Genomic DNA, 225,681 nt, shown 5'->3' on the forward strand with positions numbered 1-225,681 from the left:
TTAAGCGATGATCTTGGCAACAACGCCGGCGCCAACGGTGCGGCCACCTTCGCGGATGGCGAAGCGCAAGCCTTCTTCCATCGCAATGGGGTTGATCAACTTCACAGTGATCGACACGTTGTCACCAGGCATCACCATCTCTTTGCCTTCTGGCAATTCGATCGCGCCGGTCACGTCGGTCGTACGGAAGTAGAACTGAGGACGGTAGTTGTTGAAGAAAGGCGTGTGACGGCCACCTTCGTCTTTGGACAAGACATAGATCTCGCCCGTGAAGTGAGTGTGTGGCTTGATCGAACCTGGCTTGCACAGCACTTGGCCGCGCTCGACATCTTCGCGCTTGGTGCCGCGCAACAAGATACCGACGTTGTCGCCAGCTTGACCTTGGTCCAACAGCTTGCGGAACATCTCAACGCCTGTGCAAGTGGTCTTGACAGTGTCTTTGATACCGACGATTTCGATTTCTTCGCCAACTTTGACGATACCGCGCTCGATACGGCCAGTCACCACAGTGCCGCGACCAGAGATCGAGAAAACGTCTTCCACAGGCATCAAGAAGGCGCCGTCCACAGCACGCTCAGGCGTAGGGATGTAGGTGTCCAGYGCGTCAGCCAGCTTCATGATGGCTTCTTCACCCAATGGGCCTTTGTCGCCTTCGAGAGCCAACTTGGCAGAACCYTGGATGATCGGTGTGTCGTCGCCTGGGAAATCGTACTTGGACAGGAGTTCGCGAACTTCCATCTCAACCAATTCCAGCAATTCAGCGTCGTCCACCATGTCGCACTTGTTCAAGAACACGATGATGTAAGGCACGCCCACCTGACGAGCCAACAAGATGTGCTCGCGGGTCTGAGGCATTGGGCCGTCAGCAGCSGAGCAAACCAAAATAGCGCCGTCCATCTGAGCAGCACCAGTGATCATGTTTTTCACATAATCAGCGTGGCCTGGGCAGTCAACGTGAGCGTAGTGACGATTTGCGGTTTCGTACTCGACGTGCGCAGTGTTGATCGTGATACCACGGGCTTTTTCTTCGGGTGCTGCGTCGATCTGGTCGTACGCCTTGGCCGAACCACCGAATTTAACTGCCAACACGGTCGTAATGGCCGCTGTCAGTGTGGTTTTGCCGTGGTCAACGTGACCGATGGTGCCCACGTTGACGTGGGGTTTGGTCCGTTCGAATTTNGGTGCTGCGTCGATCTGGTCGTACGCCTTGGCCGAACCACCGAATTTAACTGCCAACACGGTCGTAATGGCCGCTGTCAGTGTGGTTTTGCCGTGGTCAACGTGACCGATGGTGCCCACGTTGACGTGGGGTTTGGTCCGTTCGAATTTTTCTTTAGCCATTTTTCAAATCCTTAAAAAGAGCAATGCCCGTGTGTTGGTTTAATGTTTGCATCAGGTTGCTTGTTCACTCAGCACGGGCACAGAGTGGCACTTGATCGCAGACAGTTTCTGAACTTTCAGGTCTGACTATCGCTTGCGTTTTGCTTGCTTTTAGTCAGAGTTGCCCGAGCAAATTCGCAGGCGAATTTGGTCAGGCACACAGGTTTTTATTTTGCGCGTGAAGCGACGATGGCCTCGGCCACGTTACGCGGGGCTTCGGCGTAGTGCTTGAATTCCATCGTGTAGGTTGCACGGCCTTGCGACATAGAGCGCAATGTGGTCGAGTAACCGAACATTTCGGACAAGGGCACTTCGGCCTTGATGGCCTTGCCGCCACCGACCATGTCGTCCATACCCTGGACCATGCCACGGCGTGAGGACAAGTCGCCCATCACGTTACCAGCGTAGTCTTCAGGTGTTTCGACTTCCACAGCCATCATGGGCTCCAGAATCACGGGTTGTGCTTTACGGCAACCTTCTTTGAAACCAAAGATGGCGGCCATCTTGAAGGCCATCTCGTTCGAGTCCACATCGTGGTACGAACCGAAGTGCAGTGTGACTTTGACGTCGACGACTGGGTAGCCAGCCAACACGCCTTGGCCCAAAGCTTCGATCACGCCTTTTTCCACTGCAGGGATGTATTCGCGAGGAACCACACCGCCCTTGATGGCGTCGACGAATTCAAAGCCCTTGCCTGGCTCTTGAGGCTCAACCTTCAGAACCACGTGACCATACTGGCCCTTACCACCGGACTGACGCACGAACTTGCCTTCGGCTTCTTCGACGGTCTTGCGGATGGTTTCGCGGTAAGCCACTTGAGGCTTGCCCACGTTGGCTTCGACACCGAATTCGCGCTTCATGCGGTCCACGATGATTTCCAGGTGCAATTCGCCCTGGCCACCAATGATGGTCTGACCCGATTCTTCGTCGGTTTGCACACGGAAAGATGGATCTTCAGCAGCCAGACGTGACAAAGCGATGCCCATTTTTTCCTGGTCGGCTTTGGTCTTTGGTTCCACAGCCTGGCGAATCACCGAGTCGGGGAACACCATGCGTTCCAATGTGATGACTGCGTTTGGATCGCACAAGGTTTCGCCTGTGGTCACGTCTTTCAAGCCCACGCAAGCAGCGATGTCGCCTGCACGAATTTCATCGACTTCTTCACGGTTGTTGGCGTGCATCTGAACGATACGGCCAATGCGCTCTTTCTTGCCGCGCACCGAGTTGAACACGGTGTCGCCTTTTTTGAGCACGCCGGAATAAACGCGCACGAAAGTCAATTGACCCACAAACGGATCGGTCATCAACTTGAAAGCCAGCGCAGAAAACTTTTCGTTGTCGTCGGCTTTGCGGATGATTTCTTTTTCATCTTCGTCAAAGCCTTTAATGGCTTTCACATCCAATGGCGAAGGCATCAACTCGAGAACCGCATCCAGCATGCGCTGAACGCCTTTGTTCTTGAAGGCCGTGCCGCACAGCATGGGCTGGATTTCGCTGTTGATAGTACGAACGCGCAGACCTTGCGTGATTTCTTCTTCTGTCAAGTCGCCTTCTTCAAGGTACTTGTTCATCAGTTCTTCAGAGGCTTCAGCCGCAGCTTCAACCATTTTCTCGCGCCACTCTTTGGCCACCTCGACCAGGTCGGCCGGGATCTCTTCAAAAGTGAACTTCATGCCCTGAGAAGCTTCATCCCAGATGATGGCTTTCATCTTGCGCAGATCAACCACGCCAGTGAAGTTTTCTTCAGCACCGATTGGGATCACGATGGGCACAGGGTTGGCCTTCAGGCGCAACTTCATTTGCTCGACGACTTTGAAGAAGTTGGCACCGGTACGGTCCATCTTGTTCACAAAGGCCAAACGTGGCACTTTGTATTTGTTAGCCTGACGCCACACGGTTTCAGACTGCGGTTGAACGCCACCCACAGCACAGTAAACCATGCAAGCACCGTCCAGAACACGCATGGAACGCTCAACTTCAATCGTGAAGTCAACGTGGCCGGGAGTGTCAATGATGTTGATGCGGTGGTCTTCAAAAGAGCCGTCCATGCCCTTCCAGAAGCAGGTGGTCGCAGCAGAAGTGATCGTGATGCCACGCTCTTGCTCTTGCTCCATCCAGTCCATGGTGGCAGCGCCGTCGTGCACTTCACCAATTTTGTGGTTCACGCCGGTATAAAAAAGAATACGTTCAGTCGTGGTGGTCTTACCGGCGTCAATGTGCGCCGAGATGCCAATGTTGCGGTACCGCTCGATGGGGGTGATGCGAGCCATAAATTTCTCCGATGATGATGTACTAAAGCCCGCCACCCCTTATGGGGCCAGCGGGCTGGCTTCTGGCAGTGTCGGGCTTCTTTGTGAAACCCTTGTGCATCAGAAGCGGAAGTGCGAGAACGCCTTGTTGGCTTCGGCCATGCGGTGAACTTCGTCACGCTTTTTCATGGCACCGCCACGGCCTTCGTTGGCTTCGAGTAACTCGTTGGCCAAACGCAGCGCCATGGACTTCTCACCGCGCTTGCGTGCGGCTTCTTTGATCCAACGCATCGACAGGGCCAAGCGACGGACAGGACGCACTTCGACAGGCACCTGGTAGTTCGCACCGCCCACGCGGCGGGATTTCACTTCCACCATGGGCTTGACGTTGTTGATGGCGATGGAGAAGAGTTCCACAGGGTCTTTGCCTGTTTTCTTTTCCATGTTTTCGAGGGCACCGTAAATGATGCGCTCGGCAACCGCTTTTTTGCCGCCTTCCATGATCACGTTCATGAACTTGGACAATTCGACATTACCGAACTTGGGATCCGGCAGGATTTCACGTTTAGGGACTTCGCGACGACGTGGCATATTTCACCTCATATTGCTTCAGTTGGCATCTTTTCAGACACCGCGAGCGTTATTCAAAACAACTCACTTACTCGACCCACCAGGACAATTCCGGGCTTCGGGTCACTTCGCTGGATCACCGCGCCACGCGGGAAACAGCACCGAAAAATTTCAACCCAAAAGGGTTTACTTGGCCTTTGGCTTCTTCGCGCCGTACTTGGAGCGAGACTGCTTGCGGTCTTTCACGCCTTGCAAGTCGAGCGAACCACGAACAATGTGGTAACGCACACCTGGCAAGTCTTTGACACGACCACCGCGCACCAGAACAACAGAGTGCTCTTGCAGGTTGTGGCCTTCACCGCCGATGTAGGAGATGACCTCAAAACCGTTGGTCAAGCGCACTTTGGCAACTTTACGCAGGGCGGAGTTAGGCTTTTTAGGCGTTGTGGTGTACACACGGGTGCAAACACCACGACGCTGTGGAGAGTTTTGCATCGCAGGGCTTTTGGACTTGATCGTTTCGACCTCGCGCCCCTGACGCACCAATTGATTGATGGTTGGCATTGTTTGTAACGTCCCTAAACGTTTGAATTTGACAAAAGAAACTTCTCCGCCCCAAAAGCGGAAAAGCCCGCCAGTATAACCGCCTGGTGGGCTGGTGGCAAATTATCGGTAAATCAGCCAGGCCAAGCGGCCCGCCGTCACTTGATCCACAAGCGCAGAGCATCCCATGCCCGCCCCAAGACGCCAGCTTGTTCCACCGCCTCAAGCGCCACCAAGGGGACTTCAAACAAGGGTTGGTCCCCGCGCAATACTTTCAGTGATCCCACGGACTGCCCTTTGCTGAAAGGTGCCACCAAGGGGTCCGGACGGGCCACTTGGGTTTTGATTTGCGCAGCGGTGCCGGCAGGCACTGACACAACCAAGGGCTGAAAAGACCCCAGCTTCAACACGGGCGTCTTACCCTTCCAGACCGCAGGGCTCAGCACGGGCTGTCCAGCTTCAAAGAGTTTGACCGCGTCAAAAGCGGTGTAGCCCCAGTTCAGCAGTTTCTGGCTTTCGTTGGCGCGGGTGTTTTCACTGTCCGCGCCCAAAACAACCGACAAAAGACGGCGCGAGCCGACATTGGCGAACTCTCGCTTGGCGGTAGCCACCAAGCAATAACCCGCTGAATGGGTTTGCCCTGTTGTCAGTCCGTCGACGGAGGGGTCTCGGAACAACAGCAAATTGCGGTTGCTGTCATTGGCTGCGGGCGTGCCTTCGTAACGGTACTTCTTGATGGCGTAATAAGGAACAAACTCCGGAAAGTCCCTCATTAAACGGGCGGCCAAAACCCCCAAGTCACGCGCTGTGGTGGTGTGTCCCGCCTCCGGCAAGCCCTCGGGATTGCGGTAACTGGAGTTTTTCATGCCCAAAACACGGGCCTGGTCGTTCATCATCTGAACAAAACGCTCGACACTGCCGCCCACCCCTTCGGCCAAAGCCACGGTGGCATCGTTGCCCGACTGAACAACCATGCCTTTGATCAGGTCTTCGACGGGCACCCTCATTTTGGGGTCAATGAACATGCGAGAGCCCGGCATCTTCCAGGCCCTCTCCGAGACCGGCAGCGTTTGTTTGAGGTCAATTTTGCGTGACTTCAGGGCATCGAACACCAGATAAGCCGTCATCAACTTCGTCAGCGATGCCGGTTCGACCGCCATGTCCGGGTCTTTGGCCGCCAACAACTGGTTGGCCGTGACATCGATCAGCAAATAGGCTTTGGCCGCCACTTCGGGAGGCTGGGGCATTTGCGCCTGGGCACTCAAGGCCAAGGTCCCCCAGAAGATCAAGATCAGGGTTTTCAATGTTGCGCTCATGGCTGTCTTTTCGTCGTGCCCTCTGTTCAGGGGCGGGCTTGAATCAGGTGCGAAGGTGGCGCGCCACCAAGCTTCTGAGCAGTGGCAATTGGCCGTGAAAGAAATGCTCGACACCCGGAATCACCGTGACGGGCAGGTATTGGGGCCTGGCCCAGTCCATCACGCTGGTCAGCGGCACCGTTTCGTCTTGCTCGCCATGCAACACCAAGGTTTGCTCGTGCAACTCGGGGGCGACCTGGGCGACTGCAAAACGCGAAGCCGCTGTTCCCACCAGCACCAGCTTGTCCAGACTGCGTACGGGTGCCACGGTCTGTGCCACATGGCTGGTGACAAAAGCACCAAAGGAAAAACCGGCCAAGGCCAATGGTCCAGCCGGGGCCACTTGCTCGATCACGGACAGCATATCGGCGGCTTCGCCAAGGCCTTCATCGTACGTGCCAGCACTGGCACCCACGCCCCGAAAATTGAACCTCACAGCCTGCCAGCCGCACTGCACGAACGCCCGGGCCAAAGTTTGTACCACTTTGTTTTGCATCGTGCCGCCAAACAAGGGGTGCGGGTGCGCAATAACCGCCGTGCCTTTGAAGACACCGCCAGAAGGTGTGTCGAGCAAGGCCTCAATGACCCCGGCCGACCCTTGCAATGTCAAGGACTGGGTGGCGGCGTTCATCAGCGCCCCAGGTTTGCTGGCGTGACCAGCCGCTCAACGACCTGGCCATTCTTCAAATGCGACTCGACGATTTCATCGATATCGGCATTGTCCACGTAGGTGTACCAAACGCCTTCTGGGTAGACCACTGCCACAGGGCCACCTGAACAACGGTCCAGGCAACCGGCCTTGTTGACGCGCACCTGGCCCGGCCCGGACAGCCCCAACTCCTTGATTCGGTTTTTGCAATGGTCAAAGGCGGCTTGCGCGCCTTGCTGGGCACAACAGGCCTCGTTGTTTTTGCGTTCGTTCAGGCAAAAAAAGATGTGCTGCTTGAAGTAGGGGCTGGAATTTTCAATGGTCATGCCCGAATTTTAGGTCGGGACCTGATCACGCATCGGCCGCAAGGCTTGACGACGATAAACGGTTGACCAAATACAGCAACAAGGCATAAGGCCACAACCATCCCAGCCACTGAATCAGGCCATGAAAACGAATGAACTGGCCTTGCTCCCAAGTTTGCAAGGTCAAGGCAAAGTAAGCATCGGCCGAAGCGTTGTTGAGCAAGCTGAGCTGCCACACCAAGGCGGCCAGTGCCAGCACCCAGCCGACCCGCGCTGGGCTGAAAGACATCACCACGATGCCTACCATCGCCAACACCAAGCCCGCTAACACCTCGGTGCTGACCCAGTCCCAGGCATGCGCGGGCCCATAAGTGAGCGCAGCCGACAAGGCGATTGCCATAAAGCCTACCAACACCAACAGCACCGCCGCGATGATGCGCTGACGCCATTCACGCAGCACCCCAAAGGCCAACAAGCAGGGCAGCAGCAAGCCGATGGCGACGCACAGGATTTCGCTGATGGGCAACAAAGGCTGCAACTCCACCTCACGCAAAGGCAACCATTCCAGCAAGGTGGAGTCTTCGAGCACATGCGCCAAAGCCGCCTCGACCCGCTCCAGCACCTGGCCCAAACCCAGGGTCACGGGTGCCGGAAACAACAGCGCAAAGGGCCACACGGCCAGCAAAGCCAGGGCACCACTGGCATCCGGCACAAACCAACGGTCACGAAACCGGCTCCAGCGGTCCAGCAAACCCACCCACTCCATCGCGCGCGCGGTGGCGGCCCCGGCCAAAGCCCCCAAAATGTTCAGCGCTGCGTCCACATTGGAGGGCACACGCACCGGCAAGAACATTTGTAAAGACTCCATCGTCAAGGACAGCGCCGCAGCGGCCAAGGTGGTCAATGCGATCGCGGGCCAGTTGCGGTGCGTTCGGTGCAATGCCAAAGCCAGCAAAAATCCGAGTGGCGCATAGCCCACCACGTTGGACAAGACATCAAACCCCGTCCAGTAGCGGGGCAAGGGCGCGGTCAAAAAAGCCCAGGGGGCGATGCCTTGAACGCGCCAGTTGTCAAAAGGGTACAGGCTGGCATAGACGATCAGGATCGCGTAAATCCAAACCAAAGGCCAGGCGGCCGTTTTGCGCATGAGGTGGGTGCGCATGCCTGTGCCTTAAAACGGCTTGACCACCACCAAAATGACCGCCGCCAGCATCATCAGGACCGGGGCTTCATTGAACCAGCGGAACCAGACATGGCTGCGCTGCATCTGACCGTTTTCGAACTTGCGCAACAAAATACCGCAGCCATGGTGGTAGCCCATCAAGGCCACCACAATGGCCAATTTGGCATGCATCCAGCCCTGACCGGGGCCTCGGCCAATACCGTAATAAAGCCACAGCCACAAACCCAGCGCCAAAGCCGGGATCGCCAAAATGGTCATGAAGCGATAAAGCTTGCGCGCCATCAGCAGCAAGCGCGCCCGCTCAGCCACCGAGCCAGGTTCCACCATGGCCAGATTGACAAAGATGCGCGGCAAATAAAACAAGCCGGCAAACCAGCTGGCGATGAAGACGATGTGAAGGGCTTTGATCCAGAGCATGGTGCAAGTGTAGTCAGACAGCGCCAGCAGGGCACAAACTGGGGGCAAAGGGCAAAAAAAACCCCCGGCCAGAGGCCGAGGGTGGCAAGCCCTTCCGCGTTACCGCATCAAGGCCCCGCTCAGGGAGGAAAAGCGGGAGACAGCAAGCTGTCCGAGGTTCAATTTATCAAATAACAAAACCATTAACAAGTTCAATTTTGATTTTTATGTTGTTTTTGCTATTTGTCGCTTGCAAGCCACGACCCCACCACTGGCGAACAGGTCTCTTTTGGCTTGGCCTGGACTTCAGGCACAATTTTCAACATGAACCCCGTTGCCCCCTTCCCCTTGAGCCGCCCACGCCGCCTGCGCCGTGACGATTTCACCCGCAATCTGGTGCGCGAACACCAGGTCACGCCGCACGACCTGATTTACCCGGTGTTTGTGCTCGACGGGCAGAACCAACGCCAAGCCGTGGGCTCGATGCCCGGCGTCGAACGCCTGAGCCTGGACCTGCTGTTGCCGGTGGCCGAAGACTGCGTCAAGCTGGGCATCCCGGTCATGGCGCTATTCCCGGTGATCGACGCCAGCCTCAAAGACCCCACAGGCCAAGAAGCCATGAACCCCGATGGCCTGGTGCCGCGTGTGGTGCGTGAGCTCAAGAAACGCTTTCCCGAACTGGGCGTGATGACCGACGTGGCGCTAGACCCTTTCACCAGCCACGGCCAGGACGGCTTGCTGGACGAAACCGGCTACATCCTGAACGACGAAACCACCGCCGTGCTGGTGCAGCAAGCCCTGACACAAGCCGAAGCCGGCGTGGACATGGTGGCGCCCAGCGACATGATGGACGGGCGCATCGGCGCGATCCGCCAGGCGCTCGAAGCGCGCGGCCTGATCCACACCCGCATCATGGCCTACAGCGCCAAGTACGCCAGCGCCTTTTATGGCCCCTTCCGCGACGCGGTGGGCTCGGCGGGCAATTTGGGTAAGAGCAACAAAAAGGTCTACCAAATGGACCCGGGCAACAGCGACGAAGCCCTGCGCGAAGTCGCCATGGACCTGGCCGAAGGAGCTGACATGGTCATGGTCAAGCCGGGCATGCCTTATCTGGACATCGTGCGCCGCGTGAAAGACGAATTCAAGGTGCCCACCTTTGCCTACCAAGTGTCGGGCGAATACGCCATGCTCAAGGCGGCCGCGCAAAACGGTTGGCTGGACCACGATTTGGTCATGATGGAAAGCCTACTGGCCTTCAAGCGCGCCGGCGCTGATGGCGTGCTGACCTACTTCGCACGCGACGCGGCCCGTTTGATCCGCCAAGGCTGAGCCCAACATGCGGGTCTTTACCGTTTCAGGCACACAGGTTCACGACGGACTGGCATTGCCCCGGCAACTGCCAGAACAAGGTTTTGTCTGGATCGCGTGTTCACGTGAACGGTTTTCAGCCGAATTGGCATCGCTTCAAGACGCCCTAGAACACCTCACCGGGCGCGGTCTGGTGGACTTGCACGTGTCTGACCTGCTGAACGCCCAACTGCCCTCGCGCTTTGACTACAGCTCGCATTACGACCTGATGGTGTTCCGGCGGTTGGCTCAACGCAGCCCCGATGCAGCGAGCATGGGCACTCACGGCAAACGCCCTGGCCCACCCGTGCTGAACCGCATCGACACCAGCCCGGTCGGCTTTGCTGTGTTTGACCGGGTTCTGCTGAGCGTTCACCCTGCCGACTGCGCCGTGCGGGAAGCCTACGCCAGCCGCTTGTTGGCCAGCACGCACGCCGCTGCGCAACCCACTGAAACAGCCGACCTGCGCTCAGCAGGCGCAAGGGGCGTGCCCAGCAGCCCTGCCGACATGATGCTGCGCATCGTCAGCCACATGGTCGACAGTTACCTGGATTTGCGCCGCGAACTGAGCCGACAGCTTGACCACTGGCAAGCCGAACTGCTCAACCCACGCGCGCGCTTTAACCGTTGGGACGCGCTGCTGCAAGCGCGGCTGGCACTGCACCAACTCGAAGCCCTGTGCGACGACCAACACACCGCCGTGCAAACCTGGACCGAGTCGCTGGACACCTGGGGTGTGGGCCAGGACAAAGCCGCGGAACGGGAGCATGAACTGCTCAAGATACGCAGCCGCGACGTGCTGGAGCACATTGACCGGGTGGTGCAACATGTGCGCCGGCTAGAGCAAAACACCGAGACCGCTGTGCAAATGCACTTCAACGTGCAGAGCAACAGGACCAACGACATCATGCGCACCCTGACCGCGTTGACCGCGATCTTTTTGCCACTGAACCTGATCGCAGGCATCTTCGGCATGAACTTTGAGTTCATACCTTGGCTGCATCAGGCATCTGCCTTTTGGTGGACATTGGGCAGCATGGGCATCATTGCGCTGGTCATGGGCCTGGTGTTTTGGCGCAAGCGCTACCTGGCAAGGGCAGGCGAATAAGCATTGCACATACTTTAGCCATCACCCTGGCTCGATCCGCTTTTTTGCCCCAAGCGCGTTTGGCTTTTGTGGTGCCGGAGGCGGTTGATTTTTGTGATGCCGGAGGCGGTTGGTTTTGTGGTGCCGGAGGCGGTTGGTTTTTGTGCCGCGTAGTCAAATAGCATTTGTCACCCCCGACCTGATCGGGGGTCCATGCCTTGCGCCTCCGCCCACCATGGATACCCGCCTGCGCGGGCATGACATCGCAAACGGGCATGTCATTAGAAGCGGGTGTGACATCAAGGTGTGGCGTTCGGGGCCACAGCGGGGGCCGGTTCAGTCCAAGTGTTTGGCAAAGAACGCCAAGGTCCGCTCACGGGCCAGGTGGGCCGATGGTGCGTGCCAAGCGCCGCGCTGGTCGCAGTTGAAGCCATGGTGCGCCGCGTAGGTGTGCACCTCGACTTCGGGATGCGCCTTCTTGAAGGCCTCCACCGTGTCCTCTGGAATCCACTTGTCGTCTTCGGCAAAGTGCGCCAACACCGGCACTTTTGGCTGGCGGGCGATTTCGGATTCGGTCGTCATGCCACCGCCGTAATACGGCGCGGCAGCACTCAGGCCCGTCAGCATGCAAGCGGAACGCCAAGTCAGCAAACCGCCCCAGCAATAACCCACGATACCCACCTTGCCTGCGGACGCCTGCGCTGCGTGGTCGATGGCTGCCTGGATGTCTTGCATCACGCCGGGTGCGGGCAACGCCTCTACCGCCGTTTTGTAGCCAAAGCCTTCGCCCATGTCGGCCTCGGCATAACCCAGCTCAACACCGGGTTTGACGCGGTGAAACGCGGCCGGCGCCACGGCCAGATAACCTTCAGCGGCATAGCCATCGGCCACAGTACGGATGTGGCTGTTGACGCCAAAAATCTCCTGAATCACCACCACCGCCCCTTTGGGCTTGCCTGCTGGGCGGGCTTCGTAGGCGGGCACACGCGAGCCATCGGCAGCCTGGAGTTCAATCATCGTTCCCATGGTTTTCCTTCGCATGTGTTGCAAATTCAAGTGGCACAAAAATACATGGCCGGCTCAGCGGGCCAGCGCACGCTCAACAAAGTCGAGTCTGTCTTGACCCCAGAAAATCTCGCCATCGATCACGAAGCTGGGGGCGCCAAACACTCCGGCATCAATGGCCGCTTGGGTGCAGGCCTCATAGCGCTCTTGCACCGCTTGGCTGCGCGAAGCGTCCATCAACTGGACCGGCAAACCCTGCTCACTCAGCAATTCGGCCAATACCTTGTCATCGGCCATGTTGCGCTCTTGCGCCCAGCAAGCCGCCAAAATCGCGCCGGCCATCGCCATGGCCGCCTGGGCGCCTTGGGCCAGATCGGCCGCGATGATCAGCCGTGCCGCGTCATCGCCTCCGACCGGAAAGTATTTGGGCTTCAGATTCAATGGCATGTTCAAGTGCTGGCTAAAGCGCTGCAACTCTACCAAGCGATAAGCCTGTCGCTGGGGCGCACGCTGGCCCAAAGGCAAGCCCCCCGAAATCGGAAACACCTTGCCACCCAAATCGATCGGCATCACGCGCACGGTAGCGCCAGTGCGCTGCACGATGTCAGCCAGCCGCTGGTGGCCCAAATAAGCCCACGGGCTTTGCGGGGCGAAGTAATAGTCCACTGTGCGACCCATGCTGTCTCCTTGTGTGTTGTCTAATATTTCAACGAAGTAGCGGTTGTAACCGCAGTGCGCGATTTTTGCAGGAGACTCACGATGAACAAGGTCTTGTTGGTGACCGGTGGCAGCCGGGGTATTGGGGCCGCCACGGCGCTTTTGGCAGCCCAGCAGGGATGGGCCGTAGCGGTGAACTACACCGCCAACTCTTTGGCTGCCGACGAGGTGGTGCGCCAGATCCGCGCTGCGGGCGGGCAAGCCATGTCGGTGCAAGCTGATGTGGCCGACGAAGCGCAAGTGCTGCGCATGTTCGCGCACATCGACGCCAAATTCGGCCGCCTGACCGGGCTGGTCAACAACGCAGGCGTGGTCGATGTGGCGGCCCGTGTGGACGAGATGAGCGTGGCCCGCTGGAAGCGCATGTTCGACATCAACGTGATCGGCAGCCTGATCTGCGCGCGCGAAGCCGTGCGCCGCATGAGCACCCGGCATGGTGGCGAAGGCGGCAGCATCGTCAACGTGTCCAGCGCTGCGGCGCGACTGGGCTCGCCTGGCCAATACGTGGACTATGCCGCGGCCAAAGGCGCGATCGACGCCTTCACCATCGGCTTGTCCAAAGAGGTGGCGGCCGAGGGCATCCGCGTCAATGCGGTGCGCCCGGGTCTGATCGACACCGACATCCACGCCTCGGGTGGCCTGCCCAACCGCGTGAAAGACCTGCAGCACCTGGTGCCCGCCCAGCGTGGTGGCACCGCCGAAGAAGTGGCCGAGGCCATCGTCTGGCTGCTGAGTGACAGCGCCAGCTACACCACCATGAGTTTCTTGGACGTTTCAGGAGGCCGCTGATGCCACACACGCCCAAACGCATCACGTATTACTGGGAAGACTTTGCGGTTGGCCAGGTCCGCGACCTGGGCACGATCACACCCACCCGCGAAGAAATCATCGCCTTCGCCACCCAGTTCGACCCACAACCCTTTCACCTCGACGACGAGGCAGCCAAGGCCTCGGTCTTTGGTGCCTTGTCAGCCAGCGGCTGGCACACCTGCTCAATGGCCATGCGGCTGATGGTGACCAATTTTCTGTGCGAAACCTCCAGCCTGGGCTCGCCTGGACTGGAAGGCATCAAATGGCTCAAACCCGTCTACCCCGGCGACACCCTGCGCCTGCAAAGCACCATGCTGGAGACCAAACCCATGGGCAAACGCCCCGACGTGGGCATGACGCGCAATCTGTGGGAAATGTTCAACCAGCACGGCGACAAAGTGCTGCACATGGAAGGCTGGGGCATGTTCAGAAGGCGCACCTCGGCCGCCTGAGGCGGGGCACAATCGGGCGATGGATTTCAAACCACTCATCACCCTGCTGGCCATCGTCAACCCTTTGGCCATCGTCCCGTTTTTCATCCACTACACCCAAGGCTTCAGCCGGGCTCAGCGCAAACGCACGATTTTGGTTTCTTCGCTGACCGCCTTCATCGTGATCGCCGCCAGTGCTTTGCTGGGCCTGCAAATTCTGGAATTTTTCGGCATCTCGCTGGCCAGCTTTCAGGTGGGTGGCGGCATGTTGTTGCTGACTTCTGCGCTGTCGATGCTGAACGCCCAACCGGCCGAAGCCCGCGCCAACGCCGAAGAAGTGCACGACGCCGAAGCCAAAGCCGCCGTAGGGGCCAGCATCGCCGTGGTGCCGCTGACCATCCCGCTCTTGACCGGCCCGGCCACCATGTCCACCGTGGTGATTTACGCCGAGAAAGCCAAAAACTTTGCCCAACTCGGCACCTTGGTCGGCTACGGCGTGGTCATCGCTCTGGCCACTGCCTTGTGCTTTTCATTGGCCACCCCGATTGCCCGCATTTTGGGTAAAACCGGCATCAACGTCATGACCCGGCTGATGGGCTTGATCTTGGCCGCACTGGCGGTTGAGGTGATGACCGACGGGCTGCACAAGTTGTTTCCGGTGCTGGCAAGAGGGGTTTGATGCCGTCAAGGCACAATCCCGACATGCACAAAGAATCGTTGATCGCCTTGCTTGAGCAAAACCTGCCCGGTCTGCTGGCGGTCTATGCTTTTGGCAGCCGCATTCAGAATCAAGGGCAAGCCGCGCGAGCTGACAGCGACCTCGATCTGGCCGTTTTGCTCGAAGGCTACGGGGACCCCATGACGCTGTTCCATCTGTCAGGTTCATTGGCCGACATGGCAGGCTGCCCGGTGGATCTGCTGGACATCCGTGCGGCGTCCACCGTGATGCAATACCAAATTCTGACCCTGGGCACTGCCTGGTGGCGCAAAGATGTCCGAGCTGGCTTGTTTGAAGCGGCCATGCTCAGCGAAAAAATGGCGCTCAACGAAGCCCGCGCTGGCTTGATCCGTGATGTGTCACAAAGAGGAAGCGTGTATGGCCGATGACGTTTTGCTGAACAAAGCAGCCACGATCGAACGCTGCGTTGGCCGCGCGCGGGAAGAGTACACCGCCGACCCAAAGACCTTTGCGACCAACTTCACCAGACAAGACGCGGCCATCCTGAACATTCAGCGGGCTTGCGAAGCAGCGCTTGACATGGGCCACCACATCATCCGCAGGGAAAGTCTGGGTCTGCCACAAAGCTCACGCGATGTCTTTGCCCTGCTGGTGAGCGCCCACTGGCTCGAACCCGAACTGGCAGAGTCAATGAAACACATGGTCGGTTTCCGAAACATAGCCGTGCACGAATACCAGACCTTGCAACTGCCCATCACGGTCAACATCATCCAATCGCATCTGGATGAGTTTCTGGCGTATTCCCGTCAGATGCTGCTGAAAGACCAAGGTCCGGACTGAGCAGCGCAGCCATCAGCCTAGCGCATCGAGCCTGCCCCCTCAAAACGCATGCAAGCCCTGAATTTTTGATGGCCTGATCCAACTCAGCGTTTGACACCCTGCGCTCAAACCCCAAACCCCTGCGCCAAACCCACCCTCAAATGCCCCACCAACGCCGCCACGGCCCGGGGCACATGTGGCGCATACGGGCGAATGGCATAAATGGTTTCGGCAAACGCACCGACAGGCTTCCAACCCGGCAGCACGCGCACCAACTTGCCTTGGCGCAGCGCGGCCTGGGCGCTGAAATCGGGCAAGAGGGCAATGCCCGCCCCTGTGAGGGCGGCTTCGCGCAGGGCTTCGCTGTTGTTGGCGGCCAAGTTGCCGTTCACGGGCACCGTCACGCGTTCACGGGTTTCTGACGCGGCACCACCGCCTTCACGCGGCTCAAAGGTCCAGGCCGGGGTGTCTTGCGAGCGCGGGTAATGCAAGCAGTTGTGCGCTTGCAGGTCGGCGGGGGTTTGTGGCTCGCCCTGTTTGCGCAGATAAGCGCGGGTGGCCACCAGCACCGATTCGGTGTCGCACAACGCCCAGGCCACATGGGTATCGGGCGGTCGGGCGGTATGACGAATGGCCAAGTCAAAGCCTTCGGTGGCCAAAGCGCTCAGGCGATCCGACAAATCGAGTTCAATCCGCACGTCCGGGTAATTCTTGAGGAAGTCGGCCAGCAGCGGCACCAGCTGCTGACGCGCAAAAGCCACCGGCGCCGTGACCCGGAGCAAACCACCCGGCTGCTCGGCCAGATCGCGCACCTGGGCAAAGCTCTGCTCGATTTGCTCGAACGCCGCCCGGGTGTCGTCCACCAGCCGCTGCCCGGCTTCGGTCAGGCGCAGGCTGCGGGTGGTGCGCTGAACCAGGGTGACTTTGGCGGCACGCTCCAGCTCGGCAATGCGCTGGCTCATGGCGGCCTTGCTCACCCCCAACCGGGCAGCAGCGGCGGTGTAACTGCCTTGCTGGGCCAGCACGCTCAGCCAGTGCAGATGTGTCCAAAGGGTGTTGATTTTTTGCTCATTCATGCGTGCATTGTTCACTATATTGAACAATCAATTCAGTTTTAAGCTCTTGTACAGGGTGGTGGTGGTGCCTAAACTGCAAAGCGCCATGTAGGAGCACCACCCTCTGGGCGATTTTTGAATGACCGCCCGGTCAAACAATCGCCCACAGGGTGGGCACCTACAACACACACATCCATAAGCTACTAGGAGTCCCACATGAGCATTTCCCAGATTGGTCACTACATCAACGGCCAGACCGCCGCAGGCGCTTCGGGCCGCAGCCAGCCCGTCACCAACCCCGCCACCGGCGCCGTGACCGGCAGCGTGGCGCTGGCCAACAGCGCCGAGGTCGCCAAGGCCGTGGCCGCAGCGCAAGCGGCCTTCCCCGCCTGGGCAGACACGCCACCGCTGCGCCGCGCCCGCGTGATGTTCAAGTTTCTGGAGTTGCTCAACCAGCACAAAGACGAGTTGGCCCACATGATCACCGCCGAGCACGGCAAGGTGTTCACCGACGCGCAGGGCGAAGTCTCGCGCGGCATCGACATCGTTGAATTTGCCACCGGCATTCCACAGCTGCTCAAGGGCGATTTCACCGACCAAGTCTCCACCGGCATCGACAACTGGACCCTGCGCCAGCCTTTGGGCGTGGTCGCAGGCATCACCCCCTTCAACTTCCCGGTCATGGTGCCTATGTGGATGTTCCCGGTCGCCATTGCAGCGGGCAACACCTTCATCTTGAAGCCCAGCCCGACCGACCCGACACCCTCGCTGTTCATGGCCGAGTTGCTGAAAAAAGCCGGCCTGCCCGACGGCGTGTTCAACGTGGTGCAAGGCGACAAGGAAGCCGTGGACGCGCTGCTGGAGCACCCCGATGTGAAAGCCATCAGCTTTGTGGGCTCCACCCCGATTGCCAACTACATTTATGAGACCGGTGCTCACCACGGCAAGCGCGTGCAAGCCCTGGGTGGTGCGAAGAACCACCTGGTGGTCATGCCCGACGCTGACATCGACCAAACCGTGGACGCGCTGATCGGCGCAGGCTATGGCTCGGCCGGTGAGCGTTGCATGGCCATCAGTGTGGCGGTGCTGGTGGGTGATGTGGCCGACAAAATCTTGCCCAAGTTGATCGAGCGAACCAAGTCCCTGCAAGTCCTCAATGGCGAAAACCTGGCCGCAGAAATGGGCCCCATCGTGACCGATGCAGCGCGTCAGCGCATCAAGGGCTACATCGACGCGGGCGTGGCCGAAGGCGCGAAGCTGCTGGTCGATGGCCGCGAATTTGACGGCGCGAAAGCCGGTGCCGGTTGCGAGCAAGGCTTCTGGTTGGGCGGCACCCTGTTCGACCACGTGACCACCGACATGAAGATCTACAAGGAAGAAATCTTTGGCCCAGTGTTGTCGTGTGTGCGCGTGCCCGACTTCGGCACGGCCGTGCAGATCATCAACGACCACGAGTTTGGCAACGGTGTGAGCTGCTTCACCCGCGACGGCAATGTGGCCCGCGAGTTTTCGCGCCGTATCCAGGTGGGCATGGTCGGCATCAACGTGCCGATCCCGGTGCCCATGGCCTGGCACGGCTTTGGCGGCTGGAAGCGCTCGCTGTTTGGCGACATGCACGCGTATGGCGAAGAAGGCGTGCGTTTTTACACCAAGCAAAAATCCATCATGCAGCGCTGGCCCGAGAGCATTGGCAAGGGGGCTGAATTTGTGATGCCTACGGCCAAGTGATTGGCCTTTAAGAACGCCGTTGGCGTTTTCCGCGAAGTCGACTGGCCTGGGCCACCGGACCTCATCAGTCGCTTCGCGCCAGCAAATCGGCCCGACGGCCCCGGCCAGTCACCCTCGCTGCTCTGGCTGAATCGCATCGACCGCGCCAAACGGAGACACTCCGCCTGCAGATCAATGGCTTCAGCCCCAGCATGGCACGCCACCGAAGCCAGCCAGGTCGACACTAAAGGTCTGACCCCCAAGAATCCACAGGCACAATCGCCTGCTCAGGAGACAGTGCACAACATGAACGAAAACACCTTTGACTACATCATCGTCGGCGGCGGCACGGCGGGCTGCTTGCTGGCCAACCGCTTGTCGGCCGACGCGAGCAAGCGCGTGCTGCTGATCGAGGCGGGCCGAAAGGATGATTACCACTGGGTGCACATTCCGGTCGGCTACCTGCATTGCATCGGCAACCCGCGCACCGACTGGCTTTACCAAACCGAACCTGCCGCAGGCCTGAATGGCCGCAGCCTGCGTTACCCGCGCGGCAAGGTGCTGGGCGGGTGCTCCAGCATCAACGGCATGATTTACATGCGTGGCCAGTCGCGTGACTACGACCAATGGGCTCAGATCACCGGCAACGACGAGTGGCGCTGGGACCAGGCCCTGCCCTACTTCAAGCTGCACGAAGACCATTACAACGGTGCCAACGAATTTCATGGTGCCAAAGGCGCCAAGTCCGAATTGCTGGCCCCGACCGATTTGCCCAAGGGCGGCTATTTGCACACCCTGCGTGGGCGCAACACCGGCGGCGAATGGCGCATCGAAAAACAGCGCCTGCGCTGGGACGTGCTGGACGCGTTTTCGCAGGCCGCGCAACAAGCGGGCATTCCGGCCACCGACGACTTCAACCGGGGCGACAACGAAGGTGTGAGCTATTTCGATGTGAACCAAAAAAACGGTTGGCGCTGGAACACAGCCAAGGCGTTTTTACGCCCCACCTGCTATTCGCGCCCCAACTTCGAGTTGTGGAACAAGGCCCAGGTGGCCAAGCTGACGATTGAAACCCAAGCCAATGGCGAAAAGCGCTGCACCGGGGCACAGGTGTGGACGGGTGAAGAGATGGTTGAAGTCAAAGCCACAGGCGAGGTGATTTTGAGCGCTGGCAGCATTGGCTCGGCGCAAATTTTGCAGCTCTCAGGCATTGGTCCAGCGGCTTTGCTGCAAGACAAAGGCGTCGACGTGCAGCATGACTTGCCGGGCGTGGGGGCCAACTTGCAAGACCATTTGCAAATCCGCTCGGTCTACAAAGTCAAAGGGGCCAAAACCCTCAACACCTTGGCCAACAGCTGGTGGGGCAAAGCCAAAATCGGCCTGGAGTACGCGCTCAAACGCTCCGGCCCCATGAGCATGGCACCCAGCCAATTGGGGGCTTTTACCAAGAGCGATCCGTCACAGCCGCACGCCAATTTGGAATACCACGTGCAGCCGCTGAGCTTGGACGCATTTGGCGAGCCGCTGCACAGCTTCCCAGCCATCACGGCCAGCGTGTGCAACCTAAACCCGACCAGCCGTGGCACCGTGAACATCACCAGCCCCCGTTTTGAAGACGCCCCCGCCATTGCGCCCAACTACCTGGCCACCGCCGAAGACCGCAAGGTGGCCGCCGACAGCCTGCGCGTGACGCGCCGCATCATGGCGCAAGGCGCGATGAAGCCCTTTGCACCCGAAGAGTTCAAGCCCGGCGTGCAATACCAAACCGATGCCGAACTGGCCAAGTTGGCTGGCGACATTGCCAGCACCATCTTTCACCCCGTGGGCACCACCCGCATGGGCCGCAATGACGACCCGATGGCGGTGGTCAACTCGCGCTTGCAAGTGCGTGGCGTGGCGGGCCTGCGCGTGGTCGATGCGGGCGTGATGCCCACCATCACCAGCGGCAACACCAACAGCCCCACGCTGATGATTGCCGAGAAAGCGGCGCAGTGGATTGGCGAAGATGCCGCGCGGCGCATGGCGGCCTGAACGACCGCAAGCAATCCAAATCATTCTTTATCGCCAATTCACGTTCAGTTCGAGGCAGGGATTTCCCACGGGATCGGGAAATCCCTGAGAGAAACCGGTGATTTGTTCCATTACATTTCACCCACTCGATGCAAAGCAGTATCTGCATCCCGAGGGCCGAGGAGACATTCAAGCCTAAGAACTCGAACATGAACCAACATCCGAACGAGGTGTAACTTTCCAAAGCGTCGCGCAAGCGGCGCTTTTTTTTGCCCGCTGTGTTCTGGGCACCAAAAGCCTCAATGCCACAATCGCCCGCATGGAATTACTGATTGTTTCGCTGGCCTCGCTGCTGGCCGGCCTGGTAGACGCGATCGTGGGCGGCGGTGGCCTGATCTTGCTGCCCGCCTTGTTTGCCACATTCCCCGGCGCAGCACCTGCCACCTTGTTTGGCACCAACAAAAGCGCTTCTATCTGGGGCACGGCTTTTGCCACCGCGCAATACAGCCGCAAGGTGGACATGCCCTGGCGCTCTTTGTTGCCTGCAGCGGGTGCCGGCTTGTTGGGTTCGCTGGCCGGTGCCTGGTTCGTCACGCAGGTCGACCCCAGTTTGTTTCGCAAATTGCTGCCCGTGCTGCTGGCGGTGCTTTTGCTTTACACCTTGGTCAAAAAAGACCTGGGCCGCAGCCATGCGCCGCGCTTTGCCGGGGCACAAGAGGCCTGGATCGCTGCAGGCATCGGGCTGCTGATTGGTTTTTACGACGGGTTTTTTGGCCCCGGCACCGGCAGCTTTTTGGTGTTTGCCTATGTGCGGGTGCTGGGTTACGACTTTTTGAACGCATCGGCTGCGGCCAAGATGATCAACGTGGCGACCAACCTGGCCGCGCTGGCCCTGTTCACGTTCAAGGGCCATGTCTGGTGGCATCTGGCGCTGCCCATGGCGCTGGCCAACATCGTGGGCAGCCTGATCGGCACACGGCTGGCCCTGAAACACGGCGCAGGCTTTGTGCGCCATGTGTTCATTTTCGTGGTGCTGGCCTTGATCTGCAAGACCGCCTACGACACCTGGCTCAAAGGCTGATTTGTCAGTTATGGGCGCGAGGCCCTGCTCGCGAATGTCTGAACGACCCGAAAGTCAACGCAAGCGCCATTTGATTTGTCCGGCGAACTGCGCCAGCGCCACACCCAGCAAGGTCACGCCGGCCCCGGCGATCTTGACCCAGGTGTAATGCTCGCCCGACAAAGCCCAAGCAAACAATCCGGCCATCGGCGGCATCAGGTACATCAAAGGAGCGGTGCGAGCCACACCGCGCACATTGTTGATCCAGCCCCAAGCCAACCAGCCGATGAAAGCCGACACCATGACCGACCAGAGCAAGCCCACCCAAGCCCAAAAATCGAGCGAAGACCAGTCTGCCTCCAGCCCTGCGGGCACAGACAGCAGCATCACAGGCAAGCCCCCCAGCAACGTGGCGTAACCCATGGTCAGCACCGGGCCGTGGCGCTGCATCACGGGTTTGACCGCCACGGTGTAATAAGAGAACAGCCCTGCTGCGATCAACAAGACCAAATCGCCCCCGCCCGCCCGCCAATGGCCGCCCAGCAATTTGTCTGACAAGAACATCAAGACGCCGCCAAAAGCCAAAGCCACCCCGGCCATTTGCGGCAAACTGAGCCGCTCCAGACCCTGCACCCGCAAGATCAGCAGGGTGAAGATCGGCCCGCAAGCCAGAATGACCGAGCTGGAAAACGCAGTTGACCAATGGATGCCGTAAGTCACCACCCCGACATGCAAAGAATGGCCAATGAACCCCAACCAGGCCATGTGCATCCAGTCCTTGCGCGGCAAAGGTGGCAAGCAACGGCCAAAACGCCAGCGCATCAAAAACAAGGCGCACACCGGCATGATCAAGTAACGGGCCCACAAAAATCCACCCGGCGAAATCAGACCAAACAGGTACTTTTGCAGTGTGAAGTTGCCTCCCCAGATGACCACCAAAACCAAAGCGACGAGCAAGGCACGGTGGTCGTATCGGTGCAGGGGAGCGCGGTCAGGCATGGGTTGATTGTGGGCTCACACATGCCTCGGCCGTGTCGCGCTGGCAGCAAGTCTTCAGTCTTGCAGCACCACGGGCACGCGCTGCGCCAGCGCGCACATCAGCTCGTAACCCACAGTGCCAGCGGCTTGGGCCACCTCGTCGATGCTCAGCACGGCGCCATGGGCCGACTGCCCCCACAGCGTGACTTGGCTGCCCATTCCGGCTTGCGGCAAGTCTGTCAGGTCCACCGTCAGCATGTCCATGCTGACCCGCCCCAAAGTGCGGCCCCGCACACCGTCCACCAGCACCGGGGTGCCCGTGGGGCAAACGCGGGGGTAGCCATCGGCATAGCCGCAAGCCACCACCCCCATGCGCATGGCCTTGTCGGCCACAAAACAGGAGCCATAGCCCACGCTGTCGCCAGCTTGCAGCTGCTGCACAGCAATGATTTGGGCGTTCAAGCTCATGGCAGGCTGCAAGCCCCAATGCGCGGCGCTGTGCTCCGGAAAATCGGGCGCGCTGCCGTAGACGGCAATGCCGGGGCGAATCCAGTCGGCTTTAACCGCCGCATCCTGCGCATGGCGCAAAGTGGCGGCGCTGTTGCTCACACTGCGTTCGCCGGGCAGGTCGCGGGTGGCTTCTTCAAACAAGGCCATTTGCGCGGCAATGCCCTTGGGGCCATCGGCATCGCTGAAATGGGTGATCAATGAAATTTCGTCCACCTGGGGCAAAGCATTCAGCCGGGTCCAGGCTGAACGGTAGCGCTGCGGCGCAAAGCCCAGCCGGTTCATGCCCGAGTTCATCTTGAGGAAGACCCGGTGCGGCTCGTGCGTCTTGTGCAGCGCCAGCATGTCAATCTGCTCATCGCAATGCACCGTGTGCCACAAGTGCAGACGCGAGCACAACTCCAGATCGCGGGCCTCAAAAGCGCCTTCGAGCAACAAGATCGGGCCGCGCCAGCCCAGCGCACGCACCCGCTCGGCTTCGTACAAGTCCAACAGCGCAAAGCCATCGGCCCCGCGCAGGCCTTCAAACACCCGCTCAATGCCGTGCCCATAGGCATTGGCCTTGACCACGGCCCAAGCCTGAGCATCGGGCGCGGCTTGCCGGGCAACCGCGAGGTTGTGGCGCAGGGCTTGGGTGTGGATGGTGGCCTGGATCGGACGGGGCATAAAACGCCTGCAAACAAAATAAGACCCATCAAGTGTGACAGCAAATCACGCCGCTTCGGCACCCGAAAAAAGCCGACTTCTCTCCTCGGGAATACCCGCCTGACCATGCCCCAAAGAGGTCATTCAAATGCTTTACACTGGCCCGCTGCCTGCTAACCCCGAGCATTCCGCCTGAACCGTTCAGGCACTGGCTGAACCTTGTAATCCATGGAAGTTTTTCAGTTTTTGATGCCCATCTTCACCGAATACGGCTACCTGGCCGTTTTCGTGATGCTTTTGATCTGCGGTTTTGGCATTCCCGTTCCCGAAGACGTGACCCTGGTCACTGGCGGCGTGATCGCCGGTCTGGGCCACGCCGATGTGCACACCATGTTTGCCGTGGGCATGGCGGGCGTGCTGCTGGGTGACGGCCTGATGTTCACCTTGGGCCGCCTGTACGGCCAACGCATCTCCCAATTGCCCGGTTTCCGAAAAATCCTGACCCCCGAGCGCTTTGCCAGCGCACAAGACGCTTTTCACAAATACGGCAAATGGGTCATGTTTGTGGCCCGTTTTCTGCCGGGCCTGCGCACCCCTGTGTTCTTTTCGGCGGGCATGAGCCACCGCGTGACTTTCCCGACCTGGTTTTTGATGGACGGCTTTGCCGCCCTGATCAGCGTGCCGATCTGGGTGTACCTGGGTTACTTTGGTGCCCAAAACTGGGACTGGATGTTTGCGGTGCTGCGCCAATTCCAGCACGGCATCTTTGCTCTGCTGGGCTTGGGCGTGGCCTGGCTGGGCTGGCGCTGGTGGCGCAAGCGCCACAGCACAGCAGCCACTGACGCGCCCAGCGACCCGTCCTGACACGCCCACCCATGGGCAAAACCTCTCCCAAAAGTCTGGCGGTGGCCGGACTCCTGTTCAACGCCTTTGTCTGGGGCGTGTGTTGGTGGCCCTTCAAACATCTCGAAGCCCAAGGCCTGCACCCCTTGTGGGCCACTGCGCTGGTTTATGGCTTGGTATTTGTGTCGATCGCCTTGTGGCTCTGGCGCACGGGCCGACTGGTCGGCTGGGGGCCGCATCCTGGTTTGTGGGTGCTTTTGCTGGCTTCGGGCCTGACCAATGTGGGCTTCAACTGGGCCGTCACGGTGGGCGATGTGGTGCGCGTGGTGCTGCTGTTTTACCTGATGCCCGCCTGGTCTGTGCTGGTGGCCTGGTGGCTTTTGGGTGAAAAGCCCAGCCGCATGGCGCTGCTGCGTTTGCTGCTGGCCCTCACGGGTTTGTTCATCGTGCTCAAAACCCCTGAAACCCCATGGCCCGTGCCCGAAAGTCTGGCCGATATGCTGGCGCTCATGAGCGGCTTCACCTTTGCCGTGACCAACGCGCTGCTGCTCAAACTCAAAGACACGCCCGCTTCATCGCGCACCCTGGCCATGTTTGGCGGTGGCGCCATCATGGCCACATTGGCGGCCCTGATCGGTCTGGCCATCGGAGTCGTTCATGCCGGACAGGCCTTCAGCTGGGGCTGGCTGCCTTATGTGGGCCTGCTGTGCCTGTCGTTCTTGCTGGGCAACCTGGCCTTGCAATACGGCGCAGCCCGACTGGCGGCCCACACCACGGCCTTGGTCATGCTTTCCGAGGTGCTGTTTGCCAGCGTATCCTCCGTCATGCTGGGTGCGTCCGACTGGGAAAGCCGCACACTGATCGGCGGTGTCTTGATCTTGCTGGCGGCTTTGCTGTCGGTGGTCGGCCCCGCACAACACGACTGAACTGGAGCCACCCCATGAGCCTTTATGACCTTGAAGCCCTGAGCATCGACAACCAGCCCGTGGCGCTGTCGCGTTTCAAGGGCCAAGTGATGCTGATCGTCAACACCGCCAGCGCCTGCGGCTTCACGCCTCAGTTCACCGGGCTTGAAAAACTGCACCAAACCTACGGCGACAAAGGCTTGGCCGTGCTCGGTTTTCCGTGCAACCAGTTCGCCAGCCAAGACCCGGGTGACGACACCCAAATCGCCAACTTCTGCCAAAAGAACTACGGCGTGAGCTTTCAGATGATGAGCAAGGTCAAAGTCAACGGCGAGGGCGCGCACCCGCTGTACCAATGGCTCACGGCCGAGGCCCCCGGCATTTTGGGCAGCAAAGCCATCAAATGGAACTTCACCAAGTTTCTGGTCGGTAAGGACGGGCGCGTGATCAAGCGCTACGCGCCGCAGGATGCCCCCGAAAAAATCGCCAAAGACATTGAAGCGGCGCTGGCGGGGTGAGGCCACTGCGTGGCTGCTGATGGCGGTGTTGGCCACCAGACAGGGGTCGCCAAGCGACTTTCGTTCATGGCTTTGAAAAAAAGTCGCGACTAAATTACAAAGTGCTTCAGAAAAGTCGCAAAATAGCGGCATGAAACGCTACCTTGATGACCGTGTACGGGCCGATCTGGCTCAAAAAATGGTGTTCCTCACAGGCCCACGTCAGGTCGGCAAAACCACGCTCAGCCGCCAGTTGATCGCCCAGCAAGGGGGGCAATACCTGAATTACGACATCCCCGCCGACCGGGCGCTGATCATCCACCAGCGCTGGAATACGCAAGCGCCGTTGCTGGTGCTGGACGAAATCCACAAAATGCCCGATTGGAAAGCCTGGCTCAAAGGCGTTTATGACGGCAAACCTGCCAGCCAGCAGCTGTTGGTCACGGGCAGCGCCCGCATGGACACTTTCAGGCACGGTGGCGAATCCTTGGCGGGGCGTTTTTTTGGGTTGCGGCTACATCCACTTTCGGTGCGCGAATGGTGCGAGCAAACCGGCGCTGCGCCAGACGCTGCTCTGACGCACTTGCTCGAGCGCGGCGGCTTTCCCGAGCCTTGCCTCGCGCCCGACAACGAACAGGCCGAGCGCTGGCGCAGGCAGTACTTTGATGGCCTGGTGCGCAACGACGTGCTGGAGTTTTCGCGCATTCAGGAGGTCAACGCCATCCGTCTGTTTGCCCAAATGCTGCGCTCGCGTGTGGGCTCCCCGCTGTCGCTGGCCAGCATGGCGCGGGACTTGGCCGTGTCGCCCGTGACGCTGAAAAAGTACCTCGACATTTTGGAGGCGCTTTACATCGTGTTTGTGGTGCGTCCTTGGCACGACAACATTGCGCGCTCGGTGCTGCAAACCCCCAAGGTCTATTTTTACGATACGGGCTTGGTCGAAGGCGACCAAGGCCTGCGCTTTGAAAACCTGGTGGCCACCGCTTTGCTCAAACATGTGCAATGGCAGCACGACGTGCAGGGCAAAGAAGCCGGGCTGCACTATGTCCGTACCAAAGACGGCGCCGAGGTGGACTTTGCCCTGAGTGAAAAAAACCAACTCACGCAGCTGGTCGAATGCAAACTCACCGACGAAAAACCACACCGTGCTCTGCAACGCTTTGCGCTGGAAAAAGCCCCGGTGAAAGCCGTGCAGTTGGTGCGCAATGCCCGGCACAGCTACACCTTGGGCGATATCCAGATCGCGGTGGCCCATGAGTTTTTGAATGGGCTGGCTGCTTGAGGGTATGGCCCGCAAGCGAAGCAGCTGGCACATTTGAACTGGTGCGCCGTTTCTGTTTAAAAAGAACCGAAATCAGTTCTTGTGCAGCTCAGCGTTCAACTCGCCCCAGCTCTTGTTGCGCGGAATGGCGTGCAAGGCGCCGGACTGAGAATCACGGCGGAACAAAATACCGTTTTTGCCGGACAGCTCTTTGGCTTTCATCAGGCTGCCGTCGGGCAGCTGCACGCGGCTACCGCCGGTGATGTAGCAGCCCGCTTCGACCACGCAGTCGTCGCCCAGCGAGATGCCGATTCCGGCGTTCGCGCCCAGCAAGCAGCGCTTGCCCACCTTGATGACTTCTTTGCCGCCACCTGAGAGCGTGCCCATGATGGACGCGCCGCCACCGATGTCGCTGGCATCGTCCACCACCACGCCTGCGCTGATGCGGCCTTCGACCATGCTGGCACCCAGCGTGCCCGCATTGAAGTTGCAAAAACCTTCGTGCATGACGGTGGTGCCACTGGCCAGGTGTGCGCCCAAGCGCACGCGGTCGGCGTTGGCAATGCGCACGCCCGACGGGATCACGTAGTCGGTCATTTGTGGGAATTTGTCCACGCCTTTGACCTCAAGCATGCGGCCAGCAGCACGGGCCTTCAGGCGGGCGGCGGGCACTTCGCTCACGGCGCAAGGGCCAAAGTTGGTCCAGGCCACGTTGGCCAGCAAGCCAAAGATGCCGGTCACGTTGGCACCATGTGGCAACACCAGACGGTGGCTCAACAGGTGCAGGCGCAAGTAAGCGTCGTGCGTGTCGGCGGGCGCGTCGGCCAGGCTTTTGATCTCGGTGCGCACAGCCACCACGAAAGTGCCGCGCACAGCGCAGGCGGTCATGGCGTGGAGCGCATCAGCGCCCAAAGCGGCCACCGCTTCGGCTTCGGTCAGGTGGGTGCTGCCGCTGGCGGCCACGTCGCCCGCCAGTTCGGGGGCAGGAAACCAGGTGTCCAACACGGTGCCGTCAGCGGCGATGGTGGCCAGGCCCGTGGCGCGTGCGCCTGTGGTTTGGAAAGTGCTCATGGGGTGCTCCGAAGATGAAAACCCGCCGTGATGTTGCAAGGGACGGGTGGGGGATCTGAAGGCGTGATTATCGGGGATAGTGATACTTGGCTCGATTGGCCCACTGCCTGCCAAGCCAACCAAGTAATGCCGAAAAGTGCAGGCCATCGGTCAGTTCCCTAGCTATGGATCACCAATGCGCGGGTTTGCTGGCTGGCTTGCGCTTTGTCGGAACGTTACGTGCGAGCTGCGACTGAACGAGTTCGTCGTCTCTAATGTGCCGTCTAACCCAGTGCGCAAGTTCAGTTAAGCGTTTGTTAGGGTGCACCCTGCTTGGAGAGCTGTCCTCTCTGAGCGGCATGACCAGGCCGACTCTGACCGAAGGCACATCCTCCCGAATCATGCGCAAGGCTGGCTCCATGTCACTGTCGTTAGAGCAAATGACCACCTGATCTGTCTTGCCTTGAACGGCGTCTCGGTAAGCGTGCAAAGCGATGTTCACGTCGGTCTGCTTTTCTTCAATCATCCAAACATGCGATACGCGGTCTTTGCTGGGGGGCGCGTTTTCATTGAATGTCGGCAAATGAGTCGGCTCAAAGATGTGAAAGCCTTTGATGATTTCGACCAAACCAGAAGATCCCGACTCAAGCGCCCTGTGGTACTGCGTTTGTGCATTCGTGGATTCCGCCCCATGCCGGGCATAGCGCGCCATGACGGGTGCTGTGAAATATTTGAGCGCAACAACCTGGGCATTCGGGTCTTGTGCCCGCAAGATGCGGTCGCGATACAAGGCCACAAGGTCCAGCCATTTGTAGGGCGTTCCTTTGAGACGGGCGTAATACAGGTTGTAGCCGTCAACGTAGATGGTGGTTCTGGTCAATGGGTGATCCAGACGTGAAAAGACCACCCTGAAAGGTGGTCTTTTCGCCCTAGGCTGAGCCAACTAAATGGCACTGCAAAGGGATTGTTGTTGTGCATTGTAGGGCTTAGGGTGCACTTTTTTGCACAAACTCTTGGCAAAAACGGTAAATCAAGGTGAATCACGGCAGCCATCACCGCAAAAAACCCAGGCTGAAAACTTGCGGGCGCAGCTTGGCGGTCAGGGCTTGGTAGGCCGCCTCGAAGGGTGAGAAGTTGACGGGGGCGGTGTCGCCGCTTTTGTTGCGCTCGGCCAGGGCGTTGCGGATCTGGTACCAACCCACATCGGCCCGGTTGAGCTTGTATTGGTCACGCACGGTGCGCACGTCGGTGTGGGCAAAGTAGGCTTTCCACAGGGTTCGCCCGGCATCCAGCACGGCGGTGGCTTCGGTCGATAAGGTCATGCCCGCGAGGTACTGCACCATGAAGTCGGACTCGAAGCGGTCGGGGGCGTTGACTTCGGCTTCGGTGAAAGGGATGAAGTGGTTGACAATGGACCACTTCTTGCCGTTCCATTCCAGGTCGTTGGCGCTGGCGGTCAGGTTGCTGCCGTTGAACAGCATCCACAACAGGCAGTCGGTTTTGAATTCGTCGGTCAGCGGTTCGGTGGGTTGGAGGAATTGGTCGCGGTCGTTGAGCCAAGTGGGCTTGATGATTCGCCTGACACAAAAAACGATGGCTGCTTGGTAAAGATTCTCTGCTGTAACGAAGTACCCACCTGCATGACCAATAGAGTGCACCGAAGAGAACAATGCAGTCATGGTTCCTGCGTTTTGAAGATCATTGCCATTACAAAAAAAATGACCTATGGCATTTGCAGACCATTTGGTGTTTCTCACATGGCTGATTTTTTTGATGGGTGTTACAGCGTTGATCAAAGGAATGACATCAACATCGTTTTTCTTCAACCGATCAATCCACTCGCTCAACAACAGTTTTGAAGAGACAGGATAAAAGCTTTTTGCTCCAATTGGCACGGCATTTTTGTCCAACACGTCTGTAACCAATTTCACAAGTGGCAGTTTTTGCGATGCATTTTGGTCAGTTTTCCAGACCAAAAAACCAATCGGGAAATCCCCCTTCAACCCATCAAACGATTTGCTGTGGACTACAAAACCGCCCAAATATTTGCTATTCCATTTTTCGCGAAATTGCTCAAAATTGGGGGCATTCACGTACTTGAGCGTACTGAACATCGCCAAGGTGGCTGTCGGTATTTCTTGTGCCATCCGCGCCAAAAATTGCACAAACACCTCGCGCGCTGCGTAGCCATAGTTGGCCTTGTTCATCAGCGCACCCATGCGGGTTTTGGCCACGTCGGTTTTGCCTTCGTTACCCTGTGAATTCGCCGCCTCCGCATAAGGCGGATTGATCAACACCAAGATCTTCTTCCCCGCCGCAATCGCATCGCGCAGGCCCTGCGGCACTTTGTTGCTCAGGCTGTAATCAATGCGCCCGTCGTCGGTGATGTCGTCGTTCAAATAATCGTACTGAAAGCGCGTGGCCGACACGCAGGTTTTGGTGGCTTTCATCACGTCAATGTCGGCCTGGTCCAGCGTGCTCATGTAGAGGTTGCGCGGGTTGCTGTGCTTGACTTCGAGGTTGCCCACGCCGCAGCACATGTCCCAAACGATGTAGTCTTTTTGCCAGTTGGCCCCGAGCGTTTCGGTCAGCTTGTCATAGGCTTTGTCGACCACATGCAAGGGCGTGTAATACGCGCCCTTGAAGCTGCGCTCGTCCAGCGGAATCAGGCTGTCGCGGCGCTCGAGCAGGTAGTCGCGGTATTCGCTTTTGGGCGGGCGGTGGTAAATGGCCCAAAACTGGCGGTAGCCTTCTTTGTTGCCCAAGTCAAAGTTTTTGCCGCCCAGCGAGAACACCGGAGCGCCGTTTTTGTGCATCAACTCAGCAGGCAAATTGGCGTGGGTGGACACGGTGCCGTCGTGCATGATGTCGGCAAAAAACAGCAGCGCGTAATCTTCTTCGCTCACCCCCACGATCTCGCGGCCCACCATGGCCACCCATTTGTCGAACACCTGCTTCAGGTTGTCCGGCGTGATTTGCGTGCGGATGATGTCGCCCGACTTGATGGCCGCCTTGACGGTGCTGATGAATTCGTCTTCGTGCGTCGACATCTTGAACGACACAAAGTAAGTGCCGATGTGGGCCGAGATTTCGTCCAGCGCCTCTGGGGTGTATTGGCTGGCAGACTTGCCCCATTGGATGGTTTTCTTGGCCAAAAAGGGCAACACATCCGCACTTTTCATGATGGCGGCTTTTTCGGTGTCGATCACCGCCAGAAATGGCGGAACCGGCTCGCCTTTGTTCAGCGCCACCTGCACGTAATGCAGCAGCTGGGTGAACATGGCGTAACTCGAGTTGCGGTCGGTGTCTTTGGCCTCGAACCAGATCTCGCGGGTCTGGATGTCGATCAGCCCTTTGGTGTATTGCTTGAGGCCCAGGGCCTTGATGTAAGCGTCCTTGACGTCCTCTTCGCTCTTGGCGGTTTGCAGTTGGGTGTAGAGGCTCACGTCAGACCATGTTGAATCAATAATTCAACATTGTCTTTTATTTAAGCTAATAAGTTCTCTTTTATGAGCTCATGGTTCCTGCAACATGAGCAATTGGCCTTTTGTCCGTTTGCGTTGACCGGGCCGCCGCTTCAGGCGTTCACATTCACCACCACCCGCCCGCGCACCTGACCTGCCAGGATCTCGCTGCCCAGCGCCAGGGCATCGGCCAGACCCACTTCGCGGGTCATGCGTTCCAGTTGCGCAGGGTCAAGGTCTGTGGCCAGACGAGCCCAGGCGGCTTCACGCAGGGCACGCGGTGCCATGACACTGTCGATGCCCGCCAGCGTCACACCACGCAAGATGAAGGGCGCAACTGAGCTGGGAAAGTCCATGCCTTGGGCCAGACCACAGGCCGTGACCACGCCGCCGTATTTGGTGCTGGCGCAGGCATTGGCCAGGGTGTGGCTGCCCACGGTGTCGACCACGCCCGCCCAGCGCTCTTTGGCCAGCGGTTTGCCCGGCGCACTCAACTCGGACCGGTCCATGATGTCGGCCGCGCCCAGCTGGCGCAGGTAGTCGGCCTCTTGCAGGCGGCCAGTGCTGGCCACGACGCGATAACCGAGCTTGGCCAGCAGCGCAATGGCCACGCTGCCCACGCCACCGCCCGCGCCGGTGACCAAAATGTCGCCTTTGTCGGGTGTGACGCCGTGCTTTTGCAGCGCCATCACGCACAGCATGGCGGTGTAGCCTGCGGTGCCAATGGCCATGGCTTGGCGGGGGGTGAAGGCACTGGGCAGGTGGACCAGCCAGTCGCCTTTCAGGCGTGCTTTTTGCGCCAGCCCGCCGCTGTGGCTTTCGCCCACGCCCCAGCCGTTCAACACCACTTGGTCGCCCGCTTTGAACAGCGGGTGCTGGCTGTCGGTCACCGTGCCTGCAAGGTCAATACCGGGTGTGAGCGGGAACTTGCGCACCACGGGCGATTTGCCTGTCATGGCCAGGCCGTCCTTGTAGTTGACGGTGGAGTAGTCCACTTGCACCGTCACATCGCCTTCGGGCAAGGCGCTGTCGTCCAGCGTTTGCACCGCGCAGTGGTAACCGTTGTCGTCTTTGTTGATTTGCAGAGCTTGGTAGGTCATGGGTTTTTCCTTAAGTGGGTTTGCGGTTGACCAGCACAATGCCCACCGCCACCAGCCCCAGGGTGGCCAGCAGTGTGGGAGTGGCGGATTCGCCCAGCAGCCAGGTGCCGAACAGCAGGGCAAACAGGGGCGTCAAAAATACGAATACCGAGATTTTGGTGGCCGGGTAGCGGCCCAGCATCCACATCCAGGCCAGGTAGCTGGCAAACGCACCGATCACGGTTTGCGCCAACATCGAGCCCCAGGCCAGGGCGCTCCACTGCAGGTTCCAGCTTTCGCCCAGCGCCAGCGAGATCCAGGGCACGGCCACTGCGGTGGTGGCGATTTGGTAGAAAAGCAGTTTTTCGGGGGCGATGCGGGTCAGGTTTTTGGCGCGGATGGTCACCGTGGTCAGGCCCCACAAGGCCCCGGCGGCCAGGCCCAGCAGGTCGCCCAAAGCACCGTGGCTCGCACCGTGGCTCGCGCTGTTGTTCAGGCTGTTGTTGCCACTGCCGTAGCTGCCCGCCCCCAAGCCTTCGCGCATGGCAAAGGCCACCGCCACAAAGGCGCAGGCCATGCCCAGCCATTGCAGCGGACGCAGACGCTCCGACTTGACGAACAGCGGCACCAGCGCGGCCACCCAAAACGGCGAGGTGTAGAGAAAGACCGTCAGACGCGATGCCGAGGTGTAGCGCAAGCCCAAATAGATGCAGGCAAATTCGGCGGCGAACAGCCCGCCCGCCAGCAGACCGGGCCACAGGCTGCCGTCCCGCTCAAACAGGCGCACGCCGCGCACGCGGCACCAGATCAGCAGCAGTGCGCAGGCGCCAATGCAGCGCAGGCTGGCCTGAAACAGCGGTGCCACCTCCGACATGATGGCCTTGACCAGCACCTGCTGCAGCCCCCAAAACATACAGCACGCCAGCAGCATGCCCACGGCCAAACCGTCCAGATTGTCTTTGCGCAAATTCATGCCCGCATTGTGCCGTGCCCCAGTGCGCTCAGCTGTCGCCAGTGACTGCGCCGAGCGCCGTGACATGCGGCAGTTAACATGCCAACAACGCATGCCCAGCAGCGCACCGACTTGCCATGAACCCACTTGAACACCTTGCAACTTTGACGCGCAACGATCCCCCGTCTGCGCTGACCCGGCGCGACTGGCACCGCATGGCCTTGGCGGTGGCTTTGTCACCTTGGCTGGCGCCTGCCCCCCAAGCGCAAACGCTGAGCAGCGCGTCAGGTGCAGCGCAAGGGCCGCGTTGGCAAGTCGACCCGTTTAGCCTGGGCGTGGCCAGTGGGCAGCCGCAACCGGGCAGCGTGGTGCTGTGGACGCGCTTGCACATCGCAGAGGCCGACGCGCCGCTCAAAGCGCAAACCATCGCGCTGGTGTGCGAGGTGTTTGCCGATGCCGCCTTGCGCCAGCCCGTGCGCCAATGGCGCGTGCAGACCGACGCAGCCCGAGCCCACAGCGTGCATGTGGTGGCGACGGGTTTGCAGCCGGGGCGGCCTTATTGGTACCGATTTGTGTGCGGCAGCGCCAGCAGCCCGGTGGGCCGCGCCCGCACCAGTCCGGGCGTCAACGACGCGGTCGACCGCCTGCGTATCGCGTTGGCTTCGTGCCAGCATTACGAGCAGGGCTACTTTGCGGCGCACCGCGAGATGGCCCAGCGCGACCTGGACCTGGTGCTGTTTGTGGGTGACTACATTTACGAAAGCTCCAACCCACAGCACATGCTGCGCCAGCACTTGGGCGGCGTGCCCAAGTCGCTGGACGAATACCGGGACCGTCACGCCCAGTACAAGAGCGATGCCGATTTGCGGGCCTGCCACGCCGCACACACTTGGCTGATGACTTGGGACGACCACGAGGTGGTGAACGATTACGCCAACGACCTGGACCGAAACTTCACCGACCCTCAGGTGTTTTTGCGCCGCCGCGCGGCGGCCTATCAGGCGTACTTTGAACACATGCCGGTGCGCTTGGGGCCTGATGCGGCCAACCCAAGCCAAATGCGCATCCACGACCGCATGGCTTGGGGGCGGCTGGCTGATTTGTGGACGCTCGATTGCCGCCAATACCGCGACCACCACGCCTGCCCTGACCCGATGCGTGGCGGTGGCCGTGTGGTGGTGGGTTGTGACGCCTTGGCCGATCCGTCGCGCAGCATGCTGGGCATGGCGCAAGAGCAGTGGTTCACCGAGGGCCTGACGCGCAGCACCAAACGCTGGAAGCTGGTGGCACAGTCCACCCAAATGAGTTCGAGTGGTGTGAACACGCCTTTGGGGCGAAGTGCGTTCACCGATGGCTGGGACGGCTACCCGCAAGCCCGGGCCAGGTGGCTGGACACCGTGGCCCAAGCCGGGCTGCAAAACGTGGTGGTGCTGGGTGGTGATGTGCACATGAACGTGGCGGCCCAGTTGCGGGTGCAGCCCAACGACGAGCGCTCGCCCGTGGTCGCCAGCGAGATCGTGACCACCTCGGTCACCTCACGCGGCTTGGGGGAGAAGTTGTTGGCCCAAATCCGCGACAGCAACCCGGACATCTTGCATGCCCGTTCGGACGAACGCGGCTACACCTTGCTGGACATCAAGCCCGAGGGCATGCGTGCCGAGTTCATGACCACGCCCAACCCGGCGCAGGCCCAAGGTGTGTTCAAGGCACAGGCGCAATGGCTGGTTCGCGCTGGCGTGGCGGGTCTGCAAAAAGCCTGATGGACAGCTGAGGCGCCAAAACAATCGCAGCTCCCACCTTTTGCATTCTTCAGGCTTGGGAGTGACCAAGTAGTCATTTTCTCGATATGCGGGACTAGAATCTGGCCATGACTACCCATGCCCAGACCCCGCCCAAAAAGTCTTTCAAGATCCAAATGTTGGCCGCACGAGAGACGGCGATCATTCAGTCGGTCAACCGCCTGCTGGCCGAAAAAGGGTTTGACGCGATGACGGTGGACGAAGTGGCCGCCGAGGTGGGCATTGCCAAAGCCAGTCTGTACAAGCATTTCACCAGCAAAGAAGAACTGGCTTGTGCGGCCATGGTGGCCGCCATGCGCAAGGCGCAAGCGTTTATCCAGTCTTTGCCGGCCGAACAAGCGGCCATCGACCAGCTCAAGGCGGTGACCCGCTGGACCATGACCCTCAAGCTGGACGGCCTGATGCCGTCCTTGCCCAGCCAGAACTCCAGCCTGCGGGCGACCTTGATGACCAACAAGGATTACATGGACGGCTTGATGGAAGTCAGCGATTCGCTGGGGGGCTGGATCGAAAAAGCCCAAGCCCAAGGCCAGATCAACCAAGCCCTGCCCGCGGTCGCGGTGCTCTACACCTTGTTTGCGCGGGCCTGCGACCCGGTGCTGGAGTTCCTCAAGATGGGCGAGCAGCACACCGACGAGCAAATCCTGGATTTGGTCATGAGCACCTGTTTTGACGGGCTGAGCGCCCGCTGACCCTGAGGCGCACCCTGGCTTGCAGGGGCGCCCTCTCACCCAAAGCGCTCAAGCTGTTTGGGTGTTCAGCGCACCAGCAACACCGGCACTTTGCAGTGCGCCAACACTTGGGTGGCCACAGAGCCCATGACCAGATTGCCCAGGGTGCCGTGGCCGTGCGAGCCCATCACCACCAAGTCAAATTTGCCGCTGTCGGCGGTTTTAGAGATGATTTCGCCTGCGTGACCCACTTTGGACACGGTTTTGGCATCAATGCCGTGACGCAGCAAGAATTTGGTGACCGGGCTGAGCACTTTTTCTGACTCTTCTCGCTGAAAGGTTTCGACCGCTTCTTTGCCCACCACGGCGCGAGCGCGGGGCGGCAATTGGGGGTTCACCGTGAGCAAGGTGTAGCTGTTGTTGGCACTGAACAACTCGTCGTGAGTGGTCAGATAAGCCAGCATTTTTTTGGTGTAGTCGCTGCCGTCAACGGCCAATAAGATTTTCATGGGGTGCTCCTCATTGAGATCAAACAAGCTTTGAATGTAGTCAGCTCTTGGTTACGGTTTTTGACTTAGGTCATGAAGTTCACGAACAAGCCCGCAGCACCGAGGGGCACACGCTCATCAATGGCAGGTTGGAAAAACGGGCGACTGCGCAGGTGAAATGTGGAGGCGAAATGTCGGTTTTCACAAACTTTCAAGCAGATACAGGGGAAAGTCCTAGGCATATCTTGCAAATAAGTACAGGTTTGGGGCGAATTTGTATAAATGGCGAGGCAAGACATCATCAAAATTCATCCCACGGTGAGTACAGCCGTGTGCCAACAACATTCATCTTTCAGGAGACAACCGTGAAATTCCGCCTCGCTTCTACCCTCTGCGCCGCGCTGTTCAGCGCCGGCATGGCCCAAGCGGCCACCGAACTCGTGATTGCCACCGTCAACAACGGCCACATGATCGAAATGCAAAAACTTGGCAAAAACTTTGAAGCCGCCAACCCCGACATCAAACTCAAGTGGGTCACCCTTGAAGAAGGCGTGCTGCGTCAGCGCGTGACCACCGACATCGCCACCAAAGGCGGCCAGTTCGATGTGATGACCATCGGCATGTACGAAACCCCGATCTGGGGCAAAAAAGGCTGGTTGCAAGAACTCAAAACCGACGCCGCCTATGACGCGGACGATTTGCTGCCCGCCATGCGCAATGGCCTGAGCGTGGACGGCAAGCTGTTTGCCGCACCGTTTTACGGCGAAAGCTCGATGCTGATGTACCGCAAGGACCTGGCCGACAAAGCCGGCGTGCAAGTGCCCGAGCGTCCTACTTGGCCACAAATCAAAGACCTGGCTGCCAAAATGCACGACCCCAAAAACGGCGTGTACGGCATTTGCCTGCGTGGCAAGCCGGGCTGGGGCGACAACATGGCCTTCTTGTCCACCTTGGTCAACACCTTTGGTGGTCAGTGGTTTGACATGAACTGGAAACCGCAGCTCGAATCGAAGCCTTGGAAAGACGCGATCAACTTCTACGTTGATTTGCTGAAAAACTACGGCCCACCCGGCTCGTCTGCCAACAGCTTCAACGAAATCTTGGCATTGACCAACTCCGGCAAGTGCGGCATGTGGATCGACGCGACCATCGCCGCCTCGTTCGTGAGCGACCCCAAGCAGTCCAAAGTGGCTGACCAAATGGCCTTTGCCCAAGCCCCCACCATGGCCACCCCCAAAGGTGCCAACTGGCTGTGGGCCTGGTCGCTGGCCATCCCGGCTGGCTCCAAAAATGTGGACGCCGCACAGAAGTTCGTGACCTGGGCCACCTCCAAGGACTACATCAACCTGGTGGGCAAGACCAATGGCTGGGGCGCAGTGCCCACCGGCACCCGCAAGAGCACTTACGCCAACGCCGACTTCTTGAAGGCTGCGCGTTTTGCCAAGGCTGAAAAGACCGCCATCGACTCGGCCAACCCCAACGATTCCACCTTGCCCAAGAGCCCGTATGTGGGTGTGCAGTTCGCTGCCATCCCCGAGTTCCAGGCCATTGGCATCGCAGTGGGTCAGCAAATGAGCGCGGCTTTGGCGGGCAAGTCCACCGTGGACGCAGCCCTTAAAGCCAGCCAAGTGGCGGCCGATCGTGAAATGAAGAAAGCCGGTTACTACAAGTAAACGGCCGATGCGGACCACGGGCAGGCACCACAGCGGTGGGCCTGCCCGTTTTTCATCAAACCCGTACTGCTTGAGCCTTGTGTGCAAGGGGCTGTCAGACCCGATGCCAAGCTGCCGCCTTCGCACCTGTTGAGAGATACCCCCTATGAATCGCCTGCTCCCTCGTTTGTTGCTGACGCCCGCCATCGCCACGCTGTTTTTGTGGATGATCGTGCCCTTGGTGATGACGATTTACTTCAGCGTCATCCGCTTCAACCTGCTGCAGCCTGACCAGAGTGGTTTTGTCGGGCTCGACAACTTCGAATACTTCATCACCGACCCCTCGTTTGGCTCGGCGGTGAGCAACACCTTGCTGCTCTTGGGCAGCGTGATCGCCATCACCGTGGTGCTGGGCGTGGCGATTGCCTTGCTGATCAACGAACCTTTTGCCGGGCGCGGCCTGGTGCGGGTGCTGTTGATTTCTCCTTTCTTTGTCATGCCCACGGTCAATGCGCTGCTGTGGAAAAACATGATGATGAACCCGATTTACGGCGTGCTGGCGCAGGTCTGGATCTTCTTTGGCTTGACGCCCATCGACTGGTTGACCGACTTGCCGCTGCTGAGCGTCATCATCATGGTGGCTTGGCAATGGTTGCCGTTTGCCACCTTGATTTTCATGACCGCGCTGCAAAGCATGGACCGCGAACAGCTCGAAGCCTCGCGCATGGACGGTGCCCACTATGGCCAGCAACTGCGTTATCTGTACCTGCCGCATCTGGCCCGATCGGTGGCCGTGGTGGTCATGATCGAGTTGATCTTTTTGCTCAGCGTGTTTGCCGAGATTTACACCACCACCGGCGGCGGTCCGGGGGATGCCAGCACCAACGTGGCTTTTCTGATCTTCAAACAAGCGCTGCTCAACTTTGACGCCGGCGTGGCCTCGGCAGGTGCTTTGTTTGCGGTCGTGCTGGCCAACATCGCCGCCGTGTTCATGATCCGCATGGTCGGCAAAAACCTCGACCGATGAGACCGATAGATAAGGCCTGAACCATGTCCCGAACTTCTACACTGACCCCCGCCTATGCCGTGCGCACGGTGGCCGCATGGGGCGTGGCCCTGCTGCTGTTTTTCCCGCTGGGTTGGCTGCTGCTCACCGCATTCAAAACCGAGTTGCAAGCCATTGCCGTGCCGCCCGAACTTTTCTTCACGCCCACGCTGGAGAACTTCCACGAAGTGCAAGAGCGCAGCGACTATTTGCTGTACGCGAAAAACTCGGTCATCACCAGCGTGGTGTCCACTTTGCTGGGCTTGATGATCGCCGCGCCTGCGGCTTACGCCATGGCGTTTTTCAAAGGCAAGTACACCAAAGACATCTTGATGTGGATGCTGTCCACCAAGATGATGCCCGCTGTGGGCGCGCTGGTGCCGGTGTATGTGATGGCGCAAAAAGCCCAGTTGCTCGACACCCAACTGGCGCTGATCATCGTGTTCACTTTGAGCAATTTGCCCATCATGGTGTGGATGCTGTATTCGCACTTCAAGGACATTCCGCACGAAATCTTGGAAGCGGCCCGCATGGACGGTGCCACGCTTTGGCAAGAACTGCGTTTGGTGCTCTTGCCTTTGGCCATGGGGGGCCTGGCCTCCACCGGTTTGCTGTGTCTGGTGCTCAGTTGGAACGAAGCCTTTTGGTCGCTCAACCTCACTGCGGCCAAGGGCGGCACCCTGGCCACCTTGATCGCCAGTTACTCCAGCCCCGAGGGCTTGTTTTGGGCCAAGTTGTCGGCCGCCTCGCTCATGGCCATTGCGCCCATCGTCATCTTCGGCTGGTTCAGCCAAAAACAACTGGTGCAAGGGCTGACCTTTGGCGCCGTCAAGTAAACCCTTTTTTTGCGATCACACACCATGGCTTACCTTCAACTTCAGGGCATTGAAAAATTCTTTGGCGAGCACCGCGCCATCAAAGGCATTGACCTGGCCATCGAGCCGGGTGAATTCATCGTCTTTGTCGGGCCGTCTGGCTGTGGCAAATCCACTTTGCTGCGCTTGATCGCAGGCTTGGAGCAGATCGACGGCGGCAAGCTCAGTTTGCAAGGGCGTGACATCACGCACCTGCCTTCCAGCCAACGCGATTTGGCCATGGTGTTCCAAAGTTATGCGCTGTACCCACACATGAGCGTGTTCGAGAACATGAGCTTTGCGCTCAAGCTGGCCAAAGTGGCCACCGAAGTGATCAAGGAAAAAGTCGAGCGTGCCGCGGCCATCTTGAACCTGAGTGCTTACCTGAACCGCACGCCCAAAGACCTGTCGGGCGGGCAACGCCAGCGCGTGGCCATTGGCCGCGCCATCGTGCGTGCGCCCAAAGTGTTTTTGTTTGACGAGCCGCTGTCCAACCTCGATGCCGCCTTGCGTGGCCAGACCCGTGTAGAAATCGCCAAGCTGCACCGCGACCTGGGCGCGACCACCATCTATGTGACGCACGACCAGGTGGAGGCCATGACCTTGGCCGACCGCGTGGTGGTGCTGCGCGACGGCCAGGTCGAACAGGTGGGCACGCCGCTGGAGCTGTACGACCACCCGGCCAACCAATTTGTGGCGCAGTTCATCGGCACACCGCAGATGAATGTGGTGCCGCTGGACCAACTGCCGCCTGTGGTCCAGCACCTGGCCCCAGCAGGGGCAGCGGGTGGCTCGATGGGTTTGCGCCCTGAAAACGTGTTGCTGCGCCAAGGCGGGCAAGGCGCCATGGCTGGCCAGGTGGACTTGGTCGAAGCGCTGGGGGCCGAAACCTTGGTCTACGTCAGCACACCCGAAGGGGCCACGCTGGTGGCCCGCCTGAGCGAGCGCACCGCGCTGGTCGCAGGCCAGAGCGTCACGCTCGATGTGGCGACCGAGCACGCCCATTGGTTTGACGCCGCTGGCCGTATGGTGCACCGCACGCACAACACCAGCACCGCAGCCGCGCAAGCCTGAGCCATTGTTTCATTCAACACCAAGACACCATGAACAACTCACACCCTTTGAATGGCCAAGTGGCCGCCGTCACCGGCGCGGCATCGGGCATTGGTTTTGCCAGTGCACAGGTCATGGTCCATGCGGGTGCCACGGTGGTGCTGGTCGACCGCGACCCCCAGGCGCTGGCGAAGGCCTGTGCCACTTTGGGTCCGCAGGCGGTGCCGCTGGTGCTGGATTTGCTCGACCCGGTGCAATGCGCCGCCATGCCCGAACGCATCTTGGCGCTGACCGGTCGGCTGGACATTTTTCACGCCAATGCGGGCCTGTATGTGGGCGGTGACTTGGTGGATGCGAAAGACGAAGCCATTGACCGCATGCTCAACCTGAACGTGAATGTGGTGATGAAAAACGTGCGAGGCGTGTTGCCGCACATGATCGCGCGGGGTGCGGGCGACATCATCGTCACCAGCTCGTTGGCCGCGCATTTCCCCACACCATGGGAGCCGGTCTATGCCTCCAGCAAATGGGCCATTGACTGCTTTGTGCAGACCACGCGCCGCCAAGTGTTCAAGCACGGCATACGCATGGGCGCGATCTCGCCGGGGCCGGTCATCACCGGGCTGTTGGCCGACTGGCCCGCCGACAAATTGGCCGAGGCCAAGGCCAATGGCAGCTTGCTTGAAGCCGATGAGGTGGCGCAGGTCGTGTTGTTCATGCTCACGCGCCCGCGCGGCATGACCATCCGCGACGTGGTCATGATGCCCACCAATTTCGACCTCTGAGTCCGGCACTTTTAAGCACAAGCGGCCGCACACCCGCGTTCAAAAACCCCTTCATCCTTTGTTGACCATGAACACCATCTTGCACCTGGGCTTGGGCTCTTTTCACCGCGCACACCAAGCCGTCTATGTGCACCAACTGCAGCAGTTGGGCGATTCGAGTTGGGCCATCGCCGCAGGCCATCTGCGCCCCGACATGCCCGAGACCATCGCTGCGTTACAGGCACAAGGCGGGGCCTACACGCTGGAGACCGTGACGCCACAGGGCGAAAAAACCTACACCCGCATCACCTCCATCCAGCGTGTCATTCCGTACCAAGACGATTTGGCCCCGCTGGTGGCGGTGGGTGCCGATGCCGCCACGCGCATCATCAGCTTCACCGTGACCGAGGCCGGTTATTACTTGGACGCGCACAACCGGCTGGACTGGGACGGTTTTGAGGACTTGCGCAAGGACCTACAGGCGCTCAAGGCGGCCCAAGCCGGGCACACCATTTATGGCGCACTGGCCTGCATCTTGCGGGCGCGCATGCAGGCAGGCAGCGGCCCTGTCACGCTGATGAACTGCGACAACCTTCGCCACAACGGTGCGCGTTCGCGCAGCGGCTTGCTGCAATTCATCGAAGCGCTGGGCGACAGCGCTTTGCTGCAATGGGTGCAAACCCACACCACCAGCCCCAATGCCATGGTGGACCGCATCACGCCCCGGCCCACGCCCGATGTGGCCGAGCGGGTCAAGGCCGCGACGGGCCAGCACGATGCGGCAGCGCTGATGGCCGAGAGCTTCATCCAATGGGTGATTGAAGACCGCTTCATCGCTGGCCGGCCCGCTTGGGAGCGCGTGGGCGTGGAGATGGTGCATTCGGTGGACGCCTATGAGGAAGCCAAAATCCGTTTGCTCAACGCCACACACAGTTGCATCGCGTGGGCGGGTACGCTGGTGGGTTACCAATACATCCACGAAGGCACGCACGACGCGCAGATCCGCCGCATGGCCTACGACTACGTGACCGATGATGTGATCCCCGTGCTGGACACACCCGACAAGCCCTGCCCGCTCGACTTGCCGCGTTACCGCGATGTGGTGCTCGACCGCTTTGGCAACCCGGCCATTTGCGACACCAACCAGCGCGTGGCCATGGACGGCTTCAGCAAGGTGCCCGGCTTTATTGCGCCCACCATCCGCGAACGGCTGGCGCGTGGCCAGAGCATCGACAGCGTGGCCATGCTGCCCGCCCTGTTTTTGGCGTATTTGCAGCGCTGGCATCTTGGGCAAATTCCCTACACCTACCAAGACCAAGCCATGCAGCCCGAGGTGGCGCACGCCATGTGCGCTGCCGCCGACCCGGTGGCCGCCTTTTGTGCCGACCCCACCTTGTGGGGCGAGTTGGCCGAAGACCCCCGATTGCGGGATGCCGTGCGCCGTGCCCACGATCGCGTTGGGCGCTTTGTACAGGCCCACATGGCGGCGCAAACGGCTGTGCCAAACTGACGGACTGTCTCGTTATCCTCAGCGCCAAACCATGACCGTCCGAACCCGCACTGTCCCTCGTCAAATCAAGCCCGAGCTGGAGCATGAACTGGTGCGCTCGCCCAATATGGGCTATGAGGCGTCCAGCGATGTGGGGTTTGTGCGTTGCTTGGCGCACGGCTTTCCCACCCCGCTGGCGCGTTGGCACTACCACGACGAATACGAGCTGCACCTGATCACCGCCACCTCGGGCAAAGTGTTTGTGGGCGATTGGATCGGGCCGTTTCAGCCCGGCCAACTGGTGCTCACAGGCCCGCGCTTGCCGCACAACTGGGTCACCATGGATTTGCCCGAAGGCGGTGTGGCCGAACGCGATCTGGTGATCCAGTTTGCGCACGACCCCCTCGTGCAGGCCAGCCAAACCATTCCGGAATTGGCCGAGCTGTTGCCCTTGTTGGAGCGGGCTCGCCATGGCATTGAATTTTTTGGCATGTCCGAAGTGGCCCACGCGCACTGGCACAAGGTCAAGGGTGCCCATGGCCTGCGCCGCTTCACCGCTTTTTGCGAATTTCTGACCGACCTGGCCGCGTGCAACGATTACCGTTTGCTGTCCAGTGTCCAGTTGCAAAGCGACGATGACGACAACTCGCTGGACCGCATCAACGACGTGGTCAGCCGCATCACCGAGCAGTTGGGGCAAGCCCATTCAGCCGCCGCATGGGCCGCCGAATTGGGCATGAGTGAGAGCCGATTCAGCCGGTTTTTCCGCAAGGCCACAGGCAACACCTTCACCGACTTTGTCAACCGCGTGCGCATCAGCCGTGCTTGCCAGTTGCTGATGGACACCGACCAGCAAATCACCCACATCTGTTACGACGTTGGCTTCAACAGTGTGGCCAATTTCAACCGCCGATTTCTTGAAATCAAAGGCATGAAGCCCTCTGATTTCCGCCGCCAATCGCTCACGCGTTTCAGCGGGGCACATTGATTTTTTCGGCCCGCCTCCAAAGGGCGTGCGTGCGCATCGCGCGGTGTGTTGGCCGGGCGTTTTTTGAAAGCCATTGACATGTTTTTGGGTCTGGACCTGGGCACCTCGGAGCTCAAAGCGCTGTTGCTCAACGACCAACACCAGGTGTTGGCCACGGCGCGAGCGCCTTTGACGGTGCAACGCCCGCAGGCGCTGTGGTCTGAGCAAGACCCGGCCAGTTGGTGGCAGGCTTTGCAGCAGGTCATGGACGCCCTGCAAGCCACGCAGCCCGAGGCTTTGGCGCGTTTGCAAGGCGTGGGCTTGTCGGGGCAGATGCACGGCGCGGTTTTGATGGACGCGCAAGGCGATGTCTTGCGCCCGGCCATTTTGTGGAACGACGGGCGCAGCGGGGCGCAGTGCGAACAACTCATGGCGCAGGTGCCCGACTTGCCCCGCATCACGGGCAACCTGGCCATGCCGGGTTTTACCGCGCCCAAGTTGCTGTGGGTGCGTGCGCATGAGCCCGCCTTGTTTGCGCAAACCACGCGCGTGCTCTTGCCCAAAGACTGGCTGCGCTGGCAGCTCACGGGTGAAGCCGTGAGCGAGATGTCGGACGCCGCAGGCACGCTGTGGCTGGACACCGGTTTGCGCGATTGGTCCGACACCTTGCTGGCCGCTTGTGGCTTGGACCGCAGCCACATGCCGCGTTTGGTGGAGGGCAGCGACGTGTCGGCTTTTTTGAAGCCTGAACTGTGCCGCCACTGGGGCCTGCCCGAGCGGGTGCCGGTGGCCGGTGGTGCGGGTGACAACGCGGCCAGCGCGGTCGGCATGGGCTTGGTGCGGCCAGGGCAGGGCTTTGTGTCGCTGGGCACTTCAGGGGTGGTGTTTGTCAGTGGTGCGCGTTTTGCGCCCAAACCGGCGCAGGGCTTGCACGCGTTTTGCCATGCGTTGCCGGGCCGCTGGCACCAGATGTCGGTCATGCTCAGTGCGGCCAGTGCGCTCACATGGGCCGCCCAACAACTGGCTTTTGCCGACGAGGCCAGTTTGCTGGCCGCAGCGGCGCAATTGCCTGACGCGCAGCGGTGCAATGCGCCCTTGTTTTTGCCCTATCTCAGTGGTGAGCGGACCCCACACAACCAGCCGCTGGCCACCGCCTGCTGGTTTGGCTTGACGGCGGCGCATGGGCGCGAGGCCATGGCCTATGCCGTGGCCGAGGGCGTGGCTTTGGGCTTGCGTGATGGCTTGCAGACTTTGAGCTCACCCGAGTCGACTTTGCAAAGCCTGTCGCTGGTGGGCGGTGGCGCACGCAATGCGTGGTGGGCGCAGTTGTTGGCCAATGCTTTGGGCTTGCCTTTGACCTTGCACGCAGGCGCTGAAACCGGCGCGGCTTTGGGCGCGGCGCGTTTGGCTTGGTTGGCCTGCGGGGCTTCGGTCGAGGCGGTGTGCACCACACCCGCGGTCAGCCGCAGTTTTGAGCCCGATGCCATGCAGCACGCGGCGCTGGCTTTGCGCCATGCCCGTTTTCAGGCGCTTTACCGGGCGGTGTCGCCGCTCTTTTGACACGAGAAGCCCGACGCTGAAGCGCTTGCGTGTCGGCTGTGCTGGCGCTATTCCGTGCCGTGCCGTGCCAGCGTGGCCTCAAGGCGTGTTGGTTTCAGTCCCGAGCAGAAGCGCCATCCACACAAATCACCTGCTGCGCCTGAAACGTGAGTTGCTCTTTTTTGTGGGCATAGCCCAGCGGGTTGGCCACCACGCGGCAGCCGTTGTAGGTGTAGTCCACCGGGCAGTGCAGATGGCCGTGCAGCCACAGTTGGGCTTGGGGCAGCAAGGCGTCGAGTGCGTTGCAAAAGCCTGCGGTGCCCGGCACCAGTCCATAGCGCGGGTCGGCGCTGCGCAGGCTGGGGGCAAAGTGCGTCACTACCACAGTGGGGCCGTCAAACGGGGTGCTCAGCGCGGCGCTCAACCAGCTTTGGCACAGCAAGGCTTGTTCGCGCACGGGCTCTGCCAGCCAGGCTTGTGTGCCTCGGGTGGTGCCGGTTTTGCGCAGGTAATAGTTGGCGGCGCGGAAGGCTTTGTCGCGGGCCTTGAGTTGGCGTGTGTATTGGCTGTTGGGGTGGCTGAAGTGGGCAGGGATCTTCTCGGGCAGTGGCTTGCCCGCCAGTGGCCCCATCGCATCAAAATCGGCCCACAGCGTGGTGCCCACAAAGCGCACGCCGTTCAGGTGCAGCACTTCGCGCTCCAGCCAGGTAATGCCCAGCCGCGTGCAGGTTTCGTGCAGGCGGGTGTGGGCTTCGTCAAAGTCGAGTCCGTCGTATTCGTGGTTGCCCGGCACAAACAGCACCGGGGTGGGCCAGCCGTGCAACGGCGAAAAGCGCTTCAAGCCAAAGTCGGTGTCACCGGCAGCGGCCAGCGCCGAGTTGGTTTGGTAAGAGCCGATGTCGCCGGCCAGCACCAGCACGTCGGCACCCGGCGCGGGTGTGGGCACAAAGCCGGGGTTGGACTCCAGGTGCAGGTCCGAGAGCAATTGAATCTTCATGCCATGTCCTCTTTGGCAAATGCGGCTTGGGCCACTTGCAACAACTGGCCTCGCAACCATTGGTGCGCGCTGTCGTGTTGCAAGCGCCGGTGCCACAACGCTTCGACGTGCACAGGTGTCACGTCGAGGGGCAGCTCGCGCAGCACCAGTTGATCGCCCATGCCTGTGGTCGGTACAAAGTGGCGTGGCAACACCGTGAGCAAGTCGGAATTGACCACCACCTGCCCTGCGGTGAAAAACTGGTTCACCGTAAGCACGATCCGCCGTTGCCGCCCAATCGTGGCCAGGGCCTCATCGACAAAACCATAAGGCCGCCCCGAAAAACTCACCAGCAAATGGCGGGCTGCGCAGTAGGTATCGAGCGTCATGGGCTGCTCGGCCAAGGGGTGGCCTTGGCGCATCACGCACACATATTCACCCGCATACAGGCGCTGATGTTCAAAAGACACCGCTTCGCCAGCTTGTGCACGCCCGGTCAAATCGGTCAATACAGCAGGAAAGTAGCCCATCGCCATGTCGGCCGTGCCGTCGCTCAGCAGGCTGCGCGGATCGCGGGTGGTCAGGGGCACCACGCGCAACGAAATGCCCGGCGCTTCGGTTTGCAGTTGCCGGGCCAGCCCGCCCATCAGTTCGGCGGCAGTGGCGTCGGCCATGGCCAGGATGAAGGTGTTGGTGGCGTCGTGGGGCACAAAGGTGCTGGGCACGATGGCTTCTTGCAGCTGGCGCAGCGCCTCGCGCACGTTGGGCCACAGCGCCAGTGCGCGGGGCGTGGGCTCGATGCCGTGGCCGTGTCGACGCACCAATTCGTCGTCCAGTGCGTCGCGCAGGCGGCGCAGGGCGTTGCTGACAGCGGGCTGGGTCAGCGACAAGTTACGCGCTGCACGGGTCAGGCTGCGCTCGGCCATGACTTCGTCAAAGACCCGAAGCAGGTTCAGGTCCAAGGTGCGGAAGGCGGCTGGAATGGCGTGAGGCATGCAAATATTCCTTTTGTATCACCATTGTGAATGATAAACATCATGAATATAAAGTTGGACATCATCCGTAAAAACCCTATGATGCGCACATGGTTTTGATTATTTGGGTTGCCAAATTAACCAAAATCAATTCAAGGGAACACACAATGAACACCGCTACCAAATCGATTCTGGGTCAAATGCCCACTCCAACAGCTGTTGCGGCTGCCCCCGCGACCTCAACCAAAGCCTTGGCCACACTCATGCTGGCCGCTGGTGTGGCTGCCTTGGTTGTGCTGACGGATCAAATGATCGACAGCTGGGCCGAATCTCATGTTGTGGCTGCCTGGCTGGCTCTGTGGGCTGTAGCTGCTGTGGCGATTGGCGTCCTGCGCGGCGTGACCCGTGCGCTGGCGCAAAACCTGATGAGCGGCCTGGATGCGTGGTCTGCCCATGTAGCGCGTCGCCGCGCCGACGAGCGTCTTTGGGCCATGGCCCAGACCGACAGCCGCCTGATGAACGACCTGCAAACGGCCATAGACCGCGCAAGCAATGAGACGCAGCCTGCCAAAGACATCGCCACGCTGATGACCCGCCGCACGGCCCGCATGCTGCAAAGCCGCATGTACTACATCTGATCGCTGGCGTTGGGGCGCTGGCCCCTGCCAAAACACAAGGCCTCTTTCGGGAGGCCTTTTGCTTGGCGGGTGCAAAACTCAGGGTTCGGAAGTTGGTGTTGTTTTGCGCGAAGCCAGGTAAATGCCCGGCAAGATCAGGCACGCACCCATCACATGGTGCCAGCCCAAAGACTCACCCAGCACCAGCCAAGCCGTCAGGCCGCCATACAAAGGCCCCAAGTACAAGCTGGCGGCCACCCGGCTGGCCCCAAGCACTTTCTGGCAAAAACCATACGCCCAATAAGCGCCAATGCCCGGCACCAAGCCCGCACCCAGCACGAGCCAAGTGGCTTGGGCGCTCCAGGGCGGGGTGTCGGCCTGCAGCCATTCCCATGTGGCAAAAGGCAGCAAGACCAGCACACCGCCCATGCAAATGGCGGCCAGCCGCGCCGTTGAGCCCAAGGGCGTGGGCCATTTCTTTTGCAACAAAGCAAATCCTGCCCAAGACACCATGGCCAGCACAATCCAGCCGTCCCCAACCACCCATTGCACCTGGCCCAGCGCACCCCATTGCCCTTTGACCACCACATGGAACACGCCCGACATGGCAACGAGAACGCCCAAGGCTTGTCGCCACGAAAACCGCTCACCCAACCAAAGCACGGCACCCAGCGCGATCAGAACGGGTGAAGCCGCATAAATCAACGCAATGTTCATGGCGGTGGTGGTTTGCGCACCTTGATAGACCCAGGCGCCACAGACCAGCATGCCCAAAGCCCCCAAGGCCAGGTATTGCCAAGCCGCGCGCAAGGTGCTGCGGCGCTCGTGCCACAGTTCACTGCGGGCGATGAAGCTCAAGATCACGCCGGCCAAAGCCCAGCGCCCCAGGGCCAACATGTGGGGCGCGACCACGCCGGGCGCGGTTCGTGCCACGATGTAATTGACGGACCACAGGGCGGGCGTGATCCAAAGGAGCCAAAGGGCCAAGCGTTCGCGGGATTCGGAAACAGCACGGGTAAACATGTGCCCATTGTGCAGGCCAAAAAAAACCGCCCTGGTTTGCGGCCGGGGCGGTGGGTCTGTCAGGTCGTCGCCTGAGTCATGCCCGAATTGATCGGGCAGCCATGACTTAAGCAGCCAAGCGCGCTTCCAGTGCGGCCTTGGTGTCCAGCAGCGCTTTGGGCAGGTGGAAAGCCAGTTGGGCAAAGTGCTCGTCGTGCAGCTTGAACTCGGCTTGCCATGCGGCTTTGTCGATGCTGGTCACTGCTTTGAACTGCTCGGCGCTGAAGTCCAGGCCCGTCCAAGTGATTTCGGCATAAGTGGGCGCCACGCCGAACATGGTTTCTTCGCCTGTGGCATTGCCTTCCAGGCGGTCAATCATCCACTTGAGCACGCGCATGTTGTCGCCGTAGCCGGGCCAGACAAACGAGCCGTCCTCGCCCTTGCGGAACCAGTTGACGCAGTACATGGCGGGCAGCTTGTGGCCAGCGGCCTGGGCCTGTACCTGTGCTTTTTCACCCGTGTCCAGCCAGTGCTGGAAGTAGTCGCTCATGTTGTAGCCGCAAAACGGCAGCATGGCGAAGGGGTCGCGGCGCACCACGCCTTGTGCGCCAAAAGCGGCGGCGGTGGTCTCAGAGCCCATGGTCGCGGCCATGTACACGCCTTCGGTCCAGCTGCGTGCTTCAGTCACCAAGGGCACGGTGGTCGAGCGGCGGCCACCGAACATGAAGGCGTCGATCGGCACACCGGCAGCGTCGTCCCAAGCGGGGTCGAGCGCGGGGTTGTTGGCCGCAGCCACGGTGAAGCGGGCGTTGGGGTGGGCGGCTTTGGCACCGGTTTCCTTGGCGATCTGCGGCGTCCAGTCCTTGCCTTGCCAGTCGATCAAATGGTCGGGCAGCTTGCCGGTGTCTTTTTCCATGCCTTCCCACCACACATCGCCGTCGTCGGTCAGGGCCACGTTGGTGAAGATCACGTCCTTGTGCAGGCTCAGCATGCAATTGGGGTTGGTCTTCATATTGGTGCCGGGGGCGACGCCAAAGTAACCCGCTTCGGGGTTGATGGCGACCATCTTGCCGTCGGTGTGCGGCTTGACCCAGGCGATGTCGTCGCCAATGGTGGTCACGCTCCAGCCCTCGAAGGCTTTGGGGGGCACCAACATCGAGAAGTTGGTCTTGCCGCAAGCGCTAGGGAAGGCCGCTGCAATGTGGTACTTCTTGCCTTGGGGGTTGGTCACGCCCAGGATAAGCATGTGTTCGGCCAGCCAGCCTTGTTCTTTGCCCATGTTGGAGGCGATGCGCAGCGCAAAGCATTTTTTGCCCAACAGCGCGTTGCCGCCGTAGCCCGAACCATAAGACCAGATCTCGCGGGTCTCAGGAAAGTGCACGATGTATTTGGTGGTGGGGTTGCAAGGCCAGCTGGTCGTGTCTTTTTGGCCGGCAGCCAAAGGTGCGCCCACAGTGTGCATGCAGGGCACGAACTCGCCTTGCGTGCCCAGCACGTCAAACACGGCCTTGCCCATGCGGGTCATGATTTTTTGGTTGACGGCCACATAGGCGCTGTCGGTCAGCTCAATGCCGATGTGGCTGATGTGTGAGCCCAGCGGCCCCATCGAAAACGGCACCACATACATCGTGCGGCCCGCCATGCAACCGTCAAACAGCGGGTTCAAGGTGGCGCGCATTTGCGCGGGTTCCATCCAGTTGTTGGTCGGGCCGGCGTTTTCTTTTTGGGCCGAGCAGATGTAGGTGCGGTCTTCCACACGGGCCACGTCCGATGGGTCGGAGCAAGCCAGGTAAGAGTTGGCACGCTTGGCGGGGTTCAGTTTTTTGAAGGTGCCTGCGGCGACCAGCTCAGCGCACAAGCGGTCGTATTCTTCTTGAGAGCCGTCGCACCAATAAATGTTGGCCGGCTTGCACAGGGCGGCCATTTCGGCGACCCAGGCGATCAGTTTCGCGTTCTTGACGTACGCGGGTGTGTTCAGGTTCAGGCCCTGCATCACGGGTGAGTTCATGACTAGCTCCAAGTTTAAAAATCGTTTTTTCAAAATCCCTGAACGGAGGCTTTGAAAAAACGGTTGATGGGCTGAGATACTGGCAAGCTTGATGGACTGAAATCGGTGGCCGTAATCGCTTGGTAACCAAGCGGCCTCGATTTTAGGGAGCCCGCCTTGTCCCTGCCTGTCAATTCGAACAAAAAACGCGCTTAAATATATGCAAAAAAAGCATCACGTTATGCAGGCCATGGGGCTGTCCCACGGTTCCTGGGGTCGACGTCAGTGGATGATGGTCTCCTTGGCGGCCCTGACTTTGACGCCGCTGTCCAGCCAAGCTCAGTCGGGGGAGCACATCAAAATTGCAGCTGCCAGCAATTTGAAGTTTGTACTGGCTGACTTGACAAGCCTCTACAAGCAACAAACTGGGGTCCAGGTGGATGTAAATCTGGGGGCTTCCGGCAATTTGGCCAGGCAGATCCTGCAAGGGCTTCCCGTCGAGCAATTCATCTCGGCGGACGAAGATCGCGTGGCCGAAATGGTCAAAGCGGGCCGCACACGGGATGCCGGGCAACGCTATGCAACAGGGCGATTGGCGCTGATCGTGCCTAAAAATTCAGCGTTGCCCTTGGCGCAAGGGCTGGCCGCGGTGGTGCAGGCCATGAAGCCGGGCGACAAACTGGCCATTGCCAACCCCGCATTGGCGCCCTATGGATTGGCCGCTGAAGAGGCATTGCAACGATCGGGCGTGGGCGCACTGGCTGCGCGGCAAAAAGTGCTGGGTGAGAACATCGGCCAAGCAACACAGTTTGTGGCGACTGGGGCTGCACAGGCGGGCATCACCGCATTGGCGTTGACCACGGCACCTGAAATCGCGCATACCCTGCGGGTATTGCCTTTGCCAGAGCACTTGCACGGCCCCTTGCACCAACGCATGGTTCTCTTGAAAGAGGCCAGCCCGGCCGCCATGAACTGGCACCGTTTTTTGCTAAGCCCGCAGGCGCAAGCGGTGTTTGTGCGGCACGGCTACGCCTTGCCGCAATAATCGGGATCACGGACTCCCCTCAACCTATACAGGCAAAACCAGCGATCACCCCATGGATTGGCCCGCATTTACCGTATCGCTGACTTTGGCGGCTTTGACCACTTTGGTTTTGCTGCCACTGGGCTTGGTACTGGCACGCTGGCTGGCGGTCACCGCTTGGGGCGGACGCCCTTTGATCGAGGCCTTGTTGTTGCTGCCTTTGCTCTTGCCGCCCACCGTGATCGGCTTTTACTTCTTGGTGGCTTTCGGCCAGGGCAGCCCGCTGGGAACCTGGCTGGCGGCTTCGGGTGTGCGCTTGGTGTTCACACTGGAGGGCCTCTTGCTGGTGAGCGTACTGGTTAACCTGCCCTTCATGGTTCAGCCCATTCAGCGCGCTTTTGCAGCAGTGCCGCACAGTTTGCGAGAGGCTGCGTGGGTCTCGGGCCTGTCGCCATGGCAAACCTTTTGGCGCATTGAACTGCCCTTGGCTTGGCCAGGTCTGTTGGCGGGCATGGCGCTCACGGTCGCACACACGCTGGGCGAATTTGGTGTGGTGCTCATGGTGGGCGGCAACATCGAGGGCGAGACCCGCACCCTGTCGGTGTCGCTTTACGACAAGGTGCAAGGCATGGATTTGCAGTCTGCCCATGTGATGGCGCTGGCGCTGATGGGCGTGTCTTTGCTGGCGCTGAGTCTGGTGCTGGCTTTTGACCGGGTAGGCCAGCGCGGGCGAGCCCTGCAGGAGCGCTGATGTCAGGCTTGCAAGTGCAATTGCACTCAGTGACCCCGATCCGGCTGGACGCCGAATTCGACTGTGGTGCGGGTGAACTGGTGGCTTTGGTGGGTCCCTCGGGCAGCGGCAAAACCAGCATGTTGCGTGCCATTGCTGGGTTATGGACGCCAGCCGATGTGCGGGGCCACATCCGCGTGGCAGGGCAAGACTGGCTGGATACGGCCACAGGCGTTCAGCTCAGTCCGCAGCAGCGCCGAGCGGGCTTGGTGTTTCAGCATTACGCCTTGTTCCCCCACATGACGGCGCACGCGAATGTGGCGCTGGCCGCTGGCCCCGGCTGGACGGCTGCCGATGTGCAGAACTTGCTCAGTCGATTGGGTTTGGCAGCGCTCAGCCAACGCAGACCCGTTCAGCTCTCAGGCGGTCAACAACAGCGCGTGGCCTTGGCCCGGGCTTTGGTGCGCGTCATGCCCACGCCGCAGTCCGCCTCGGATGTGCCAGACATCCCCAACCCTTTGCCAGGTGTTTTGCTGCTCGACGAACCCTTTTCTGCCGTCGATGCCCCCACGCGGCAAACGCTCTACCGCGAGCTCGCCGCTTTGCGTCAAAAAGTGTCTATGCCGATGGTCCTGGTGACGCACGACCTGGCTGAAGCCCGTCGCCTGGCTGACCGGGTGGTCATTGTGGATGCAGGCCATACCTTGCAAACAGGCACGCCCGCACGGGTATTTGCCAGCCCACGCAACGCCCGCGTGGCAGAGCTGGTGGGCATCCAGAACCACTTTGAGGGCCGTTTTTACAAAGACACGCCCGGTTGGGCGCGCTTGCGCTGGACGCCAGCGGGGCATGGACACGAAGCCATCGATTTGACGGTGGTGGACAAAAACAAGATCGACGACGACACACCCGTGACCTGGGTCCTCAACGGCGAGCAGGTGGATGTGCTGGCCGATGGGAGCACGACCCATCAGCCAGAAAAGGGCGCGACGCTTTTGCGGTGCCGACTGGTCGAAGTCTTGGCATTGGGTGAAATCAGTTTGTGCACGCTCACGCCAGAGGCATTGACCAGCCAAACCATCACCCTGAACCTGACCACGCGGTTATTGGGTCGTTTGGACGTCAAGGCCGGAGGCTGGGTTCAGCTTTTGATTGCGCCAGGCGCGTTGCACATCATGCCGGTGCGCGAAGTCGGCTGACCGACAACGTCCCGTCGGCTCCCGAGTGTGCCGACCAGACAAAACCACACGCCCAAAAACAAAACCCGCAAAGCCAAGGCTGTTGCGGGTGATGACGGGGTGCCGCCACAAAGGCAGGCACTCAAACTGCGAAAAAGCCTCAGGCCATGAACACGGCGATGAAAGCCAGCAAGAAAATCAACACGGCGCCAGCGGCCGGAATGATCACGGGAATGTGTTTGACCACGTTTTCAACGGGATCGTCAGATGTGTGTGTGTCGTTGTGAGCAGACATGGGGAACCTCAAAACAAGAATGGCCGTATTGTAGCCAAGCTGGACTGGCATGGGCCTGACGGCACTGGATCACATCAAAGCGCAGGTCGTGATGGCCCTGAAAACGCTTTTGCCGAGTCGGCAGCCGCCATCAGGGTCAGACCGCTCACAGCACTCGGTAGAAACTCAAGAAAACCCCATCGGGCGCACGCCGCCCGGTGCCAATGAACTGGCTCTCGCTCAGCCAGGCCCACTGCGGCGCTGTGGCCTCCAGCTTGGGTTGGCAGCGAAAGTAAATGTCGTCGGGATTGACCGGCTGGCCGTTCATGATGCGCTGCGAGTTTTCCAGCGAGGCCACGCGCAAGGCCGTGTTTTGCACAAACACCCTGCTGCCATCGTCGAGCTCGATCACATAACGCGCGTCCAGGTGCGCTTGTGTGCCGCCGCCCAGAATCAGCTGAAAGTCAGCACCACCCGCCAGCACTTTGCCATTCACCCGAGGACCACTCACGGTGCCGCCTGTGATGGGGATCATGCGGCGCAAGCCCGCAGGCGTTTGGCCCACTTCAACGGGTGCAGCGATAGTCACAGCCAAGTCGCACAGGTGTTCAAGTTGCGGCGGGGGTAGCGTCATGAAAGATCCCTTTAAACTGGTTGTGAATTATCAGGTGACTTTACAAATGCTTTCTACCCAAGACAAAACCCGCATCGACGACACCCGCATCGCTTCGGTGCGCCCGCTCATGACTCCGGCTTTGCTCGAAGAGCGGCTGCCCGCATCTTCAGCGCACTTGGCGCTGGTCGAGCGCTCGCGCCAAGACATCTCGAACGTGCTGCAAGGCCAGGACGACCGTTTGGTGGTGGTGGTCGGGCCCTGCTCGATCCATGACCACGACCAGGCCATCGCCTACGCCCGGCTGCTCAAGGCCGAAGCCGATAAGCACGCCAAAGACCTGCAGATCGTCATGCGCGTCTATTTTGAAAAGCCCCGCACCACCGTGGGCTGGAAGGGTTACATCAACGACCCGCACCTGGACGGCAGCTTTGCCATGAACCAAGGGCTGGAGATGGCCCGCAAACTCTTGCTGGACATCCTCGACTTGGGCCTGCCTGTGGCCACTGAGTTTTTAGATTTGCTCAGCCCGCAGTACATCAGCGATCTGGTCACTTGGGGCGCGATCGGCGCGCGCACCACCGAAAGCCAAAGCCACCGCCAACTGGCCAGTGGCCTGTCGTGCCCGGTGGGCTTTAAAAACGGCACCGACGGCGGCGTCAAAGTGGCCGCCGATGCGGTGGTGGCATCCAAGGCGCCACACGCCTTCATGGGCATGACCAAGATGGGGCAAGCGGCGATTTTTGAGACACGCGGCAACCAAGACGTGCACATCATCTTGCGCGGTGGCAAGTCGCCCAACTACTCGGCTGCCGATGTCGACGCTGCCTGCAAAACGCTGGAGGCTTCGGGCATCGCCCCGCAAGTGATGGTGGACGTGTCGCACGCCAACAGCAGCAAGCAGCACAGCAAACAAATCGAGGTGGCGCACAACGTGGCCGCGCAAGTGGCTGGCGGCGACCGCCGCATCATGGGCTTGATGATCGAAAGCCATCTGAACGAAGGCCGGCAAGACCTGAAAGAAGGCCAGCCGTTGTCGCACGGCGTCTCGATCACCGATGCCTGCATCAGCTTTTCGCAGACGGTGCCCGTGCTGGATGCGCTGGCGCTGGCGGTACAGCAGCGGCGCGGCCGGGCTTGATTCAACGCCAAAAATGTAACAGTGGCTTGACCGAAATTACTGGGCAGGATTAAAGTGGCATCGCTGACGTTGGGCGACTGACCGAAGCATCCTCTGGGGCGCATTCATGCGCCCCGCCCATCAGAACGATGAAGCTTCTTTTGGGCAAACTTTGGGACGATCCTCTCGTGACGACCCATCAGCCCGACCAGTTCGCTGGTCGGGCTTGTCATTTGGGAAACCGTTTTCTTGGCGGCCAGCCACGGGGCCGCGCCCAGACACATCCCAAAAAGCGTCCGGTGCCCTAGCCACCAAAGCGCAAGGCACAGGGCACAGGGCACAGGGCACAGGGCTCAGGGCACAGGGCACAGGGCACAGGGCTCAGGGCACAGGGCTCAGGGCTCAAGGCTCAAGGCTCATGCTGTGCCAGGTACATGCCCCCTGGCAGTTCACCGGGTTTGAACATGGGTGAAGTTCTGCCACTTTCCATGTCAATGCCGATGCGCAAGGCCTCCGACAAGCCGTTCAGTTCGTCGGCGATGCTGACCAGCAAATCGTCAACTGACAGCAAGCCCATGAGGCGACCACTGGGTTCGGTTACGAAAATACGCCGCACGCCGTGTTGGTGCATGGCTTGCACGCCTTCGTACACGCTGGAGGTTCCAGGCACCCGGATCAAATGCACGCTGCTGAATGCGCCCACATATTGCTCTTCCGGTGAACGTCCTTGTGCCAGCAAATTAACCACCAGATCCCGGTCGGTCACCACCCCCACCACTTGTGCTGGGTCTTCAGGATCGGTCAGGGCCAACGCCCCGACATGGTGAACGCGCATCAGCTCGGCGGCTTTGTTTACCGAAGCTTGTGCGCTGACAGAAATGATGTCGCGTCGACACAGACTGGCCAGATTCATGGATCTCTCCCCCAAAAAGATCCACCCACCTTAATCGGCAGGCCGGATCTTTTCTGTGCGCCAGTTCACCGCTTCAGTTTTGGGGTGACTGGATCCAGTTGCTGATCAACTCAACGGTTTCTTTTTCATGGTGGATGAAGCCGTGCCAGTGCAGTGCATCGCAGGGGTCTCCCACCGGGTCTGAGCCGCCTTCGACCATGATGAACTTTTTGATGGGTGCCGACTTGAGGCCCTCGGTGATGCGGGCCGCCTCGTGGGGCAAGCAGATCTTGCAGGCATCTTGCTTGTGGTGCACGACCAGCGTAGGCACTGCCAATTTACCAATGGCTTGTGTGGCAATGGCGCCGACCTTCTTGGATGTCACGCTGGAGGTGAGGACCAGACCTTGCACCGTGCCTGGGGGCCAGGCAATCGTGGCCGCCGTGCCGGACACGGTGCCGCGGCTGGTGCCCACCAGCCACACGGGCGCATCGCTCAGTTGTTTGGCATGGCGCACCACCGCGGCCAGCTCTTGCACATGTGTGGCGCTGATGCGGTAGTCGTAGTCCAGGCGTTGCAAATCAGAAGCTCTGAAGACCACGATCACATTGAATTGCTGGGCTGCAAACAACGCGCGGCTGCGCACCAGAAAGTTCTTGCTGGAAGGCTGACCATCCACGATCTTGCCTGTGTTGGCATCGCCGCCAGGCAGCAGCACCAAGGTGGCCGTTACCTGCGGCTGCGTCATCACGTAAATCGGCAAATGCGCATCGCCTCGACCGATGTCGAGTTTGACCATTTGTTCTTCGGCATAGACAGCCAAACCGCACATGCACAACAGCCAACCCAATAGCCGACGTTTCATCAAATGACTTCGAGAGGATGTTCGCGATTTTGCCTCAGTGCAACGAAGACAAAAACTGCTGCAATTCGGGCGTCTTTGGGTTGGCAAACAGTTCGGTCGGTGCGCCTTGCTCGTGCACCAAACCTTGGTGCATGAAGATCACGCGGTCGCTGACTTTGCGGGCAAAGTTCATCTCGTGCGTGACCATCAAGAGCGTCATGCCTTCTTGCGCCAATGACTCCACCACGGCCAGCACTTCGCCGACCAGTTCGGGGTCGAGCGCCGAAGTGATTTCGTCGCACAACAAGATGCCGGGTGACATGGCCAGCGCCCGGGCAATCGCCACGCGCTGCTCCTGTCCTCCTGAGAGTTGATCGGGGAAAGCGTCGAACTTTTCGGCCAGGCCCACGCGCGCCAGCAGGCGGCGTGCCGTGGCCTCGGTCTCGGCCGCGGTCAGCTGCTTGACCAGACCGGGCGCGAGCTGGATGTTTTTGCCCACCGTGAGGTGCGGGAACAGGTTGAAGGACTGGAAGATCATGCCCACTTGCTGGCGCAAGGTCCGCATGGCCGCCGGATCGTCGTACACCAAGGGCTGGCCCTGCACTGTCAAGCTGCCGTGCTGGAATGTCTCCAGCCCGTTGATGCAACGCAGCAACGTGCTTTTACCCGAACCGCTTTTGCCGATGATGGCGATCACCTCGCCCGGCTGCACCTGCAGGTCGATGCCTTTGAGGACTTCGTTGCTGCCGTAGGACTTGCGCAGCCCGGTGATCGCGACAGCGGCGGTAGAAGAATCAGCGTTGGACATGGAATTTGCCTTCGAGAGAGCGTGCATACAGGCTGATCGGGTAGCAGATCAGAAAATACAAAACGGCCACACAGCTGTAGACCACAAACGGTTTGAAGGTGGCGTTGGTGATCATGGTGCCGGCTTTGGTCAGTTCAATGAACCCAATCACCGAAGCCAGCGCCGTGCCCTTGACCACCTGGACCAAAAAGCCCACCGTAGGCGCGACTGCAATGCGCGCGGCCTGCGGAAAAATCACGTAGCGCAGTTGCTCGCCAAAGTTCAACGCCAGGCTTTGCGCCGCTTCCCACTGGCCTTTGCCAATTGATTTGACGCAGCCGTGCCATATTTCGGTGAGGAAGGCACTGCTGTAGAGCGTCAAAGCCACGGCTGCGGCGGTCCAGGCCGAGGTTTCCACACCCAGCATGGCCATGCCGAAGTAGGCCAGGAACAGCTGCATTAGCAAAGGTGTGCCCTGAAAAATTTGAACGTAAAGCGCCACCGTCTTTTGCAGGATGCGGATGGGCGTGGTGCGGGCAATCAGCAATGCCAGGCCCACCAAGCCGCCACCCACAAAAGCGATCAACGACAACACGATCGTCCAGCGCGCAGCCAACAGCAGATTGCTGACGATGTCCCAGAGAGAGAACTCAACCACGGCGGCCTCCGAACAAGAAGCGCTGGCCGAACCAGTTCAGCGTGGCGCGTGCGGCGATCGACAGCAAAAGGTAAATGGCTGTGGCGACGATGAAGGCCTCAAAGGCACGGAAATTGCGACTCTGGATCAGATTGGCGGCAAAGCTCAGCTCTTCGGTCGAGATCTGACCGCATACCGCCGAGCCCAGCATCACGATGATGATCTGACTGACCAGCGCAGGCCAAACTCGTTGCAAGGCGGGTGGCAGCACCACCCAGATGAAGGTCTGCATGCGCGACAGCGCCAGGCTCATGGCCGCTTCGATCTGCCCTGCAGGCGTGGTCTGGATGCCTGCCCGCACGATCTCGGCCGAATAGGCCCCCAGGTTGATCACCATGGCGATCACCGAAGACCACTCGGGGCTCAGGCGCACGCCCATGGCCGGCAAGCCAAAGAACAGGAAAAAGAGCTGAACGATGAAAGGCGTGTTGCGGATCAGCTCCACATAAGCGGCTACGCCGGGGCGGCTCCAGCCGGGCCCTTGGGTGCGCACCCAGGCGCAGCCAATGCCCAGCAGCACGCCCAGCACCGCAGACACGGCCGTGAGGCCGAGCGTCCACGCCACCCCCTTGACCAACAAGGGCCATTCGGTCAAAACCGCTGCAAAGTCCAGCTCGATGGCCATGGTCTCAGCCCTCCGCGCGCTTATTCAGGCAACTGGCCAGCGGGGCGGCCCAACCACTTTTGCGCCATCTTGTCGATGTCGCCCGACTTCTTGGCATCGGCAATGATGGCATTGACCTTGGTGCGCAGCGCGTCTTCTCCCTTGCCCACGCCAATGAAGTTGGGACTGTCTTTGAGGAGCAGTTTGTATTCGGTATTGAGCTGTGGATTCTTTTGCATCATCACGCCTGCGACCGACACGCCCGTGGCCAGCAATTGGGTTTGGCCCGCAACGAAGGCCGAGACCGTGGCGTTGTTGTCTTCAAAGCGTTTGATGTCAGTGCCCACAGGGGCGACTTTGGTCAACTCTTGATCTTCCAAAGCACCGCGCGTGGCGGCCACGGTTTTACCGGCCAAGTCGGCCATAGATTTGACGCTGATGTTTTTGGGGCCATAAATGCCCTGAAAGAAAGGCGAATAAGCCGATGTGAAGTCGATGACTTTCTCGCGCTCGGCATTCTTACCCAGCGTGGAAATGACCAGATCGGCCTTCTTGGTCTGCAGGTAGGCGATGCGGTTGGCGCTGGTCACTGGCATCAGCTCGATTTTCACGCCCATCTTGGCAGCAATGAAATTGGCCATGTCGATGTCCAAGCCCTGGGGCTTGAGGTCAATGCCCACAAAACCATAAGGCGGGAAGTCGGTCGGGATGGCGATCTTGATCAGCTTGGCTTTCTGGATGTTGTCCAGCGCGGCTTGGGCGTGGCTGGCACCTGCCAGCGTCAACAGGCTGGCGGCCACGGCGGTGGACAACACAAGGCGTTTCGAGAGTTTCATAGCAAGGCTCCTAGGTAAGTGGAAGGTGAGGTGATTGAAGTTGTTGGGCTGGCTGCGCTCTTGGCCAGCTTTTTGGCCACGGCGCTAGCTGGGTTCATGGGGGCCAGTGCCAAACGCAATTCGGCCAGTGGGTCTGCGGGCGCGGCGTTGATCTGCAAGGCCGATTGCACCTGGCCAATATGCTCGGCCATGAGCCGCTCGGCAGTTTCCTTGTCGCCACGCTCAAGCGCTTGCACGATCTCGATGTGTTCCTGGCAGGACTTCACCGCATCGTGGCTGGACTGGTAGAGCATGGCGATCAGGGTGGTGCGCGCCGTGAAGTCGCGCAGCGTATCGGCCAGCAACTGGTTGCCCAGGCACTCGGCCAGGCACACATGGAAGTCTCCGAGCAAAAAGCTGCGACGCCCCACATCGTCTTGCTTGAGCGCGGTTTTTTCTTGCTGGATGTGTTGCTTCAGGCGTTTGAGCGTGGTCTTGTCCATGGCCCCGGCGCTGCGGATCAGACCCGTCTCAATCACCCGGCGGGCCTCAAAAGCCTCGCGCGCTTCGGTCTTGGAGGGTTGCACCACAAACCAGCCCCGGCGCGAGCTGACCTGCACGATGCCGCGTGCGGCCAGTTGCATCAGCGCTTCGCGCACCAGGGTGCGGCTGCAGTCAAACAGCATCGACAAAGCCTGCTCACCCAGGCGCGCACCGGGCATCAACTTTTGGGCCAGGATCGCTTCCACGATCCGATGGGCAATGTCTTTGGAGTTCACAACCAGGGATTCCTTTGCTTGAACCTCTAGCGAATACCGTGCCAGTTGTTTTGGCATCTTGTATGCAAGATTTGTGCATCATAGGTGTGCGCAAATTACTTGTGGCTCATGGATTTCCCTTGCTTGGTGCGTGCACGCGCACCAATTTGCATTGTGTGTGGGCCGACTCCAAAACGAAAGGGCCTGACGGGAATCTCCCGTCAGGCCCTTGGCTGGCGTGGGCGGGTCTTAGCCTGCCAGCCCCACAAACACGTTCTGCACGTCGTCGTTGTTGTCGATGGCCCCCAAGAAGGCTTCAACCTCTTCCAGTTGTTCGGCACTCAAGTTGGTTGGGTCCACCGGGTTTTTGGGCTTGTAGCCCAGTTTGGCCGCGACCACCGTAAAGCCGTGCGCGGGCAGGGCCCGGCTGACCAAGTCCAGGTCAGCGGCTTCGGTGATGAACACGGTCATGCCGTCTTCGTCGGCGGGCTCAAAGTCTTGTGCACCCGCTTCAATCGCGGCCAATTCAGGGTCGGCACCGGCTTGGGTGGGTTCGGCTTCGATCAGGCCAACATGGTCAAAATCCCACGACACGGAACCTGACGAGCCTTGCTGGCCTTTTCTAAACAGCACACGCATCTCGGACGCGCTGCGGTTCACGTTGTCCGTCAGCACCTCGATCATCACAGGCACCTGGTGCGGGGCAAAGCCCTCATAAATCACACGCTCAAAGCTCACGGCATCGCCCAAAAGGCCGGCGCCTTTCTTGATGGCGCGCTCCAGTGTTTCCTTGGGCATAGAGACTTTCCGGGCCTGCTCGACCACCAGGCGCAAGCGAGAGTTAGCGGCCGGGTCTGGGCCGTTGCGCGCCGCAATCATGATGTCCTTGGCCAGTCGGCCAAACAATTTGCCTCGGGCGTCTGCTGCCTGTGCCTTGCCTTTTGCTTTCCATTGCGCGCCCATGGGAATTTCCTAGGTTTTGGCCGGTGCATTCAAGGCACGGGCCGGGTCAATCAAGCGCCAAACACAGGGGCTTGACGCAACTCAGAAGGGGCCTCAGTTTAATCGCCCGTGTACACCCAGCCTCTCATGGCCTGACCGGGATAGGTCGGGCACGCCCTTTCGTCAGTCAAACAGGGGCTCTTTTGAGATAAAGTCACGGGCTAAACCACCTTAAAAGGGCGGTTTTTCGAATCTGTTCGACACATCCCGATAACGAGAAACGAGAGTACCCATGGCTACAGACAAATCCAAGATCATTTACACCCTCACAGACGAAGCCCCTTTGTTGGCGACTGCCTCGTTTTTGCCCATCATCCGCACCTTCACGGCACCTGCCGACATTGAAGTGGCCGAAAGCGATATTTCAGTCGCAGCCCGGGTTTTGGGTGAGTTTTCGGATTTGCTGCCCGCGGAGCAACGTGCGCCCAACAACCTCGCTGAGCTGGGCAAACTGACACTCAAGCCCACCGCCAACATCATCAAGCTGCCCAACATCAGCGCTTCGGTGGGCCAGTTGATTGCGGCCATCAAGGAATTGCAGTCCAAGGGCTACGCCTTGCCCGACTACCCCGAGAACGCCAAGACCGACGAAGAAAAAGCGCTCAAGGCCCGTTACGCCAAGTGCACCGGCTCTGCCGTCAACCCCGTGCTGCGCGAAGGCAATTCAGACCGCCGCGCACCCCGCGCCGTGAAAGAGTTTGCCCGCAAGAACCCCCACAGCATGGCCGATTGGAGCCAGGCCTCGCGTTCACACGTCTCGCACATGCACGCGGGCGATTTCTACCATGGCGAAAAATCCTTGACACTGGACCGCCCCCGCGAAGTAAAGATGGAGCTGATCACCAAGAGCGGCAAGACCATCGTCCTGAAGCCCAAAGTGGCCTTGCTCGACCGCGAAGTCATCGACAGCATGTTCATGAGCAAGAAAGCGCTGGAGGCTTTCTACGAACAAGAAATCGAAGACGCACACAAGACCGGCGTGATGTTCTCGCTGCACGTCAAGGCCACCATGATGAAGGTGTCGCACCCCATCGTGTTTGGTCACTGCGTCAAGATCTTCTACAAAGAGGCGTTTGCCAAGCATGCCAAATTGTTTGAAGAATTGGGCGTGAACGTGAACAACGGCATGGCCGATCTGTACAACAAGATCACCGCGCTGCCCCAATCCAAGCAAGACGAAATCAAGCGCGACCTGCACGCTTGCCATGAGCACCGCCCTGAGCTGGCCATGGTGGACTCGGCCAAAGGCATTACCAACTTCCATTCGCCCAACGACGTGATCGTGGACGCGTCCATGCCCGCCATGATCCGCAACGGCGGCAAGATGTGGGGTGCCGATGGCCGTTTGAAAGACGTCAAGGCCGTGATGCCCGAGTCGACTTTTGCCCGCATTTACCAGGAGATGATCAACTTCTGCAAGTGGCATGGCGCGTTCGATCCCAAGACCATGGGCACCGTGCCCAACGTCGGCCTGATGGCCCAGCAAGCCGAAGAGTACGGCTCGCACGACAAAACTTTTGAGATCGCCGAAGACGGCGTGGCCAACATCACCGACATCAACACCGGTGAAGTGCTGCTGTCGCAAGACGTGGAAACCGGTGACATCTGGCGCATGTGCCAGGTCAAGGACGCCGCCATCCGTGACTGGGTCAAGCTGGCTGTCACGCGTGCCCGCAACTCGGGCATGCCGGTGGTATTTTGGCTCGACCAGTACCGCCCACACGAAGCCCAATTGATCACCAAGGTCAAGATGTACCTGCACGAGCACAACACTTCGGGTCTGGAAATCCAGATCATGAGCCAGGTGCGTGCCATGCGTTACACCCTGGAGCGCGTCGTGCGCGGTCTGGACACCATCAGCGCGACCGGCAACATTTTGCGCGACTACCTGACCGACTTGTTCCCGATCATGGAGTTGGGCACCTCGGCCAAGATGCTGTCGGTGGTGCCCTTGATGGCCGGTGGCGGGATGTACGAAACCGGTGCCGGCGGCTCTGCGCCCAAGCATGTGCAACAGTTGGTGGAAGAAAACCACCTGCGTTGGGACTCGCTGGGCGAATTCTTGGCGCTGGCCGTTTCGCTGGAAGACCTGGGTTTGAAGACCGGCAACAAAAAGGCGACCGTGTTGTCCAAGATGCTCGACGCCGCCACAGGCAAGCTGCTCGACAACAACAAGAACCCGTCGCCCAAGACAGGTCAGTTGGACAACCGTGGCAGCCAGTTTTACTTGGCCATGTACTGGGCACAAGAGTTGGCTGCGCAAACCGAAGACGCCGCACTGGCCGCCCAGTTCGCGCCTTTGGCCAAGCAACTGACCGACAACGAGAAGAAGATCGTGGAAGAACTCAATGCCGTGCAGGGCAAGCCTGTGGACATTGGTGGTTACTACATGCCTGACCAAGCCAAGCTGGCCGCCATCATGCGCCCCAGCGCCACCTTCAATGCCGCACTGGCCACAGTGAAAGCGCAGTGAAAGTCTGATCGCTGATGCGCCTTGGATGGCGCTTTGGCGCGAAGCCACTCAGGTTCTGCCTGAGTGGCTTTTTTTGCGCTCATCAACGGTCAGTCGGGCGCGCTGCCCGGCAGGTGCCGTCCGCTCAGCGGCTGTAGGCCAGTCCCAAAGCCACACCACCAAACAAATCGCCTTCGACCAGTTTCACGCCCGCAAACTCGGCCTGCAAGGCTTGCTGAAAGGTGCGCAAGGCCGATGAACCGCCCGTGAGGTAGATGGCATTCAGCGAATCGTCGGTCAAGCCTGCGCGTTGCACACACTCACGCGCACAGGCCACCGTGCGGGCCAACAGGTCATGCAAATGGTCTTGCATGTCGCTCACGCCCAAAGTAGCTTGCAGGTCGCGCTCGATCACCGACAGACCAATGCCGGTATCGGCCCCTTGCACCGAGCAGCGGATCTTGGCTTGCTCGACCTCGTGCGCCATGTGGTGACCGTGACGCTCGGTCAACACGCGCATCAGGCGTTCGTGCAGGTGCGAATCGCTGTAATTGCTGCGCAGGGTTTTGGCATGGCTGATGGCCTTGGGCTGGTATTGCCAATGGATCAGGTGCCAAGTGGCCAAGTCAAAAAACACTCGGCTGGGCACTTCACGCTGCTCGGGCCCCATGTGCTTGTAGCCCAGCAAGGGCATGACCTGGGCCAAGTTGAGTTGCCGGTCGTAGTCGGTGCCGCCAATGTGCACGCCTGTCGTGGCCAGAATGTCGAGGCTGCGGTCGGCACGCTGCATGCGGTCTGGCCCCAGGCGCACCACAGTGAAGTCCGATGTGCCGCCGCCCAAATCGACCACCAGCACGGTGCTTTCTTGGCTCAGGCGTTGCTCGTAATCCAGCGCAGCGGCGATCGGCTCCAGTTGGAAGGACACTTCGTCAAAACCCACCGACTGCACCGCCTGGCGCAACGAGGCCTCGGCTTGCGCATCGCGCGTCGCATCGTCGTCCACAAAATGCACGGGCCGCCCCATGACCACGCGACGGGGGGCGGTGCCCAGGTTTTGGGTGGCGCGTTCGCGCAGGGTGGCCAAAAAGGTGCCAATGATGTCCTGAAAGCTGATCTGCTGGTGGCCGATCTGCGTGGTTTCCATCAACAACGGGCTGCCGAGCAGGCTTTTGAGCGAGCGCATCAAGCGGCCTTCAGTGCCTTCCAGATAGTGTTTGAGGGCATCGCGCCCGAAGTGGGTGCTGTGGTCTTCGGCGTTGTAAAACACGGCTGTCGGCATGACCAGCGCCTCACCTTCCAGCGGTATCAGGCGGGCGCTGCCTTGCGGGCCGAGCCAGGCCATGGCCGAGTTGGAAGTGCCGAAATCGATGCCGAGCGTGCCGGCGGGGGAAAGAGTCATGAGAAGAAGCGGGTGCAACCTGCCAAGGCGGCAGTTCGGTGGTGGCGCAACAGGCTTATAGAGCCTGCTTTTACAAGACCGGCGATTGTGCCATTTAGCGTGCAGCGCTTTGACGCGGGTATGCGTTTTGTGCAGATGGGTGAGCCCTGCACGAACCATCGGCTTGCAAAGACCTACTTGGGAACGCTGGTTCTGAGGTGCAAAAAGAGGTTCAGCCGGTCGGTCGTGGCTGGCACGCGGCTGGCATTTTTAGCGCAAAAAACAAGGCAGGTGAGTGCGAAGAAGCGGATCAGAAATGAAGCAGCGAGAACAAAAGTGGAATCACTCAAATGTTCTTGGTAAACCATGAACAAGTCCAACACCCAATTCATGGCGTCGACACTTAACAGCACACTGAAAACAAAGGTGAGGTGCCAGTTCTTCAGGTACGCATAAAGCGCAAGTGACATGCTACCCAAAACGAACCAGCCCCTGAAATAAAGAATGCTATCCAGCCATTCAACCAAGGCAACATCCTTGACCAACAGGGTCGCCAACTCATGGCTTTGCAACAGCAAGGTTGTACCGGACACACCACAAAACCAACTCATGAACCACATCTTCAGTGGAAAGTAGGTGTCGATACTTTCTGCCGGATTTTGATATGCGCCAGCATTCAGTGCAGCCAGTTCTTGGGCAGTGATCAATGGCTCGTCACGGTATTCCAACATGGTTTTCTGTACAGCTGAAAGTGATCATCTGGGCCGAGAAGGCGCCTGCTCATCGGCGATTGAAATATTGACGCATCTCTGCCAGAGTTTTGGACTCTCTGTGCTCAATGGACACCCCCTTGGATGAGGATGCGCCAGGAAAAATATCTTCTTGGCTCAGGTTGTACTTTTCCATCAAGTCTCTGATTTTGGCGGTGCCAATCTCGATTTCCTCCTGCCGAATTTGGGCTTGCTCCAAATCGAGAGATATCTTTTTCGCAATTTCCATCGATTGCGCGATTTTCAGGTCCAGATCGGCTTTTTGTTGTTGCAGTTGTTTAAGTGAAGACATGGCGTCATTCCAAAAGAAGATGTGTTGCAGGACGGCTGCAATCTAACAGCGCCCACTGTGGGTTTTCACATCAAACTTCATGCAAACACACAGATCCTCACAGTGATGGCGACACCCGTGGTTGCGGCGCGGCAAAAGCTCACAATTGCTCTCACTTAAAGCGTTAATTTGATGATCAATTTGCGCGAGGTCGGTTTTTGGGATTTCAAACTTCTATGATTTGACTCAATCATGAAGCGCTTGTTGTGTTTGCTGTTGTTGTTGCTTTTCCAGGTGTCTGTGCACGCCGCAGCGGTGGGCTATCGGCTCGATACCGCTTACTACCACAGCGACACCTCTAAGCACACGATCAACGACGTTCAATCATTGGCGTTCACCCCGTATGAGGGCACTCTGCGTCTGGGTTTCACAAAAGGGGAAACTTGGGTTCGGCTTCAGATAACAGCGCCCCAAGCCAACACAAGCACAGTGCTCAGGGTGGGGCCTTACTTTCTGGACGATTTGACCTTTTACGAGCAGCGGGGCGGGCGCTGGATCACGCAGCAAGGGGGCGACCGCCATGTCGAACAGACCCCAAATTGCCCCGACGATTTGTACTGCTTCGGGCTGTCTGCTTTCGATGGGGCAGCGACCACGGTCTATTTGAAAGTTCAGACCACCAGCGTCAGGATGGTGGAGACCCTTGTCATGACAGCTGACGAGGTCATCCCCTCTGCGATTGTCCGCATCAAGCGCATGACCGTGTCTTTGACGCTGGCGGCAGCACTGCTGGTTTTGTCGCTCGCATTCTTTCTGATCGAACGATCCCGTCTGTTGCATCTTTATTGCTGGTTTCAAGCATCTGTGATTTTGTCGATCGCCGCGACCACGGGCCTACTGGCGCAATGGCTGCCTTTTGTGTCTGCAGAAACGCGCAATGACTTGGCCAATATGGCTCAGGTGGTGCGGGTCGCCTTGATGGTGCTGTTGGGCTGGGTGGTCTTGAAGCCGTGGAAACCGGTAGCCGCCTATCGCGCAGCCGTCGTGCTCATGCTGGCTGGCTGTGGCGTCAACCTGTACGGGGTTTTGACGGAACATGCGGTTTGGGCTTTGAAGTTCAACGCCATTGTGTTGTGGTTGAACACGCTGGTGCTGGTGCTGGGCGTTTGGTCGGCGGGCCACATTGCACCTCAATTAAAGAAGATTTTGCTGTCCAGTTTCTTGATCTTCCTGTTTTTTGTCAGCTTGGGCTTGTATGCCAGCCTCGGGCTGGTCTGGTGGCGTGACCACATGGGGCTGTTTCAGTCGATTGCCGACTGGCGGCTCAATGGCGTCCCGGTTGGCATCGTGGTGTTCTGGATTGTGGCGAGTGAAAAATCCAACCGGAAACTTCAGAAGTTGCAAGAACTGCAAGACTTGCAGATAGAAGCCGCCCAGTCCAAGGCCCACCAAGAAAAACTCAAAGAACGCAGAGATCTGATTGACATGCTGACCCACGAGTTAAAAACCCCTTTGGGCACCATCAAATTTGCCTTGGCTTCGCTCAAAAGAGCCGCCAAATCACAGGGGGAATCCCTGGAACGGGTTCAACACATCGATGCTTCGGTGAACCGCATGGACGCGATGATCGAACATGTGGCGCTGTCCAACAAAATTGAACGCCATGATGCCCACGATGCAGCCGAAGCCATTTCAGCGCAAGAGTTGATGAACGTGGTCATGCAGGAATACCGGGACGAAGACCGGTTTGAAGTCAGCATCCAGGAGGGCGCATCTTTTTATGCCGACCCCCATTTTTTGGCCTTGATCGTGGAAAACCTGGTCAGCAACGCTGTCAAATACGCCGCCGATGGCAAGATCAAGATCACCATCACGAACGAAACACCGTCCGAGACCTGTTTTCGCATCAGCAACCGCGTTGCCGAGGGAAGCCTGCCTGACGAACACCGTTTGTTTGAACGCTATTACCGGCACCCTAATTTTCAAAACCATCCCGGCATGGGCATCGGTCTGAGCCTGGTGCATTCGGCGGCCGAGAAAATGGGGGCCACGGTCCACTACCGAAAAGTGGACGGAGAAGTCTTTTTTGAAGTGAGGATCCCCTGCTGAACTCCGCCCTGACCCTTGCATCCAGAGATGCTCATCGGCCACTGATGTTGGCACTGGTGGAAGACGATCGCCTGCTGCGCGAGGAGATCGAAGTGCACCTGACGGCTCACGGTTTCCAGGTGCACGCGGCCAACAGTGCATCGGGGCTAGACGATCTGAATGCCCGCATCGCTTTTGATCTTTACCTGATTGACCTGAATTTGCCGGGCGAAAATGGCTTAAGCCTGTGCCGTCGTGTGCGGCAGTCGCGTCCAGATGCAGGCATTGTGATCATGACCGCCCGCGTCGCATTGAATGACCGAATTGCCGGTTACAAGCAAGGTGGCGCAGACATTTACCTGACAAAACCTGTGGCACCGGATGAACTGGTCTTGGTGTTGTTGAGTCTGGGGCGACGCCTCAAGCAGGCGCAAATGGCACCAGAGTGGTCGCTGAGTTTGCGTGACCGCACTTTGCTGGGTCCGGATCAAACGCAAAAGCTGCGTTTGACCAGCAAAGAAAAAACGATTTTGCTGGCCCTGGTGCAGGCCAAGGACAACACCTTGGAATCGGCCGTGCTGTGCGATTTGTTCGCAGACGAGAACGACGAAGCCTTGATGAGCAAGCACGCGCTGGAAGAAATGATTGCCCGTTTGCGAAAGAAATTCAAAAGTGTGCAGGTCGAAGGCGATGAACCGGCGATCAAATCGGTGTGGGGCGTCGGTTACCAGCTGTGCGTCAGGATCAACTTTGTGCATTGACGTCCGCTTGGGGGCCCGGCAAGACAAAATCCGAAATTTCACCCGCTTTTGGTATAGATTCGAGTGGTTTTAAAAAGCCCAATCCCATGACCGATACCCCAGCCCCAGCCACTTCTCGCCCTGAATTGCCCGATCACCTGTCGATCGACCCACGCAGCCCCTTTCACATCCGCGCCGTGTTTGAGCACGACATTGGCATCCGTTTCAATGGCAAAGAGCGCAGCGATGTCGAGGAATACTGCGTCAGCGAAGGCTGGGTGCGCGTGCCCGCTGGCAAAACGCTGGACCGCAAAGGCCAGCCGCTGCTGATCAAACTCAAGGGCCAAGTCGAGGCGTTTTACCGCTGAGCACACCCGCTGAGCACACCCGCTTCGTAAGCAGCGGTTGCGGTCTTTCCCATTCCGCTTAGTCAGCGGACTGGCGCGTGCGCCGCTGCAACTCTTCAAACGACAGCAGCTCACCCGCCAACGCGCTGGCCATCACCGTGGGCGGGCTGGCCAGCCAGACTTGGCCGGGCCCCGAGCGGCCCGGAAAATTGCGGTTGATGGCGCTCACGGTGACTTGCGCCGCATCGGTCGATGAACCCGGTCCGCAATTGGCGCAAGCCCCGCAAGAAGGTTGCAAGATGCGCACCCCCATGGCCGCGAAAGTTTTGTCATAGCCTTGTGCGATGCAGTAGTCCCGCACGGCGGTGGTGCCGTATTGCAAGAACACTTGCACACTTGGCGGGATCTTCAGGCCCTGTTTCAAGCCCCAGGCCAGCACCGCGTGGTAATGGTCAAAGTCTTCGCGTTTGCCCGCTGTGCATGAGCCGCCATAGGCGATGTCGATGCGCACGCGTTCTGCTAAATCCGCCACGGCCAGGCCTTGTCCGGGGTCGCCGGGTTGGGCCACCATGGGGCGCAAGCCTGACAGGTCGACGGCGATGTGGTGCACGAAGTGGGCACCCTCGTCGCTGTGCATCCAGTCTTCAATTTGGAAGTCCACGCCCCGCCGTTCTTTCAAAAACCGCAGGGTTTGTGCGTCGGGGGCCACGATGCCTGTCAAGCCCCCCAGCTCCGCGCACATATTGGTCAAGGTGGCGCGTTCGTCGGTGTCCATTGGGGCGATGCCTTCACCGGTGAACTCGAACACCTTGCCCACGCCATGTCCCGCGCGGATCCAAGGCGTGGCCAGCAGGTGCAGCATCAGGTCTTTGGCGGTCACGCCCACAGGCAGTGCGCCGTGCAAAGTCACTTGCACACTTTCGGGCCATGTCACACGCACTGCGCCGGTCACAAAAGCGTTGGCCATGTCGGTGGTGCCCACGCCAAAGGCCACGCAGCCCAGTGCCCCGCTGTGGGGTGTGTGCGAATCGGTACCCACGACCAACTGGCCGGGCAGTGCGTAATGCTCGGCCACCATGGCGTGCGAGATGCCGGCCACGTTGCTGCCGTCGTCCAGCAAGACCTCTGCTTCGGTCAGGGTGCGGTGCATGCGCAGGCCGTGTCGGGCTGCAAAGTCGCGCTGCGCTTGGCTCATGGCCCGCATGTTGGCCATCAAACCGCCGCGCACATGGGCCGGGCTTTCATCGACGTAAGAGGTGTGGTCTTCAAACACCACAATCTGCTCGGGCCGTTGCAGACGGAAGTGCTGGCCCAGTGCCCCGCGCAGCAAGGTGTCGGCCATGCCGGTGTAGTACTCGTGGATGAAGCGCCAGTCGGCCCGCACAAAAAGGCCTTCACCCGCTTGTGGCTGCTCGGGCGTGTGTGGCGCGGGCAGGCGGTGGCGGTGCAAGATTTTTTCAAACAGCGTTTGCGGTCCAACCCGATCCGTGAAGGTGGGCGTGCCCCCCAAAAAACGCTGACCCCAACGCAGCAAACCACCGGCCAACAAGATCGAGGTGGCCAATGCGTCGCGGCCGGCCACCAGATCGGTCAGTGTGATGGATTCGCCGCGTTCGATGCGTTCGAGCAGGCCCCAGTCGGTCGAGGTGAACAGGCCGATGTTGTCGGCGTTTTGGCGATAAATGCGCTCAAAGCTCTCGGCAATCACCAGTTGCACGCCCGCCAGTTTTTCGGCGGTGGGGCTGTGTTCGCGTGACGAGCCTTTGCCATAGCGACGGCCCGCCACCAGCACCGCAAAACCCGCTTGCCTGAGCGCCTTCGGCCCGATCGGGTTGACGCCTTGGCAGCGCAGCCCGGTGTGGGCAAAGTCGCCCAGCGTGTCGTCGTAATGGCTGAGGATGTGCACGGGCGTGATCTCGTCGGTCGAGACATCGTCACGCAGTGCCCCGGCTTGTTCCCGTGTGAGGGTCTCGCCCGCCAGTTGACGGCGGATCAACGCGGCCTCTTGGCACAGGTACAAGACCTTGAGCGGTGTCTTCAAGGCCTTGGGCAACAGGGCTTGCAATGCAGGATCGGACATGGTCAACAGTTCAGTGGTCGGGGTGTGCGGCAGACAGATTGTTCAGCAGCAGCAGCGCCGCCGGGCTCAGCACGTCTTCGCCCCGATGGCACACGATGAAGCGCCTGCGTGACCAGCTTTCGTGCAGCGGCAAGATCTCCAGCCCATAGGCCTCGGCATACAGCGCCGTTACCTCACGGGGCACCAGTGCAATCGCGAGCCCAGCGCGCACCACGCGCAGCGCGGCTTCAAAGTTGGTCACGATCACGCGGTGTTGCAGCCGTTTGCCCAGCAAGCCCGCTTCGCGTTGCAGCATCACCTCGACCGCTGAGTTGATGGGCATGATCACATGCTCGAAGTCGAGCGTGTCGGCATAACGCACAGCAGGCAAGGCGCACAGCGGGTGGCCTTGGGGCACGGCCACGCTCAGGTGGTCATGCCGGTAGGTGCGGGTGTGCAGCCAACCGGTTTCAGCCGCGTCCCAGCAAATGCCGATCGAGGCCACACCATCGCGGATGCCACGCACCACCTCGGGGCTGATGCGTTCTTCCAGATCGATTTGGATGTTCTGGTGTTCCGGCATTTTCAAGAATTCGGCAATCTCGTCGGCCAGCGATTCGGCCATGACCGAGGCGGTGGCCAAGACATTGACCCGGCCTTGAATGCCCGCTGCATGGCTGGCCATATCGCGCTCGATGCGGCTGGCGCTCAGCAGCATGCTGCGGGCGTGCTCCAGCAGCGTTTCGCCCGCCGGGGTGGGCACCACGCCATGCCGACGCCGGGTCAGCAAGCTCGCGCCCACGGTGGCCTCCAGTTGGGCCAGCCGTTTGCTGACTGCCGAGGCCACCATATTGGCTTTTTCGGCGGCGCGGCTCATGTTGCCTGTGTCGCAAACGGTCACAAACAAGCGCAGTGAAGTCAGGTCGAGGTCTCGCATCAAGCTATTCCATACCGGAACAAATTTGGTTCCAAAATTGAATTGTATGATCGATTGGAAACATTAAACTCGCTGCCAGAACAGAGACAAGGACATTTGGCATGAACGCATTTCACTGGCCCCAGCGCGTGACAGTCCGCGAAGTGGGCCTGCGGGACGGCTTGCAAAGCATCGCCCGTACGCTGCCCACCGCGCAAAAACTGCAATGGATTCAAGGCGCTTACGACGCGGGCATCCGTGAGATCGAGGTCGGCTCCTTTGTGCCGCCCCAACTTTTGCCGCAGTTGGCCGACACGGCCGAGCTGGTGGCTTTTGCCAAAACCCTGCCGGGCTTGGTGGTGTCGGTGCTGGTGCCCAACCTCAAAGGGGCCGAGCGGGCCATGGACAGCGGTGCCGACTGGATGCTGTTGCCGCTGTCGGCCAGCCACGCACACAGCCTGGCCAATCTGCGCAAAACGCCTGATGCGGTGGTGTCCGAAATCGGGGCCATCGTCCAAGCACGCCGCGCACGGGGATCGAACATCCGCATTGAAGTGGGCATGAGCACCGCGCTGGGTTGCACGATCCAAGGACGGGTCGAGGTGGAGGAGGTGCTGCGCCTTCTCAAAGCGGTCGTGGCCCTTGGGGTTGACCGTGTGGGTCTGGCCGACACCGTGGGCTATGCCGACCCGCGCCAAGTGGGCGAGTTGTACGCCAAGGCGCGTGAGGTGGCCGGTGACAAGTTGGCCTGCGGGCATTTTCACGACACGCGGGGCTTGGGGCTGGCCAACGTCATGGCCGCGCTGCAATCGGGCGAAACCCGTTTTGACGCCTGCTTGGCTGGCATTGGCGGCTGCCCGCATGCGCCGGGGGCCAGTGGCAACGTCGCCACCGAAGACCTGGTTTATCTGATGGGCAGCATGGGCATCGCGACTGGCATTGACTGGGACGCTTTGATGACACTGCGCAGCCAAGTGGCCCAATGGCTTGCGGGAGAATGTCTGCATGGCAGCATCGCCCAAGCGGGGCTGCCTAAGACGTTTTTGAAACCCTCTCACGCTTTGCAAACGGCATGAACCCTACCGCCAAGAAACTCCCGCTCGAAGGCCTGCGCGTCGTCGAGTTCACCCACATGGTCATGGGCCCCACCTGCGGCATGGTGTTGGCCGACATGGGGGCCGAAGTCATCAAGGTCGAGCCCATCGAGGGTGACCGCACCCGGCATTTGCTGGGCTCGGGCGCGGGGTTTTTCCCCATGTTCAACCGCAACAAAAAAAGCATCCAACTCAACTTGCAAAGCCCCGAAGGGGCCGAGATGGCGCGCCGCCTGTGTGCCACTGCCGATGTGGTGGCCGAGAACTTCAAGCCCGGCTCCATGGCCAAGTACGGTCTGGACTACGCCAGTTTGTCGGCCAAACACCCACGGCTCATTTACGCCAGCCTCAAGGGCTTTTTGCCGGGGCCTTATGACCACCGCACGGCCTTGGACGAAGTGGTGCAAATGATGGGCGGGCTGGCCTACATGACCGGCCGCCCTGGCGACCCGCTGCGTGCAGGCACCAGCGTGAACGACATCATGGGCGGCATGTTTGGCGCCATCGGCGTGTTGGGCGCGCTCATCCAGCGCGGCATCACCGGGCGTGGGCAAGAGATCCAGTCGGCCCTGTTTGAGAACAACGTGTTTTTGGTGGGCCAGCACATGTTGCAATACGCCATCACCGGCCAAGCGGCAGAGCCCATGCCCAACCGCATTTCGGCCTGGGCGGTGTACGACGTGTTCACCGTCAAAAACGGCGAGCAAATTTTCTTGGCGGCTGTCAGTGATGCGCAGTGGGCCACCTTCTGCGATGTGCTGGGCTTTGCAGACCTGAAAGCAGATTCGCGTTACAGCGACAACAACGCCCGTGTTTCGCTGCGTGCCGTGTTGCTGCCCGAGTTGCGCAGCCGCCTTGCGGCATTCACCGCGGCCGAGTTGACCGCCATTTTTGAAAAGGCCGGTCTGCCCTTTGCGCCCATCGTCAAGCCCGAAGAACTGTTTGACGATCCGCACTTGAACGCCACAGGGGGCCTGGCCGATGTGCGCCTGAGCGATGGCCCTAAGGCTGGACAAACCGCCCGCGCGGCACTGTTTCCTTTCACCATGGACGGCCAGCGTCTGGGGGTGCGCTGCCAACCACCCCAACAAGGCGAGCACACCGACGAACTGTTGCAAGCGCTGGGTCTGAGTGCACCCGAGATCGCACAATTGCGTGCACGCAAGGCCGTCGCCTGATCACGTGTGGTTGGCGCCCATTCTTGGCTGTTTTAAATTTTCACCCCTCCAAAACCAAAGAGAGACAAACCATGAAACAAACCACCTTTCACCTGAGCCGTCGCAGCGCATTGACAGCCCTGGCCTGTGCCGCCGTGACCCCATGGTCCGGCATGGCCTTGGCGCAAGCGGACCGCCCCGTCAAATTCATCTTGCCCAATGCCACCGGCTCGGGTGTGGATGCCATCACGCGTGCCGCCGCACCGGCTCTCGGCAAGGCGCTGGGCACCAACGTGGTGGTCGAAAACCAAGCCGGCGCCAGTGGTGTGATTGGCTTGCAAGCCTTGGCCAAAAACCCACCCGATGGCTACACCTTGTCGGTAGTCTCCAACAACGTGGTGATTTTCCCGAGCGTCATCAAGAACCTGCCCTTTGACATGCCCGGCGACTTCACGCCCATTGCCGTGGTGGGCAGCACGCCAATGGTGCTGGTGGTCAACCCGCAAAAAGTAACGGCCACCAACAGCCGCGAATTCATTGCCGCCCTCAAGGCCAAGCCCGACGGCTACAACTTTGGCTCTGGCGGGACCGGCACCATCTTGCATTTGGCCGGTGAAATGTTCATCGATGAAGCCGGGGTCAAAGCCCGCCACATTCCCTACAAAGGCGTAGGCCCCATGGTGACCGACTTGCTGGGGGGCCAAATCGACTTTGGTGTGGTGGCCTTGCCCAGTGTGGCCCAGCACATCAAATCGGGCGCCTTGCGTGCCATTGGCATGTGCGCCGACAAACGGACCCCGGCGGCACCAGACATTCCGACGTTTGTTGAACAAGGCCTCAGTGGCTACAACATGGAAGCATGGTTTGCCGTGGTCGGCCCCAAAGGCATGGCCCCTGCCCAAGTCAAGAAAGTGCACGACGCCGTGACCGCCGCATTCAGCGACGCCACCGTCAAAGACACCATGGCCAAGCAAGGCAACACCATCCACATCAGCAGCACCGAACAAGCCCAAAAAGCTTTCCGCAGCGAGATGGCCCGCTATGCGGCCTTGGTCAAGAAAGTCGGCATCGAGCCGCAATAAGGCACACGGTCGCCTGCTTGACATTTGGCAGTCTGGCGGCGACCATCGGCCCATGTCTATCCAGGTTTTGATTTTCGGCATCCACCTCGCGCGCAGCACGCGGGGCAAGCCCTGCGCACCGCCGCAGGGTTTTTAAACATCCCCCTCTTTTTGTTTGACCGATTTCAATTCGGGCCGTGCGCCAGTGTGCAGTGCGGTCCCGTTCACTGCTGGAGATTCACATGACCGATTTGTTTGACAACCCCATGGGCCTGTGCGGCTTCGAGTTCGTCGAGTTCGCCTCCCCCATCGCCAATACCCTAGAGCCCTTGTTTGAAAAAATGGGCTTCACGCTGGTGGCGAAACACCGCTCCAAAGACGTGGTGCTTTACCGCCAAGGCGACATCAACTTCATCGTCAACCGCGAACCCAAAAGCCTGGCGGGCTACTTTGCCGCCGAGCACGGCCCTTGCGCCTGCGCGCTGGCTTTCCGTGTCAAAGACTCGCACAAGGCCTATGAACGTGCGTTGGAGATGGGCGCACAACCGGTGGAAATCCCCACCGGCCCGATGGAGCTTCGGCTGCCCGCCATCAAGGGCATTGGCGGTGCGCCTTTGTATTTGATCGACCGCTTTGAAGACGGCAAAAGCATCTACGACATCGACTTTGAATTCATCGATGGCGTCGACCGCCACCCCGAAGGCCACGGCTTCAAGATCATCGACCACCTCACGCACAACGTGTACAAAGGCCGCATGGCGTTTTGGGGCCAGTTCTATGAAAAGATTTTCAACTTCCGCGAGATCCGCTACTTCGACATCAAGGGCGCACACACCGGCCTGACCAGCCGCGCCATGACCGCGCCCGACGGCATGATCCGCATCCCGCTGAACGAAGAGTCGGGCAAGACCGGTGGCCAGATCGAAGAATTCTTGATGCAATTCAATGGCGAAGGCATCCAGCACATCGCGCTCTTGACCGACGACATTTTGAAAAGCGTCGATGCCTTGCAGATGGCCGGCATCCCGCTCATGACCGCGCCCAACGACATCTATTACGAGATGCTCGAAGAACGCCTCAAGGGCCACGGCGAGCCCGTGCCCGAGTTGCAAGCACGCGGCATTTTGATGGACGGCTCCACCGCCAATGGCGAAAAGCGTTTGCTGCTGCAAATCTTCAGCCAAACCCTGCTCGGCCCCGTGTTCTTTGAATTCATCCAACGCAAAGCCGACGAAGGTTTTGGCGAAGGCAACTTCAAAGCGCTGTTCGAATCACTGGAGCGCGACCAGATCCGGCGTGGGGCGATTCAGGTGGACACCCCCTGAGTTGTCGTTCTGCTCAAAATTGGCAGGAGGCCGCCCCTGCGGCCGAATGGTGGTGGTCCATCACCGTTAATTCGCGAGCAGGAGTTCGCTCCCGCATGGCAAGGGCTCAACTGCCCTTGCACACCCGCAGCACCTGCTCGCCATAGGCTTCGAGCTTTTTCACGCCCAGGCCGCTGATGCCTTGCAGGTCACTCAGGCTTTGCGGGGCGGCTTCGGCGATCGCCGCCAAGGTGGCGTCGTGGAAGATCACATACGCAGGCAGGTTGTGTTCTTTGGCCACCTCGGCACGCCAGGCCTTGAGGTTGATGTAACGCACCATCGCGTCTTGCCCCAGATTGGCGGCGGCGGGTGAGGGGGCGCTGCGTGTGCGGCTGCGCTTGTCGGCGCGTTGGCTGGTGCTTTCGCGCAGTTGCACCGGCACATCGCCTTTGAGCACAGCGCGTGAGCCTTCGGTCAGATGCAGGGTGCTGAAACCGTCTTCGGTGTGCACATGCAGTGCGCCAATGGCGATCAACTGCCGCATCACGGCGCGCAATTGTTGTTCGCTGTAATCGGCGCCCAAGCCAAAAGTGCTGATGCTCTCGTGACCGCGTTGCACGACTTTTTCGGTTTTTTTACCGCGCACGATGTCCATGGTGTGGCCTGCGCCAAAGCTGTGGCCGCTGCTTTGCTGGCAGCGGTACACGGTCGACAGCAGCTTGCGTGCGGCGTCGGTGCCGTCCCAGACCTCGGGCGGGTTCAGGCAGTTGTCGCAATTGCCGCAAAACGGCATATAAACGCCTTGCACACTGTCGGATGGGTTGGCCGATGGGTTGTTGTAGGTCTCGTCAAAATAAGCCAGCAGACGCACCCGTCGGCAATCGGTCGCTTCGGCCAGGCCCAGCAGCGCATCGAGCTTGCCGCGCATGACTTGCTTGAACTCTTCACCCGCCGGACTCTCGTCAATCATGCGGCGCTGGTTCACCACGTCTTGCAAGCCATAGGCCATCCACGCGTCAGAGGCCAAGCCATCGCGCCCTGCGCGGCCTGTTTCTTGGTAATAGCCTTCGATGTTTTTGGGCATGTCCAGGTGCGCCACAAAGCGCACATCGGGCTTGTCGATGCCCATGCCAAAGGCCACGGTGGCCACCATGACCACACCGTCTTCGCGCAGAAATTCATTTTGGTGGCGCTGGCGCATGCCGGCATCCAGCCCTGCGTGGTAGGGCAGCGCGTGAATGCCCGACTCGACCAACATGGCCGCGATCTCTTCGACGCGCTTGCGCGACTGGCAATACACCACGCCCGCTTCCTCAGGGTGCTCGCGTTCAATGAAGCGCAGCAGTTGGGTGCTGGCATCTTTTTTCTCGATGATGGTGTAGCGGATGTTGGGCCGGTCAAAGCTGCTGATGAACAACTCGGCGCTTTCCAGTTGCAGACGCTCGACGATGTCGGCGCGGGTCAGCGCATCGGCCGTTGCGGTGAGCGCCACGCGCGGCACGCTGGGGTAGCGCTCGTGCAGCACCGTCAGGCCCCGGTATTCGGGCCGGAAGTCGTGGCCCCACTGGCTCACGCAATGCGCTTCGTCAATCGCAAACAGGCTCAGCAGTCCGCGTTCGAGCAGCGAATCCATCTGCGCCAGAAAACGGCCATTGGTCACGCGCTCGGGGGCCGCGTACAACAAGGTGATTTCGCCGCGCAGCAAACGCCGCTCGATGTCGCTGGCTTCTTCGCTGGTGAGGGTCGAGTTGAGGAAGGCGGCATTCACACCCGCCTCGTGCAGCGCACCGACTTGGTCGTGCATCAGCGCGATCAGCGGCGAGACCACGACGGTGATGCCCAGGCCCGAGCGTTGGCGTGCGATGGCCGGAATTTGGTAGCACAGCGATTTGCCCCCACCCGTGGGCATCAGCACCAGTGCATCGCCCCCAGCCGCCACATGGTCGATGATGGCTTGCTGCGGACCGCGAAAGGCTTCGTAGCCAAAAACTTCGCGCAGGATGGGGAGGTGGGGGGACACTGGGGTTTGATGATTTTTTGAAGGCTTGATTGTCCGCTATTGAGACGTGGATGATTGAGGGGTGAGTGGAGACACTTTGGGCTTGTCATACCCGCGAACGCGGGTATCCATGACAAACGAAGACATGGACCCCCGATCGAGTCGGGGGTGACAAATTCAAATTGTTCCCGATGACAAATTCAAATCGTTCCTGGTGACAAATTCAAATCGTTCCCGGTGAAAAATTCAAATCGTTGCGGGGGTACGCCAAAATCGTCACCCTCTGCCCGCCCTCTCCCACCCTCACAAGACCATGGGCTGCGCGGCACGCAACACCAAGGCCAGCATTTATCGCCAGTTAGGACGCTGCCATCGCCAGCAAGGCTGACGATCACCACCAGCGTTTGGAAGGGGCAGGCGGTGGGCGACGATTTTGGCGTACCCCGCCTCATGAGGAGCCCGCCGCCTGCCCCCTCCGAACGCGCACCTCCTATGACAACTTCCGAACGCAGACAGCGTTACCATCGCAGCCCATGCACACTTCCGCCCTTGTCCTGTTTTCTGGTGGTCAGGACTCCACCACCTGCCTGGCCCATGCTTTGGCCAAGTACGACCGCGTCGAAACCCTGGCTTTTGACTACGGCCAACGACACAAAGTGGAGCTGACCGCCCGCCTGAACGTGCTGACCGCGATCAAGACCCGCTTTCCGCAATGGGCCACGAAGATGGGCCAAGACCATCTGCTCGACGCGGGCATCCTGGGCCAGATCAGCGAAACGTCTTTGACCCGCGACACCGCGATTGAAATGGAAAGCTCGGGCCTGCCCAACACCTTTGTGCCGGGGCGCAACCTGCTGTTCCTCACGCTGGCGGCCGCTTTGGCTTACCGCCGGGGACTTCAGGTCATCGTCACCGGCGTGTGCGAGACCGATTTTTCGGGCTATCCCGACTGCCGCGACGACACCATGAAAGCCATGCAAGTGGCCCTGTCGCTGGGCATGGACCGCAAGCTGCTGATCGAAACGCCGCTGATGTGGATCGACAAGGCCCAAACCTGGCAGCTGGCCCATGATCTGGGCCAACAGGCCGATCCGGCCCAAGGCGGCCAGGCCTTGCTCGATTTGATCGTGGAACACACCCACACCTGCTATCTGGGTGACCGCACCCAGCGCCACGACTGGGGCTATGGCTGCGGCCAATGCCCGGCGTGCCAACTCAGGGCTTCGGGGTTTGCGCGTTACGCAAAACCCTGATGCGCTTTTTCTACAATAGACCCCATGACAACCCTTGCTTACACCCGCGCCCAGGCACTGCCCGAGATCCTGAAAACCCGCATCGCCATCCTCGACGGGGCCATGGGCACCATGATCCAGCGCTTCAAGTTGACCGAGGCCGACTACCGGGGTGAGCGTTTCAAGGACTTCCCCAAAGACGTCAAGGGCAACAACGAGTTGCTGAGCCTGACCCGCCCCGACGTGATCCGCGACATCCACGAAGGCTATTTGGCAGCCGGGGCCGACCTGATCGAGACCAACACCTTTGGCGCGACCACGGTGGCCCAGGCCGACTACGACATGCAGCACCTGGCCCGCGAGATGAACCTGCAATCGGCCAAACTGGCCCGCGCCGCCTGCGACAAATTCTCCACGCCCGACAAACCCCGCTATGTGGTGGGCGCACTTGGCCCCACACCCAAGACCGCCAGCATCAGCCCCGACGTGAACGACGCTGGCGCCCGCAACGTGACGTTTGAAGAACTGCGTGCCGCTTATTACGAACAGGTCGAAGCCCTGGTCGAGGGCGGCTCAGATGTGTTGCTGGTCGAAACGATTTTTGACACGCTCAACGCCAAAGCCGCCTTGTTCGCCATCGAAGAATTCTTTGAAGCCAGCGGCCAGCGTCTGCCCCTGATCATCAGCGGCACCGTCACCGATGCCTCAGGCCGCATTTTGAGTGGCCAGACGGTCACCGCTTTCTGGCACAGCGTGCGCCACGCGCAGCCACTGGCCATTGGCCTGAACTGCGCCTTGGGGGCCACGCTGATGCGTCCCTACATCCAAGAGCTGAACAAAGTCGCGGGTGACACCTTCATCAGCTGCTACCCCAACGCCGGTCTGCCCAACCCCATGAGCGACACCGGCTTTGACGAAACCCCCGACGTGACCAGCCGCTTGCTGCACGAATTTGCGGCCGAAGGCCTGGTCAACATCGTGGGCGGTTGCTGCGGCACCACGCCCGATCACATCGGTGCGATCAGCAAGGCCGTTGCACCGCTGGCTCCGCGCAATGTGCATGGCGGGTTTTTTTACAAAGAAGCGGCCTGAGGCTTTCAAGCTGTGTCGGAGCTGAAGCGCCGACAAGCGGCCCTTAATTCTCCAGCAGCCTCCGCTGCAGCTCGGCCAGTTCTTGCGGACTCAGGCCAATCGCGCCATGCAGGTAATCGCGCATGCCGCCATGCTGCGCGTCGACCTCGTCAAAGGCCGCCTGCAAAAACTCGGGCTGCACCTGCCACAGCACTTTCATCACATGCGGGTGCCCCTGGCCTTCTAGGCGCGCATCGCGCTTGTAGAGCTGGTTGGTCAACAAGTAGTCGTGCTCAATGGTGGTGCGGTCTACGCCCAGCGCAGACAGCAACAGCGCCGCCGCAAAGCCTGTGCGGTCTTTGCCCGCCGTGCAGTGAAACACCTGTGGCGTAGGCTGCTCCAGCAAATGCTTCAAAAACTGCCCGTAAATTCCGGCATTGCGGTTCACAAAATCGCGGTAGGTTTCGCGCATCAACTCCACCGTTTCTTCGGTGGTGGGCACCACGCCTTGCGCCACCAATGTCCGCATGCGGGCAATCACGGTGGGCTCGATCGTCAACGCCACACGTTGCACGCCGGGAATCGCATAGGGCGTGGCGGTGTATTCGGCCACGCCCCGAAAGTCCAGGCTGTGGGCGATACCCAGCGACTGCAGGCGCGCCACATCGTCGGTCGTCAGCCCCGCCAGATGGTCCGAACGGAACACCTGGCCACGCCGAACCTGACGGCCGTCGGTGTTGCGGTAGCCGCCGATGTCACGGAAGTTGGAAGCGCCTTGCAGCAGGGCGAATGGGTTGGATGCGAGGGTCATGGGGTATTCAATGGTGATGGCCTCATTGTGCGGTTTTCAAACCGCAGAACTTGTCATGTTGGCGCAAAGAGGGGTTCGGCGTTCGCTTTCAGGCCTCCGGTTAAAATTCAGCCTCCCCAAGGAGCGTTGCAGCCCGCCACCGTCCAGGTGCAGCGGGTCAGGCTTGGGGCCTTCAATTCCTGATTGTTTTGCACAACGACGCTCACCTGTAAGCCCAAGGTGAGCCTGTGTCCGTTGTCGCGTCTGAAACCCTGTCTGTTCCTCCCATGAAATTGTCCGGTCTGGAGCCTGTCCTGATCGGCACCGATTCACTGTTCGTCAACGTCGGCGAACGCACCAACGTGACCGGCTCCAAGGCCTTTGCCCGCATGATTTTGAACGGCGAGTACGAGCAGGCTTTGGCCGTGGCGCGTCAGCAGGTCGAAAACGGTGCCCAGGTGATCGACGTGAACATGGACGAAGCCATGCTCGACAGCCAAGCCGCCATGGTGCGGTTTTTGAACCTGATGGCCGGAGAGCCCGACATCGCTCGCGTGCCGGTGATGGTGGATTCGAGCAAATGGTCGGTGATCGAAGCCGGTCTGCGCTGCATTCAGGGCAAGGGCATCGTGAACTCGATCAGCATGAAAGAGGGCCTTGACGAATTCAAGCGCCAGGCCAAGCTGGTCAAGCGCTATGGGGCGGCTGCCGTGGTCATGGCCTTCGATGAAAAAGGCCAGGCCGACACCTACGAGCGCAAGGTCGAAATTTGCGAACGCGCTTACCGGGTGCTGGTCGATGAGGTGGGTTTTCCGCCCGAAGACATTATTTTTGACCCCAACATTTTTGCCATCGCCACCGGCATCGAAGAGCACAACAACTACGCGGTGGACTTCATCAACGCCACACGCTGGATCAAGCAAAACCTGCCGGGCGCCAAGGTGTCGGGCGGCGTGTCCAACGTCTCGTTCAGCTTTCGGGGCAACGACCCGGTGCGCGAAGCGATTCACACCGTGTTTTTGTACCACGCCATTCAGGCGGGCATGGACATGGGCATCGTCAACGCGGGCATGGTCGGGGTGTATGACGACCTGGAGCCTGTGCTGCGTGAGCGCGTGGAAGATGTGGTGCTGAACCGCCGCCCTGATGCGGGTGAACGACTGGTGGAGATTGCCGACAGCGCCAAAGGTGCGGCCAAAGACGAGAGCACCAAGTTGGCTTGGCGCGGCACGCCCGAAGCGCCGGTAAGCGTGGCGCAGCGCTTGAGTCACGCGCTGGTGCAGGGCATCACCGACTTCATCAACGAAGACACCGAAGCCGCTTACCAAGACGTGTTGGCCCAAGGTGGCCGCCCCTTGCATGTGATTGAAGGCCCACTGATGGACGGCATGAACGTGGTCGGTGACCTGTTTGGCCAGGGCAAGATGTTCTTGCCGCAAGTGGTCAAGAGCGCCCGCGTGATGAAGCAGGCCGTGGCGCATTTGTTGCCCTACATCGAAGCCGAAAAATTGGCCCAAGAGGCTGCGGGCCAGGACGTGAAGGCCAAGGGCAAGATGGTGATCGCCACTGTCAAGGGCGATGTGCACGACATTGGCAAAAACATCGTCACCGTGGTCTTGCAGTGCAACAACTACGAAGTGGTCAACATGGGCGTGATGGTGCCCTGCCACGAAATTTTGGCCAAAGCCAAAGAAGAAAACGCCGACATCATCGGCCTGTCGGGCCTGATCACCCCCAGCCTCGAAGAGATGCAATACGTGGCGGCCGAGATGGAAAAAGACCCGTACTTCCGTGAGCGCCAGATGCCGCTGTTGATTGGCGGTGCCACCTGCAGCCGAGTGCACACCGCCGTGAAAATCGCGCCCAACTACAGCGGTCCGGTGGTCTATGTGCCCGACGCTTCGCGCAGCGTGAGCGTAGCGCAGGGTTTGCTGTCAGATCAGGCGGCCAAATACATCAGCGAACTGAACGCCGACTACGCCAAGGTGCGAGAGCAGCACGCCAACAAAAAACAAACCCCGATGTGGACGCTGGCGCAGGCCCGCGCCAACAAAACGCCAATCGACTGGACCCAAGGCGTGCCCGCCGCGCCCAAGTTCATTGGCCGCCGCGTGTTCAAGAACTTCGACTTGGCCGAAATCGCACAGTACATCGACTGGGGTCCGTTCTTCCAAACCTGGGATTTGGCCGGACCTTACCCTGCCATCCTGGATGACGAGATCGTGGGTGAGCAAGCCCGCAAGGTGCTGGCCGACGGCAAGGCCATGCTGCAAAAAATCATCGAAGGCCGATGGGTCACGGCCAACGCCGTGCTGGGCCTGTACCCGGCCAACAGCGTGAACGACGACGACATCGCGCTGTATGCCGACGAATCGCGCAGCCAAGTCGCCATGACCTGGCGCGGCCTGCGTCAGCAGACCGAAAAACACAGGATCGAAGGGGTGATGCGCCCTAGCCGTTGCTTGGCCGATTTCGTCGCACCGCAAGGCACGGCTCCAGACCATGTGGGCGTGTTCGCCGTCACCGCAGGCATTGGCGCTGACAAACGCGCCGCTGCCTTTGAAGCCGCGCACGACGACTACAGCGCCATCATGCTCAAGTCGCTGGCAGACCGCCTGGCCGAAGCGCTGGCCGAATGCCTGCACCACAAAGTGCGCACCGACCTGTGGGGCTACACCGCGTCAGAAGGCTTGAGCCACGAAGATCTGATTGCAGAAAAGTACCAAGGCATTCGCCCCGCGCCCGGCTACCCGGCTTGCCCCGACCACAGCGCCAAAAAAGCCATGTTCGATTTGCTGCAATGCGAAGACATTGGCATGGGCCTGACCGAGAGTCTGGCCATGACCCCTGCGGCCAGCGTGAGTGGGTTTTACATCGCGCACCCAGAGGCGCAGTACTTCAACGTGGGCAAAGTGGGCGACGACCAGGTGCAAGACTTGGCGCAACGCAGCGGCCTTGAGGTCAACGCCTTGCAGCGCTTGCTGGCTCCCAACCTGTAAACACCATGCACAACTTCTGGACCGCGTGCGGCCACCAACACCTGGCCCGCAACGAACGCGGCTGGCTGAGCCCCACACCCGATTACTGGCGTCTGTGGTTGCAACGCCCCGAGTTGGCGCTGGTGCCCGAGTCGTGCAAAGCCGAAAAGCGTTTGCATCAGGCCTTGTTGGACGCGCCTTTGCTGCAAGTCGCGCCCGGTGATTTAAAGGCGATCAAAGACGCGGATGCACGGGCCAACTACGCGTTATTTTTAAGCTTTCGTGACGATGTGCAAAAGGCGGGCTCCCTCGAGTCGGCCTACATCGGCTGGATGCGCAGCGGCCATAACACATGGCCTCCGCTGTTCATTGATCTGGTGGTGCAGGCCATCGTGTGCCATCTGCTGAGCGATGAACAAGACGCCTGGGTTTGGCGTGCCGCCGAGTTGCTGTTTCGCCGTCAGCGCATCACCGTCGAGGGTGGCCGTGTGCTGTCGGGCGACAGCGACACACTGGACAGTTTGCAAGCCACGGGTGGCTTGGGCGAGATGGGCCGGCTGCTGATCGAAGGCGGGGCGCCGCTCAAGGCGGTCGATGTGAAGGTGCTGCACAAGGACAACGCCGAGCGTTACTTTGTGCAACGTGAAGGCTTGGGCCGTTTTGCTTTTTTGCTCGACATGACGCACGAAATTCAAAACGAACTGCCGCACGGTTTGATTTTGAATATGGTCAATGCGCGATCGGGCCTGAAAGCCTTGTCGGTGGTGCTGGCCCGCTGGGTGCAGCACTTTCTGGGCGTGTCGGTGCAGATCGAGCCGGTTCAAAAAGTGGACGATCCGGCTTGGCGCTGGCATGTGGGCCTGGACGTCACGGCCACGGCCTTGCTCAACGACCTGTATCAGGGCCATGAACTGGACACCCAACGCCAGCAGCAACTCATCAGTCTGTTTAAGCTGCGCTTTGAGAGCCCGCAAGACATGCGTGCCGATGTGCAGGGCAAGCCGGTTTATTTGGGGCTGGCCATGAATGCGCAAGGCTTGCTCAAGCTCAAACCGCAAAACCTGTTGCTCAATTTGCCCTTGGCCAGTGAAGTCTGAGTTTTGTTGGACCAGGCAAATATTTGATCGGATTTTTGATGACACCCTTGATTTCAATCACGCGTCGCCACGCTTTGGGTTTGTTCGCTGCCACAGCGGTGTGCCCTGTGCAGGCCGCCACACCCATTCCCACGGGCTGGGCCGACACTTTGCGCACTGCGCGGGGCCAAACCGTTTACTTCAATGCTTGGGCGGGCAGCGAGCGCATCAACGCCTATTTGCAATGGGCGGCAGACCAATTGCAGCGTGACTTTGGCGTCAAGTTGCAGCACGTCAAGATCAGTGACGCGGCCGATGTGGTCAAGCGTGTGCGTGCCGAAAAACAGGCGGGCCGACAGGACAGCGAGGGCACGGTGGACCTGATCTGGATCAACGGCGAAAACTTTGCCGCCATGAAGCGCGAGGGTTTGTTGTCGGCACCGTTTGCCAAAACGCTGCCCCACTTTCAATGGGTGGACACGGTGGGCAAGCCCACCACCTTAGTGGATTTTTCGGTGCCCACCGAGGGCCTTGAATCGCCTTGGGGCATGGCCCAGCTCACCTTCTTGGCCGACCGCCAGCGCTTGCCCAAACCACCGCAAAGCATGGCCGAGTTGTTGGCGCTGGCCCGCACACAGCCGGGACGCATCACCTACCCCCGCCCCCCCGAGTTCCATGGCACGACCTTCATCAAACAGGCGCTGCTGGAGCATGCCCCCGATGCGAAAGCGCTGGCCCAGCCGGTGACGCCCGAGGCCTTGCAGTTGCAAGCGGCACCGCTGTGGCGATTTTTGGATGCGCTGCACCCGCACTTGTGGCGTGGGGGCAAACAGTTTCCGCCACACCACGCTGCTGTGCGTCAGATGTTGGCCGATGGTGAACTCTTACTGGCTCTGACCTTCAACCCCAACGAAGCGGCCAACGAGATCGCGGCCAAGCGCTTGCCCGCCACGGTGTACAGCTGGCAGTTGGCCAAGGGCACGATTGGCAACACCCACTTTGTCGCCATCCCCTACAACGCGCCCAGCAAAGCCGCTGCGCAAGTGGTGGCCAACTTTTTGCTGTCGCCTGCTGCACAAGCTCGCAAAGCGGACATCGACGTGTGGGGCGACCCCACGGTGCTCGATGTGGCCCGTTTGCCAGCGGCCGAGCGGGCCTTGTTTCAGTCGGCACCGCGTGCCGGGCAATTGGCGCAGTCGTCACCCGCCTTGCCGGAGCCGCATGCATCGTGGGTCGATGCGCTCGAAAAAGAGTGGATTCGCCGCTACGGCGTGTGAGATGCCTGCCCTTTGTCTTTGCACGTCGGGGCACCAGCCACCGACCGACAGGCTGTGAGCTTGCTGTGGCCTGCGCTGCTGGCGCTGGTCGCCGCCGTGCCCATGGGCTGGGCATTGTGGGCCGCACTGGTGCAAATGGCCGATGCCACTGCTTGGCAAGCCCTGTGGGCCGACCCCCAAACCTGGCGTGCTTGGGGCATGACGCTCTGGACTGGCCTGGCTTCTACAGGGCTGGTGTGGTGGTCGATGGCGCGCGTATTGGCCAGCGGCTTCATGCGCCAAAAACTGGGCCAATGCTTGAGCCATGTGCCCGCTTTGTTGGCCACGCCGCACGCGGCCTTGGCCATTGGCCTGGTGCTGTGGCTCTCGCCAAGCGGTTGGGCATTGCGCTGGGTGTCGCCGGGCCTCACAGGGTTTGAAGCGCCACCGCCTTGGCCCACCACGCAAGACCCGTGGGGCTTGGGTTTGATCTTGGCGCTGTGGCTCAAAGAACTGCCGTTTTTGCTGTGGGTGGCCGCCACACAAATGCAGCGCGAAGACCTGCGCCGCCGTTGGCAGACCGAATACGCCTTGGCCCAAACTTTGGGCCACACGCCCATGCAAGCCTTTGCCCAGGTGGTTTGGCCCCAGTTGGCGTCACGCTTGCGCTGGCCCTTGCTGGCGGTGTTGGCCTATGGTCTGACGGTGGTCGACATGGCCCTCATCATCGGCCCGGCATCGCCGCCGACTTTGGCGGTGCTGGCTTGGCAATGGCTGGGCGATGCCGACTTGGCGGTGCTGTCCAAAGGGGTCGCGGCTGCGGGCTTGCTCACGGCGAGCGTGGCGGTTTTGGCGCTGGCCGTTGTGGCTGTTTTGCGAGCGGGCTTGCCTTGGCCCAGGCGACCGTCTTGGCTTTGGAGCGCCATCGGCATTGCCTATGGCGCCGTTTGGTTTGCGCTGGCCGTGGGCAGTGTGTCAGGGGTGTGGCCGTTTCCCCAAGTGTGGCCATCGCTTTGGACGGGCGATGCCTGGGCACAGGTGATGGCCAGCGCCAGCACGGTGTGGACCACTTTGGGTTTGGCCTTAGCTTCGGCCAGCCTGTGTCTGGTTTGGTCAATGGCCTGGCTTGAAACCGCCAGCCACCGCTGGCAACAGCTGCTGCGCCCTGCTTGCTTGCTGCCCTTGGTGCTGCCATCGGTGTTGTGGGTGCTGGGGCTGTACAGCCTGGCGTTGCAGTGGCGGCTGGAGGGGCAATGGCTGGGCTTGTGCTTGGCGCACGCGGTCATGGTCTTGCCCTATGTGCTGCTGGCGCTGGAGCCCGCTTACCGCGCGGTAGACCCGCGCCAAGCGGCCTTGGTGGCCAGCTTGGGCCATGGCCGATGGCGGTATTGGCTGCGCATCAAATGGCCGCTGCTCAAACGCGCCATCGCCTCGGCTTGGGCGGTGGGCTTTGCGGTCAGTGTGGCGCAGTACCTGCCCACGCAATTTGTGGGCGCAGGCCGCTATGCCACCGTCACCACCGAAGCCGTCACATTGGCGGCCGGTGGGCAGCGCACGCTCATGAGCGCTTATGCGGTTTTGCAAATGCTCTTGCCCTTGCTGGCCTTCGCGGTCGCGGCAGCTTTGGGCAGGCCCCGACAATTTGAGAAGATCGGGACCATGAAAGACCCCACATGACATCCGCGCCATGAACACAGGTTTGCACGTCACCATTGACCGCTTGGGCAGTGCCAGCCACACGCTGGTGCAGGGCCTTCGCTTGGCGGTGCCTGCGGGCGAGATCCTCACATTGATGGGCCCCAGCGGCTGCGGCAAAAGCGCGGTGCTGGCCGCCATAGCGGGCACCTTGGCCTGCGTGCCCGAAGGCCTGCAGCCCTTGCAGTGGGCGGGCCGCGTGCAACTGAATGGGCGCGACCTCACGCACCTGCCCACACACCTGCGCGGGGTGGGCTTGGTGTTTCAAGATGCGCTGCTGTTTGCACACATGACGGTGGCTGAAAACCTGCTGTTTGCTGTGCCTCGCCGCTTGCCACCTGCACAGCGCCAGGCGCGTGTGCAACAAGCCCTGCAAGAGGCCGACTTGAGCGGTTTCGGTGAACGCGATCCGTCCACACTCTCGGGTGGGCAGCGGGCGCGTGTGGCGCTCATGCGGGCGCTGTTGGCCGAGCCACAAGCGCTGCTGCTCGATGAGCCGTTTTCCAAACTCGACGCGGCCTTGCGCGCCCAGTTGCGCCCTTGGGTGTTTGCGCATGTGCGCGAACGCGGCATCCCGGTGGTGCTGGTCACGCACGACGAACAAGATGTGGCCGATCCGCAGCGCGTGGTGCAACTCAGCCCAATGGGCACCGACATGGGCGCAGTGGCACATGTTTGACCGCCAAGCCCAAGCGCTGTTGCGCCCCGCGCTAAACGCTGCCGCACGCGGCTTGGTGCGCGCAGGCATCAGCGCCGACGCGCTGACTTGGCTGGGCTTTGCCATCGGCATGGCCGCCGCCGTGGCCATAGCGCTGCAAGCGTGGTGGTGGGGCTTGGCGCTGCTGCTGGCCTCGCGCTTGCTCGACGGCCTGGACGGCAGCGTGGCCCGCCTGACCCAGCCCACCGACGCGGGCGGCTTTTTGGACATCGCGCTCGACTTCGTTTTCTATGCGGCCATTCCCCTGGCTTTTGCGGTGGCCAACCCCAGCGCCAACGCGCTGCCCGCCGCAGCCTTGCTGGCCAGCTTCATCGGCACCGGCAGCAGCTTTTTGGCCTTTGCCGCACTGGCCGAAAAACGCGGCCTGACGGACACCGCCTTACCTGGCAAAAGTTTTTACTTCTTGGGTGGCCTGACCGAAGCCACCGAGACCATCACCGTGTTTGCCGCGATGTGCATCTGGCCTGAATGCTTTGCGGTGTTGGCTTATGGGTTTGCGGGCTTGTGTGCGGTGACGACGGGGATGCGGGTTTGGTGGGGGTATCGGCGGTTGGGGTGAGGTCAAGCTGCCATGTGATCAGCTGGGATGGGGCAAATAAGCAAGGTCATTTAACGTTTGACATGAGGGGATGGGTTAGACCACATCTTGCGCATGCTCCAACTCACTTGCCTCCGGGACTTGAGTAGTGAGACGCTGGATGAGTTGTTGCACTTCCACGCGCTGAGAGAAGGTTGCAATCGCCTTCAAGTTCAGTTTCTCTTGCTCAAGCATGAGGCTCAAGGCATGAAGCTCTCGAGCCAGAACGGCGAACTTAAAGCTCTTGTCGTGAACTCGACTCAGATCCTCAATCATCTTTCGGCCCATGCTTGCATGGTCTGGAAGATTTCTATTGGTGGTGCAACGCATGCGCATTGCCTCCGGAACTTCTTGCGTAATCATCGAATTCGCAGACGAAGCGTACGCCATTGCGGACTGAAACTTGTCCCAGACAACTTGCGAATGAAGCAATGAGCTTACGCGATGATGCGCGACATGCTGAAACTTTGAGGCATCAAGTACGAGAAAGCCTCGATCCAACTCCTTGACATCAAAGTCTTCGCCGGTGTCTCGGAACGATTTGCAGACCTGCAGACAGCGAGCCCAGTTGTGGCTGACCACACCAAGTGAGGTTTCGAGTTGCGCGGCGACGATGTCGACACCGCCTTCGAGATACCTTTGTTTGACAAGTTCGTATTCTTTTTGGCGAAAGTAGACGCGTAGGGCTACATACGACCCAAGGGCGACGGCTGCGAGAGTAAACAAGCCTTTGATAATTTCGAGACAGAGTTGCGACATTGGTTCCTTGTGGCCTAACGTTCGAGCTAAGCGGGCGCCAACGGCAGGCCACCAAGCCCGGGCTGGCGAAAATGTACCGCGAGCCGCCAGACCGGGCTTGGTGGCCTGCCGTTGATGCTCCGCTTGAGCGAGGGGTTAGGCGTCTCTGCGGCCAGGGCGCTATTTCTTGATTGCTTTGACAAGTTCAACGACCAAGTCCTTTATGTTTCCTATGTCCATTGGAGACTGAACATTGTGGGCTTCGACTGGACGTCCGAAATAGTTCTTGGTTAGTGATTCCCGAATTTCAACTTTCTTTCCTTCAGGCATCAACTCGATAAATGGGCCTATTGAGGCGAGTTCAAGCTCGGTCTGCCGAGCGCGGTCTGAGTTTGTTCTGTGGCGCGCCGACTCACGTGCTGTGTACCAAGCTGGGGCAGTTATCGCGATGGCGTACAAAAGCCGAATAACCACCGACCATGTGTTCTCCGCCGAGAACGGCTGGTTCCAGAACTTGATGAATGTGGCCGCGGCCACGGATATGCCTGCACCAAAGATTGCAACCGTGGCCCAGCGCCAAAAATTTGCCTCCGAGGCCTCCGAGTTCGCAATCTGCTGGTAGTTGCCCGTGACCCCGATGTTGCCGACAACCTGAACAATTCGTGCTGCTTTGCCGCGTTGATCTTCAAGATCGCCAAGCGCTAGGACAGCCTTGGATGAGAGGTCGACTCGAAGCGCATCGTAGTCCAGCTTGTACGCAAGGATCGCAGCATCAAATAAGGTGGTTCTTTCAACTTCCTTCTCGGCAAATGCTTTTTGCAAGTTGGCGACGGCTGCAGCTGCTTCCGCGCGGTCTCGGACCGTTGTCTCTTGCAGGCTGTCAAGCCGCACGCTGAGTGCCGCAGCGTTCGCTTGAGCGTCAGCTAAGCTGGTCGCCAGTGCATCGCGTTGTTTCACAAGCAATTGCATGGTTTGCAGTGCGCCATCCGCCTGCATCTTGACTAGAGCCGAGAACGACGGCTCGGTCAGGCCGGGAATTTGCTGAGGCAGGCCCCAGAGCAAAGGCAATATGTTCTGTTCGCATTGAGCGGCAGCATTCGTGATGTGGCCGACGTTCTTGTTCGAAACGTAGGCGCTCAACTCGTTGATTGGCGCTTGCAGGTTGGCTTGAAGATTCGAGAGTGCTGCGGTGCTTGCCAGTGTTGCTGGTGTCTGTTCAAGCAAGGCTGAGACCAGCCTTGCAATTGCGAAGACTTTGTCGCGAGCAAAGGCGGTGGTCTCGTTATCCGCTACCGCTGGATCTGCGAACTCCTCTCGACCCTGGAAGTCCAAAAGTTGAGCGACCAGTGCGCGAATTGGATGATCTTTGTATGCTGAAAATGTCATATTGTCGCAATGTAGTCGCGGGGCAGTTTCTGAGACACCTAACGTGATGTAGTCCGAGAAACCCGGTTGATACACCCGGGCCGTGTCGATACATCTTTTTGTTGAAATCGTTGTAAATGGCTCACGCCATGGGGTTCAGGCCAAGCGCTGTATGTGCATGCAGATATAAATTTCAAGACCAAACCCGGCATCCAATTCCTTGCAACTTCCCTCCCGCACCTTTCAGCGCAGCAGGTATGAAGCGTGACACTATACCCATATAAATACGAAAAAATAGCTACAAAAACTTTAAGGCGCTCCATCGTCACCAGCCCCTAACCCACTCCAAGCACAAACGGGTACGCGCGATTGCGGCGAATACGCCGCTTATTCACCGCAATATTTGCAGTGAATAAGCGGCCTCTGCACCCTAAACAGCAAGACTGCCACGACACTATGGCTTGCAAGCACGACACATTGAGCGACATAATAGCCATCAATACTGTCGCTCTTAGTCGCGCTTTCGCCCCTTAAGCGCGACAAATTGCCCGAAAAGGCCACCCCATGCCCCGCATCACCCCCGCCGACGAATTGCAATTGATCGAATCCATCGTGGACGCGCACCCCGGCGGGATCGGCATTGCCGAAATCGAGCAGGCCATGGCGCAGCGTCAGGGTGGGGCACTGAACCGCCGCACTTTGCAGCGCCGCTTGCTCAAACTGATCGATGCGAAGCGGATCGCATCTGAGGGGCAGAGCATTGCGCTGGTCTACAAACCGGTGGCGCAGGCTTGGGCGCAACTTGCGGGCGGGGGCGGGAGCGTCATCGCCGCAGTGGGCGTGGCTGAGGCGGAGCCCGATTTGCCGGTCTCGCCCGCAGGTGCCAGCATCCGTGATCGGGTTCGCCAGCCGCTGATACATCGCCGTCCGGTGGGTTATCGGCGTGAGTTTTTGGAGTCGTATCAGCCGGGCGTCACGTTTTATTTGCCAGCCAAGCTGCGCAGCCAGCTGCACGAGATGGGCCGCACGCCTGCCCATGAGCGACCCGCAGGCACCTACGCCCGCGACATCTTGAGCCGTTTGTTGGTGGATTTGTCGTGGGCTTCATCGCGGCTGGAGGGCAACACTTACAGCCGCTTGGACACGCAAAACCTGATCGAGCATGGTCAGGCTGCGCAGGGCAAGGACGCCATCGAAACGCAGATGATCCTGAACCACAAAGCCGCCATCGAGATGCTGATTGAGGGCACGGACGAGGATACGAACGAAGTAGGCTTTGATGCCTTCACATTCAAAAACTTGCATGCCGTGTTGTCGCAAGATTTGATGCGCGACCCGCAGGCCAGTGGCCGTCTGCGTCGGCGCTTGGTGGAGATTTCGGGCACGGTGTTTCACCCCGTCGCCATGCCCCAGGTGATTGAAGATTGTTTGGAGCTGCTGCTGCGCAAAGCTGCCGCCATTCCCGATCCGTTTGAGCAGGCTTTTTTCCTCATGGTGCAGCTGCCGTATTTGCAGCCGTTTGAAGATGTGAACAAACGCGTGTCGCGCATTGCCGCCAACATGCCGCTGATCCAGCACAAGCTGTGCCCCTTGTCGTTCATTGACGTGCCCGAACGGGCTTACATCGAAGGGACTTTGGGGGTGTATGAGCTCAACGAAGTTGATTTGTTGCGCGACGTTTTTGTGTGGGCTTATGAACGCTCGTGCCAGCGTTATCTGGCCATCCCCCAAACCATGGTCGAGCCGGACCCTCTCAAAATCAAATACCGCGAAGCGCTGATTCAGGCCGTGCAGACGGTGGTCAAGGACCTGCAAGCGCCCAGCCCAGAGGTGCTGGCCCAAGTGGTAGCGCGTTTTCAGGTGCCCGCAGCAGACCAAGACGCGTTCACCCGCATGTTGGCCGAGGCGCTGCAGCAGTTGCACGAAGGCAGCGTGGCCCGCTACCGGCTGCGTCGCTCTGAATACCTGGCCTGGCAGTTGGTTTGCTCGGGTGGTGCCGATCACCTGTCACTTTCTGCCGCGCCGTAACGAACTGCAAGTTAATCGGCGTTATCGTTCACGGCCTTGGGCAGCGCACATCTCGCACCATCCACCAAGTCATCGCCCCATCAGGAGTTCCCCTTTCATGCGCCTTCGTCAAATCGTGTTGTTGCTCTTGCTGGCCTTGGTCATCGGCGCTTTTGCGGTGCTGGACTTGGGGCGCTACTTGAGCTTTGAGCAACTCAAGGCCAGCCAAGCCAGCTTTAACCAGCTCTACGCGCAGCAACCGTTCACGGTGGCGGCTGTTTACTTTGGGGTGTACGTCTTGGCCACGGCGCTGTCGTTTCCGGGTGCGACCATCATTACGCTGGCGGGGGGCGCGGTGTTTGGCTTGTGGCAAGGCTTGTTGATCGTGTCGTTCGCGTCCACCCTCGGCGCCACTTTGGCATTTTGGGCCTCGCGCTTTGTGTTGCGCGACTGGGTGGAATCCCGTTTTAGCCAGCGCCTAGCCGACATCAACGTGGGTGTGGACAAAGAGGGTGCGTTTTACCTCTTCACTTTGCGCCTGATCCCGGTGGTGCCTTTTTTTCTGATCAACCTGCTCATGGGCCTGACGCGCATGAAGAGCTGGACGTATTACTGGGTCAGTCAGCTCGGCATGCTGGCGGGTACAGCGGTGTATGTGAATGCGGGCACGCAGTTGGCGCAACTCGATTCGGTGCAGGGCATTTTGAGCCCGGCGCTCTTGGGCAGTTTTGTGTTGTTGGGCATCTTCCCCTTGTTGGCGCGGCGCGGGGTGGCCGCCATTCAAAAGCGGCAGGTTTATGCGCGTTGGGCCAGCGTGCGCCCCAAGCACTTTGACCGCAATTTGATCGTCATCGGTGGCGGTGCAGCGGGCTTGGTGTCGGCCTACATTGCGGCGGCTGTCAAAGCCAAAGTGACTTTGATCGAGGCGCACAAAATGGGCGGCGACTGTTTGAATTACGGTTGCGTGCCGAGCAAGGCTTTGATCAAAAGCGCGAAGCTGGCGCACCAGATGCGTCACGGTGCGCGATATGGCCTGAGCGACACCGCGCCCAACTTCAGTTTCAAGGCCGTGATGCAGCGTGTGCACGATGTGATCAAAGCCATCGCGCCGCACGACAGCGTGGAACGCTACACCGGCTTGGGCGTCGAGGTGTTGCAGGGCTACGGCAAATTGGTGAACCCGTGGACGGTGGAGGTGGCCTTGAACGATGGCCAAGTGCAGCGGCTGACCGCGCGGGCCATTGTGATCGCGGCGGGCGCTCAGCCCATCGTGCCGCCCTTGCCGGGACTCGATGATGTGGGCTATGTCACCAGCGACACGCTGTGGGACGCGTTCGCCAAGCTCGATGACATTCCCAAGCGCATCGTGGTGCTTGGCGGCGGGCCGATTGGCTGTGAGCTGTCGCAAAGCTTTGCCCGCTTGGGTGCGCAGGTCACGCAGGTCGAGATGGGCGAGCGCATCATGGTGCGCGAGGACGAAGAAGTCTCGGCCATGGCGCGTGAAGCCTTGCAGGCCGACGGCGTGCAGGTGCTGACCGGGCACCAGGCCTTGCGCTGCGAGCGCCGAGGAGAAGACAAAATTTTGGTGCTCTCCACGCAAGGGCACGAGGTCGAGTTGGTTTTTGATGCCTTGGTCTGCGCCGTGGGCCGCGTGGCCCGCTTGCAAGGCTATGGGCTTGAAGACATTGGCGTGCCGACACACCGCACGGTGGAGACCAATGAGTATTTGCAAACGCTCTACCCCAACATCTACGCCGCAGGCGATGTGGCGGGGCCTTACCAACTCACCCACACGGCAGCACACCAGGCTTGGTATGCGGCGGTGAATGCGCTGTTTGGCGACTTCAAATCCTTCAAGGTCGACTACCGCGTGATCCCGTGGGCCACCTTCATCGACCCCGAGGTGGCGCGTGTGGGCCTGAACGAACAAGAGGCCCAAGCCCAAGGCATCGCTTACGAGGTGACGAAGTACGGCATCGACGACTTGGACCGGGCGATATGCGATGAAGGGCCGTACAACGAAGCCCACGGCTTTGTGAAGGTGCTCACCGTGCCCGGCAAAGACCGCATTTTGGGTGTGACGATCGTGGGCACGCACGCGGGCGACTTGTTGGCCGAATACGTGCTGGCCATGAAGCACGGTTTGGGCCTGAACAAAATTTTGGGCACCATCCACACCTACCCCACCTTGGCCGAGGCCAACAAATACGCGGCAGGCGAATGGAAGCGGGCACACGCGCCGCAAAAGCTGCTGGCTTGGGTCGAGAAGTTTCACGACTGGCGGCGCGAATGAAGGGGCTGGGCAAAGCCGCTTGGGCACGGCTAGCGCTGCTGGTGTGGGTCATGGTCAGTGGCACCGCATCTGCCTTGGCGCAAGGCCTTTCGCCCTTGGTACCTGCCGATAACGCAGCGGCCAGCACTTGGCGTTTTGTGGGTTTCCCCAAGTCCAAAGCCGCTATCCCGGCCACGCGCTTTGAGTTAGCCGAGGTGCAAGGCGAGCGGGCTTTGAAGGTCAGCACCGAGGCGTCATATGGCACTTGGGTACACGATCTGCCCAAGGTCAATGCCATGCGCCTGCAATGGCGCTGGCGTCTGGACCAGCCGCTGACAGGCGGCAAAGCGGTGGCTGATATTTTGACCAAAGCCGGTGACGACGCCGCTCTCAAGGTGTGTGTGATGTTTGACCACCCCCTGGACCGCGTGCCTTTTGTCGAGCGCACCTTGCTGCGCATTGCCCGCAAGGTCAGTGCCGAAGACCTGCCTGCCGCCACGCTGTGCTATGTATGGGACAGCGTGCATCCCGCGGGCTTGCAAGGGGCCAACCCGTACACCCGGCGTGTGCGCTTCATCACGCTGCAAGGGCAGGGTGCGCCGCTGGGGCAATGGCAAGCCGAGAGCCGCGATGTGGCCGCCGACTTTGGCCGTTTGTTTGCAGACGAAATGCCCTTTGACGAACCCGTGCCCAAAGTACGTGCGGTGGTGATCGGCGCCGACAGCGACAACACAGCGAGCCACAGCGTGGGCTGGGTATCGGGTCTGAAAGGGTCAGTTCCGTAGCGGTGGCCTCAATGCGGAAACGGGGCCAGACCAGGCGCGGCATTGTCGGACAAACCCCGACGTGTGGTGTTCATCACCATGGCCAGCAAGCTGTAGTAGCCGCAGTGCGCCGTCATGTCGATGACGCCCTGATCACCAAACATTTTTTGCGCAGCGGCCCAAGTCACATCGCTGACCGATTGGTTGTGCAACAGCTCTTGCAGAAAGTCGTACACCACGGTTTCTTCCGGCGTCATGTGCGGCGGGCGACGGCCTTCGGCAATGGCGTTGCAGGTTTCTTCACTCACGCCCGCTTTCATGGCAATCGGTTTGTGGATATGCCACTCGACAGGCTGAGACCAATGACGGGCCACCACCAGCACGGCAAACTCAGAATTGTGCAAACCCACGGTGTTGTCATAGCGCAGGTATTCGCCCACTTTTTGCAGACGCCGCATCAGCTCGGGGCTTCGCATCAGGGGCACAAAGGGGCCGCTCAGTTTGCCTCGTGGCCCGCTGATCAACTCATCCACTGCGGCCCGTTGGGCGCCTGTCATTTGATCGCGGGGGATTTCGGGCAAACGGTCGTTTTTGGGCATGCTCATGGGGTGTCTCGTTGTGGATGGCGGAAAAGAAGTTCCGTCGCAATTTAGCACCGACCCGCGTCTTTTTCAGTCGTGTGCAAGATAGCCTGCTGGTGCCACCGAAGCCCCCTGAATGCCGTGTTAGGGGCTTACAAGCGCTGGTGGTCTTGACGCTGCAGCGCAACACGAAGCTGGTCACAAAGCTGGTCACGCAGCGGGGCGCGCGTGATGTCCGCAGACAGCGGCTCATGGTGGGTGTAGGGTTTCGTGTTCACACCAAGTGCCCGGTTTTCACCAGAATCAAACAGCCTTCGCGGCTGAAAGGCTGGTGCTGGCTCATGTGTGGGCTGCGCAGCCAGCTGCCTGCAGGGTAGTCGCCGTGCTCGTCCGAAAAAACGCCTTCGAGCACCAAGATCTCTTCGCCCCCCCAATGCCGGTGCGGGTTGAAAAACGTCTGCGGAGCCCAACGCACCAAGGCGGTGTTTTGGCTCTCAAAGGTGCCTAGCGGCAACACCTGCAGGCCATCCACCATGCCTTGATGCCATGCACTGCGGCGCGTGTCGATGACCACGCGTTCGTCATCACGCGCGTCCAGGTGGCGCAACTTGACGAACAAGGTGCAACCCTCGGGTGAGAACGGCGCGTGCGCTGTGCCCACCGGGTTCTTGATGTAGGAGCCGGGGCCGTACACCCCATGCTCGTCGTGCAGCGTGCCTTCGAGCACCAGAATTTCTTCGCCCCCACCGTGTGTATGGGCTGCAAAGGCCGAACCCGGTGCATAGCGCACGATGGAAGTGGCCCGAGCCACTTCGCCGCCATCGCGTTCAAGCAAACGACGCGAGACACCCGAAGCGGGTGAGTCCACCCAATCGAGCGAGGGGCTGTGAATGACGCAGCGCTGGGTCAGGTCGGCGTTGAGCGTGGTGCTTGCAGCAAAGGCTGTGTTCATGGTGTTCAGGTTTTCAACAGCACGGGCTCAATGGCTTCGCCTTGTGCGGTGATGCAACCGATGACCGCGGTGTGCGTGTAGCCCGCGGCCTGCAAGGCCTGCACACAGGCGGCCGCTTGCGCTGCAGGCACGCTGGCCAACAGACCGCCTGCGGTTTGCGGGTCAAACAGCAAGGGGTAGCGTGGGTCGTTGATGAATTCATCGGCGTTGCGCAGAGCGCGGCGCAGCCGCACGTTGGCCGGTTGCAAAGAGCTGACAATGCCCGCCTGAACGCAATCCACCGCACCGTCCAGCAGGGGCAGCGTGCTCAATTGCAGTTCGGCATCCACGCCGGACGGACGTGTCATCTCGACCAGGTGACCCAGCAGGCCGAAGCCGGTCAGGTCGGTGCAGGCGGTGGCGCCATGCGTGCGCAAAATCTGCGCGCCCGCTTGGTTGGACTGCAGCATCGACTGCAGTGCCGCAGCGATCCAGCGGCCCTTGGCGGCATGGCGCGCGTGCGCAGCAAACAGCGTGCCGGTGCCCATGGGCTTGGTCAAGAGCAGCACATCGCCAGGCTGCATGCCGCCCTTGCACATCACGCCCGTCATGTTCTCGTCGATCAGGCCGTTGATGGCAAAGCCCAGGGCCAGCTCTGCGCCCTCGCCCGTGTGGCCGCCCACCAGGGCGCAGCCTGCGGCGTTCAGCACTTCGATCGCGCCGCCCATCATTTGTGTGAGCAAGTCCTCGACTTTGCTTTCCAGGCCAGGCGGCACGGTGACCACGGCGGTGGCCGTTTGTGGCTCGGCCCCCATGGCAAAAATATCGCCCAAAGCATGGTTGGCCGCCACCTTGCCAAACAGATAGGGGTCGTCGATGAAGGCCCGAAAAAAGTCCACCGTCTGCACCACGGCCATGCCCGGCGGCACGCGCACCACGGCCGCGTCATCTGGCGAATGCAAACCGATCAGCACATCAGGCCGCTCGACTGGCTGCAAGCTGCCCAAAGCGCGAGACAAAATATTGGCGCCCACTTTGGCGCCGCAACCGCCGCAGCGCATGGCAATCGCCGAAATGGCTTGCAAGGACTCTTCAGCGGTCAGCGTCAAGCGGGTTGTGGGCGCTTGGCCTTTGGCCCGGATGTCTTTGAGCAACTGGCCCATAGCCCGCAGGGCCTCGCGCAGGTTGGCACCGGGTTGCAGCGCAGCGCGGGCATTCGCCATGTCGGGCAATTCGGTGAAGCGGCGCATGAATTGGCGGTCGATCCGGTCTTTCCAGCGCCACACCCAATCGCCCGCAAAACCGAGAGGGCCGCGCGATGCCACCGCGTGGCGGTTACCCGTCGAAATCAAGGCCAGCCAATGGCGCTGCGGTTGGTAAGCCACACACTTTTGACCACGCAGGCTGCGTCGCAAATTGTCGGCCAGAGGCTTGGCCATGCGCACCGCAAACACGCCGGCTTTTTCCAGCGGGCGCTCTGCAAACGAGGCGATGTCTCCCGCCGCGAACACCAGCGGGTCGTTCAGGGATTGCAGCTGTGGATGGACCAGGATGAAGCCTTTGTCATCGAGTGCGAGGCCCGTGCTTTGCAGCCAGGCGGGCCCACCGGCCTGCGTGACCCACATGGTTTCGTCGGCATCGAAGGTGCGGCCATCGCGTGTGTGCAGACAGCCGGGCGAGATCTGCACCACCTCGGCCTGGTTGTAAACCTCGACGTTGCGCGCTTGCAGCACCTGGACAAAACGCTTGCGTACGCCCGGATTGTGCGTGGGCAAGATCGTCTCGCCCGAGGTCAGCAGCACAAACTTCAAATCTTCGGGACTGCGCCCCAGCGCCTTGAATTCGTTGCGCAAACGGTATTGCATGGACAGCAGCAGCTCGACCCCGCCCGCGCCACCCCCCACCACCGCGATCGTCATGCGGCCCCGGTGCATCGGCCACTGGCGTGCTTTGTCCAGCAGCGCCAGCCAGCGCTGGTTGAACTGTGCAATCGGCTTGACCGGCACGACCAGCGTTTGCGCACCTTCAACCTGCTGCACCTGGGGGGTCGAACCGATGTTGATCGACAACAGGTCGTAAGCCACGGCGGGTCGGTTTTTGCAAATCACTTTCTGGTTTTTGCGGTCGATGCTCACCACTGCATCGTGGTAGAGGCGCGCCCCGGCAAAGGCACACAGGCGGCCCAGGTCGATGTGCACCTCGTCAAAACTGTAGTGGCCAGAAATGTAGCCCGGCAACATGCCGGAGTAAGGCGTGTCAATGTCGGTGCAGATCACGGTGATGCGCACGCCGGGTTCGGGCTTCATGGCAAACATGCGCAGCACGCCCACATGGCTGTGGCCGCCGCCGACCAGCACCAGGTCGCGCAGCACAGGTTGATCTAAGGGTTTCATCGAGTTGTCCAGAGGTCTTGCACCCAACGGTACAAGGCGGCGCGTTCGGCCTGGGGTTCAAACAAGGGTGCGCGCAAGGCGCACTGATGGCCTAAGTGTGCCACCAGGCCCGCGCTGCTTTGTTGATCTCGGCAAGCCAGCAACAAATCGGCCAGGCCTTGTGCGTCACCCGTCTCAAAAATGCCCGCATAGTCCTCGCCCAGCAAGCCCAAATTGCCGTCGATGCGCGAAGCCAACACGGGCGTGCCGCTGCAAATCGCCTCCATCAGCACATGCGCGCCGCCTTCCATGCGGCTGGTGTGCACCAACAAGTGGGCACGCTGGATGCGTTGCAGGGTTTGGGCGTGCGGCAAAGCGCCCAACCAGCGGTATTGCGGGCACTGCGCTTGTGTAGCTTGCGCAGCCAAGCCCAACGCAGGGTCCAGTGCTGCGCCGATGTGGTCGATGAACACGCCACTGCCTTGGGGCAATAAGCGCGCAGCCGCCATGAGGGTGAGCGGGTCTTTTTCTTCACGCAAATGGCCCACCATCACCACGCGCAAATGGCGTACGGTTTTGGGCAAGGTCTGGCGCGTGCCGGTGGACTGGAAGATCACGCGGGCCTTGGCTCGGTGCGCGTGCGGCAAGCTTGCAATGCCCAGCCCTTGCAGCACCACCAGTGACTGCGCCAGGGCCAAGGAACGCTGGGCTATGGGGTCATGCGCGATGTCGCGGTAAAGATCGGTGCCCGTGAGCACCACACCCAGGCCGCGCTCGCCGTGCCGTGCGTGCCAGGCCTGAACCGAATCGGCCGAGCGACGGGCATGCAAGGCCAGCATCACATCGTCATCTTCGGCTTGCGCATCGGGCCACTGCCGCACGATGCGGGCAAAATGCCCCGACAACATTTGTTGCCAACGACGCGCGGTTTGCCAGTTGCCGTTGTTGGCGTCGGCCAAAGCGGGGCTGACAATGACCACACGAAGTTTTTGCATGGGCGGTTTATACATGAATGACAGTACCGGGGCAGGGGCAGGGCCGAGCGCTTCATGCTCAACTTTGGCCCATTCTTTTGGCGGCTGCCTGGGTCCTGTGCACAGTGCCGTGCGCACCGCTGGACTTGAGGCTTTGGCCCAAGCCCTGAAAACCAGCCGTACCCGCACCCTAGGCTTGATGCAGGCTTGGCAAATGGCCTTGCCTGATTTGTCAGTGCCACCCTTGCCCGGCATGAACCCACCGCTGTGGGAATGGGGCCATATCGCCTGGTTTCAGGAGTGGTGGACGGTGCGCAACCGCCAGCGCCACCTGGGCACGCGCAGTGCCCACAGCGGTGCTGTGTTTGAGGCATCGCACTTGCCCAATGCCGATGCACTTTACAACTCCAGCGAAGTCGCTCACGACAGCCGCTGGACTCTGGCACTGCCAAACTTGGCCGAGACGCAGGCTTATCTAGCGCAGACACTTCAGCGCAGTCTGGACCACTTGCAGGCCCTGCACTTGGCCGGGCGGACCACGAGCGATGACGACTTGTATTTTTGGCGCTTGGTGCTGCAACACGAAGACATGCACAACGAAGCCTCGGTCTACATGGCGCAAGACTTGGGGCTGGCTTTGCCACAAACCCTTTGCTGGCGCGAGGGTGCGCCGATTCATGCGGGCACCCAAAAAAGTGCCATGGGGCTGAATGAGTCCATCCAGGTGGCTGCACAAGTCCACACTTTGGGCCACTCGGGGTCGGGTTTCGCTTTTGACAACGAACGCCAGGCCCACCCTGTCACGGTTGCTGCGTTCGAGATTGACGCAGCGGCCGTCAGCTGGGCTCGATACCTGCCTTTTGTGCAAGCCACGGGCCACGCCCTGCCGCCCCATGTGCGGTTGGTGCGCAGCGAGCATGAGACTTGGCAAGTGCGGCAGTTTGGCCAGTGGCAAGCCCTTAATCTGCAGGCCCCGGCGGTTCACCTGAACGCGCTCGACGCCCAGGCCTGGTGCCAATGGGCTGGCCGGCGCTTGCCGACCGAGGCCGAATGGGAATGTGCCGCGCAGCAACCCCGTTTTGCGTGGGGCCAGGTGTGGGAATGGACGGCCAGCAATTTCTTGCCTTACCCTGGGTTTGAGGTGCACCCTTACCGCGATTATTCAGAGCCTTGGTGGCATGGCCACCGCGTACTGCGCGGGGCCTGCGCCGCTACCTCGGAGAATGTGGTGGATGTGCGCTACCGCAACTTCTTTGTGCCCGACCGGCGCGATATTTTTGCGGGCTTTCGCTCGGTGGCGGTCTAAAGCGGCATCAAGCGGGATTAAGCGGCGGCCCACAGCACCGCAAATCGTTGGGCCGTATCGGTCCAGACACGGGTCGAGGCAAAGCCTGCGGACAGCAACAGGGCCTCAAAGCCAGGCACCGCCCATTTGCAGGCGTTTTCGGTGTGAATGGTCTCGCCCTGCGCAAACAAGCGCTCGCCGCCCGGCCATTGCACCCGCACCGTTTGGCGCGCCTGCAAGTGCATTTCTACACGCGATTGTTCGGCATTGAAACGTGACAGGTGCCGCCAGTCGCGCACCGAAAAGTCGCTGCCCACCAAGCGGTTGATGTGCAGCAGCAAGTTCAGGTCAAAGGCTGCCGTCACGCCCAACATGTCGTCGTAGGCCGCCTCCAGCTCGGCCGCGTCCTTGATCAAGTCCACCCCGATCAACAAACCGCTGCCAGCCGCCGTGCCGCAAGCGCGGTGCAGACTTTGCAAAAAGTCCAAGGCTTGCTCGGGCGTGAAGTTGCCAATGCTGGATCCGGGGTAAAACAGCACACGCGGCTGAGCAGGGGCCAGCGCCAGTGCCTCTGGCAAATCAAGGCCGCCCGAAAAATCGGTCCCCAAGCCCGCCATGCTCAGGCCGGGGTGCTGGCGCTGCAGACTGTCTAAAGCTTGTCGTACAAAGTCCACCGAAATGTCCACCGCCACATAACGACCGGCCTGCATGGGGCCCAGCAAGCGCCCGGCTTTTTCGCAATTGCCCGCACCCAGGTCGATCCAGCAAGCGCCTGAAGGCAAATGCTTTGCCATGTCGGCGCTGTGCAAACGCATCAGCTGAGCTTCGGTACGGGTCAGGTCGTATTCGGTCAGTTCGGTGATGGCCTCGAACAAACGCGAACCCAGCGCGTCGTACAGGTATTTAGGGGATGTAAAGGCCTGCGGGGCACTCAGGCCCAGCAAGAGTTCTTTTGCCACAGCAGTGGCGTTGTGCTGGTACAGCTGGATAAATTGTGGCTCGGACATGCGCCACATGTTAGTGCAGCCACCCATGTGTGGCCTTGTCGGAGTGTGCAATTTTGAAAAATCAATCGCTTGCGCCAATGCCGCACAAGCCCACTTTTTTTGCATAATGACCTCTTTATAAGCGCGCTCTGATATTCATCAGACCTCGAACAGTGCCAAGGAGATGCCCCATGAACACAGCAACCGTTTCTGCAGCCCCTGCAGTCAGTCCGCGAGACACCCGTTATGTGTGGTTCCGCAGCCGAGATGATGTGCAGCCGTATTTGAACGAAACGGCCGTGCGCATCCGTGCAGGCATCATGTTGGCGATTCCGATTTACATGGCCTTTACCTTGGTCGATGTGGTGTTTGGTGGGCGGTGGAACGTCACGGGCGATGTCATCACCGACACGTTTGAGACCGATTTTGATGGCCGGATTCTGTACATGGTGGAAGCGGTGCGACGCACCTACGATTACACGGTGCAGACCTGGTTTTTGTTTTATGCCCTGTTCGAGATGCTGGCGGGCATGAGCGTCAAGACCTCTTACCTTTCCCCCACGATCTGGCTGTCTACCTGGCTGGCCCGGCGTTCGCCTGCAGTCTGGAAGCCATTGGCCCCCAAACGTTTTGCCTGGGGCATCGGGGCCAGCATGATCTCACTGTGCTTGGTGTTTTTTCACCCTGAAAAATTTGCCGCCATGGTCAACACGGTGACCACTTTGCCGCTGCTGCCCACCACCGAGCAGTATTTGCCGCGCTGGTTGCCCTTGCTGATGGTTTGGGTGTGCTTGGGCTTCATGTGGCTGGAGGCTATTTTGGGCTTTTGCGTGGGCTGCAAACTGCACGCGCTCTTCGTCAAGTTGGGCTGGCTGCAAGAAGAGTGCGAAGAGTGCAACAACCTGAACTTCGGTGCCTGAACTTGCGCGACGAAAGGCTTGACGACAGGCCATCACGCGCGGTCTCAATGCTTTTTAAATGCCGCGTTTCAATCACGCGTTTCTAGAGCTTGTCGTTGCGCAGCCCACAGCGCTGCCGTGCTCAGCACGCTGGCCAACAGCAGCCAAGCCAGCGCCACACGGTAGCCTGTCGCCGGGGACCACAGCAAACCCACAGTCAAGGGTGCGGCCGCGCGGGCCAGCGCGATCGGCATGCCCAGCAAGCCGTTGAGTTGACCGACATGGTCACGGCTCACGTACTGCGCCAGGGCAGTGCCCTTGACGATGGTGATCATGCCGTTGCCCAAGCCGAACAGGAGCACAAACACCAAGGCCCCCAAAGGGTGAAAGCCGCCCAGCAACAGCGCCAGCAAACCCAAGGGAATAAAGCCCGGAATCCAGCGGTTGGCGGTGTGCACATCCCAGTGGCGTTCAAACACAAACAGCACCAAGCGCCCGACCACCTGGATCACGCCAATGGCTGCGGGCACGGCAATCACCCATGTCGGTGAAAAACCCGCCTCTTGCAACAAAGCGATCATGTGTGCGGGCAAGGCAGAAGTCACCGACATCATCAGCACCATGAACAGGGCCAGCAGCCAAAACGGCGCGCGTCGCAGGTGTTCGCGCACCGACACGGGAGGCATCTGGTCAACGAAGGTGCTGGCCTGCTTCAGGCGGCTTGGCGGGCGCGGTGCCCCACGTAACAACCCAGCGTGCAAGGGCAAACACACTGCAAACTGCAGCACCGCCAAAGCCCACAGCGCATGGCGCCAGCCCCACAAGTCCATCCACCAGGCAAACAATGGGATGAACACCGTGCTGGCCAGTCCGCCCAAAAAAGTCAGCGTGATGATGGCGCGGCGAAAGTCTTGTGGAAAACGGCGTGTGACCACCGCAAATGCCGGGGTGTAAAGCGTGGCCGCCAGACCCAAGCCCAGCCAGATCCAGGCGGCATAAAACCCCGCAATGGATTGCACAAAGCTGTGCCCCAGCAAACCCAAACCGACCCAAACCGAGCCCACGCTCATCACCCAACGCTCATGCCCCGCATCAATCCAGCGGCCCACCAGATAAGCCATCAAGCCTTCGGCCAGCAGCGCCAAACTGAAGGCCAGCGACGACTGGGCACGGCTCATGCCCAACTCGGCCTCGAGCGGCGCCATGAGCAACGAGAAGGTATAAAAAACACTGCCCCAAGTGATGAGCTGGGGCAGGGACAGCCAGAAACTGAAGGCTCCAGGGGCGTTGGAAGAAGGCGGGCGAAAAAAACGCATCAACGCATTATCGTGGCGCCCTTTTGAGCACCGCCGTTAGCCGGAATGTAGCCACGCCTGAACTTGGGAACGTGCAGGCATGGCCGTCACCGCCCCCTGCGCTTGGGTCGACAACGCTGCTGCCGCATTGGCCCATCGCAAGGCCTGAGGCCAGGGGCTTTGCTGTGCCAATTGCGCAGCCAAAGTACCTGTGAAAGTGTCGCCTGCGCCAATGGTGTCCACCACTTGCATGGCATGACCGGGCACCCACAAGGGCGCGGCATCAGGGCGGAACAGGGCACAGCCTCGTTCACCCAGCGTGACCACCAACGCGCCCACGCCGCGTTGCAACAGACACAATGCCGCGGTCTCGATGTCTGGCGCATCGGCCAGCATCAGCAACTCGCCTTCGTTGGGGGTGAGCACATCGACCAAAGGCCACAGGGCATCGGGCAAGGGCGTGGCCGGTGCCGGGTTTAAAAGCGTCAATACGCCATGCGCTCGGGCGATTTCAAATGCCGCGAGTGTGGCCGCCAGCGGCACTTCGCACGAGGCCATGACCACCCGCGCTTGAGCCAGCATGCCCGTGGCCGCTTGCACATGGGCAGCGGTCAGGCCAGCACCTGCACCGGGGTAAACGGCAATCGAGTTGTCACCATCTTCGTACACCAGAATCAGTGCGGTGCCATTGGTTTCGCCTGCGCCGCGCAACACATGCTGGCTGTCAATGCTTTCACGGGCCCACAGGTCCAGGCCCATCTGCCCAAAATCGTCACCGCCAATGCGCGCGATCAGGCCCACCTGTGCGCCTTGGCGCGCAGCGGCGATCGCCGCGTTGCTGCCCTTGCCGCCGGGCAGGCGATCAAACGCCTGCGCCATGCGGGTTTGGCCACGTTCAAGCGGCTGGGGAATGTGGGCAATCAGGTCCACATTCCAGCTGGCCACGCAAACGACGTCGACAGCCATCAGGTGGCTCCTGGCGTGCCATAACCCATGGTTCGCGGCAGCCACAACACAATTTCAGGGAAGATGGTCATGGCCACCAACAGGCCCAGCAGCATGACCAAGAACAGCCAACCTTCGCGCATCATGTCGCCAATCGGGATGCCGGTCAGCGCCTTGGTCACAAACAGCAGCATGCCAAAAGGCGGGTGGATCAAGCCGATCATCATGTTCAGCACCACCAACACGCCAAAGTGCACCAAGTCCACACCCAGCAGTTTGGCCGCAGGCAGCAGCATGGGCACAAACACCAGCAGCAGCACCGATACGTCGAGAAAGCAACCTAGGATCAAAAACAAAGCGTTGACCATGAACAAAAACTGCAGACGACTGAGGTGCAGGTTGTCCACCCACGCGGCCATGGCCTGAGGCACGCCTTCTGAGGTGAAGGCGTAGTTCAGCATGAACGAACCTGCCAAGATGATGGTGATCACCGCACTGGAGCGGGTCGATTCGAGCACCACGCCCCAAAATGCCTTCCAGCTCAAGGCACGAAAAACAAAGGCCGCCAACACCAAGGCATGCAAGGCCGCCACGGCAGCGGCTTCGGTCGGGGTAAAGGCCCCCGAATAAATGCCCCCCAGCAAGACTATCGGCATGGACAAGGGCAAAGCGCCACGAAACAAGATAGCAGGCCATTCCTTGAATGGAATCGGTTCTTCACGCGGCATGTTGCGTTTGCGCGCGATGTAATGCACCACGCTCATCATCAGGATGGTCATGCACACACCCGGCACCACGCCGCCCAAAAACAAGGCACCGACCGAAGCGCCTGAGACCAACGCATAAATCACCATCGGGATGGATGGCGGAATGATCGGCCCCAGCGTGGCGCTGGCGACCACCACCGCACCGGCAAAGCCGGGCGTGTATTCGGGCTTTTTGAGCATTTGCTTGATGGTGACCAGGCCCGGCCCAGCGGCGTCGGCAATCGCACTGCCGCTCATGCCTGAAAAAATCACGCTCACCAAAATATCCACCTGCGCCAGGCCACCACGCATGCGGCCCACCAGGATACGACAAAAGTCAAAAATGCGCTCGCTCACCGTGCCCGCGTTCATGATGTTGGCGGCAAACACAAACAGCGGCACCGCCAACAGCACGTAACTGTTGTACAGACCGTTGCTCACCTGCTCGGCCACCAGACCCAGGTCTTGACCCTTGACCAACAGGTAGGCCACACCCGCCATGAGCATTGAAAACCCGATCGGCATGCGCAGCAGCATGCCGATCACCACCACGCCCACAAGGGCCCACAAAGCCAGAGTCATGTCGGAAGTCCTTGGGCATCAAGGCCCTGTCCTTTGATGGCTTGCCAGATGCCAAAGGCACTGCGCAACACCAGTGCCACCAGCAGCAGCACAAACGGTAAAAACACCCACTGAAACGAGATGTCCAGCACGGGTGATGACTCACGCGCCATGAAGTGCACATAGTCCCAGCTGGCCGGAATGGCCACCAAGGCCAAGCCGCCGATCATGAGGTTGCCCACGATGCGCATGATGCGGCGGGTGCCCACACTGACGCTGTTCCAAAGCAGATCAAACACCACCTGCTCCCGCTCAGGCACCATGAAGGCCGCAGCCCACAAGATGGCCCAGAGGTAGAGGATCACAGCCAACTCGTCTGACCACGGCAACGGCTTGTTAAAGCCGAAGCGGGCCGTGATCTGCACCAAAAAGGTCAGGAACAGGCAGAGGAAAACAAGGCCGCCGAACGTGTCGGCAGCTTTTTTGAACCAACGCATGTTCAGCGGGTGTTGTTGATGCGCTCAAGCATGCCTGCGGGCCAGACCTTGGCGTAATCCGACTTGGCATAGGTGTCCTGCACCGACTTGCGGAAAGCCTCCAGATCGGGCGTGGTGACTTGCAAACCTTGCTGCTTGAAGAAGTCCACGATCTGGGCTTCTTCCTTGATGCGGTTCTCGTTGTTGAACTGGGCAGCAGCTTGCGCAGCGGCCTTGACGTTTTGCTTTTGCGCAGGCGTCAGGGCATTCCAGGTTTTGTTCGAGATCGCAATGAAGATGCTGTCCACCAAGTGGTTGGTCAGCACCAGTTGCTTGGTCACTTCATAGAACTTGGCGGCGCGCACGGTGGGCAGTGGGTTGTCTTGGCCGTCGATGGTTCCGGTTTTGAGGCCCAGATACACCTCGCCAAAGGCCAGCGGTGTGGCGGTTGCGCCCAGGGCTTCACCCAGAAACAACCATTCTTTGGTGCCAGGCATGCGCAATTTGATGCCTTTGAGGTCGGCCGGCGTTTTGACGTTGCGCGCTTCGCGCAAGTTGACCTGGCGGGTGCCCAGATAAGCGGTGGACAACACGGTCACGTCCATTTTTTCAGACACAGATTTGAACAAGCCTTCACCGATGGGGCCGTTGAACACCTTTTGCTGGTGGGCCGGATCGCGCACCACATAACCGGCGGTGAAAATCGAGAACTTGGGCACCAGTTTGGCCATGTCGAAAGCGGAGATGGCCGACAGTTCCAGATTGCCACGGGCCATGGCGGCAGGTTCGGTGCCTTGCTTGAACAAGGTGGCATTCAGGTTGATCTGCGTGTCGAACTGGTTGGGCGAGGATTTGTCGAGCGCATCCTTGAACACGGTCCACATCTTGGCGTGCCAGTCATCGGGCACTGCGGGCGTAGAAATGCGCATCGGGATTTTGGCTTGTGCCAAGGCTTGCGTGCTCATGCCGAGCATGCTGCCAATGGCCAGAGCCGAAACGCTGGCGGCCAACAGGCCGCGACGCAGGGTGGATGTGTTTTTCATGCTTGTCTCCTGGAGTTGTGGTGGGTGAAAGGAAAAGTGTGAAACGACTTATTCGCGCGTGCGGTCAATGCTGAACTGCTGCACTTGTTGGGCAAAGGCCGCATGGGCCTCGGGCGTCATGGCCACCAGCGGTGCACGCACGCGCAACCAGCTGGGGTCACTGTGCAAGGTGGCCATGACGCTTTTGAGGGCAGGCATCAGCGAATGGGGTTTGAGCAAGTCAAGAATGGTTTGCACGCGCTGTGCATCGTGTGCCGTGCCGGGGGCGGTAGATTCCAGCACCATGCGGTGCACGATGCGCGGCATGAAGTTGGCCAGTCCGCTGATGGCGCCCGTGCTGCCCAGCGGCCCCATGGTGGGCAAATCAGGTTCAAAACCCACGTACACCGTGAGCGGCGGCATGAAGGCTTGGGCGAGTGCAACCGAGTGCGTCCGGTCGCAGCTGCTGTCCTTGATACCCGCGATGATGCCGGGGTAGCGCTTGAGCAATTCGGCGATCACGCCGTGCGACAGGCTCACGCCGATGACCTGCGGAATGTGATACAGGTACAGACGCCAGTCTTTTCTGTTGACGCCTTCGATGATCTGCACATAGCCGTTCAGGATGCCTTCGTCGCTGATGCCCTTGAAAAAGAAGGGCGGCAGCACCAGACAGCCGTGCACGCCCAAATCCACCGCGTGGCGGGTGAGTTCGAGGGTTTCGGTCACGGCAGCGCAGCTGGTGGAGACCATGATGCGTTCGGCGGGAACGCCGTTGGCAATCAGTTGTTCAACGGCTTGCTTGCGCTCTTGCAACGAGAACGAGGGGCCTTCGCCCGTGGTGCCAAAAATGGTCACACCACCACAGCCTGCGCCAATCAGCGACAGCGCGTGTGCGGCCAGTTTGGGGTGATCGATGTTCAGTTGTGCATCGAGTGGCGTGAGCATCGCGGGCCAGATGCCCTGAAAACCATTGCGGCTGTTGGTGAGCGAGTGTGTCAAGAGAACTCCGTGAGGGTGGTGATAGAAGTCACTGATGTGGAAGGCGAGGGGCTGTCCAGACGGGCAGGTGTTGAGAGCACGCGGCGGTCCTGACCCAGCACCCGCTGGTGGGCACTGTGGATGTGAAAGGCCACATGCTCGGCCACCGCCAAAGGGTCACGCAATTTCAGCGCAGCGATCAGGTTCAGGTGCTCCTGCATGGCCGGCAGCAAAACTTCGGCCGACAAGGTCGAGCGCTCCAGATGAATCAATCGCACACGCAGGCTGTTGATGCGGTAGGTCTGCGAAATCAGGTCGTTGCCCAGTGTGTCGATCATCAGGTCGTGCAAGCCCCAATCCACCGAGGTGGCTTCGGTCAACAGTTCATCGGTAATGGGTCCTTGCACGGCACGCTGCACGATGCTCAGATGCGCTTGTTCGATGCTGGCCAGATCCGCATCGCTGACGGCCTGCACAAAATGCAGCGCGGCTTCGCGCTCCAGCATGCTGCGCAACTGGAAGGCGTTGTGGATCAGCTTGAGGTCCACATGCGCAATTTGCAGACCGCGTTGCGGCACGGTGCGCAGCAGCCCTTCGGCCTCCAGGCGCGGGATCAGCTCGCGTACCGCGCCCAGCGGCATGTCGAGCAATTGCATCAGCTCTCGCTGCGAGACAAACTGGCCCGGCTGCACATTGGCCTGCAAGATCTGCTGGCGGAAATTTTCATAAGCGCGGGCGCGCAAAGACTGGGGGTTGGGCGAGATGGCCATGGTGTCAGTCGGTCGAGACCACGCCCTTGCGCAGCATGATGTTGGCGTATTTGCGCAAGTCGCCAGTTTGAACCACCAAGCGGGCCGCGCTCGCCTGGTCGTAAAACGCAAAACGCTCCAGGCTGCCCGGTGCGGCTTCGCCCGCTTCTTGCAGGGCTTGCCTGAATTCGGCCACCGGCGTGGGCACCGCTTGCGCATCGCCGACCACCTGCATGGTCCAGGCGCAGGGGCTGTCAAAGCTGTCCAGTGGCAACACGCTGAGCACGGCCTGCAGAACCTGCGTGGTGGTCAAACCCGGTAACTGCACCAGCCGCGCGTGGGCTTGCTCGGCAATGCGGTCGGCCGGAAAGTTGGCATCGACCAGCACCACGTCGTCGCCATGGCCCAGTTTGGCCAGGCCATACAGCAGCTCTGGGGTCAGGAGGGGTGAGATGTTTTTTAGCATGACTGACTAACATGTTAGCGATGATTGAAAAGAACGGCCCCCGTGATTACCCGTGTTTTGGCGTTTTGCCCACAGCACTGGTCAGCGGGTTCTTTGCCCTCTACGATGGCCGCCATGTCCCGTGATCACCCTTTATGAAAACACCTGCTTTTTTGCCTTGCACCGACGGCGCCCGCCTGGGATTGGGCGGCGCGCCGCTGGGCAATCTTTTTGAAGCCATGGACGATGCGCAAGCACGGGCCGTGGTCGATGCCGCTTGGGCCGACGGCTGCCGCAGCTTTGACACCGCACCGCATTACGGTCACGGCCTGTCGGAGCGGCGTCTGGGCGATGCTTTGCGCGGCCATCCCCGCAACACCTGGCGGCTGTCCAGCAAAGTGGGGCGTTTGCTCATGCCGCAGGCCCAGGTGCCACGCGAGCAACACAGCTATGTGAACACCTTGCCCTTTATTCAGCATTGGGATTTTTCGGCCAGCGGCGTGCGCCGCAGTGTCGAGGACAGCCTTCAGCGCCTGGGTCTGGCCCAGCTTGATGCGGTCTATATCCATGACATCGATGCCGCCACGCATGGCCCCGGCGCTGCCGGTGTGCTGCGCCAGGTGTTGGACGAGGCCTTGCCCGAACTGGCCGGGCTCAAACAAACAGGTTTGATCAGCCACATCGGCTTGGGTGTGAATGACCACCAAATCGTCGAGCAGGTGCTGCGCCACGCCGATCTGGATGTGCTCATGCTCGCGGGCCGCTACACCTTGCTCGACCAAGCGGCCTTGCCTACGCTCATGTCGCAATTGGTCAAACGGCAAGTGGCGCTGGCGCTGGGCGGGGTGTTCAACTCCGGCATCCTGGCCACGCGCGTGTCGGCGGATCGGCCCATGACCTTCAACTATGCCCCCGCCACACAAGCCTGGGTCGACAAGGCTTTGAGCATGCAGGCCGTGTGCGACCAGCATGGTGTGAGTTTGCCCGCTGCCGCCTTGCAATTCGCCCTGGCGCACCCGGCCACGCAGATCGTCATGCTGGGTGTGCGCAGTGCCGTTCAGTGGCAAGCGGCCCGGCAAGCCGGTCGTGAAGTGATTCCGTCCGATTTTTGGCAGCAATTGCGCCACGAAGACTTGATTCCCGCCGAGGCGCCTATCCCGGTAGAGGCGGCATGATTGACGCGCACTTTCACTGCTGGCAATTGGCGCGGGCCGACTACGGCTGGCTCACGCCCGATCTGGCACCGATTTACCGCGATGTGGCGGTGGCCGACTGGCGGCAACAAGCCGATGCTTGGGGCGTGGGCGGCGGCATCGTGGTGCAAGCCGCACCCACAGCACAAGAAACGCAGTTTTTGTTGCAACAAGCACAGGCCAACCCGTCGGTGCTCGGCGTGGTCGGCTGGATCGACATGCTGGCCCCGGACGCGGCACAGCAGGTCGCGTATTGCGCTGAGCAGCCCCTGCTCAAGGGCCTGCGCCCCATGTTGCAAGACCTGAGCGATCCCGACTGGATCCTGCAACCTGCCATCCAACCCGTGTTGTCGGCCATGGCGCGCTGCGGTCTGGTGTTCGACGCCTTGATCCAAACTGTTCACATCCCGCGCATCTTGGCGCTCACCCAGGCCCACCCGGATTTGACCGTGGTGGTCGACCATGGTGCCAAGCCCGTGATCGATACAGCGGCAATGGATGACTGGGCTCTGGCGATGACGCAGCTGGCACGCGAGACAGATACGGCCAAGGTGGTTTGCAAAATGTCGGGCTTGTGGACCGAAGCCCCGGCGGGGCAGCCGGTGGAGGTGGTGCGCCCCTGGTGCGAAGCGCTGCTGACGATCTGGGGGCCGCAGCGACTGCTTTGGGGCAGCGACTGGCCTGTGCTGGAGCTGGCTGGCAGCTACGCCACCTGGCGGGCGCTGTCATTGAGTGTCTTGGCCCACTTGCCTGAACAAGAAAAAACCGCTGTTTTAGGTGGCAACGCGCGCCGCATTTACCGACTTAAAGGGTGACGTTTTTATCTTGGAGTCGGGCTGTTAACAGCCCTGTTTTGTCCGTGCCCTTTAACGCACCGGATAAACCAATTGCCAGCCTTCAGGGCAATAAGGCGTGTTCGGATAAAACTGCCCGACAGAGCTGCAAAAGTAACTCCCGCCTGCGGGTTGAGGTGGCGGAATGTATGTGACGGGCGGCGTCACGTAAGTCACCTGCGGGGCTGGTGCGTAGCTGGGCTGGCTGGCAGCAACGCTGATGGCCGCGCCTGCAATGCCCAAAACGATCAGTGGGCCAAGCCAGTCAGACGAACGCTGTTGGTAAACGATGGAAGGGCGCTGCTGATGACCATGGGGGCCACCAGCCAGTGCCTGCGTGCTCAAGGCCCCCACTGAAAGCGCCACCACCAAAGTGCTGATCATTTTTTTCATCAAAAGCCTCATAACGAACAAAGTCCACCTTTAACGCCGTCTTGCCGTCCAAGTTGACAATTCATCGGCCACGCGACGCGCAGGTGTAACCGGCTGTGAGGGGCGTCATTGCTCTTTGAGCACCCGCCTGTATTGCACCGCTTCGGCCACATGCATGGCCTCAATGGTGTCGCTGCCGGCCAAGTCGGCGATGGTGCGGGCGACCTTCAGGCTGCGGTGCACACTGCGGCCGCTCCAGCCCAGTTTGGCCGCCGCTTTTTGCAGCAAGGCCGTGGCGCTGGCGTCCAATCGGGCGTGGGCGTCAATGGCTTGGCCTTGCAAGTCGGCGTTGGCACAGCCTTGGCGAGCCAGGGCTCGTTCACGGGCGACCCAGCTGCGGGCCGCCATGGTTTCGGTGCTTTCACCGGGTGGGGCATTCAGCAAGTCTTGTGCGGGCAGGCTGGGCACTTCGATGTGCAAGTCAATCCTGTCAAGCAATGGGCCGCTGAGCTTGCCCTGGTATCGACTGACCTGATCGGGCGAACAACGGCAGCTGCGCGTGGCACTGCCCAAATAACCGCAAGGACAGGGGTTCATGGCCGCGATCAGTTGAAACCGCGCCGGAAACTCGGCCCGCCTTGCTGCCCGGGCGATGGTGATGGTGCCTGTTTCCAGTGGCTCGCGAAGGGCCTCCAATGCGGCTCTTGGGAATTCCGGAAGCTCGTCCAAAAAAAGCACGCCGTGGTGTGCCAACGAGATTTCACCCGGACGAGGCGGAGAGCCGCCGCCCACCAGCGCCACTGCGCTTGCCGAGTGGTGCGGCTGGCTCGTGGGGCGTTGCGCCCAGCGAGCAAGGTCAAAGCGCCCGGCCAAGCTGGCGATGGCGGCCGATTCCAATGCGGCTTCAATGCCCATGGGCGGCAGCAAACCCGCAAAACGTTGGGCCAGCATCGACTTGCCCGAACCCGGAGGGCCGACCATCAAGAGCGAATGCCCGCCAGCGGCCGCGATCTCGAGCACCCGTTTCACGCCCGCTTGGCCTTTGACATCGGCCAGATTGGCATAAAGCGGTGGCGAAGACGGTGTGCTGGGGGCCATGCGCGCCCAGCCGTCACTGGGTTCGGGCGGGGGCTCGTTCGACGGGGGCAAGAACTGTTGCACCACATCCAACAGATGCCGCGCCCGGAAAACTTCGGCATCGGGCACCAACGCCGCTTCTTCGGCGCTGCCCGGCGGCAACACCAAGCGGGTGCGCACCTGCTGCTGGCGCAGCACCAGGCTCATGGCCAGTGCACCGCGTATGGGCCGCAGCTCGCCCGACAAAGACAACTCACCAGCAAACTCGTAGTCAGCGAGTTTGCTGGCGTCTATTTGTCCACTGGCCGCCAAGATGCCCAATGCGATGGGCAAATCCAAGCGGCCTGAGTCTTTGGGCAAGTCGGCCGGGGCCAGGTTAACAGTGATGCGTTTGTTGTGGGGAAAGTCCAGGCCGCTGTTTTGCAAGGCGGAACGCACCCGTTCGCGCGCCTCCTTGACCTCGACATCGGCCAGCCCCACCAAGGTGAAGCTGGGCAGGCCATTGGCCAGATGCACCTCAACGGTGACCGGCGGCGCCTGCAAACCCATCAAGGCGCGACTGCGCACCAAACTGAGACTCATATTTCCTCCGTGCCCCATGCTGGTGCATGGTGGATGTTCTTGCACGCCGACTCGACATACAGAACTTGTTTGAATGCCATTCAACCATGCACAGAGTCATAAAGCACTGGTAAATGCCCGCAAAAACCGTATGAATGGCTTGTTGGCACGCTCTCTGCTTAAGTGGCTTGTCCATTCTTCACTTTATTGGAGTTACTCATGAAAAAAATCCTCGTTCCTTCCCTGATCGCCTTGGCTTTGGGTTCCTTGAGCGGTTTGGCACAAGCTCAAGCAGCAGCGCCTGAGAGCAGCTTGTCTTTCAACGTGGGGGCTGTCAGCGATTACCGTTACCGCGGCATTTCCCAGTCGCGCCTGAAACCCGCTTTGCAAGGTGGCGTGGATTACGCAGACAAGAACGGTTTTTATGTGGGTGCTTGGGGCTCTTCGATCAAGTTCATCAAGGACACAGGTACGACCAACGCTGTTACTGGCGTCAAGGGCAGCACCGAATTGGACCTTTACGCAGGTTTCAAAGGTGCCGTTGGCGATGTGGCTTATGACTTGGGTGCTTTGCGCTACCAGTACCTTGGCAACAACCTTCAAACTGTTCCCGGCTTTGCCAATGCCAACACCACTGAAATATATGGTGCAGCGACTATCGGTCTGGTGACTGCCAAATATTCCCATTCTTTGACCAATGTGTTTGGAACCCCCAACAGCAAAAACAGCTACTACCTTGACCTGAGTGCTGCATTTGATCTGGGCAATGGATTTACTTTGGTGCCGCATTTGGGCCACCAGATGGTCAAAAACACAGATGCAGGCACTTATACAGATTACGCACTGACACTCAACAAAGATTTGGGTAATGGCCTGTCTGCTTCAGCTGCAGTCGTTGGCACAGACGCTGACAAAGTGTTCTACACCTTGAAAGACAAGTTCAACGGCAAGTCCGGCGTGACAGCTGGCCTGAAATACGCCTTCTGATTCCCACACAACAACACAAGGAGCCATCATGAAACTGGTGACCGCGATCATCAAACCCTTCAAGCTGGACGAAGTGCGTGAAGCACTTTCGGGCATCGGCGTTCAGGGCATTACCGTGACCGAAGTCAAAGGCTTTGGTCGTCAAAAGGGCCACACCGAGCTGTACCGTGGCGCTGAATACGTGGTCGATTTTTTGCCCAAGGTGAAGATCGAAGCGGCCGTGTCTGACGACCTGGTCGAGCGCGTGATCGAAGCCATTGAATCCGGTGCCCGCACCGGCAAGATCGGCGACGGCAAGATCTTTGTGTACGACCTCGAACAAGTGGTTCGCATCCGCACCGGTGAAACCGGCGGCGAAGCCCTTTGACAGACAAGAAAGAGAGTCAAAAAATGAAAAAGCTACTCGCTACTTTGGCCTTGGGCCTGAGTCTGGGTTGGGGTGTGTTCGGTGCGGCCTCTGTCGCCACCGCGCAAACCGCGCCCGCCGCCGTGACGGCACCTGCTGCCGAAGCCAAACCAGCCGATGCAGCTGCTCCGGCTACGGCCCCTGCGGCCGCAGCCCCTGCTGCGGCAGAAGCAGCCCCAGCGCCCGTGCCCAACAAGGCCGATACGGGCTGGATGATGCTGTCCACGATCTTGGTCATCTTGATGGTGATTCCGGGCCTGGCCTTGTTCTACGGCGGTTTGGTGCGCAGCAAAAACATGTTGTCGGTGCTGATGCAAGTCGTGGTCACGTTCTCGCTGATCACTGTGCTGTGGTTCGTTTACGGCTACAGCCTGGCGTTCACCGAAGGCAATGCCTACATCGGTGGTTTTGACCGCTTGTTCATGAAGGGCATCTGGGACAACGTCGCGGGCACTTTTGCCAACGCCGCCACCTTCAGCAAGGGTGTTTACATCCCTGAGATTTCGTTCGCAGCCTTCCAGGCCACGTTCGCAGGCATCACTTGCGCTCTGATCATCGGCGCGTTCGCTGAGCGCATCAAATTCTCTGCCGTGCTCGCCTTCATGGTGCTGTGGTTCACCTTCAGCTACCTGCCTGTGGCGCACATGGTCTGGTTCTGGATGGGTCCTGACGCTTACGCCTCGAAAGAAGTGGCCGATGAGATGACCAGCAAAGCCGGTTTGTTGTGGCAGTGGGGCGCGCTGGACTTCGCTGGCGGTACTGTGGTGCACATCAACGCCGCTGTAGCTGGCTTGGTCGGTGCCTTCATGGTTGGCAAGCGTGTGGGTTATGGCCGTGAATCGATGGCCCCTCACAGCCTGACGTTGACCATGGTGGGTGCATCCTTGCTGTGGGTGGGTTGGTTCGGTTTCAACGCCGGCTCTGCGCTCGAAGCCAACGGTTTCGCCGCCCTGGCCTTCATCAATACTTTGATCGCGACGGCCGCTGCTGTGTTGGCCTGGTGTGTGGGTGAGGCCCTGATGCGCGGCAAAGCCTCCATGTTGGGTGCCGCCTCGGGTGCTGTGGCCGGCTTGGTCGCCATCACGCCAGCCGCGGGCAACGTGGGTCTGGGTGGTGCTTTGATCATTGGCTTCATCGGTGGCTTCGCTTGCCTGTGGGGTGTGAATGGCCTGAAGAAAATGCTCGGCGCGGACGACTCGCTGGATGTGTTCGGTGTGCATGGTGTTGGCGGTATCGTCGGTGCCTTGTTGACCGGCGTGTTCAACTCGCCTGCTTTGGGTGGCCCTAGCGCCGTCGGCGACTGGGTGACTGTGACCATGATCACCCCTGACGCGTACTCGATCGCTGCTCAAGTGTGGACCCAGGCCAAGGCTGTGTTGCTGACCATTGTGTGGTCGGGCGTGGTCTCGGTGGTCGCCTTCAAGATCGTTGACCTGACCATCGGTCTGCGTGTCACCGAAGAAGAAGAGCGCGAAGGTCTGGACATCTCCTCGCACGGCGAGTCGGCCTACCACGGCTGATCTCCCCTTGATCGCTGGGTGGTGATGAAAACACCATCCACGAAAAACCCCGCAGTGTTTTCACACTGCGGGGTTTTTCTTTGGGCGCGAATGCGTGTTCAGGCTGCGCGCAAAGCGTCGGCGGTGATGGGCAAACGGCGTACGCGCTTGCCGGTCAGTGCCGCCACAGCGTTGGCAATCGCAGGTGCGGCCACCGCAGTGCCTGGCTCGCCAATGCCACCGGGCTTTTCAGTGCTCTTGACCAGCACGATGTCGATTTGCGGCGACTCGTGCATGCGCACAGGCTCGTAGCTGTTGTAGTTGGTCTCTTGCACGCGGCCATTCTTCATGGTGATCTGGTGCTTGAGCACAGCGCCCACACCGAAGACGATGCTCGACTGCAACTGGGCCTCGACGGTATCAGGGTTGACCATGTGGCCCACGTCTGCCGCCACGGTGACCTTGTGAACCTTGACGCTGCCATCGGGATTCAGACTGACCTCGGCCACCTGGGCCAAGTAACTGTCGTAACCCTCCATCAGCGCAATGCCATGGGCACGGCCTTTGGGCAATGCCTTGCCCCAACCGGCCTTGTCGGCTGCGAGCTTGAGCACATTGGCAAAACGGGGTTTGCCCGCCAGCATCTTCATGCGGTAGGCGTATGGGTCTTGCCCGGCTGCCTTGGCCATCTCATCCACAAAACTTTCGTTGGCGAAGGCGTTCATGCTGTGGCTCACAGCGCGCCAATAACCCACACGCACGCCGGTGTCGTGGATCACCAGATCGTGTTGGGTGTTAGGGATGTTGTAGCCCATCACAGCGGCTTCTGCCATGAAGGGGTCCAGCGTGTCTTTGGGCAAGCCGAAGGCGCGTTGCGTGACCGATTGCGAAGCCACCTTGAAATGCAGAGCGGTCGGCATGCCGTTGGCATCCAGTCCGGCCTTGAGCTGATTGACGCCGGCAGGACGGTAGTAGTCATGCATCATGTCTTCTTCGCGGGTCCATAACAGCTTGACGGGTTTGCCCACAGCTTTGGAAATTTCGGCCGCTTGCACAATGAAGTCCAGCTCCAGGCGACGACCAAAACCACCGCCAAGGTAAGTGGTTTTCAGGGTGATGTCTTCGGGCTTGACCTTCAGCGCAGCAGCCACGGCACCTTGAGCGCCTTGCTGGAACTGGGTTGGTCCGATCAGCAGCACCTTGTCGCCTTGCACATGGGCCGTGAAGTTCATGGGCTCCAAAGGTGAATGCGACTGCATGGGCGAGACGTATTCGGCCTCGAGTACCTTGGCGGCACCTTTGAGTGCAGCGCCCACATCGCCCTGCGGCTTGGTGATCTCGATCACTTTGCCGGACTTGGCGGCTTGTCGTGTGCCCTCAATGACACCGGCATCACTCAAAGCAGCACCCGCACCTTCGTCCCACTGCACCTTGACGGTTTCGCTGGCCTTCTTGGCGCGCCACCACGAGTCGGCCACCACGGCCACGCCGTCGCTGATCTGCACCACGGCCTGCACGCCGGGCATGCCCTTGGCTTGCGCAGCATCAAAGCTCTTGACCGTGCCGCCAATCACCGGGCACTGCTGAACGGTGGCGTAAACCATGCCCGGCAACTTGACGTCGATGCCGAATTCAGCGGTGCCGTTGGTTTTGGCCGGCGTGTCGACGCGCTTGGTGCGTTTGCCAACGATTCGGAAATTCTTGGGGTCTTTGATCGGTGGCTTTTCGGGCATGGGCAGGCGCGATGCCGATTCTGCGAACTCACCGTAGGTAGCCTTCATGCCTTTGGGGCCCAACAGCATGCCTTTTTCGGCTTTAACCAAGTCGCGGTCCACGCCCCAGTGAGCGGCGGCGGCGGTGATCAGCATTTCACGAACCTGGGCACCAGCGATGCGCAACTTTTCCCAGCTGCCGCGAACAGAGGTCGAGCCGCCAGTGATCTGAGCGCCCAGCAGCGCGTTCACATACACCGCGCCGGGAGGCGCATCTACGACCCTGATTTGACTGAGTTCAACGTTGAGTTCTTCGGCCACCAGCATGGGCATGGCGGTGTGCACGCCTTGGCCCATCTCGGAGTGCGCGCTCAAGATGGTGATGGTGTTGTTGTCGGCAATGTGAACCCATGCATTGGGTGTGTGCACGGTGCCAGCGGCCATGGCCTGCCCCAAGGAACCGGGCAGATGCAAGGCCATCAGCAAGCCGCCAGAAGCCGCTGCACTGGTTTTGAGGAAGGAACGGCGGGAGGTTTGGATTTCGTTCATGTGTGTTCTCCGGCGGATCAGGCTTTGCGCATCATGGTGGCGGCATCTTTGATGGCCGCACGGATACGGGGGTAGGTGCCACAACGGCAAATGTTGCCGCTCATGGCGTTGTCAATGTCGGTGTCGCTTGGGTTTTTGTTTTTGCTCAACAAAGCGGCGGCGCTCATGAGCTGGCCCGATTGGCAATAGCCGCACTGAGGCACATCGTGCTTGATCCAAGCCACTTGCAAGGGGTGGGTGTTGTTTTTGGACAGGCCTTCCACCGTGGACACTTTTTTGCCGGCCACCGCATTCAGGGGCGTTTGGCAAGAGCGCACAGCCTCGCCATTGACATGTACGGTGCAGGCGCCGCACAGGGCTGCGCCGCAGCCAAATTTGGTGCCGGTCATGCCGAGTTCATCGCGCAAGACCCACAACAGGGGTGTATCGGTTTCGGCATTGGCCTGTGCAGGCTTGCCATTGACTTGGAAATTCACGCTCATCAAAGTCTCCTCAAAGCGGGTTTGTAACGGACACCAGTACCTTCGGCGAAAGGCCCTTGTTTTGTGCTTCGTGTAAACCCTGATGTGGCCGGTTTTGAGCCCTCTTTGTCTTGAAATCTGTCACCTGTGTGCCACCCAACAACGCCCAAAAGCGCAGCGCGGATCATGGAAACGAAAACGGCTGGTTCTTTCGGGTTACCAATTGGCGCTTTTCGAAGCAAGCACTTCGCCTGCGGGGCACAATCCAAGACATCTTTTTCAGCCTGAGTTCCGCATGACCCATACCCTGGCACCTGAGTGGCAAGCCTTGACCACCGAACCCGACGGCCTGAGCGAATCGCCCTTTTGGCACGCGCAAGAAAACCGGCTGTACTGGGTCGACATTCCGGGGCGGCGCATCGGGCGAGTGCGGGTACAAGGCGTGCAGCCCCAAGGGGCGGTTGAATACTGGCCCCTCACGCAAGAGCCGGGCTGCATCGCGCCTGTGCAAGGTGGTGGTTTGGTCATGGCCTTGCGCGATGGCATTTACCTGGCCCGTGAATGGGGTGGGCCTTTGCAAGCGCTGGCAGCCGCGCCCTACGACACAAGCAAACTGCGCTTTAACGATGGCAAATGCGACGCGCAAGGGCGCTTTTGGGCGGGCAGCATGTACGAGCCCCGCGATCAGGCGCTGGGCGTTTTGTATGCTTTGCAGGACCAAGCTTTGCATGACAAGGCCCACGGTGCCACCACCGCCAATGGTTTGGCGTGGTCACCCGATGGCCGCACCCTGTATTGGTCAGACACCGCGTCACACTGCGTGCGCGCCTGGGACTTTGACCCGGCCACGGCCACTTTGTCGCACGAGCGCATGTTTCAGCAGTTTCCGATCAAACCCGCAGGCTGGGTCTGGGGCGATGCGGCGGCCCCCGCCTATGGCGGACGCCCCGACGGCGCCACGGTGGACAGTGAAGGCGCTTACTGGTCCGCCCAATATGAAGGCAAGCGCCTGGTGCGCTTATCGCCTGCAGGCGAAGTCCTGGCCGTGGTCGAAACGCCTGTGCAATGCCCAACCATGCCTTGTTTTGGCGGCGCAGACCTCAAGACTCTGTTCATCACCAGCTCGCGCCAAGGGCGCAGCGCCGCAGAGCTGGCGCTGTACCCACTGTCGGGTTGCATCTTTGCGGTGCGGGTGGAGGTGGCAGGGTTGCCTGTGAACTTTTACCGTTGACCGTTCGCGAATTTCCCACAACCCTACCGTTCAAAAAATTCACGCAGCCGCCAAAAGGCGGGGGTTACCATCATTGCCCATGGAAGCCCAACTCAATACCCTGATCGATGCCGTGCGCCAGGCGGCTGCAGATGGCCGTGTGCTGCGCTTGCGCGGCGGTGGCACCAAAGACTTTTGGGGCCAAAGCCTCACAGGTGATGTGCTCGACACCCGCGCTTACCGGGGCATCGTGAGTTACGAGCCCAGCGAATTGGTGGTCACGGTGCGCGGTGGCACGCCACTGGCCGAGCTGGAAGCTGCGTTGGCAGAGAAAGGCCAATGCCTGGCGTTTGAACCGCCGCACTTTGGCCAAAATGCGCCAACTGTGGTCAATGGGGTCAATGGGGTCAATGGGCTCCATGGGGCCACTGTAGGCGGAATGGTCGCCGCTGGCCTGAACGGCCCGGCCCGCGCCACCGCAGGCGCTGTGCGTGACTATGTGCTGGGCGCACGCTTCATCAACGGCTTGGGCGAACACCTGACTTTTGGTGGTCAGGTCATGAAAAACGTGGCCGGGTACGACGTGAGCCGCCTGATGGCGGGCAGCTGGGGCACGCTGGGCTTGATCACCGAGGTCAGCCTGAAAGTGCTGCCTGTGGCCCCGGCTGAAGCAACTTTGATGGTCGCGGGCTTGGCGCAAAAAGTGGCGCTTGATTTGTTGCACCGCTGGGGCGGTCAACCGCTGCCGCTGAACGCCAGCGCCTGGGTGCGCGACACCACGGCCCTGCCCGTGGCGGATTATTTGTTTGTGCGTTTGCGCGGCGCGGTGGCGGCTGTGCAGTCGGCCATTGGCAAGATGAGCGCCGATGCAGTGGCCTTGGGTGCCCAAGTTCACCAGATGGACAACGCCGAAGCCGCGCAAGACTGGCGCGCCAGCGGTGAGCAAACGTTGCCGTTCTTTGATGCCCCGAGCCCAGACGCCTGTCTGTGGCGCTTGTCGGTGCCACAAACCGCACCCGCACTGGATTTGCCTTACCCCGCTTACATTGAATGGCAGGGTGCGCAGCGCTGGTTGTGGGCACCGGCCTCGGCGACCGTGGCTTTGCGTGAGTTGGCACAAACGGTGGGGGGTCATGCCACCTTGTTCCGCGCCAGTGCCACCCATGCCGAAGTGGACAAAGCCGCTGGCGTCAACAGCCCGCTCGATGCAGTGCAACAACGCATTCAGCAGCAACTGCAAAAGCAGTTCGACCCCAAAGGCGTGTTCGCCACAGGTCGTATGCACCCCCACACGTCAGCCATTTGATCCGGGACGAAAACCATGCAAACCCAGCTCGCCCCCGAATACCAAAACACCCCCGAAGGCCAAGAGGCCGAAGCCATCTTGCGCAAGTGCGTGCATTGCGGTTTTTGCACCGCCACCTGCCCCACCTACCAATTGCTGGGCGACGAGCTGGACGGCCCGCGTGGCCGCATCTATTTGATGAAGCAGGTGCTCGAAGGCGAAACGCCCACCCGCAAAACCCAGATGCACTTGGACCGGTGCCTCACCTGCCGCAACTGCGAAAGCACTTGCCCCAGCGGCGTGCAATACGGCCACTTGGTTGACATTGGCCGCAAGCTGGTCGACGCCAAAGTGGAACGCCCCGTGGGCGAAAAGCTGGTGCGCTGGGCACTGAAAGAAGGCTTGCCTTCGCCCCTGTTTGCGCCCGCCATGAAGATGGGCCAAATGGTGCGCGGCCTGCTGCCTGCCAGCCTCAAGGCCAAAGTGCCTGCGCCGCAAAACGCGGGCGCGTGGCCCACCGCGCAACACGCACGCAAGGTGCTGATGCTGGCCGGTTGCGTGCAGCCGAGCATGAGCCCCAACATCAACACCGCCACCGCCCGCGTGCTGGATGCGGCAGGCATCCAGACCGTGACTGCGCCCAAGGCCGGTTGCTGTGGCGCGGTCAAGTTTCACCTGAACGACCACGAAGGCGGCAAAGACCACATGCGTGCCAACATCGACGCTTGGTGGCCGCTGGTGGAAAGTGGCGAAGTTGAAGCCATCGTGATGAACGCCTCTGGCTGCGGCGTCATGGTCAAAGACTACGGCCATGTGCTGAAAGACGACCCTGCCTATGCCGACAAAGCCGACCGCATCGGCGCCTTGACCAAAGACCTGAGCGAGCTGCTGCCCGAATTGGTGCCCTTGCTCAAAAACAAACTCAAGCCCGAAGCCCTGCAAGCCGCAGGTCTACAAGCCTACCACCCACCTTGCACGCTGCAACACGGCCAGCAACTCAAAGGCGGCGTCGAAAAACATTTGGGTGATCTGGGTTTTCAGATCAAGGTCACCGCCAATGAATCGCACCTGTGCTGTGGCTCCGCGGGCACCTACAGCGTGCTCAACCCCGAGCTATCCAAGCAGCTGCGCGACCGCAAGCTGGGCCACCTGAACGCGCTAGAGCCCCAAGGCGTGCTGAGCGCCAACATCGGCTGCATCACCCACCTGCAAAGCGGCAGCGGCCTGCCGGTTCGGCATTGGGTGGAGTTGGTGGATCAGGCGATTCGGCTCAAGTCTTGAAGTTCGCACAGAAACAAAAAAAATTAGCTTGTATTCAATTTTGGGGTGTGAATGACCGATTCAGAACCCCTGCGATGTCACCAACGGAAATCACCTCAACCCCTTCGGCGAACGGCCAACGGTGCTGCACGGGGGCCACGATGTAGGTTTTTTCGGGTTGTACGTCTTGCAGGGATTGCCAGAAGCCTTTGGTGACTTTGGGCGCAACGCTGAACTTGATTTCGAAACCGATTTTTCGCTGCCCAGCTTCCACCACCACATCCAGCTCGGCACCCGCCGCTGTTCTGTAAAACGACAGGCTGGCCCCGGCGGGCAAGTGGGCGGCAATCTGGTCGATGACAAAGCCCTCCCAGGATGCACCCGTCATGGGGTGGCCTTGCAGGTCGTCCGGATGGCTCAAGCCCAGAAGGCTGTGCAGCAGACCGCTGTCACGGACGTAGACCTTGGGCGCTTTGACCAAACGCTTGCCCAGGTTGGCGTGATAGGGCTCGAGTTTTCTGACCAGCAGGGCACCCACCATGTGATCTAGCCAGCGACTGACCGTGGGGGCGCTCACGTCCAGTGAATTGGCGATGGCCGATGCATTGAACAGCTGACCATGCACATGCGCCAACATGCGCCAAAAACGGCGCAGACTTTCGGCATCTACGCGCAAGCCCAGAGCGGGCAAATCGGTGTGCAGCAGGTGGCGGATGAACGCATCACGCCAGGCCCAAGAAGCGTGCGAATCGACGGCGGTGAAGCTGGGTGGAAAGCCGCCGCGCACCCACAAGTCCTGCACGGTGTTGAGGTCCGAGCCGACTTCATTGACGAGGAGCGGGAACATGTCGATCAGACTCAGCCTTCCAGCCAAGGATTGGGATTGACGCAGCAATTCAAACGAAGCCGAGCCCAGCAAGACAAAACGTCCGGGGCGACGGATGCGGTCGATTTCACCGCGCAACACCGAAAAAAGTCCCGGTGCATTTTGAACTTCGTCCAAGATGACCAGCCGGTCTGCGTGAGCTTTTAAAAACAGCGGGCCTTCGCCCAGACGTGCCTGATCTTGTGGGGATTCAAGGTCCAAGTAAATGGCATTTGGATGGGTGTCCAGCAGAGCACGGGCCAAGGTGGTTTTGCCAATCTGGCGCGGTCCCAAAATGGCAACGGCTGGACTCCATGTGAGGTGTGAGGCCAGTGTGCTTTGAGCAATACGTTTGAACATCCTTGCATTTTAAACATGTCATATTCAAAATACAAGGATATAGACTGTCTACAAGCATCTGGCCCAAACCCGCCTGAAATCCCGTGCCGAGCCAAAACCACAAGCTTCGGCCAGTTGTTCTTGCGTCAGCGCGGGTTGCTGCGCGAGCAGTGCTTGTGCGGCGGGTGTGGCGTAGTCTTCGCGCTCGTGGCTGTTGCCGGTGATCAGCACCAGAGAGTTCGGGGGCAAGCTTTCGGGCAAAGGCCCCAGCCCCGCCAACTGCGTGCCCAGCGAAGTCGAGCAGCAGCACGCCGGGCGTGACAACCATGCAAACCGTCAGTTGCGTATCGATGTTCACGGCAATCAGACCTGTGTGGCACAGCCTTGTGGCTTGAACACCCGTTGAGTGGATGCCGGGTTGGGGCGCAGTTCGAGCATGGTGTGGCCGTTCAAGGTTTCAAAGGCTGGACAGGCAAGTATCCACGTTCACGATGCGCGCAAAGCGATGGGCCAAAACCAGCTCCGTGCGCGTGGTGATGTCCTGCGCACTGAAGGTCTGGCCGGTGCCCGCGTGGGTCATCGGAAAAGTCAGCGTCGCCTCGGACACAAAGTCCACTGCATAGCCCAGGTCTGAGCCGACGCGGGCCGTGGTTTCGCAGCATTGTTCGGTGCGGATGCCGCTGATGATGAGCTTTTGCACACCGCGCCTGCGCAACCACACATCGAGTCCGGTGTCGGTGAAAGCGTTGTGCACATGCTTGTCAAAGCGTGCGGCGGGCTGGCCCGGCAGCCAATCCATGGGCTGGATCAAGCCAGACTCGGCACGAAAAGGCCCATCGTTGTCGATGTGAAAAACATGCACCACCGGCACATCGGCCTGACGGCAACCGGCTTCCAGTTTCAAAAGCGCTTGCTGAAATGGCGCTTCGCCTTCAGACGACCAATACGGCCTGTGCAGGCGACCTCCATCAAGCCATTCACTGCCCGTTGCTTGCCCGACTGTTGTCAAACGGACAAGGCCTTGCCCAGATGCTGTTTGGCCAGTTCCACATACCAGTCCAGACAAGCCGGGTTGGCCATCGCATCCTTGTTGACCACTTTTTCGAGCGGCTGGCCCAGCATGAGTTTCTTGATCGGCAGCTCCTGCTTTTTGCCGGACAAGGTGCGCGGGATTTCGTCAACCTGAAAAATCTCGTTGGGAATGAAGCGCGGGCTCAGCGCCACTTTGATGGCGTTATTGAGCTTGGCTTTGACCGCATCGTCCAGCACCGTGCCGGGGCGCAACACCACAAACAGCGGCATGTAGCTTTCTTTGCCCAGGTACTCCAAGTCCACGACCATCGAGTCCATGACTTCGGGCAGGGCTTCGACGGCGCTGTACAGCTCGCTGGTGCCCATGCGCAGGCCATAACGGTTGATGGTGGCGTCGCTGCGGCCAAATATCACGCAGCCTTCGCCCTCGCCTTTTGTTTCGGGGTTGCCGCTGCCGATGCGTAGCCAGTCGCCATGCCGCCAGACGCCGCCCATGCTGGCCGGGCCGTCACCGCCACCGGGCTGGCGGCCGTGGCCTGCGGGGTACATCTCGAAATAACTGCTCAGGTAACGGGCGTTCTCTTTGTCACCCCAGAAGAACAGCGGCATCGACGGAATGGGCTGGGTGCAGACCAATTCGCCCACTTCGCCCTTGACCGGTTCACCCGCTTCGTTCCACGACTCGACCGCCGCGCCCAGCATGCGGCACTGCATGACGCCGGGCTCTTGCGGCAGCTCGCGGTGGCCGCCCACAAAGGCGCCAGCAAAGTCGGTGCCACCAGAAATGTTGCACCACCAGATGTCGGTGCCGATCTGCCTGAATTGTTCCGTGCCCCAACTTTGGGTCTCGGGGGACAAAGGCGAGCCGGTGGTGCCCAAAGCACGCACCCGCGACAGATCGCCACAGCGGCCAATGTCCAGATTGGCTTTCTGGCAATTGGCAAAGTAAGCTGCGCCAGCGCCAAAGAAGGTGACTTTTTCTTGCGCCGCCATGCGCCACAAAATGCCCCAGTCGGGCTTGTCCTTGCTGCCACCTGGGTTGCCGTCATAAATCACACAGGTGACGCCATTGAGCAAGCCAGCCACTTGGGCGTTCCACATGACCCAGCCGGTAGAGCTGTACCAATGAAAGCGCTCGCCAAAGCTGTTGGGGTGGTAGCTGCAGCCCACGTCGTTGTGCAATATCTTGTTGGCCAGGGCGACGATCACGGTGCCACCGTGGCCGTGCACGATGGGTTTGGGCAGGCCGGTGGTGCCGCTGGAATAGACGATCCACAAGGGGTGATCAAAAGGCAAACTGAGCGGCTCGAAAGCTTGCACCTCGGCATCGTCACGCGCGGTGATGGCCGACAGTTGCACGCTGGCTGCCACGTCGCAGCTGGCCAGGTCGAGCGTACCCAGGTTTTCATGGACGATGACGTGCTGCACGCTGGGCAACGCGTCCTTGAGCTCCTGCACCACGGTCATGCGGTCAAAGTCGCGCCCGCCGTAGCTCACGCCATCCACCGCAATCAACACCTTGGGCTCGATTTGCTTGAAGCGGTCAAGCACGGCGTGGGTGCCCATGTCGGGCGCACAAATGCTCCAGACACCCCCCACGCTGGCCGTGGCCAAAAAAGCCACCATGGCTTCGGGAATGTTGGGCAAATACGCGGCCACCCTGTCGCCCGGCTGCACCCCCTGGGCTTGCAAGTGCAGGGCCAAAGCGGCCACCTGGCGGCGCAGCTCGGGCCAACTCATCTCTCGGCGTAAGCCTTTTTCGTTGTGGCTGATGACGGCCAGCAACCCCGCCTCGTGCGCTGGCTTGACATGCCGCAACACTTGATAGGCATAGTTGGTTTTGGCTCCCGGAAACCACTGCGCCCCGGGCATCACATTGTTCGCCAGCACAGCGGTGTGCGGGGTTGGCGACACCAACTCAAAGTAGTCCCAAATGCTCTGCCAAAAGGCATTGAGGTCAGTCACAGACCATCGCCACAGGTCGTTGTAGGTGGCAAAACTCAGACCGCGTTGATCACGCAACCAGTTTTGGTACAGCCTGATTTGAGGCAGATAGGGGGCAGTGCCTGAGGGTTTTGTCGCTGTGTTCATGCCGTGCAGCGTAGCAGCGGCCATGCTGCGCTGTCACGCGCAACAACCCTGAAACATGCACCTAGGTGACAGCATCCACCACCGTCATCCCGGGGCCGTTTCGCAGCGGCCCTGGCCCGTGGCTTGTCCCCGAAAATCGCTTTGCCATTGCAGCGTCACCCAGTCGATCTGGATGCGCTCGTTGTCTACCGCCGTCATGACACCGCCCGGCAACAGCGAAAAACCATACGGTTCAACCCCGTCAATGCGCAATCGGCGAACGGCTTTGCGGTCCCAGTCGATGCGCACCTCACGCACCCAAGTGCTGCGCTGCGGCATGTACACCACAGCGCAACTCAAGACCACCGAAGACGGTGCGGCCCAAGTCGGGCCAAGCGCTGCGAGGGCAAGCCCCAGACCCGTCAGCGTGCGCAGGCCAGCGATGCGTCGGCACCAAGACATGGCGGCTCAGACCGACGCGTCGGGTTTGTCGCTCTGATTCATGCGCTGGCTTTTCCAGTACACGTCATCGCCACCGTTCATGCGGTTGAGCACGCGGGCCAAGACAAACATCAGGTCAGACAAGCGGTTGAGGTATTGCCGAGGCATTTCATTAATGGCTTCTTCGTTGCCCAAGGCCACGCAAGCGCGTTCGGCACGGCGGGCCACTGTGCGGCAAACGTGTGCTTGAGAGGCCCCGCGTGTGCCTGCGGGCAAGATGAACTCTTCGAGCTTGGGCAGCTGCGCGTTGTAAGTGGCCAAGGCCTCGTCGAGCGCGGCCACGGCTTCGGCTTTCAACAGCTCAAAACCAGGAATGGACAACTCGCCCCCCAAGTTAAACAACTGGTGCTGCACTTCCACCAAGACATCGCGCACGCCCTGCGCCATGTCTTCGCACAGCAACAAGCCGATGTGGGAATTGAGTTCGTCCACCTCGCCCATGGCGTGCACGCGCAAGCTGTTTTTGGACACACGCTGGTTGTTGCCCAAGCCGGTGGTGCCGTTGTCGCCGGTGCGGGTGGCGATTTGTGTGAGTCGGTTGCCCATGGTGTTGTCCTTTTTTGTAGCGCAAATTTTGTGTCCAGATTGTCGAGCAAGACCCCTTGGCTTGTCTGACACCGGACAACAAGCCCCGGGTTTGCGGCGTAAACTGCGTTTTCGCAAGTTTGGCGGGGTCTGCTCGCCACCTCAGGAGACCCCCCATGAACGCCCCGACACCCGCAGCCCATCTGGCCCCCGAAATCGCTCAGCGCAATGTGCCCGAAGCCTTTTTGACCGCCCTGAAAACGCGCTTCAAAGACAACTGTTCCACCGCTTTGGTGGTGCGCGAGCAGCATGGGCGTGACGAGTCGGCCTTCACCCATGTGCCGCCACCCGCCGCCGTGGTTTTTGCCGAATGCACACAAGACGTGGCCGATGCGGTGGCACTGTGCGCAGCGCACAAAGTGCCCGTCATTCCATTTGGCGTGGGCTCTTCGCTCGAAGGGCATTTGTTGGCGGTGCAAGGCGGCATCAGCATCGACCTGATGCGCATGAACAAGGTGCTGTCGATCAACGCCGAAGACCTGACGGTGACGGTGCAACCGGGCGTGACGCGCAAGCAGCTCAATGAAGAGATCAAGTCCACCGGTTTGTTCTTCCCGATTGATCCGGGCGCGGACGCGACCATCGGCGGCATGAGCGCCACGCGGGCCAGCGGCACCAACGCTGTGCGCTACGGCACCATGCGCGAAAACGTACTGGCCATGGAAGTGGTCACATCGGCAGGCGAGATCATCCGCACCGGCACCCGCGCCAAGAAGTCGAGCGCTGGTTACGACCTGACGCGCCTGATGGTGGGCAGCGAAGGCACGCTGGGCGTGATCACCGAAGTCACGGTGCGTTTGTACCCTTTGCCCGAGGCCATTTCAGCGGCCATCTGTTCTTTCCCGAGCATCGAAGCGGCCGTGCACACCGTGATCCAGACCATCCAGCTGGGCGTGCCGATTGCCCGCGTTGAGTTGATCGACCACAACACCGTGCGCATGGTCAATGCCTACGCCAAGCTGGGCCTGCGCGAAGAGCCCATGTTGCTCATGGAGTTTCACGGCTCGCCTGCGGGCGTGAAAGAGCAGGCCCAGACGGTGCAAGAGATTGCCAGCGAGTTCGGTGGCAACGCGTTTGAATGGGCGGTCACGCCCGAAGAGCGCACCCGCCTGTGGACAGCGCGCCACAACGCTTACTTTGCGGCCATCCAGAGCAAGCCCGGCTGCCGCGCCATCAGCACCGACACCTGCGTGCCGATCAGCAAGCTGGCGGATTGCCTGCTGGACTCCATCACCGAAACCGACGCCAGCGGCTTGCCCTACTTTTTGGTGGGCCATGTGGGCGACGGCAACTTCCACTTTGGTTATTTGATCGACCCGAATAACCCGCAAGAGTGCGAAACCGCCGAGGCCCTGAACAAGCAACTGGTGCACCGCGCCCTGCGCCTAGGTGGCACCTGCACCGGCGAGCACGGCATCGGCCTGCACAAGATGGATTTTTTGCGCACCGAAACCGGCGAAGGCGCGGTGAACATGATGCGCACCATCAAACGGGCGCTGGACCCGCACAACATCATGAACCCGGGGAAGATTTTCTCGATGTGATGCGCCCCTAAAGGCTCACAGGCGCTGCAGCAACAACTGCTCCACGCGGTTGCACAGCTGGACGGGCTCAAACGGTTTGAGCATGACGGTGTTCAGCCCCGCTTGCCGAAAGGTCTCAAGGTCTACCGGGTTGACGTTGGCCGTCAGGCCCATCACCGGCAATGTTCGCCAAGCCTCATTTTGGCGCAGGCGACGGGTGGCTTCGATGCCGTCCATCTCTGGCATCACCATGTCCATCAGCACCAAGTCCACGCTGGACTGCACCAGCAAGTCGAGGGCCTGCTGGCCATTCACGGCCTCAAGCACTTGCGCATTGGGCCAGGCATTTTTCAAGACCTGCTTGACCAGCAAGCGGTTGATCGGGTGATCGTCCGCCACCAAAAAACGCCAAGCCATCTGCGCGGTTTGCGTGGGGCCAGGCGTCTGTTCTGCCTGCAATGCGCGCTCTGGCGATTCACACGCGGGCAAAGACAGACGAAACCAGAAACGCGAGCCCTGACCCGGCGCACTTTCAAAACCCATCTCACCGCCCAGCAACTCGACCAACTGACGCGAAATCGCCAAACCCAAGCCGTTGCCGCCATAACGAGCCTGGATGTTGGCGTCGGCCTGCGCAAAGCGACGGAAGATGCGGTCTTGCTGCTCTTTGGGAATACCGATTCCGGTGTCCTGCACCGAAAACAGCACGCCCGGGTTTTCCCATTGCACCCGCAAAACCACCGACCCCTGATGCGTGAACTTGAGGGCATTGCCTAGCAAGTTCACCAAGACCTGCATCAGGCGGTGGCGGTCGGTGCTCACCCACGTCGGCAAGGCATCGTCTTGCTCGATGCGGTAGTCCAGTGAGGTGCCGCGCACGCGCGACAAAAACAACTCAAAGGCATGCAAGGCCACATCGCGCAAGACAAAGGTTTCGCGCTGCACCATCAATTGCCCGGCCTGCAATTGCGAATAGTCCAGGATGTCGTTGATGACGGTCATCAGGTGATCGGCCGCACGCCCGGTGTGTTGCAAGGCCTTGACCGCCTCGGGCCGGTCTTGCACACGCGACAGCAGCAAGGCATTGAAGCCCACAATGGCGTTCATGGGGGTGCGCAATTCGTGGCTGACGATGCCAATAAAGTGTTCGCGCATGCGCAGCGCGTGCTCCAGCTCAAGGCGCTTGGTTTCCAGCTCTTGCTGGTAGGCCCGGATGACGCGCAAGGCATTGACGTACATGCGGTCGTAGATCATGGGCACAACAATCATGACCATCGTCAAAATGCTGTACGTGGTGTAGGCCTGTCCGACTCTGAACTGCTGCACGTCGTACGCCGGCAACCACTGCATGTAACTGCCCAGCCCAAAGCCGGAAATGACCAACAACATCGCCACGTACCAAGCCGCACCCGCCCGCCAACTGACCATGTAAAGCGGCGTCAAAGGCAAAATCATCAACCATGCGATGTTCCTTGAATAGATGCCGCCTGTGAACCACACCAAAACGATCAGCAACAGCGTGCCGATCGATGTGCCCAGGTTGACGGCCCACGGCAATGGCAAGCCTTTCTGGAAAGCGGCCAACAAGGCCACTAAAAAAACCACCATGATCAGGTACATCCACCGAAACACAGGCAGCGCCGGGTACAAGGAATACCCCAGCAACACCCCAATGATCAACGCCACAAAAAAGAAGGCGTAGGGCATGCGCCCCGGTCGAAAACGCGAAGGCAGGCAGGCCACCACGCCGTCCGCCAGGTCTGTGAACAGCTTGGGCATGTTCATGCCAGCAACCCTCGTGCTCGGCGCACATGCGTACTCACGGCAGCCACCAATTTGGCAGTGTCCATGGGCTTGCTCAGCACGTCGTTCATGCCGGCATCCAGACACTGCTGGCGCTCGTGCGATTGGGTATTGGCCGTCAGCGCAAGGATCGGCATGTGCGCGGTCTGCGTCGGAAAGTGGCGCCGAATTTGGCCGGTCAACTGCATGCCATCCATCTCGGGCATGACCATGTCGATCAGGGCCACGTCGAAGGCCTGGGCCTCCAGGCAACGCAAGGCCTGAGCGCCATCGGTGAACTGGGTGATGCTGGCTTTGGGCCAAATTTTTTGCAGCTGCAGCCGCGCCACCATCAAGTTGACCGTGTTGTCATCCACCAGCAAGATACGCAACGGCTCACTGGCCAACAAAGCTGGCACCGGTACCGTGGCAGGGTGGTCAGGCAACACGTCTTCCAGAGGCAACTCAAACCAGAACACCGAGCCTTGGCCCACGCTACTGCGCACACGAATCTCGCCCCCTTGCAGGGTCACCAGCCGCTCGCAAATGGTCAAACCCAGACCTGTGCCGCCAAACGCCCGGTTGGTTTGCACGTCGGCATGCTCGAACTGCCGAAACACATGGGCTTGCTGCTCGGGCGCAATGCCTCGGCCCGTGTCCTCGACCTCAAAGCGCCAACGCGGCAAGGCGGGCATGACCCGCAAAACGACGTGACCTTTGTCTGTGAATTTGATGGCGTTGCCCAGCAAATTGCCCAAGATTTGCAGCAAACGCTGACGGTCCACCTGCACATGGGCGGGCATGGCCGAATGCAGCAAGAGCTCGCAACTCAGCCCTTTTTCGGCGGCCAGCTTGCGAGGGGCGGCAACGGCCTCCTCCAGCAGTTGGCGCAAATCCACGTCTGCGGGCACCAGCTGCAACTGGCCCGCTTGCAATTGCGAGAAATCCAAAATGTCGTTGACCACTTGCAACAGATGCGTGGTGGAATGGCGAATGTGGTCCACCACCTCGGTGTGCTCGGGCCGGTCGGCCAACTCTTGGCGCAAGACGCCATTGAAACCCAAAATGGCATTCATGGGCGTGCGCAACTCATGGCCCACTGCCGCTGTGAACTCGTCCTTTTGGGCTTGCGCCTGCATCAAGGCGTCATGGATCTCGCGCAATTCATGGTTGCGGTTTTCCACATCCCACAACTGGCTGGCGTGCATATTTTCACCCACAAAGACCCCCAGCATCAGGCTGCTCAAGGCCAACAAATGGTTCACCAGCGTTTGTACAAAAATAGTACTTAAATCGTCCGGCAGAGGCGTCGGCCCACCCGCACTGGCGGCCAGGTACATGCCGAACAGACACAACAGGTTGATCACGATCCAGGCAAACGCCGCGCGTGGCCCCAAGATCAGCAACACCGGCACAGACAACACGCCCAACCACTCCATGGCACCCGAGTTCAGGCCCCCGGTGTGCCATGCAATGTGCAGCGCCGAGCCCACGGCCAAGGCGGTGGTCGTGTGCACGATCACCGGATACCACCTTGGAACACCCAAGCCCAACCACATGGACCAGGCCAACATGGTCACGACCAGGTTGACCCGCGTGTCATACGCCCCCGCTGGAAAAAGCCAATAAAGCAGCGAGATGAGCCCCAACAGACCCAGGTAAATGGACAAAATCAGCCGATGGGTCAGGATCAGGCCCAGAAAACGCTTCTGCTTGGGGCGATTGGAAGCCGTGGCGAAAAGCGGCATGGTGGCAGCTCGGGTCAACCGCGCAGCTTGTCGATCAGACCGTTGAGCTCGTCCAGCGAGCCGAACTGGATGCTCAGTTCGCCCATCTCTTCCATCTTGCCCAGACGTTTGACGCGTTTTTTGACACGCACCTCGACTTGCGCCATCAACAAATCGGACAACTCCTCTTCGACCCGGCGCACGTCGCGCGACTTTTCTTTTTTGGGCTGTTGCGTGACCAGATTGAATTCAGCACTGAGCTTTTTGGCCAGGCTTTCGGCCTCGCGCACCGACAATTTCTTGGCGGCGATTTGGTTGGCGGCGGTGATTTGCGCCGCTTTGTCGAGCGACAGCAAAGCACGGGCGTGGCCCATGTCGAGATCGCCCGCCATCAACATGGTCTGCACCGGATCCGCCAAATTGAGCAAACGCAGCAAGTTGCTGGCCGCGCTGCGCGAACGGCCCACCGCTTGGGCTGCCGTTTCGTGAGTGAGTCCAAACTCTTTGATCAAGCGTTGCAGGCCTTGTGCTTCTTCGAGTGGGTTGAGGTCTTCGCGCTGGATGTTTTCGATGAGGGCCATCGCCGCAGCGGCCTCGTTGGGCACATCGCGAACCAACACCGGCACAGAACTCAGACCGGCCAGTTTGCTGGCCCGAAAACGGCGCTCACCCGCGATGATCTCGTATTTGCCCGCGTTGTCGCCCTCGGTGAGCCGGCGCACCAGGATCGGCTGCATGATGCCTTGCGCTTTGATGGATTCGGCCAACTCATACAAAGCGCCCTCGTCCATGCGGGTGCGCGGCTGGTACATGCCGGCCACCATTTGGTCGAGTGGGAGTTGGGTGGACACGCCCGTATCAGGGGTCATGTCGGCCGCAGGGGCGTCCTGCACTTTGGGGCCCAGCAGGGCTTCGAGTCCACGGCCAAGGCCTTTGGGTTTTTTGGTGACCATGGTCAATCCTTCAGTAATATTTGCAACAGCGCATGGCCCATAGGCCAATCGCCCAGCGATGAATCGGCATTGATGTGCCCGGCGGCGCCCAAATCGACCCAGCGTGCGCCCCAGTCTTGGGCTAACCCTTGCGCCCGAGTCAACGTGCAATAAGGGTCATTTTGGCTGCCCACCAGAATGCTTTTGAAAGGCAAGGCTTGGCGCACGATGGGCGACCAACCGGGCAAGCGGTTGTTCAGCTCAGGGTCTTCGGTGTCGCCGGGCGCCACCAGCAATGCCCCGCGCACACGGGCGGTGTGCCGCGACACAGCCGCCCAAGCGGCCACCAAAATACAGCCCAAACTGTGCGCTGCAAAAACCACCGGGCCAGGAGCATCGATCACGGTGTCATCCACGCGTGCCAACCAGTCGCCGCGCAAGGGCCTCATCCAGTCGTTTTGCTCGACCACGGCATAGCCGTGCACACGCGCCCAGTGCATTTGCCAATGGTCCACGCCACTGCCTTGCCAGCCCGGCAGGATCAACACTGTTGCGGGCGGAGCCAAAGTGGCGTCAAAGTTTGCAGATGGGGCCAAAACGGTCATCTCTGTGGTGAGGTCGTTGTCGCGGCTCAGAGCGTGGGCGCGCGCCGCACCAGCTCTTGCGCAAAATCGACATAGGCCTGACTGCCTTTGGCCGAGGCGTCAAACACGACACCGGGCAAACCATAGCTGGGCGCTTCGGCCAGACGCACGTTGCGCGGAATCACGGTGTCAAAAACCTTGTCGCCAAAATGGGCCTTGAGCTGCTCGCTGACCTGCATTTGCAAGGTGATGCGCGGGTCAAACATGACGCGCAACAGGCCAATGATCTTGAGGTCTTTGTTCAGGTTGGCGTGCACCTGCTTGATGGTGTTGACCAGGTCGGTCAGGCCTTCAAGCGCAAAGTACTCGCACTGCATGGGCACGATCACGCCGTGGGCCGAACACAGGCCATTGAGCGTGAGCATGGACAGCGATGGCGGGCAATCGATCAGCACAAAGTCGTAATCGGCATCAACCACGGCCAAGGCGTTTTTGAGGCGCTGGTCGCGGTGCTCCAGTTGCACCAACTCGACCTCGGCACCGGCCAGCTCACGGTTGGCGCTCAGCACGTCATAACCGCATTTATCGGCCTTGATCACGGCTTCAGCAATGGTGGCTGACTCGAGCAGAACATCGTAAACACTCAACTCAACCGCACGTTTGTCGATGCCCGAGCCCATCGTGGCGTTGCCTTGCGGGTCCAAATCCACCAACAGCACACGTTGCCCGACTTTGGCCAAACCAGCGGCCAGGTTCACGGTGGTGGTGGTTTTGCCCACCCCCCCTTTTTGGTTTGCAACGCAGAAAATTTTGGCCATGAGGATCTGCCCAGGTTATTTGGAAATGGCCAACTTGATGCCAAAAGCCACAAGAAAAATGCCCGCCAATTTCTCCAGAACGCGCCCGATCACGGGGTTCGCGCGCATGCGTTCGGCCAAGTGGTGGGTGAGCAAAGTCATGCCCACGCCATAAAGCAAGGTCAAGGCCGCAATGGTGGCAGCCATGACACCAAAACTGAGCAGGCCCAAATGGGTTTGAGGGTCAACGAACAAAGGGAAAAACGCCATGTAAAACACAATCGCCTTGGGATTGAGCAAGGTGATGGCGAAGGCTTGCTGCAAATACTGACGAGGCCGGATGTTCATCACCGGCGCGTCACCCGGTTTAGCCGACAGCATCTTCCAGCCCAGCCAAGCCAGGTACACAGCACCCGACCACTGGATGGCGGCAAATGCAGTCGGGTAAGTGGCCAGTACGGCAGCCACACCGGCCACAGCCAACCACATGAGCACTTGGTCACCCATGATCACGCCCAAAGTGGCCATCAAACCACCCGCCACGCCGCCCTTGCTGGTGGAGGTGATGAGCGCCAAATTGCCGGGGCCGGGAATCGCCAAGAACAAAACAATGGCGGCCACGAACGCGCCGTAGTCAGAGATACCAAAGAACATCAGCAACTTTCATGGGTAAAAAATAAGGGCCAAGCGATCACTCATTTGGCAAGCACCATCTTCAGGCCGAAGCCGATCAGGCACAGGCCCGCCAGCTTTTGCAAAAAACCTGAAAACCGGGGATTGGCCCGGATGCGCTCGGCCATGAAATGGGTGACCAAAACCACACCAAAACAATAGACAAAGCCCAGTGCCGCAATCGTCAAGGCCATCACCGCAAAGGTGATCCAGCCTTGGTGATTCACCGGGTCAATGAACTGCGGAAAGAACGCGAAATAAAACATGATCGCCTTGGGGTTGAGCAAGGTGATGAACATGGTTTCACGAAAGTAATGCCCTAGAGTGATCTGGATGCTGGGGCCCTCGCCCGCTTTGGCCGTGATCATTTTGTAGCCCAACCAGGCCAGATAAGCAGCGCCCAACCACTGCAAAACCATGAACAATGTCGGGAAGGTTTTGAGCACCGCCGCCACACCCGCCACCGTGAGCCACAACAAAATCTGATCCCCCACAAGCAAGCCCAACACCGAGGCCAAACCGCCCGACAAACCCCCTTTGCTGGCCGAACTGATCAAGGCCAGGTTACCGGGGCCAGGCAAGAACAAAAGCAAGACAAAAGCTGCGGCAAATGCACCGTAATCCGAGATGCCAAACATGGGTTTTCTTTAAAGGGAATGGGCTGAGTGTAAGTGATGCCTGCCCGGCCACCCCCAAGGCAAGTAAGACAGCCATGTGTTTCACGTGAAACAACTGTTCATGCGCGGCAAAATGCTGTGTGTCTGGGGTGCTCAGGCCGCACACAAAGGGCAACACCAGCCCAAAGGGGCAAGCCCCAAGATCAGACCGAGCAAGCAGCCTCGGGCTTCATCCAGACCATGCAGCGCTCAACGTCCAGCCCAGGCACAGCCAATGGTTCCACGTGAAACACCTTCACATCAGAGGGCAATGCCTTGATTTCATCCTGCGGATGCTTGCCCTTCATGGCCATCCAAACACCGCCCTCCGCCAAAGCCGAACGTGACCAGGTCACAAAGTCGGGCAGCGATGCGAACGCGCGGGAGCAAATCACCCGGTAAGGATCGGTCAAAGACTCGACCCGCGCATGAATGCCACGCAAATTGGGCAACTTCAGGCTCACCGCCACCTGCTGCACAAACGCGGCTTTCTTAGCGACAGTGTCTACACAAGTGACATTCAGCTCGGGCATGCAAATGGCCAACACCACGCCAGGCAAGCCGCCACCCGAACCGACATCCAACACCCGAATGGCTTGGCCTTGGGTATGCCGAGCCAAGGGGGCTACGGCCGTCAAACTGTCCAACAGGTGGTGCGTGAGCATGTCTGCCGGGTCGCGCAACGCCGTCAGGTTGTAGACCTTGTTCCATTTCTGAATCAAGGCCACATAGTCCAGTAAAAGCTTTTGCCGATCATCGGACAAGTCCAGGCCCAAGGCCCGAATGCCAGCATTGAGGCCGGAGGCCAAATTCACACTCATGCGGATTGACCTTCTTCAGTCGGCTGCATGAAACCCTTGAATCCGCCCTTTTTCAGGTGGATCAACAGCAAGGACACGCTGGCGGGCGTGATGCCCGAAATGCGCGAAGCCTGACCCAGAGTTTCAGGGCGGTGTTTGGCCAGCTTTTGCCGAGCTTCGATCGACAAAGCCGAGACCTGCATGTAGTCCAGGCTTTCGGGCAAGCGCAAGTGTTCGTAAAAAGCAGCGCGCTCCACTTCGCCTTTTTGCCGATCGATGTAGCCGGAATACTTGGCGGCAATCTCGACTTGCTCAATGACCGTAGCGCTCAACTCACCCAATGTTTCACGTGAAACATCGGCGCTGGCCATGCGGCCCTCGTCCAAAGACATCAAGGCCTGGTAAGACACGTTGGGTCGGCGCAGCAGGTCAAACAGGTTGTGCTCGTGCTCAATGGCTTTGCCCAGTACGCGCACCGATTCTTCGGCAGGCAGGTTGCGTGGGTTCACCCAAACAGACTTCAAGCGCTCTGTTTCACGTGAAACAGCGTCGCGCTTGCGGCTGAAAGCGTCCCAACGCGCATCGTCGACCAAGCCCATCTGGCGGCCCACTTCGGTCAATCGGGCGTCGGCATTGTCTTCGCGCAACTGCAAGCGGAACTCGGCGCGGCTGGTGAACATGCGGTAAGGCTCGGTCACGCCCTGGGTCACCAGGTCGTCCACCAGTACGCCCAGGTAGGCTTGGTCACGCGCAGGCGTCCAAGCGACTTCGCCCCGGCATTGCAGCGCAGCGTTGATGCCGGCAAACAAGCCTTGCGCGGCGGCCTCTTCGTAACCGGTGGTGCCATTGATCTGGCCTGCAAAGAACAAGCCGTTGATCTGGCGCGTTTCAAAACTGTTTTTCAAGGCACGCGGGTCAAAGTAGTCGTATTCGATGGCGTAGCCCGGACGCAAGATGTGGCAGTTTTCAAGGCCCTTCATCGAGCGCACCAGGTCGTACTGAATGTCAAACGGCAGGCTGGTCGAGATGCCGTTGGGGTAGTACTCGTTCGTCGTCAGGCCTTCGGGCTCCAAGAAAATTTGGTGGCTGTCTTTGTCGGCAAAACGGTTGATCTTGTCTTCCACGCTGGGGCAGTAGCGCGGACCCACGCCCTCGATCTTGCCGGTGAACATGGGGCTGCGGTCAAAGCCCGAGCGGATGATCTCGTGCGTGCGTTCATTGGTGTGCGTGATCCAGCACGGCACTTGCTGTGGGTGCATGTCGGCTCGGCCCATGAAGCTGAACACCGGGACGCCATCGGTTTCGTTCATGCCACCGGGCATGCCGTCGCCGGGTTGCTCGGTGCACTGGCTGAAGTCGATGGTGCGGCCATCCAAGCGCGGTGGCGTGCCCGTCTTCAAACGGCCTTGCGGCAACTGAAGCTCTTTGAGCCGAGCCGACAAGCTGACAGCGGGTGGATCACCTGCCCTGCCCGCCGCGTAGTTTTGCAGGCCCACATGGATCTTGCCGTCCAAAAAGGTGCCCGCGGTCAGCACCACGGTGCGCGAACGGAAACGGATGCCCACCTGCGTGACCGCGCCCACCACCCGATCGCCCTCGACCATCAGGTCGTCCACCGCCTGCTGGAACAGCCACAAATTGGGCTGGTTTTCAAGCATGCGGCGGATGGCGGCTTTGTACAAAATGCGATCGGCCTGCGCCCGCGTGGCCCGCACAGCCGGCCCTTTGGAACTGTTGAGGATGCGAAACTGGATGCCGCCTTCGTCGGTGGCCAACGCCATGGCCCCGCCCAAAGCATCGACCTCTTTGACCAAATGCCCCTTGCCAATGCCCCCGATCGAGGGGTTGCAGCTCATCTGGCCCAGCGTTTCGATGTTGTGGCTGAGCAAGAGCGTTTTGCAGCCCATGCGTGCAGCCGCCAACGCCGCTTCTGTTCCGGCGTGGCCGCCACCGACCACGATCACATCGAATTCTTGAGGGTAAAGCATGAAAAGTCCGCCTCGAATGAAGGCCAAAAAGGGCACCACCTGCGCCATGAACCGCCCTGCCACGGGGTCGGCTGAAGCTGCTTATTTTACAGGCAGCTGTACTTTAAGCAGGCATCCCATGCGCAAGCCAGAAGTGGGCTTTGCATTTTGCGAGCGCAAACTAGCCGACAACCTTCAGGTTATGCATGACGCGCATGACCTCACAGCCAAGCGGCCTTGGACGGCAGCGCATGCCCGCTCTACCATTTGCGCCACTGACACCCCGTCAGTTTCAAGAAAGGCGACGAAACATGTCCAATTCACACGCAGGCATCCAAGCCACAAGCCCCCATGCACTGCCCTCTTATTTGAACCCTGAGCATCTTGGCCCTTGGGGCATTTACCTGCAGCAAGTCGACCGCGTCACACCCTACCTGGGCTCGCTGTCGCGCTGGGTCGAAACACTCAAGCGGCCCAAACGCGCCTTGATCGTCGACGTTCCCATCGAGCTGGACAACGGCACCATGGCCCACTTTGAGGGCTACCGCGTGCAGCACAACACCAGCCGAGGACCCGGCAAAGGGGGTGTGCGTTTTCACCAAGACGTCACGCTGTCCGAAGTCATGGCCTTGTCGGCCTGGATGTCGGTGAAAAACGCCGCCGTCAACCTGCCATTTGGCGGCGCCAAAGGCGGCATCCGGGTCGACCCCAAGACACTTTCGCGCGGTGAATTGGAACGCCTGACACGCCGCTACACCAGCGAAATCGGCATCATCATCGGCCCAAGCAAAGACATTCCGGCCCCTGACGTGAACACCAACGAGCAAATCATGGCCTGGATGATGGACACCTATTCCATGAACGAAGGCGCCACCGCCTCGGGCGTGGTCACCGGCAAACCCATTGCTTTGGGGGGTTCATTGGGTCGACGTGAAGCCACCGGGCGTGGCGTCTTCACCGTGGGCCAGGAAGCCGCGCAACACATCGGTCTGGACATCTCAAAAGCCAAAATCGCTGTGCAAGGCTTTGGCAATGTGGGCGGCATCGCAGCCAAGCTGCTCGCGCAGGCTGGGGCCACTTTGGTCGCGGTGCAAGACCACGGCGGCACAGTCTACAAAGCCGCCGGACTGGATGTGCCGGCCCTGCTGCGCCATGTCGCCGAGCACGGCAGCGTCCAAGGTTTTGCGCCCGCAGAGACCCTGCCCGACGCGCAGTTTTGGGGTGTGGATTGCGACATCCTGATCCCGGCCGCTCTGGAGCAACAAATCACCGCCGCCAACGCCCAACAAATCAAAGCCCGCATGGTGATTGAGGGCGCGAATGGTCCCACCACGCCCGAAGCCGACGACATCCTGCACGCGCGGGGCATTCTGGTCGTGCCCGATGTGATCGCCAACGCCGGGGGCGTGACGGTCAGCTACTTTGAATGGGTGCAAGATTTCTCCAGCTTCTTCTGGAGCGAAGACGACATCAACACCCGCTTGGTGCGCATCATGCGCGAGGCCTTTGCTGCCATCTGGCAAGTGGCCGACGAGCACAAAATCAGTCTGCGCACAGCCACGTTCATTGTGGCTTGCTCACGCATTTTGCATGCGCGTGAATTGCGCGGCCTCTACCCCTGAAGTGGGCCGATAAGGGCCAACATGGGGCGCCCTCGGCCCCGCCTTGAGCCCACGCCATGGGCTCAAGGCCGCAGTGGCAAGGCCCCCGCGGCCTTGACCTCACCCAGCGAAAAACTGGTGTGCAGGTCTTTCACGTTGGGCAAATTCAACAGCACATCGCGGGCGAAAACGCTAAAAGCATTGAGGTCACGGCACACCACCTGCAACTCAAACGTGCCCGTACCGCTGATGTAGTGGCATGAAATCACTTCCGGGATCTTAAGGATCGCTTCTTCCAACTGGCGCGTCACATCGCCCCGGTTGCGTTCTGCATCCAAACGCACAAAGGCAAAGACGTCCAGCCCTACCTTTTGACGGTCAATTTCGGCGCGGTAGCCTTTGATGACCCCCGACTCCTCCAATGCCCGCACGCGCCGCCAGCATGGCGCTGCCGACAAGCCCACACGTTGCGACAGTTCTGCATTCGTCAATCGCCCATCGCGCTGCAGTTCATTCAATATGGCCCAGTCGAATTTATCCATTGTTTCCAAAACAAACCTTTTTAAGCAAGATTCTTTCAAATCATAGGGCAAATCCTGTCACCGAAAGCAAGCACCTGTCCGCTGCACCGTCCTACACTGTGCTTTCAATTTCAGCCGCAGGACAGACCATGAACGCCCCTTTGCCCGAATCGATTCGCCAGGCTTTAGAAACGGTGACCTTGGACGACAAATACAGCCTCGATGTGGGCCGTGCCTTCATGAGCGGTGTGCAGGCGCTGGTCAAACTGCCCATGCTGCAACGCCAGCGCGATGCCTTGCTGGGCAAGAACACAGCGGGCTTCATCAGCGGCTACCGAGGCTCGCCGCTCGGCAGCTACGACCAGTCGTTGTGGAAAGCCAAAGACCACCTGAAGGCACAAAACATCGTCTTCCAGCCCGGCGTCAACGAAGAACTGGCCGCCACCGCCTTGTGGGGCACGCAGCAACTGGGCTTTGCGCCCGCTGGTGTGAATAAGTTTGATGGCGTTTTTGGCATCTGGTACGGCAAAGGCCCTGGCGTGGACCGCTGTTCCGATGTGTTCAAGCACGCCAACATGGCGGGCACCACGCCCTGGGGCGGTGTGCTGGCCGTGGCCGGTGACGACCATGTGGCCAAAAGCTCGACGGCCGCGCACCAGAGCGACCACATCTTCAAGGCCTGTGGCCTGCCCGTGTTCTTTCCGGCCAATGTGCAAGACATCCTGGACCAAGGCTTGCACGCTATCGCCATGAGCCGTTTTGCCGGCATATGGTCGGGCATGAAAACCATCCAAGAGATTGTCGAATCCAGCACCACCGCCCACATCGACCCCGAGCGCGTGCAAATCGTCCTGCCCGAGTTCGTGATGCCACCCGGTGGCGTGCACATCCGCTGGCCCGACACCGCACTGGAGCAAGAGGCCCGGTTGTTCGATTACAAGTGGTATGCGGCGTTGGCCTATATCCGGGCCAACAAACTCAACCACAACGTGATCGAAGGTCCGAATGACCGTTTTGGCCTGATCGCCAGCGGCAAGGCCTTCAACGACACTCGCCAAGCTTTGATGGATTTGGGACTGGATGACCACCGTTGCCGACAATTGGGCATCCGTTTGCACAAAGTGGCCGTGGTCTGGCCGCTCGAAGCGCAAGCGACACGCGAATTTGCCACAGGCCTGCGCGAAATCTTGGTGGTCGAAGAAAAACGCCAGATCATCGAATACCAACTCAAAGAAGAGCTCTACAACTGGCGAGACGATGTGCGGCCCAACATCTTGGGCAAATTCGACGAAGCCGACGGCGATGTGTCGGGCGGCGAATGGTCCATTCCCAACCCCACCGAGCGCACTTTGCTTCGCGCCAACGCCGATTTGACGCCGGCCATCATTGCGCGAGCCATTGCCAAGCGCCTGAAAAAACTGGGGGTCAATGCGGATACCTCCGCTCAGATCGACGCCCATTTGGCGGTGCTCGACGGCAAGGAAAGGGCCATGCAGACGCTGACGCTGGGAACAGCGGCCGAACGCCAGCCCTGGTTCTGCTCGGGCTGCCCACACAACACCTCCACCAAGGTGCCTGAAGGCTCGCGTGCCATGGCAGGCATTGGCTGCCACTTCATGAGCATCTGGATGGACCGCAGCACCATCGGCTTCACGCAAATGGGCGGCGAAGGCGTGCCATGGACAGGCCAACAGCCTTTCAGCAACGAACAACACGTCTTTGCCAACCTGGGTGACGGCACCTACTTTCACAGCGGCATTCTGGCCATTCGCCAAAGCATTGCTGCAAGCGTCAACATCACCTACAAGATTTTGTACAACGACGCCGTGGCCATGACCGGTGGCCAACAAGTGGGCGAGCGCCCTGAGGGTCACAGCGTGGTGCAAATTGCCATGAGCATGCGGGCCGAAGGGGCTCAACGCATCGACGTGGTGACCGATGAGCCCGAAAAATACGATGGCGTGGCGCTGGCCGAAGGGGTGCGCGTATTCCACCGCGACGAGCTGGACCGTATCCAGCGCGAAATGCGCGAGCTGAAGGGCACCACCGTCATCATTTACGACCAAACCTGCGCCACCGAAAAGCGCCGCCGCCGCAAGCGCGGCACCATGGTTGACCCTGCTGTGCGCGTGATGATCAACGAAGAAGTGTGTGAAGGCTGTGGCGATTGCGGCGTGCAATCTAATTGCCTGTCGGTCGAGCCACTGGAAACGCCTCTGGGCCGCAAACGCACCATCAACCAAAGCACTTGCAACAAGGACACCAGTTGCCTCAAGGGTTTTTGCCCCAGTTTTGTCACGGTCGAAGGCGGCACCTTCAAGAAAAAATCATCGGCCAGCACCACCACACTGAGCCCCGCCAACCTAGGCGCTTTGCCAGAACCCGAACTGCCCGTCATCACACAGCCTTGGGGCATGGTAGTGGCGGGTGTGGGAGGCACTGGCGTCATCACCATCGGTCAACTGCTGGGCATGGCGGCGCACATGGAAGGAAAAGGCATCGTCACGCAAGACTCGGCTGGATTGGCGCAAAAAGGCGGTGCCACCTGGAGCCACATTTTGGTGTCCAACACGCAAGACGAGATCCGCACCACCCGCGTGAGCATGGCAGCGGCCGACCTGATCATGGGCTGCGACCCCATCGTCAGTGCCTCCAAGGAAACCACGCTTCGCATGCGCGCAGGCCGCACACATGTGGCACTGAACAGCAACAGCACCCCTACAGCCGCATTCGTGAAGAACGGCAACTGGCAAAACCCAGCCGAGCAATGTGTGGCCGAAATCACGGCCCAAGTGGGCGTTGAAGGTGTGGGCAGTTTTGACGCCGATACACTCGCCAAACAACTGATGGGCGACACCATTTACGTCAATCCAATGATCTTGGGTTACGCCTGGCAAAAGGGCTGGGTGCCTCTGCGACACGAATCTCTGATGCGGGCGATCGAGCTCAACGATGTACAAGTCAAAAATAACCTGGCTGCTTTTGAATGGGGTCGACATGCCGCTCACCAGTTAGAGGCACTGATGCAAATGATCCAGCCCGCACAGGTGGTGCAGTTCAAAAAACGCGAAACACTGGAAAGCCTGATCGCTGACCGCATGACGCGTTTGACCGATTACCAGAACGCGGCTTATGCAACCCGGTACCAAGCCTTTGTGCAGCGTGTTCAAGGGGCCGAAGCGCCATTGGGCAAAACCGTTCTGACAGAAACCGTGGCGCGCCATCTGTACAAGTTGATGGCCTACAAAGACGAATACGAAGTGGCCCGCTTGCACACCCACTCAGCGTTTTTGGACCGCATCGCCAACAGTTTTGAAGGCAACTTCAAAGTGCATTACCACTTGGCACCACCCCTCTTGGCCAAACGCAACAACAAAGGTGAACTGGTCAAGCAAAAATTCGGTTCGGCCATGCTCACGGTATTCAAACTGTTGGCCAAATTGAAAGGCTTGCGAGGAACCACATTCGATGTGTTCGGCCGCACCCAAGAGCGCAGGACAGAACAAGCCTTGATCGGTGAATACATGCAACACATCGAACAGGCGATTCAAAACCTAAGCCCTGAAAACCACGCCCACGCCTTGAGCGTCGCCAATGTGCCCGAAACCATCAAAGGCTTTGGCCATGTCAAAGAACGAAACATCAAAGCAGCGCGGACTTTGTGGGATTCATTGACGACACAATGAACCGCGACAAATTTTAGATTTGTCGTGCACGCGCATGCGGGTGTTCATACAAAACAAAAGACATGGACACCCATTCAAGTCGGGTGTGACAGTTTTGTCATGTCCGCGCATGCGGGTGTCCATCTCTTACTAATTGATAGACACCCGATCAGGCAGAGTGTGACAAGATCACATCAAGTTAACGTGCGTCGGGCAACTCGATCTTGACTTCCAGCACTTCCAGGTTGTCCTGTCGTTCCAAGTTCACCTTGATGTCGTCCGGATTGATCTTGATGTATTTGCTGATGACGGCGACCAGCTCGCGTTGCAAGTCAGGCAGGTAATCGGGCTCAGCGGCATTGCGACCACTGCGCTCGTGCGCCAGGATGATTTGCAGGCGTTCTTTGGCTACGCTGGCGGTTTTCTTCTTTTCGCCCAAGAGGAAGGAAAGAAACGACATGGTTCACTTGCCTCCGAACATGCGTTTGAAAAAACCAGGCTTCACAGCTTCGGTGAAACGCATGGGTTTGTCTTCGCCCAAAAAGCGGTCGATCACGTCTTTGTAAGCTTCGGACACATCGCTTTCAGCCATGTGGATGGCGGGTGTTCCTTGGTTAGACGCTTGTAAAACGTTATCGCTTTCAGGGATCACACCCAGCAATTTGATGCGCAAAATGTCTTGAATGTCTTGCAGCGACAGCATCTGGCCGTCCTCGACCCGGTTGGGGTTGTAACGCGTGATCAGCAAATGCTCTTTGATGGGCTCCAGGCCTTCAATGGCGCGTTTGGTCTTGCTGCCCAGCATGCCCAAAATGCGATCAGAGTCACGCACCGAAGACACTTCAGGGTTGGTCACTACCAAGGCCTCGTCGGCGAAATGCATAGCCATCAAAGCACCGGTTTCAATGCCCGCAGGTGAATCGCAGACGATGTACTCAAAACCCATGTCGTTCAGGTCTTTGAGCACTTTTTCAACGCCTTCTTGCGACAAAGCATCTTTGTCGCGAGTCTGCGATGCCGCCAACACAAACAGGTTGGAACACTGTTTGTCCTTGATCAAAGCCTGATTCAGATTGGCTTCGCCCTGGATCACATTGATCAGGTCATACACCACACGGCGCTCACAGCCCATGATCAGGTCCAGGTTGCGCAGGCCCACATCAAAGTCGATGACGGCGGTTTTGAAGCCTTTGAGCGCCAGGCCAGTGGCGAAACTGGCGCTGGTCGTGGTTTTGCCCACGCCGCCTTTGCCAGAAGTCACAACAACGATTTTTGCCATGGGATTTTCTTTCTTTGACAAGATATCAATATAAATTCGATGATCAGAGCTTCAGGGGCGACACCAACAACTTGTCACCCTCCGGACCTGATTGCAGAGAAACTTGGGCGGCTTGCCCCCAAACGTCTTTGGGCAATGCATTTTCGCTGGTGCGGTAAATGCCAGCGATGGAAATCAATTCAGGCTCCATGGCCTGCGCAAAGATGCGTGCCTCTGTGTTGCCACGTGCGCCTGCGATGGCCTTGCCACGCAAAGCAGCATAAATGTGAATATTGCCATCGGCAATCACTTCTGCGCCCGCATTCACGATGGCCAAAACAATCAGATCACGCCCTTTGGCATACACCTGCTGACCTGAACGCAATGGTTTGTCGATCACCATCGGGCCCAATGCGGCAGAAGGTGCGGTGGGTGTGGTCACTGGTTCAGGCTTAGGTGACTCTTGCACAACCGCAGCAAGCTGCACAGAACGCCGAATGCGCGCATCACTGGCATCGACCAAGCCCAAGGCCTTGGCTTGCTCCAAAAGAGGCCCTTGAGCGCCTTTAATGGCCAAAGGCCACAAAGCTTGTTCACGCAAAAGGGGGAGCAAGCTGGAAAGATCAATTGAAGCGTCGTTTTCTTCCAAATTCAAAAAACTGACATCAATGATCACAGGATCCTGGTCAAAAAACCCGGGACTGTCATCCAGTTGTTGCTTCAAAGACTGCGAAATGGCCTGTATGTCTGTGGTTTTAAGTACCAAGGCGACCAAAGACAAATCAGCGCTTTTGATGTCGTAACAGTTTGAAAGAGGTGTTTCTGAAACGATCGCCATGGTGCCATCAGGGGGAGGAAAGTGGCAAATCTTAACAGCGCAGTTGTTCTTTGTTCTTTCTCTATAGATTTATATCTTTAAATAGTGGTAGTAGATAAGGAAGCCACTTGTGTGTGGACAAGCTGTTTTTTCTCAGCAATGACAACAACTTGCGTCGCATGTGAAGGTGTGCACTGCAGCGCTTTTTTGGTGTTTCGCCAAAATGAACAACTTTTAGATCGGACTTCAAGCTGTGGATAACCTAGGGTTTGTTATTTTTTTATCCACAGGCTTATCCAGAACAGGATGTCATGTTTCGAGCAGCCATTGGATGACGCCTTTGGCCACGAAACCCAGCATGCCAAATGCCAGTCCCAGAAAAATAACAAATGTGCCAAATTTCCCGGCTTTGGATTCCCACGCCAATTGACCAATGATGAACAGCATGTAGAGCATGAAAGCTCCGACACCGATCGTCAGGCCAAACCAGGCGAATTGTTCTTCGTTGAAGCCCAACATCACCGTTCACCTTGCTCGGTGATGCGTTCTTCCAGATCAGAGACATCCACAAGGTGCCGATAAGCATGCCAGCTGCCATGCCCCAGCATGGGAATGACCAGGATGAGGCCCAAAAAGAGTGAAAAAATGCCCAGCATGCAAAAGCCAATGATCAAAAAAGCCCACAAAGTCATCTGCAAAGGGTGGGTCAGCACGGTTTTCCAGCTTGTCAGTACCGCTTGCAACACGGTGACTCGGCGGTCCAACAACAAGGGCATGGACACCACACTGGAGGCAAACACGGGCACGGCCATCATGCCGCCCAGGCCGATCCAAAGTTCAAATAAATAGCCTTCTTTGGCCAACACCACATGGCGTATGAAGTCGACAGGCGTGTGAATGGGGCTGGGTGCCAACAGGGTGATCAGGGCGGCTGAGGTGATGACCCAGCCAGTGGCAGCCAGGCCCAGTAACAAGCCAAAGCGAATCAGGCTCCAGTAGCTGTCAGGTTGGTGTTGCAAGCGCATTTGCCACTGCGTCCAGGTTTGCACCAGCAAATCAAAATCGACCTTTTCCCCTCGTTCCATGGCGCGACTCATGGCATACAGGCTGGTGGCCAGCACGGGTGCCACCACCATGAAACCCGACAAATAACCCACCAACAACCAAAATTGGTCGTGCGCCAGTAAAGCGATAAAGCCACCGAAACCGGCCAGCACAAGGCCGTGCATGGTGCTCAGCAAAGGCGCTCGAGCCATGTCCTTGAACCCCAAGGCCAACCATTGCATGGGCTGATCGGCTGCGATGGGCCGAATGGGCGGTAAAAAAACGCCAGAGCGTGTCTGTGTGGCATCGGAATGGAATTTTTGAGGCATGCACAAAGCTTAACCAGACAAGGCGGCCTCCACCTTGATGTGGGTCAAGTCTAAAAGTGCAACAAAAAGGCCGCTCATGGAGCGGCCTGGTGCTTATGACAAGTCGGGCTTGCCAGTGTTGTCAATGTTGGCCGTGGTGCCCGCCATGCTCCTTGCCACCGCGCATGCCTTCACCCATTTTTTTCATGCCGCGTGCGGTTTCTGCATCGAACACTTTCTTTTGTGTGTCGCTTAACGCGGCATAAAAGGTTTTGGTGGCGTTGGCGTGCTTCTGCATTTGTGCATCGCGTTGGCCTTTATGGGCTTGCATTTGGTCGATGCGCTCAGGAGTCGTCATTTTTTCCATGGCGGCCCGGTCAGGATGCGCCATGGGCTGAGTGGGGGGCTGCATGGCTTGTTCGAAAGCAGTCCAAGCAGATGCTTGACCGGCTTCGAGTTTCAGTTTGCCTTTCAAATCGGCCAAATGTTTGGCATGGCGTTCGCCCATTTTGGCGTGCATTTTGTCCATGCGTTCAGCGCGGGGGTTGTTGGTTTTGATCTCAGGGGCGGTTTGCGCCAAGGTCAAACCGCTCAGGCCAGCCAACAAACTAGCAGCAATCAAGGTGGTACGAATCGATTTCATGGAAAACATCCTTTCAGTGATGGGATGTCGTCAGTGTGCGTGGCCTGTGTTGCTGCGCAGTGCGGTTTATGCAGTGATTTGTAAAGACAGATGAAGCTTTGTGCCGAGTTAAAACGGGTGAGTCAGACGTTGCGGTTTCTGCAAGTGTTAATGCCCAGCAAGCTGTAAGGTGGACACCAGCCCATCAGCCCTGTGGCAAGTGGTACCAAGCCCAACCAACCCCACCAGCCAACGGTGCTGGTGGCAGCCAATGCGATCAAAACCAGTCCTGCAAGGATGCGGATGATGCGTTCGATACTGCCGATATTTTTGTTCATGGTGAGTTCTCCCTTGGGTTAAAAAATCAGGTGATGACGCGGTAGCCTTCATCGGCAACCGCCTTGGCGAGCGCAGCGCGGGGTTGGTCAGATTCAACTTGCACTTTGTTTTGTGTGCGGTCAATCGTGACTTTGGCTTGGGCATCCAGTGCCAACAATGCCTTGGTCACGGCCTTTTCGCAGTGGCCACATGTCATGCCTTCAACGGTGAAAATCTGGTTCATGATGTACCTTTCAGACAAGCCCTCAGGGGTTTGTTGAAGCATAGTTCAAAACAAATCGCACAACATGACACAGATCAAGACCGAACCCGTTGCCAGCAACACCGTGATGGACATCGGCATTGGTGGCATGACCTGCGCCTCGTGTGTGGCACGGGTCGAAAAAGCACTCAACAAAGTGCCCGGCGTGGCGTCGGCCTCGGTCAATCTGGCCACCGAAACAGCACGCATTGTCGTAACCGATCCGGCGTTGACCGACGCCCGCTTGCGCCGAGTGGTGCGCGATGCCGGTTACGAACCCCGTTCAGTGGAAGCAGCCGAGGCGCAGGCCAACAACAACTCGCCTTGGACAGGTTTTGCGCCCGTGGGCTTTGGTTTGGTGTTGTCCGCGCCCTTGGTGATGCCCATGTTGGGCGATCTGTGGGGCCAGCACTGGATGCTGCCCGCCTGGGTGCAGTTTGCGTTGACCACGCCCGTGCAATTCATTTTGGGCGCGCGTTTTTACAAAGCAGGCTGGCACGCCCTCAAGGCTTTGACCGGCAATATGGACTTGCTGGTGTCTTTGGGCACCACGGCGGGATGGTTGTTGTCGGTGTGGCTGTGGCTGACTGCGCATGAAGGTCACACACCTCATTTGTATTTCGAAGGCTCGGCCGTGGTCATCACTTTGGTGTTGCTGGGCAAGTGGCTCGAAGCCCGAGCCAAGCGGCAAACCACCGAAGCCATTCGCGCCTTGCACGCGTTGCGGCCCGACAAGGCGCACTGGATCAGCGAAGACGGCGAAGTCGATGTGCCGGTGGACGAAATTTTGAAGGGCGATCTGATCGTGGTGCGGCCAGGCGAGCGTTTTCCACTTGATGGCGAACTGATTGAAGGCCAGACGCAGGTCGATGAGTCGATGCTGACAGGAGAGCCTTTGCCCGTGTCCAAAACCGCAGGCGCACAGCTCACCGGGGGATCGATCAACGGTGACGGACGCGTGTTGATGCGCGTGACGGCGGTGGGCCATGAGACGGTGCTCTCACACATCATCCGATTGGTCGAGGATGCGCAAGCCGCCAAAGCACCGATTCAGCGGCTGGTTGACAAAGTGGCTGAAATCTTTGTGCCTGTGGTGCTGTTGGTGGCGCTGGTCACCTTGGGCGTTTGGATGCTGCAAGGCGCGCAATTTGAAACCGCCTTGATCCACGCAGTGGCGGTACTGGTGATTGCTTGCCCGTGCGCGCTGGGCCTGGCCACGCCTGTGGCCATCATGGCGGGCACGGGTGTGGCGGCCAAACACGGCATTTTGATCAAAGACGCGCAGGCGCTCGAGATGGCCCACCGCGTGCAAACAGTGGCCTTTGACAAAACCGGCACGCTCACGGTGGGGCAACCACGGCTGACACACCAAGTACCCGCCCCGGGGCAAGACGAAAGCATCGCCCTGCACTGGGCTGCCTGCGTGCAAAGCGGCAGCGAACACCCGCTGGCCCGTGCCGTTTTAGCGGCAGCGCAAGCTCAAACACAGGCACAAGGTCTGAAGTTGTTGACCCCTGCCGACTTGGCCGCTGTGCCGGGTCGGGGTGTGCAGGCCACAGTCGATGGGCACCACTTGCTTTTAGGCAGTCTGCGGTGGCTGCAGCAAGAAGGCCTGGACACCGCTTTGTGGGCCAGCGAGGTGGCCACCTTGCAAGCGCAAGGCGCTACTTTGTCCGCATTGGCCGAACGCTCCGCTGCGGGTGTGCAAGGCCTGCTGCTGCTGGCCTTCGGCGACGAGCCCAAGGTGGGCGCTGCCGAGGCCCTTCTGGCGTTGCGCGGGCGCGGCTTGAAACTGGTGATGATCTCCGGCGACAACCAAGCCGCCGCCGAAGCCATGGCGCGTCGTTTGGGTTTGCGCCCCGAAGAGGGCGAAGTGCTGGCCGACGTGTTGCCCGGCGACAAGGCTGCGCAGGTGCAAAAACTGCGCGAGGGCGGGCGCATCGTGGCCATGGTCGGCGATGGTGTGAACGATGCCCCGGCGCTGGCTGCCGCTGATGTGGGCATGGCCATGGGCAATGGCACCGACGTGGCCATGCACGCGGCGGGCATCACCCTCATGCGCGGCGATGTGGCATTGGTGGGCGCCGCGCTCGACATCTCGGCCCACACCGTGGCCAAGATCAGGCAAAACCTGTTTTGGGCCTTTGCCTACAACGTGGCGGGCATACCGCTGGCGGCGCTGGGCTATCTGAACCCGGTGATTGCCGGGGGGGCCATGGCGCTGAGCTCGGTGAGTGTGATGGCCAATGCCCTGCTGCTCAAGCGCTGGAAACCCTGAGCATGGGATGCACACAGACGGCTCGTTGAGTTTGCGGCAGGCAAGCCCTTCGGCCAAATGTGAGCAGGGCCAGATCACCTGTTTTTGACATTCGTCATGGTGCGTTTGTGCACAAACCGGCAGACTGAATCCATTCAGAACCCGGAGGTTGTTTTCATGACACAGCACAGTGCGCTTCAAATCATTCGAGACGAACACGCCTCATTGGCGGCCATGCTCCAGTCCATGCGCATGATGGTCAAGCGCGGTCCTGCAGAAGATCGGCGTAACTTTTTTGACGTCGTGCGCGGCATGCTGTTTTACATCGACGAATTTCCAGAGCGCTTGCATCACCCTAAAGAATCCAACCTGTTGTTTCCCAAAGTCGTGAAGCTGGCCCCCAAAGTGATGGGGGCCATTGACAAGCTGGAACGCGATCACATGGCCAGTGAAAAAGCCGCTCGCGACATGCAGCATTTGCTGCTGGCTTGGGAGCTGCTGGGGGCAGGCCGCCGCCAGGCATTTGAAGAAGCGTTTGAAAACTACGTCAACTTTTATCTGGAGCACATGAACCTGGAAGAAACAGTGATCCTGCCCGAGGCAGAGCGGTGTTTTTCAGAAGACGATTGGCGTGTGCTGAATGCGGCGTTTGCAGAAAACGCCGATCCTCTTACAGGGCATTACCCGCCTGCTCAAGAATACGAAAAACTTTTCAGCTTGATCGTGACCCGCGCACCTTCACCGATTGGTTTGGGTTGAGGTGCTGCGCGCAACTGTCAGGGCGGTGACAAATGCGGGTAATCGGTGTAGCCCGCGTCCCTTCCGCCGTAAAACGTGGCGCGGTCTGCTGTGTTGAACGGCCCGCCCTGACGCAAGCGCAGACCCAGATCGGGGTTGGCTATAAAGGGTCGGCCGAACGCCAGCAAATCGGCACCTTGCGACAGGGCTTGTTCGGCCAGCGGCAAGTCGTAGCCATTGTTGAGCATCCAGGCGCCTTGGCCACCTGCAGACGCGTAGGCGCGGCGCAGTGCCGCGTAATCAAAAGCAAGGGGCCCTTGCTGGTGGTCACGAGGCCCACCCGTCGATCCTTCGATCACATGCACATAGGCCAGGCCCATCGGGCCCAGCAAACCGGCCACGTGCTCAAACAAGGGCTGAGGCTGTTCATCGCAGGCGTCGTTGGCGGGCGTGACGGGTGACAGGCGGATGCCTGTTCGGTCTCCGCCAATTTCGGCAACCACCGCCGCCATGACTTCGTTCAAAAAACGGGCGCGGTTTTCAACCGTGCCGCCGTAAGCATCCGTTCGCTGGTTGCTGCCAGAGCGCAAAAACTGGTCGATCAGATAACCGTTGGCGGCATGCACCTCGACCCCGTCAAAACCGGCGGCGATGGCGTTGGCCGCAGCGCGGCGGTAATCCTGCACGATGCCGGGCAATTCGCGTGCATCAAGCGCACGAGGGGTTGATGTGTCCATGAACTTGGCCTGGCCATCGACCAGCAACACGGTTTTGGTTTTTGCCGTGATGGCTGACGGCGCCACAGGCGCGGCGCCGCCCGGCTGCAAACTCGTGTGCGACACGCGGCCCACATGCCACAGCTGCATCACGATCTTGCCGCCCTCTGCGTGCACGCCGTCTGTGACCTGTTTCCAAGAAGCGACTTGCGCTTCGCTCCAGATGCCGGGCACATCGGCATAGCCTTGGCCTTGGTGGCTGATGGCCGTGGCCTCGGTGACGATGAGGCCCGCGCCCGTGACCGGGTTGGCGCGTTGGCGGTAATAGGTGGCCATTCGTGCGTTGGCCAGTGCGCCGGGTGCGCGGTTGCGTGTCAAGGGGGCCATCACAATGCGTGAGGCTAAGTGCATGGCACCGACTTGGCAGGGTTCAAACAAAGAGGTCATGTGTGCGGTTCAAACAAAAAAGGACATTGAGGGCCTGTTTCAGTGAGCGTAATCTGGGCTCTCGCGTTGCAACTTTCGCAGCAACGACGGCCAGACAAACGCACCGCCCAGGCCGCCGGTTTGCACGCGTGAGGCATGGGCCACCCCCGTCAGGATTTGCGGGTCCACGGCCGTCAGGTCCGCCGGACCGGACTGGCCCGCCAGCGCATCCACCTGAATGCGGCAGGTGTTTTCAAACGTGTACATCGACAAGAAAGCATCGGCAATGGTCTTGCCCACCGTCAGCAGGCCGTGGTTGCGCAGCATCAAAAAATTGGCCTCGCCCAGATCGGTTTGCAGCCGCGTTTTTTCGTCGTCGCGAATCGCCACGCCTTCATAGCCGTGATAGGCCAGCGATGCCAGCACAAAGGTGCTTTGCTGACTGATGGGCAGCACGCCGTGCTGTTGCGCGCTCACGGCCACGCCGGCACGGGTGTGTGTGTGCAGCACGCAGCCCGCATCGGGCCTGGCCTCGTGCACTGCGCTGTGGATCACAAAGCCCGCTGGGTTCACTGGGAAGGGGCTGTCATGCAATTTGTTGCACTGCATGTCCACCTTGACCAGGCTGGAGGCGGTGATCTCGTCAAACATCAGGCCATAGGGATTGATCAGGAACTGGTGCGCATCGCCTGCCACCGAGTGCGGCAGCTTGGCGCTGATGTGGGTGAACACCAGATCGCTCCAGCCATACAGCGCCACCAGCCGGTAGCAAGCTGCGAGGTCCAGGCGCAACTGCCATTCATCGGGGTGAACGCTGTCTTTCAGGGAGGGAATTTCAAACGCCATGAACGTGCTCCGGAGCATTAAAAAGGAAGCTTCAGCTTAACCACAGGCCGTGCAATGGATTGACGTCTTGGTGACTGTGTTTTTGTTGAGGCTTGTCACCTTCATCCCGTGGTGGGTGTTTTTTAGACACGTCTTTGCTTGGGGCCTTTGGCCTATCAGTGTGGCTTAGTTGCCAAGTTGGGGTGGCGTCAGAGTGGCTTACGCGTTTTGAATTTCACCGCCTTCACGCTGGCCGTGTCAGCAGTTCCAGTCGCGTCAGAAACCTGAGTGCAAATTGCCCGCCGTCGTCCTGCGGCCCGCACATTTCCCAAGAGGCCTGCAGTTGTCCGCATACCGCCGGGCGATCCGGCTGGCCGAAGATCTTGCAACGCCGTTGCTCGTCCAGCTGCACGCAGGGCACGCCCGCAGGTTTGCCGTCCGGCATGCCCGGTATGGGCGATGAGATGGACGGCGCAATACAGCAGGCTGCGCAGCCAGGACGGCAGTGCGCCGCGTGAGTGTGGGGTGAACTCATCGGGGCCAGAGCGCCCAGAGCTGCAAAGGCTGCTTCATGCGGCCGGCCAGCTCGCCCGCTGCGGGGCCGGATCCGGCGTAGTAGTCGGCGCGCACCGCACCCACGATTGCCGTGCCGGTGTCTTGGGCCAACACTAGGCGGTCGAGCGTGGTTTGTGTGCCGACGGATTTGAGCCAAACGGGTGTGCCATACGGAATGCTGCTGCGGTCCACTGCGATCGAGCGTTCGGCTGTCAGCGGCACACCTTGTGCGCCCTTGGGGCCGGGCGGCACGGCACCGACCGGCAAGGCTTCTTCCTTGAAAAACACCACGCGCGGGTTTTGCCACAACAAGGTGTTGACGCGTGTCGGGTTGCGCTCAATCCAGGCCTTGATGCCGGGCCAGGAGGCGTCGCGGATCAGGTTTTGGTCGAGCAGCCAGCGACCAATGCTTTTGTAGGGCTGATCATTTGTTCCTGCGAAGGCAAGACGCACCATGCGCTGGCGGCCATCGGCTTCGGTCACATTCACCAGCCCCGAGCCCTGAATGTGCAGCACCATCGCGTCAACCGGGTCGGCCAGATAAACCAGTTCTTTGCCCCGCAGTGCCGCGCGTGCCGCTGGCGTGGTTTCCATCTCTTGCCGGGTGTACCAGGGCTTGCGCTTGTTCAAGTCGGCGGGGGGGGCATACAGCGGCACCTGGAAGCCGGGTCGCGGCTGGCGCTCGGCATTCAGCACGGGTTCGTAATAAGCGGTCAGCAAGCCTTCGGTTTGTTGGCTGAGCGATTCCACCCGGTAGGCTTGCAAGTTTTGCCGTATCCAGTTGCGCTGAACGGGTGCCGAGGCACTGGCCAGTTGCCGCACTTGTGGGCACAGGGCGACCCAGGGTTTGCTTGGGCGCGAACAGCTTTGCAGCCAGGCGGGCCAAGCTTCGTGCAGTGCGTCAGTGTCCAGACCGGGCAGATCCGACCAAGGCACCGGCACCCATCGGCTTTTTGCTTGCATGATCGCGGGCGGCAAGGGCCCGGTCTCGCGTGTTTGTGGCGTGGCCGATGGGCTGGCTTGGCCAGGTTCATCGCGCACTGGGGCGACCGAGCAGCCGACCAGGCTGCCTACAATCGCAGCCAACGCCCAGCCCGAACGCAGCCGGGTTGTCAAAAGAAACGGAATTGTGCTCATGGCCCTTATTTTGCTGGAAGCCTTGCTGGCCTTGGCGGTCTTCGTCTTGATTGTGTGGTGGACCATGTTTTCGGGTCGATCCAAAGGCGAGTTGCCGCCGCCCGCAAACCCCGAAACCCCCAAAAACCCCGAGCAGGACGACAAAACGCCTTGACCCCGGTCGCCGGCCGTTCTCAATCCAGCAGCGTTCCCGCCCCTTCAAACCGCTGTGCGTAGTAACGGTTGTTCAACTGGTCCACGCGCACGCCAGTGCGGGGGTTGCTGGCATGCACAAAGCGGCCATCGCCGACATAAATGCCCACATGCGAGTGACGTGCCCCCAGGGTATTGAAAAACACCAGATCGCCGGGTTGCAGGCGTGTGCGGTCAATGGGGCGAGATTTTTGGCCCAGGTCGGCTGATGTGCCCTTGACCGGCAGCCCCGCCGCTTCGCGGTAAACATGCGAGACCAGCCCGGAACAATCGAAACCGGTGGCAGGGCCTCTGCCGCCCCAGGTGTAAGGGGTGTCCAGCAAGGACAAGGCAAACAAGGCCAAGTCGTTGCGTTTGGGGTCGTAGGCGGTGTGGCCTGTGACAGGATCGCTCGCCGGCGCTGTGCTGGGCCATTGCGACGCCGTGGCCGATCGCGGGCCCGGCGATGAGCAACCCGTCAACACCAGTGCCAAGCCCAGCCCTCCCAGCGCGAGGGTGTGCCGCACGCCGCACGCCCATCCTGCCCACGAACCTGGCGCTTGGCTCATGTCAAGGCCCGCATCAGGTTGGCCAATTCCACGGCCGACTTGACTTCCATCTTGTCGAACACGCGAGAGCGGTGCACCTCGACCGTGCGCACGCTGATGTCCAGTTGGTCCGCGATCAGCTTGTTGGGCAGGCCTTCGACCACCAGGCGCATCACGTCGCGTTCGCGGTCGGTCAGTTCGCCCAGGCGCGATTGCAAAAAATTTTGCTGCGTGCGTGCCACCAAGCGCTCTTGCGACAGCAACAAGGCCTGTTCCACGCGGTCCACCAGGGCGTTGTCAGAAAACGGTTTTTCGCAAAAGTCAAAAGCCCCGCGCTTGACGCTGTCCACCGCTGTGGGCACGTCGGCGTGCCCGGTCAGAAAAATCACAGGCCAGGCCTGCGCGAGCCCGTTGGCTTGCAATTGTTCGAACAAGGCCAGTCCGCTCAGGCCCGGCATGCGCACGTCGAGCAGGATGCACCCGGCTTGTTGGGGCAATGGCGTGGCATGGGGCACTTGGGCGGCTTGTTGCAGCATGTCCAAAAAGGCTTCGGCGCTGTCGTAAGGCTCGCTCAGCAAGCGCCGCGTGCGCAGCAACCAGGCCATGCCTTCGCGCACGCCAATGTCGTCGTCAACGATGTAGACCATGCTGTCAAAAGGAAGGTGCATGGGGCGATTCTAGGCGGTGCCTGTGGCGGCATTGCCGTCCGCGGCCGGCAGGGTAAAGCGAAAAACAGTGCCTTTGGGCGCAAGCGGCTCGAAGGCCAAATGCCCCCCGTGTTGTTCGACCACTGTGCGGCACAGGCTCAAGCCCAAGCCCATGCCTTCGACTTTGGTGGTGAAGAAGGGGTTGAACAACTGGGTTTCGATCTCGGGCGCGATGCCAGCACCGACATCGGTCACTGCAAATTCGACCCAAGCATTTTCAGGGTTGGACGCGGCGCGTTTGACGTGCAAGACCAGCACCCGATCGCGGCACTCCGGCAGGTCCATGGCTTGCATGCCGTTGCGCGCCAAATTGAGCAAAACCTGTTCGACCATGGTGCGGTCGCACCACACCAGGGGCAAGCGTCCCTCCACCCGAATGTGCACCCGAACATGCAGTTTGCGTGCTTGCAGACTGACCAGTGGCGATATGGCGTCGAGCAGGGCTTGCGGCGCCACCGCCTCGCGGGCCTGGTCGCGGCGTCGCACAAAGTCATGCACGCTGTTGATGACACGCCCCGCCCGCTCGGCCTGTTCGGCAATGCGCCGCAACGCCATGTGCACATCGTCTAGGGTTTGCGGTTCGGCCTGTGGGTCTTTCAGCAGGTTGAGCGAGCCGTTGGCATAGCTCGAAATGGCGGCCAGAGGCTGGTTCAATTCGTGGCTGAGCAATGACGCCATCTCGCCCACGGTAGCCAGTCGGGCGGTGGCTTGCAGGCGCTCTTGGCTGGCGCGCGACAGCTCTTCGATGCGGCGCTGCTCGCTGATGTCGATCACCGCGCCCATCCAGCCCGTCTGTTCACCTCGCACGCTGATCAGCGGCGCTTCGATGATCAGTACCGGAAAGCGCGTGCCGTCTTGTCGCATGAAGACCGATTCAAAACCTTCCCGGGGCGGGGCGTTGCCGGCCAGACGAATGGCCTGGCGTTGCTGGTATTCATCCACCATTTCGGGTGGCCAGTAAGGCATCGGGGCGTTTTGACCGATCAGTGCCTCGGCCTCCCAGCCCACCATTTGGCAAAACGCGGGGTTCACATAAGTGATGTGCCCTTGCAGATCGCGGGCTCTCAAACCGGTGACCAGCGAGTCTTCCATGGCTTTGCGAAATGCCAGGGCGTCGGCCAGGTCGCGTTCAGCCTTGAGGCGGCGTCGGGCATCTTTGGCCAGCAACACCATCACGGTGATCAGCGCGATCGACATGCCCGTGACCAAGGCCGTGAGCACATTGGGGAACAAATCGGGCTCACCCCGCCGCCCGTCCATGCGCAGCAGCAAGGTGTTGCCAGGCAAGTCAACCAGTTGTTGCGTGGTGAAAATGCGCCGCTCCCGGCGTTGGGTGCCGGCAATGGCCAACCGTGTCCCGTCAGGCTCGACAAAAGACAGCTCGTTGCGACGGCCAAATGTGGGCCCCAGCCGTTCCGTCAGCAGCTCTTGCAGGCTGTACGTCACCACCGTGTAGCCCATGAATTCGCCAGCCTGCGTCACGGGCAAACACAGCTCCATCACCTCCATGCCCAAGCCATCGGCTTGTGGCAAAAAGTAGGTGCTGGAGTAAGCCGGGCCATTCAGGCGCTTGGCGCGTTGGCAGGCTTGGGCGGCTTCGTTCAGCACCTCGGCGCGTGCGATTCGCTCAAACGCGGGCGCACGCAAGGGCGAGTCGGAAAAAGACAGCAGCTGCCAATTTTTGTCACGCCATTCCAGACGCAGCCAATCGCGGTTGTCGCGCAACAAAGTTTGGGCTTCGGGCTGCCAAGTGGCGGGCATGTAGTGCCCCGATTGCAGTGCTTGTAAGGCCTGTACGTGGCGTGACAGGCTGTTGCGCAAGTCGGACACGGCATCGGCGGTGTCGCGTTCCAGCTCGGCTTGCACCTGGCTGGCCTCATAGCGGCCAGCCAGCCAGACCAGTGTGACCAGCACCGCCAGCACCAAGGCGATCAGGGCTGCCCACAAGGACCTTCGCCCCGAACCCCAGGGCAGCATTTCATCGAGTTTTGAACGCCAAGGCGACCAGATCTTTTGCCACGCCAAAGCGATGCGAGAGGTGCCTGTTCGTTTCATGGTGCGTCAAGGTGGGGCGATTTTTTGCTGTCCCCGTTGCTGCTGTTCACTTTGGTGACCCGTGGTTCAGCCCAGCTGCCGTCGATCAAGAATTCCTGCGTATTGGCTTTGGCCAAAGGGTTTTGTAAAAACAGCTGGGCCAAAAACGCGGTCAGACCCACCACCGGGTTGATTGCGATACCGGCGACCAAAGAGGCTGTTCCGGCGTCCAGTGCGGGCAAAATCACCACCCGCAGCTTTTGGGTTTCATGTGCGATATCGGCCGAGCCATCGAGTTGGACCAGCGCGTTCACGCCCTTGATTTGCATGTTGCGGGTGTTGGCGATGCCCTGTGTGATGGTGACATCACCGAGCACCGAGTCAAAGGCAAAGCCCTCGTAAAACACGTCACGGAAGTCCAGCAACAAACGACGCGGCAAGGCTTGCAGGCTCAAAACCCCCAGCAACTTGGCGGCACCTGCATCGGCTTTGAGAAACTGGCCGCGCCCCATCTTGACACTGAACTGCCCGGACATACTGGGGTAATGAAGGGCCAAAGGCGAGCCTTGCCAGCGCACCGATCCTTCGAGTTGCCCGGTGCCTCCACGCAAGGCGTCGGGTGTGCCCAAGCGCGTGAGCAAGGTCCCGGCATCGGAGACATCCAGCTTGAAGTTCATTTCGGTTTTGCGTTGCTGCCCGCCGTCGCCAGCAGTAAGCCAACGCCCCGTGCTGCGCAATGTGGCTTCGGGCAAGACGATGTTGAACTTGTTCAGCTGCCATTCGGGTGCGGTTTTGAGGCGTGTTCTTTGCTGCTCGGTATTGATGGCCTCGATTTCGATGCGGCCGAGTTTTTTGCCACGCAGCTCCAGCTGTTCGACCACGATGTCCAGTGAGGGCAAATTGACCGGGGGCGCTTCGAGCAGGCCCTCGACCTCGGCCACGCTGGAGGGTGGCAAGTTCAAGCGCGACAGCCGTGCATAAAGATGACCCAATTGCTCGCTGCCGGGTTGGCGATAGACCACATGTCCGTTGAGCTCACGGGCATCGACATTGGTGCGCCACGTCGCCCCTTCGCGAACGGCGCCTGCCACTACTTGGTGCAGGGTGCGGCCATCGGCGGTGATGGTGTTGGCCTGCAGGCCGATGCGTGTGGGCAAATAGGCTTGCCAAGCGGCTTGGCCTGGGCTGACTTTTTCGGCGTCCGACACCACGTTGGCGGGCAACAAAGCTTGCCATTCGTCTACAGAAAAATGGTCCAGAGCCACCGAGGCCGAAACGCCTGCGTCGGGCAAAGTTGGCGCTTGCGTGCTCGGCAAGCCTAGGGTCAAGCTGCCGCGCAAAACGACAGGTGCCGGGCCTGCCAAATCCCGCACATAGTTAGCTGAAGCGATGTTGCCCCATTCCAGCTGAACCTGATCACGCAAACCGCTGCCCGTGCTTTGCACGCGCATTCGAAGAGACAAAGGGGCGCTGCTGCCTGCGGGCTTGCCCAATGGCGTTGGCAACTTCAATGCCAGACCGTCCAGTTGGCTTTGCACAGACAGCTCGGGTTGGCCCTGCCGCCAGCCCAGCTGCGCACTGTAAGCGGTGGCACCGCTGGCGTGTTGCGCCAGTGCGTTGAGCGGCGCCAACTCTTTGGCTTGGCGCAGGCCTTCAGCGGTGACTTGGCCTTGGGCACGCAGTTGCAGGCCCGTCTCGGGTTTGGCGCCGTTGCTTGTGCCCGCCGTTACAGACAGGCCGCCTTCAATGCGAACAGGGCCGCCCAGCAAACGCGCTTGCATGCCGGTCAAGGTGAACCCCGATTCTGTAAATTGCAGCGTGCCCTGGGCTTTTTCCAACAAAGGGGTTGCGGCCGTCATGCGCAAATCGTTCCCCGCCAGCACGACAAGCCCTTGCACTTTGGTGTCCTGCGGCGTCAGCAGTGGCACGGTCAGTTTGAACCGGGTTTGCACGTTGCCCGTGGCTTGCGTTTGGCGCAAAGCCCCCGACAGCAGCGCGTCCAAGGGAGACTTCTGCACCAGTGTCAGCACTTGCGTGGCAGGGCCTTTGTTTTCGGCACTGACGTTCAGTACAGGGTTGTGCGCCATGTCTGCTATGTCGACCTGGCCTGCCGTCAGGCTCAGACCTGTGCGTGCATCGCCCACCCGCGCGGAGGCATCGGTCAACTTCATGCCCAGACGGTCAAAGACCAACTGACCTGTCAGCTTGTGCAGGCGAGGCCAGGGCAGGCTTTTCGATGGCAGCAGGGCAGCAGGGATGTAATCCAGCTCAATATCCCGCACCCGTCCGGCGAAGCTGAAATCACCTTCTTTGGGATCGGCAAAAGGCATTTTTGCAAGATCACCCTTGATCTTGACCTGCACGTCTGAATAGACGCCTTTGGCCACGGCATCGCGTACAAATTGACGCACGCCAGCAGGCAGTGTTAAGGGCAGGTATCGGTAAGCGCGAGATGCGTTGAGTTGTTTGATTTGACCCTGCAAATCCAGCACACCGGGACCGCCTCCGTCGGATGCCGCATGCCATTGGCCCTGCCATTCGCCCTGCACATCTGAATTGCTCAGTTTGAGTTTCCATTCGGGCACTTGCCATTGCTTGGCGTCGCGCTTGAAAACGGCATGCGCCCGCAATGCCTGTACACGCACTTCGGCATCTTCCAGAACGCCCGGTAAAAACAGGGCACCGTCAGCGCTCATGTCCACTTCAATGCGGCCCCCATCCTGGTTGAGGTTCAGTTTGGTTTGCGCGCTTTTTACGCCGGGCCAGCGGGCGCGGGTGTCGGTAGCGGGTCTGGTTTGTGGCGGCAGCGTGAGGCCATTCACGGTGACTTGCGTATCGAATTTGTCGGGCGATTGCCAGTCGCCTTGCCAGCGCCATTGCAAAGTTTCGACTTGCCCACTGACTTCTTGCTCGTGCAGGCGCTGGCGCAAAGCGTCGGGCAAGGGCATGCGCAAACCCACTTCTCGCAGCGCCAACAGGTCCAAATGATCGGCCTGAAGGTGGCCGCGTGCCGTGTTTTTGCCTTGGGGGTAGGTGTAGGCCAGTGAGAGGTTGCCGCCCGGCCAGGCCAGGCCTTGGTCGCTGGTGAACGTCAGATGTTGGGTGGACACCTCAAAACCGAGCGGGTTGATTTTGGCCCCTAAACGGCCAGACAACTGCTCGAACGCCAGTGGTGGCGTATCTGTGGTGCCGCTGGTTTTAACCCCTGTCAGTTGGATGTCGGCCAGCCCGCCGACCCACTGTCCGTTGGTGACATCGTTCCACAAACGCAGGCCACCTTGTCCCTTGGCGATGTTCACGCCCAAAGGGACGTGCTGACTCAATTGCGCCACATCGACCTGTGGAAAGTAGGTATAAACCTGGCCCGTCCAGTCGGGCCATGCGCCGGGGTGCATTGACAGCAGGCTGCGTTTGAAACGCCCCATCGTCACGAAGCGCTGTCCCCATTCATCGGGAGGCGTGGCGTCCAGGCGCACATCGTGGTGCCGAGCAGAATTGCGCAGCAGCAGGTCCACATCACGCAAGGCGAGTGTTGGCGGTGCTGCAGGGTCATCGGGCAAATCAGACGCTGTTTGGGCTGACGGCGGTGGCAACAAGCCTTTTAAGGGCGCGTTCAGGGCGCGCTCGTGGGTCCATCGCAGCGTGCCCCCACGCACAATGACTTCGCGCTGCCCAAACAACCAATCGGCCGCGGCACTCTGACCGCCACCGCTCTGCGCCCAATCGAGCCCTGCCACGCGCCAGCTGCCATCGGCGTTGAGTCGGATGTCGAGTTCGGGGGCATCCAGTACCAGCTGTTCCAGTTTCAGGCCCAACACCGACCGCACACTGATGGCGACCAAGACCTTGGGCAGTCGCAAAGCTGTGTGGCCTTCGGGGTCGAGCAATTCGATCTCGCGCAGCTCGAACGAAGGTGCCCAACCCGTGGACTCGGCTGAGATGTGGGCTATGCGCACTGGAACCCCGATGCTTTGCTGGGCCAAGCGTTCCAGGGTGGGACGGAAATCGCCAATTCGCGGCACAATCCAAAAATGCAAGGCGCCCCAGGCCAAGCCCAACAAAATGCCCAGCACCAGTAAGACCCATGCCATGGCCCGCATCAAACGGGACAGCACAAGGGTCAGGCGGGGAAAAGGGGGCAAAGTGGGCACAAACATTTGAATCAGAAAGTCAGCAGGAATTATGACCCGCAGCCAGCCTATGCACGAGGCACCCGCCGCAAATGATGTCAACCCCGCCGATGGGCCCCTGTATTCACGTTTCTTGCAACGCTTGCACCGCCGTTATGCCGATGTTTTGCCCCTTTTGCCGCCCGGCGAGCCCAACCGCGACAGCCTGATTGCCGCTTATGCCGCCTTGCAGGCCCGGGGCCTGGACACCAGCGCCGCATTGCGCGTGTTGCGACAGCTCACCCTGGAGCGCCTGGCCCAGTTGGATTGCACCCGGCAGGCCGCGCTGGAGGTGGTGACCCACGGCATGACCTGGCTGGCTGAGGTCACCCTCGACATCGCCTGGCAACAGGTCATGGCCGACTTGGATGTGCTGCATGGCGTGCCCACCAAGTCAGATGGGCAGCGCGCGGAAATGTGGATCATCGGCATGGGCAAGCTGGGTGCCCGCGAATTGAACGTGTCCAGTGACATTGACCTGATTTATGTGTACGACCAGGACGGCGAAACCTTGGGCAACAGTGAAGGCCGCAACAAAGTCTCTTGTCAGGACTATTTCACCCGCGCCGTCAAGCGCATGTACGCCTTGATCGGTGACACCACTGAGCACGGCTTTGTGTTTCGGGTCGATTTGGCCCTGCGGCCCAACGGCAACTCGGGCCCGAGCGTGGTCTCTCTCGATGCCTTGGAAGAGTATTTGCAGGTGCAAGGCCGCGAGTGGGAGCGCTTTGCCTGGATGAAAAGCCGGGTCGTGGCCCCGCGCAGCGCCGTGCTTAACGGCTCGGCGCAGGCTTTGCGCGGCGTGGTGTTGCCCTTTGTATTTCGCCGCTACCTCGACTACAACGTTTTTGAATCGCTGCGCACGCTGCACCAGCAAATCCGCGACCATGCGGCCAAACGCAGCGCGGGGCACCCCGAACGCGCCAACGACGTCAAGTTGTCGCGTGGCGGCATCCGCGAGATCGAATTCACGGTGCAACTGCTGCAGGTGGTGCGCGGAGGGCAATTTCCTGAGTTGCGCACCCGCCCCACGCTGGACGCGCTGCAACGCGTGGCCAAGGCAGGGCTCATGCCACAGGCCACAGCCGATGCTTTGGCTGCGGCCTATGTGTTTTTGCGCCAGGTTGAGCACCGCATCCAGTACCTGGACGACCAGCAAACCCATGTGCTGCCCACCCGCGACGACGACTTGGTCTGGATTGCCCGGACCTTGGGTTATTCCGGCAGCTGTACATTTTTGTCCGATCTGGACGCACACCGAGAAGTGGTGGCACAAGAGTTCGACACCTTGCTGGGCGGTGACCGTGAATGCAAAGGCTGCAATGGCAAAAATGGCCAACGCGAGCCGACCGAACTGGACGACATGGCCGGGATTTTCTCGGGCCGCATCGGCGAGCGCTTGGCGCAATGGCCAGCCAACCCACGTGTGCAAGCTTTGCGCGACGATGCACGTGGCCGCCTGATGCGCCTGCTGCAGCGCACCGCCCAATGGTTGCAAAACGGCCGCGTGAGCGAAGAGGCCGTGTTGCGCATGGTCGACTGGATCGAACCCCTGCTGCGTCGCGAGAGTTATTTGGCACTGATGCTGGAGCGCCCTTCTGTGCATGAACGGCTGTTGCGCTTGTTGGGCGCAGCCAAATGGCCTGCACGTTATTTGTTGCAACATCCCGGTGTGATCGACGAGTTGGCTGGGGGCAACTTGTTCGTCAGCCGTTTCGATGCTGCCGAATTTGAGGCCGAACTGCAGGCTCGGCGGCAGGCCCTGCAGCGCACTGGCGAAGACGACGAAGAAAGCCTGCTCAACTTGCTGCGCCGTGCCCATCACGCCGAGCAGTTCCGCACGCTGGCGAGGGACGTGGAGGGCGTGCTCACGGTGGAGCAAGTGGCCGATGACCTGAGCGCCTTGGCGGATGCCGTGCTGCGAGTGACCGCCCGCTGGTGTTGGGACCGCCTGAAGGCCCGTCACCGCGAAGAACCGGCGATTGCCATCATTGGTTACGGCAAGCTGGGCGGCAAAGAGCTGGGTTACGGCAGCGACCTGGACATTGTGTTTGTCTACGACGATGAGGACGAACGCGCCCAGGAAATCTATGCGGCTTACGTGCGCAAAATGATCAATTGGATGACCGTCAAAACCGCTGACGGCGATTTGTACGAAATCGACACCGCCCTGCGCCCCAACGGCAACTCGGGTCTGTTGGTCACCCGCTTTGAAGCCTATGCCGATTACCAGCAACAGCGCGGCAGCAACACCGCCTGGACTTGGGAACACCAGGCCATGACGCGTGCCCGCTTTGTCATGGGCCTGCCTGCTTTGGCCGCGCGTTTTGATGCGGTGCGCTGCGCCGTCATCAGCGCCCCGCGAGACGCAGCCAGCCTCAAGGCTGAAATCGTGGCCATGCGCGAGCGTGTGCGCCAGGGCCACCCGGTCAAGGCCGATCGTTTTGATGTCAAGCACAGCCCCGGTGCGATGGTCGACGCCGAGTTTGCCGTGCAGTACCTGGTGCTGCTGCACACCGCTGCCCACCCAAAGCTGGCCGACAATGTGGGCAACATCGCCTTGTTGATCCGCGCCGAAGAGGTGGGTTTGTTGCCATTGGGCATGGGGCAAGCTGCCGCCAACGCCTACCGCGAAATGCGCCGGGTTCAGCACCGAGCCCGTCTGAACGAAGAGCCTACCGATGTGCTTATGGAGGCACTGGCCACTGAGCGTGACGCGGTTTTGGCGGTGTGGCAGTTCGTCATGCAATGACACGGCTTTTTTAAGCGGGGTCAACCGCTAAACTCATCGCGCGCCAGCCAGGCGTGCAGCAAAGAGAAGCGTCATGAAAAAAAGCGGTGTTCGGGTGTGGGCAGGATCTTGGGTTTTGGCGGGTATGGCCAGTGCGGTTTGTGCTGCCGATGACGGCAAAGCCCCGATGGCCAGCAAACCCTCTCTCACGGTCACCGTGACCACCCCGCAAACGGCCAACATGGCCCAAAAAATCAAGGCCAACGGCTCTTTGGCCGCTTGGCAAGAAGCCGTGGTGGGGTCGGAGGCCAATGGGCTGAAGATCACCGAAGTGCGGGTCAATGTGGGCGACCGGGTGCAGCGCGGCGATGTGCTGGCGCTCTTGCAGGCCGATGCCTTGCGGGCCGAGTTGGCACAGGCCGAAGCCGCGCTGGCCGAAGCAACAGCCAGTGCGCAAGAAGCCCAGGCCCAGGCCGAGCGCGCCCGCAGCTTGCAGCAGCAAGGCTTTTTCAGCCATGCGCAACTGAGCCAAGCCCTGGCCACCCAGGCGTCTGCTGCCGCCCGCGTGCAGTCGGCGCGTGCCGTGGTGCAGTTGCAAAACGTGCGCTTGTCGCAAACCCAGGTGCGTGCGCCCGATGCGGGCGTGATCTCGGCGCGTCAAGCCACCGTGGGCAGCGTGGTGGGCGCGGGCACGGAACTCTTTCGCTTGATCCGTCAAGGCCGCATCGAGTGGCGTGCCGAAGTGACGGCCACCGAGTTGGGCCGCATCCAACCGGGCGCTCCGGTGCAAGTCAAGGCCGCCAGTGGCCAGGTGCTGCAAGGCAAGGTGCGCATGGTGGCGCCTTCGGTCGATGCGCAAACCCGCAACGCCTTGGTCTATGTCGATTTGCCCGCTCAAACCGGCAGCGCCCGCGCCGGCATGTTTGCCCAAGGCGAGATCACGCTGGGCCAAAGCCAGGCCTTGACTTTGCCGCAAAGCGCGGTGGTGGTGCGTGATGGTTTCAGCTACGTCTACACCGTGGGTGCTGAGCAAAAGGTCAGCCAGATCAAGGTGCAAACCGGTCGCCAAAGTGGCGATCGTGTGGAGGTGACGGCGGGCCTGAAGGCCGACGACCGTGTGGTGACCGGTGGCGGTGCATTCTTGAACCACGGCGACACGGTGCGCGTGGTCGATGCCGCGGCCAAACCCGCCGCCCAATAAACAAAGGGACGCCATGCTCAACGTCTCTTCTTGGTCGATCCGCAACCCGATCCCGGCCGTCATGCTGTTTGTGCTGCTGACGCTGGCCGGCTTTATCGCTTTTGGGTCTATGAAAGTGCAGAACTTTCCAGACCTGGACGTGCCCACCATCAGTGTGACCGCCAGCTTGCCAGGCGCGGCGCCCTCGCAGCTCGAAACCGATGTGGCCCGCAAGCTCGAAAACGCGTTGGCCCCGCTGCAAGGTCTCAAGCACATCACCACCAAAGTGCAAGACGGCGTGGTGTCCATCACCGCCGAGTTCCGCATGGAAAAGCCCACGCAAGAAGCGGTGGACGATGTGCGCTCGGCCATTCAAGGGGTGCGCGCCGATTTGCCCGGAGACCTGCGCGACCCGGTGGTGCAAAAAATCAATTTGGCGGGCACCCCGGTGCTGGCCTATACCGTGCGCTCTGAGCGCATGGACGATGAAGCCCTGTCTTGGTTGGTTGACAAAGAGATCACCCGCAAGCTCTTGTCGCTGCGCGGTGTGGGCGCTGTCAACCGCGTGGGCGGCGTGACGCGCGAGGTGCAGGTCTCGCTCGATGTGAACCGTTTGCAGTCGCTGGGCATCACCGCTGCTGAAGTGTCGCGCCAACTCAAACAGGTGCAGCAAGAAGGCGCCGGTGGCCGCATGGACTTGGGCGCGGGCGAGCAGCCGGTGCGCACCTTGGCCACCGTGAAGACGGCGCAAGAGGTGGGGCAAATTGAGCTGGCCACTTCGCGCGGCGCACGCGTGCGCTTGGACCAGGTGGCCACCATCCGCGACACGCTGGCCAATCCGCGTTCGGCGGCCAGCTTGGATGGCAAGCCCGTGGTGGGCTTTGAGGTGGTGCGCAGCAAGGGCGAGAGCGAAGTGGCCGTGGGCCGCTTGGTGCGCCAAGCGCTGGCCGACTACCGCTTGCAAAACCCAGACATCGAGATCACCGAGGCGTTTGACTTTGTGACCCCGGTGCAAGAGGAATACGACGGCTCATTGACGCTGCTGTACGAAGGCGCGATTTTGGCGGTGCTGGTGGTGTGGCTGTTTTTGCGCGACTGGCGGGCCACCTTTGTCTCGGCGGTGGCTTTGCCGCTGTCGGTCGTTCCGGCCTTTATTGGCATGGCCTATTTGGGGTTTTCCATCAACGTGGTGACTTTGCTGGCGCTGTCTTTGGTGATTGGTGTGCTGGTGGACGATGCGATTGTCGAGGTGGAAAACATCGTGCGCCATTTGCGCATGGGCAAGTCGCCCTACCAAGCGGCCATGGAAGCGGCAGACGAGATCGGCTTGGCCGTGATCGCCACCACCTTCACCTTGATCGCGGTGTTTTTGCCCACGGCCTTCATGAGCGGCATTCCGGGCAAGTTCTTCAAGCAGTTCGGCTGGACGGCGTCGCTCGCGGTGTTCGCTTCGTTGGTGGTGGCACGGGTGCTCACGCCCATGATGGCGGCCTACATCTTGAAGCCCATCGTCACCGCGGCGCACGAGCCGGCTTGGCTCAAGCGCTACATGGTTTGGGCCACTTGGTGCATGAAGCACCGCTTCGCCACCATGGTGCTGGCCACCTTGTTTTTCATCGGCTCCATCATGCTGGTGCCTTTGCTGCCCAAGGGCTTTATTCCGCCCGACGACAACTCGCAAACCCAGGTGTATGTGGAGTTGCCGCCCGGCTCGAATTTGGCCCAAACCCAGGCCAGCGCCGAACACGCCCGCCAGCTTTTGATGGCGGTCAAAGACGTGAAAAGCGTCTACACCACCATCGGTGGCGGCAGTGCGGGCACCGACCCCTTTGCGGGCGGCGGTGCCGCCGAGGTGCGCAAAGCCACACTCACCATCCAGCTGACCGAGCGCGGCACGCGCCCGCGCAAACAAGTGATTGAAAACGACATCCGCACTGCTTTGCAGCAAGTGCCCGGTGTGCGCACCAAGGTCGGTTTGGGGGGCTCGGGTGAGAAGTACCTGCTGGTGCTCACGGGCGATGACCCGCAGGCCCTGCAAACCGCCGCCATGGCGGTCGAGCGTGACTTGCGCACCATCCAAGGCCTGGGCTCCATTGCCTCGACGGCCAGCTTGGTGCGCCCCGAGATCGCGGTGCGCCCTGACTTTGCCAAAGCGGCCGATTTGGGTGTGACCACCGCGGCCATCAGCGACACCTTGCGCGTGGCCACCTTGGGCGACTACGACGCGGCGCTGCCCAAACTCAATTTGTCGGAGCGCCAGTTGCCCATCGTCGTCAAGTTGGGCGACGAGGCCCGGCAAGACCTGGGCACGCTCGAACGCTTGATGGTGCCGGGCAGCCGTGGCCCCGTCATGCTCAGCCAGGTCGCCAGCGTCGAGGTGGCCGGAGGCCCCGCTGTGATCGACCGCTACGACCGCCAGCGCAACATCAACTTCGAGATCGAGCTGTCGGGCATGCCGCTGGGCGATGTGACGGTGGCGGTGCAAAAACTGCCCGCCCTGCAAAGCCTGCCGCCGGGCGTGAAGGTGGTAGAGGTGGGCGATGCCGAAGTCATGGGCGAGCTGTTTGCCAGTTTTGGTCTGGCCATGCTGATCGGTGTGCTGTGCATCTACATCGTGCTGGTCTTGCTGTTCAAAGGTTTTTTGCAGCCCGTCACGATCTTGGCGGCCTTGCCGCTGTCGCTCGGTGGTGCCTTCGTGGGCTTGCTGATCGCGCAAAAGAGTTTTTCCATGCCTTCGCTCATCGGGCTGATCATGCTCATGGGCATCGCCACCAAAAACTCCATCTTGCTGGTGGAATACGCGATTGAAGCGCGGCGGGGCCGCCCCGCCACCGACGGCCACCCCGCCGTGCCCGGCATGAGCCGCTGGGACGCCATTTTGGACGCTTGCCACAAGCGGGCGCGTCCGATTGTGATGACCACCATCGCCATGGGTGCGGGCATGTTGCCCATTGCCGTGGGTTGGGGCGCCGCCGATGTGAGTTTCCGCTCGCCCATGGCGATTGCCGTGATCGGCGGCCTGCTCACCAGCACCGTGCTGAGCTTGCTGGTGATCCCGGTGGTGTTCACTTACCTCGATGATTTGGGGCTGTGGGCCGGGCGCATGCTGCGCAAGTGGCGCACCCACTGAGCTGGGGGCCTGTCCGTCATCTGGCAAAGACGACCGGAGCCCCTTGCACCTTCCCCGCGAAGGCGGGGATCCATGCATTCGGCGGTTGTGGATTCCCGCATTTGCAGGATCGACGAACGCCTTTTAAACCCCAGCCAGCCCTTCTCGCGTGGCATCGGCTTGCGCACGAATTTGTGCCCGGTCTTCGTCGCTCATCTTGGCCACATGCTTGACCATAAGTGCTGTGCGGGGGTTGCCTGAAAAGTCCTTTTCGTGGCGGATCAAAAAGTCCCAGTACAGCGTGGTCATGGGGCAGGCGCTGGGGCCGGTGCGCACATCGGGCTGGTAGCGGCAGCCTTTGCAGTAGTTGCTCATGCGGCTGATGTATTGGCCGCTGGCCACGTAGGGTTTGCTGGTGAAACGCCCGCCGTTGGCGTGCAGCGCCATGCCCAGCGTGTTGGGTGTTTCTACCCATTCCACTGCGTCCACATACATCGCGCGGTACCAGGCGCTGACTTGCTGCGGTGACAGTCCGGCCAGCACCGCAAACTGCCCGGTGACCATGAGCCGCTGGATGTGGTGCGCGTAGCCGTGTTGCAGGGTTTGGCCGATGGTGGCTTGCATGCAGGCCATGTGCGTGTCGCCCGTCCAATACCAAGGCGGCAGGTCGCGTGTGTGGCCGTAGTGGTTGGCTTGGGCCATGTGCGGCATGTCGAGCCAGTACACGCCGCGAATGAACTCGCGCCAGCCCAGCACCTGTCGGATGAAGCCTTCTACGCTGGCCAATGGCAGGCCGCGGGCGTGATAAGCCTGTTCGGCGGCGGCGATCACTTCGCGCGGGTTCAACAAATGCAGGTTCAGGCTGCTGCCCACCAATGCGTGCCAGCCAAAAGGCAGCGTGGTCCACATGGCGTCTTGCCAGGCCCCAAAATTTTCAAGGCGTTGGTCGATGAAGTGTTGCAGCGCCACCAAGGCATCTTCACGGGTCACGGGCCAGGCAAAGTGGTCTAGCGTGCGGGGGTGTCCGGCAAAGCGTTGGCGCACCACCGCGATCACGTCTTGCGTGACGCGGTCGGGCGCAAAGCGGGCCGGTGGTGGCACGGTGCCGGGGCCTTTGGCGCCAAAGCCTTTTCGGTTCTCAGCATCAAAATTCCATTGGCCCCCGATCGGCTCTTTGCCTTCCATCAGCACGCCATGGCGTTTGCGCATCTCGCGGTAAAAAAACTCCATGCGAAGCTCTTTTTTGTCGCCGGCCCAGCGGGCAAACTCGGCGCGGCTGCACATGAAATGCGTGTCGCCCACCCAACGCAGCAGCACCTGGGCTTGTTCGGCCGCTGCTTCGATCAGCCTGTCCATGCGCCAAGCCCCGGTTTCCATCACCACCAAGGCCTTGGGTGTGTGGCTTTGCAGCGCATGGGTCAGCCGTCCGGCGAAGTCGGCGGGCAAGTGCTCGTCGTCTAGCCGCAGGTAGGTAAAGGGCCAGTGGCGGCGGTGCGCCTCGTTGGCAAAGTGGCGCATGCCCGACAAAAACAGCGCGATGCGGGCTTGGTGGTTCCAGACCTCGTCCGCTTCACTGTCGGCCTCGATCATCAGCAGTCGGTCTTGCGCCGGGTCAAAGTCTTCAAAAGCTGGGTTGTCCCAGCCCAGCTGGTCGCCCAGCACCAAAATCAGGTGGCGTGTCATGCGGTGTCTTTTTTGAGTCATGGTGCTGCGGTTTGAGTCACTGATGTTTCAGCGGGTGACGTCATAGGCCTTGGCCGGGGCCGTGCCTTTGGCGGCGCGGCAGCGGTCGCTGCAATACAGCACGCTGTCCCAGTTCTTGGCCCAGCTTTTGCGCCAGCTCATGGGGCGGCCACAAACGGCGCAGGGTTTTTGCGGTAAATCCTGCTTGTTCCCCTTAAAACCCGAGGGTTTGGGCATGCGCTCCTCCAATGAAAATAGGGCTGGCGTGACAGCGTAGAAAAACAAGTTTAAACTAACCAGTCACAAAATAGATTTAAAAGTGCAAATGAATCACTCTTGGGTAAAACAATGGGGCGCCAGCCTGCTGATGGCCGTCTTGGCCGCTGTGCTGGGCTTGGGCCTGGACGCGGCGCAGGCCAGCCCGCAAACAGCGGCACAAACAGCGGCACAAACAGCTACAAAAACAGCGGCCTGCCCTGCCATCCTCAGCCACACCGTTGAAAGGTTGCAAGACGAAAAACCCCAGTCGCTGTGCCAGTACGCGGGCAAGGTGGTGTTGGTGGTCAACACCGCCAGTTTTTGCGGTTTCACTTCGCAATACAAAGGCCTGGAGGCCCTGAACACCCAATACAAAGACCAAGGCTTGGTGGTTTTAGGCTTTCCGTCCAACGACTTTGCGCAAGAAAAAGGCAGTAACAAAGAGATTGCCGATTTTTGCGAAAGCACCTTTGGGGTAAAGTTTCCGATGTTCACCAAAACCCAAGTCACGGGCGATGGTGCTGCGCCGTTGTTCAAACAGTTGACGGCACAAACAGGTCAGAAGCCCCGCTGGAATTTTCACAAATACCTGATCGGCCGTGACGGCAAAGTCATCGACCAGTACAGCAGCATGACCGGTCCGGACAGCAAAACGTTGCTCTCGGCGATCGACAAGGCCCTGAAAGCCAAGCCATGAGCCGACGCATGAAACTGGCCATCGTGGGCTCGGGCATTTCAGGCTTGGCTGTGGCCCACACCCTGAAAGACCATGCCGACATCACCGTGTTCGAGGCGGGCGATTATTTTGGCGGCCACACCCACACGGTGGATGTCACGTTGCCCACGCCGCAGGGCATGGTCACGCACGGGGTGGACACGGGTTTTTTGGTGTTCAACGAACGCACCTACCCCAACTTGATCCAACTGTTTGCCGATCTCAACGTAGAGACGGCGCCGTCGGACATGTCGTTTTCGGTCAAGGTGCCGGGCGCATTGAATGGCAAAACTCTGGAGTGGAGCGGCACCGACTTGAACAGCGTGTTCGCCCAGCGGCGCAACCTGATCAACCCGCGCTTTTGGCGCATGCTGGCCGATGTGATGCGCTTCAACGCTTTGTGCACCCGCATTGCCCAAGAGCAGCGCGAAGCGCAGTTGCAGCAACCGCTGTCTGAATTTTTGCGCAGCCACAAGTTCAGCGAACCGTTTCGCGATTGGTATTTCTTGCCCATGCTGGGTTGCATCTGGAGTTGCCCGACCGACCAGATGCTGCAGTTTCCGGTAGCGACCATGATCCGGTTTTGCCACAACCACGGCCTGATCCAGGTGACGAACCGCCCGCAGTGGTTCAGCGTGGTGGGCGGTGCACGCCACTATGTCGAGAAAATTTTGGCGGGTGTGCATGACAAACGCCTGAACACGCCCGTGCGCCTGATCGAGCGCGATGCGCAGGGTGTGCGCATCGTCACCGACGGCCATGCCGAACGTTTTGACCAAGTGGTCATCGCCACCCACACCGACCAGGCATTGGGTTTGTTGCGCGAGCCCAGCACCTATGAGCGCAGCTTGTTGGGTGCGATCCGCTACCAGGACAACCGCGCTGTGCTGCACACCGACGCCAGCGTGCTGCCCGCCAACGCCAAGACCTGGGCCGCCTGGAACTACGAACGCGCCGCCAGCCACGAGCGCGAATCTTCAAGGGTGTGTTTGCATTACTTGCTCAACCGTTTGCAGCGCATCCCGTTTGCGCAACCCGTGGTGGTGTCGCTCAACCCGTTGCAAGCGATTGACCCGACCACCATCGTGGGCGAATACGATTACGCGCACCCGGTGTTTGACGTGGCCGCCATCGAGGCGCAAAAGCGTTTGCCTTTGTTGCAAGGCCAGCAACACACCTGGTACGCCGGGGCCTGGACAGGTTATGGCTTTCACGAAGACGGCCTCAAGTCGGGCCTGCAAGTCGGGCGCGCCTTGCTCAAGCAAATTCACGAGCAAGCCCAAGTTGACCCGGACAAGTTGACCGCATGAAGCCAGCCACCGCGCTCATCGGTTGGGGCCAGGTGCGCCACACGCGCCATCGCCCGGCGCACCACGCCTTTGTTTACCCCACGGCGTTTTTGATGTTGCCGATGCGCTGTTTGCAAGCAGGCCAGGGCGCACAAGATTTGGCCATCAACCGCCGCGCTTGGTTCGCTTTCCATGACGCAGACCATGGCGATGGCCGCTCAGTCGAACAAGGTGGCGCATTGGCTTGGCTCGATGAGTTGTTGCACCAAGAAGGCATTCACGATGCCACAGGCGAGGTCTGGCTGCAGGCCTTTCCCCGCGTGCTGGGCCATGCCTTCAAGCCCGTGAGTTTTTGGTACGCGCACCGCACCGATGGCAGCTTGGCTGCCATCGTGGCCGAGGTGAACAACACCTTTGGCGAGCGCCATTGCTACCTGCTGCCCGAACCGCAATATGGCCACACGCTGTCGGCTCACAAGGTTTTCCATGTCTCGCCCTTTTGCGACGTACAGGGCGAGTACCGCTTTCGTTTCATGCGCACGCACCATGCTGGGCAAGACCGCATCGTGGCCCGCGTGGACCACACCGATGCCGACGGGCCCCTGATCGACACCAGCTGGAGCGGTGTGCTCGAGCCCGCCACCGCAGCTGCTTTGCGCCGCGTGATGTGGCGCTTTCCACTGCTGACTTTTGGCGTGGTGGCGCGCATCCACTGGCATGCGCTGTTGCTTTGGCTGAAAAAAGTACCGTTCTGGCGCAAGCCCGAACTGCCCCGTGATTTTGTGACCCGATGAACACTGGACCCCACCGGATGCCCACCATGAAGACCGCTGACCCCGCCACTGCAAAGCGAGACCTGAGCGCGGCTGCGCAGATTTCGCACGCCACTTTGCCCAAAGCCGCCACGCGTTTGCTGGGCCTGCTGACCCGTCTGAAAATCGGCACGCTCACTCTGCATGCGCCGGACGGCAACTTTCAGGTCTTTGGCACCCACGAAGCCCCGTTTGCGGCCTTGCACATCCACCGCTGGGACCTGTGCGCCGAGGTGCTCAAGTCGGGCGACATTGGTTTTGCCGAAGGCTATATGGCGGGCGATTGGGACACGCCCGATCTGGCCGCGTTGCTGCGCTTGTTGATCGCCAACCGCACGCAAATCGAGGGGGCAATTTATGGCCATTGGCTGGGGCGTCTGGCCTACCGCATCAAGCATCTGCTCAACCGCAACAACCGGACCAACAGCCGCAAAAACATCCACGCCCACTACGACCTGGGCAATGCGTTTTACGAGCTGTGGCTGGACGGCACGATGAACTACTCGTCGGCCTGGTTCGACGGTGATCACACGCAAGACATGGCCGACGCGCAAAAGGCCAAAGTGCGCCGCGCTTTGCGCATGGTCAACGCGCAGCCGGGTGACCGTGTGCTGGAGATCGGTTGCGGCTGGGGTGCACTGGCCGAGTCGGCCACCACCGAGTTTGGCGCGCACATCACCGGTGTGACTTTGTCGACCGAGCAGCTGGCCTTTGCCCAAGCCCGCATGCAAGCCCATGGCGTTCAGCCCCAAGCTGACTTGCGTTTGCAAGACTACCGCGACATCAATGACGGCCCTTATGACGCGGTCTGCTCGATCGAGATGATCGAGGCGGTCGGGCAAGCGTATTGGCCCACCTACTTTCAGACGGTGTCTCGTTTGCTCAAGCCCGGTGGCCGCGCTTGCATCCAGAGCATCACCATCGACGACGCGCTGTTCGAGCGCTATGTGAATTCCACCGATTTTATTCAGCAGTACATTTTTCCGGGCGGTTGCTTGCCCAGCCCCAGTGAGTTCCGCAAGCAGGCGCAGGCCGCGGGTTTGCAGGTGGTCGATGAGCTGAACTTCGGCCCCGATTACGCCGAGACTTTGCGCCGCTGGCGCGAGGGTTTCATGGCGCAGCTTGATACTGTGCGAACGCTCAATTTTGACGAGCGCTTTATTCGCTTGTGGGCGTTTTACCTGGCGTATTGCGAGGCCGCTTTTGATGAGGCCAATATCGACGTGGTGCAGTTCACCTTGGTCAAGTCGGGCTGATGCACATGCAAACTCACGCGCACGCGCACGCGCACGCGCAGACCACGCCCTTTAAAGCGATGCTGCGCAGGCAGGCGCTGTGGCTGCGTTGTTGCGAGGGTGCCTTTGTGACGGCAATGGCGTGGGCAATGGCATGGGCAATGGCATGGGCAATAGCATGTGCGATGGTGACGGGTGTTGCGCAGGCGCAAGCCCCAGCCAACGTCCATGCCAACGCCAACGCCAACATGGCCGAGGCCCAAGCCACCCCCTTGGGCAACTCGAATGCCCAGTACAGCCGCCCCGAAGTTGCCGCACTGCGAGGTGCCGTGCCCACAGCACCTGTGCGTTTGCGTGTCTGGGGGTTCGAGGTCTATGACGCCCGCTTGTGGACGCCACTGGGTTTTCGGCACAGCCAAGCCGCGCAGTTTCCGTTTGCGCTGGAGCTGCAATACCTGCGCCGCCTTGAAGGCGCGGCCATCGCCAGCCGCTCGATTGACGAAATGCGGCGTGTGGGCCTCTTCACCGATGCCCAGGCACAAAGCTGGTTGATGGCCATGCGCGAGTTTTTCCCCAACGTGAGTGCCGGGGAGCGCATCACGGGCGTGAATTTGCCGGGCGAAGGGGCAGAGTTTTGGGTCAATGGTCAGCGAGTGGGCGCGGTGAAAGACCCCGCCTTTGCACGCTTGTTTTTTGGCATCTGGCTCGATGAACGAACGTCTGAGCCCAAGATGCGCGCGCAGCTGCTGCAAGGTCTGCAGCCATGAGCACAGCAAGCGCAATCTGGCATGGTGCTGCGCAGCGCCATGCCGCGGCAGCCTACGGTTTGCTGGGCTTGCCGTTGGCCTTTGTGGCCTTGCCGGTTTATGTGCATTTGCCCAATTTGTATGCCCAACAACACGGCGTACCGCTGGCGGCGTTGGGGGCGGTGCTGCTGCTCAGTCGCAGCATTGATGCCGTGGTTGACCCGTGGCTTGGTCGTTGGGGTGATCGCTTGTATCGCCATTCATGGCGTGCCGTTTGGCTGACGGCTGTGTTGTTGGCCTTGGCCGTGGCACTGGGTTTTGCCGCCTTGTTTTTTCCACCTGCATCGGCGCTGTCGCCTGCAGGCTTGCTGGTCTGGATGGCCGCAGCGCTCACCCTCAGCCACTTGGCCTACAGCGGCTTGGGCATCTTGCACCAGGCGTGGGCCGCACGGCAGGGTGGCGGTGGCGTGGCGCAAAGCCGCTGGGTCGCTTGGCGCGAAGGCTTTGCTTTGGTCGGCGTGTTGCTGGCCTCGGCGCTGCCTGCACTTTGGGGTTGGACGTTGACGACCGCCTTGCTGGTTTTCATGCTGGCGCTGGGCTTGCTCAGCTGGCAACGAACGGCACACCAGGCAGCCAGGTTGGCCGCAACCCCGGCAGGGCGTGTCGCCCATGCTCACGATCACGATCACGATCACGATCACGATCACGATCACGGTGCCCGCGAAGCCATAAGTCTGTGGCAACCCTGGAAGCACGCGGGCTTTCGCCGTCTGTTGCTGGTGTTCATGCTCAATGGCTTGGCCAGTGCGGTGCCGGCCACTTTGGTGCTGTTTTTTGTGCAAGACCGCTTGCAGGCCCCCAAGGCCATGGAGCCGCTGTTTTTGGGCTTGTACTTTGCCGCCGGTGCCTTGTCTTTTCCGTTGTGGCTCAAGGTGATTGATCGCATTGGGCTGTTGCGCACTTGGGCCACTGGCATGGCCGTGTCTGTCTTGGCCTTTGTCAGCGTGGTCACGCTGGGCGCTGGCGACACCACAGGCTTTTTGGTGGTTTGCGCGGTGTCGGGGATGGCTTTGGGCGCAGACCTCACGGTGCCCGGTGCCTTGCTCAACCAGTTGATTGATCGCTGCGGTGAGCGTGGCCGCACGGACGGCGCTTTCATGGGCTGGTGGAATCTGGCCACCAAACTCAATCTGGCACTGGCTGCAGGCTTGTCCTTGCCCCTTTTGGGCTTGTGGGGCTATGCCCCGGGCCAGCAGGGTGCCGACGCTGTGCTGGCGCTGGGCTTGGCCTATGGCTTGCTGCCCTGCGTGCTCAAGCTCTTGGCCGGGCTGGCTTTGTACGGGTGCTTGATGCGTCGCCCGGATTTGATTTTGGGGCCTGAAACGGCCCACCCTTCGGCATGAAGCCGCTTTGACATTCGACAACGGGAGCCCTCCATGAGCCACAACAACGCCACGATCCACCGCCGCACCGCCTTGACCCGCCTGGCCGTTTTGCCAGCGGTGGCGGCCACACCTTTTTTGGCCAGTTGTGCCGGGCCTCAGGTGCAAAGTTATGCGCATGAAAAGCCGCAATTGGACCTGCGCACTTACTTCAATGGCACGCTGGACGCTTGGGGCGTTTTTACCGACCGCGGTGGCCAGGTGGTCAAGCGCTTCACGGTGGTCATGACATGCACATGGCAAGGCGACGAAGGTGTTTTGGACGAGGCCTTTGTGTACTCAGACGGGACAAAACAGCGGCGCATTTGGCGGCTCAAAGCCGGGCCCAACGGCACTTACACCGGCCATGCCGATGATGTGGTGGGCGAGGCCAAGGGCCAAGTCAGTGGCAACGCGTTCCGCTGGGGCTACACGCTGGCGCTGCCGGTTGATGGCCGTGTCTGGCATGTCGACTTTGACGACTGGATGTACCTGATGGACGAGCGCGTCATGCTGAACAAAGCCACCATGAGCAAGTGGGGCGTGAAGCTGGGCGAAGTCACTTTGTCGTTCACACGCCGCACGCCTTTGGCGGCCCAAGCGGTTTGATGCGCATGAGCTCCAACCCGCAGCCCGCACCTGCCGCCGCCGTGCGCAGCTGGCTGCAATTGAACACGCCCATCACCGATTGGCAAGGCCGTCGGGTCTGGTTGGTGGGGGCGTCTACCGGCATTGGACTGGCTTGTGCGCAGGCCCTGCGAGCGGCCGGTGCGCAGGTGGTGGTGTCGGCCCGCAACGCGCAAGGCGTGCAAGACTGGGCCGCACAAGATGTGGGTGTGCAGTGGCATGCGCTCGATGTGGGTGAGCCTTTGCAAGTGCAAGCCACAGCGCGCGCCATCTTGGCTCAAGGCCCGCTTGACTTGGTGGTCTATGCCGCTGGTTATTACCAAGCGCAACGCGCCACAGCCATGGACATTGATAACTTGTTGCAGCACGACAAGGTCAACTATCAAGGTGCGTTGCAGGTCATCCATGCGGTGCTGCCCAGCATGTTGGCGCGGCAAAGCGGGCACATCAGCTTGCTCAGCAGCGTGGCGGGCTGGCGCGGCTTGCCCAATGGCTTGGCCTACGGCCCGACCAAGGCAGCACTCACCCACTTGGCCGAGACGCTTTACTTGGACTTGCAAGACCAGGGCATCGGCGTGAGCGTGGTCAACCCCGGTTTTGTGGCCACGCCGCTGACGGCGCAAAACCAGTTCACCATGCCCGCGCTCATCAGCCCTGAGCAAGCTGCACGCGAGATGCTCCAGGGCTGGGCACAAGGCCAGTTCGACATTCACTTTCCCAAACGCTTCACGCTGTGGCTCAAGCTGCTGCGCTTGTTGCCCTACCGCCTGTACTTTCCACTGGTGCGCAAGTTCACGGGCCTGTAAGCCTGCATTGAAAGCCTCTCATGGACACCCGACAAGCCACACACCAACTGGCCATATTTTTTGAATCGTTGTCACCGCAAAGCGTGTCGCAGTTGCACACGCTTTATGACGCGCAAGCCACGTTCAAAGACCCGTTCAACGAGGTACAAGGCCTGACCGAGATCGAGCGAATTTTTCGCCACATGTACGTGGCGCTGGACCAGCCGCATTTCATCATCACCGGGCAGTTGGTCGATGGGGCGCAGGCTTTTTTGACTTGGGAATTTCGCTTTCACTTCAAGCGCTTTGACACCACCACCTTGCAAACCGTGCGCGGCGCAAGCCATGTGGTGTTCAACGAACAAGGGCTGGTGACCTTGCACCGCGATTATTGGGACGCGGCAGAAGAGCTGTACGAAAAATTGCCGGTACTGGGCGGTGTGATGCGCTGGCTCAAAAAACGGGCGAATAGCTGAACGCCATGCGCCCGTGCGAGCCCTGTGCCTGTGGGCCTGTGAGCCCGGTGCGGGTCCGTCAGCCTGGCAAGCTGTCCATAAAGCTCTGCCGCTGCGACAGTTTGTCGTGCAGCTTGTGCAGGTTCGGGTAAGGCGTGCGCCAATCGATTTGTGGAAATCGGAAATCCAGATAAGCCACGGCGCAGCCTACAGCGATGTCAGAAAGACTCAGGTGAATGCCCGAGCAAAACGCTTTCTCGCCCAGACCATGGCTCATGGCCTGCAAGGCGTGCTGTATTTTGTCCAGTTGGCGGTCAATCCAGGCTTGGCTGCGTTCGCTGTCTTTGCGGTCGGGCCAGACGGTTTCCATGCGGGCCAGCAAAGCGGCATCCAACAGGCCATCGGCCAAGGCCTCCCAGGTTTTGACTTCAGCGCGTTCACGGCCTCCGGTGGGAATCAGCTTGCCCACGGGCGACAAAGTGTCCAGATATTCCACGATGACGCGCGAATCAAAAACCGCCTCGCCCCCCTCCATGACCAAACAAGGCACCTTGCCAAGCGGGTTGGACGCGTGGATGTGGGTGGTGTTGGACCAAACGTCTTCCGTCACAAACTGGTAGTCGAGTTTTTTCTCGGCCATGACGATGCGCACCTTGCGGACATAGGGACTGGTGACGGAGCCGATGATTTTCATGTTGAGGGAAGTCTGAGCAGAATGGCTGTCGATTCTAGAGGGTTCAGTTGTGCTCCCCCTGACAAGCCTGTGGATACCCGTGGACCGGGCATGGCAGCGCTGGGAATTACAATCAAAGGATGAATTTCTCACCTATTTCCGCTCTCTCGCCGCTGGATGGCCGTTACGCCAGCAAACTCAACGCCCTGCGTCCTCTGATGAGCGAGCAAGGCTATATGCACCGCCGCGTGCAGGTCGAGATCGCTTGGTTCATTGCCTTGTCCGATGCCGGGTTTGCAGAATTCAAACCCTTGTCGCCAGGCGCACGCAGCTACCTGACAGCACTGGTGAAGAACTTTTCTGAGGCCGATGCTGTGGCCATCAAAGAGTTTGAAAAGGTCACCAATCACGACGTGAAGGCCGTGGAGTACTGGATCAAATCCAAGTTCAAAGACCGCCCTGAGTTGGAGCATGTGGGCGAGTTTGTGCACTTTGCCTGCACCAGCGAAGACATCAACAACACCAGCCACGCTTTGCAAATCAAGGGTGCCCGCGCCCAAGTGATCTTGCCCGGTCTGGACGGTTTGATCACCAAGCTGCGCGAGATGGCGCACACCTTTGCCGAGGTGCCCATGCTCAGCCGCACCCACGGCCAGACCGCCAGCCCCACCACCGTGGGCAAGGAAATGGCCAACGTGGTGATGCGTCTGAACGGTTGCCGCGAGAAGATCGCTGCCGTCAAGCTCATGGGCAAGATGAATGGCGCTGTAGGCAACTACAACGCGCACCTGTCGGCTTGGCCCGATTTTGATTGGGAAGCCTTTGCCAAGCGCGTGGTCGAAACCCCCGAGCTGAGCGAAACCCAAAGCAGCCAATGGGGCTTGGGCCTGACCTTTCAGCCCTACAGCATTCAAATCGAGCCGCACGACTACATGGCCGAGTTGTTCGATGCCGTGGCGCGCACCAACACCATCTTGATCGATTTGTCGCGCGACATCTGGGGTTATGTGAGCCTGGGTTATTTCAAGCAGCGCTTGAAGGCCGGTGAGATCGGTTCGTCCACCATGCCGCACAAAGTCAACCCGATCGACTTTGAAAACGCCGAAGGCAATCTGGGCCTGGCCAATGCCGTGCTCAAGCACCTGAGCGAAAAATTGCCCATCAGCCGCTGGCAGCGTGACCTGACCGATTCGACCGTGCTGCGCAACATGGGCGTGGGCCTGGGCTACACCGCGCTGGCCTATGCCTCGCTGATGACCGGTTTGAACAAGTTGGAGTTGAACGAAGAAGCGCTGGCCGCTGACTTGGACGCCGCTTGGGAAGTGCTGGCCGAGCCCATTCAAACCGTGATGCGCCGCTATGGCGTGCAAGGCGCTTACGAAAAGCTCAAGGAAGTCACGCGAGGCAAGACCGTCACCGCCGCCGATTTGCATGGTCTGATTCAGGGCCTGGAGATCCCGCAAGCCGACAAGGACCGTCTGCTGGCCATGACGCCGGGCAGCTACATCGGTAAGGCCGCTGAGCTGGCCCGCCGGGTCTGATGGGTTCACATGGCCCTCAAATCCACCATCTACAAAGCCAACTTGTCGATCGCTGACATCGATCACAGCTGTTACGAAGACCACCAACTCACCTTGGCCCGCCACCCCAGCGAGACCGACGAGCGCATGATGATCCGCCTGCTGGCGCTGGCCATCAACGCCTACAAATTGCAGGCGGTGTGCAAGGGCGATGGCAAGCTGGCCTTTGGCGCGGGCCTGTCTGATCCGGACGACCCGGATTGCAGCTTGCGCGACTTCACGGGCCGCACGCGCGTGTGGATCGAAGTCGGCCAGCCCGAAGACAAGCCCATCATGAAAGCCTGCCAAAAGGCCGATGAAGTGCTGTTGTATTGCTTCAACCACGCGGCTGAAGTCTGGTGGAAGGGCATCGAGACCAAGCTCACTCGCTTGGACAAGCTGCAAGTTTGGCGTGTGCCGACCGAGGGCTCACAAGAGCTGGCCAAACTGGCCGAGCGCAGCATGCAATTGCAAGCCACGGTGCAAGAAGGTTCTGTCACCTTCAGCAGCGACAAAGGCAGCGTGCACATTGAGTTGATTCGCTGGAAGTAAAACCGGCCGCGTGCTGGCCACGCGGTCCATGCGGGTGCTGTGCCTTGGCCAGTACGAGTCGAGGTTTCGACCTACAAATCCAGCTTGGTTTGTGCCTCTGCGGCTGCCTTGGCCCATTGCCGTTCTTCGGCAGCCCGCTCGGCATATCTGTTGAAGCGCCACGAGGTGCCATCGGCTGTGATGCGCTGCCAGATGCCGCGTTTCTCACCGGGTGTCATTTCTATCCACAACTGCACTTCTTCAAAACTGCGGCCACAGCCTTTGCAGGTTTCGTCGCCCTGGCTGGTTGAGCAAATGGCGATGCAAGGCGTGTCGGGTGTGGTGATGTACCAGTCTTGCCAGGCTTCGGCCGCCGCTAACGGCAGCGTGAATTCATCCGCCAGCTCGTGCTTGTAATAGACCATCAGCGCATACACCTCGGCCAAGGCACGCAGCTCGCGCGGCAACGAAACCCCATCGGGCGAGGGGTTCTTGACGCGCCAGTGGTTGATGGCGGCTTCGATGTCGGTGATGTGGATTCCGGCCATGGTGTGTGTGGAGCAGGACGGCGATCATAGCGCCTTCACGGTCACCAAAAGGGCATGAAACGAACATTCAATGCCCCCAAACTTTTCAGGGTGAAACCAAAACAAGGTTTAATCCGGGCCTGAAGGGGAGTAGCTCCCTGTCGCCGAGGTCTGCAAATGGACCCGGTTTTGATAAGCCGTCAATACGTTGCGCAAGCTTCCGGTTTATCAGGCACAAGCCACGCTTGTTGCTGAGCAAGACCTTCGATCCAAGCCTGTCAAGGGGCGGGTTGATCTTGCTGCGTACGGCACTTTTGCTGTTTGCACACTTCCCACTTATCTCGAGCAGGTTCACGACATTCGAACCGGAGTTTCTCATGGAATTTTTATCTGCACCCTGGTGGTCGGCATTGCTGGCCATTATTTTGATTGATTTGGTGTTGGCGGGCGACAACGCCATCGTCATTGCCCTGGCCGCGCGCAGCCTGCCTGCCGACCTGCAAAAGAAAGCCATTTTTTGGGGCACCGTGGGGGCCATTGCCGTGCGCGGCGTGATGACCATTGGCGTGGTCTGGCTCTTGCAAATTCCCGGCCTCATGCTGGCCGGTGGTTTGGGCTTGTTGTGGGTGGCTTACAAATTGTTGGCCGACACGGGCCATGACGATGACCACGGCCCTGTCGCCAGTACTTTCTGGGGTGCCATGAAAACCATCGTGGTGGCCGATGCGCTGATGGGCGTGGACAACGTGTTGGGCGTGGCCGGTGCCGCACACGGTGCGTGGGATCTGGTGATCATTGGTTTGTTGATCAGCGTGCCGATTGTGGTGTTTGGCAGCTCTGTGGTGCTCAAGCTGGTGGAGCGGTTTCCGATCATCATTCAGTTGGGTGCCGCCGTGCTGGCTTTCACCGCTGCCAAGATGGTGGTGACTGAGCCTTTGCTCGACAGCTTCTTTGACGCACCTTCGCAGGCCGTTTGGCGCTGGGCCACTTATGTCGTGTCTGTTGTGGCGGTCTTGGGTGCGGGTTGGCTGACCAGTCGAAAGGCGACCACCAACGCTTGACGGGTCAGCGCTCGGTCTGTGACTCTCGCACCAGCGCTTGCACCTGCCGCAGCCGGGTGTCCACAATCGAGGCTTCGATGTGGTCACCGGCTTGCAAGCGGTTGCTTTTGGCCCACTCTTGTGCGGCCCTGAAACGGTCAACCGCACCGGTCCAGTCCATTCGGGCCATTTGGGCTTCGCCCTCGGCACGCAGCGCAGGCAGGGTTTGGCCTTGCAGTGCCAACATGCGGCTCAGGGTGTTCCAGGCTTGCGCATCGTGAGGCGCTTGTGTGACTTGCTCGCGCAATTGTTGCGTGATGCTGTTGCGTGCCGGGTGCGTTGGCAGCCGCAGCAAAGCCTCGGCTGTGGCCATCAATTCCGGGCGTTGCAGCGGCTTGTTGTTGTTCAAGGTGTCCAGCACTTGCAAGGCGTGGTCAAACCGTTCTTGCTTGGCCGCCACCTCGGCTTGAAGCAAAGTCACCAGACGCTTGGCCTCAGGTGTGCTGGCTGCCAACGCGGACAGAGCTTGCAACTGACGTTCGGCGGAGGCCGTGTCTCTGAGCTGCAGGTGCGCCAGTGTGGCGGCGTACAAAGCCCCGGCTTTTTGAGCCGGTGTGGCCTGTGCCGAAGTGGCCTTGCTGTCTTGTGTCCAAGCCCTCAAGGCCTCCACACTGTTTTGCGACATCACCTTGGCACGGGCGGCCAGCATAGCTTGCACCAAGTCCGCTGGCACACGCGAAGTGCTGCTGCTCAGCTGCAGGCGCGCCTGCATGTCGGCGATGCGCTCGGTGGTCAAGGGGTGGCTGCGCAGGTAGGGAAAAGCGCCGTTGTCGTTCACGCCTGCGGCTTGTTGCAGCTTGGCGAACATGCCTACAAAGCCTTGTGGGTCATAACCGGCGTCGGTCAGTACCCCATAGCCCACCCGGTCGGCTTCACGCTCCATGTCGCGTGAATAGCTCAGCTGCGACTGGATTGCCGCTGCTTGCCCGCCCACGATCAGGCCTTGTGCGGCTTGGGGGTTCTTGCTGATGGCCAGCGCCCCCAGAATCATCGAGCCAATGACCAAGGGCGTCATCTTGCCTTGCTCGTCCATCGACCGTGCAATGTGACGTTGCGTGACATGGCTCAACTCGTGCGCCAGCACCGAAGCCAGTTCGTCGTTAGAGCCGACCACCGCGATCAAGCCCAAATGCACACCCAGATAGCCGCCGGGCAAGGCAAACGCGTTCACCGACCGATCACGGCCCAGCAAAATGCGCCAGGCAAAACGCGCCTGCAAATCGGGCGACAGCTCGCCACGGGCCGCAGCCGCTTTGACCAACGGTGCCCACAGCCGCTGAATGTACTCATCCAGAACCGGGTCTTCCAGATAATCCGGGTCGCGGTACAGCTCGCGTGCAATGCGGTCACCCAATTTGCGCTCGGCGCTGAGTGAAATGCCTTCGCTGTTACCCAAGGACGGCAAAGCGTTGGTCTGGGTCCAGCCAGGTTGCAAGCCCAAGGTCCCCAACAGCAAGACCAGCATCAGTTTGGAAGGGCGGAAGGTGTTTTTCAAGGTGATCGACGTCCGTGGATTGACCGGTTGGTGGCCGTATGATGCGCCATTCTTGTCAACCTTTTGTAAATGGTTTTAACCCATCTCAGCCATGACCCACTCTAGCGATGTCTTGACCCATTTTGACGCCCAAGGCCAGGCCCACATGGTGGACGTGGGCAGCAAATCCAGCACGCGCCGCATCGCGGTGGCCACCGGCCGCATCGAGATGCTGCCCGCCACGCTGGCGCTGATCCAATCGGGCACCGCCAAGAAAGGTGACGTGCTGGGCATCGCCCGCATCGCCGGCATCCAGGGCGCCAAGAAAACCAGCGACCTCATTCCTCTGTGCCACCCGATCGGCTTGACCCGTGTGGCGGTCGAGTTTGAGGTGCTGACCGCAGATAACGCGGTGGTCTGCACCGCCACGGCCGAAACCATCGGCCAAACCGGCGTCGAAATGGAAGCTCTGACCGCTGTGCAAGTGGCTTTGCTCACCATTTACGACATGTGCAAAGCCGTGGACCGGGGCATGACCATCAACGGAGTGACCTTGCTGGAAAAGCACGGGGGCAAGTCGGGGAGTTTTGTGGCTGACCGATGAACTTGGCTAAACCCATGACGTGGAGCGGTCGCTTTAGCGGGTGTGTGCCGGCCGGGGTCAGTAGCCTCGCGCTTGCACTCGTCTCTTCCACACTTCCCATGGGCGTCCCAGATGCTCGTCGTTCATGTCCGACGTTGACTGGGCTTCTTCAGGTGTGAGGTAGTTGATCTCCCCCAAGCGCATGGCCTCACTTTGCAGGCGAGCGTTGCTTTCGGTGTAAATCGCGCGAAATACCACCTGCTGAATAGAAAACCCCACCACCACATTGCCGTGCCCCCGAAGCAGGGCTACGGCAGAGTTGCCTAGATCCCGCGCCAACGCCTGGCCCAGAGCCTGGTTGCGGATCAGCAAGTCACTGTTCTCACCCGCCGCATGTCGGATCTCAAACACCGGCACCTGTGCGCCAAGAAAACCGCTCATATGACAGATTGGCCGCAGGCGCGTACCCGTCACACCAAAAGGAATGACCGCAGGTGAGTGACTGTGAATGACTGCCATCACATCAGGCCGACAGCGGTAAATTTCACTGTGGATAAAACGTTCAACATAGGTCTTACGGCCCTGATCGTCATGAACGTTGCCGTCCAGGTCACAGGTCAAAATATCATCCGAAGTCACCAAGCCCGGAGCCATGCTGCGAGCGATCAAAAATCGTCCAGGGTCGCGGTCGTTGCGCACACTGATGTGTCCAAAGCCGTCAAGCACGCCTTCGTTGACGAGAATGTGGTTGGCGATGACGAGGTCGTCGATCACAGATGGATTGGCGTTAAGGTTCATTTCATGTCTCCCGTCGTCTCAGTGTTTTCTTGAATTGCATTTATTTTGGAAATGATTATCGTCATAAAAGAAATTTCAGCAAAAAGAGGAAAATCATGAAACCACGGCCACATACCTTCGCCAGCTTGGCACTTGGGATGATTTTGTCATTGCAAGCCATGGCGCAAAGTTTTCCGCAAAGGCCTATCCAGCTGGTCGTGCCTGTCTCGGCGGGTGGAGGCACCGATGTGATGGCTAGGGCTGTCGGCCAAAAGGTGGGCGAGTTGCTGGGGCAGTCCGTTGTGGTGGAGAACAAAACGGGGGCGGGCGGCAATATCGGTGTCGAGTACGTGGCCAGGGCCAAGGCCGACGGTTACACCCTGCTGTTTTCTCCTAGCACCATCGCCACCAATGTGGCCGTTTATCGCAAGCTACCGTATGACTTGCTTAAGGATTTTCAGACCGTTGCCCTGGTTGGGCAGACCGATGTAGTGCTGGTGGTCAACGCTTCAATCAAGGTCAACACACTTAAGGATTTTGTAGAGCTTGCGCGCAGCAAGCAGGGGGCTCTTAACTACGGTTCGGCAGGCATGGGCAGCTCTCAGCACCTGACGGCAGAGTACTTCAACCAGTTGGCTGGAACCAGCGCCAACCACGTTCCCTATAAGGGCCAGTCGCAAGCCATGAATGATCTGGTCGGTGGCCAATTGGATTACATGTTCAGCCCTTTGCAAAATGCCCTGCCCTTCATCAAGCAGGGCCGTATACGTGCGGTAGCTTTGGCTGCTAAACAGCGGCACCGCGATTTGCTTCAGGTGCCCACCTTGGGTGAGTCGGGCTATCCGGGCGCCGAGGTTTCGAATTGGTTTGCGCTCTACGCTCCAGCAGCAACACCTTCGACGGTGGTCAAGCCCTTGCATGCCGCTTTTACCAAAGTTTTAAAACAGCCAGAAATGAAAGACAAGCTAGAAGGGATGGGGTTCGATATCGTTTACACCACCCCTGACCAGGCCACCGACTTTATGCGCTCTGAATTGGTGCGTTGGTCACGTGTGGCTGCCCATGCCGGCATCAAGGCAGAGTGAACGCCAGCACATCTTCAGCGTGTTGGCAGCGGCTCCGCCGGGAACGCCGCACGCCACCGGGCCGAGTGCAGGTCCACCAAATCCTGCCTGCCCAGCCTGTGTGCACTCAAAATCAGTTGGCGCACCACCTGGGGTTCTGGTGAGTAGTGCAGCATCTCTTGGCTGGTGGCCAGCACCCAAGGCGCGTTTTCGGGGGTGATGCGGGTCATGGTCAGCTCGGCAAAAACGGCGGATCGTTTGAAAAACCAGCTGCTGTGCGCTGTACCCAGCGGATCGTCACGCCACACCGGCCAGCGCTGAGCGGCGGGCATGTAAATCTGCCTGGCGCGGGCATAGTCCGCGCCCACCAGAAAGACGATTGTCAGAATCAGGCCACCTGCCAGTTGCAAGCCGCGCGATGGCACCGCCTTGAAACCCGATGCGGGGGCCAGCAACAACACCCCGCACAGCAACACGGCCATCTGGAAGGGGCCGTACCAAAGCGGAAATTCCAGCAAGCTGTGCAAGCCGATCACGGCCAACACCGACCAAGCCAATTGGTGCGCGGGTACGCGACTCAACCAGGGGCGCGCCCAAGCCAAGGCGGCCAGCAAACCCAAGCCCAAAGCGATGGCCAAAGGCACACCCAAAGTCACCGCGAGGTGCAAAGGCAGGTTGTGGGCGTTGCCCAGAATTTCACAGAATCTTTTTTCGGGACCACCACCGTAGGCCGTGATGTAGTGGGCGTATTTGAGTTCGCCCCAACCCCAACCCGTCCAGGGTTGTTGGCTGATCAACGTCAGCACATTGGCCCACAGTACGCGTCGGCTGCTGCAACCTTCGTTGTGGCCCATGCGGGTCAAGGCGTCGATGACGTCTTGCCCCGACAACACGCTCAAGCCCCAAGGCAATGCCCAGTTGGCCAGCAGGTACACCGCCAAGGCCCAAAAGGCCAGGCGTGGGGACAGTTTTGACGTTTGCAATCGGCTACGCCAGGCCCAGAAGATGATCAAGCCGCACACCAACAGCATGTGCAGCAAGCCTGTGCGCGATGTGGTGGCCGCGTTGCCAATGGCCAGCAACGCGAGCATCCACAGCGCATGCAGGGTTTTGAGCCCATAGGCCTGCCACCACAGCAGGGCCAGAATGCCGATGCCCAGCAGCGTGGCGAGCTGATTGCGTTGGCGCAAATTGGCGTTGGCTTCGCCCAAGCCGGGCACATGCAGCCAGGCGCTGAAGGCTGACGCCGCACCGAAGTACTGGATCAGGCCCATCACGCTGCTGATCAATGCAGCGACAACCCATGCGCGTGCGATGTCCAGGGGCTGTATGCGTTGGCCCCACACCAACAGCAGGCCAATGCAGGCCCAGCTGACCAGCAACGGCACCGTATTGGCTTGCGGCGAAGGTGACCATGGCGCGATCCAAGGCAGAACCATCCATGCGCCCATGAGCCAACTTGGAAGCGAAGTCGCTTTCCTGTCAGGGCTTGTGGGTGTTGGGCTCAACAACATGCGGTTATCACCATGAAAAACGCCCTGGTTTCAGCAGGGCGTTGGGGCGTGCAAAAAACGTTCAGGACGCTTTGCAGGATGCGGGCAGGTACTTGACAGGCAAGCCATTGCTGCTGGCAGGGCCGCAGCGCCAGCCCGAGATGGTTTTGCCGCCATCGGTGCTGCCGTTGATGGGCGTGTCACCGGTTTGCAAAGGCGTCAGTGTTATGGCATTCGCCGATGCGCTGGTGCTGCCGCGCAAGGCTTCGTGCTTGCCGACCACGGTGATGACGCCATTGCCATCCACAGTCACGCTGGCCACGTATTTGCTGTCTTGGCTTTCGCAAACCCTGGGCAAAGCCGCAGACACGTTGGCATCGGAGGATGAGCTGACGGCCTCATTGACCGCAGTTTTGCAACCGTTGGTGGCCAGCAGCATCTCAGAGGCCTTGGCCCGAATGGCGTAGTCCTGGTAGGCCGGCAGCGCCAGCGCACCCAGAATACCGATGACCGCGATCACGATCATCAACTCGATCAATGTCAAACCGTTTTGGTTTTTATTCATGGCTTTTCTCCCTGGTGAATGGGTTTCGATGGTAATTCAATCACCAGACGAACTCCACCATGAAGACGTCCAAACAGATCACTCAGCCGAAAGCTCGGGTTTCTTGGCCGAGGCCATTTTGCCGATGCCCAGAACCAAAGCAGCGCCCAGTGCCGGTCCTGCATAGTGCAACCAGCCATTGGCTTCAACGATGGATTTGAGTGCAACGTCGCTGACGATGGTTTCACCTGCAACCCAGCCGATCAGGCCTGCGCCGAACCAAATGATGATCGGGAAGCGGTCCATCAGCTTGATCATGAGCTGGCTGCCAAAAATGACCAGAGGAATGCTGATGGCCAAGCCGAGAATCAACAAGGTCATGCTGCCCTTGGCTGCGGCAGCCACGGCGATCACGTTGTCCAGGCTCATCACCAGATCGGCAATCAGAATGGTACGGATGGCGACCCACAGACCGGCCTTTTCGCTGCCGCCTTCGTCGCCTTCGTCATCGCCATGCAGCAGTTGCGTACCCACCCACAGCAACAAGATGCCGCCCACGATTTGCAGGTAAGACAGTTCCAGCAGTTTGGCCGCCACCACAGTCAGGCCAATCCGCAGTACCACGGCGGCGCCTGAGCCAAAAATGATGGCTTTCTTTTGCTGTTCGGCAGGAAGTGAGCGGGCTGCCAGCGCGATGACGACCGCGTTGTCGCCTGACAAGATGATGTTGATCCAGATGATCTTGATCAGACCGATCCAGAATTCGGGGTTTTGCAGCAGTTCCATTGTTGTTCTCCGTCGCTATAAAAAGCCAAAGCGCTGGCAACCTGCGTTGACAGCGCTTTGAAATGCAGGTGCTCGAGTTTAACGGGCCGTATCTTGCAATGGCGTGCGTAATTGCCCTTATGGGCAGACCTCAAGAGGCCCTGCCTGGGTTTGTCTTGATCAGTTGGTGACAGACCCGAAGATCTGTCCCCAAAGTCATTACTTCAGCTGAGCTTTGAGCAGTTTGCCCAATTCAGAGGGGTTGCGTGTGACGATGAAGCCGCACTCTTCCATGATGGCCAGCTTGGCATCGGCCGTGTCGGCACCGCCAGAGATCAAAGCACCCGCATGGCCCATGCGCTTGCCGGGAGGGGCAGTCACACCAGCGATGAAGCCAACCACGGGCTTCTTCATGTTGGCTTTGCACCACATGGCGGCTTCGGCTTCGTCTGGACCGCCGATTTCACCAATCATGATGACGGCGTCGGTGTCTGGATCGTCGTTGAAAGCGCGCATCACGTCGATGTGCTTCAAACCGTTGATCGGGTCGCCACCGATACCAACGGCGCTGGACTGGCCCAGGCCCACTTCGGTCAACATCGCCACGGCTTCATAGGTCAAAGTGCCCGAACGGGACACCACGCCAATGCGGCCTTTGCGGTGGATGTGACCGGGCATGATGCCGATCTTGATTTCGTCAGGGGTGATGAGACCGGGGCAGTTGGGGCCCAGCAGCAAGGTTTTCTTGCCGCCAGCGGCTTCCTTGGCCTTCATCTTGTTGCGCACTTCGAGCATGTCACGCACTGGAATGCCTTCGGTGATGCAAATCGCCAGATCCAAGTCGGCTTCAACGGCTTCCCAGATGGCAGCGGCTGCGCCTGCGGGTGGCACGTAAATCACGGACACGGTTGCGCCAGTTTGCGTCGCGGCTTCTTTGACCGAGGCGTAGATCGGGATGTTGAAGATGGACTCGCCAGCCTTCTTGGGGTTCACGCCGGCCACGAAGCAGTTTTTACCGTTCGCGTATTCCTGGCACTTTTCAGTGTGGAATTGACCGGTTTTGCCAGTGATGCCCTGGGTGATGACTTTGGTGTCTTTGTTGATGTAGATGGACATGTTTGTTCCTAATCAGTTGCGAACGGCGCGTTCAGCACCGTTCAGCAAAGTCATTACTTAACGGCTGCGACGATGGCTGTCGCGGCTTCGGCCATGGTGTCGGCAGAGATGATCGGCAGACCGGATTCGGCCAGCATTTTTTTGCCCAGCTCGTCGTTGGTGCCCTTCATGCGCACGACCAGCGGCACGGACAGGTTCACGGCCTTGCAAGCGGTGATCACGCCAGTGGCGATGGTGTCGCACTTCATGATGCCGCCGAAGATGTTGACCAAAATGCCTTTGACATTCTTGTTGGCCAACATGATCTTGAAGGCTTCGGTGACTTTCTCAGCCGTTGCGCCGCCGCCCACGTCCAAGAAGTTGGCAGGCTCGCCGCCGAACAACTTGATGGTGTCCATGGTGGCCATGGCCAAGCCAGCGCCGTTGACCAAGCAACCGATGTTGCCGTCCAGGCTGATATAGGCCAGGTCGAACTTGGAAGCTTCCACTTCAGCGGGATCTTCTTCGTCCAAGTCGCGGTACGCCACGATTTCGGGGTGACGGAACAAAGCGTTGGCATCGAAGTTGAACTTCGCGTCCAAAGCCATCACGTTGCCCTTGCTGTCGCGGTTCAGTGGGTTGATTTCGACCAACGAAGCGTCGGTTTCCATGTAGCACTGGTACAGCTTCTTGAAGATGTCCACGGCTTGAGCGGTGGAATCTGCGGGCATCCCGATGGCGTCAGCGATCTTCTTGGCTTGGGCATCGCCCAGACCGGTCAAGGGATCAATAAACTCGGTAATGATTTTCTCGGGGGTGCTGTGAGCCACTTCCTCGATGTCCATACCGCCTTCGCTCGAAGCAATGAAAGCGATCTTTTGTGTGGCGCGGTCGGTGACCACAGACACGTAATATTCTTTGTTGATGTCAGCGCCGTCTTCAATATAAAGGCGACGGACTTTTTGGCCTTCTGGACCAGTCTGGTGGGTCTTGAGCTGCATGCCCAGGATTTCGCCGGAAATGCGCTTGACGTCTTCGATGGTTTTAGCAACCTTGACGCCGCCGCCTTTGCCACGGCCACCCGCGTGGATCTGGGCCTTGACCACCCAAACCGGGCCGCCCAGTTTTTGAGCGGCTTCAACCGCCTCTTGAACGGTGAACGCCGGAATGCCGCGTGGAACTGGCACACCGAATTGACGCAAGATTTCCTTGCCTTGGTACTCGTGAATCTTCATGAGGTCTTCTCTCAGAGGGGTGGAAATTCGACAGGTCCGCCGGGATGCCTGAATCAATTTAGGCCCGCCAGCAGGCTCTGGACACTGCAGCTTGCGACTGTATCATGCTGCAATGCACCAATCCTGAGCCTTGCGTCTTACATTGACATGACGCTGGCAGCTGGAATTCTTGAGAAAGTAGGAGCCATGGCCAAAATATTCATCGACGGCGAAGCGGGAACGACCGGTTTGCAAATCCGCGAGCGCTTGGCGTTGATGCCCCAGATCGACGTGCTGAGCATTGACCCCGCTCGCCGCAAAGACCCTGAAGCCAAGCGCGAGCTGATGGCCACCGCCGACTTGGTGGTGCTGTGCCTGCACGACGATGCCGCCATCGAGTCGGTGGCCATGATCGACAGCCTGCCCGGGCGCAAGCCCCGCATCGTGGATGCCTCGACCGCGCACCGTTGCCACCCCAATTGGGTGTTTGGCTTCCCGGAACTGGCGGCTGACCAGTCGGCTGCTGTGCAGCAGGCCGAACGCGTGGCCAACCCCGGCTGCTATGCCACGGGCGCGATCGCCATCTTGCGGCCTTTGATCGACGCCGGTTTGTTGCCGGTCGACTTTCCGGTCTGTTTGCCATCGGTCAGCGGATATTCTGGCGGTGGCCGCAGCATGATCGAAGACTACGAAGCGGGCAAAGCCCCCTTGTTTGAGTTGTACGGCCTTGGCCTGCAGCACAAACACATCCCAGAAATCATGCGGTATTCGGGACTGACTTGCCGCCCTTTGTTTGTGCCGTCAGTGGGCAACTTCCGTCAGGGCATGCTGGTGCAACTGCCCTTGCATCTGGACAGCTTGCCCGGCAAGCCCACTGGGGCCGATCTGCACGCCGCCTTGGCTGCGCACTATGCGGCCAGTCAGGCAGCGGGCGGCTGGGTGCGTGTAGAGCCTGCGACCGACAACCTGAAGCTGGATGCTTTGGCGCTGAACGACACCAATCAACTTGAAATTCGTGTGTTTGCCAATGAGGCCCATCGCCAGGCGGTGGTCATTGCCCGCTTGGACAACTTGGGCAAAGGCGCCAGCGGCGCGGCGGTGCAAAACATCCAGTTGATGCTGGGTTTGTGACGGGCGATTTGCAAAGCGTGTCACCCAGCACAGGGTCACGCCCTGTAGTTTTCAAGATACTGAAACCATCGACAGCGCCTTTTGGCGGCTTTTCTCGCTCAGTCTTCGTCGGCGCCTTGCACGATCTTGCGCACCACCTCGGCATTGAAACCACGGGTCATCAAAAAGCGAATTTGTTTGCCCCGTTCATTCGGGTCGGCTGCAGGGCGGTCAAATTTTTTGCGCCAAACGGCCAGTGCGCGGCTGAACTCGGTTTCTCGCAGCCCCTCTAGTGCGACAGCCACCGCCTCACCCGACAAACCTTTGGCCGCCAGCTCTTGCTTGACGCGTGCTGCCCCCAGCTTGCCAGAGCGGCGGTGCACGACCGACTCAATCACCCTGCCCTCGTTGATGAAGTCCCGCGCTTGCAGCTCATCAAGCGCTTTGGCCAGCTCGCCTGGCACCTCTTCATGGGGTGCCAGTTTGCGTTGCAGCTCGGCGCGCGAGTGCTCGCGCTGGCTCAAAAGGCGCAATGCGCGCCCCTTGAGCGAGGGTTGAAAGCCGGGCTTGTTCATGCGGGGCTGTTGTGGCGTGGGCTCAGTCGGCCTTGACGGTGGCGATGGCCGATTCCAGCAAGCGGATGCCCAGCGATTCGCGCACCTTGTTTTCGATCTCGCGGGCCAGCGCTGGGTTTTCGCGCAGAAATTCACGGGCGTTGTCACGGCCTTGGCCGATTTTTTCACCTTGATAGGCGTACCAGGCCCCCGATTTGTCGACGATCTTGGCGGTCACGCCCATGTCGATGACTTCGCCTTCTCGGCTGATGCCTTCGCCAAACAGGATGTCGAATTCGGCCGTCTTGAAGGGCGGCGCCACTTTGTTCTTGACCACTTTGACCTTGGTCTCGTTGCCGATTGCGTCGTCACCCTTTTTGATGGTGCCAGTGCGGCGGATGTCCAGACGGACAGAAGCGTAGAACTTGAGCGCGTTGCCGCCGGTGGTGGTTTCGGGGCTGCCAAACATGACGCCGATCTTCATGCGGATCTGGTTGATGAAGATGACCGTGCAGTTGGTCTTTTTGATGGTGGCGGTCAGTTTGCGCAGGGCTTGGCTCATCAAACGCGCTTGCAGGCCGGGCAGGCTGTCGCCCATATCGCCTTCGATCTCGGCCTTGGGGGTCAGGGCGGCCACCGAGTCGATGACAACCAGATCGACCGCACCGGAGCGCACCAGGCTGTCCACGATTTCAAGCGCTTGCTCGCCAGTGTCGGGCTGGCTGACCAGCAGCTCTTGCAAGTTGACGCCCAGGTTTTGCGCGTATTGCACGTCCAGGGCGTGTTCGGCGTCGACAAAGGCGCAGGTGCCGCCCAGGCGTTGCATTTCCGAGATGACTTGCAGGGTCAGGGTGGTTTTGCCCGAAGACTCTGGGCCGTAGATTTCGATCACGCGGCCACGGGGCAGGCCGCCCACGCCCAGCGCGATGTCCAGGCCCAAAGAGCCGGTGGAGACGACCTGGATGTCGGCGATGACTTCGCCTTCGCCCAGACGCATGATGGTGCCTTTGCCGAATTGTTTTTCAATCTGGGCCAGGGCGGCTTGCAGGGCTTTGGACTTTTCGCTGTTGTCGTCGCTCATGGAAATCTCCTTGAATATCAATGGTTTGGGGCACCGGGCTCAGCGGGGATGCGCTGTTGACTGGATGCTTGAACAGTACTGTAAACGAACTGTATAAACCTGTGAACACTATTTTTGGTCAGTTTGCCTTATCATTCGCATGATGAGCCAGCCCCTCGAATCAACGCCCAGCGAACAGCCCGATTGGGCCGATGACCGATGGCGACAAACGCATTTGGGCCGCTTGTTTGGGCATGCCATGCGCCGCTTTGACGAACGCGTCTTGTACTTAATGGCTGGTAACGAGGGTGTGCCATTGGCCTTGGCCAATCTGGCGTCACGCGATCAAATCAGCGCTGCACACATTCACATCACACGGCATTTGGCGCTGGAGGGTTCGCGCCTGACCGATCTGGCCCGAGCCGCAGGCATGAGCAAGCAGGCCATGGGGGATTTGGTGAACCAGTGTGCCGCTTGGGGCCTGGTGGAACGAGAGCCGGATTTGACCGATGCCCGAGCGCGGCGCGTGGTGTTTACGCCTGTTGGCCTGGCTTGGTTGCAGGCATTCAAGGATGCGGTCGCGCAAGCCGAGGCGGAGTTCCGCGATGCGGTGGGCAAGGATGTGGCGACCGTGGTCGCCTTGGGTCTGGAGGCTTATGCGCACTGACAGAACACGAGAAAGCCGTCATGGCTGTTCAAACAGATCGCGCGGCCACCTCTGAAGCGCCCGTGCCAGACACTAGAATTGCAGCAGCTCGGTACAGACAGGCCCGACCGAGCTGCACCCACAATAACAGGAGACAGACATGCGAATTCTGATAGCCGAAGATGACCAGGTGCTTGCCGACGGCCTGTTGCGCACCTTGCGCAGTGCTGGTGCGGCGGTGGACCATGTGGCCAGTGGCAGCGAGGCCGATGCGGCCTTGATGACCAACAACGAATTCGACTTGCTGATCTTGGATCTGGGTTTGCCCAAGATGCACGGCCTGGAAGTGCTCAAGCGCTTGCGTGCCAGAGGCTCCACTTTGCCGGTGTTGATTCTCACGGCGGCAGACAGCGTGGAGGAGCGCGTCAAAGGGCTGGACTATGGCGTTGACGATTACATGGCCAAACCCTTCAGCTTGCAAGAACTCGAAGCCCGCGTGCGCGCCCTCACGCGGCGCGGCATGGGCGGTGCCACATCGCAAATCAAGCATGGCCCCTTGATTTATGACCAGTCTGGCCGCGTGGCCACCATCGACGGCAAGATGGTCGAGTTGTCGGCCCGCGAGCTGGGTTTGCTGGAAGTGCTTTTGCAGCGTGCAGGCCGTCTGGTCAGCAAGGACCAACTGGTCGAGCGCCTGTGCGAATGGGGCGAAGAGGTCAGCAACAACGCGATCGAGGTGTACATCCACCGCCTGCGCAAGAAGATCGAAAAAGGCCCGATTCGCATCGCCACGGTGCGTGGTCTGGGCTATTGCCTCGAAAAAATCCCGGGCTGAGCGCCTGGTGATTTGATCCCCATCGCCACCCGATTCAGGACAACGCCGCCATGAAGTCCCGCGGCTGGAGTGCACGTCTTTTCAAACGCGAACAACGTTCCTTGTTCGGTGAGATCCTCGATTGGATGCTCACGCCGCTGCTGCTGCTGTGGCCCATCAGCCTGGCCTTGACCTGGCTGGTGGCGCAAGGGCTGGCCAACAAGCCCTTTGACCGTGCCTTGGTCTACAACGTGCAAGCGCTGGCCCAGCAGGTCAAGCTGGGGCCTGATAAACGCGTGCAATTCAACCTGCCACAGCCTGCCAGCGAGTTGTTGCGTGCCGACGAGACCGATCTGGTTTATTACCAGGTTCGTGGTGCGCACCAAGAGCATCTGAGTGGCGAGCGTGACTTGCCCATGCCGCCCGCCGATCAAGACAAAGGCAGCAGCTACGAGGTGCACATTCGCGATGACGAGATGCGTGGCCTTGAGGTGCGCGTGGCCTACACCTGGATACGCTTGGATGCCGAGGGCAAAAATCCGGCCTTGGTGCAAGTGGCCGAAACGCGAGAAAAACGCTCTGTGTTGGCGGCAGAAATCATCAAGGGCGTGATGCTGCCCCAATTCGCGCTTTTGCCTTTGGCGGTGCTTTTGGTTTGGCTGGCGCTGGTGCGTGGCATCAAGCCTTTGTCTGAATTGGAAGAGCGCATCCGTGCACGCAAACCCGATGATTTGAGTCCGCTCGACGACAAGGCGGTGCCGATGGAAGTGGCCCCCTTGGTGGTGTCGGTGAACGACTTGCTGGAGCGCTTGAAAGACTCCATCGTCACGCAAAAACGGTTTTTGGCCGATGCGGCGCACCAGCTCAAAACACCGTTGGCGGGCTTGCGCATGCAGGCCGATTTGGCGCAGCGATCAGGCTCCAGCGAAGAGGACCTGAAAAAATCACTCAAGCAAATTGGCCGGGCCAGCATGCAGGCAACGCACACCGTGAACCAGTTGTTGTCACTCGCCCGCGCAGAAGGCGGCGGCGCCCATGTGCCCCAGCAGCGCTGCGACATGGTGGCCCTGGCCAGCGAAGTTCTGCAAGACTGTCTGCCCCGCGCCATGGACAAAGGCCTGGACCTGGGCTACGAAGGCGTGGACGCTGGCACGCCGGGTGTGCAGGTGCAAGGCAACCCGACTTTGTTGAAAGAAATGCTGCGCAACTTGGTTGAAAACGCGGTTCATTACACGCCGAGCACGCCCGAACGTCAGGGCGTGGTCACGGTGCGTGTGTTGGTCGATCCTTACAGCAAAGCATTGGTCATGCAGGTCGAAGACAACGGTCTGGGTATTCCGGTGGCTGAGCGCGATTTGGTGTTTCAACCGTTTTATCGGGCTTTGGGCACCAACGTGGACGGCTCGGGTTTGGGCCTGCCCATCGTCAAGGAGATCGCGCAGCAACACGGGGCTTCGGTCACGGTGGATGCCACCCACCCCGGCCACACGCCACCTGGGGCGTGTTTCACGCTGCGCTTCAACGCACCCGCTTGAGCGCAGGGGCTGGCCGCCTTAAGCGGGCTTGCCCATGTTCAGCTGCAAGCGCTCACGCTCGATCACGCGGGCCACGGCGGGTTCTGCGGCCACTTTTTGCACAAAGGCCCACAGTTCGGGGTGTTCTTCGGGCGTGATGCCGGCAATCGTGCCCCAGCGCGTGAGGGTCAGGCTGTAGGCGTCCAGCGGGCCGAAGCGCTCACCAGTCAACCAGGTCTGGCCTTTGCTTGCAGCGGCTTTCACCAGCGCTTGAAGTTCGCCCAGCATGCCGCGAAACAACTGCGTGTTGTAAGGCTTGAGGGCCGCTTGCACTTCGGGCAGGTCCGAGAATTTTTGCGGCATGAAGATGTGCGTGAAAGTCGGGTGCACGGTGTTGTTCATCCAGGCCAATGTCGAGAGGGCTTGTGCACGGGCCAGAGGCTCGGAGGGCAAGAAGCCCGCTTCGGGAAACAGCTGGTCCAGATGCAGCACGATGGCCACGATTTGCGTGACCGCTTGGCCGTTGTTTACCAGCACGGGTACCTGGCCACGCGGGTTGATGGCCTTGTAGTCGTCGCTGTTTTGCTCGCCTTTGTGCAGCTTGACCATGCTGGGTTCAAACTTGGCACCGCTCATTTCCAGCAGCACATGGGGCACAAAAGAACAGGCGCCAGGGGCGAAGTAAAGTTTCAGGCTCATCGGTCAAATCTCCAAATGGGTTAAGGGTTGGTGGCTTTCAGGGCTTTGCCGCTGTCGGGCCATTTTCTGTGGGCGCTGTTTCAGCAGCGATCGGCTGTGCGGCAGTCGGAATGTCGATTTTCAGCGCGTCAGGGCGAATCTGGTTCGTCAGGCGTTCAGGCTCGCGTGCCGTGTTCGAGCCCCAGCCCCAAGGGGCAAAAGCGTCCCATTGCCAGGCCAGCGTGGCCGCATTGAGGATCAGCAAAAGGGCCATCAACCAACGCATCATCTGAATTTGTCCTCGACAGGAAAGGGGCGCACGCTGACTTCGGCGCTGTGAATCTCTTGCAAGCCCGTGTCGGTTTGCAGGCGCAAAGCGCCGCTGGCGCTGACACCCAGCGCCGCACCGAGCAGGCCATCGCTGGTGTGCACGCGCCTGCCTTTGAGCACATCGCGCGATTCAAATCTGTTTTGCAGCGGGGCGAAGCCTTCGCGCTCAAACGCCAACAGGGTCTGTACCAAAGGCAGGCTCAAGCGCGCCAGACAGGCTGGCGCGGTCAAGTCAGGCAACAACTCGGTGAGGGCTGCTGGCGCGGTGTTCAGGCCGTCTGCAGGCCGCGCACGGATGTTCAGGCCCACGCCCACCACCACCTGGCTGCGCCCGCCCATGCTGGCCGCTTCGACCAGAATGCCGCCGAGCTTGCGGTCTTGAAACCACAAATCGTTGGGCCACTTCAGGCCCACATCGGGGTGCAGGCTTTCGGCCAGGCTCAGGCCCACGGCCAGCGACAAGCCGGACCAGTCTTTGGGTGTGAGGGACAAGCTGAGTGAGAAAGTGAGCGAGTCGCCGGGCTGGCTTTGCCAGACGCGGCCCATGCGACCGCGGCCTGCGGTTTGGCGCTCGGCCACCAGCAGCGTGGCTTCGTGCTGACTTGCGCGTGCCCGGCGCATGAGCTCGCTGTTGCTCGAATCAATTTCGGGCAGCACTTCGACCGTGAAATCGGGCAGCAGGGGGAACACCTGTTCCCAAACCGTTTCAGCAGGCCAGCGTGTGGACGAGATCATGGTGACGGTGGCTCAGCTTGCTTGTGGTGGGCGCGAGCCCCTGCTCGCGGATGGTGGCACTTCGACAAGGTCTGCGCAGCTTTGTCCGCATTCGGCCGCAGGGGCGGCCTCCTACAGTGTCAACGCTGGAGGCCAGCATGCGTCAGCCTTTTGGGGTGCCCGCCTTCTTGGGTTTGGTCGGCTTTTTGGCTTTCTCCGCTTTCACGGGCTCGGCCGCTTTGGGCGCTTTGCTTTTGGTTTTCGCCTTGGCTTGTTCTTTCACCTTGGCATCGGCCTTTGACTTGTCTTTCGCAGGCTTGTCTTTAGATTTCGCCTTGGCCTTTTTCTGGCTGGGCGTTTTGGGCGTGTCCTTGCGCTCTTTGGGCGACAACAGGGTGCCACGGCAATTGGCGCTGCCGCACCAGCAAGGGTATTCGGCCTTGAGCTTCTTGGTGTAGGGCTCGTCGATGATCAGGCCGTAGTCGTAGTTCAGTTCTTCACCGGCCTTGATGTTGCGGATCGCCTTGATAAAAATGCGCTCGTTGTCTTCGTCGGCTTCGCAGTTGGCGTCGCAGCTGTGGTTGATCCATCGCGAAGAGTTGCCACCATGCAGCGCATCGATCACCCGGTCCTCGTTCACATGGAAATAGAAGGTGTGGTTCGGGTCATTGGGATCGTGCGGGTGACGGTCTTGTGCCTCATCCCAGCTGATGATCTCGCCCACGTATTCGATCAGTGTCTCGCCCTCTGCAAGGTCTTGCAGCGCAAACACGCCCTTGCCATGCACGCCAGAGCGACGCACCTGAATGCGCTTGCCGGAAGTGCCTGCAGTCGAACGGCTGGCGGATGAGCGGCTGGGGGATGAAACTGGGGTTTTGGCCACGGCGTTAAAAATTTGTTATGGTGAATTCATGTGGGCGTGCGCGTGAGCGCGTGCCCGGGCGCGTGCGTACACGCGAGACAACGGATTGTAATGACATGAAAACATTGGTAATTGCAGAGAAGCCTTCTGTGGCTCAAGACATCGTTAAAGCCTTGACGCCGACCTCCGGCAAGTTCGAGAAACACGACGACCATTTTGAGAACGACCAATACGTCGTCACCAGCGCCGTGGGCCACTTGGTGGAGATCCAGGCCCCTGAGCAGTACGACGTCAAGCGCGGCAAGTGGAGCTTTGCCAACCTGCCCGTGATCCCACCGCACTTTGACTTGAAGCCGGTGGACAAAACCAAGAGCCGCCTGACCGCCGTGGTCAGGCAAGCCAAGCGCAAAGACGTCAATGCCCTCATCAACGCCTGTGACGCGGGCCGCGAGGGTGAGCTGATCTTCCGCTTGATCGAGCAGTACGCCGGTGGCACCAAGACGCTCGACAAACCCGTGCAGCGCCTGTGGCTGCAGTCCATGACACCACAAGCCATCCGCGACGGCTTTGACAACCTGCGCAGCAACAGCCAAATGCAAGGCCTGGCCGATGCGGCCCGCAGCCGCTCTGAGGCCGATTGGCTGGTGGGCATCAACGGCACCCGCGCCATGACCGCGTTCAACTCGCGCGATGGCGGCTTCTTCCTTACCACCGTGGGCCGCGTCCAAACGCCTACTTTGGCCGTGGTGGTCGAGCGTGAAGAACAAATCCGCAAGTTCATCAGCCGCGACTATTGGGAAATCCACGCCGAGTTCGGCGCTGCTGCAGGCACTTACCCCGGCAAGTGGTTCGACCCGAAGTGGAAGAAAGAAGAAGACGCCGAAAAGAAAGCCGACCGCAAGTGGACCGCTGCCGAGGCGCAAGCCATCGTCGACGCCGTGCGCGGCCAAACCGCCACCGTGACCGAAGAGGCCACCCCCACCACGCAAGCGAGCCCCGGCCTGTTTGACCTGACCAGCTTGCAGCGCGAAGCCAACGGCAAGTTTGGCTTTTCGGCCAAGACCACGTTGGCGCTGGCCCAAAGCCTGTACGAGCGCCACAAGGCCCTGACCTACCCCCGTACCGATTCGCGCCACCTGCCCGAAGACTATGTGCCCGTGGCCAAACAAACCTTCGAGATGCTGGCCGACAGCGGCATGCGCCACCTGTCCCCGCACGCCCTCACCGCGCTCAACAACAACTACGTGCGCAAAATCCCGCGCGTGTTCGACAACAAAAAAGTCTCAGACCACTTCGCCATCATCCCCACCTTGCAAGCGCCCAGCGGATTGTCTGAGGCCGAGCAAAAGCTCTATGACCTGGTGGTGCGCCGCTTCATGGCGGTGTTCTTCCCCAGCGCCGAATACCAGGTGACCACCCGCATCAGCGTGGCTGCGGGCCACAGCTTCAAGACCGTGGGCAAGGTGCTGGTCAAACCCGGCTGGTTGGCCATCTATGGCAAAGAAGCCGCTGAAGAAGTGGCCGACGCCAAAGACGGCGACAAAGGCCAAAACCTGGTGCCGGTGCAGCCGGGTGAGCAGGTCGGTGTCGAGTCGGTCGAAGCCAAGGGCCTCAAAACCCGCCCGCCTGCCCGCTATTCAGAAGCCACGCTGCTGGGCGCCATGGAAGGTGCCGGCAAGATGGTGGACGACGACGAGTTGCGCGAAGCCATGCAGGAAAAAGGCCTGGGCACGCCAGCCACCCGCGCCGCCATCATCGAAGGCCTGATCAACGAGAAATACATGCTGCGCGAAGGCCGCGAGATGATCCCGACGGCCAAGGCCTTCCAGCTCATGACGCTCTTGCGCGGCCTGCAGGTCGAAGAACTCTCCAAGCCCGAGCTGACCGGCGAGTGGGAATACAAACTCGCCCAGATGGAGCAAGGCAAATTGAGCCGCGCCACCTTCATGGCCGAGATCGCGGCCATGACCGAGCACATCGTCAAGAAAGCCAAAGAATACGACCGCGACACCGTGCCCGGCGACTACGCGACGCTGACCACGCCCTGCCCCAACTGCGGCGGTGTGGTCAGAGAAAACTACCGCAGGTACACCTGCACCGGTGCGCAAGGCGCTGCCGAAGGCTGCGGCTTCTCGTTTGGCAAATCGCCTGCAGGCCGCACTTTTGAGCCCGCCGAAGTCGAGCAATTCATGCGCGACAAAAAGATCGGCCCCCTGGACGGCTTCCGCTCCAAAGCCGGATGGCCCTTTGTGGCCGAGATGGCGCTCAAGTACAACGAAGAAGAAAAGAACTGGAAGCTCGAATTCGACTTTGGCGACGACAAGAAAAACGAAGACAGCGGCGAGATCGTCGAGTTCAGCGATGAGTCGCTGGGCGTTTGCCCCAAATGCGCCAGCGCGGTGCACGAGCACGGCAGCAACTACGTGTGTAGCAAAGCCGTACCCACACACGAACAACCCACGCCCAGCTGCGACTTCAAGACCGGCAAGATCATCTTGCAGCAGCCGGTGGAGCGTGAACAGGTCGTCAAATTGCTGAGCACCGGAAAAACCGATTTGCTCGACAAATTTGTGAGCAACCGCACCCGCCGCAGCTTCAAGGCCATGCTGGCCTGGAACCCCGAAGAGGGCAAAGTCGCGTTTGAGTTCGAGCAGCGCGAAGGCGGCAAGAAATACCCCCCGCGCAAAACCGCAGCCAAAAAGACCCCATTCGGCAAGCCCGCTGTCAAAAAGGCCGCCGCCAAAGCACCAGCGGCCAAAAAAGTGGCCAAGGCCGCCGCGCCCAAAGCCCCACGCAAAGCCGCAGTGGGCACCTTGAAGCCCAGCGCCGCCTTGGCCGCTGTGATCGGCGACGGCACCTATGCCCGCACCGAAGTGGTCAAAAAAATCTGGGACTACATCAAGGCCAACAACCTGCAAAACCCAGCAGACAAACGCAGCATCAGCGCCGATGGCAAGCTCCAAGCCGTGTTTGGCAAAGACAGCGCCACCATGTTCGAGCTGGCCGGGATCATCGGCAAGCACCTGAGCTGATTTTTGACTGAATTGAGGTTTTGAACGCCACGCGGGTCGTGGCTTTTTTCTTTGGCGACAGGCATGGCCGCCTTGGCGTTTTGACGGCGGTATAGCTCTTTGGGTAGATGAAAATTGACCATTGGATGGCTTCACGGTTCATCCCGGTTTTTGCAGACTGTTCTTGTCTTTCAACTGCAATAACCAAGGACCTTTTCATGTCGCCACGATTCGTCAAAATCTCTTCAATGACCGCTGCCATCGTGCTGGCGTCTTCCAGTCTCGCCGCCTTTGCCCAAGGGACAGGCACAGGTTCCGGTCCGGGAGCTGGGCCTGGTGCCGGTGTTGGCGTTGGCGTTGGCGTTGGGCCTGGCTCGGGCGCAGGTCCCGCTACCGGTTTCGGTGCCAAGACAGAGCAGTTTGTGGAGCGGCAAAAAGAAGCCATCCACCACCAGACGCAAATCCGCACGCAGGAAAAAAACCTGACGGACACGCGCGGCCAGATCAAGGCGCAGGAGAATTTGCTCAAGCAAACGCGTGACCAAATCAAGCGACAAGATCAGATGTTGACGCGTACACGCAGCCAGATTCAGGACCACGCGCAAGACAAGCCCGAGCTGCTGGACGCACTGCGCAAGCAAGAGCAAACCCAGGAGCGCCTGTTGACGCACCTGAAAACCCAAGAGCAAAGCCTGACCCAGGTTCGCGACCAGCTCAAGACCGAAGAGCAGGAGCAGACCCAGTTGCGCGATCAGCTTAAAAAGAAGTGACTATTTCTCGCTGAACCGGATCTTGGTGGGCAAGGCCACCAGCAAAGGTTTCAAGGCCGCCCAAGCCGCTTCGGGCGTGGCCCTTGCATCGACTTCTACTGGGGCATCGCCCATGGCTTTGACCTCGGGCCATTGTGTGGCGGGCGTTTGCAAGGGCGTCAACACCCGATCGACCAGGCCTTGCACCACCGCGGCGGTGGCCAGGGTGCGCAGTTCGGGTTTGTAGATCTTGCCGACGTTGGTGACAGGCATGCGCTGCAGCACGGTGATGGATTTGGGGCGGGCTGGGGCTTCGTCCACGCCTTGGGCGGTGAAGGCCAGCAACTCGTTTTCGCTCACCACGCTGCCGGGCTTGAGCGTGACAAAGGCCACGGGCAATTCGCCTGCATAGGCGTCGGGTGCGCCCACGGCGGCGCACAGTTCGACGGCGGGGTGTGCGCCCAGTGCGTCTTCGATCACTTTGGGGTCGATGTTGTGGCCACCTCGAATGATCAAGTCTTTGGCCCGGCCCGACAGGTGCAGTCGGCCTTGCTCGTCGATGAAGCCCACATCGCCTGTGATGAGCCAGCCCTCGGGCGTGAAGCTGCGGGCGGTTTCGGCGGCATCGAGGTAGCCTGAAAACAGGTTGGGTCCTTGGTAGAGCACCATGCCTTTTTCGCCCGCTGGCAGATCTTGTCCGGTGGCTTGGTCGTCGCTGTTCAAGGCCACCACTCGCACCCGCGCGTGCGGCAGCGGCCAGCCCACGCAGCCTGCGGGGGCGCTCAGGCCCGGTGGGGCCACGGTGCTCAGGCCCGCGGTTTCGGTCATGCCCAGGCTTTCGTTGATCTGCAAGCCGAAGCTTTGCGCAAAGCGTTGCGCCAGTTCGGGCGGCAGCGGTGCAGCACCGGTGCGCACCGCACGCAGGCGTGAGATGTTGGCCCCGTTCAGCGGCACGCCCGCCAGTGCCGCCAGCACGGTGGGCACACCCGACATGAGGGTGCAGCCGTGGTGTTCGACCAAGCGCCAATAGTTTTGCACCACGTCGCGGTGACGAAACAGCGCAGCGGTGGGAATGACGATGTGCATGCCCACGGCCAGCGAACACAATGCGCCGGGCAGCACACCCGCCACATGGAACAGCGGGTAGCCGTTGATCGTCACATCGCTGGTTTGAAAGCCTTGCATCGTGGCGTTGGCCCAAGCGGTGAACACCTGTGCGCCATGGCTGTGCCGGGCCAGTTTGGGTGCGCCGGTGGTGCCCCCGGTGTGGAAGTACGCGGCGATGTCGCTGGCCTGAATGACGCGTTCGCTTTGCAGGCGGTCGCTAATCTGTTGCTGGCGCAGGGCATGAAAGTCGTGTGTGCCGCGCGGTAAGTCAGACGCCAGAGCGTGGCCATCGGGGTGCACGAGCAGCACGGTGTGCAGTTGGGGCAATTGGGCTTGCAGGCGCAGTGCTTTGTCACGCATTTGGCTGTCGTCGTCCACGCCGTGGGCGATCAGCACTTTGGCCTGGCTGGCCTGCAAGAGGGACAGCAGCTTTTCTTCGCTCAGCAAGGGGTTGAGCGGTTGCACAATGCCTGCCGCCTCGCCACCCCAAAGGGCCAAGTGGTAGGCCAGTCCACCGGGCAGCAAGATGGCCATCACGTCTTGCGGGCCGATGTGCAGGCTGTGCAGCGCATTGGCCGTTTGGTGAATGCCTTGCAGCAAGGTGCGGTATGTCCAGCAGGTGGCTGGACCGCCGGGCTGGCCTGTGGCCAAAAAGGTGAGTGCGGGCCGGTCGGGGTGGGCTTCGCAGCTGGCGCGAATCAGCGCATAGGTGCTGGCCCATGGCGTGCTTTGGGCCAAGGGTGTGGCCTCGATGCGTTGAATGTCGGCGAGGGATTGAACGGGCGTTGAGACGGTCAGGTGCATGCGTGATGTTAGCCACCGCTCGGCCCGTGCTTTGTCACGCAGGTGGCAAAGCACGGGGGACTTCAAGCGGCCAAGGTCATCAAGCTGGCGTTGCCGCCTGCCGCGGCGGTGTTGGTGCTGATGCTGCGCTCGCTGACCAAGCGGGCCAGTGGTACGGCGGCATCGCCGGGGGGCATGGCGATGAGGGTGACGATGGCGCCGGGGCGTTGTGCCAGTTGCGCTTGCCATTGCAAGGTGGTGGCTGCGTCGGCGTGCAACAAGGCGGCATCCACCGGCGACGCGTGTGCCGTGTCGTGCAGCGTCACGTGGCTTTGCACCGCTTTGGGCAGTTGCGCGTGCAAGTCTTGCGCAGACAGCGGCCAAACGGCGTGGCTGCCCACCGCCAGCACCGCGGCCAGCTGGGTCAGGCGGTCAGCATCGGCATGGGCGTGCTCACCCGTCAGGCACAGCACCCGCGCACGGGCCTGCACGCGGTAGACGTTGCGCTCGCCGGTGGGGCCGCGCAAGGTGGCTTGCAGGCCCGCCGGGCTGGCCGCTGCAAACTGCGCACAGGCATGCGCCAGCGGCAAACGGTGTTGCACCACCGCCCAGTCGTGCAGGGCTTGCAGCGCAGGCGTGGGCTGCGGCAATGCCGCTGCACCGCTGGCCTGCACACTGCGCAAGGCCGCATCGGGCGGGCAGTGCGTCAGCAGGCGCAAAAGGTACAAGGGGCCACCCGCCTTGGGGCCGGTGCCCGACAGGCCCTCGCCACCAAAGGGCTGCACACCCACCACCGCACCGACCATGTTGCGGTTCACGTAGACATTGCCCGCGTGGCTGTGGTCGATGACTTGGGCGATGGTTTCATCGATGCGCGAGTGCACGCCCAATGTGAGCGCATAACCGGTGTCGTTGATGCTTTTCAGAAAGTTGTTCAGATCACTACGGGCATAGCGCACGATGTGCAGCACCGGGCCAAACACCTCGCGCTCCAGTTGGGCGATGTGCGCGATTTCGATCAGCGTGGGTTGCACATAGGTGCCTGTGTGCAAGGTGTCCGGCGCGCTGCCGCTGGTACGGTGGACTTTACAGCCGCGTTGCTGCATGGCGCTCACATGCGCTTCGATGCGGGCACGCGCCCGTTCGTCGATCACCGGCCCCATGTCCACGGCCAGGTGCGCAGGGGCACCCATTTGGATCTGGGCCATCGCACCTCGGAGCATCTCGATCAGGCGGTCTGCCACATCGTCTTGCACGCACAGCACGCGCAAGGCCGAGCAGCGCTGGCCAGCGGCCTCAAAAGCCGAGGCCACGGCGTCGGTGACGACCTGTTCCAACAAGGCCGATGAGTCCACCACCATGCAGTTTTGCCCGCCCGTTTCGGCGATCAGAGGCACCGGTTGGCCTTGTGCGTTCAGGCGTTCGGCCAGCGCGGCTTGCAGCACGCGCGCGGTCTCGGTGGAGCCGGTGAACATCACGCCTTGCACACGGGCATCGCGCACCAGTTGCATGCCCACCTCAGCGCCATGGCCTGGCAGCAATTGCACAACCGCTTGGGGCACGCCTGCTTGCCACAGGGTTTGCACCGCCAAGGCCGCAATGGCGGGCGTGGATTCTGCGGGCTTGGCCAAGACGGGATTGCCTGCGGCCAGCGCGGCAGCCACCTGGCCCACAAAAATTGCCAGCGGAAAGTTCCAAGGGCTGATGCAGACCACAGGCCCCAAAGGCGTGTGGGTGCGGGGGTCAAAATCGCGGCGCACTTGCGCGGCGTAGTAGCGCAAAAAGTCCACCGTTTCACGCAGCTCGGCCACGGCGTGGGCCCAGGTCTTGCCTGCTTCGCGCACCAGCAGCGCCATCACGCGCGGTGCGTCGGCTTGCAACAGATCGGCGGTGCGTTCCAGCAATGCGGCACGCAGTGCAGGTGGTGTGGCCGCCCATCCTGCCGCCGCTTGTGCGGCCGATTGCAGCGCGGCTTCAGCATCGGCTGGCTGGGTGAACTGCACGGTGCCCAGCACGTCGCTGTGGTCGGCGGGGTTGCGCAGGGTGTGGGTTTCTTCGCCCGTGCCCGTGGCCAACAATGCGTGTGCGGTCAGAGGCTTCACATCCAAGGACAGCATGTGGGCCTGCATGTCCAAAGCCAGTTGGCGCAGCGTGGGTTCGTGCGCCAAATCGGAGCCGCTGGAGTTGAGGCGGTCTGTGCCATACAGCTGCGCGGGCAGCGGGATTTGCAGGTGCGGCTGGCCGGGGAGGGTGCCTTCACGCGCGGCGTCTTGGTCAACGCGTGCCACCGGGTCTTGCACCAAATCGTCGATGGTCACACTGGCGTCGGCCATGCGGTTGACAAACGAGCTGTTGGCCCCGTTTTCGAGCAGGCGGCGCACCAGATAAGCCAGCAAGGTTTCGTGCGTGCCCACGGGGGCGTAGATGCGGCAAGGCCGCTGAAACTGTGTACCCCCACGCAGGCTCACTTCGTGTAGCCCGCTGCCCCCCGAGGGGGTGCTCGGGCCTTGGGACGGCCCGGCGGCGCTCGCTGGCCCGACCACCTGCCGGTACAGCGGCTCGCCCATGCCGTGCAGGCACTGAAACTCGTACTGGCCTGGCACGTAGTCGCCGCCAATGTCTTGCGCCATGTGCGCGATGGCGGCCACGGTGTGTGCGTTGTGCGTGGCAAATTGGGGGTACACCGCATCGGGCGCGGCCAGCAGCTTTTGGGCGCAGGCCAGGTAAGACACATCGGTGTGATGTTTGCGCGTGTAGACCGGGTAGTCGCTTTGGCCGTCCAGTTGGGCGCGTTTGATCTCGCTGTCCCAATACGCGCCTTTGACCAAACGCACCATCAAGCGGTGCCCTGTGCGGCGTGCCAGATCGATGACAAAGTCGATCACATAGGGGCAACGCTTTTGGTAGGCCTGGATCACAAAGCCAATGCCGTGCCAGCCCTGCAAACTGGGGGCCAGGCACAGCGCTTCGAGCAGGTCGAGCGACAAGTCGAGCCGGTCCACCTCTTCGGCGTCGATGTTGAGGCCAATGTCGTAGTGCCGGGCCAGCTCGGTGAGCCGCAACACCCGTGGCAGCAGTTCATCCATCACGCGTTGGTGCTGGGCGCGGCAGTAGCGTGGGTGCAGGGCCGACAGCTTGATCGAGATGCCCGGGCCGTGGATGACGCCCTGCCCGTTCGCTGCTTTGCCAATCGCGTGGATGGCGTTTTCATACGCGCTCAAGTAGCGCTGCGCGTCTGCTTCGGTCAGGGCGGCTTCGCCCAGCATGTCGTACGAATAGCGAAAGCCTTGCGCCTGCATGTCGTGGGCACGGTGCAGGGCTTCGTCAATCGTCTCGCCCGTCACAAACTGCTCGCCCAGCATTTGCATGGCCAACTGCACGCCTTGGCGGATCAGCGGTTCGCCGCTCTTGCCGATCAGCCGTGTGAGCGAGGCCAGCATCGCCCCCTCGCTGTGCGTGGCCACCAGCTTGCCCGTGAGCAGCAGGCCCCACGAAGCGGCGTTCACAAACAGCGATGGGCTGCGGCCCACATGCTGGTGCCAGTCGCCCTGACCGATCTTGTCGCGGATCAGCGCGTTGCGTGTGGCCGCGTCGGGGATGCGCAGCAGCGCTTCGGCCAGACACATCAGGGCCACGCCTTCTTCGCTGGACAGCGCGTATTCCTGCATCAGGCTTTGCACGCGGCCTGCACGCCCGCTCTGCTGCGGGCCTTCGCGCATGCCCGTCACCAGTTGGCGGGCCAGCGTGTCGGTGCGCTCGGCTTGTGCGGGGCTCATGCGGGCTGCGGTCAGCAAGGGGGCCAGGGCCTGCGCTTCGGGCAGGCGGGTGGCGCGGGCCATGGCCTCGCGCAGGGCACTGCGTTCGGACAGCGGGCCACCGGCACTGAAGTGGGCGCCTGTGGGCAAAGCGGGGGCGGTGATGGCGATGTTCATGTGGCGTCCTTGATTGACATGAATCGCCATCATCCGGATTAAAGATCAAATATTTCACTGAAATTATTTGATTTAAATGAATAATATGAAGCATGAGCATCGAAACACCGGATATCGACCGTATCGACCGCCGCATCCTTGACTTGTTGCAGCGCGATGGCCGCATCAGCAACCTGAAGCTCGCCGAAGCTGTGGCGCTGTCGCCCACGGCCGTGCTGGCGCGGGTGCAACGCCTCACGCGAGAGGGCTTCATTCTGGGCTACGAAGCGCGCCTGAACCCGCTCAAATTGGGCGCGGGCATGATGGTGTTCGTGGAAATCCTGCTCGACCGCACCAGCCCCAATGTGTTTGAGCAGTTCAAGGCGGCGGTGCAGGTGCGCCCCGAAATCATGGAGTGCCACATGGTGGCCGGGGGCTTTGACTATTTGCTCAAGACCCGCGCCGCCGACATGAATGCCTACCGCGAATTTGCGGGCACGGTGCTGTGGCAGCTGCCTGGCGTGCGCGAGACGCGCACTTATGCGGTGATGGAAGAAGTCAAAAACACAACGGCGTTGGCGTTGTGAACATGCCCACCACATCCAGCCCGCTGATCGTGGTGTTTGACGGACAGTGCCTGCTGTGCAACGGCTGGGTGCGGTTTTTGCTCAGGCACGACCAGCGCGGTGTGTTCCGTTTTGCCGCCATTCAGGGCCGCACCGGTCAGGCCTTGCTGCAGCAAGCGGGCTTGCAGGTCGAAGGCTTGCAAACCCTGTTGCTGGTGGACGGCACCACCAGCTGGCAGCACACCGGTGCGATCTTGCGCATCCTGCACCATCTGGGCTGGCCTTGGCGTGCGGCTTGGGCGGGCTGGCTGGTGCCTGCCGTGCTGCGCGATGGGCTTTATCGCTGGGTGGCTCGCCACCGTTACCGGATTTTTGGGCGGACAGAAACTTGCATGGTCCCGCCGCCCGATGTGAAGGCGCGATTTCTGGATTGAGCTGGGCGAGTCAAGCCACGAGTCCCTTGGCCAACGCCTCGCATTGCGCTGCCACCTCGGCCATGCTGGGCCTGTCACCCGGCACAGGCGACAGGCAGGTCTGCGCCAACCTGTGAACGGCCTGGCTTGTCGGCGCTGGCGTGTGGGCTGCCAGTTCTTCGAGCAAACAACCCATGGCCCGCACTTCGAGCGCCAGCAAGCGGCGGCGCAGTTCGGTTGCATGGCCAGGCAATCGGGTGGCTGCGCCCAAGTCGCCCAGCCGCGCTTGGCCATGCACCGGGTCGATCAAGATGTTGTGCGCATACAGATCGCCATGCATCACGCCACGCCGGTGTAAGTGCGCCACCGCATGGGCCACATCACGGGCGATGCCCAGCGCCAGAGGTGCAGGAAAACTGAATCCGGCGGGATACACATCGCGTGTGCAGGTCTGCAAACTCGGGGGCCCCGCCAGGTTGAGGTGCGCTGGCGGAATGAGGGGCATCAACAAACCTTGGGCCTGCCCGGGGTGGTCGGTCAGCCGGGCCACGGGCGTGGTCAGGCTCGGGTGGTTACCTGCCGCCAGGCACGCGGCCAGTTCGTCTTCAGGCAAGCCATCGCTGGTCACTTCGCCTTTGAACAGCTTGAGCGCCAGCGCTTGCGGCCAGCCAGCAGCCTGCGCGCGGTGGATGTGGCCCGAAGCGCCTTCGCCCAGCAGTGGGCCCAAGGTGATGGAAGCCCAGGACACTTCGGGCAAGGCCGGTTCATGGGCAAAAGTCCAGCCCATGGCATTGCCCGCCAGTGCCAGCCAGCTCAGCCGGGGCAAGGTGGTCAGCCAAGCGGGTACTTCGCTCAGGCGGTTGGCCGAGATGCGCAGCAATTCCAGTTGCTGTGCGCCCTGCAGACTGTCGGGCAAGGCCTGCAGCCGGTTGCCCGCCAGCATCAGTTTTTGCAAAGCGGGGCGTTGGCCCAGTTCGGTGGGCAAGTTGGCCAGTGCGTTGTCGGTCAGGATCAGCCAGCGCAAAGCGGGTGGCAGCGCCGCTGGCGGCAGTTGTGCGATGCGGTTGGCCTTGAAGCCGACCACTTGCAGCGCAGGGCAGTCGCCCAGCACTTCGGGCAGCACCTCAAAGTCGTTGTCCGAGGCAAACAGCACTTGCAATTTGTGCAGCTTCGTCAGTTGGTGCGGCAAATCGCGCAGTCGATTGCCGCTCAGGTTGAGCACCTCCAGCGTATCGGCCAGCGCCCAAATGTCGTCGGGCAACTCGGTCAGGCCGCAGGCCAAGTCCAGGCGGCGCGTGCCCGCCAAAGCGCCGCTGCGCAGTTGTTCCAAGGTGTGCATCGTCAAGGGCCTGCGTTTTCGGGGCGCGTGCGCCCGCTCACTTCAGGTGGCCAGACAAAAACTGTTGCAGGCGTTCGCTGCGCGGTTGCAGCAAGATGTCTTGGGGTGCGCCTTGTTCTTCGACCCGGCCTTGGTGCAAAAACATCACTTCGCTGGAGACCTCGCGTGCAAAGCCCATTTCGTGCGTCACCACCACCATGGTTCGGCCTTCTTGGGCCAGCGCTTGCATCACGCGCAACACCTCGCCCACCAGTTCAGGGTCGAGCGCCGAGGTCGGCTCGTCAAACAGCATCACCTCGGGCTCCATGGCCAGTGCGCGTGCAATGGCCACGCGTTGCTGCATGCCGCCCGAAATATGGGCCGGGTAGTGTTGCATGGCTTGGTGCTTCAGGCCCACTTTGTCCAGGTAGACCTCGGCGCGCTCGCGGGCCTGGGCTTTGCTCAAGCCCAGCACTTGCATGGGCGCTTCCATGACGTTTTCCAGCGCCGTCATGTGGCTCCACAAATTGAAATGCTGAAACACCATGCCCAAGCGGGTGCGCAAGCGCTCCAGTTGGCGAGGGTGTGTTGCGTGCAGCAGGCCATCAGCCCCTGGGCCGAGCGACAGCGCTTCACCCGCGACGCTGATGCTGCCGCTGTTGGGGCGCTCCAGCAGGTTGATGCAGCGCAAAAACGTGCTCTTGCCCGAGCCGCTGGAGCCAATGATGCTGATGACATCCCCTGCTTTGGCCGTGAGCGAGACGCCTTTGAGCACCTCGTGGGAGCCAAAGCGTTTGTAGATGTCTTGAACTTGGAGCTTGATGCTCATGGGGTGTGTTCCGAAAAAAGGGCAAAAGGCATGCTGAGGTTCAAGGGCCCAACAAGGCCCCTGTGCGCCTGGGGCTGGCGCCCGAAATTTTGGCCAGCTCCATGCCCGTGGTGGCCCAACGCAAGTGGTGCCGGGTGTAGAGCAGGCCGTCGGTGTCGCTGCAAACCAGCTGGCTTTGTGCAGTGATCGGGTTGACCACCCGAGCGATCACATCGCCCGGCTTGACCCAGTCACCGGGTTGGCGCTGAAAACTCACCACCCCGGCGCAGGGGGCGTGCAGGTATTGCGAGCCCGACAAAGGTGTGGGTTGGCAAAGCGGCTGTGGGGCCGGGCCGTGATCGGGCCCTTCGAGCACTTTCAGGTCGGTCAAAAAAGCCAATAAGGCTTGGCTGTCACGCGAGGCCAGCGCGTCGCTCACATCGGTTTGGCCGCGCAACTCCACGGTGGTGCTCAGGCATGCTTGCGGCAGCGGGTGCGTGGCCACAAAGTCGCTGCCGTGGCTGGCCAGCAGCGATTCGCGCAGTTGCCACCAAACACCGCTGAGCGATTCATCAAAACAGTGCGCGCCCGTGCCACGCGCCAGCAGCACCGCTTGCGCCCCCAACCATTGGGTCAGGGGCCTGAGGCCTGGCTCACATTCGGGCTCCATGTACAGGTGCACAACGGCTTCAAAGTCGCAATGCAGGTCGAGCACCACATCGGCATCGCAGGCCAAGCCCACCAGCGTGTGGCGCAGGCTGTCCAGCTCGGTGGTGGGCGGGTGGCGCAGCAAAGCGTGGTGCATGGCTTGGCGCACGGTGCGCACATTGGCCTGCGCGTCGGGCCCCAACTGCGTGGCCACATCGTGGCCGCTTTCGCGCAGCCAATCGACCCACACCGGGTAATGGCGGTTGAAGTTTTGGCCACTGGCCATCTCAAAGCGCCCCATTTGCAATTGCAGCCAAGTCTGGTCAAGCCCGATTGGGTTGGCCATGGGCACCAGCACCACTTGGCCACGCAACTGGCCTGCGGCCTCGGCTTGTTGCAAATGCTGGCGCAGGTGCTGGATCACCAGCATGCCCGGCAACTCGTCGGCGTGCAGGCTGGCCTGAAGGTAGACCTTGGGGCCAGCGCCCGGCGCACCAAAATGCCAGCTGCACAGGCTGCGTGCGGTGCCACAAGCGGGCGAGATCAGGTGGTGTTGGCGGGTGTCCACAGTGGGGTGCTCAAAAACGGGGGCGTTCAAACGCTCTGGCGTGGCCGCAGATGGGCCAACCAGCGTTGTTCAGCCCAGCGAAACAACTGCACCAACACCAAGGTGAGTGACAGGTAAATCAGGCCTGCGCTGATGAAGGCCTCAAACGGCAGGTAAAAATCGGCATAAATTGAACGAGCCGCGCCTGTGATGTCGAGCAAGGCAGGCACCGTGCTGGCCAGCGAGGTGCTGTGCAGCATCATGATCACTTCGTTGGAATAACCCGGCAAGCTGCGGCGCAGGGCCGATGGCAAGACGATGCGGCGGATGCAAGCCCACTCGCTCAGGCCACAAGCGCGGGCCGCTTCGAGCTCGCCCGCAGGCACATGACGGATGGCGCCGGCCAACAGTTCGGTGGTGTAGGCACAGGTGTTCAATGAAAACGCCAGAGCAGCGCAAAAAAACGGCTCTTTGAAGCCACGCCAAAGCCAAGAATCGTCCCAACGCGCTTGGATGTATTCCATCTGGCCTAAGCCGTAATAGATCAGGTAGACCTGAATCAACAAGGGCGTGCCGCGCAGCACATAAGTGAACAACCACACCGGCCCGCGCAACCAAGCCCGCGCAGACACGCGGGCCAGCGCCATGGGCAAAGACAGCAAGCCCCCCACGCACAAAGACACCAGCAACAGCGCCAATGAGTTGACGCTGCCTTCCCAGTACATGCGCAGATTTTCGGGGCGCAAGATGACGTCAAATTCCATCTAGTCGCGCTCCAGCCGAACGCCCATGCTGTATTTCTTTTCGAGCCAACCGAGCACCCACATCGACACCGAGGTCATGGCCAGATACAGCAAAGCCGCAAAGGCCAAAAACAGCAGTGGCGCATTGGTGATTTCGCCACGGGCAGCAGCCCCGGCTTGTTTGGCCAGATAGGTCATGTCTTGCAAACCCAGCAAAGACACCAAGGCCGTGGACTTCATCAACACCAACCAGTTGTTGGTGAAACCGGGCAAGGCCAGGCGGACCATTTGCGGCAATGTGATGCGCCAAAAAACCTGCCAAGGCCGCATGCCAAAAGCCATGGCCGCTTCCATTTGACCTTTGGGGATGGCCAAAATCGCCCCGCGAAAGGTCTCGGTCATGTAGGCCCCATAAATGAAGCCGATGGTCAGCACGCCTGCGGCAAAGGGGTCGATCTCGATGGCGGGCCAGTCGCCCAGCGCTTCGAGCAAGGCATTGAGCCCCATCTGCCCGCCATAAAACAGCAGCAGCATCAACACCAAATCGGGCACGCCACGGATCACCGTGGCGTAAACATCGGCCATCCACATGGCCACGGGGCGGCCCGATGTTTTGGCCAAAGCCCCGGCCATGCCCAACACGACAGCCACTACCAAAGACGCCAGCCCGACCTGAAGGACGAGCAGCGAACCTTCAAGGATGCTGAGGAGGTAAGGCGTCATGCAGGCGCTTGCGCTGCGCGATCACTCGCCCCAGATGTCCACACCAGGGACAAATTCGTCGGCGATTTTTTTCCAAGTGCCGTCAGCACGGATGTCTTTGATGGCTTTGTCCAGCGCATCTTTGAGGTCTTTGTCACCCTTGCGCATGGCCACGCCCACGCCTTCGCCAAAGTACTTTTTCATGCGTAGAGGCTGGCCCACATAGACATAGTTCTTGCCATCTGGGGTGTCCAAAAAGCCGCCTTGCACTTCCACCACATCGGCCACCGTGCCGTCCAAACGACCGGCCTTGATGTCCAGATACACCTGGTCTTGCGCGTCATAGCCCACCACGTTCACGCCTGCTTTGGCCAATTCGCCCTTGGCGAATTTTTCTTGGGTCGAGCCCTTCAAAACGCCGATCTTTTTGCCCATCAGGCTGGCAGGGCTGCCATCGGTTTTGATGTCTTTGCGCACCACGATTTTGGACGGGGTGTTGTAGTACTTGCCCGTGAAGGCCACTTGGCGCAAGCGCTCTTCGGTGACCGACATCGAGGAGATGATGGTGTCGTACTTCTTGGCCAACAGGCCGGGAATCATCGCGTCCCATTGCTGCTCTACAAACACGCACTTGGCTTTGACTTTGTCGCACAGGGCTTGCGCGATCTTCACATCGAAGCCGGTTGGTTTGCCGTCGGCTGTTTTGTAAGTGAACGGCTTGTAGGTGGGGTCAATGGCGACGCGGATTTCTTTCCAGTCCTTGGCCGATGCAGACAAACTGGCGGCCATGATGATGGAGCCCAACAGCAATGATTTCTTGAACATGGACAGATCTCCCTGAGTTTTGTGTTGCTGTGCTGGCGGATGCCAGCAAGCGCTAAAAAGCACTGCGTTTGCGAACTTTGGTGCTGGACTTGAGCATAGCATCGGCCATGGTCCATCTGCTTCAGTAGTTGCCCTGTAAAAAAAGGACCGATCCTTCACAGAACGGTCCTTTGGCAGGGTGTTACCGGCATGGCCGGTGAAGGCCAGTTCAGCGCCCGACCACGCGGGCCATCTCCAGGCACTTGTTCGAGTAACCCCACTCGTTGTCGTACCACGCCACCACCTTGATGAAGGTGCTGTCCAGTGCAATGCCCGCATCGGCATCGAACACACTGGTGCACACCTCGCCACGGAAATCGGTTGAGACTACTTTGTCGGTGGTGTAGCCCAACACACCTTTGAGTGCACCTTCGCTTTGTGCCTTCATCTCGGCGCAAATCTCGGCATAGGTGGCTGGGCTGTTCAGCTCGGCCGTCAGGTCCACCACCGACACATCCGACGTGGGCACCCGAAACGCCATGCCCGTCAGCTTGCCCTTGATCTCGGGGATCACCACGCCCACCGCCTTGGCCGCGCCCGTGCTGCTGGGGATGATGTTTTCCAAAATGCCGCGACCGCCGCGCCAGTCTTTGTTGCTGGGGCTGTCCACGGTTTTTTGCGTGGCGGTGGCCGCGTGCACCGTGGTCATCAGGCCCCGCTTGATGCCCCATTTGTCGTTCAGCACTTTGGTGATGGGGGCCAAGCAGTTGGTGGTGCAGCTGGCGTTGCTGATGATGGCTTGTCCGGCATACGTGCCGTGGTTGACGCCGTACACAAACATCGGGGTGTCGTCTTTGGAGGGTGCCGACATCACGACCTTCTTGGCGCCTGCGGCCAGGTGTTTGCCTGCGCTGTCTTTGTCCAAAAACAAGCCCGTGGATTCGATCACCACATCGGCGCCGACCTCGTTCCATTTCAGGTTGGCCGGGTCGCGCTCTTGCGTGAGGCGGATTTTTTGGCCGTTGACGACCAAGGTGTTGCCCTCGACGGCCACGGTGCCCTTGAAGCGGCCATGCACGCTGTCGTATTGCAGCATGTAGGCCAGGTAGTCGGGCTCTAGCAAGTCGTTGATGCCGACGATCTCGATGTCGTTGAAGTTTTGCACCGCTGCGCGGAACACCATGCGGCCGATGCGGCCAAATCCGTTGATGCCGATTTTGGTGGTCATGTCTGTCTCACTTTCGTTGGAGGTTTAGGCTGTAGCCCACCCGCAACGGGTGGGCCTGACATGTAACCATCCTATGCGAAATCATGAAACTTTGTTACAAAACCCCGCCTGTCGGCTGGTTTGTTCTGGTTTTGTAACTCATTTTTCAAGATGGATGCCCGATCCAGTTGGGCATAACGACGCCCTGATGTCACACCCAGCTTGACCGGGTGTCTATGTCAGCCCGGCACCCTGGCATGCCGAGAGACAGGTTTTTATGATGGGCCGCAATGTGCTGCAAAGCAGCCCCATAAAGCCACGCTGCGGAAGGTGTCTGCGCCCTGCTCCGAAACTCCTGCTGAAGTTCGCAGACCCCCTGGCTATAAGATGCCATTGAGCCCGCAGCCAGGATTTGCCCAGTGAACACAGCACACATCAACACCGACAACTTCAACAGCGAATGTTTTTGCATCAGCCTGGACGACCAGGCCTTGGCGCAAACCATGGCGGCAGACATTGGCAACC

The 225,681-nt window shown here is 60.2% G+C and carries 209 protein-coding genes and 1 riboswitch (1 of these 210 only partly in view); of the genes, 90 read left to right on the forward strand and 119 right to left on the reverse strand.

The features are described from left to right. The 9 genes from tuf to BN3544_RS00045 form a co-directional block, all read right to left on the reverse strand. The gene (gene tuf / locus BN3544_RS00005; RefSeq protein ID WP_082688193.1) at positions 1 to 1,341 is read right to left on the reverse strand and encodes an elongation factor Tu; all 1,341 of its coding nucleotides are present in this window, start codon (positions 1,339 to 1,341) and stop codon (positions 1 to 3) included. A gap of 206 nt (positions 1,342 to 1,547) precedes the next feature. Then, positions 1,548 to 3,650 (reverse strand): elongation factor G, encoded by a 2,103-nt coding sequence (gene fusA, locus BN3544_RS00010; protein WP_019430865.1) that lies wholly within the window; start codon positions 3,648 to 3,650, stop codon positions 1,548 to 1,550. 99 nt (positions 3,651 to 3,749) lie between these two features. Further along, entirely contained in the window at positions 3,750 to 4,220 is a 471-nt protein-coding gene (gene rpsG / locus BN3544_RS00015; protein WP_019426275.1) for a 30S ribosomal protein S7, read from the reverse strand. A gap of 165 nt (positions 4,221 to 4,385) precedes the next feature. Beyond that, positions 4,386 to 4,763: a 30S ribosomal protein S12 gene (rpsL, locus tag BN3544_RS00020; protein ID WP_011466063.1), complete on the reverse strand. Its 378-nt coding sequence runs from the start codon at positions 4,761 to 4,763 to the stop codon at positions 4,386 to 4,388. A gap of 137 nt (positions 4,764 to 4,900) precedes the next feature. After that, entirely contained in the window at positions 4,901 to 6,058 is a 1,158-nt protein-coding gene (locus BN3544_RS00025; RefSeq protein ID WP_019430866.1) for a D-alanyl-D-alanine carboxypeptidase family protein, read from the reverse strand. A gap of 43 nt (positions 6,059 to 6,101) precedes the next feature. Continuing rightward, the gene (locus BN3544_RS00030; RefSeq protein WP_019430867.1) at positions 6,102 to 6,728 is read right to left on the reverse strand and encodes an alpha/beta hydrolase; all 627 of its coding nucleotides are present in this window, start codon (positions 6,726 to 6,728) and stop codon (positions 6,102 to 6,104) included. Then, entirely contained in the window at positions 6,728 to 7,072 is a 345-nt protein-coding gene (locus BN3544_RS00035; protein ID WP_019430868.1) for a (2Fe-2S) ferredoxin domain-containing protein, read from the reverse strand. Before BN3544_RS00035 ends, BN3544_RS00030 begins: the two co-directional genes overlap by 1 nt. Positions 7,073 to 7,097: 25 nt before the next feature. After that, positions 7,098 to 8,213, reverse strand: a complete 1,116-nt coding sequence (locus tag BN3544_RS00040) for a VanZ family protein (RefSeq protein WP_019430869.1) — start codon at positions 8,211 to 8,213, stop codon at positions 7,098 to 7,100. Between the two features lie 9 nt (positions 8,214 to 8,222). After that, positions 8,223 to 8,651, reverse strand: coding sequence for a CopD family protein (locus BN3544_RS00045; RefSeq protein WP_026036811.1), 429 nt, complete (start codon positions 8,649 to 8,651; stop codon positions 8,223 to 8,225). A 303-nt stretch (positions 8,652 to 8,954) separates the two neighbouring features. Here BN3544_RS00045 and hemB point away from each other — a divergent pair, with 303 nt between their 5' ends. Then, positions 8,955 to 9,959, forward strand: coding sequence for a porphobilinogen synthase (gene hemB / locus BN3544_RS00050; protein WP_026036812.1), 1,005 nt, complete (start codon positions 8,955 to 8,957; stop codon positions 9,957 to 9,959). Between the two features lie 7 nt (positions 9,960 to 9,966). Beyond that, positions 9,967 to 11,085: a magnesium transporter CorA family protein gene (locus BN3544_RS00055; RefSeq protein ID WP_019430872.1), complete on the forward strand. Its 1,119-nt coding sequence runs from the start codon at positions 9,967 to 9,969 to the stop codon at positions 11,083 to 11,085. Positions 11,086 to 11,400: 315 nt separating this feature from the next. Here the strand turns inward: BN3544_RS00055 and BN3544_RS00060 are convergent, their stop codons facing one another. Both BN3544_RS00060 and BN3544_RS00065 read right to left on the reverse strand, forming a co-directional pair. Next, on the reverse strand, positions 11,401 to 12,090 hold the full coding sequence (locus BN3544_RS00060) for a dienelactone hydrolase family protein (RefSeq protein WP_026036813.1): 690 nt from the start codon (positions 12,088 to 12,090) through the stop codon (positions 11,401 to 11,403). Positions 12,091 to 12,144: 54 nt separating this feature from the next. Then, positions 12,145 to 12,747, reverse strand: coding sequence for a 2-hydroxychromene-2-carboxylate isomerase (locus tag BN3544_RS00065; RefSeq protein WP_019430874.1), 603 nt, complete (start codon positions 12,745 to 12,747; stop codon positions 12,145 to 12,147). An 81-nt stretch (positions 12,748 to 12,828) separates the two neighbouring features. Between BN3544_RS00065 and BN3544_RS00070 the strand changes: the two genes are divergently transcribed. The 5 genes from BN3544_RS00070 to BN3544_RS00090 are packed head-to-tail and all read left to right on the forward strand — an operon-like array spanning position 12,829 to position 15,546. Further along, positions 12,829 to 13,575 (forward strand): SDR family oxidoreductase, encoded by a 747-nt coding sequence (locus tag BN3544_RS00070; RefSeq protein ID WP_019430875.1) that lies wholly within the window; start codon positions 12,829 to 12,831, stop codon positions 13,573 to 13,575. Next, on the forward strand, positions 13,575 to 14,048 hold the full coding sequence (locus BN3544_RS00075; protein ID WP_019430876.1) for a MaoC family dehydratase: 474 nt from the start codon (positions 13,575 to 13,577) through the stop codon (positions 14,046 to 14,048). The genes BN3544_RS00070 and BN3544_RS00075 overlap by 1 nt, the downstream gene beginning before the upstream one ends. A 19-nt stretch (positions 14,049 to 14,067) precedes the next feature. Next, positions 14,068 to 14,706 (forward strand): MarC family protein, encoded by a 639-nt coding sequence (locus tag BN3544_RS00080; RefSeq protein ID WP_019430877.1) that lies wholly within the window; start codon positions 14,068 to 14,070, stop codon positions 14,704 to 14,706. Between the two features lie 23 nt (positions 14,707 to 14,729). Beyond that, positions 14,730 to 15,134 carry a type VII toxin-antitoxin system MntA family adenylyltransferase antitoxin gene (locus BN3544_RS00085; RefSeq protein ID WP_019430878.1) on the forward strand — a complete coding sequence of 135 codons (405 nt, stop codon included), beginning with the start codon at positions 14,730 to 14,732 and terminating at the stop codon, positions 15,132 to 15,134. Beyond that, positions 15,124 to 15,546: a type VII toxin-antitoxin system HepT family RNase toxin gene (locus BN3544_RS00090; RefSeq protein WP_019430879.1), complete on the forward strand. Its 423-nt coding sequence runs from the start codon at positions 15,124 to 15,126 to the stop codon at positions 15,544 to 15,546. Before BN3544_RS00085 ends, BN3544_RS00090 begins: the two co-directional genes overlap by 11 nt. A 104-nt stretch (positions 15,547 to 15,650) precedes the next feature. On the opposite strand, the gene BN3544_RS00095 is transcribed toward BN3544_RS00090, so the two are convergent. Next, positions 15,651 to 16,601, reverse strand: coding sequence for a LysR family transcriptional regulator (locus BN3544_RS00095; RefSeq protein ID WP_019430880.1), 951 nt, complete (start codon positions 16,599 to 16,601; stop codon positions 15,651 to 15,653). A gap of 195 nt (positions 16,602 to 16,796) precedes the next feature. On the opposite strand from BN3544_RS00095, the gene BN3544_RS00100 reads away from it, so the two are divergent. The 3 genes from BN3544_RS00100 (at position 16,797) to BN3544_RS00110 (ending at position 21,378) form a co-directional block, all read left to right on the forward strand. After that, a complete protein-coding gene (locus tag BN3544_RS00100) occupies positions 16,797 to 18,308 on the forward strand; it encodes a CoA-acylating methylmalonate-semialdehyde dehydrogenase (RefSeq protein WP_019430882.1) in 1,512 nt (503 codons plus the stop codon). Positions 18,309 to 18,593: 285 nt separating this feature from the next. Continuing rightward, the gene (locus BN3544_RS00105) at positions 18,594 to 20,318 is read left to right on the forward strand and encodes a GMC family oxidoreductase (protein WP_026036814.1); all 1,725 of its coding nucleotides are present in this window, start codon (positions 18,594 to 18,596) and stop codon (positions 20,316 to 20,318) included. Positions 20,319 to 20,616: 298 nt separating this feature from the next. After that, positions 20,617 to 21,378 carry a sulfite exporter TauE/SafE family protein gene (locus tag BN3544_RS00110; RefSeq protein ID WP_019430884.1) on the forward strand — a complete coding sequence of 254 codons (762 nt, stop codon included), beginning with the start codon at positions 20,617 to 20,619 and terminating at the stop codon, positions 21,376 to 21,378. Positions 21,379 to 21,432: 54 nt separating this feature from the next. Here the strand turns inward: BN3544_RS00110 and BN3544_RS00115 are convergent, their stop codons facing one another. Both BN3544_RS00115 and alr read right to left on the reverse strand, forming a co-directional pair. Then, positions 21,433 to 22,356 carry a DMT family transporter gene (locus BN3544_RS00115; protein WP_019430885.1) on the reverse strand — a complete coding sequence of 308 codons (924 nt, stop codon included), beginning with the start codon at positions 22,354 to 22,356 and terminating at the stop codon, positions 21,433 to 21,435. Positions 22,357 to 22,410: 54 nt separating this feature from the next. Continuing rightward, entirely contained in the window at positions 22,411 to 23,508 is a 1,098-nt protein-coding gene (gene alr, locus BN3544_RS00120) for an alanine racemase (RefSeq protein WP_019430886.1), read from the reverse strand. A 207-nt stretch (positions 23,509 to 23,715) separates the two neighbouring features. Between alr and BN3544_RS00125 the strand changes: the two genes are divergently transcribed. The 4 genes from BN3544_RS00125 to BN3544_RS00140 all read left to right on the forward strand — a co-directional run bounded on the left by BN3544_RS00125 (position 23,716) and on the right by BN3544_RS00140 (position 27,014). Further along, entirely contained in the window at positions 23,716 to 24,351 is a 636-nt protein-coding gene (locus tag BN3544_RS00125; protein WP_019430887.1) for a DedA family protein, read from the forward strand. 11 nt (positions 24,352 to 24,362) lie between these two features. Then, positions 24,363 to 25,256 carry a DMT family transporter gene (locus tag BN3544_RS00130; protein WP_019430888.1) on the forward strand — a complete coding sequence of 298 codons (894 nt, stop codon included), beginning with the start codon at positions 24,363 to 24,365 and terminating at the stop codon, positions 25,254 to 25,256. Positions 25,257 to 25,270: 14 nt separating this feature from the next. Then, positions 25,271 to 25,753, forward strand: a complete 483-nt coding sequence (locus BN3544_RS00135; protein ID WP_019430889.1) for a glutathione peroxidase — start codon at positions 25,271 to 25,273, stop codon at positions 25,751 to 25,753. A 130-nt stretch (positions 25,754 to 25,883) separates the two neighbouring features. Continuing rightward, complete coding sequence (locus tag BN3544_RS00140; RefSeq protein WP_019430890.1) at positions 25,884 to 27,014, forward strand: ATP-binding protein; 1,131 nt, start codon at positions 25,884 to 25,886, stop codon at positions 27,012 to 27,014. Positions 27,015 to 27,086: 72 nt separating this feature from the next. Here the strand turns inward: BN3544_RS00140 and dapD are convergent, their stop codons facing one another. From dapD to BN3544_RS00165, 5 genes are all read right to left on the reverse strand, one after another. Beyond that, positions 27,087 to 28,064, reverse strand: coding sequence for a 2,3,4,5-tetrahydropyridine-2,6-dicarboxylate N-succinyltransferase (dapD, locus tag BN3544_RS00145; protein ID WP_019430891.1), 978 nt, complete (start codon positions 28,062 to 28,064; stop codon positions 27,087 to 27,089). 169 nt (positions 28,065 to 28,233) lie between these two features. Continuing rightward, positions 28,234 to 28,923 carry an NYN domain-containing protein gene (locus tag BN3544_RS00150; protein WP_019430892.1) on the reverse strand — a complete coding sequence of 230 codons (690 nt, stop codon included), beginning with the start codon at positions 28,921 to 28,923 and terminating at the stop codon, positions 28,234 to 28,236. A 172-nt stretch (positions 28,924 to 29,095) separates the two neighbouring features. Further along, positions 29,096 to 31,489: a hypothetical protein gene (locus BN3544_RS00155; protein WP_019430893.1), complete on the reverse strand. Its 2,394-nt coding sequence runs from the start codon at positions 31,487 to 31,489 to the stop codon at positions 29,096 to 29,098. Between the two features lie 131 nt (positions 31,490 to 31,620). Further along, complete coding sequence (locus tag BN3544_RS00160; protein WP_019430894.1) at positions 31,621 to 32,607, reverse strand: acrylyl-CoA reductase (NADPH); 987 nt, start codon at positions 32,605 to 32,607, stop codon at positions 31,621 to 31,623. A 10-nt stretch (positions 32,608 to 32,617) separates the two neighbouring features. Beyond that, positions 32,618 to 33,559, reverse strand: a complete 942-nt coding sequence (locus tag BN3544_RS00165; protein WP_026036816.1) for a DMT family transporter — start codon at positions 33,557 to 33,559, stop codon at positions 32,618 to 32,620. A gap of 116 nt (positions 33,560 to 33,675) precedes the next feature. Here BN3544_RS00165 and BN3544_RS00170 point away from each other — a divergent pair, with 116 nt between their 5' ends. Together BN3544_RS00170 and BN3544_RS00175 are read left to right on the forward strand one after the other, a co-directional pair. Continuing rightward, the gene (locus tag BN3544_RS00170; RefSeq protein WP_050999120.1) at positions 33,676 to 35,298 is read left to right on the forward strand and encodes an alkaline phosphatase D family protein; all 1,623 of its coding nucleotides are present in this window, start codon (positions 33,676 to 33,678) and stop codon (positions 35,296 to 35,298) included. A gap of 107 nt (positions 35,299 to 35,405) precedes the next feature. Beyond that, positions 35,406 to 36,029, forward strand: coding sequence for a TetR/AcrR family transcriptional regulator (locus BN3544_RS00175; protein WP_019430897.1), 624 nt, complete (start codon positions 35,406 to 35,408; stop codon positions 36,027 to 36,029). Between the two features lie 65 nt (positions 36,030 to 36,094). Here BN3544_RS00175 and BN3544_RS00180 read toward each other — a convergent pair whose 3' ends face one another. Further along, positions 36,095 to 36,517, reverse strand: a complete 423-nt coding sequence (locus tag BN3544_RS00180; protein WP_019430898.1) for a universal stress protein — start codon at positions 36,515 to 36,517, stop codon at positions 36,095 to 36,097. Positions 36,518 to 36,912: 395 nt separating this feature from the next. Between BN3544_RS00180 and BN3544_RS00185 the strand changes: the two genes are divergently transcribed. From BN3544_RS00185 to xylB, 8 genes are all read left to right on the forward strand, one after another. After that, complete coding sequence (locus tag BN3544_RS00185; protein WP_019430900.1) at positions 36,913 to 38,169, forward strand: ABC transporter substrate-binding protein; 1,257 nt, start codon at positions 36,913 to 36,915, stop codon at positions 38,167 to 38,169. A 145-nt stretch (positions 38,170 to 38,314) separates the two neighbouring features. Next, positions 38,315 to 39,175 (forward strand): carbohydrate ABC transporter permease, encoded by an 861-nt coding sequence (locus tag BN3544_RS00190; RefSeq protein WP_019430901.1) that lies wholly within the window; start codon positions 38,315 to 38,317, stop codon positions 39,173 to 39,175. A gap of 23 nt (positions 39,176 to 39,198) precedes the next feature. After that, positions 39,199 to 40,029 (forward strand): carbohydrate ABC transporter permease, encoded by an 831-nt coding sequence (locus tag BN3544_RS00195; RefSeq protein WP_026036818.1) that lies wholly within the window; start codon positions 39,199 to 39,201, stop codon positions 40,027 to 40,029. A 24-nt stretch (positions 40,030 to 40,053) separates the two neighbouring features. Next, a complete protein-coding gene (locus BN3544_RS00200; protein ID WP_019430903.1) occupies positions 40,054 to 41,121 on the forward strand; it encodes an ABC transporter ATP-binding protein in 1,068 nt (355 codons plus the stop codon). A gap of 29 nt (positions 41,122 to 41,150) precedes the next feature. Further along, positions 41,151 to 41,885: an SDR family oxidoreductase gene (locus BN3544_RS00205; RefSeq protein ID WP_019430904.1), complete on the forward strand. Its 735-nt coding sequence runs from the start codon at positions 41,151 to 41,153 to the stop codon at positions 41,883 to 41,885. Positions 41,886 to 41,952: 67 nt separating this feature from the next. After that, positions 41,953 to 43,374 carry a D-arabinitol 4-dehydrogenase gene (gene dalD / locus BN3544_RS00210; protein ID WP_019430905.1) on the forward strand — a complete coding sequence of 474 codons (1,422 nt, stop codon included), beginning with the start codon at positions 41,953 to 41,955 and terminating at the stop codon, positions 43,372 to 43,374. A gap of 31 nt (positions 43,375 to 43,405) precedes the next feature. After that, on the forward strand, positions 43,406 to 44,341 hold the full coding sequence (locus BN3544_RS00215; protein WP_019430906.1) for an AraC family transcriptional regulator: 936 nt from the start codon (positions 43,406 to 43,408) through the stop codon (positions 44,339 to 44,341). Positions 44,342 to 44,419: 78 nt separating this feature from the next. Beyond that, the gene (xylB, locus tag BN3544_RS00220; protein WP_019430907.1) at positions 44,420 to 45,880 is read left to right on the forward strand and encodes a xylulokinase; all 1,461 of its coding nucleotides are present in this window, start codon (positions 44,420 to 44,422) and stop codon (positions 45,878 to 45,880) included. 94 nt (positions 45,881 to 45,974) lie between these two features. Here xylB and BN3544_RS00225 read toward each other — a convergent pair whose 3' ends face one another. Further along, entirely contained in the window at positions 45,975 to 46,856 is an 882-nt protein-coding gene (locus BN3544_RS00225; RefSeq protein ID WP_019430908.1) for a metallophosphoesterase, read from the reverse strand. Further along, positions 46,853 to 47,830 (reverse strand): LysR family transcriptional regulator, encoded by a 978-nt coding sequence (locus BN3544_RS00230; RefSeq protein ID WP_019430909.1) that lies wholly within the window; start codon positions 47,828 to 47,830, stop codon positions 46,853 to 46,855. The genes BN3544_RS00225 and BN3544_RS00230 overlap by 4 nt, the downstream gene beginning before the upstream one ends. 146 nt (positions 47,831 to 47,976) lie before the next feature. Here BN3544_RS00230 and BN3544_RS00235 point away from each other — a divergent pair, with 146 nt between their 5' ends. Next, entirely contained in the window at positions 47,977 to 48,447 is a 471-nt protein-coding gene (locus BN3544_RS00235) for a hypothetical protein (RefSeq protein WP_019430910.1), read from the forward strand. Between the two features lie 78 nt (positions 48,448 to 48,525). On the opposite strand, the gene BN3544_RS00240 is transcribed toward BN3544_RS00235, so the two are convergent. Together BN3544_RS00240 and BN3544_RS00245 are read right to left on the reverse strand one after the other, a co-directional pair. After that, entirely contained in the window at positions 48,526 to 49,449 is a 924-nt protein-coding gene (locus BN3544_RS00240; protein ID WP_019430911.1) for a DMT family transporter, read from the reverse strand. Between the two features lie 106 nt (positions 49,450 to 49,555). Continuing rightward, complete coding sequence (locus BN3544_RS00245; RefSeq protein ID WP_019430912.1) at positions 49,556 to 51,436, reverse strand: phosphoenolpyruvate carboxykinase (GTP); 1,881 nt, start codon at positions 51,434 to 51,436, stop codon at positions 49,556 to 49,558. 199 nt (positions 51,437 to 51,635) lie between these two features. Here BN3544_RS00245 and modA point away from each other — a divergent pair, with 199 nt between their 5' ends. The 3 genes from modA to BN3544_RS00260 are packed head-to-tail and all read left to right on the forward strand — an operon-like array spanning position 51,636 to position 54,368. Continuing rightward, positions 51,636 to 52,460 (forward strand): molybdate ABC transporter substrate-binding protein, encoded by an 825-nt coding sequence (modA, locus tag BN3544_RS00250; RefSeq protein ID WP_019430913.1) that lies wholly within the window; start codon positions 51,636 to 51,638, stop codon positions 52,458 to 52,460. A 52-nt stretch (positions 52,461 to 52,512) separates the two neighbouring features. Next, positions 52,513 to 53,190, forward strand: coding sequence for a molybdate ABC transporter permease subunit (gene modB / locus BN3544_RS00255; RefSeq protein ID WP_019430914.1), 678 nt, complete (start codon positions 52,513 to 52,515; stop codon positions 53,188 to 53,190). Beyond that, positions 53,190 to 54,368, forward strand: a complete 1,179-nt coding sequence (locus BN3544_RS00260) for an ABC transporter ATP-binding protein (protein ID WP_019430915.1) — start codon at positions 53,190 to 53,192, stop codon at positions 54,366 to 54,368. Before modB ends, BN3544_RS00260 begins: the two co-directional genes overlap by 1 nt. 139 nt (positions 54,369 to 54,507) lie before the next feature. Here BN3544_RS00260 and BN3544_RS14495 read toward each other — a convergent pair whose 3' ends face one another. Both BN3544_RS14495 and BN3544_RS00265 read right to left on the reverse strand, forming a co-directional pair. Next, the gene (locus BN3544_RS14495; protein WP_019430916.1) at positions 54,508 to 54,642 is read right to left on the reverse strand and encodes a hypothetical protein; all 135 of its coding nucleotides are present in this window, start codon (positions 54,640 to 54,642) and stop codon (positions 54,508 to 54,510) included. Between the two features lie 145 nt (positions 54,643 to 54,787). Further along, positions 54,788 to 55,255, reverse strand: coding sequence for a DUF3237 domain-containing protein (locus BN3544_RS00265; protein WP_019430917.1), 468 nt, complete (start codon positions 55,253 to 55,255; stop codon positions 54,788 to 54,790). Positions 55,256 to 55,301: 46 nt separating this feature from the next. Here BN3544_RS00265 and BN3544_RS00270 point away from each other — a divergent pair, with 46 nt between their 5' ends. Further along, complete coding sequence (locus BN3544_RS00270) at positions 55,302 to 56,375, forward strand: 3-deoxy-7-phosphoheptulonate synthase (protein WP_036075473.1); 1,074 nt, start codon at positions 55,302 to 55,304, stop codon at positions 56,373 to 56,375. 388 nt (positions 56,376 to 56,763) lie between these two features. Here the strand turns inward: BN3544_RS00270 and BN3544_RS00275 are convergent, their stop codons facing one another. The 8 genes from BN3544_RS00275 to BN3544_RS00310 form a co-directional block, all read right to left on the reverse strand. Beyond that, on the reverse strand, positions 56,764 to 57,267 hold the full coding sequence (locus tag BN3544_RS00275) for a CBS domain-containing protein (protein ID WP_019430920.1): 504 nt from the start codon (positions 57,265 to 57,267) through the stop codon (positions 56,764 to 56,766). Positions 57,268 to 57,340: 73 nt separating this feature from the next. Then, positions 57,341 to 58,111 (reverse strand): alpha/beta fold hydrolase, encoded by a 771-nt coding sequence (locus BN3544_RS00280; protein WP_036075460.1) that lies wholly within the window; start codon positions 58,109 to 58,111, stop codon positions 57,341 to 57,343. 34 nt (positions 58,112 to 58,145) lie between these two features. Beyond that, positions 58,146 to 58,898, reverse strand: a complete 753-nt coding sequence (locus tag BN3544_RS00285; protein WP_019430922.1) for an amino acid ABC transporter ATP-binding protein — start codon at positions 58,896 to 58,898, stop codon at positions 58,146 to 58,148. Next, the gene (locus BN3544_RS00290) at positions 58,885 to 59,535 is read right to left on the reverse strand and encodes an amino acid ABC transporter permease (protein WP_019430923.1); all 651 of its coding nucleotides are present in this window, start codon (positions 59,533 to 59,535) and stop codon (positions 58,885 to 58,887) included. Before BN3544_RS00290 ends, BN3544_RS00285 begins: the two co-directional genes overlap by 14 nt. Further along, positions 59,528 to 60,199 (reverse strand): amino acid ABC transporter permease, encoded by a 672-nt coding sequence (locus tag BN3544_RS00295; RefSeq protein WP_019430924.1) that lies wholly within the window; start codon positions 60,197 to 60,199, stop codon positions 59,528 to 59,530. Before BN3544_RS00295 ends, BN3544_RS00290 begins: the two co-directional genes overlap by 8 nt. A gap of 20 nt (positions 60,200 to 60,219) precedes the next feature. Further along, on the reverse strand, positions 60,220 to 61,014 hold the full coding sequence (locus BN3544_RS00300; RefSeq protein ID WP_019430925.1) for a transporter substrate-binding domain-containing protein: 795 nt from the start codon (positions 61,012 to 61,014) through the stop codon (positions 60,220 to 60,222). Beyond that, positions 61,011 to 61,772: a GntR family transcriptional regulator gene (locus tag BN3544_RS00305; RefSeq protein ID WP_019430926.1), complete on the reverse strand. Its 762-nt coding sequence runs from the start codon at positions 61,770 to 61,772 to the stop codon at positions 61,011 to 61,013. Before BN3544_RS00305 ends, BN3544_RS00300 begins: the two co-directional genes overlap by 4 nt. 228 nt (positions 61,773 to 62,000) lie before the next feature. Next, positions 62,001 to 62,714: a YebC/PmpR family DNA-binding transcriptional regulator gene (locus tag BN3544_RS00310; RefSeq protein WP_019430927.1), complete on the reverse strand. Its 714-nt coding sequence runs from the start codon at positions 62,712 to 62,714 to the stop codon at positions 62,001 to 62,003. Between the two features lie 271 nt (positions 62,715 to 62,985). Here BN3544_RS00310 and BN3544_RS00315 point away from each other — a divergent pair, with 271 nt between their 5' ends. Beyond that, positions 62,986 to 65,226 (forward strand): NADP-dependent isocitrate dehydrogenase, encoded by a 2,241-nt coding sequence (locus BN3544_RS00315; protein WP_019430928.1) that lies wholly within the window; start codon positions 62,986 to 62,988, stop codon positions 65,224 to 65,226. 124 nt (positions 65,227 to 65,350) lie between these two features. Here the strand turns inward: BN3544_RS00315 and BN3544_RS00320 are convergent, their stop codons facing one another. From BN3544_RS00320 to BN3544_RS00330, 3 genes are all read right to left on the reverse strand, one after another. Next, on the reverse strand, positions 65,351 to 66,604 hold the full coding sequence (locus BN3544_RS00320; protein WP_019430929.1) for an Hsp70 family protein: 1,254 nt from the start codon (positions 66,602 to 66,604) through the stop codon (positions 65,351 to 65,353). A 173-nt stretch (positions 66,605 to 66,777) separates the two neighbouring features. After that, entirely contained in the window at positions 66,778 to 67,314 is a 537-nt protein-coding gene (locus BN3544_RS00325) for a hypothetical protein (RefSeq protein WP_019430930.1), read from the reverse strand. A 49-nt stretch (positions 67,315 to 67,363) separates the two neighbouring features. Then, complete coding sequence (locus BN3544_RS00330; protein ID WP_019430931.1) at positions 67,364 to 67,645, reverse strand: hypothetical protein; 282 nt, start codon at positions 67,643 to 67,645, stop codon at positions 67,364 to 67,366. 231 nt (positions 67,646 to 67,876) lie between these two features. Here BN3544_RS00330 and BN3544_RS00335 point away from each other — a divergent pair, with 231 nt between their 5' ends. From BN3544_RS00335 to BN3544_RS00345, 3 genes are all read left to right on the forward strand, one after another. After that, positions 67,877 to 69,733: a sensor histidine kinase gene (locus BN3544_RS00335; protein ID WP_019430932.1), complete on the forward strand. Its 1,857-nt coding sequence runs from the start codon at positions 67,877 to 67,879 to the stop codon at positions 69,731 to 69,733. 44 nt (positions 69,734 to 69,777) lie between these two features. Next, positions 69,778 to 70,473 carry a response regulator transcription factor gene (locus BN3544_RS00340; RefSeq protein WP_019430933.1) on the forward strand — a complete coding sequence of 232 codons (696 nt, stop codon included), beginning with the start codon at positions 69,778 to 69,780 and terminating at the stop codon, positions 70,471 to 70,473. 86 nt (positions 70,474 to 70,559) lie between these two features. Next, positions 70,560 to 70,820, forward strand: coding sequence for a DUF3297 family protein (locus BN3544_RS00345; RefSeq protein WP_019430934.1), 261 nt, complete (start codon positions 70,560 to 70,562; stop codon positions 70,818 to 70,820). A gap of 58 nt (positions 70,821 to 70,878) precedes the next feature. Here the strand turns inward: BN3544_RS00345 and BN3544_RS00350 are convergent, their stop codons facing one another. After that, on the reverse strand, positions 70,879 to 72,879 hold the full coding sequence (locus BN3544_RS00350; RefSeq protein WP_019430935.1) for an aconitase family protein: 2,001 nt from the start codon (positions 72,877 to 72,879) through the stop codon (positions 70,879 to 70,881). Positions 72,880 to 72,889: 10 nt separating this feature from the next. Then, complete coding sequence (locus tag BN3544_RS00355) at positions 72,890 to 73,795, reverse strand: LysR family transcriptional regulator (RefSeq protein ID WP_019430936.1); 906 nt, start codon at positions 73,793 to 73,795, stop codon at positions 72,890 to 72,892. Positions 73,796 to 73,896: 101 nt separating this feature from the next. On the opposite strand from BN3544_RS00355, the gene BN3544_RS00360 reads away from it, so the two are divergent. From BN3544_RS00360 to hppD, 4 genes are all read left to right on the forward strand, one after another. Beyond that, a complete protein-coding gene (locus tag BN3544_RS00360; RefSeq protein ID WP_019430937.1) occupies positions 73,897 to 74,850 on the forward strand; it encodes a hydroxymethylglutaryl-CoA lyase in 954 nt (317 codons plus the stop codon). Next, the gene (locus tag BN3544_RS00365; protein ID WP_019430938.1) at positions 74,847 to 76,046 is read left to right on the forward strand and encodes a CaiB/BaiF CoA transferase family protein; all 1,200 of its coding nucleotides are present in this window, start codon (positions 74,847 to 74,849) and stop codon (positions 76,044 to 76,046) included. Before BN3544_RS00360 ends, BN3544_RS00365 begins: the two co-directional genes overlap by 4 nt. Before the next feature lie 71 nt (positions 76,047 to 76,117). Beyond that, positions 76,118 to 77,107, forward strand: a complete 990-nt coding sequence (locus BN3544_RS00370; RefSeq protein WP_019430939.1) for a Bug family tripartite tricarboxylate transporter substrate binding protein — start codon at positions 76,118 to 76,120, stop codon at positions 77,105 to 77,107. Between the two features lie 221 nt (positions 77,108 to 77,328). Beyond that, positions 77,329 to 78,411, forward strand: a complete 1,083-nt coding sequence (gene hppD / locus BN3544_RS00375; protein WP_019430940.1) for a 4-hydroxyphenylpyruvate dioxygenase — start codon at positions 77,329 to 77,331, stop codon at positions 78,409 to 78,411. 106 nt (positions 78,412 to 78,517) lie between these two features. Here the strand turns inward: hppD and recQ are convergent, their stop codons facing one another. Next, entirely contained in the window at positions 78,518 to 80,410 is a 1,893-nt protein-coding gene (recQ, locus tag BN3544_RS00380; protein WP_019430941.1) for a DNA helicase RecQ, read from the reverse strand. A gap of 512 nt (positions 80,411 to 80,922) precedes the next feature. Between recQ and queC the strand changes: the two genes are divergently transcribed. Together queC and BN3544_RS00390 are read left to right on the forward strand one after the other, a co-directional pair. Beyond that, entirely contained in the window at positions 80,923 to 81,642 is a 720-nt protein-coding gene (gene queC / locus BN3544_RS00385; RefSeq protein WP_019430942.1) for a 7-cyano-7-deazaguanine synthase QueC, read from the forward strand. A gap of 24 nt (positions 81,643 to 81,666) precedes the next feature. Beyond that, positions 81,667 to 82,713 (forward strand): homocysteine S-methyltransferase family protein, encoded by a 1,047-nt coding sequence (locus BN3544_RS00390; protein ID WP_019430943.1) that lies wholly within the window; start codon positions 81,667 to 81,669, stop codon positions 82,711 to 82,713. A gap of 43 nt (positions 82,714 to 82,756) precedes the next feature. On the opposite strand, the gene BN3544_RS00395 is transcribed toward BN3544_RS00390, so the two are convergent. Then, positions 82,757 to 83,503, reverse strand: a complete 747-nt coding sequence (locus tag BN3544_RS00395) for a tyrosine-protein phosphatase (protein ID WP_019430944.1) — start codon at positions 83,501 to 83,503, stop codon at positions 82,757 to 82,759. A 112-nt stretch (positions 83,504 to 83,615) separates the two neighbouring features. Next, a riboswitch (S-adenosyl-L-homocysteine riboswitch) is annotated at positions 83,616 to 83,714 on the forward strand. 55 nt (positions 83,715 to 83,769) lie between these two features. Between BN3544_RS00395 and metH the strand changes: the two genes are divergently transcribed. From metH to BN3544_RS00425, 6 genes are read left to right on the forward strand one after another with little or no spacing between them, the layout of a single operon-like run. Continuing rightward, on the forward strand, positions 83,770 to 86,481 hold the full coding sequence (gene metH, locus BN3544_RS00400; protein ID WP_019430945.1) for a methionine synthase: 2,712 nt from the start codon (positions 83,770 to 83,772) through the stop codon (positions 86,479 to 86,481). Between the two features lie 5 nt (positions 86,482 to 86,486). Next, positions 86,487 to 87,557 (forward strand): DUF6352 family protein, encoded by a 1,071-nt coding sequence (locus BN3544_RS00405; RefSeq protein ID WP_019430946.1) that lies wholly within the window; start codon positions 86,487 to 86,489, stop codon positions 87,555 to 87,557. Positions 87,558 to 87,595: 38 nt separating this feature from the next. Continuing rightward, a complete protein-coding gene (locus BN3544_RS00410) occupies positions 87,596 to 88,813 on the forward strand; it encodes an ABC transporter substrate-binding protein (protein ID WP_019430947.1) in 1,218 nt (405 codons plus the stop codon). A gap of 12 nt (positions 88,814 to 88,825) precedes the next feature. Next, a complete protein-coding gene (locus BN3544_RS00415; RefSeq protein ID WP_019430948.1) occupies positions 88,826 to 90,469 on the forward strand; it encodes an ABC transporter permease in 1,644 nt (547 codons plus the stop codon). Between the two features lie 10 nt (positions 90,470 to 90,479). Beyond that, on the forward strand, positions 90,480 to 91,166 hold the full coding sequence (locus BN3544_RS00420; RefSeq protein ID WP_019430949.1) for an ATP-binding cassette domain-containing protein: 687 nt from the start codon (positions 90,480 to 90,482) through the stop codon (positions 91,164 to 91,166). Next, positions 91,159 to 91,764: a CDP-alcohol phosphatidyltransferase family protein gene (locus BN3544_RS00425; protein WP_019430950.1), complete on the forward strand. Its 606-nt coding sequence runs from the start codon at positions 91,159 to 91,161 to the stop codon at positions 91,762 to 91,764. Before BN3544_RS00420 ends, BN3544_RS00425 begins: the two co-directional genes overlap by 8 nt. 75 nt (positions 91,765 to 91,839) lie before the next feature. On the opposite strand, the gene BN3544_RS00430 is transcribed toward BN3544_RS00425, so the two are convergent. Both BN3544_RS00430 and BN3544_RS00435 read right to left on the reverse strand, forming a co-directional pair. Next, positions 91,840 to 92,541, reverse strand: coding sequence for a hypothetical protein (locus BN3544_RS00430; RefSeq protein ID WP_036075466.1), 702 nt, complete (start codon positions 92,539 to 92,541; stop codon positions 91,840 to 91,842). A 159-nt stretch (positions 92,542 to 92,700) separates the two neighbouring features. Next, entirely contained in the window at positions 92,701 to 93,906 is a 1,206-nt protein-coding gene (locus BN3544_RS00435) for a hypothetical protein (RefSeq protein WP_019430040.1), read from the reverse strand. Positions 93,907 to 94,449: 543 nt separating this feature from the next. Between BN3544_RS00435 and BN3544_RS00440 the strand changes: the two genes are divergently transcribed. The 3 genes from BN3544_RS00440 (at position 94,450) to BN3544_RS00450 (ending at position 98,949) form a co-directional block, all read left to right on the forward strand. Further along, on the forward strand, positions 94,450 to 95,913 hold the full coding sequence (locus BN3544_RS00440; RefSeq protein ID WP_019430039.1) for a Fic family protein: 1,464 nt from the start codon (positions 94,450 to 94,452) through the stop codon (positions 95,911 to 95,913). A gap of 97 nt (positions 95,914 to 96,010) precedes the next feature. Beyond that, the gene (locus tag BN3544_RS00445; RefSeq protein WP_026036660.1) at positions 96,011 to 98,185 is read left to right on the forward strand and encodes an FAD-dependent oxidoreductase; all 2,175 of its coding nucleotides are present in this window, start codon (positions 96,011 to 96,013) and stop codon (positions 98,183 to 98,185) included. Then, the gene (locus BN3544_RS00450; RefSeq protein ID WP_019430037.1) at positions 98,182 to 98,949 is read left to right on the forward strand and encodes a DUF3047 domain-containing protein; all 768 of its coding nucleotides are present in this window, start codon (positions 98,182 to 98,184) and stop codon (positions 98,947 to 98,949) included. Before BN3544_RS00445 ends, BN3544_RS00450 begins: the two co-directional genes overlap by 4 nt. A gap of 8 nt (positions 98,950 to 98,957) precedes the next feature. Here the strand turns inward: BN3544_RS00450 and BN3544_RS00455 are convergent, their stop codons facing one another. From BN3544_RS00455 to senB, 4 genes are all read right to left on the reverse strand, one after another. After that, on the reverse strand, positions 98,958 to 99,533 hold the full coding sequence (locus BN3544_RS00455; protein ID WP_019430036.1) for a carboxymuconolactone decarboxylase family protein: 576 nt from the start codon (positions 99,531 to 99,533) through the stop codon (positions 98,958 to 98,960). A gap of 250 nt (positions 99,534 to 99,783) precedes the next feature. Next, positions 99,784 to 100,461, reverse strand: coding sequence for a cupin domain-containing protein (locus BN3544_RS00460; protein WP_019430034.1), 678 nt, complete (start codon positions 100,459 to 100,461; stop codon positions 99,784 to 99,786). Positions 100,462 to 100,466: 5 nt separating this feature from the next. Beyond that, complete coding sequence (gene selD / locus BN3544_RS00465) at positions 100,467 to 102,833, reverse strand: selenide, water dikinase SelD (RefSeq protein ID WP_019430033.1); 2,367 nt, start codon at positions 102,831 to 102,833, stop codon at positions 100,467 to 100,469. After that, positions 102,830 to 103,807 carry a selenoneine biosynthesis selenosugar synthase SenB gene (gene senB / locus BN3544_RS00470; protein ID WP_019430032.1) on the reverse strand — a complete coding sequence of 326 codons (978 nt, stop codon included), beginning with the start codon at positions 103,805 to 103,807 and terminating at the stop codon, positions 102,830 to 102,832. The genes selD and senB overlap by 4 nt, the downstream gene beginning before the upstream one ends. A 64-nt stretch (positions 103,808 to 103,871) precedes the next feature. Here senB and senA point away from each other — a divergent pair, with 64 nt between their 5' ends. Next, entirely contained in the window at positions 103,872 to 105,092 is a 1,221-nt protein-coding gene (gene senA / locus BN3544_RS00475; RefSeq protein WP_019430031.1) for a selenoneine synthase SenA, read from the forward strand. Positions 105,093 to 105,109: 17 nt separating this feature from the next. On the opposite strand, the gene egtD is transcribed toward senA, so the two are convergent. After that, entirely contained in the window at positions 105,110 to 106,078 is a 969-nt protein-coding gene (egtD, locus tag BN3544_RS00480; protein WP_026036658.1) for an L-histidine N(alpha)-methyltransferase, read from the reverse strand. 170 nt (positions 106,079 to 106,248) lie between these two features. Between egtD and BN3544_RS00485 the strand changes: the two genes are divergently transcribed. Next, positions 106,249 to 106,977 (forward strand): DUF4395 family protein, encoded by a 729-nt coding sequence (locus BN3544_RS00485; protein WP_019430029.1) that lies wholly within the window; start codon positions 106,249 to 106,251, stop codon positions 106,975 to 106,977. Positions 106,978 to 107,045: 68 nt separating this feature from the next. Here the strand turns inward: BN3544_RS00485 and BN3544_RS00490 are convergent, their stop codons facing one another. The 8 genes from BN3544_RS00490 to BN3544_RS00525 are packed head-to-tail and all read right to left on the reverse strand — an operon-like array spanning position 107,046 to position 114,197. Continuing rightward, complete coding sequence (locus BN3544_RS00490) at positions 107,046 to 108,272, reverse strand: MFS transporter (protein WP_019430028.1); 1,227 nt, start codon at positions 108,270 to 108,272, stop codon at positions 107,046 to 107,048. A 36-nt stretch (positions 108,273 to 108,308) separates the two neighbouring features. Next, positions 108,309 to 109,217, reverse strand: a complete 909-nt coding sequence (locus BN3544_RS00495) for a ribokinase (RefSeq protein WP_019430027.1) — start codon at positions 109,215 to 109,217, stop codon at positions 108,309 to 108,311. Next, entirely contained in the window at positions 109,217 to 110,524 is a 1,308-nt protein-coding gene (locus BN3544_RS00500; RefSeq protein WP_019430026.1) for a TRAP transporter large permease, read from the reverse strand. The genes BN3544_RS00495 and BN3544_RS00500 overlap by 1 nt, the downstream gene beginning before the upstream one ends. Then, positions 110,521 to 111,000: a TRAP transporter small permease gene (locus tag BN3544_RS00505; RefSeq protein ID WP_019430025.1), complete on the reverse strand. Its 480-nt coding sequence runs from the start codon at positions 110,998 to 111,000 to the stop codon at positions 110,521 to 110,523. Before BN3544_RS00505 ends, BN3544_RS00500 begins: the two co-directional genes overlap by 4 nt. A gap of 2 nt (positions 111,001 to 111,002) precedes the next feature. Next, the gene (locus BN3544_RS00510; RefSeq protein WP_019430024.1) at positions 111,003 to 112,022 is read right to left on the reverse strand and encodes a sialic acid TRAP transporter substrate-binding protein SiaP; all 1,020 of its coding nucleotides are present in this window, start codon (positions 112,020 to 112,022) and stop codon (positions 111,003 to 111,005) included. A 48-nt stretch (positions 112,023 to 112,070) separates the two neighbouring features. Continuing rightward, a complete protein-coding gene (locus BN3544_RS00515) occupies positions 112,071 to 113,003 on the reverse strand; it encodes a dihydrodipicolinate synthase family protein (RefSeq protein WP_019430023.1) in 933 nt (310 codons plus the stop codon). Further along, entirely contained in the window at positions 113,000 to 113,752 is a 753-nt protein-coding gene (locus tag BN3544_RS00520; protein WP_019430022.1) for a GntR family transcriptional regulator, read from the reverse strand. The genes BN3544_RS00515 and BN3544_RS00520 overlap by 4 nt, the downstream gene beginning before the upstream one ends. A 4-nt stretch (positions 113,753 to 113,756) precedes the next feature. Further along, positions 113,757 to 114,197, reverse strand: a complete 441-nt coding sequence (locus BN3544_RS00525; protein ID WP_019430021.1) for an RbsD/FucU family protein — start codon at positions 114,195 to 114,197, stop codon at positions 113,757 to 113,759. Positions 114,198 to 114,331: 134 nt separating this feature from the next. Here BN3544_RS00525 and BN3544_RS00530 point away from each other — a divergent pair, with 134 nt between their 5' ends. Beyond that, the gene (locus BN3544_RS00530; RefSeq protein WP_019430019.1) at positions 114,332 to 115,351 is read left to right on the forward strand and encodes an aldo/keto reductase; all 1,020 of its coding nucleotides are present in this window, start codon (positions 114,332 to 114,334) and stop codon (positions 115,349 to 115,351) included. Then, positions 115,348 to 116,184, forward strand: coding sequence for an amidohydrolase family protein (locus tag BN3544_RS00535; protein WP_019430018.1), 837 nt, complete (start codon positions 115,348 to 115,350; stop codon positions 116,182 to 116,184). Before BN3544_RS00530 ends, BN3544_RS00535 begins: the two co-directional genes overlap by 4 nt. A 51-nt stretch (positions 116,185 to 116,235) precedes the next feature. On the opposite strand, the gene BN3544_RS00540 is transcribed toward BN3544_RS00535, so the two are convergent. Together BN3544_RS00540 and BN3544_RS00545 are read right to left on the reverse strand one after the other, a co-directional pair. Next, positions 116,236 to 116,595, reverse strand: coding sequence for a hypothetical protein (locus tag BN3544_RS00540; protein WP_019430017.1), 360 nt, complete (start codon positions 116,593 to 116,595; stop codon positions 116,236 to 116,238). Between the two features lie 105 nt (positions 116,596 to 116,700). Next, entirely contained in the window at positions 116,701 to 118,233 is a 1,533-nt protein-coding gene (locus tag BN3544_RS00545; protein WP_026036657.1) for a YifB family Mg chelatase-like AAA ATPase, read from the reverse strand. Between the two features lie 198 nt (positions 118,234 to 118,431). On the opposite strand from BN3544_RS00545, the gene BN3544_RS00550 reads away from it, so the two are divergent. The 3 genes from BN3544_RS00550 to BN3544_RS00560 are packed head-to-tail and all read left to right on the forward strand — an operon-like array spanning position 118,432 to position 121,125. Continuing rightward, on the forward strand, positions 118,432 to 119,199 hold the full coding sequence (locus tag BN3544_RS00550; RefSeq protein WP_019430015.1) for a TorF family putative porin: 768 nt from the start codon (positions 118,432 to 118,434) through the stop codon (positions 119,197 to 119,199). Positions 119,200 to 119,227: 28 nt separating this feature from the next. Further along, positions 119,228 to 119,566: a P-II family nitrogen regulator gene (gene glnK / locus BN3544_RS00555; RefSeq protein WP_019430014.1), complete on the forward strand. Its 339-nt coding sequence runs from the start codon at positions 119,228 to 119,230 to the stop codon at positions 119,564 to 119,566. Between the two features lie 23 nt (positions 119,567 to 119,589). Then, positions 119,590 to 121,125, forward strand: coding sequence for an ammonium transporter (locus tag BN3544_RS00560; RefSeq protein WP_019430013.1), 1,536 nt, complete (start codon positions 119,590 to 119,592; stop codon positions 121,123 to 121,125). A gap of 98 nt (positions 121,126 to 121,223) precedes the next feature. Here the strand turns inward: BN3544_RS00560 and BN3544_RS00565 are convergent, their stop codons facing one another. Next, positions 121,224 to 123,365: a xanthine dehydrogenase family protein molybdopterin-binding subunit gene (locus tag BN3544_RS00565; RefSeq protein WP_019430012.1), complete on the reverse strand. Its 2,142-nt coding sequence runs from the start codon at positions 123,363 to 123,365 to the stop codon at positions 121,224 to 121,226. 17 nt (positions 123,366 to 123,382) lie between these two features. Next, positions 123,383 to 123,847 (reverse strand): (2Fe-2S)-binding protein, encoded by a 465-nt coding sequence (locus BN3544_RS00570; protein ID WP_019430011.1) that lies wholly within the window; start codon positions 123,845 to 123,847, stop codon positions 123,383 to 123,385. A gap of 274 nt (positions 123,848 to 124,121) precedes the next feature. Between BN3544_RS00570 and BN3544_RS00575 the strand changes: the two genes are divergently transcribed. The 3 genes from BN3544_RS00575 (at position 124,122) to glcF (ending at position 127,602) form a co-directional block, all read left to right on the forward strand. Beyond that, positions 124,122 to 125,057 (forward strand): SMP-30/gluconolactonase/LRE family protein, encoded by a 936-nt coding sequence (locus BN3544_RS00575; RefSeq protein WP_019430009.1) that lies wholly within the window; start codon positions 124,122 to 124,124, stop codon positions 125,055 to 125,057. Between the two features lie 79 nt (positions 125,058 to 125,136). Next, positions 125,137 to 126,342 carry a glycolate oxidase subunit GlcE gene (gene glcE / locus BN3544_RS00580; RefSeq protein WP_019430008.1) on the forward strand — a complete coding sequence of 402 codons (1,206 nt, stop codon included), beginning with the start codon at positions 125,137 to 125,139 and terminating at the stop codon, positions 126,340 to 126,342. A gap of 15 nt (positions 126,343 to 126,357) precedes the next feature. After that, the gene (glcF, locus tag BN3544_RS00585; protein WP_019430007.1) at positions 126,358 to 127,602 is read left to right on the forward strand and encodes a glycolate oxidase subunit GlcF; all 1,245 of its coding nucleotides are present in this window, start codon (positions 126,358 to 126,360) and stop codon (positions 127,600 to 127,602) included. A gap of 34 nt (positions 127,603 to 127,636) precedes the next feature. Here the strand turns inward: glcF and BN3544_RS00590 are convergent, their stop codons facing one another. From BN3544_RS00590 to BN3544_RS00615, 6 genes are all read right to left on the reverse strand, one after another. Beyond that, positions 127,637 to 128,806 carry an ATP-binding protein gene (locus BN3544_RS00590; RefSeq protein ID WP_019430006.1) on the reverse strand — a complete coding sequence of 390 codons (1,170 nt, stop codon included), beginning with the start codon at positions 128,804 to 128,806 and terminating at the stop codon, positions 127,637 to 127,639. 48 nt (positions 128,807 to 128,854) lie between these two features. After that, positions 128,855 to 129,034, reverse strand: a complete 180-nt coding sequence (locus BN3544_RS00595; protein WP_155820482.1) for a hypothetical protein — start codon at positions 129,032 to 129,034, stop codon at positions 128,855 to 128,857. A 208-nt stretch (positions 129,035 to 129,242) separates the two neighbouring features. After that, complete coding sequence (locus BN3544_RS00600; protein ID WP_050999097.1) at positions 129,243 to 129,794, reverse strand: isochorismatase family protein; 552 nt, start codon at positions 129,792 to 129,794, stop codon at positions 129,243 to 129,245. Further along, the gene (locus BN3544_RS00605) at positions 129,791 to 131,908 is read right to left on the reverse strand and encodes an acetoacetate--CoA ligase (protein WP_026036655.1); all 2,118 of its coding nucleotides are present in this window, start codon (positions 131,906 to 131,908) and stop codon (positions 129,791 to 129,793) included. The genes BN3544_RS00600 and BN3544_RS00605 overlap by 4 nt, the downstream gene beginning before the upstream one ends. An 84-nt stretch (positions 131,909 to 131,992) precedes the next feature. Continuing rightward, positions 131,993 to 132,349 carry a hypothetical protein gene (locus BN3544_RS00610; RefSeq protein ID WP_019430002.1) on the reverse strand — a complete coding sequence of 119 codons (357 nt, stop codon included), beginning with the start codon at positions 132,347 to 132,349 and terminating at the stop codon, positions 131,993 to 131,995. 6 nt (positions 132,350 to 132,355) lie between these two features. Continuing rightward, positions 132,356 to 132,934, reverse strand: coding sequence for a cob(I)yrinic acid a,c-diamide adenosyltransferase (locus BN3544_RS00615; RefSeq protein WP_019430001.1), 579 nt, complete (start codon positions 132,932 to 132,934; stop codon positions 132,356 to 132,358). A gap of 155 nt (positions 132,935 to 133,089) precedes the next feature. On the opposite strand from BN3544_RS00615, the gene BN3544_RS00620 reads away from it, so the two are divergent. Continuing rightward, a complete protein-coding gene (locus BN3544_RS00620) occupies positions 133,090 to 134,517 on the forward strand; it encodes an FAD-binding oxidoreductase (RefSeq protein WP_019430000.1) in 1,428 nt (475 codons plus the stop codon). A 15-nt stretch (positions 134,518 to 134,532) separates the two neighbouring features. Here the strand turns inward: BN3544_RS00620 and BN3544_RS00625 are convergent, their stop codons facing one another. The 9 genes from BN3544_RS00625 to mnmG form a co-directional block, all read right to left on the reverse strand. Continuing rightward, positions 134,533 to 136,281: an ATP-binding protein gene (locus BN3544_RS00625; RefSeq protein WP_019429999.1), complete on the reverse strand. Its 1,749-nt coding sequence runs from the start codon at positions 136,279 to 136,281 to the stop codon at positions 134,533 to 134,535. Next, positions 136,278 to 138,026 (reverse strand): ATP-binding protein, encoded by a 1,749-nt coding sequence (locus BN3544_RS00630; protein WP_019429998.1) that lies wholly within the window; start codon positions 138,024 to 138,026, stop codon positions 136,278 to 136,280. Before BN3544_RS00630 ends, BN3544_RS00625 begins: the two co-directional genes overlap by 4 nt. 14 nt (positions 138,027 to 138,040) lie before the next feature. Beyond that, positions 138,041 to 138,958 carry a ParB/RepB/Spo0J family partition protein gene (locus BN3544_RS00635; protein WP_019429997.1) on the reverse strand — a complete coding sequence of 306 codons (918 nt, stop codon included), beginning with the start codon at positions 138,956 to 138,958 and terminating at the stop codon, positions 138,041 to 138,043. A gap of 2 nt (positions 138,959 to 138,960) precedes the next feature. Next, a complete protein-coding gene (locus BN3544_RS00640; protein WP_019429996.1) occupies positions 138,961 to 139,542 on the reverse strand; it encodes an RBBP9/YdeN family alpha/beta hydrolase in 582 nt (193 codons plus the stop codon). Positions 139,543 to 139,568: 26 nt separating this feature from the next. Continuing rightward, positions 139,569 to 140,339: a ParA family protein gene (locus BN3544_RS00645; protein WP_019429995.1), complete on the reverse strand. Its 771-nt coding sequence runs from the start codon at positions 140,337 to 140,339 to the stop codon at positions 139,569 to 139,571. Between the two features lie 15 nt (positions 140,340 to 140,354). Beyond that, positions 140,355 to 140,972 carry a LysE family translocator gene (locus tag BN3544_RS00650; RefSeq protein WP_019429994.1) on the reverse strand — a complete coding sequence of 206 codons (618 nt, stop codon included), beginning with the start codon at positions 140,970 to 140,972 and terminating at the stop codon, positions 140,355 to 140,357. Positions 140,973 to 141,013: 41 nt separating this feature from the next. Then, the gene (locus tag BN3544_RS00655; protein WP_019429993.1) at positions 141,014 to 141,628 is read right to left on the reverse strand and encodes a LysE family transporter; all 615 of its coding nucleotides are present in this window, start codon (positions 141,626 to 141,628) and stop codon (positions 141,014 to 141,016) included. A 182-nt stretch (positions 141,629 to 141,810) separates the two neighbouring features. Continuing rightward, complete coding sequence (rsmG, locus tag BN3544_RS00660; protein ID WP_019429992.1) at positions 141,811 to 142,467, reverse strand: 16S rRNA (guanine(527)-N(7))-methyltransferase RsmG; 657 nt, start codon at positions 142,465 to 142,467, stop codon at positions 141,811 to 141,813. Next, complete coding sequence (gene mnmG / locus BN3544_RS00665) at positions 142,464 to 144,434, reverse strand: tRNA uridine-5-carboxymethylaminomethyl(34) synthesis enzyme MnmG (RefSeq protein WP_026036653.1); 1,971 nt, start codon at positions 144,432 to 144,434, stop codon at positions 142,464 to 142,466. Before mnmG ends, rsmG begins: the two co-directional genes overlap by 4 nt. Positions 144,435 to 144,724: 290 nt before the next feature. Here mnmG and BN3544_RS00670 point away from each other — a divergent pair, with 290 nt between their 5' ends. Further along, positions 144,725 to 146,035 (forward strand): Glu/Leu/Phe/Val family dehydrogenase, encoded by a 1,311-nt coding sequence (locus BN3544_RS00670; protein ID WP_019429990.1) that lies wholly within the window; start codon positions 144,725 to 144,727, stop codon positions 146,033 to 146,035. Positions 146,036 to 146,097: 62 nt separating this feature from the next. On the opposite strand, the gene BN3544_RS00675 is transcribed toward BN3544_RS00670, so the two are convergent. After that, positions 146,098 to 146,565, reverse strand: a complete 468-nt coding sequence (locus BN3544_RS00675) for an Lrp/AsnC family transcriptional regulator (protein WP_026036652.1) — start codon at positions 146,563 to 146,565, stop codon at positions 146,098 to 146,100. Between the two features lie 119 nt (positions 146,566 to 146,684). On the opposite strand from BN3544_RS00675, the gene BN3544_RS00680 reads away from it, so the two are divergent. After that, a complete protein-coding gene (locus tag BN3544_RS00680; protein WP_019429988.1) occupies positions 146,685 to 150,221 on the forward strand; it encodes an indolepyruvate ferredoxin oxidoreductase family protein in 3,537 nt (1,178 codons plus the stop codon). 178 nt (positions 150,222 to 150,399) lie between these two features. Here the strand turns inward: BN3544_RS00680 and minE are convergent, their stop codons facing one another. From minE to BN3544_RS00720, 8 genes are all read right to left on the reverse strand, one after another. Next, entirely contained in the window at positions 150,400 to 150,660 is a 261-nt protein-coding gene (gene minE / locus BN3544_RS00685) for a cell division topological specificity factor MinE (protein WP_019429987.1), read from the reverse strand. A gap of 3 nt (positions 150,661 to 150,663) precedes the next feature. Next, on the reverse strand, positions 150,664 to 151,479 hold the full coding sequence (gene minD / locus BN3544_RS00690; protein WP_019429986.1) for a septum site-determining protein MinD: 816 nt from the start codon (positions 151,477 to 151,479) through the stop codon (positions 150,664 to 150,666). Between the two features lie 43 nt (positions 151,480 to 151,522). Beyond that, positions 151,523 to 152,296 (reverse strand): septum site-determining protein MinC, encoded by a 774-nt coding sequence (gene minC, locus BN3544_RS00695; protein ID WP_019429985.1) that lies wholly within the window; start codon positions 152,294 to 152,296, stop codon positions 151,523 to 151,525. Between the two features lie 288 nt (positions 152,297 to 152,584). Continuing rightward, entirely contained in the window at positions 152,585 to 152,794 is a 210-nt protein-coding gene (locus tag BN3544_RS00700) for a DUF2788 domain-containing protein (RefSeq protein ID WP_019429984.1), read from the reverse strand. Further along, a complete protein-coding gene (locus BN3544_RS00705; protein WP_019429983.1) occupies positions 152,794 to 153,648 on the reverse strand; it encodes a DUF2189 domain-containing protein in 855 nt (284 codons plus the stop codon). The genes BN3544_RS00700 and BN3544_RS00705 overlap by 1 nt, the downstream gene beginning before the upstream one ends. 121 nt (positions 153,649 to 153,769) lie before the next feature. Beyond that, on the reverse strand, positions 153,770 to 154,270 hold the full coding sequence (locus BN3544_RS00710) for a Spy/CpxP family protein refolding chaperone (protein ID WP_019429982.1): 501 nt from the start codon (positions 154,268 to 154,270) through the stop codon (positions 153,770 to 153,772). Positions 154,271 to 154,392: 122 nt separating this feature from the next. After that, on the reverse strand, positions 154,393 to 154,587 hold the full coding sequence (locus BN3544_RS00715; protein ID WP_019429981.1) for a YgaP family membrane protein: 195 nt from the start codon (positions 154,585 to 154,587) through the stop codon (positions 154,393 to 154,395). Positions 154,588 to 154,613: 26 nt separating this feature from the next. Further along, positions 154,614 to 154,811: a heavy-metal-associated domain-containing protein gene (locus BN3544_RS00720; protein ID WP_026036650.1), complete on the reverse strand. Its 198-nt coding sequence runs from the start codon at positions 154,809 to 154,811 to the stop codon at positions 154,614 to 154,616. 64 nt (positions 154,812 to 154,875) lie between these two features. On the opposite strand from BN3544_RS00720, the gene BN3544_RS00725 reads away from it, so the two are divergent. After that, positions 154,876 to 157,107: a heavy metal translocating P-type ATPase gene (locus tag BN3544_RS00725; RefSeq protein WP_019429979.1), complete on the forward strand. Its 2,232-nt coding sequence runs from the start codon at positions 154,876 to 154,878 to the stop codon at positions 157,105 to 157,107. Between the two features lie 156 nt (positions 157,108 to 157,263). Continuing rightward, entirely contained in the window at positions 157,264 to 157,845 is a 582-nt protein-coding gene (locus BN3544_RS00730) for a hemerythrin domain-containing protein (RefSeq protein ID WP_036075084.1), read from the forward strand. Between the two features lie 17 nt (positions 157,846 to 157,862). Here BN3544_RS00730 and BN3544_RS00735 read toward each other — a convergent pair whose 3' ends face one another. The 4 genes from BN3544_RS00735 to BN3544_RS00750 all read right to left on the reverse strand — a co-directional run bounded on the left by BN3544_RS00735 (position 157,863) and on the right by BN3544_RS00750 (position 161,549). After that, positions 157,863 to 158,987 carry an alkene reductase gene (locus BN3544_RS00735; protein WP_019429977.1) on the reverse strand — a complete coding sequence of 375 codons (1,125 nt, stop codon included), beginning with the start codon at positions 158,985 to 158,987 and terminating at the stop codon, positions 157,863 to 157,865. 39 nt (positions 158,988 to 159,026) lie between these two features. Then, positions 159,027 to 159,812, reverse strand: a complete 786-nt coding sequence (locus BN3544_RS00740; RefSeq protein ID WP_019429976.1) for a class II aldolase/adducin family protein — start codon at positions 159,810 to 159,812, stop codon at positions 159,027 to 159,029. Between the two features lie 223 nt (positions 159,813 to 160,035). After that, a complete protein-coding gene (locus BN3544_RS00745; protein ID WP_026036647.1) occupies positions 160,036 to 160,326 on the reverse strand; it encodes a YkgJ family cysteine cluster protein in 291 nt (96 codons plus the stop codon). Continuing rightward, positions 160,323 to 161,549 carry a murein transglycosylase A gene (locus BN3544_RS00750; protein WP_026036646.1) on the reverse strand — a complete coding sequence of 409 codons (1,227 nt, stop codon included), beginning with the start codon at positions 161,547 to 161,549 and terminating at the stop codon, positions 160,323 to 160,325. The genes BN3544_RS00745 and BN3544_RS00750 overlap by 4 nt, the downstream gene beginning before the upstream one ends. Here BN3544_RS00750 and BN3544_RS14330 point away from each other — a divergent pair. Next, positions 161,482 to 161,637 (forward strand): hypothetical protein, encoded by a 156-nt coding sequence (locus BN3544_RS14330; protein ID WP_019429973.1) that lies wholly within the window; start codon positions 161,482 to 161,484, stop codon positions 161,635 to 161,637. The two genes, BN3544_RS00750 and BN3544_RS14330, sit on opposite strands and share 68 nt — an antisense overlap. Positions 161,638 to 161,656: 19 nt before the next feature. Here BN3544_RS14330 and BN3544_RS00755 read toward each other — a convergent pair whose 3' ends face one another. Genes BN3544_RS00755 through BN3544_RS00770 form a run of 4 tightly spaced genes read right to left on the reverse strand, consistent with a single transcriptional unit; the run spans position 161,657 to position 169,034 of the window. Then, positions 161,657 to 162,223 (reverse strand): C40 family peptidase, encoded by a 567-nt coding sequence (locus BN3544_RS00755; RefSeq protein ID WP_019429972.1) that lies wholly within the window; start codon positions 162,221 to 162,223, stop codon positions 161,657 to 161,659. Continuing rightward, entirely contained in the window at positions 162,220 to 162,870 is a 651-nt protein-coding gene (locus tag BN3544_RS00760; protein WP_026036645.1) for a response regulator transcription factor, read from the reverse strand. The genes BN3544_RS00755 and BN3544_RS00760 overlap by 4 nt, the downstream gene beginning before the upstream one ends. A gap of 9 nt (positions 162,871 to 162,879) precedes the next feature. Continuing rightward, complete coding sequence (locus BN3544_RS00765; RefSeq protein WP_019429970.1) at positions 162,880 to 164,964, reverse strand: sensor histidine kinase; 2,085 nt, start codon at positions 164,962 to 164,964, stop codon at positions 162,880 to 162,882. Further along, positions 164,961 to 169,034 (reverse strand): YhdP family protein, encoded by a 4,074-nt coding sequence (locus tag BN3544_RS00770; RefSeq protein ID WP_231733877.1) that lies wholly within the window; start codon positions 169,032 to 169,034, stop codon positions 164,961 to 164,963. The genes BN3544_RS00765 and BN3544_RS00770 overlap by 4 nt, the downstream gene beginning before the upstream one ends. A 109-nt stretch (positions 169,035 to 169,143) precedes the next feature. Between BN3544_RS00770 and glnE the strand changes: the two genes are divergently transcribed. The 3 genes from glnE (at position 169,144) to BN3544_RS00785 (ending at position 176,153) form a co-directional block, all read left to right on the forward strand. Beyond that, positions 169,144 to 171,864: a bifunctional [glutamate--ammonia ligase]-adenylyl-L-tyrosine phosphorylase/[glutamate--ammonia-ligase] adenylyltransferase gene (gene glnE / locus BN3544_RS00775; RefSeq protein WP_050999102.1), complete on the forward strand. Its 2,721-nt coding sequence runs from the start codon at positions 169,144 to 169,146 to the stop codon at positions 171,862 to 171,864. A gap of 73 nt (positions 171,865 to 171,937) precedes the next feature. Next, positions 171,938 to 173,044 (forward strand): efflux RND transporter periplasmic adaptor subunit, encoded by a 1,107-nt coding sequence (locus BN3544_RS00780; RefSeq protein WP_036075057.1) that lies wholly within the window; start codon positions 171,938 to 171,940, stop codon positions 173,042 to 173,044. Positions 173,045 to 173,057: 13 nt separating this feature from the next. Beyond that, positions 173,058 to 176,153: an efflux RND transporter permease subunit gene (locus BN3544_RS00785; RefSeq protein ID WP_050999101.1), complete on the forward strand. Its 3,096-nt coding sequence runs from the start codon at positions 173,058 to 173,060 to the stop codon at positions 176,151 to 176,153. A gap of 123 nt (positions 176,154 to 176,276) precedes the next feature. Here BN3544_RS00785 and BN3544_RS00790 read toward each other — a convergent pair whose 3' ends face one another. Further along, entirely contained in the window at positions 176,277 to 177,815 is a 1,539-nt protein-coding gene (locus BN3544_RS00790) for a cryptochrome/photolyase family protein (protein WP_019429965.1), read from the reverse strand. A gap of 48 nt (positions 177,816 to 177,863) precedes the next feature. Next, positions 177,864 to 178,052 carry a DUF2256 domain-containing protein gene (locus tag BN3544_RS00795; RefSeq protein ID WP_019429964.1) on the reverse strand — a complete coding sequence of 63 codons (189 nt, stop codon included), beginning with the start codon at positions 178,050 to 178,052 and terminating at the stop codon, positions 177,864 to 177,866. An 88-nt stretch (positions 178,053 to 178,140) separates the two neighbouring features. On the opposite strand from BN3544_RS00795, the gene BN3544_RS00800 reads away from it, so the two are divergent. The 9 genes from BN3544_RS00800 to BN3544_RS00840 all read left to right on the forward strand — a co-directional run bounded on the left by BN3544_RS00800 (position 178,141) and on the right by BN3544_RS00840 (position 186,179). Next, positions 178,141 to 178,770: a glutathione peroxidase gene (locus BN3544_RS00800; RefSeq protein ID WP_019429963.1), complete on the forward strand. Its 630-nt coding sequence runs from the start codon at positions 178,141 to 178,143 to the stop codon at positions 178,768 to 178,770. A gap of 8 nt (positions 178,771 to 178,778) precedes the next feature. Continuing rightward, entirely contained in the window at positions 178,779 to 180,098 is a 1,320-nt protein-coding gene (locus BN3544_RS00805) for an NAD(P)/FAD-dependent oxidoreductase (RefSeq protein WP_026036644.1), read from the forward strand. Beyond that, a complete protein-coding gene (locus BN3544_RS00810; RefSeq protein ID WP_019429961.1) occupies positions 180,095 to 180,871 on the forward strand; it encodes a DUF1365 domain-containing protein in 777 nt (258 codons plus the stop codon). Before BN3544_RS00805 ends, BN3544_RS00810 begins: the two co-directional genes overlap by 4 nt. 17 nt (positions 180,872 to 180,888) lie before the next feature. Then, positions 180,889 to 182,145, forward strand: coding sequence for an SAM-dependent methyltransferase (locus BN3544_RS00815; RefSeq protein WP_019429960.1), 1,257 nt, complete (start codon positions 180,889 to 180,891; stop codon positions 182,143 to 182,145). Positions 182,146 to 182,285: 140 nt separating this feature from the next. Then, positions 182,286 to 182,891 carry a chalcone isomerase family protein gene (locus BN3544_RS00820; protein ID WP_155820478.1) on the forward strand — a complete coding sequence of 202 codons (606 nt, stop codon included), beginning with the start codon at positions 182,286 to 182,288 and terminating at the stop codon, positions 182,889 to 182,891. After that, the gene (locus BN3544_RS00825) at positions 182,888 to 184,273 is read left to right on the forward strand and encodes an MFS transporter (RefSeq protein ID WP_019429958.1); all 1,386 of its coding nucleotides are present in this window, start codon (positions 182,888 to 182,890) and stop codon (positions 184,271 to 184,273) included. The genes BN3544_RS00820 and BN3544_RS00825 overlap by 4 nt, the downstream gene beginning before the upstream one ends. A gap of 33 nt (positions 184,274 to 184,306) precedes the next feature. Next, positions 184,307 to 184,900, forward strand: a complete 594-nt coding sequence (locus tag BN3544_RS00830) for a DUF3833 domain-containing protein (protein WP_019429957.1) — start codon at positions 184,307 to 184,309, stop codon at positions 184,898 to 184,900. A gap of 53 nt (positions 184,901 to 184,953) precedes the next feature. Further along, positions 184,954 to 185,724 carry an SDR family NAD(P)-dependent oxidoreductase gene (locus tag BN3544_RS00835; protein ID WP_026036643.1) on the forward strand — a complete coding sequence of 257 codons (771 nt, stop codon included), beginning with the start codon at positions 184,954 to 184,956 and terminating at the stop codon, positions 185,722 to 185,724. Positions 185,725 to 185,744: 20 nt separating this feature from the next. Further along, positions 185,745 to 186,179, forward strand: a complete 435-nt coding sequence (locus BN3544_RS00840) for a nuclear transport factor 2 family protein (RefSeq protein ID WP_019429955.1) — start codon at positions 185,745 to 185,747, stop codon at positions 186,177 to 186,179. A gap of 58 nt (positions 186,180 to 186,237) precedes the next feature. On the opposite strand, the gene BN3544_RS00845 is transcribed toward BN3544_RS00840, so the two are convergent. Next, positions 186,238 to 186,852 (reverse strand): glutathione S-transferase family protein, encoded by a 615-nt coding sequence (locus tag BN3544_RS00845; RefSeq protein WP_019429954.1) that lies wholly within the window; start codon positions 186,850 to 186,852, stop codon positions 186,238 to 186,240. Between the two features lie 119 nt (positions 186,853 to 186,971). On the opposite strand from BN3544_RS00845, the gene purB reads away from it, so the two are divergent. Both purB and BN3544_RS00855 read left to right on the forward strand, forming a co-directional pair. Then, a complete protein-coding gene (purB, locus tag BN3544_RS00850; protein ID WP_019429953.1) occupies positions 186,972 to 188,372 on the forward strand; it encodes an adenylosuccinate lyase in 1,401 nt (466 codons plus the stop codon). A gap of 9 nt (positions 188,373 to 188,381) precedes the next feature. Continuing rightward, positions 188,382 to 188,942: a YaeQ family protein gene (locus tag BN3544_RS00855; protein ID WP_019429952.1), complete on the forward strand. Its 561-nt coding sequence runs from the start codon at positions 188,382 to 188,384 to the stop codon at positions 188,940 to 188,942. 71 nt (positions 188,943 to 189,013) lie between these two features. On the opposite strand, the gene BN3544_RS00860 is transcribed toward BN3544_RS00855, so the two are convergent. Beyond that, positions 189,014 to 189,469 (reverse strand): DUF3717 domain-containing protein, encoded by a 456-nt coding sequence (locus tag BN3544_RS00860; protein WP_019429951.1) that lies wholly within the window; start codon positions 189,467 to 189,469, stop codon positions 189,014 to 189,016. 356 nt (positions 189,470 to 189,825) lie between these two features. On the opposite strand from BN3544_RS00860, the gene BN3544_RS00865 reads away from it, so the two are divergent. After that, positions 189,826 to 190,509 (forward strand): TerC family protein, encoded by a 684-nt coding sequence (locus BN3544_RS00865; protein WP_019429950.1) that lies wholly within the window; start codon positions 189,826 to 189,828, stop codon positions 190,507 to 190,509. A gap of 4 nt (positions 190,510 to 190,513) precedes the next feature. Here the strand turns inward: BN3544_RS00865 and BN3544_RS00870 are convergent, their stop codons facing one another. After that, positions 190,514 to 192,013, reverse strand: coding sequence for a M48 family metalloprotease (locus tag BN3544_RS00870; RefSeq protein WP_019429949.1), 1,500 nt, complete (start codon positions 192,011 to 192,013; stop codon positions 190,514 to 190,516). A 121-nt stretch (positions 192,014 to 192,134) separates the two neighbouring features. Here BN3544_RS00870 and moaC point away from each other — a divergent pair, with 121 nt between their 5' ends. Beyond that, positions 192,135 to 192,626 (forward strand): cyclic pyranopterin monophosphate synthase MoaC, encoded by a 492-nt coding sequence (gene moaC, locus BN3544_RS00875; RefSeq protein ID WP_019429948.1) that lies wholly within the window; start codon positions 192,135 to 192,137, stop codon positions 192,624 to 192,626. A 57-nt stretch (positions 192,627 to 192,683) separates the two neighbouring features. Here moaC and BN3544_RS00880 read toward each other — a convergent pair whose 3' ends face one another. Continuing rightward, on the reverse strand, positions 192,684 to 193,403 hold the full coding sequence (locus BN3544_RS00880) for a class II aldolase/adducin family protein (protein ID WP_019429947.1): 720 nt from the start codon (positions 193,401 to 193,403) through the stop codon (positions 192,684 to 192,686). A gap of 29 nt (positions 193,404 to 193,432) precedes the next feature. On the opposite strand from BN3544_RS00880, the gene BN3544_RS00885 reads away from it, so the two are divergent. Then, the gene (locus tag BN3544_RS00885) at positions 193,433 to 194,467 is read left to right on the forward strand and encodes a Bug family tripartite tricarboxylate transporter substrate binding protein (RefSeq protein ID WP_155820476.1); all 1,035 of its coding nucleotides are present in this window, start codon (positions 193,433 to 193,435) and stop codon (positions 194,465 to 194,467) included. A 14-nt stretch (positions 194,468 to 194,481) separates the two neighbouring features. Here BN3544_RS00885 and BN3544_RS00890 read toward each other — a convergent pair whose 3' ends face one another. From BN3544_RS00890 to sucC, 5 genes are all read right to left on the reverse strand, one after another. Continuing rightward, a complete protein-coding gene (locus tag BN3544_RS00890; protein WP_019429945.1) occupies positions 194,482 to 195,897 on the reverse strand; it encodes a PglL family O-oligosaccharyltransferase in 1,416 nt (471 codons plus the stop codon). A 124-nt stretch (positions 195,898 to 196,021) separates the two neighbouring features. Beyond that, the gene (locus tag BN3544_RS00895; protein ID WP_019429944.1) at positions 196,022 to 196,504 is read right to left on the reverse strand and encodes a pilin; all 483 of its coding nucleotides are present in this window, start codon (positions 196,502 to 196,504) and stop codon (positions 196,022 to 196,024) included. A gap of 78 nt (positions 196,505 to 196,582) precedes the next feature. Beyond that, complete coding sequence (locus BN3544_RS00900) at positions 196,583 to 197,269, reverse strand: TerC family protein (RefSeq protein WP_019429943.1); 687 nt, start codon at positions 197,267 to 197,269, stop codon at positions 196,583 to 196,585. 198 nt (positions 197,270 to 197,467) lie between these two features. Then, on the reverse strand, positions 197,468 to 198,364 hold the full coding sequence (gene sucD, locus BN3544_RS00905; protein WP_019429941.1) for a succinate--CoA ligase subunit alpha: 897 nt from the start codon (positions 198,362 to 198,364) through the stop codon (positions 197,468 to 197,470). A gap of 53 nt (positions 198,365 to 198,417) precedes the next feature. After that, the gene (sucC, locus tag BN3544_RS00910) at positions 198,418 to 199,578 is read right to left on the reverse strand and encodes an ADP-forming succinate--CoA ligase subunit beta (protein ID WP_019429940.1); all 1,161 of its coding nucleotides are present in this window, start codon (positions 199,576 to 199,578) and stop codon (positions 198,418 to 198,420) included. A 186-nt stretch (positions 199,579 to 199,764) separates the two neighbouring features. On the opposite strand from sucC, the gene argC reads away from it, so the two are divergent. Then, entirely contained in the window at positions 199,765 to 200,688 is a 924-nt protein-coding gene (gene argC, locus BN3544_RS00915; RefSeq protein ID WP_019429939.1) for an N-acetyl-gamma-glutamyl-phosphate reductase, read from the forward strand. A gap of 98 nt (positions 200,689 to 200,786) precedes the next feature. On the opposite strand, the gene recX is transcribed toward argC, so the two are convergent. Continuing rightward, positions 200,787 to 201,242 carry a recombination regulator RecX gene (gene recX / locus BN3544_RS00920; protein WP_019429938.1) on the reverse strand — a complete coding sequence of 152 codons (456 nt, stop codon included), beginning with the start codon at positions 201,240 to 201,242 and terminating at the stop codon, positions 200,787 to 200,789. Positions 201,243 to 201,264: 22 nt separating this feature from the next. Continuing rightward, positions 201,265 to 202,302: a recombinase RecA gene (gene recA / locus BN3544_RS00925; RefSeq protein WP_019429937.1), complete on the reverse strand. Its 1,038-nt coding sequence runs from the start codon at positions 202,300 to 202,302 to the stop codon at positions 201,265 to 201,267. A 139-nt stretch (positions 202,303 to 202,441) separates the two neighbouring features. Here recA and BN3544_RS00930 point away from each other — a divergent pair, with 139 nt between their 5' ends. The 3 genes from BN3544_RS00930 (at position 202,442) to BN3544_RS00940 (ending at position 205,276) form a co-directional block, all read left to right on the forward strand. Continuing rightward, on the forward strand, positions 202,442 to 202,948 hold the full coding sequence (locus tag BN3544_RS00930) for a MarR family winged helix-turn-helix transcriptional regulator (protein WP_019429936.1): 507 nt from the start codon (positions 202,442 to 202,444) through the stop codon (positions 202,946 to 202,948). 139 nt (positions 202,949 to 203,087) lie between these two features. After that, entirely contained in the window at positions 203,088 to 203,762 is a 675-nt protein-coding gene (locus BN3544_RS00935) for a response regulator (protein ID WP_019429935.1), read from the forward strand. Between the two features lie 50 nt (positions 203,763 to 203,812). Next, positions 203,813 to 205,276 carry a sensor histidine kinase gene (locus tag BN3544_RS00940; RefSeq protein WP_019429934.1) on the forward strand — a complete coding sequence of 488 codons (1,464 nt, stop codon included), beginning with the start codon at positions 203,813 to 203,815 and terminating at the stop codon, positions 205,274 to 205,276. A gap of 18 nt (positions 205,277 to 205,294) precedes the next feature. Here the strand turns inward: BN3544_RS00940 and BN3544_RS00945 are convergent, their stop codons facing one another. The 4 genes from BN3544_RS00945 to BN3544_RS00960 form a co-directional block, all read right to left on the reverse strand. Further along, on the reverse strand, positions 205,295 to 205,954 hold the full coding sequence (locus tag BN3544_RS00945) for a glutathione S-transferase family protein (protein ID WP_019429933.1): 660 nt from the start codon (positions 205,952 to 205,954) through the stop codon (positions 205,295 to 205,297). A 37-nt stretch (positions 205,955 to 205,991) separates the two neighbouring features. After that, positions 205,992 to 206,222, reverse strand: a complete 231-nt coding sequence (locus BN3544_RS00950) for a hypothetical protein (RefSeq protein WP_019429932.1) — start codon at positions 206,220 to 206,222, stop codon at positions 205,992 to 205,994. After that, the gene (locus tag BN3544_RS00955; RefSeq protein WP_019429931.1) at positions 206,219 to 206,998 is read right to left on the reverse strand and encodes a biotin--[acetyl-CoA-carboxylase] ligase; all 780 of its coding nucleotides are present in this window, start codon (positions 206,996 to 206,998) and stop codon (positions 206,219 to 206,221) included. Before BN3544_RS00955 ends, BN3544_RS00950 begins: the two co-directional genes overlap by 4 nt. A gap of 142 nt (positions 206,999 to 207,140) precedes the next feature. Next, on the reverse strand, positions 207,141 to 207,860 hold the full coding sequence (locus tag BN3544_RS00960; RefSeq protein ID WP_019429930.1) for an SET domain-containing protein: 720 nt from the start codon (positions 207,858 to 207,860) through the stop codon (positions 207,141 to 207,143). Positions 207,861 to 207,955: 95 nt separating this feature from the next. On the opposite strand from BN3544_RS00960, the gene BN3544_RS00965 reads away from it, so the two are divergent. Then, a complete protein-coding gene (locus BN3544_RS00965) occupies positions 207,956 to 210,871 on the forward strand; it encodes a DNA topoisomerase III (protein WP_019429929.1) in 2,916 nt (971 codons plus the stop codon). Here the strand turns inward: BN3544_RS00965 and BN3544_RS14335 are convergent. Further along, positions 210,849 to 211,112, reverse strand: a complete 264-nt coding sequence (locus BN3544_RS14335) for a hypothetical protein (protein ID WP_155820472.1) — start codon at positions 211,110 to 211,112, stop codon at positions 210,849 to 210,851. The genes BN3544_RS00965 and BN3544_RS14335 overlap by 23 nt on opposite strands. Between BN3544_RS14335 and BN3544_RS00970 the strand changes: the two genes are divergently transcribed. Beyond that, the gene (locus BN3544_RS00970; protein ID WP_026036640.1) at positions 211,099 to 211,620 is read left to right on the forward strand and encodes a hypothetical protein; all 522 of its coding nucleotides are present in this window, start codon (positions 211,099 to 211,101) and stop codon (positions 211,618 to 211,620) included. The genes BN3544_RS14335 and BN3544_RS00970 overlap by 14 nt on opposite strands. Here the strand turns inward: BN3544_RS00970 and BN3544_RS00975 are convergent, their stop codons facing one another. Together BN3544_RS00975 and putA are read right to left on the reverse strand one after the other, a co-directional pair. Next, positions 211,621 to 213,510 (reverse strand): acyl-CoA synthetase, encoded by a 1,890-nt coding sequence (locus tag BN3544_RS00975; RefSeq protein ID WP_019429928.1) that lies wholly within the window; start codon positions 213,508 to 213,510, stop codon positions 211,621 to 211,623. A 62-nt stretch (positions 213,511 to 213,572) separates the two neighbouring features. After that, on the reverse strand, positions 213,573 to 217,421 hold the full coding sequence (gene putA / locus BN3544_RS00980; protein WP_050999099.1) for a trifunctional transcriptional regulator/proline dehydrogenase/L-glutamate gamma-semialdehyde dehydrogenase: 3,849 nt from the start codon (positions 217,419 to 217,421) through the stop codon (positions 213,573 to 213,575). A 92-nt stretch (positions 217,422 to 217,513) separates the two neighbouring features. Here putA and BN3544_RS00985 point away from each other — a divergent pair, with 92 nt between their 5' ends. Both BN3544_RS00985 and BN3544_RS00990 read left to right on the forward strand, forming a co-directional pair. Further along, positions 217,514 to 217,987, forward strand: coding sequence for an Lrp/AsnC ligand binding domain-containing protein (locus tag BN3544_RS00985; RefSeq protein ID WP_019429926.1), 474 nt, complete (start codon positions 217,514 to 217,516; stop codon positions 217,985 to 217,987). A 23-nt stretch (positions 217,988 to 218,010) separates the two neighbouring features. Then, a complete protein-coding gene (locus BN3544_RS00990; protein ID WP_026036639.1) occupies positions 218,011 to 218,400 on the forward strand; it encodes a thiol-disulfide oxidoreductase DCC family protein in 390 nt (129 codons plus the stop codon). A 10-nt stretch (positions 218,401 to 218,410) separates the two neighbouring features. Here the strand turns inward: BN3544_RS00990 and BN3544_RS00995 are convergent, their stop codons facing one another. From BN3544_RS00995 to gap, 7 genes are all read right to left on the reverse strand, one after another. After that, a complete protein-coding gene (locus BN3544_RS00995; RefSeq protein ID WP_019429924.1) occupies positions 218,411 to 219,718 on the reverse strand; it encodes a leucine-rich repeat-containing protein kinase family protein in 1,308 nt (435 codons plus the stop codon). 37 nt (positions 219,719 to 219,755) lie between these two features. After that, positions 219,756 to 220,526: an ABC transporter ATP-binding protein gene (locus tag BN3544_RS01000; RefSeq protein WP_019429923.1), complete on the reverse strand. Its 771-nt coding sequence runs from the start codon at positions 220,524 to 220,526 to the stop codon at positions 219,756 to 219,758. A 40-nt stretch (positions 220,527 to 220,566) separates the two neighbouring features. After that, entirely contained in the window at positions 220,567 to 221,751 is a 1,185-nt protein-coding gene (locus BN3544_RS01005) for a succinylglutamate desuccinylase/aspartoacylase family protein (protein WP_231733879.1), read from the reverse strand. After that, positions 221,748 to 222,464, reverse strand: a complete 717-nt coding sequence (locus BN3544_RS01010) for an ABC transporter permease (RefSeq protein WP_019429921.1) — start codon at positions 222,462 to 222,464, stop codon at positions 221,748 to 221,750. Before BN3544_RS01010 ends, BN3544_RS01005 begins: the two co-directional genes overlap by 4 nt. Continuing rightward, positions 222,465 to 223,166, reverse strand: a complete 702-nt coding sequence (locus tag BN3544_RS01015) for an ABC transporter permease (protein ID WP_019429920.1) — start codon at positions 223,164 to 223,166, stop codon at positions 222,465 to 222,467. 21 nt (positions 223,167 to 223,187) lie between these two features. Next, positions 223,188 to 223,970: a transporter substrate-binding domain-containing protein gene (locus BN3544_RS01020; RefSeq protein WP_019429919.1), complete on the reverse strand. Its 783-nt coding sequence runs from the start codon at positions 223,968 to 223,970 to the stop codon at positions 223,188 to 223,190. A 208-nt stretch (positions 223,971 to 224,178) separates the two neighbouring features. Beyond that, complete coding sequence (gap, locus tag BN3544_RS01025; RefSeq protein WP_019429918.1) at positions 224,179 to 225,177, reverse strand: type I glyceraldehyde-3-phosphate dehydrogenase; 999 nt, start codon at positions 225,175 to 225,177, stop codon at positions 224,179 to 224,181. Between the two features lie 398 nt (positions 225,178 to 225,575). Between gap and BN3544_RS01030 the strand changes: the two genes are divergently transcribed. Continuing rightward, positions 225,576 to 225,681 carry the beginning of a hypothetical protein gene (locus tag BN3544_RS01030; RefSeq protein WP_019429917.1) on the forward strand. It continues 1,178 nt past the right edge of the window, so 106 of the gene's 1,284 nt are visible here — the first part of the coding sequence; the start codon lies at positions 225,576 to 225,578; its stop codon lies beyond the right edge, outside the window.

This window comes from Limnohabitans sp. Rim47, from assembly GCF_001517545.1.
In the GTDB taxonomy this organism is placed as follows: domain Bacteria; phylum Pseudomonadota; class Gammaproteobacteria; order Burkholderiales; family Burkholderiaceae_C; genus Limnohabitans_A.

What these genes read in the sequence shown, in the direction of transcription:
- BN3544_RS00545 (WP_026036657.1), bottom strand. Translation starts at nt 118,233, where the DNA reads ATGAGTCTCAGTTTGGTGCGCAGTCGCGCCTTGATGGGTTTGCAGGCG.
- moaC (WP_019429948.1), top strand. Translation starts at nt 192,135, where the DNA reads ATGACCCACTCTAGCGATGTCTTGACCCATTTTGACGCCCAAGGCCAG.
- BN3544_RS14495 (WP_019430916.1), bottom strand. Translation starts at nt 54,642, where the DNA reads ATGTCTGCTCACAACGACACACACACATCTGACGATCCCGTTGAAAAC.
- BN3544_RS00115 (WP_019430885.1), bottom strand. Translation starts at nt 22,356, where the DNA reads ATGCCTGACCGCGCTCCCCTGCACCGATACGACCACCGTGCCTTGCTC.
- BN3544_RS00895 (WP_019429944.1), bottom strand. Translation starts at nt 196,504, where the DNA reads ATGAATAAAAACCAAAACGGTTTGACATTGATCGAGTTGATGATCGTG.
- BN3544_RS00615 (WP_019430001.1), bottom strand. Translation starts at nt 132,934, where the DNA reads ATGGGCAACCGACTCACACAAATCGCCACCCGCACCGGCGACAACGGC.
- BN3544_RS00790 (WP_019429965.1), bottom strand. Translation starts at nt 177,815, where the DNA reads ATGACACGCCACCTGATTTTGGTGCTGGGCGACCAGCTGGGCTGGGAC.
- BN3544_RS00735 (WP_019429977.1), bottom strand. Translation starts at nt 158,987, where the DNA reads ATGACCTCTTTGTTTGAACCCTGCCAAGTCGGTGCCATGCACTTAGCC.
- BN3544_RS00540 (WP_019430017.1), bottom strand. Translation starts at nt 116,595, where the DNA reads ATGAAAAAAATGATCAGCACTTTGGTGGTGGCGCTTTCAGTGGGGGCC.
- BN3544_RS00760 (WP_026036645.1), bottom strand. Translation starts at nt 162,870, where the DNA reads ATGCACCTTCCTTTTGACAGCATGGTCTACATCGTTGACGACGACATT.
- BN3544_RS00490 (WP_019430028.1), bottom strand. Translation starts at nt 108,272, where the DNA reads ATGCGTTTTTTTCGCCCGCCTTCTTCCAACGCCCCTGGAGCCTTCAGT.
- BN3544_RS00945 (WP_019429933.1), bottom strand. Translation starts at nt 205,954, where the DNA reads ATGAGCCTGAAACTTTACTTCGCCCCTGGCGCCTGTTCTTTTGTGCCC.
- BN3544_RS00295 (WP_019430924.1), bottom strand. Translation starts at nt 60,199, where the DNA reads ATGGCCATCGAGCTGGACTTTGCAGCGGTTTTGACCGAATGGCCCTTG.
- BN3544_RS00080 (WP_019430877.1), top strand. Translation starts at nt 14,068, where the DNA reads ATGGATTTCAAACCACTCATCACCCTGCTGGCCATCGTCAACCCTTTG.
- queC (WP_019430942.1), top strand. Translation starts at nt 80,923, where the DNA reads ATGCACACTTCCGCCCTTGTCCTGTTTTCTGGTGGTCAGGACTCCACC.
- BN3544_RS00215 (WP_019430906.1), top strand. Translation starts at nt 43,406, where the DNA reads ATGACCGTCCGAACCCGCACTGTCCCTCGTCAAATCAAGCCCGAGCTG.
- BN3544_RS00025 (WP_019430866.1), bottom strand. Translation starts at nt 6,058, where the DNA reads ATGAGCGCAACATTGAAAACCCTGATCTTGATCTTCTGGGGGACCTTG.
- BN3544_RS01020 (WP_019429919.1), bottom strand. Translation starts at nt 223,970, where the DNA reads ATGTTCAAGAAATCATTGCTGTTGGGCTCCATCATCATGGCCGCCAGT.
- BN3544_RS00105 (WP_026036814.1), top strand. Translation starts at nt 18,594, where the DNA reads ATGAACGAAAACACCTTTGACTACATCATCGTCGGCGGCGGCACGGCG.
- BN3544_RS00460 (WP_019430034.1), bottom strand. Translation starts at nt 100,461, where the DNA reads ATGAACACAGCCTTTGCTGCAAGCACCACGCTCAACGCCGACCTGACC.
- BN3544_RS00365 (WP_019430938.1), top strand. Translation starts at nt 74,847, where the DNA reads ATGAACCCTACCGCCAAGAAACTCCCGCTCGAAGGCCTGCGCGTCGTC.
- BN3544_RS00245 (WP_019430912.1), bottom strand. Translation starts at nt 51,436, where the DNA reads ATGAACTCACCCGTGATGCAGGGCCTGAACCTGAACACACCCGCGTAC.
- BN3544_RS00890 (WP_019429945.1), bottom strand. Translation starts at nt 195,897, where the DNA reads ATGGGCGCATGGATGGTTCTGCCTTGGATCGCGCCATGGTCACCTTCG.
- BN3544_RS00030 (WP_019430867.1), bottom strand. Translation starts at nt 6,728, where the DNA reads ATGAACGCCGCCACCCAGTCCTTGACATTGCAAGGGTCGGCCGGGGTC.
- BN3544_RS00855 (WP_019429952.1), top strand. Translation starts at nt 188,382, where the DNA reads ATGGCCCTCAAATCCACCATCTACAAAGCCAACTTGTCGATCGCTGAC.
- minE (WP_019429987.1), bottom strand. Translation starts at nt 150,660, where the DNA reads ATGTCGTTTCTTTCCTTCCTCTTGGGCGAAAAGAAGAAAACCGCCAGC.
- hppD (WP_019430940.1), top strand. Translation starts at nt 77,329, where the DNA reads ATGACCGATTTGTTTGACAACCCCATGGGCCTGTGCGGCTTCGAGTTC.
- BN3544_RS14330 (WP_019429973.1), top strand. Translation starts at nt 161,482, where the DNA reads ATGGCCCTTATTTTGCTGGAAGCCTTGCTGGCCTTGGCGGTCTTCGTC.
- BN3544_RS00565 (WP_019430012.1), bottom strand. Translation starts at nt 123,365, where the DNA reads ATGAACGAAATCCAAACCTCCCGCCGTTCCTTCCTCAAAACCAGTGCA.
- minC (WP_019429985.1), bottom strand. Translation starts at nt 152,296, where the DNA reads ATGGCGATCGTTTCAGAAACACCTCTTTCAAACTGTTACGACATCAAA.
- glcE (WP_019430008.1), top strand. Translation starts at nt 125,137, where the DNA reads ATGGAAGCCCAACTCAATACCCTGATCGATGCCGTGCGCCAGGCGGCT.
- BN3544_RS00995 (WP_019429924.1), bottom strand. Translation starts at nt 219,718, where the DNA reads ATGCACACCTTGGAACAACTGCGCAGCGGCGCTTTGGCGGGCACGCGC.
- BN3544_RS00805 (WP_026036644.1), top strand. Translation starts at nt 178,779, where the DNA reads ATGAAACTGGCCATCGTGGGCTCGGGCATTTCAGGCTTGGCTGTGGCC.
- BN3544_RS00280 (WP_036075460.1), bottom strand. Translation starts at nt 58,111, where the DNA reads ATGAAACGTCGGCTATTGGGTTGGCTGTTGTGCATGTGCGGTTTGGCT.
- BN3544_RS00225 (WP_019430908.1), bottom strand. Translation starts at nt 46,856, where the DNA reads ATGAAGATTCAATTGCTCTCGGACCTGCACCTGGAGTCCAACCCCGGC.
- BN3544_RS00085 (WP_019430878.1), top strand. Translation starts at nt 14,730, where the DNA reads ATGCACAAAGAATCGTTGATCGCCTTGCTTGAGCAAAACCTGCCCGGT.
- BN3544_RS00040 (WP_019430869.1), bottom strand. Translation starts at nt 8,213, where the DNA reads ATGCGCACCCACCTCATGCGCAAAACGGCCGCCTGGCCTTTGGTTTGG.
- BN3544_RS00720 (WP_026036650.1), bottom strand. Translation starts at nt 154,811, where the DNA reads ATGAACCAGATTTTCACCGTTGAAGGCATGACATGTGGCCACTGCGAA.
- BN3544_RS00715 (WP_019429981.1), bottom strand. Translation starts at nt 154,587, where the DNA reads ATGAACAAAAATATCGGCAGTATCGAACGCATCATCCGCATCCTTGCA.
- BN3544_RS00930 (WP_019429936.1), top strand. Translation starts at nt 202,442, where the DNA reads ATGATGAGCCAGCCCCTCGAATCAACGCCCAGCGAACAGCCCGATTGG.
- BN3544_RS00810 (WP_019429961.1), top strand. Translation starts at nt 180,095, where the DNA reads ATGAAGCCAGCCACCGCGCTCATCGGTTGGGGCCAGGTGCGCCACACG.
- BN3544_RS00510 (WP_019430024.1), bottom strand. Translation starts at nt 112,022, where the DNA reads ATGAAAAACACATCCACCCTGCGTCGCGGCCTGTTGGCCGCCAGCGTT.
- BN3544_RS01015 (WP_019429920.1), bottom strand. Translation starts at nt 223,166, where the DNA reads ATGACGCCTTACCTCCTCAGCATCCTTGAAGGTTCGCTGCTCGTCCTT.
- BN3544_RS00455 (WP_019430036.1), bottom strand. Translation starts at nt 99,533, where the DNA reads ATGAGCATGCCCAAAAACGACCGTTTGCCCGAAATCCCCCGCGATCAA.
- BN3544_RS00730 (WP_036075084.1), top strand. Translation starts at nt 157,264, where the DNA reads ATGACACAGCACAGTGCGCTTCAAATCATTCGAGACGAACACGCCTCA.
- BN3544_RS00325 (WP_019430930.1), bottom strand. Translation starts at nt 67,314, where the DNA reads ATGTTGGAATACCGTGACGAGCCATTGATCACTGCCCAAGAACTGGCT.
- BN3544_RS00270 (WP_036075473.1), top strand. Translation starts at nt 55,302, where the DNA reads ATGCTTTCTACCCAAGACAAAACCCGCATCGACGACACCCGCATCGCT.
- BN3544_RS00825 (WP_019429958.1), top strand. Translation starts at nt 182,888, where the DNA reads ATGAGCACAGCAAGCGCAATCTGGCATGGTGCTGCGCAGCGCCATGCC.
- BN3544_RS00360 (WP_019430937.1), top strand. Translation starts at nt 73,897, where the DNA reads ATGAACGCATTTCACTGGCCCCAGCGCGTGACAGTCCGCGAAGTGGGC.
- BN3544_RS00160 (WP_019430894.1), bottom strand. Translation starts at nt 32,607, where the DNA reads ATGACCTACCAAGCTCTGCAAATCAACAAAGACGACAACGGTTACCAC.
- BN3544_RS00870 (WP_019429949.1), bottom strand. Translation starts at nt 192,013, where the DNA reads ATGCTGGTCTTGCTGTTGGGGACCTTGGGCTTGCAACCTGGCTGGACC.
- BN3544_RS00190 (WP_019430901.1), top strand. Translation starts at nt 38,315, where the DNA reads ATGAATCGCCTGCTCCCTCGTTTGTTGCTGACGCCCGCCATCGCCACG.
- BN3544_RS00645 (WP_019429995.1), bottom strand. Translation starts at nt 140,339, where the DNA reads ATGGCCAAAATTTTCTGCGTTGCAAACCAAAAAGGGGGGGTGGGCAAA.
- BN3544_RS00135 (WP_019430889.1), top strand. Translation starts at nt 25,271, where the DNA reads ATGAGCCTTTATGACCTTGAAGCCCTGAGCATCGACAACCAGCCCGTG.
- BN3544_RS00330 (WP_019430931.1), bottom strand. Translation starts at nt 67,645, where the DNA reads ATGTCTTCACTTAAACAACTGCAACAACAAAAAGCCGATCTGGACCTG.
- BN3544_RS00095 (WP_019430880.1), bottom strand. Translation starts at nt 16,601, where the DNA reads ATGAATGAGCAAAAAATCAACACCCTTTGGACACATCTGCACTGGCTG.
- BN3544_RS00535 (WP_019430018.1), top strand. Translation starts at nt 115,348, where the DNA reads ATGATTGACGCGCACTTTCACTGCTGGCAATTGGCGCGGGCCGACTAC.
- minD (WP_019429986.1), bottom strand. Translation starts at nt 151,479, where the DNA reads ATGGCAAAAATCGTTGTTGTGACTTCTGGCAAAGGCGGCGTGGGCAAA.
- BN3544_RS00785 (WP_050999101.1), top strand. Translation starts at nt 173,058, where the DNA reads ATGCTCAACGTCTCTTCTTGGTCGATCCGCAACCCGATCCCGGCCGTC.
- BN3544_RS00550 (WP_019430015.1), top strand. Translation starts at nt 118,432, where the DNA reads ATGAAAAAAATCCTCGTTCCTTCCCTGATCGCCTTGGCTTTGGGTTCC.
- BN3544_RS00035 (WP_019430868.1), bottom strand. Translation starts at nt 7,072, where the DNA reads ATGACCATTGAAAATTCCAGCCCCTACTTCAAGCAGCACATCTTTTTT.
- BN3544_RS00800 (WP_019429963.1), top strand. Translation starts at nt 178,141, where the DNA reads ATGAATCACTCTTGGGTAAAACAATGGGGCGCCAGCCTGCTGATGGCC.
- BN3544_RS00500 (WP_019430026.1), bottom strand. Translation starts at nt 110,524, where the DNA reads ATGACTCTGGCTTTGTGGGCCCTTGTGGGCGTGGTGGTGATCGGCATG.
- senB (WP_019430032.1), bottom strand. Translation starts at nt 103,807, where the DNA reads ATGCAAAAACTTCGTGTGGTCATTGTCAGCCCCGCTTTGGCCGACGCC.
- argC (WP_019429939.1), top strand. Translation starts at nt 199,765, where the DNA reads ATGGCCAAAATATTCATCGACGGCGAAGCGGGAACGACCGGTTTGCAA.
- BN3544_RS00970 (WP_026036640.1), top strand. Translation starts at nt 211,099, where the DNA reads ATGACCGCTGCCATCGTGCTGGCGTCTTCCAGTCTCGCCGCCTTTGCC.
- BN3544_RS00140 (WP_019430890.1), top strand. Translation starts at nt 25,884, where the DNA reads ATGAAACGCTACCTTGATGACCGTGTACGGGCCGATCTGGCTCAAAAA.
- BN3544_RS00755 (WP_019429972.1), bottom strand. Translation starts at nt 162,223, where the DNA reads ATGAGCCAAGCGCCAGGTTCGTGGGCAGGATGGGCGTGCGGCGTGCGG.
- BN3544_RS00055 (WP_019430872.1), top strand. Translation starts at nt 9,967, where the DNA reads ATGCGGGTCTTTACCGTTTCAGGCACACAGGTTCACGACGGACTGGCA.
- BN3544_RS00950 (WP_019429932.1), bottom strand. Translation starts at nt 206,222, where the DNA reads ATGATGCGTTGGTTGATGGCCCTTTTGCTGATCCTCAATGCGGCCACG.
- BN3544_RS01000 (WP_019429923.1), bottom strand. Translation starts at nt 220,526, where the DNA reads ATGAGCATCAAGCTCCAAGTTCAAGACATCTACAAACGCTTTGGCTCC.
- BN3544_RS00530 (WP_019430019.1), top strand. Translation starts at nt 114,332, where the DNA reads ATGAAAACACCTGCTTTTTTGCCTTGCACCGACGGCGCCCGCCTGGGA.
- BN3544_RS00200 (WP_019430903.1), top strand. Translation starts at nt 40,054, where the DNA reads ATGGCTTACCTTCAACTTCAGGGCATTGAAAAATTCTTTGGCGAGCAC.
- BN3544_RS00680 (WP_019429988.1), top strand. Translation starts at nt 146,685, where the DNA reads ATGAACGCCCCTTTGCCCGAATCGATTCGCCAGGCTTTAGAAACGGTG.
- BN3544_RS00590 (WP_019430006.1), bottom strand. Translation starts at nt 128,806, where the DNA reads ATGTTCAAACGTATTGCTCAAAGCACACTGGCCTCACACCTCACATGG.
- BN3544_RS00670 (WP_019429990.1), top strand. Translation starts at nt 144,725, where the DNA reads ATGTCCAATTCACACGCAGGCATCCAAGCCACAAGCCCCCATGCACTG.
- BN3544_RS00820 (WP_155820478.1), top strand. Translation starts at nt 182,286, where the DNA reads ATGGCATGGGCAATAGCATGTGCGATGGTGACGGGTGTTGCGCAGGCG.
- BN3544_RS00605 (WP_026036655.1), bottom strand. Translation starts at nt 131,908, where the DNA reads ATGAACACAGCGACAAAACCCTCAGGCACTGCCCCCTATCTGCCTCAA.
- BN3544_RS00650 (WP_019429994.1), bottom strand. Translation starts at nt 140,972, where the DNA reads ATGTTCTTTGGTATCTCTGACTACGGCGCGTTCGTGGCCGCCATTGTT.
- BN3544_RS14335 (WP_155820472.1), bottom strand. Translation starts at nt 211,112, where the DNA reads ATGGCAGCGGTCATTGAAGAGATTTTGACGAATCGTGGCGACATGAAA.
- mnmG (WP_026036653.1), bottom strand. Translation starts at nt 144,434, where the DNA reads ATGCTTTACCCTCAAGAATTCGATGTGATCGTGGTCGGTGGCGGCCAC.
- BN3544_RS00350 (WP_019430935.1), bottom strand. Translation starts at nt 72,879, where the DNA reads ATGTCCGATCCTGCATTGCAAGCCCTGTTGCCCAAGGCCTTGAAGACA.
- BN3544_RS00655 (WP_019429993.1), bottom strand. Translation starts at nt 141,628, where the DNA reads ATGTTTGGCATCTCGGATTACGGTGCATTTGCCGCAGCTTTTGTCTTG.
- BN3544_RS00725 (WP_019429979.1), top strand. Translation starts at nt 154,876, where the DNA reads ATGACACAGATCAAGACCGAACCCGTTGCCAGCAACACCGTGATGGAC.
- BN3544_RS00630 (WP_019429998.1), bottom strand. Translation starts at nt 138,026, where the DNA reads ATGCCGCTTTTCGCCACGGCTTCCAATCGCCCCAAGCAGAAGCGTTTT.
- BN3544_RS00090 (WP_019430879.1), top strand. Translation starts at nt 15,124, where the DNA reads ATGGCCGATGACGTTTTGCTGAACAAAGCAGCCACGATCGAACGCTGC.
- BN3544_RS00340 (WP_019430933.1), top strand. Translation starts at nt 69,778, where the DNA reads ATGTTGGCACTGGTGGAAGACGATCGCCTGCTGCGCGAGGAGATCGAA.
- BN3544_RS00180 (WP_019430898.1), bottom strand. Translation starts at nt 36,517, where the DNA reads ATGAAAATCTTATTGGCCGTTGACGGCAGCGACTACACCAAAAAAATG.
- BN3544_RS00710 (WP_019429982.1), bottom strand. Translation starts at nt 154,270, where the DNA reads ATGAAATCGATTCGTACCACCTTGATTGCTGCTAGTTTGTTGGCTGGC.
- BN3544_RS00100 (WP_019430882.1), top strand. Translation starts at nt 16,797, where the DNA reads ATGAGCATTTCCCAGATTGGTCACTACATCAACGGCCAGACCGCCGCA.
- BN3544_RS00705 (WP_019429983.1), bottom strand. Translation starts at nt 153,648, where the DNA reads ATGCCTCAAAAATTCCATTCCGATGCCACACAGACACGCTCTGGCGTT.
- BN3544_RS00170 (WP_050999120.1), top strand. Translation starts at nt 33,676, where the DNA reads ATGAACCCACTTGAACACCTTGCAACTTTGACGCGCAACGATCCCCCG.
- BN3544_RS00485 (WP_019430029.1), top strand. Translation starts at nt 106,249, where the DNA reads ATGAACACAGCAACCGTTTCTGCAGCCCCTGCAGTCAGTCCGCGAGAC.
- BN3544_RS00750 (WP_026036646.1), bottom strand. Translation starts at nt 161,549, where the DNA reads ATGGTCCACCACACAATCAAGACGAAGACCGCCAAGGCCAGCAAGGCT.
- BN3544_RS00075 (WP_019430876.1), top strand. Translation starts at nt 13,575, where the DNA reads ATGCCACACACGCCCAAACGCATCACGTATTACTGGGAAGACTTTGCG.
- BN3544_RS00880 (WP_019429947.1), bottom strand. Translation starts at nt 193,403, where the DNA reads ATGAACCTTAACGCCAATCCATCTGTGATCGACGACCTCGTCATCGCC.
- hemB (WP_026036812.1), top strand. Translation starts at nt 8,955, where the DNA reads ATGAACCCCGTTGCCCCCTTCCCCTTGAGCCGCCCACGCCGCCTGCGC.
- BN3544_RS00625 (WP_019429999.1), bottom strand. Translation starts at nt 136,281, where the DNA reads ATGAACATGCCCAAGCTGTTCACAGACCTGGCGGACGGCGTGGTGGCC.
- BN3544_RS00060 (WP_026036813.1), bottom strand. Translation starts at nt 12,090, where the DNA reads ATGGGAACGATGATTGAACTCCAGGCTGCCGATGGCTCGCGTGTGCCC.
- rpsG (WP_019426275.1), bottom strand. Translation starts at nt 4,220, where the DNA reads ATGCCACGTCGTCGCGAAGTCCCTAAACGTGAAATCCTGCCGGATCCC.
- BN3544_RS00840 (WP_019429955.1), top strand. Translation starts at nt 185,745, where the DNA reads ATGGACACCCGACAAGCCACACACCAACTGGCCATATTTTTTGAATCG.
- BN3544_RS00335 (WP_019430932.1), top strand. Translation starts at nt 67,877, where the DNA reads ATGAAGCGCTTGTTGTGTTTGCTGTTGTTGTTGCTTTTCCAGGTGTCT.
- recA (WP_019429937.1), bottom strand. Translation starts at nt 202,302, where the DNA reads ATGAGCGACGACAACAGCGAAAAGTCCAAAGCCCTGCAAGCCGCCCTG.
- BN3544_RS00745 (WP_026036647.1), bottom strand. Translation starts at nt 160,326, where the DNA reads ATGAGTTCACCCCACACTCACGCGGCGCACTGCCGTCCTGGCTGCGCA.
- BN3544_RS00195 (WP_026036818.1), top strand. Translation starts at nt 39,199, where the DNA reads ATGTCCCGAACTTCTACACTGACCCCCGCCTATGCCGTGCGCACGGTG.
- BN3544_RS00275 (WP_019430920.1), bottom strand. Translation starts at nt 57,267, where the DNA reads ATGAATCTGGCCAGTCTGTGTCGACGCGACATCATTTCTGTCAGCGCA.
- BN3544_RS00640 (WP_019429996.1), bottom strand. Translation starts at nt 139,542, where the DNA reads ATGACCGTTTTGGCCCCATCTGCAAACTTTGACGCCACTTTGGCTCCG.
- BN3544_RS00205 (WP_019430904.1), top strand. Translation starts at nt 41,151, where the DNA reads ATGAACAACTCACACCCTTTGAATGGCCAAGTGGCCGCCGTCACCGGC.
- sucC (WP_019429940.1), bottom strand. Translation starts at nt 199,578, where the DNA reads ATGAAGATTCACGAGTACCAAGGCAAGGAAATCTTGCGTCAATTCGGT.
- purB (WP_019429953.1), top strand. Translation starts at nt 186,972, where the DNA reads ATGAATTTCTCACCTATTTCCGCTCTCTCGCCGCTGGATGGCCGTTAC.
- BN3544_RS00265 (WP_019430917.1), bottom strand. Translation starts at nt 55,255, where the DNA reads ATGACGCTACCCCCGCCGCAACTTGAACACCTGTGCGACTTGGCTGTG.
- BN3544_RS00830 (WP_019429957.1), top strand. Translation starts at nt 184,307, where the DNA reads ATGAGCCACAACAACGCCACGATCCACCGCCGCACCGCCTTGACCCGC.
- BN3544_RS00935 (WP_019429935.1), top strand. Translation starts at nt 203,088, where the DNA reads ATGCGAATTCTGATAGCCGAAGATGACCAGGTGCTTGCCGACGGCCTG.
- BN3544_RS00405 (WP_019430946.1), top strand. Translation starts at nt 86,487, where the DNA reads ATGCACAACTTCTGGACCGCGTGCGGCCACCAACACCTGGCCCGCAAC.
- BN3544_RS00395 (WP_019430944.1), bottom strand. Translation starts at nt 83,503, where the DNA reads ATGACCCTCGCATCCAACCCATTCGCCCTGCTGCAAGGCGCTTCCAAC.
- BN3544_RS00420 (WP_019430949.1), top strand. Translation starts at nt 90,480, where the DNA reads ATGAACACAGGTTTGCACGTCACCATTGACCGCTTGGGCAGTGCCAGC.
- BN3544_RS00635 (WP_019429997.1), bottom strand. Translation starts at nt 138,958, where the DNA reads ATGGTCACCAAAAAACCCAAAGGCCTTGGCCGTGGACTCGAAGCCCTG.
- BN3544_RS00610 (WP_019430002.1), bottom strand. Translation starts at nt 132,349, where the DNA reads ATGTCTTGGTGCCGACGCATCGCTGGCCTGCGCACGCTGACGGGTCTG.
- BN3544_RS00435 (WP_019430040.1), bottom strand. Translation starts at nt 93,906, where the DNA reads ATGACATTTTCAGCATACAAAGATCATCCAATTCGCGCACTGGTCGCT.
- BN3544_RS00125 (WP_019430887.1), top strand. Translation starts at nt 23,716, where the DNA reads ATGGAAGTTTTTCAGTTTTTGATGCCCATCTTCACCGAATACGGCTAC.
- BN3544_RS00570 (WP_019430011.1), bottom strand. Translation starts at nt 123,847, where the DNA reads ATGAGCGTGAATTTCCAAGTCAATGGCAAGCCTGCACAGGCCAATGCC.
- BN3544_RS00130 (WP_019430888.1), top strand. Translation starts at nt 24,363, where the DNA reads ATGGGCAAAACCTCTCCCAAAAGTCTGGCGGTGGCCGGACTCCTGTTC.
- xylB (WP_019430907.1), top strand. Translation starts at nt 44,420, where the DNA reads ATGTTTTTGGGTCTGGACCTGGGCACCTCGGAGCTCAAAGCGCTGTTG.
- BN3544_RS00525 (WP_019430021.1), bottom strand. Translation starts at nt 114,197, where the DNA reads ATGCTAAAAAACATCTCACCCCTCCTGACCCCAGAGCTGCTGTATGGC.
- recX (WP_019429938.1), bottom strand. Translation starts at nt 201,242, where the DNA reads ATGAACAAGCCCGGCTTTCAACCCTCGCTCAAGGGGCGCGCATTGCGC.
- BN3544_RS00410 (WP_019430947.1), top strand. Translation starts at nt 87,596, where the DNA reads ATGACACCCTTGATTTCAATCACGCGTCGCCACGCTTTGGGTTTGTTC.
- BN3544_RS00505 (WP_019430025.1), bottom strand. Translation starts at nt 111,000, where the DNA reads ATGCGTTGGTTCAAAAAAGCTGCCGACACGTTCGGCGGCCTTGTTTTC.
- BN3544_RS00175 (WP_019430897.1), top strand. Translation starts at nt 35,406, where the DNA reads ATGACTACCCATGCCCAGACCCCGCCCAAAAAGTCTTTCAAGATCCAA.
- BN3544_RS00425 (WP_019430950.1), top strand. Translation starts at nt 91,159, where the DNA reads ATGTTTGACCGCCAAGCCCAAGCGCTGTTGCGCCCCGCGCTAAACGCT.
- BN3544_RS00445 (WP_026036660.1), top strand. Translation starts at nt 96,011, where the DNA reads ATGCGCCTTCGTCAAATCGTGTTGTTGCTCTTGCTGGCCTTGGTCATC.
- BN3544_RS00165 (WP_026036816.1), bottom strand. Translation starts at nt 33,559, where the DNA reads ATGAATTTGCGCAAAGACAATCTGGACGGTTTGGCCGTGGGCATGCTG.
- BN3544_RS00765 (WP_019429970.1), bottom strand. Translation starts at nt 164,964, where the DNA reads ATGAAACGAACAGGCACCTCTCGCATCGCTTTGGCGTGGCAAAAGATC.
- gap (WP_019429918.1), bottom strand. Translation starts at nt 225,177, where the DNA reads ATGACCACCAAAATCGGCATCAACGGATTTGGCCGCATCGGCCGCATG.
- BN3544_RS00450 (WP_019430037.1), top strand. Translation starts at nt 98,182, where the DNA reads ATGAAGGGGCTGGGCAAAGCCGCTTGGGCACGGCTAGCGCTGCTGGTG.
- BN3544_RS00520 (WP_019430022.1), bottom strand. Translation starts at nt 113,752, where the DNA reads ATGGCCATCTCGCCCAACCCCCAGTCTTTGCGCGCCCGCGCTTATGAA.
- BN3544_RS00310 (WP_019430927.1), bottom strand. Translation starts at nt 62,714, where the DNA reads ATGGGCGCGCAATGGAAAGCAAAAGGCAAGGCACAGGCAGCAGACGCC.
- BN3544_RS00940 (WP_019429934.1), top strand. Translation starts at nt 203,813, where the DNA reads ATGAAGTCCCGCGGCTGGAGTGCACGTCTTTTCAAACGCGAACAACGT.
- metH (WP_019430945.1), top strand. Translation starts at nt 83,770, where the DNA reads ATGAAATTGTCCGGTCTGGAGCCTGTCCTGATCGGCACCGATTCACTG.
- BN3544_RS00430 (WP_036075466.1), bottom strand. Translation starts at nt 92,541, where the DNA reads ATGTCGCAACTCTGTCTCGAAATTATCAAAGGCTTGTTTACTCTCGCA.
- BN3544_RS00780 (WP_036075057.1), top strand. Translation starts at nt 171,938, where the DNA reads ATGAAAAAAAGCGGTGTTCGGGTGTGGGCAGGATCTTGGGTTTTGGCG.
- BN3544_RS00560 (WP_019430013.1), top strand. Translation starts at nt 119,590, where the DNA reads ATGAAAAAGCTACTCGCTACTTTGGCCTTGGGCCTGAGTCTGGGTTGG.
- BN3544_RS00260 (WP_019430915.1), top strand. Translation starts at nt 53,190, where the DNA reads ATGTCAGGCTTGCAAGTGCAATTGCACTCAGTGACCCCGATCCGGCTG.
- modA (WP_019430913.1), top strand. Translation starts at nt 51,636, where the DNA reads ATGCAAAAAAAGCATCACGTTATGCAGGCCATGGGGCTGTCCCACGGT.
- egtD (WP_026036658.1), bottom strand. Translation starts at nt 106,078, where the DNA reads ATGTCCGAGCCACAATTTATCCAGCTGTACCAGCACAACGCCACTGCT.
- putA (WP_050999099.1), bottom strand. Translation starts at nt 217,421, where the DNA reads ATGAACATCGCCATCACCGCCCCCGCTTTGCCCACAGGCGCCCACTTC.
- BN3544_RS00345 (WP_019430934.1), top strand. Translation starts at nt 70,560, where the DNA reads ATGACCGATACCCCAGCCCCAGCCACTTCTCGCCCTGAATTGCCCGAT.
- alr (WP_019430886.1), bottom strand. Translation starts at nt 23,508, where the DNA reads ATGCCCCGTCCGATCCAGGCCACCATCCACACCCAAGCCCTGCGCCAC.
- selD (WP_019430033.1), bottom strand. Translation starts at nt 102,833, where the DNA reads ATGAAACCCTTAGATCAACCTGTGCTGCGCGACCTGGTGCTGGTCGGC.
- BN3544_RS00185 (WP_019430900.1), top strand. Translation starts at nt 36,913, where the DNA reads ATGGCCCAAGCGGCCACCGAACTCGTGATTGCCACCGTCAACAACGGC.
- BN3544_RS00300 (WP_019430925.1), bottom strand. Translation starts at nt 61,014, where the DNA reads ATGAAACTCTCGAAACGCCTTGTGTTGTCCACCGCCGTGGCCGCCAGC.
- glnE (WP_050999102.1), top strand. Translation starts at nt 169,144, where the DNA reads ATGCACGAGGCACCCGCCGCAAATGATGTCAACCCCGCCGATGGGCCC.
- BN3544_RS00770 (WP_231733877.1), bottom strand. Translation starts at nt 169,034, where the DNA reads ATGGCATGGGTCTTACTGGTGCTGGGCATTTTGTTGGGCTTGGCCTGG.
- BN3544_RS00110 (WP_019430884.1), top strand. Translation starts at nt 20,617, where the DNA reads ATGGAATTACTGATTGTTTCGCTGGCCTCGCTGCTGGCCGGCCTGGTA.
- BN3544_RS00985 (WP_019429926.1), top strand. Translation starts at nt 217,514, where the DNA reads ATGAGCATCGAAACACCGGATATCGACCGTATCGACCGCCGCATCCTT.
- BN3544_RS00845 (WP_019429954.1), bottom strand. Translation starts at nt 186,852, where the DNA reads ATGAAAATCATCGGCTCCGTCACCAGTCCCTATGTCCGCAAGGTGCGC.
- fusA (WP_019430865.1), bottom strand. Translation starts at nt 3,650, where the DNA reads ATGGCTCGCATCACCCCCATCGAGCGGTACCGCAACATTGGCATCTCG.
- modB (WP_019430914.1), top strand. Translation starts at nt 52,513, where the DNA reads ATGGATTGGCCCGCATTTACCGTATCGCTGACTTTGGCGGCTTTGACC.
- BN3544_RS00315 (WP_019430928.1), top strand. Translation starts at nt 62,986, where the DNA reads ATGGCTACAGACAAATCCAAGATCATTTACACCCTCACAGACGAAGCC.
- BN3544_RS00390 (WP_019430943.1), top strand. Translation starts at nt 81,667, where the DNA reads ATGACAACCCTTGCTTACACCCGCGCCCAGGCACTGCCCGAGATCCTG.
- BN3544_RS00860 (WP_019429951.1), bottom strand. Translation starts at nt 189,469, where the DNA reads ATGGCCGGAATCCACATCACCGACATCGAAGCCGCCATCAACCACTGG.
- dalD (WP_019430905.1), top strand. Translation starts at nt 41,953, where the DNA reads ATGAACACCATCTTGCACCTGGGCTTGGGCTCTTTTCACCGCGCACAC.
- sucD (WP_019429941.1), bottom strand. Translation starts at nt 198,364, where the DNA reads ATGTCCATCTACATCAACAAAGACACCAAAGTCATCACCCAGGGCATC.
- rpsL (WP_011466063.1), bottom strand. Translation starts at nt 4,763, where the DNA reads ATGCCAACCATCAATCAATTGGTGCGTCAGGGGCGCGAGGTCGAAACG.
- BN3544_RS00495 (WP_019430027.1), bottom strand. Translation starts at nt 109,217, where the DNA reads ATGGCTGTCGACGTCGTTTGCGTGGCCAGCTGGAATGTGGACCTGATT.
- BN3544_RS00955 (WP_019429931.1), bottom strand. Translation starts at nt 206,998, where the DNA reads ATGATCTCGTCCACACGCTGGCCTGCTGAAACGGTTTGGGAACAGGTG.
- BN3544_RS00620 (WP_019430000.1), top strand. Translation starts at nt 133,090, where the DNA reads ATGAACGCCCCGACACCCGCAGCCCATCTGGCCCCCGAAATCGCTCAG.
- BN3544_RS00355 (WP_019430936.1), bottom strand. Translation starts at nt 73,795, where the DNA reads ATGCGAGACCTCGACCTGACTTCACTGCGCTTGTTTGTGACCGTTTGC.
- BN3544_RS01010 (WP_019429921.1), bottom strand. Translation starts at nt 222,464, where the DNA reads ATGGAATTTGACGTCATCTTGCGCCCCGAAAATCTGCGCATGTACTGG.
- BN3544_RS00240 (WP_019430911.1), bottom strand. Translation starts at nt 49,449, where the DNA reads ATGTTTACCCGTGCTGTTTCCGAATCCCGCGAACGCTTGGCCCTTTGG.
- rsmG (WP_019429992.1), bottom strand. Translation starts at nt 142,467, where the DNA reads ATGAGTGTGAATTTGGCCTCCGGCCTCAATGCTGGCATTCGGGCCTTG.
- BN3544_RS00740 (WP_019429976.1), bottom strand. Translation starts at nt 159,812, where the DNA reads ATGGCGTTTGAAATTCCCTCCCTGAAAGACAGCGTTCACCCCGATGAA.
- BN3544_RS00045 (WP_026036811.1), bottom strand. Translation starts at nt 8,651, where the DNA reads ATGCTCTGGATCAAAGCCCTTCACATCGTCTTCATCGCCAGCTGGTTT.
- dapD (WP_019430891.1), bottom strand. Translation starts at nt 28,064, where the DNA reads ATGAGCACTTTCCAAACCACAGGCGCACGCGCCACGGGCCTGGCCACC.
- glnK (WP_019430014.1), top strand. Translation starts at nt 119,228, where the DNA reads ATGAAACTGGTGACCGCGATCATCAAACCCTTCAAGCTGGACGAAGTG.
- BN3544_RS00965 (WP_019429929.1), top strand. Translation starts at nt 207,956, where the DNA reads ATGAAAACATTGGTAATTGCAGAGAAGCCTTCTGTGGCTCAAGACATC.
- BN3544_RS00320 (WP_019430929.1), bottom strand. Translation starts at nt 66,604, where the DNA reads ATGACTCTTTCCCCCGCCGGCACGCTCGGCATCGATTTCGGCACTTCC.
- BN3544_RS00865 (WP_019429950.1), top strand. Translation starts at nt 189,826, where the DNA reads ATGGAATTTTTATCTGCACCCTGGTGGTCGGCATTGCTGGCCATTATT.
- BN3544_RS00235 (WP_019430910.1), top strand. Translation starts at nt 47,977, where the DNA reads ATGAACACCGCTACCAAATCGATTCTGGGTCAAATGCCCACTCCAACA.
- BN3544_RS00285 (WP_019430922.1), bottom strand. Translation starts at nt 58,898, where the DNA reads ATGTCCAACGCTGATTCTTCTACCGCCGCTGTCGCGATCACCGGGCTG.
- BN3544_RS00815 (WP_019429960.1), top strand. Translation starts at nt 180,889, where the DNA reads ATGCCCACCATGAAGACCGCTGACCCCGCCACTGCAAAGCGAGACCTG.
- BN3544_RS00370 (WP_019430939.1), top strand. Translation starts at nt 76,118, where the DNA reads ATGAAACAAACCACCTTTCACCTGAGCCGTCGCAGCGCATTGACAGCC.
- BN3544_RS00575 (WP_019430009.1), top strand. Translation starts at nt 124,122, where the DNA reads ATGACCCATACCCTGGCACCTGAGTGGCAAGCCTTGACCACCGAACCC.
- BN3544_RS00230 (WP_019430909.1), bottom strand. Translation starts at nt 47,830, where the DNA reads ATGCCTCACGCCATTCCAGCCGCCTTCCGCACCTTGGACCTGAACCTG.
- BN3544_RS00975 (WP_019429928.1), bottom strand. Translation starts at nt 213,510, where the DNA reads ATGCACCTGACCGTCTCAACGCCCGTTCAATCCCTCGCCGACATTCAA.
- BN3544_RS00440 (WP_019430039.1), top strand. Translation starts at nt 94,450, where the DNA reads ATGCCCCGCATCACCCCCGCCGACGAATTGCAATTGATCGAATCCATC.
- BN3544_RS00065 (WP_019430874.1), bottom strand. Translation starts at nt 12,747, where the DNA reads ATGGGTCGCACAGTGGACTATTACTTCGCCCCGCAAAGCCCGTGGGCT.
- BN3544_RS00900 (WP_019429943.1), bottom strand. Translation starts at nt 197,269, where the DNA reads ATGGAACTGCTGCAAAACCCCGAATTCTGGATCGGTCTGATCAAGATC.
- glcF (WP_019430007.1), top strand. Translation starts at nt 126,358, where the DNA reads ATGCAAACCCAGCTCGCCCCCGAATACCAAAACACCCCCGAAGGCCAA.
- BN3544_RS00795 (WP_019429964.1), bottom strand. Translation starts at nt 178,052, where the DNA reads ATGCCCAAACCCTCGGGTTTTAAGGGGAACAAGCAGGATTTACCGCAA.
- BN3544_RS00070 (WP_019430875.1), top strand. Translation starts at nt 12,829, where the DNA reads ATGAACAAGGTCTTGTTGGTGACCGGTGGCAGCCGGGGTATTGGGGCC.
- BN3544_RS00700 (WP_019429984.1), bottom strand. Translation starts at nt 152,794, where the DNA reads ATGTTGGGCTTCAACGAAGAACAATTCGCCTGGTTTGGCCTGACGATC.